This is a genomic window from Photobacterium carnosum (assembly GCF_021236965.1).
Classification (GTDB): Bacteria; Pseudomonadota; Gammaproteobacteria; order Enterobacterales; family Vibrionaceae; genus Photobacterium; species Photobacterium carnosum.
The window spans coordinates 1-230,686 of record NZ_WMDN01000001.1; the positions used below are offsets into that span (position 1 = coordinate 1).

Annotated in this window: 207 protein-coding genes, 5 pseudogenes, 2 CRISPR repeat arrays and 1 riboswitch (1 of these 215 cut by a window edge); of the genes and pseudogenes, 82 read left to right on the top strand and 130 right to left on the bottom strand. The window is 37.4% G+C overall.

Annotated features, from left to right (window positions below; all coding sequences use genetic code 11):
* Positions 1 to 265: 265 nt before the first annotated feature.
* From opgC to yciH, 3 genes are all read right to left on the bottom strand, one after another.
* Positions 266 to 1,798, bottom strand: coding sequence for an OpgC domain-containing protein (opgC, locus tag GLP24_RS00005; RefSeq protein WP_232615314.1), 1,533 nt, complete (start codon positions 1,796 to 1,798; stop codon positions 266 to 268).
* Positions 1,799 to 2,011: 213 nt separating this feature from the next.
* Entirely contained in the window at positions 2,012 to 3,466 is a 1,455-nt protein-coding gene (gene dtpA, locus GLP24_RS00010) for a dipeptide/tripeptide permease DtpA (RefSeq protein ID WP_232615315.1), read from the bottom strand.
* A gap of 278 nt (positions 3,467 to 3,744) precedes the next feature.
* A complete protein-coding gene (gene yciH / locus GLP24_RS00015) occupies positions 3,745 to 4,068 on the bottom strand; it encodes a stress response translation initiation inhibitor YciH (protein WP_101769176.1) in 324 nt (107 codons plus the stop codon).
* Positions 4,069 to 4,189: 121 nt separating this feature from the next.
* Between yciH and GLP24_RS00020 the strand changes: the two genes are divergently transcribed.
* A complete protein-coding gene (locus tag GLP24_RS00020; protein WP_101769175.1) occupies positions 4,190 to 4,795 on the top strand; it encodes an HAD family hydrolase in 606 nt (201 codons plus the stop codon).
* Positions 4,796 to 4,916: 121 nt separating this feature from the next.
* Positions 4,917 to 5,417 carry an ATP-dependent zinc protease family protein gene (locus GLP24_RS00025; protein WP_373322867.1) on the top strand — a complete coding sequence of 167 codons (501 nt, stop codon included), beginning with the start codon at positions 4,917 to 4,919 and terminating at the stop codon, positions 5,415 to 5,417.
* Between the two features lie 58 nt (positions 5,418 to 5,475).
* Here the strand turns inward: GLP24_RS00025 and GLP24_RS00030 are convergent, their stop codons facing one another.
* Positions 5,476 to 5,832 (bottom strand): DUF3319 domain-containing protein, encoded by a 357-nt coding sequence (locus tag GLP24_RS00030; protein ID WP_232615316.1) that lies wholly within the window; start codon positions 5,830 to 5,832, stop codon positions 5,476 to 5,478.
* Positions 5,833 to 6,000: 168 nt separating this feature from the next.
* Between GLP24_RS00030 and GLP24_RS00035 the strand changes: the two genes are divergently transcribed.
* A complete protein-coding gene (locus tag GLP24_RS00035) occupies positions 6,001 to 6,966 on the top strand; it encodes a tyrosine-type recombinase/integrase (protein WP_221943349.1) in 966 nt (321 codons plus the stop codon).
* Between the two features lie 99 nt (positions 6,967 to 7,065).
* Here the strand turns inward: GLP24_RS00035 and GLP24_RS00040 are convergent, their stop codons facing one another.
* A complete protein-coding gene (locus tag GLP24_RS00040) occupies positions 7,066 to 8,064 on the bottom strand; it encodes a D-alanine--D-alanine ligase (protein ID WP_101769172.1) in 999 nt (332 codons plus the stop codon).
* 225 nt (positions 8,065 to 8,289) lie between these two features.
* Positions 8,290 to 9,186 carry an SPOR domain-containing protein gene (locus GLP24_RS00045; RefSeq protein WP_232615317.1) on the bottom strand — a complete coding sequence of 299 codons (897 nt, stop codon included), beginning with the start codon at positions 9,184 to 9,186 and terminating at the stop codon, positions 8,290 to 8,292.
* 221 nt (positions 9,187 to 9,407) lie between these two features.
* Between GLP24_RS00045 and GLP24_RS00050 the strand changes: the two genes are divergently transcribed.
* The gene (locus tag GLP24_RS00050; RefSeq protein WP_101769170.1) at positions 9,408 to 9,917 is read left to right on the top strand and encodes a hypothetical protein; all 510 of its coding nucleotides are present in this window, start codon (positions 9,408 to 9,410) and stop codon (positions 9,915 to 9,917) included.
* Between the two features lie 74 nt (positions 9,918 to 9,991).
* Here GLP24_RS00050 and GLP24_RS00055 read toward each other — a convergent pair whose 3' ends face one another.
* Positions 9,992 to 10,405, bottom strand: coding sequence for a GGDEF domain-containing protein (locus tag GLP24_RS00055; RefSeq protein WP_331254154.1), 414 nt, complete (start codon positions 10,403 to 10,405; stop codon positions 9,992 to 9,994).
* Between the two features lie 597 nt (positions 10,406 to 11,002).
* Here GLP24_RS00055 and GLP24_RS00060 point away from each other — a divergent pair.
* The 6 genes from GLP24_RS00060 (at position 11,003) to GLP24_RS00085 (ending at position 19,973) form a co-directional block, all read left to right on the top strand.
* Positions 11,003 to 13,672, top strand: coding sequence for a bifunctional acetate--CoA ligase family protein/GNAT family N-acetyltransferase (locus GLP24_RS00060; protein WP_232615318.1), 2,670 nt, complete (start codon positions 11,003 to 11,005; stop codon positions 13,670 to 13,672).
* A 141-nt stretch (positions 13,673 to 13,813) separates the two neighbouring features.
* A complete protein-coding gene (locus GLP24_RS00065) occupies positions 13,814 to 14,677 on the top strand; it encodes a DUF4344 domain-containing metallopeptidase (RefSeq protein WP_232615319.1) in 864 nt (287 codons plus the stop codon).
* A 242-nt stretch (positions 14,678 to 14,919) separates the two neighbouring features.
* Positions 14,920 to 18,303 carry an intermembrane phospholipid transport protein YdbH family protein gene (locus GLP24_RS19905; RefSeq protein ID WP_232615320.1) on the top strand — a complete coding sequence of 1,128 codons (3,384 nt, stop codon included), beginning with the start codon at positions 14,920 to 14,922 and terminating at the stop codon, positions 18,301 to 18,303.
* 17 nt (positions 18,304 to 18,320) lie between these two features.
* The gene (locus GLP24_RS00075; protein WP_232615321.1) at positions 18,321 to 18,530 is read left to right on the top strand and encodes a YnbE family lipoprotein; all 210 of its coding nucleotides are present in this window, start codon (positions 18,321 to 18,323) and stop codon (positions 18,528 to 18,530) included.
* Positions 18,531 to 18,565: 35 nt separating this feature from the next.
* Positions 18,566 to 18,913, top strand: a complete 348-nt coding sequence (locus GLP24_RS00080) for a YdbL family protein (protein WP_221943355.1) — start codon at positions 18,566 to 18,568, stop codon at positions 18,911 to 18,913.
* Positions 18,914 to 19,025: 112 nt separating this feature from the next.
* Complete coding sequence (locus GLP24_RS00085) at positions 19,026 to 19,973, top strand: YeiH family protein (protein ID WP_101769165.1); 948 nt, start codon at positions 19,026 to 19,028, stop codon at positions 19,971 to 19,973.
* A gap of 119 nt (positions 19,974 to 20,092) precedes the next feature.
* Here the strand turns inward: GLP24_RS00085 and GLP24_RS00090 are convergent, their stop codons facing one another.
* Positions 20,093 to 21,406, bottom strand: a complete 1,314-nt coding sequence (locus GLP24_RS00090) for an anaerobic C4-dicarboxylate transporter family protein (RefSeq protein WP_152653674.1) — start codon at positions 21,404 to 21,406, stop codon at positions 20,093 to 20,095.
* Positions 21,407 to 21,657: 251 nt separating this feature from the next.
* On the bottom strand, positions 21,658 to 21,852 hold the full coding sequence (locus GLP24_RS00095) for a hypothetical protein (protein ID WP_101769163.1): 195 nt from the start codon (positions 21,850 to 21,852) through the stop codon (positions 21,658 to 21,660).
* Positions 21,853 to 22,194: 342 nt separating this feature from the next.
* Here GLP24_RS00095 and GLP24_RS00100 point away from each other — a divergent pair, with 342 nt between their 5' ends.
* On the top strand, positions 22,195 to 22,755 hold the full coding sequence (locus GLP24_RS00100; protein ID WP_232599647.1) for an SPOR domain-containing protein: 561 nt from the start codon (positions 22,195 to 22,197) through the stop codon (positions 22,753 to 22,755).
* A gap of 147 nt (positions 22,756 to 22,902) precedes the next feature.
* Here the strand turns inward: GLP24_RS00100 and GLP24_RS00105 are convergent, their stop codons facing one another.
* Positions 22,903 to 24,243, bottom strand: a complete 1,341-nt coding sequence (locus GLP24_RS00105; RefSeq protein WP_232576357.1) for a DEAD/DEAH box helicase — start codon at positions 24,241 to 24,243, stop codon at positions 22,903 to 22,905.
* A gap of 222 nt (positions 24,244 to 24,465) precedes the next feature.
* On the opposite strand from GLP24_RS00105, the gene GLP24_RS00110 reads away from it, so the two are divergent.
* The gene (locus GLP24_RS00110) at positions 24,466 to 25,071 is read left to right on the top strand and encodes a DUF2238 domain-containing protein (RefSeq protein ID WP_101769160.1); all 606 of its coding nucleotides are present in this window, start codon (positions 24,466 to 24,468) and stop codon (positions 25,069 to 25,071) included.
* A gap of 64 nt (positions 25,072 to 25,135) precedes the next feature.
* On the opposite strand, the gene galE is transcribed toward GLP24_RS00110, so the two are convergent.
* Positions 25,136 to 26,155 (bottom strand): UDP-glucose 4-epimerase GalE, encoded by a 1,020-nt coding sequence (gene galE, locus GLP24_RS00115; RefSeq protein ID WP_101769159.1) that lies wholly within the window; start codon positions 26,153 to 26,155, stop codon positions 25,136 to 25,138.
* A gap of 332 nt (positions 26,156 to 26,487) precedes the next feature.
* Between galE and GLP24_RS00120 the strand changes: the two genes are divergently transcribed.
* Entirely contained in the window at positions 26,488 to 27,366 is an 879-nt protein-coding gene (locus tag GLP24_RS00120) for an alpha/beta fold hydrolase (RefSeq protein ID WP_227990408.1), read from the top strand.
* Positions 27,367 to 27,415: 49 nt separating this feature from the next.
* Here the strand turns inward: GLP24_RS00120 and GLP24_RS00125 are convergent, their stop codons facing one another.
* On the bottom strand, positions 27,416 to 27,628 hold the full coding sequence (locus GLP24_RS00125) for a YdcH family protein (protein WP_101769157.1): 213 nt from the start codon (positions 27,626 to 27,628) through the stop codon (positions 27,416 to 27,418).
* A gap of 341 nt (positions 27,629 to 27,969) precedes the next feature.
* On the opposite strand from GLP24_RS00125, the gene GLP24_RS00130 reads away from it, so the two are divergent.
* The 3 genes and pseudogenes from GLP24_RS00130 to GLP24_RS00140 all read left to right on the top strand — a co-directional run bounded on the left by GLP24_RS00130 (position 27,970) and on the right by GLP24_RS00140 (position 30,232).
* On the top strand, positions 27,970 to 29,022 hold the full coding sequence (locus tag GLP24_RS00130; RefSeq protein ID WP_101769156.1) for a GGDEF domain-containing protein: 1,053 nt from the start codon (positions 27,970 to 27,972) through the stop codon (positions 29,020 to 29,022).
* A gap of 9 nt (positions 29,023 to 29,031) precedes the next feature.
* Positions 29,032 to 29,525: pseudogene (locus GLP24_RS00135) on the top strand (NUDIX hydrolase).
* Between the two features lie 152 nt (positions 29,526 to 29,677).
* Positions 29,678 to 30,232 carry a manganese efflux pump MntP gene (locus GLP24_RS00140; protein ID WP_232579133.1) on the top strand — a complete coding sequence of 185 codons (555 nt, stop codon included), beginning with the start codon at positions 29,678 to 29,680 and terminating at the stop codon, positions 30,230 to 30,232.
* An 88-nt stretch (positions 30,233 to 30,320) separates the two neighbouring features.
* Here the strand turns inward: GLP24_RS00140 and GLP24_RS00145 are convergent, their stop codons facing one another.
* From GLP24_RS00145 to GLP24_RS00225, 17 genes are all read right to left on the bottom strand, one after another.
* A complete protein-coding gene (locus GLP24_RS00145; RefSeq protein WP_232615322.1) occupies positions 30,321 to 31,229 on the bottom strand; it encodes a metal ABC transporter substrate-binding protein in 909 nt (302 codons plus the stop codon).
* A 25-nt stretch (positions 31,230 to 31,254) separates the two neighbouring features.
* Positions 31,255 to 32,130, bottom strand: a complete 876-nt coding sequence (locus GLP24_RS00150; protein WP_101769152.1) for a metal ABC transporter permease — start codon at positions 32,128 to 32,130, stop codon at positions 31,255 to 31,257.
* Entirely contained in the window at positions 32,130 to 32,885 is a 756-nt protein-coding gene (locus GLP24_RS00155) for a metal ABC transporter ATP-binding protein (RefSeq protein WP_045037752.1), read from the bottom strand. Before GLP24_RS00155 ends, GLP24_RS00150 begins: the two co-directional genes overlap by 1 nt.
* A complete protein-coding gene (locus GLP24_RS00160) occupies positions 32,882 to 33,790 on the bottom strand; it encodes a metal ABC transporter solute-binding protein, Zn/Mn family (RefSeq protein ID WP_232599230.1) in 909 nt (302 codons plus the stop codon). The genes GLP24_RS00155 and GLP24_RS00160 overlap by 4 nt, the downstream gene beginning before the upstream one ends.
* 69 nt (positions 33,791 to 33,859) lie before the next feature.
* Positions 33,860 to 34,444, bottom strand: a complete 585-nt coding sequence (locus GLP24_RS00165; protein WP_232615323.1) for a DUF6162 family protein — start codon at positions 34,442 to 34,444, stop codon at positions 33,860 to 33,862.
* On the bottom strand, positions 34,441 to 34,764 hold the full coding sequence (locus GLP24_RS00170; RefSeq protein WP_045037749.1) for a hypothetical protein: 324 nt from the start codon (positions 34,762 to 34,764) through the stop codon (positions 34,441 to 34,443). The genes GLP24_RS00165 and GLP24_RS00170 overlap by 4 nt, the downstream gene beginning before the upstream one ends.
* 100 nt (positions 34,765 to 34,864) lie before the next feature.
* A complete protein-coding gene (locus GLP24_RS00175) occupies positions 34,865 to 35,701 on the bottom strand; it encodes a DUF4198 domain-containing protein (RefSeq protein ID WP_232576376.1) in 837 nt (278 codons plus the stop codon).
* Positions 35,702 to 35,712: 11 nt separating this feature from the next.
* Positions 35,713 to 36,237: a DUF2271 domain-containing protein gene (locus tag GLP24_RS00180; RefSeq protein WP_045037747.1), complete on the bottom strand. Its 525-nt coding sequence runs from the start codon at positions 36,235 to 36,237 to the stop codon at positions 35,713 to 35,715.
* Positions 36,238 to 36,274: 37 nt separating this feature from the next.
* Positions 36,275 to 36,904, bottom strand: coding sequence for a PepSY-associated TM helix domain-containing protein (locus GLP24_RS00185; RefSeq protein WP_232576367.1), 630 nt, complete (start codon positions 36,902 to 36,904; stop codon positions 36,275 to 36,277).
* 208 nt (positions 36,905 to 37,112) lie between these two features.
* Positions 37,113 to 38,762: a phosphoethanolamine transferase gene (locus tag GLP24_RS00190; protein WP_232567605.1), complete on the bottom strand. Its 1,650-nt coding sequence runs from the start codon at positions 38,760 to 38,762 to the stop codon at positions 37,113 to 37,115.
* A gap of 365 nt (positions 38,763 to 39,127) precedes the next feature.
* Complete coding sequence (locus GLP24_RS00195; protein ID WP_232615324.1) at positions 39,128 to 40,315, bottom strand: hypothetical protein; 1,188 nt, start codon at positions 40,313 to 40,315, stop codon at positions 39,128 to 39,130.
* Positions 40,315 to 40,965, bottom strand: coding sequence for an energy transducer TonB (locus GLP24_RS00200; RefSeq protein ID WP_232615325.1), 651 nt, complete (start codon positions 40,963 to 40,965; stop codon positions 40,315 to 40,317). Before GLP24_RS00200 ends, GLP24_RS00195 begins: the two co-directional genes overlap by 1 nt.
* Complete coding sequence (locus tag GLP24_RS00205) at positions 40,965 to 41,369, bottom strand: ExbD/TolR family protein (RefSeq protein WP_045031104.1); 405 nt, start codon at positions 41,367 to 41,369, stop codon at positions 40,965 to 40,967. The genes GLP24_RS00200 and GLP24_RS00205 overlap by 1 nt, the downstream gene beginning before the upstream one ends.
* Complete coding sequence (locus GLP24_RS00210) at positions 41,366 to 41,899, bottom strand: MotA/TolQ/ExbB proton channel family protein (RefSeq protein WP_045037744.1); 534 nt, start codon at positions 41,897 to 41,899, stop codon at positions 41,366 to 41,368. The genes GLP24_RS00205 and GLP24_RS00210 overlap by 4 nt, the downstream gene beginning before the upstream one ends.
* Positions 41,899 to 43,266 (bottom strand): MotA/TolQ/ExbB proton channel family protein, encoded by a 1,368-nt coding sequence (locus tag GLP24_RS00215; RefSeq protein WP_232615326.1) that lies wholly within the window; start codon positions 43,264 to 43,266, stop codon positions 41,899 to 41,901. Before GLP24_RS00215 ends, GLP24_RS00210 begins: the two co-directional genes overlap by 1 nt.
* 1 nt (position 43,267) lies before the next feature.
* On the bottom strand, positions 43,268 to 44,041 hold the full coding sequence (locus tag GLP24_RS00220) for a DUF3450 domain-containing protein (RefSeq protein WP_232615327.1): 774 nt from the start codon (positions 44,039 to 44,041) through the stop codon (positions 43,268 to 43,270).
* Between the two features lie 183 nt (positions 44,042 to 44,224).
* Positions 44,225 to 46,300, bottom strand: coding sequence for a TonB-dependent siderophore receptor (locus tag GLP24_RS00225; protein ID WP_232615328.1), 2,076 nt, complete (start codon positions 46,298 to 46,300; stop codon positions 44,225 to 44,227).
* Positions 46,301 to 46,732: 432 nt separating this feature from the next.
* Here GLP24_RS00225 and GLP24_RS00230 point away from each other — a divergent pair, with 432 nt between their 5' ends.
* Positions 46,733 to 47,164, top strand: a complete 432-nt coding sequence (locus GLP24_RS00230) for a hypothetical protein (RefSeq protein WP_101769183.1) — start codon at positions 46,733 to 46,735, stop codon at positions 47,162 to 47,164.
* 243 nt (positions 47,165 to 47,407) lie between these two features.
* Complete coding sequence (locus tag GLP24_RS00235; protein ID WP_232615329.1) at positions 47,408 to 47,587, top strand: hypothetical protein; 180 nt, start codon at positions 47,408 to 47,410, stop codon at positions 47,585 to 47,587.
* A 181-nt stretch (positions 47,588 to 47,768) separates the two neighbouring features.
* Positions 47,769 to 48,696: direct repeats of the CRISPR family, unit length 28 nt; unit sequence TTTCTAAGCTGCCTGTGCGGCAGTGAAC.
* 180 nt (positions 48,697 to 48,876) lie between these two features.
* Here the strand turns inward: GLP24_RS00235 and cas6f are convergent.
* The 9 genes and pseudogenes from cas6f to GLP24_RS00280 form a co-directional block, all read right to left on the bottom strand.
* The gene (gene cas6f, locus GLP24_RS00240; RefSeq protein WP_232615330.1) at positions 48,877 to 49,431 is read right to left on the bottom strand and encodes a type I-F CRISPR-associated endoribonuclease Cas6/Csy4; all 555 of its coding nucleotides are present in this window, start codon (positions 49,429 to 49,431) and stop codon (positions 48,877 to 48,879) included.
* A 5-nt stretch (positions 49,432 to 49,436) separates the two neighbouring features.
* On the bottom strand, positions 49,437 to 50,444 hold the full coding sequence (csy3, locus tag GLP24_RS00245; protein WP_232574573.1) for a type I-F CRISPR-associated protein Csy3: 1,008 nt from the start codon (positions 50,442 to 50,444) through the stop codon (positions 49,437 to 49,439).
* Between the two features lie 19 nt (positions 50,445 to 50,463).
* A complete protein-coding gene (csy2, locus tag GLP24_RS00250; RefSeq protein WP_232615331.1) occupies positions 50,464 to 51,435 on the bottom strand; it encodes a type I-F CRISPR-associated protein Csy2 in 972 nt (323 codons plus the stop codon).
* Positions 51,432 to 52,709 carry a type I-F CRISPR-associated protein Csy1 gene (gene csy1, locus GLP24_RS00255; RefSeq protein ID WP_232615332.1) on the bottom strand — a complete coding sequence of 426 codons (1,278 nt, stop codon included), beginning with the start codon at positions 52,707 to 52,709 and terminating at the stop codon, positions 51,432 to 51,434. Before csy1 ends, csy2 begins: the two co-directional genes overlap by 4 nt.
* A gap of 130 nt (positions 52,710 to 52,839) precedes the next feature.
* On the bottom strand, positions 52,840 to 56,109 hold the full coding sequence (cas3f, locus tag GLP24_RS00260; protein WP_232615333.1) for a type I-F CRISPR-associated helicase Cas3f: 3,270 nt from the start codon (positions 56,107 to 56,109) through the stop codon (positions 52,840 to 52,842).
* Entirely contained in the window at positions 56,110 to 57,087 is a 978-nt protein-coding gene (gene cas1f / locus GLP24_RS00265; protein ID WP_232615334.1) for a type I-F CRISPR-associated endonuclease Cas1f, read from the bottom strand.
* Between the two features lie 201 nt (positions 57,088 to 57,288).
* A CRISPR array of direct repeats spans positions 57,289 to 57,616; the repeat unit is 28 nt; unit sequence GTTCACTGCCGCACAGGCAGCTTAGAAA.
* Between the two features lie 24 nt (positions 57,617 to 57,640).
* A pseudogene (locus tag GLP24_RS00270) lies at positions 57,641 to 58,411 on the bottom strand (RecX family transcriptional regulator); the annotation flags it as partial.
* 58 nt (positions 58,412 to 58,469) lie between these two features.
* Complete coding sequence (locus tag GLP24_RS00275) at positions 58,470 to 58,709, bottom strand: hypothetical protein (RefSeq protein WP_045040989.1); 240 nt, start codon at positions 58,707 to 58,709, stop codon at positions 58,470 to 58,472.
* A 60-nt stretch (positions 58,710 to 58,769) separates the two neighbouring features.
* Positions 58,770 to 59,420: an HAD-IA family hydrolase gene (locus tag GLP24_RS00280; RefSeq protein ID WP_232615335.1), complete on the bottom strand. Its 651-nt coding sequence runs from the start codon at positions 59,418 to 59,420 to the stop codon at positions 58,770 to 58,772.
* A gap of 327 nt (positions 59,421 to 59,747) precedes the next feature.
* Between GLP24_RS00280 and GLP24_RS00285 the strand changes: the two genes are divergently transcribed.
* Positions 59,748 to 59,987, top strand: coding sequence for a PAS factor family protein (locus GLP24_RS00285; protein WP_101769133.1), 240 nt, complete (start codon positions 59,748 to 59,750; stop codon positions 59,985 to 59,987).
* A gap of 377 nt (positions 59,988 to 60,364) precedes the next feature.
* Here the strand turns inward: GLP24_RS00285 and GLP24_RS00290 are convergent, their stop codons facing one another.
* The 5 genes from GLP24_RS00290 to GLP24_RS00305 all read right to left on the bottom strand — a co-directional run bounded on the left by GLP24_RS00290 (position 60,365) and on the right by GLP24_RS00305 (position 66,092).
* Positions 60,365 to 61,372 carry a transposase gene (locus GLP24_RS00290; protein ID WP_232615336.1) on the bottom strand — a complete coding sequence of 336 codons (1,008 nt, stop codon included), beginning with the start codon at positions 61,370 to 61,372 and terminating at the stop codon, positions 60,365 to 60,367.
* 114 nt (positions 61,373 to 61,486) lie between these two features.
* Positions 61,487 to 62,878, bottom strand: coding sequence for a sensor histidine kinase (locus GLP24_RS00295; RefSeq protein WP_232615337.1), 1,392 nt, complete (start codon positions 62,876 to 62,878; stop codon positions 61,487 to 61,489).
* Positions 62,879 to 62,892: 14 nt separating this feature from the next.
* Positions 62,893 to 63,558, bottom strand: coding sequence for a response regulator transcription factor (locus GLP24_RS00300; protein WP_101769130.1), 666 nt, complete (start codon positions 63,556 to 63,558; stop codon positions 62,893 to 62,895).
* Between the two features lie 41 nt (positions 63,559 to 63,599).
* Positions 63,600 to 63,731, bottom strand: a complete 132-nt coding sequence (locus tag GLP24_RS19800) for a hypothetical protein (RefSeq protein ID WP_269154920.1) — start codon at positions 63,729 to 63,731, stop codon at positions 63,600 to 63,602.
* 984 nt (positions 63,732 to 64,715) lie between these two features.
* Entirely contained in the window at positions 64,716 to 66,092 is a 1,377-nt protein-coding gene (locus tag GLP24_RS00305) for a trypsin-like serine protease (RefSeq protein ID WP_232615338.1), read from the bottom strand.
* Between the two features lie 343 nt (positions 66,093 to 66,435).
* Between GLP24_RS00305 and GLP24_RS00310 the strand changes: the two genes are divergently transcribed.
* Positions 66,436 to 67,008 (top strand): PhnA domain-containing protein, encoded by a 573-nt coding sequence (locus tag GLP24_RS00310; RefSeq protein ID WP_101769128.1) that lies wholly within the window; start codon positions 66,436 to 66,438, stop codon positions 67,006 to 67,008.
* A gap of 76 nt (positions 67,009 to 67,084) precedes the next feature.
* Here the strand turns inward: GLP24_RS00310 and GLP24_RS00315 are convergent, their stop codons facing one another.
* The 8 genes from GLP24_RS00315 to GLP24_RS00350 all read right to left on the bottom strand — a co-directional run bounded on the left by GLP24_RS00315 (position 67,085) and on the right by GLP24_RS00350 (position 74,641).
* Positions 67,085 to 67,519: an RDD family protein gene (locus GLP24_RS00315; protein WP_152653648.1), complete on the bottom strand. Its 435-nt coding sequence runs from the start codon at positions 67,517 to 67,519 to the stop codon at positions 67,085 to 67,087.
* Positions 67,512 to 68,945, bottom strand: a complete 1,434-nt coding sequence (locus tag GLP24_RS00320; RefSeq protein WP_232615339.1) for a coniferyl aldehyde dehydrogenase — start codon at positions 68,943 to 68,945, stop codon at positions 67,512 to 67,514. The genes GLP24_RS00315 and GLP24_RS00320 overlap by 8 nt, the downstream gene beginning before the upstream one ends.
* A gap of 84 nt (positions 68,946 to 69,029) precedes the next feature.
* Positions 69,030 to 69,941, bottom strand: a complete 912-nt coding sequence (locus GLP24_RS00325) for a helix-turn-helix domain-containing protein (RefSeq protein ID WP_232576923.1) — start codon at positions 69,939 to 69,941, stop codon at positions 69,030 to 69,032.
* Positions 69,942 to 70,122: 181 nt separating this feature from the next.
* The gene (locus GLP24_RS00330; RefSeq protein WP_232576924.1) at positions 70,123 to 70,344 is read right to left on the bottom strand and encodes a hypothetical protein; all 222 of its coding nucleotides are present in this window, start codon (positions 70,342 to 70,344) and stop codon (positions 70,123 to 70,125) included.
* Entirely contained in the window at positions 70,334 to 71,542 is a 1,209-nt protein-coding gene (locus GLP24_RS00335) for an FMN-binding protein (RefSeq protein ID WP_232615340.1), read from the bottom strand. Before GLP24_RS00335 ends, GLP24_RS00330 begins: the two co-directional genes overlap by 11 nt.
* 28 nt (positions 71,543 to 71,570) lie before the next feature.
* On the bottom strand, positions 71,571 to 72,722 hold the full coding sequence (locus GLP24_RS00340; RefSeq protein ID WP_232615341.1) for a tetratricopeptide repeat protein: 1,152 nt from the start codon (positions 72,720 to 72,722) through the stop codon (positions 71,571 to 71,573).
* A 63-nt stretch (positions 72,723 to 72,785) separates the two neighbouring features.
* Positions 72,786 to 73,097 (bottom strand): hypothetical protein, encoded by a 312-nt coding sequence (locus GLP24_RS00345; RefSeq protein WP_045038087.1) that lies wholly within the window; start codon positions 73,095 to 73,097, stop codon positions 72,786 to 72,788.
* Complete coding sequence (locus GLP24_RS00350) at positions 73,097 to 74,641, bottom strand: 4Fe-4S dicluster domain-containing protein (protein ID WP_045038086.1); 1,545 nt, start codon at positions 74,639 to 74,641, stop codon at positions 73,097 to 73,099. The genes GLP24_RS00345 and GLP24_RS00350 overlap by 1 nt, the downstream gene beginning before the upstream one ends.
* Before the next feature lie 214 nt (positions 74,642 to 74,855).
* Here GLP24_RS00350 and GLP24_RS00355 point away from each other — a divergent pair, with 214 nt between their 5' ends.
* Positions 74,856 to 75,515, top strand: a complete 660-nt coding sequence (locus GLP24_RS00355) for a glutathione S-transferase (protein ID WP_152653646.1) — start codon at positions 74,856 to 74,858, stop codon at positions 75,513 to 75,515.
* Positions 75,516 to 75,581: 66 nt separating this feature from the next.
* On the opposite strand, the gene speG is transcribed toward GLP24_RS00355, so the two are convergent.
* Positions 75,582 to 76,106, bottom strand: a complete 525-nt coding sequence (speG, locus tag GLP24_RS00360) for a spermidine N1-acetyltransferase (RefSeq protein ID WP_045038084.1) — start codon at positions 76,104 to 76,106, stop codon at positions 75,582 to 75,584.
* Positions 76,107 to 76,244: 138 nt separating this feature from the next.
* Complete coding sequence (locus GLP24_RS00365) at positions 76,245 to 77,144, bottom strand: LysR family transcriptional regulator (RefSeq protein WP_101769124.1); 900 nt, start codon at positions 77,142 to 77,144, stop codon at positions 76,245 to 76,247.
* Between the two features lie 136 nt (positions 77,145 to 77,280).
* On the opposite strand from GLP24_RS00365, the gene GLP24_RS00370 reads away from it, so the two are divergent.
* A complete protein-coding gene (locus GLP24_RS00370; protein ID WP_232615342.1) occupies positions 77,281 to 77,814 on the top strand; it encodes an NADPH-dependent FMN reductase in 534 nt (177 codons plus the stop codon).
* Positions 77,815 to 78,165: 351 nt separating this feature from the next.
* Here GLP24_RS00370 and GLP24_RS00375 read toward each other — a convergent pair whose 3' ends face one another.
* Positions 78,166 to 78,495 (bottom strand): hypothetical protein, encoded by a 330-nt coding sequence (locus GLP24_RS00375; protein WP_144043161.1) that lies wholly within the window; start codon positions 78,493 to 78,495, stop codon positions 78,166 to 78,168.
* 213 nt (positions 78,496 to 78,708) lie between these two features.
* Between GLP24_RS00375 and GLP24_RS00380 the strand changes: the two genes are divergently transcribed.
* From GLP24_RS00380 to GLP24_RS00390, 3 genes are all read left to right on the top strand, one after another.
* Complete coding sequence (locus tag GLP24_RS00380) at positions 78,709 to 79,068, top strand: VanZ family protein (protein WP_232576930.1); 360 nt, start codon at positions 78,709 to 78,711, stop codon at positions 79,066 to 79,068.
* Positions 79,069 to 79,593: 525 nt separating this feature from the next.
* On the top strand, positions 79,594 to 80,256 hold the full coding sequence (locus tag GLP24_RS00385; protein ID WP_167388550.1) for a potassium channel family protein: 663 nt from the start codon (positions 79,594 to 79,596) through the stop codon (positions 80,254 to 80,256).
* Positions 80,253 to 81,620 carry a TrkH family potassium uptake protein gene (locus GLP24_RS00390; protein WP_101769119.1) on the top strand — a complete coding sequence of 456 codons (1,368 nt, stop codon included), beginning with the start codon at positions 80,253 to 80,255 and terminating at the stop codon, positions 81,618 to 81,620. Before GLP24_RS00385 ends, GLP24_RS00390 begins: the two co-directional genes overlap by 4 nt.
* A gap of 100 nt (positions 81,621 to 81,720) precedes the next feature.
* Here the strand turns inward: GLP24_RS00390 and GLP24_RS00395 are convergent, their stop codons facing one another.
* From GLP24_RS00395 to GLP24_RS00415, 5 genes are all read right to left on the bottom strand, one after another.
* Positions 81,721 to 82,377, bottom strand: coding sequence for a YdcF family protein (locus GLP24_RS00395; protein WP_232574586.1), 657 nt, complete (start codon positions 82,375 to 82,377; stop codon positions 81,721 to 81,723).
* Between the two features lie 322 nt (positions 82,378 to 82,699).
* The gene (locus GLP24_RS00400) at positions 82,700 to 83,242 is read right to left on the bottom strand and encodes a YaeQ family protein (protein WP_045038076.1); all 543 of its coding nucleotides are present in this window, start codon (positions 83,240 to 83,242) and stop codon (positions 82,700 to 82,702) included.
* Positions 83,243 to 83,321: 79 nt separating this feature from the next.
* Positions 83,322 to 83,609: a GIY-YIG nuclease family protein gene (locus GLP24_RS00405; protein ID WP_233462149.1), complete on the bottom strand. Its 288-nt coding sequence runs from the start codon at positions 83,607 to 83,609 to the stop codon at positions 83,322 to 83,324.
* A 114-nt stretch (positions 83,610 to 83,723) separates the two neighbouring features.
* Positions 83,724 to 84,383 (bottom strand): YceH family protein, encoded by a 660-nt coding sequence (locus GLP24_RS00410; RefSeq protein WP_167388549.1) that lies wholly within the window; start codon positions 84,381 to 84,383, stop codon positions 83,724 to 83,726.
* Between the two features lie 183 nt (positions 84,384 to 84,566).
* Entirely contained in the window at positions 84,567 to 85,541 is a 975-nt protein-coding gene (locus GLP24_RS00415; protein ID WP_152653640.1) for a GGDEF domain-containing response regulator, read from the bottom strand.
* 213 nt (positions 85,542 to 85,754) lie between these two features.
* Between GLP24_RS00415 and GLP24_RS00420 the strand changes: the two genes are divergently transcribed.
* The 4 genes and pseudogenes from GLP24_RS00420 to GLP24_RS00435 all read left to right on the top strand — a co-directional run bounded on the left by GLP24_RS00420 (position 85,755) and on the right by GLP24_RS00435 (position 88,296).
* Positions 85,755 to 86,207 (top strand): DUF3069 domain-containing protein, encoded by a 453-nt coding sequence (locus tag GLP24_RS00420; protein ID WP_101769115.1) that lies wholly within the window; start codon positions 85,755 to 85,757, stop codon positions 86,205 to 86,207.
* A gap of 159 nt (positions 86,208 to 86,366) precedes the next feature.
* Positions 86,367 to 86,600, top strand: a pseudogene (locus tag GLP24_RS00425) (transporter); the annotation flags it as partial.
* A 266-nt stretch (positions 86,601 to 86,866) separates the two neighbouring features.
* Positions 86,867 to 87,823: an SPFH domain-containing protein gene (locus GLP24_RS00430; RefSeq protein WP_202820812.1), complete on the top strand. Its 957-nt coding sequence runs from the start codon at positions 86,867 to 86,869 to the stop codon at positions 87,821 to 87,823.
* Between the two features lie 14 nt (positions 87,824 to 87,837).
* On the top strand, positions 87,838 to 88,296 hold the full coding sequence (locus tag GLP24_RS00435) for an NfeD family protein (RefSeq protein WP_101769112.1): 459 nt from the start codon (positions 87,838 to 87,840) through the stop codon (positions 88,294 to 88,296).
* Positions 88,297 to 88,390: 94 nt separating this feature from the next.
* Here the strand turns inward: GLP24_RS00435 and GLP24_RS00440 are convergent, their stop codons facing one another.
* Complete coding sequence (locus tag GLP24_RS00440) at positions 88,391 to 88,714, bottom strand: hypothetical protein (protein ID WP_232583435.1); 324 nt, start codon at positions 88,712 to 88,714, stop codon at positions 88,391 to 88,393.
* Between the two features lie 346 nt (positions 88,715 to 89,060).
* Between GLP24_RS00440 and GLP24_RS00445 the strand changes: the two genes are divergently transcribed.
* Positions 89,061 to 89,780, top strand: a complete 720-nt coding sequence (locus GLP24_RS00445; protein WP_232615343.1) for a sulfite exporter TauE/SafE family protein — start codon at positions 89,061 to 89,063, stop codon at positions 89,778 to 89,780.
* Between the two features lie 47 nt (positions 89,781 to 89,827).
* Entirely contained in the window at positions 89,828 to 90,757 is a 930-nt protein-coding gene (locus GLP24_RS00450; RefSeq protein WP_101769109.1) for a LysR family transcriptional regulator, read from the top strand.
* Between the two features lie 73 nt (positions 90,758 to 90,830).
* Here the strand turns inward: GLP24_RS00450 and GLP24_RS00455 are convergent, their stop codons facing one another.
* Positions 90,831 to 91,490 carry a nitroreductase family protein gene (locus GLP24_RS00455; protein WP_101769108.1) on the bottom strand — a complete coding sequence of 220 codons (660 nt, stop codon included), beginning with the start codon at positions 91,488 to 91,490 and terminating at the stop codon, positions 90,831 to 90,833.
* A 258-nt stretch (positions 91,491 to 91,748) separates the two neighbouring features.
* Between GLP24_RS00455 and GLP24_RS00460 the strand changes: the two genes are divergently transcribed.
* Complete coding sequence (locus GLP24_RS00460) at positions 91,749 to 93,863, top strand: FUSC family membrane protein (RefSeq protein ID WP_232615344.1); 2,115 nt, start codon at positions 91,749 to 91,751, stop codon at positions 93,861 to 93,863.
* 144 nt (positions 93,864 to 94,007) lie between these two features.
* Positions 94,008 to 94,610: a DUF3157 family protein gene (locus GLP24_RS00465; RefSeq protein WP_232599678.1), complete on the top strand. Its 603-nt coding sequence runs from the start codon at positions 94,008 to 94,010 to the stop codon at positions 94,608 to 94,610.
* A 79-nt stretch (positions 94,611 to 94,689) separates the two neighbouring features.
* Here GLP24_RS00465 and GLP24_RS00470 read toward each other — a convergent pair whose 3' ends face one another.
* The 6 genes from GLP24_RS00470 to GLP24_RS00495 form a co-directional block, all read right to left on the bottom strand.
* A complete protein-coding gene (locus GLP24_RS00470) occupies positions 94,690 to 95,502 on the bottom strand; it encodes an endonuclease/exonuclease/phosphatase family protein (RefSeq protein WP_221943415.1) in 813 nt (270 codons plus the stop codon).
* A gap of 90 nt (positions 95,503 to 95,592) precedes the next feature.
* The gene (locus GLP24_RS00475) at positions 95,593 to 97,215 is read right to left on the bottom strand and encodes a PTS transporter subunit IIBC (RefSeq protein WP_232615345.1); all 1,623 of its coding nucleotides are present in this window, start codon (positions 97,213 to 97,215) and stop codon (positions 95,593 to 95,595) included.
* Positions 97,216 to 97,274: 59 nt separating this feature from the next.
* The gene (locus GLP24_RS00480; protein WP_232615346.1) at positions 97,275 to 99,008 is read right to left on the bottom strand and encodes an alpha-glucosidase; all 1,734 of its coding nucleotides are present in this window, start codon (positions 99,006 to 99,008) and stop codon (positions 97,275 to 97,277) included.
* Between the two features lie 92 nt (positions 99,009 to 99,100).
* Positions 99,101 to 100,066 (bottom strand): LacI family DNA-binding transcriptional regulator, encoded by a 966-nt coding sequence (locus GLP24_RS00485; RefSeq protein WP_232615347.1) that lies wholly within the window; start codon positions 100,064 to 100,066, stop codon positions 99,101 to 99,103.
* Positions 100,067 to 100,279: 213 nt separating this feature from the next.
* Positions 100,280 to 100,819, bottom strand: coding sequence for a redoxin domain-containing protein (locus GLP24_RS00490; protein WP_045038059.1), 540 nt, complete (start codon positions 100,817 to 100,819; stop codon positions 100,280 to 100,282).
* Positions 100,820 to 101,023: 204 nt separating this feature from the next.
* A complete protein-coding gene (locus GLP24_RS00495; RefSeq protein WP_232615348.1) occupies positions 101,024 to 101,458 on the bottom strand; it encodes a DUF6789 family protein in 435 nt (144 codons plus the stop codon).
* Between the two features lie 919 nt (positions 101,459 to 102,377).
* Here GLP24_RS00495 and cyoA point away from each other — a divergent pair.
* The 9 genes from cyoA to GLP24_RS00540 all read left to right on the top strand — a co-directional run bounded on the left by cyoA (position 102,378) and on the right by GLP24_RS00540 (position 110,721).
* Positions 102,378 to 103,262, top strand: a complete 885-nt coding sequence (cyoA, locus tag GLP24_RS00500) for a ubiquinol oxidase subunit II (protein WP_232615349.1) — start codon at positions 102,378 to 102,380, stop codon at positions 103,260 to 103,262.
* Positions 103,252 to 105,336 (top strand): cytochrome o ubiquinol oxidase subunit I, encoded by a 2,085-nt coding sequence (gene cyoB, locus GLP24_RS00505; RefSeq protein ID WP_232615350.1) that lies wholly within the window; start codon positions 103,252 to 103,254, stop codon positions 105,334 to 105,336. The genes cyoA and cyoB overlap by 11 nt, the downstream gene beginning before the upstream one ends.
* Before the next feature lie 15 nt (positions 105,337 to 105,351).
* Positions 105,352 to 105,996 (top strand): cytochrome o ubiquinol oxidase subunit III, encoded by a 645-nt coding sequence (gene cyoC / locus GLP24_RS00510; RefSeq protein WP_232615448.1) that lies wholly within the window; start codon positions 105,352 to 105,354, stop codon positions 105,994 to 105,996.
* On the top strand, positions 105,996 to 106,364 hold the full coding sequence (gene cyoD / locus GLP24_RS00515; protein ID WP_080155840.1) for a cytochrome o ubiquinol oxidase subunit IV: 369 nt from the start codon (positions 105,996 to 105,998) through the stop codon (positions 106,362 to 106,364). The genes cyoC and cyoD overlap by 1 nt, the downstream gene beginning before the upstream one ends.
* A 13-nt stretch (positions 106,365 to 106,377) precedes the next feature.
* Entirely contained in the window at positions 106,378 to 107,295 is a 918-nt protein-coding gene (cyoE, locus tag GLP24_RS00520; RefSeq protein WP_232615351.1) for a heme o synthase, read from the top strand.
* Positions 107,292 to 107,912 (top strand): SCO family protein, encoded by a 621-nt coding sequence (locus tag GLP24_RS00525; protein WP_232576948.1) that lies wholly within the window; start codon positions 107,292 to 107,294, stop codon positions 107,910 to 107,912. The genes cyoE and GLP24_RS00525 overlap by 4 nt, the downstream gene beginning before the upstream one ends.
* 9 nt (positions 107,913 to 107,921) lie before the next feature.
* Entirely contained in the window at positions 107,922 to 108,425 is a 504-nt protein-coding gene (locus tag GLP24_RS00530) for a copper chaperone PCu(A)C (RefSeq protein WP_232576949.1), read from the top strand.
* 15 nt (positions 108,426 to 108,440) lie between these two features.
* On the top strand, positions 108,441 to 108,941 hold the full coding sequence (locus GLP24_RS00535; RefSeq protein ID WP_232615352.1) for a hypothetical protein: 501 nt from the start codon (positions 108,441 to 108,443) through the stop codon (positions 108,939 to 108,941).
* A 112-nt stretch (positions 108,942 to 109,053) separates the two neighbouring features.
* Entirely contained in the window at positions 109,054 to 110,721 is a 1,668-nt protein-coding gene (locus GLP24_RS00540) for an RluA family pseudouridine synthase (RefSeq protein WP_232615353.1), read from the top strand.
* Between the two features lie 152 nt (positions 110,722 to 110,873).
* Here GLP24_RS00540 and malG read toward each other — a convergent pair whose 3' ends face one another.
* The 3 genes from malG to malE (GLP24_RS00555) are packed head-to-tail and all read right to left on the bottom strand — an operon-like array spanning position 110,874 to position 114,650.
* The gene (gene malG / locus GLP24_RS00545; RefSeq protein WP_101769091.1) at positions 110,874 to 111,764 is read right to left on the bottom strand and encodes a maltose ABC transporter permease MalG; all 891 of its coding nucleotides are present in this window, start codon (positions 111,762 to 111,764) and stop codon (positions 110,874 to 110,876) included.
* A 10-nt stretch (positions 111,765 to 111,774) separates the two neighbouring features.
* Positions 111,775 to 113,412, bottom strand: coding sequence for a maltose ABC transporter permease MalF (gene malF / locus GLP24_RS00550; RefSeq protein ID WP_101769090.1), 1,638 nt, complete (start codon positions 113,410 to 113,412; stop codon positions 111,775 to 111,777).
* 56 nt (positions 113,413 to 113,468) lie between these two features.
* Entirely contained in the window at positions 113,469 to 114,650 is a 1,182-nt protein-coding gene (gene malE / locus GLP24_RS00555; RefSeq protein WP_152653621.1) for a maltose/maltodextrin ABC transporter substrate-binding protein MalE, read from the bottom strand.
* Positions 114,651 to 115,064: 414 nt separating this feature from the next.
* Here malE (GLP24_RS00555) and malK point away from each other — a divergent pair, with 414 nt between their 5' ends.
* Positions 115,065 to 116,174 carry a maltose/maltodextrin ABC transporter ATP-binding protein MalK gene (gene malK, locus GLP24_RS00560; RefSeq protein WP_101770055.1) on the top strand — a complete coding sequence of 370 codons (1,110 nt, stop codon included), beginning with the start codon at positions 115,065 to 115,067 and terminating at the stop codon, positions 116,172 to 116,174.
* Positions 116,175 to 116,246: 72 nt separating this feature from the next.
* Here malK and GLP24_RS00565 read toward each other — a convergent pair whose 3' ends face one another.
* From GLP24_RS00565 to GLP24_RS00585, 5 genes are all read right to left on the bottom strand, one after another.
* The gene (locus tag GLP24_RS00565; protein ID WP_232615354.1) at positions 116,247 to 119,054 is read right to left on the bottom strand and encodes an amylo-alpha-1,6-glucosidase; all 2,808 of its coding nucleotides are present in this window, start codon (positions 119,052 to 119,054) and stop codon (positions 116,247 to 116,249) included.
* A gap of 77 nt (positions 119,055 to 119,131) precedes the next feature.
* Complete coding sequence (gene malE / locus GLP24_RS00570) at positions 119,132 to 120,313, bottom strand: maltose/maltodextrin ABC transporter substrate-binding protein MalE (protein ID WP_152653619.1); 1,182 nt, start codon at positions 120,311 to 120,313, stop codon at positions 119,132 to 119,134.
* A gap of 148 nt (positions 120,314 to 120,461) precedes the next feature.
* Entirely contained in the window at positions 120,462 to 122,243 is a 1,782-nt protein-coding gene (locus tag GLP24_RS00575; protein ID WP_232615355.1) for an alpha-amylase family protein, read from the bottom strand.
* A gap of 40 nt (positions 122,244 to 122,283) precedes the next feature.
* A complete protein-coding gene (locus GLP24_RS00580; RefSeq protein ID WP_232615356.1) occupies positions 122,284 to 123,180 on the bottom strand; it encodes a MalM family protein in 897 nt (298 codons plus the stop codon).
* Between the two features lie 65 nt (positions 123,181 to 123,245).
* Positions 123,246 to 124,664 (bottom strand): carbohydrate porin, encoded by a 1,419-nt coding sequence (locus GLP24_RS00585; RefSeq protein WP_232615357.1) that lies wholly within the window; start codon positions 124,662 to 124,664, stop codon positions 123,246 to 123,248.
* Between the two features lie 254 nt (positions 124,665 to 124,918).
* Here GLP24_RS00585 and glgX point away from each other — a divergent pair, with 254 nt between their 5' ends.
* Positions 124,919 to 126,871: a glycogen debranching protein GlgX gene (gene glgX, locus GLP24_RS00590; RefSeq protein WP_232574608.1), complete on the top strand. Its 1,953-nt coding sequence runs from the start codon at positions 124,919 to 124,921 to the stop codon at positions 126,869 to 126,871.
* A gap of 83 nt (positions 126,872 to 126,954) precedes the next feature.
* Here glgX and GLP24_RS00595 read toward each other — a convergent pair whose 3' ends face one another.
* From GLP24_RS00595 to GLP24_RS00610, 4 genes are all read right to left on the bottom strand, one after another.
* Positions 126,955 to 128,589 (bottom strand): glycoside hydrolase family 13 protein, encoded by a 1,635-nt coding sequence (locus GLP24_RS00595; protein ID WP_232615449.1) that lies wholly within the window; start codon positions 128,587 to 128,589, stop codon positions 126,955 to 126,957.
* A gap of 33 nt (positions 128,590 to 128,622) precedes the next feature.
* Positions 128,623 to 130,605: a 1,4-alpha-glucan branching protein GlgB gene (glgB, locus tag GLP24_RS00600; protein WP_232615358.1), complete on the bottom strand. Its 1,983-nt coding sequence runs from the start codon at positions 130,603 to 130,605 to the stop codon at positions 128,623 to 128,625.
* A gap of 13 nt (positions 130,606 to 130,618) precedes the next feature.
* The gene (gene malQ, locus GLP24_RS00605) at positions 130,619 to 132,802 is read right to left on the bottom strand and encodes a 4-alpha-glucanotransferase (RefSeq protein ID WP_232615359.1); all 2,184 of its coding nucleotides are present in this window, start codon (positions 132,800 to 132,802) and stop codon (positions 130,619 to 130,621) included.
* Positions 132,803 to 132,954: 152 nt separating this feature from the next.
* A complete protein-coding gene (locus GLP24_RS00610; protein ID WP_232615360.1) occupies positions 132,955 to 135,414 on the bottom strand; it encodes a glycogen/starch/alpha-glucan phosphorylase in 2,460 nt (819 codons plus the stop codon).
* Positions 135,415 to 135,734: 320 nt separating this feature from the next.
* On the opposite strand from GLP24_RS00610, the gene malT reads away from it, so the two are divergent.
* Complete coding sequence (gene malT, locus GLP24_RS00615; RefSeq protein WP_232615361.1) at positions 135,735 to 138,449, top strand: HTH-type transcriptional regulator MalT; 2,715 nt, start codon at positions 135,735 to 135,737, stop codon at positions 138,447 to 138,449.
* A gap of 85 nt (positions 138,450 to 138,534) precedes the next feature.
* Here the strand turns inward: malT and GLP24_RS00620 are convergent, their stop codons facing one another.
* From GLP24_RS00620 to pulA, 3 genes are all read right to left on the bottom strand, one after another.
* The gene (locus GLP24_RS00620; protein ID WP_232615362.1) at positions 138,535 to 140,271 is read right to left on the bottom strand and encodes a glycoside hydrolase family 36 protein; all 1,737 of its coding nucleotides are present in this window, start codon (positions 140,269 to 140,271) and stop codon (positions 138,535 to 138,537) included.
* A 114-nt stretch (positions 140,272 to 140,385) separates the two neighbouring features.
* The gene (locus GLP24_RS00625) at positions 140,386 to 142,458 is read right to left on the bottom strand and encodes an alpha-amylase (protein ID WP_232615363.1); all 2,073 of its coding nucleotides are present in this window, start codon (positions 142,456 to 142,458) and stop codon (positions 140,386 to 140,388) included.
* Positions 142,459 to 142,530: 72 nt separating this feature from the next.
* Entirely contained in the window at positions 142,531 to 145,845 is a 3,315-nt protein-coding gene (gene pulA, locus GLP24_RS00630) for a pullulanase-type alpha-1,6-glucosidase (protein ID WP_232615364.1), read from the bottom strand.
* A gap of 390 nt (positions 145,846 to 146,235) precedes the next feature.
* On the opposite strand from pulA, the gene GLP24_RS00635 reads away from it, so the two are divergent.
* Positions 146,236 to 148,233, top strand: a complete 1,998-nt coding sequence (locus tag GLP24_RS00635; protein WP_232576962.1) for an LTA synthase family protein — start codon at positions 146,236 to 146,238, stop codon at positions 148,231 to 148,233.
* Positions 148,234 to 148,578: 345 nt separating this feature from the next.
* Here GLP24_RS00635 and GLP24_RS00640 read toward each other — a convergent pair whose 3' ends face one another.
* Complete coding sequence (locus GLP24_RS00640; protein ID WP_232615365.1) at positions 148,579 to 149,598, bottom strand: transposase; 1,020 nt, start codon at positions 149,596 to 149,598, stop codon at positions 148,579 to 148,581.
* A 246-nt stretch (positions 149,599 to 149,844) separates the two neighbouring features.
* Here GLP24_RS00640 and GLP24_RS00645 point away from each other — a divergent pair, with 246 nt between their 5' ends.
* From GLP24_RS00645 to GLP24_RS00655, 3 genes are all read left to right on the top strand, one after another.
* Positions 149,845 to 150,696 (top strand): cysteine hydrolase family protein, encoded by an 852-nt coding sequence (locus GLP24_RS00645; protein ID WP_232615366.1) that lies wholly within the window; start codon positions 149,845 to 149,847, stop codon positions 150,694 to 150,696.
* A 254-nt stretch (positions 150,697 to 150,950) separates the two neighbouring features.
* Positions 150,951 to 151,796, top strand: coding sequence for a ModD protein (gene modD / locus GLP24_RS00650; protein ID WP_232574618.1), 846 nt, complete (start codon positions 150,951 to 150,953; stop codon positions 151,794 to 151,796).
* 264 nt (positions 151,797 to 152,060) lie between these two features.
* A complete protein-coding gene (locus tag GLP24_RS00655) occupies positions 152,061 to 153,104 on the top strand; it encodes an oxidoreductase (protein WP_221943458.1) in 1,044 nt (347 codons plus the stop codon).
* Positions 153,105 to 153,954: 850 nt separating this feature from the next.
* On the opposite strand, the gene GLP24_RS00665 is transcribed toward GLP24_RS00655, so the two are convergent.
* The 4 genes from GLP24_RS00665 to GLP24_RS00680 all read right to left on the bottom strand — a co-directional run bounded on the left by GLP24_RS00665 (position 153,955) and on the right by GLP24_RS00680 (position 157,622).
* Positions 153,955 to 154,452, bottom strand: coding sequence for a hypothetical protein (locus GLP24_RS00665; RefSeq protein WP_232615368.1), 498 nt, complete (start codon positions 154,450 to 154,452; stop codon positions 153,955 to 153,957).
* A gap of 712 nt (positions 154,453 to 155,164) precedes the next feature.
* Positions 155,165 to 155,791, bottom strand: coding sequence for a hypothetical protein (locus GLP24_RS00670; RefSeq protein WP_232615369.1), 627 nt, complete (start codon positions 155,789 to 155,791; stop codon positions 155,165 to 155,167).
* Positions 155,792 to 156,249: 458 nt separating this feature from the next.
* Positions 156,250 to 156,996 (bottom strand): hypothetical protein, encoded by a 747-nt coding sequence (locus GLP24_RS00675; protein ID WP_232615370.1) that lies wholly within the window; start codon positions 156,994 to 156,996, stop codon positions 156,250 to 156,252.
* A 104-nt stretch (positions 156,997 to 157,100) separates the two neighbouring features.
* Positions 157,101 to 157,622, bottom strand: a complete 522-nt coding sequence (locus tag GLP24_RS00680; protein ID WP_232615371.1) for a lecithin retinol acyltransferase family protein — start codon at positions 157,620 to 157,622, stop codon at positions 157,101 to 157,103.
* A gap of 531 nt (positions 157,623 to 158,153) precedes the next feature.
* A riboswitch (TPP riboswitch) is annotated at positions 158,154 to 158,254 on the top strand.
* Between the two features lie 108 nt (positions 158,255 to 158,362).
* Between GLP24_RS00680 and thiD the strand changes: the two genes are divergently transcribed.
* From thiD to thiE, 7 genes and pseudogenes are all read left to right on the top strand, one after another.
* The gene (gene thiD, locus GLP24_RS00685) at positions 158,363 to 159,205 is read left to right on the top strand and encodes a bifunctional hydroxymethylpyrimidine kinase/phosphomethylpyrimidine kinase (protein ID WP_232600925.1); all 843 of its coding nucleotides are present in this window, start codon (positions 158,363 to 158,365) and stop codon (positions 159,203 to 159,205) included.
* On the top strand, positions 159,195 to 159,962 hold the full coding sequence (locus GLP24_RS00690; RefSeq protein WP_232615372.1) for an ABC transporter ATP-binding protein: 768 nt from the start codon (positions 159,195 to 159,197) through the stop codon (positions 159,960 to 159,962). Before thiD ends, GLP24_RS00690 begins: the two co-directional genes overlap by 11 nt.
* A gap of 70 nt (positions 159,963 to 160,032) precedes the next feature.
* A pseudogene (locus GLP24_RS00695) lies at positions 160,033 to 160,758 on the top strand (ABC transporter permease); the annotation flags it as partial.
* Between the two features lie 92 nt (positions 160,759 to 160,850).
* Positions 160,851 to 161,777 carry an ABC transporter substrate-binding protein gene (locus GLP24_RS00700; protein WP_232615450.1) on the top strand — a complete coding sequence of 309 codons (927 nt, stop codon included), beginning with the start codon at positions 160,851 to 160,853 and terminating at the stop codon, positions 161,775 to 161,777.
* A gap of 11 nt (positions 161,778 to 161,788) precedes the next feature.
* Positions 161,789 to 162,487, top strand: coding sequence for a thiaminase II (tenA, locus tag GLP24_RS00705; RefSeq protein ID WP_232615374.1), 699 nt, complete (start codon positions 161,789 to 161,791; stop codon positions 162,485 to 162,487).
* On the top strand, positions 162,480 to 163,310 hold the full coding sequence (gene thiM, locus GLP24_RS00710; protein ID WP_232615375.1) for a hydroxyethylthiazole kinase: 831 nt from the start codon (positions 162,480 to 162,482) through the stop codon (positions 163,308 to 163,310). Before tenA ends, thiM begins: the two co-directional genes overlap by 8 nt.
* Complete coding sequence (gene thiE / locus GLP24_RS00715; RefSeq protein WP_232615376.1) at positions 163,310 to 163,966, top strand: thiamine phosphate synthase; 657 nt, start codon at positions 163,310 to 163,312, stop codon at positions 163,964 to 163,966. The genes thiM and thiE overlap by 1 nt, the downstream gene beginning before the upstream one ends.
* Before the next feature lie 144 nt (positions 163,967 to 164,110).
* Here thiE and GLP24_RS00720 read toward each other — a convergent pair whose 3' ends face one another.
* Positions 164,111 to 164,431: a YkgJ family cysteine cluster protein gene (locus tag GLP24_RS00720; RefSeq protein WP_045038366.1), complete on the bottom strand. Its 321-nt coding sequence runs from the start codon at positions 164,429 to 164,431 to the stop codon at positions 164,111 to 164,113.
* Positions 164,432 to 164,645: 214 nt separating this feature from the next.
* Here GLP24_RS00720 and GLP24_RS00725 point away from each other — a divergent pair, with 214 nt between their 5' ends.
* From GLP24_RS00725 to GLP24_RS00735, 3 genes are all read left to right on the top strand, one after another.
* The gene (locus tag GLP24_RS00725) at positions 164,646 to 165,293 is read left to right on the top strand and encodes a MarC family protein (RefSeq protein ID WP_221944587.1); all 648 of its coding nucleotides are present in this window, start codon (positions 164,646 to 164,648) and stop codon (positions 165,291 to 165,293) included.
* 207 nt (positions 165,294 to 165,500) lie between these two features.
* Complete coding sequence (locus GLP24_RS00730; RefSeq protein ID WP_101770022.1) at positions 165,501 to 167,105, top strand: ABC-F family ATPase; 1,605 nt, start codon at positions 165,501 to 165,503, stop codon at positions 167,103 to 167,105.
* A 250-nt stretch (positions 167,106 to 167,355) separates the two neighbouring features.
* Positions 167,356 to 167,856 (top strand): peptidylprolyl isomerase, encoded by a 501-nt coding sequence (locus GLP24_RS00735; RefSeq protein ID WP_167388583.1) that lies wholly within the window; start codon positions 167,356 to 167,358, stop codon positions 167,854 to 167,856.
* A gap of 97 nt (positions 167,857 to 167,953) precedes the next feature.
* Here GLP24_RS00735 and GLP24_RS00740 read toward each other — a convergent pair whose 3' ends face one another.
* The 4 genes from GLP24_RS00740 to GLP24_RS00755 form a co-directional block, all read right to left on the bottom strand.
* Positions 167,954 to 168,322 carry a DUF3703 domain-containing protein gene (locus tag GLP24_RS00740; protein WP_232615377.1) on the bottom strand — a complete coding sequence of 123 codons (369 nt, stop codon included), beginning with the start codon at positions 168,320 to 168,322 and terminating at the stop codon, positions 167,954 to 167,956.
* Between the two features lie 55 nt (positions 168,323 to 168,377).
* Entirely contained in the window at positions 168,378 to 168,701 is a 324-nt protein-coding gene (locus tag GLP24_RS00745) for a YbjQ family protein (protein WP_101770019.1), read from the bottom strand.
* Between the two features lie 63 nt (positions 168,702 to 168,764).
* A complete protein-coding gene (locus GLP24_RS00750; protein ID WP_107249979.1) occupies positions 168,765 to 169,046 on the bottom strand; it encodes a hypothetical protein in 282 nt (93 codons plus the stop codon).
* 138 nt (positions 169,047 to 169,184) lie between these two features.
* Entirely contained in the window at positions 169,185 to 169,505 is a 321-nt protein-coding gene (locus tag GLP24_RS00755) for a hypothetical protein (protein ID WP_101770017.1), read from the bottom strand.
* Positions 169,506 to 169,812: 307 nt separating this feature from the next.
* On the opposite strand from GLP24_RS00755, the gene GLP24_RS00760 reads away from it, so the two are divergent.
* Positions 169,813 to 170,934, top strand: a complete 1,122-nt coding sequence (locus tag GLP24_RS00760; protein WP_232615378.1) for a TDT family transporter — start codon at positions 169,813 to 169,815, stop codon at positions 170,932 to 170,934.
* Positions 170,935 to 171,006: 72 nt separating this feature from the next.
* Here the strand turns inward: GLP24_RS00760 and GLP24_RS00765 are convergent, their stop codons facing one another.
* Positions 171,007 to 171,912: a DMT family transporter gene (locus GLP24_RS00765; protein WP_101770056.1), complete on the bottom strand. Its 906-nt coding sequence runs from the start codon at positions 171,910 to 171,912 to the stop codon at positions 171,007 to 171,009.
* Positions 171,913 to 172,131: 219 nt separating this feature from the next.
* Here GLP24_RS00765 and GLP24_RS00770 point away from each other — a divergent pair, with 219 nt between their 5' ends.
* A complete protein-coding gene (locus GLP24_RS00770) occupies positions 172,132 to 173,598 on the top strand; it encodes a C69 family dipeptidase (protein WP_232615379.1) in 1,467 nt (488 codons plus the stop codon).
* Positions 173,599 to 173,771: 173 nt separating this feature from the next.
* The gene (locus GLP24_RS00775) at positions 173,772 to 174,905 is read left to right on the top strand and encodes a ribosomal protein uL16 3-hydroxylase (RefSeq protein WP_101770014.1); all 1,134 of its coding nucleotides are present in this window, start codon (positions 173,772 to 173,774) and stop codon (positions 174,903 to 174,905) included.
* A 73-nt stretch (positions 174,906 to 174,978) separates the two neighbouring features.
* Here GLP24_RS00775 and GLP24_RS00780 read toward each other — a convergent pair whose 3' ends face one another.
* The 10 genes from GLP24_RS00780 to GLP24_RS00825 all read right to left on the bottom strand — a co-directional run bounded on the left by GLP24_RS00780 (position 174,979) and on the right by GLP24_RS00825 (position 181,218).
* A complete protein-coding gene (locus GLP24_RS00780) occupies positions 174,979 to 175,653 on the bottom strand; it encodes a DUF3313 domain-containing protein (protein ID WP_232615380.1) in 675 nt (224 codons plus the stop codon).
* Positions 175,654 to 175,860: 207 nt separating this feature from the next.
* Positions 175,861 to 176,973 carry an NADH:flavin oxidoreductase gene (locus GLP24_RS00785; RefSeq protein ID WP_232614850.1) on the bottom strand — a complete coding sequence of 371 codons (1,113 nt, stop codon included), beginning with the start codon at positions 176,971 to 176,973 and terminating at the stop codon, positions 175,861 to 175,863.
* 226 nt (positions 176,974 to 177,199) lie between these two features.
* Positions 177,200 to 177,481: a hypothetical protein gene (locus GLP24_RS00790; RefSeq protein WP_101770011.1), complete on the bottom strand. Its 282-nt coding sequence runs from the start codon at positions 177,479 to 177,481 to the stop codon at positions 177,200 to 177,202.
* 89 nt (positions 177,482 to 177,570) lie between these two features.
* A complete protein-coding gene (locus GLP24_RS00795; RefSeq protein WP_221944576.1) occupies positions 177,571 to 178,041 on the bottom strand; it encodes a pyrimidine dimer DNA glycosylase/endonuclease V in 471 nt (156 codons plus the stop codon).
* Between the two features lie 74 nt (positions 178,042 to 178,115).
* A complete protein-coding gene (locus GLP24_RS00800) occupies positions 178,116 to 178,415 on the bottom strand; it encodes a YbaK/EbsC family protein (protein ID WP_232615381.1) in 300 nt (99 codons plus the stop codon).
* 5 nt (positions 178,416 to 178,420) lie between these two features.
* Positions 178,421 to 178,585 carry a YbaK/EbsC family protein gene (locus tag GLP24_RS00805; RefSeq protein ID WP_232615382.1) on the bottom strand — a complete coding sequence of 55 codons (165 nt, stop codon included), beginning with the start codon at positions 178,583 to 178,585 and terminating at the stop codon, positions 178,421 to 178,423.
* Positions 178,586 to 178,897: 312 nt separating this feature from the next.
* The gene (locus tag GLP24_RS00810) at positions 178,898 to 179,146 is read right to left on the bottom strand and encodes a DUF3297 family protein (RefSeq protein ID WP_152653585.1); all 249 of its coding nucleotides are present in this window, start codon (positions 179,144 to 179,146) and stop codon (positions 178,898 to 178,900) included.
* Between the two features lie 124 nt (positions 179,147 to 179,270).
* Positions 179,271 to 179,846, bottom strand: coding sequence for a sugar O-acetyltransferase (locus tag GLP24_RS00815; protein ID WP_232602745.1), 576 nt, complete (start codon positions 179,844 to 179,846; stop codon positions 179,271 to 179,273).
* Between the two features lie 142 nt (positions 179,847 to 179,988).
* On the bottom strand, positions 179,989 to 180,483 hold the full coding sequence (gene msrA / locus GLP24_RS00820; protein ID WP_045040946.1) for a peptide-methionine (S)-S-oxide reductase MsrA: 495 nt from the start codon (positions 180,481 to 180,483) through the stop codon (positions 179,989 to 179,991).
* Between the two features lie 177 nt (positions 180,484 to 180,660).
* Entirely contained in the window at positions 180,661 to 181,218 is a 558-nt protein-coding gene (locus GLP24_RS00825) for a carboxymuconolactone decarboxylase family protein (RefSeq protein ID WP_045040945.1), read from the bottom strand.
* Positions 181,219 to 181,528: 310 nt separating this feature from the next.
* Between GLP24_RS00825 and GLP24_RS00830 the strand changes: the two genes are divergently transcribed.
* Complete coding sequence (locus tag GLP24_RS00830) at positions 181,529 to 182,116, top strand: TetR/AcrR family transcriptional regulator (RefSeq protein WP_152653582.1); 588 nt, start codon at positions 181,529 to 181,531, stop codon at positions 182,114 to 182,116.
* A gap of 702 nt (positions 182,117 to 182,818) precedes the next feature.
* Here GLP24_RS00830 and GLP24_RS00835 read toward each other — a convergent pair.
* From GLP24_RS00835 to GLP24_RS00850, 4 genes are all read right to left on the bottom strand, one after another.
* A complete protein-coding gene (locus tag GLP24_RS00835; protein WP_232615383.1) occupies positions 182,819 to 183,121 on the bottom strand; it encodes a DUF2971 domain-containing protein in 303 nt (100 codons plus the stop codon).
* A gap of 255 nt (positions 183,122 to 183,376) precedes the next feature.
* The gene (locus tag GLP24_RS00840) at positions 183,377 to 183,889 is read right to left on the bottom strand and encodes an SLATT domain-containing protein (RefSeq protein ID WP_232615384.1); all 513 of its coding nucleotides are present in this window, start codon (positions 183,887 to 183,889) and stop codon (positions 183,377 to 183,379) included.
* Positions 183,882 to 185,621 (bottom strand): ATP-binding protein, encoded by a 1,740-nt coding sequence (locus tag GLP24_RS00845; RefSeq protein ID WP_232615385.1) that lies wholly within the window; start codon positions 185,619 to 185,621, stop codon positions 183,882 to 183,884. The genes GLP24_RS00840 and GLP24_RS00845 overlap by 8 nt, the downstream gene beginning before the upstream one ends.
* Positions 185,611 to 186,864 carry an SIR2 family protein gene (locus GLP24_RS00850; RefSeq protein ID WP_232615386.1) on the bottom strand — a complete coding sequence of 418 codons (1,254 nt, stop codon included), beginning with the start codon at positions 186,862 to 186,864 and terminating at the stop codon, positions 185,611 to 185,613. Before GLP24_RS00850 ends, GLP24_RS00845 begins: the two co-directional genes overlap by 11 nt.
* A gap of 1,237 nt (positions 186,865 to 188,101) precedes the next feature.
* On the opposite strand from GLP24_RS00850, the gene GLP24_RS00855 reads away from it, so the two are divergent.
* Complete coding sequence (locus tag GLP24_RS00855) at positions 188,102 to 188,716, top strand: hypothetical protein (RefSeq protein ID WP_232615387.1); 615 nt, start codon at positions 188,102 to 188,104, stop codon at positions 188,714 to 188,716.
* Between the two features lie 91 nt (positions 188,717 to 188,807).
* Here GLP24_RS00855 and GLP24_RS00860 read toward each other — a convergent pair whose 3' ends face one another.
* Positions 188,808 to 189,839, bottom strand: coding sequence for a cytosolic protein (locus GLP24_RS00860; protein ID WP_232614855.1), 1,032 nt, complete (start codon positions 189,837 to 189,839; stop codon positions 188,808 to 188,810).
* A gap of 233 nt (positions 189,840 to 190,072) precedes the next feature.
* Here GLP24_RS00860 and GLP24_RS00865 point away from each other — a divergent pair, with 233 nt between their 5' ends.
* The 3 genes from GLP24_RS00865 to GLP24_RS00875 all read left to right on the top strand — a co-directional run bounded on the left by GLP24_RS00865 (position 190,073) and on the right by GLP24_RS00875 (position 193,046).
* Positions 190,073 to 191,251, top strand: a complete 1,179-nt coding sequence (locus tag GLP24_RS00865) for a MerR family transcriptional regulator (protein ID WP_232615388.1) — start codon at positions 190,073 to 190,075, stop codon at positions 191,249 to 191,251.
* 5 nt (positions 191,252 to 191,256) lie between these two features.
* Positions 191,257 to 192,294, top strand: coding sequence for a ribosome small subunit-dependent GTPase A (gene rsgA / locus GLP24_RS00870; protein WP_101769440.1), 1,038 nt, complete (start codon positions 191,257 to 191,259; stop codon positions 192,292 to 192,294).
* A gap of 86 nt (positions 192,295 to 192,380) precedes the next feature.
* Positions 192,381 to 193,046 (top strand): DUF305 domain-containing protein, encoded by a 666-nt coding sequence (locus GLP24_RS00875; RefSeq protein ID WP_232615389.1) that lies wholly within the window; start codon positions 192,381 to 192,383, stop codon positions 193,044 to 193,046.
* A 63-nt stretch (positions 193,047 to 193,109) separates the two neighbouring features.
* Here GLP24_RS00875 and GLP24_RS00880 read toward each other — a convergent pair whose 3' ends face one another.
* On the bottom strand, positions 193,110 to 193,796 hold the full coding sequence (locus tag GLP24_RS00880) for a pseudouridine synthase (protein ID WP_232615390.1): 687 nt from the start codon (positions 193,794 to 193,796) through the stop codon (positions 193,110 to 193,112).
* A 225-nt stretch (positions 193,797 to 194,021) separates the two neighbouring features.
* Between GLP24_RS00880 and GLP24_RS00885 the strand changes: the two genes are divergently transcribed.
* The 3 genes from GLP24_RS00885 (at position 194,022) to GLP24_RS00895 (ending at position 195,259) form a co-directional block, all read left to right on the top strand.
* On the top strand, positions 194,022 to 194,396 hold the full coding sequence (locus GLP24_RS00885) for a hypothetical protein (RefSeq protein WP_232599723.1): 375 nt from the start codon (positions 194,022 to 194,024) through the stop codon (positions 194,394 to 194,396).
* Positions 194,397 to 194,516: 120 nt separating this feature from the next.
* Positions 194,517 to 194,720, top strand: coding sequence for a hypothetical protein (locus GLP24_RS00890; protein ID WP_045038678.1), 204 nt, complete (start codon positions 194,517 to 194,519; stop codon positions 194,718 to 194,720).
* 2 nt (positions 194,721 to 194,722) lie between these two features.
* Complete coding sequence (locus tag GLP24_RS00895) at positions 194,723 to 195,259, top strand: protein disulfide oxidoreductase (RefSeq protein ID WP_232599724.1); 537 nt, start codon at positions 194,723 to 194,725, stop codon at positions 195,257 to 195,259.
* A gap of 101 nt (positions 195,260 to 195,360) precedes the next feature.
* On the opposite strand, the gene GLP24_RS00900 is transcribed toward GLP24_RS00895, so the two are convergent.
* Positions 195,361 to 196,851, bottom strand: a complete 1,491-nt coding sequence (locus GLP24_RS00900) for a cobyric acid synthase (RefSeq protein ID WP_101769446.1) — start codon at positions 196,849 to 196,851, stop codon at positions 195,361 to 195,363.
* Positions 196,852 to 197,026: 175 nt separating this feature from the next.
* Between GLP24_RS00900 and GLP24_RS00905 the strand changes: the two genes are divergently transcribed.
* The 3 genes from GLP24_RS00905 to GLP24_RS00915 all read left to right on the top strand — a co-directional run bounded on the left by GLP24_RS00905 (position 197,027) and on the right by GLP24_RS00915 (position 199,975).
* The gene (locus GLP24_RS00905; RefSeq protein ID WP_232615391.1) at positions 197,027 to 197,878 is read left to right on the top strand and encodes a CPBP family intramembrane glutamic endopeptidase; all 852 of its coding nucleotides are present in this window, start codon (positions 197,027 to 197,029) and stop codon (positions 197,876 to 197,878) included.
* Positions 197,879 to 197,965: 87 nt separating this feature from the next.
* Positions 197,966 to 199,060: a nucleotidyltransferase family protein gene (locus GLP24_RS00910; RefSeq protein ID WP_232615392.1), complete on the top strand. Its 1,095-nt coding sequence runs from the start codon at positions 197,966 to 197,968 to the stop codon at positions 199,058 to 199,060.
* Between the two features lie 114 nt (positions 199,061 to 199,174).
* Positions 199,175 to 199,975: an alpha/beta fold hydrolase gene (locus tag GLP24_RS00915; RefSeq protein WP_045038684.1), complete on the top strand. Its 801-nt coding sequence runs from the start codon at positions 199,175 to 199,177 to the stop codon at positions 199,973 to 199,975.
* A gap of 53 nt (positions 199,976 to 200,028) precedes the next feature.
* Here the strand turns inward: GLP24_RS00915 and GLP24_RS00920 are convergent, their stop codons facing one another.
* The 3 genes from GLP24_RS00920 to GLP24_RS00930 all read right to left on the bottom strand — a co-directional run bounded on the left by GLP24_RS00920 (position 200,029) and on the right by GLP24_RS00930 (position 203,004).
* A complete protein-coding gene (locus GLP24_RS00920) occupies positions 200,029 to 200,847 on the bottom strand; it encodes an alpha/beta fold hydrolase (RefSeq protein WP_232615393.1) in 819 nt (272 codons plus the stop codon).
* A 102-nt stretch (positions 200,848 to 200,949) separates the two neighbouring features.
* Complete coding sequence (locus GLP24_RS00925) at positions 200,950 to 202,302, bottom strand: MATE family efflux transporter (protein ID WP_232583690.1); 1,353 nt, start codon at positions 202,300 to 202,302, stop codon at positions 200,950 to 200,952.
* 123 nt (positions 202,303 to 202,425) lie between these two features.
* On the bottom strand, positions 202,426 to 203,004 hold the full coding sequence (locus GLP24_RS00930; protein WP_101769450.1) for a nucleoside triphosphate pyrophosphohydrolase family protein: 579 nt from the start codon (positions 203,002 to 203,004) through the stop codon (positions 202,426 to 202,428).
* Positions 203,005 to 203,309: 305 nt separating this feature from the next.
* On the opposite strand from GLP24_RS00930, the gene GLP24_RS00935 reads away from it, so the two are divergent.
* The 4 genes from GLP24_RS00935 (at position 203,310) to GLP24_RS00950 (ending at position 207,047) form a co-directional block, all read left to right on the top strand.
* Positions 203,310 to 204,032, top strand: a complete 723-nt coding sequence (locus GLP24_RS00935; RefSeq protein WP_232615394.1) for a glycerophosphodiester phosphodiesterase family protein — start codon at positions 203,310 to 203,312, stop codon at positions 204,030 to 204,032.
* A gap of 328 nt (positions 204,033 to 204,360) precedes the next feature.
* Positions 204,361 to 205,710, top strand: a complete 1,350-nt coding sequence (locus tag GLP24_RS00940) for a cation:proton antiporter (protein ID WP_232579478.1) — start codon at positions 204,361 to 204,363, stop codon at positions 205,708 to 205,710.
* Between the two features lie 169 nt (positions 205,711 to 205,879).
* The gene (locus tag GLP24_RS00945) at positions 205,880 to 206,605 is read left to right on the top strand and encodes a DUF4336 domain-containing protein (protein WP_232579477.1); all 726 of its coding nucleotides are present in this window, start codon (positions 205,880 to 205,882) and stop codon (positions 206,603 to 206,605) included.
* A 166-nt stretch (positions 206,606 to 206,771) separates the two neighbouring features.
* On the top strand, positions 206,772 to 207,047 hold the full coding sequence (locus tag GLP24_RS00950; protein ID WP_101769453.1) for a hypothetical protein: 276 nt from the start codon (positions 206,772 to 206,774) through the stop codon (positions 207,045 to 207,047).
* A gap of 24 nt (positions 207,048 to 207,071) precedes the next feature.
* Here the strand turns inward: GLP24_RS00950 and GLP24_RS00955 are convergent, their stop codons facing one another.
* Positions 207,072 to 207,941: a LysR family transcriptional regulator gene (locus GLP24_RS00955; RefSeq protein ID WP_101769454.1), complete on the bottom strand. Its 870-nt coding sequence runs from the start codon at positions 207,939 to 207,941 to the stop codon at positions 207,072 to 207,074.
* 115 nt (positions 207,942 to 208,056) lie between these two features.
* Here GLP24_RS00955 and GLP24_RS00960 point away from each other — a divergent pair, with 115 nt between their 5' ends.
* Positions 208,057 to 209,124, top strand: coding sequence for an HlyD family secretion protein (locus GLP24_RS00960; protein ID WP_232599728.1), 1,068 nt, complete (start codon positions 208,057 to 208,059; stop codon positions 209,122 to 209,124).
* A gap of 52 nt (positions 209,125 to 209,176) precedes the next feature.
* Positions 209,177 to 210,205, top strand: coding sequence for a DUF2955 domain-containing protein (locus tag GLP24_RS00965; protein WP_232615395.1), 1,029 nt, complete (start codon positions 209,177 to 209,179; stop codon positions 210,203 to 210,205).
* A 312-nt stretch (positions 210,206 to 210,517) separates the two neighbouring features.
* Here GLP24_RS00965 and GLP24_RS00970 read toward each other — a convergent pair whose 3' ends face one another.
* The 9 genes from GLP24_RS00970 to modA all read right to left on the bottom strand — a co-directional run bounded on the left by GLP24_RS00970 (position 210,518) and on the right by modA (position 218,139).
* Positions 210,518 to 211,372, bottom strand: a complete 855-nt coding sequence (locus tag GLP24_RS00970; RefSeq protein WP_232615396.1) for a TIR domain-containing protein — start codon at positions 211,370 to 211,372, stop codon at positions 210,518 to 210,520.
* 554 nt (positions 211,373 to 211,926) lie between these two features.
* Complete coding sequence (locus GLP24_RS00975) at positions 211,927 to 212,388, bottom strand: hypothetical protein (RefSeq protein ID WP_232615397.1); 462 nt, start codon at positions 212,386 to 212,388, stop codon at positions 211,927 to 211,929.
* Between the two features lie 62 nt (positions 212,389 to 212,450).
* Positions 212,451 to 213,383: a TIR domain-containing protein gene (locus tag GLP24_RS00980; RefSeq protein ID WP_232615398.1), complete on the bottom strand. Its 933-nt coding sequence runs from the start codon at positions 213,381 to 213,383 to the stop codon at positions 212,451 to 212,453.
* A gap of 530 nt (positions 213,384 to 213,913) precedes the next feature.
* Positions 213,914 to 214,381, bottom strand: coding sequence for a helix-turn-helix domain-containing protein (locus GLP24_RS00985; protein ID WP_232615399.1), 468 nt, complete (start codon positions 214,379 to 214,381; stop codon positions 213,914 to 213,916).
* A 26-nt stretch (positions 214,382 to 214,407) separates the two neighbouring features.
* Positions 214,408 to 214,764, bottom strand: a complete 357-nt coding sequence (locus GLP24_RS00990; protein WP_232615400.1) for a type II toxin-antitoxin system HigB family toxin — start codon at positions 214,762 to 214,764, stop codon at positions 214,408 to 214,410.
* A gap of 145 nt (positions 214,765 to 214,909) precedes the next feature.
* Positions 214,910 to 215,203 carry a Bor family protein gene (locus GLP24_RS00995; protein WP_080156180.1) on the bottom strand — a complete coding sequence of 98 codons (294 nt, stop codon included), beginning with the start codon at positions 215,201 to 215,203 and terminating at the stop codon, positions 214,910 to 214,912.
* A gap of 176 nt (positions 215,204 to 215,379) precedes the next feature.
* Positions 215,380 to 216,480 (bottom strand): molybdenum ABC transporter ATP-binding protein ModC, encoded by a 1,101-nt coding sequence (modC, locus tag GLP24_RS01000; RefSeq protein ID WP_101769460.1) that lies wholly within the window; start codon positions 216,478 to 216,480, stop codon positions 215,380 to 215,382.
* Positions 216,480 to 217,169, bottom strand: coding sequence for a molybdate ABC transporter permease subunit (gene modB, locus GLP24_RS01005; RefSeq protein WP_101769461.1), 690 nt, complete (start codon positions 217,167 to 217,169; stop codon positions 216,480 to 216,482). The genes modC and modB overlap by 1 nt, the downstream gene beginning before the upstream one ends.
* 199 nt (positions 217,170 to 217,368) lie before the next feature.
* A complete protein-coding gene (modA, locus tag GLP24_RS01010; protein ID WP_101769462.1) occupies positions 217,369 to 218,139 on the bottom strand; it encodes a molybdate ABC transporter substrate-binding protein in 771 nt (256 codons plus the stop codon).
* Positions 218,140 to 218,441: 302 nt separating this feature from the next.
* Between modA and GLP24_RS01015 the strand changes: the two genes are divergently transcribed.
* Positions 218,442 to 219,848 (top strand): amidohydrolase, encoded by a 1,407-nt coding sequence (locus GLP24_RS01015; RefSeq protein ID WP_221944530.1) that lies wholly within the window; start codon positions 218,442 to 218,444, stop codon positions 219,846 to 219,848.
* An 88-nt stretch (positions 219,849 to 219,936) separates the two neighbouring features.
* Here the strand turns inward: GLP24_RS01015 and GLP24_RS01020 are convergent, their stop codons facing one another.
* Positions 219,937 to 220,566 carry a class I SAM-dependent methyltransferase gene (locus GLP24_RS01020; protein ID WP_101769464.1) on the bottom strand — a complete coding sequence of 210 codons (630 nt, stop codon included), beginning with the start codon at positions 220,564 to 220,566 and terminating at the stop codon, positions 219,937 to 219,939.
* A gap of 174 nt (positions 220,567 to 220,740) precedes the next feature.
* On the opposite strand from GLP24_RS01020, the gene GLP24_RS01025 reads away from it, so the two are divergent.
* On the top strand, positions 220,741 to 222,792 hold the full coding sequence (locus tag GLP24_RS01025; protein WP_232615401.1) for an ATP-binding response regulator: 2,052 nt from the start codon (positions 220,741 to 220,743) through the stop codon (positions 222,790 to 222,792).
* Between the two features lie 96 nt (positions 222,793 to 222,888).
* Here GLP24_RS01025 and cqsA read toward each other — a convergent pair.
* A pseudogene (gene cqsA, locus GLP24_RS01030) lies at positions 222,889 to 224,056 on the bottom strand (alpha-hydroxyketone-type quorum-sensing autoinducer synthase).
* Between the two features lie 229 nt (positions 224,057 to 224,285).
* On the opposite strand from cqsA, the gene GLP24_RS01035 reads away from it, so the two are divergent.
* The gene (locus tag GLP24_RS01035) at positions 224,286 to 224,939 is read left to right on the top strand and encodes an HAD family hydrolase (RefSeq protein ID WP_232574658.1); all 654 of its coding nucleotides are present in this window, start codon (positions 224,286 to 224,288) and stop codon (positions 224,937 to 224,939) included.
* A 118-nt stretch (positions 224,940 to 225,057) separates the two neighbouring features.
* Here the strand turns inward: GLP24_RS01035 and GLP24_RS01040 are convergent, their stop codons facing one another.
* From GLP24_RS01040 to GLP24_RS01060, 5 genes are all read right to left on the bottom strand, one after another.
* Positions 225,058 to 225,627: a PqiC family protein gene (locus GLP24_RS01040; RefSeq protein WP_101769467.1), complete on the bottom strand. Its 570-nt coding sequence runs from the start codon at positions 225,625 to 225,627 to the stop codon at positions 225,058 to 225,060.
* 2 nt (positions 225,628 to 225,629) lie between these two features.
* Positions 225,630 to 227,270 carry an intermembrane transport protein PqiB gene (gene pqiB / locus GLP24_RS01045; protein WP_101769512.1) on the bottom strand — a complete coding sequence of 547 codons (1,641 nt, stop codon included), beginning with the start codon at positions 227,268 to 227,270 and terminating at the stop codon, positions 225,630 to 225,632.
* An 11-nt stretch (positions 227,271 to 227,281) separates the two neighbouring features.
* Positions 227,282 to 228,604, bottom strand: coding sequence for a paraquat-inducible protein A (locus tag GLP24_RS01050; protein WP_101769513.1), 1,323 nt, complete (start codon positions 228,602 to 228,604; stop codon positions 227,282 to 227,284).
* Positions 228,605 to 229,283: 679 nt separating this feature from the next.
* Positions 229,284 to 229,706, bottom strand: coding sequence for a PACE efflux transporter (locus GLP24_RS01055; RefSeq protein WP_101769468.1), 423 nt, complete (start codon positions 229,704 to 229,706; stop codon positions 229,284 to 229,286).
* 114 nt (positions 229,707 to 229,820) lie between these two features.
* A protein-coding gene (locus tag GLP24_RS01060; protein ID WP_152654040.1) for a RelA/SpoT domain-containing protein crosses the window boundary here: on the bottom strand, positions 229,821 to 230,686 show its 3' portion. It continues 130 nt past the right edge of the window; the window shows 866 of its 996 coding nt (coding positions 131–996); its start codon lies off the right edge, out of view — the gene reads right to left on this strand; the stop codon is at positions 229,821 to 229,823.

A 230,686-nucleotide genomic window follows, 5' to 3' on the forward strand; every position in this document is an offset into this window, starting at 1 on the left:
ACCTTGGGGGCCACACCATCAGTGCGCATTATGTACCTTATGTTAAATAGGATATATAGCATTAATACTGTAATGCCATTACAACTAGGCTATTGATTAATATCAAATAAACACACTCACCTGTTCTTTAGTTGAGTGTATTTAACAGTATTTTTCTATTTACCATAAAATAGGTAATTAACACTGACGTTAAATACGGTCGCACATTACATTTTGCTTTGTACTTACATTCAGTATTAATTACTTAACCAACCGCTAAGTGTATTTAGATCGCCTTAAAATTAATGGTTTGCGTTTGTGGTCCATTATGGACAAACGTAACTTGATCCATTACGACTGGAACATCTGCTGATGGATTATTTGAATAACCGAAGTTTTCAATTGGCATTCCGTCGTTACCTTTAGTTAGATCATAATTGCCATCGTTATCTTGAAATGCAAACACGGCATAATTGCCAGAAGGTAATGCGTTAATAGAGATCCCTTTGACCAATTCTTGTGGAGAAAACGTATTCATATAAATCGTGGGCCGTTGAGATAAGTTATCCTTTTCATCAAACACCAACACTAAAATAGATGTTTTCGTATCATTGATATTGGTAATTTTAATCGTCAATGGTGAAACATTATCATCAGTAAGCACATTACCCAGCATTACGACACTAAACATAACGCTTAAACCACTCACCCAATGTAATCGACTTACCGTATGCGCATTGTATTTCTCTGATAATAATGCCGCTAACCATAATGTTGCTGCAATACTGACGATTAATACACTGTAATAAGGGGCTAAACGTAAATTATGCAGTAATGGAGCACTTAAATAGACAATAACAACCTGCCAACTAAATACGCGTAATGAATGACGGCCAATATAACTCAATGCTTTACTATGAAGCGCATTAGGATAACGTTGAATGATGACGGCAATCAGATATATCCACACAGTAATATTTAACGTTCGCAACCAACCGAGTTCCGGCTTATTTGCATACGAATACAGTGTCCAACGATGAATACCATAGCTAGAAAATGCACCATGATGAGCAACAAAAATAATAGTCGCAATCATCACCGCAAGAATAGTTAATATAGGATGCTGCCAACGTAATGTTTTATTTTGCAGCATAAAGCCAAGGGCAGATCCGCCGACAAACAATAGTTGCCACGCAAAAATATTAAAATAGCCCAGTTGAAGTTTAAAACTCGAAAATACAAACGAAAATAAAGGTAACAGTATTGTTGTATTAAGCTCTTTACTAAAAATCCAAGCCCCCAGACTGATGCTAATAACTAACCACCCTTGCCCTTTACGGTATGCCACTATGAGTAAAGGCAATAACAACATAAAGACAATATACAATGGAAGAATATCAAAATAGTTCGGCTGGTTAACCAGTGCAGCACTAGCTATAAAGGTTTTAAATGGACTTTCTACAATATAATGTGCACTTTGTTGAAGTGTCGGTGAAGCAGATGGTAAAAATTGTGATGCAATAAGAATCCAAATAAAAACAATGAACAAACAGCCTATATGATACCGATAAATACTAAATGCTCGGTGCCATGCTTTGGTGATGGTCTGAATGTTGGTTAATGACTCTCGACTGTATATCGCGCCTGCAAGCAATCCTGATATAAACACAAAACATTCTGCTGCTCCAAACTGCCCCAATGGCTGTAAAGTCACCGTTTGAATGAGAGAGTATCCGCCACTTATCCATATTAAGTGGTTAATGGTCATTAGTAATAGTAACAAGCCACGAATACTATCTAATGCTGCAATCCTTTTCATTGTTGTTACTCTACTTAACTGTATTTTCGTATTTTTATCAAAAAATGTGCCTTTTTATATACCTAATTATCTTTTAATCTAAAACTTGAATTAACGCCTCATATTTTAAGTGTAACAAGCAGAATATTGCACCCACCAAAAGCCACGCCAAAGAAAATAAGAGGCTTAATCAGTAATAAATGCGAATAGTAATGATGATTGTTATAAATAATATTACGCTTTCCCCTGAATAATCCGCGTTAGTTTAGGCGCAATAAGCAATGTAAACACGGCGATTGCAGCGGTAACATACCCAATTTCACCAAAAACTTCCGCATAAAGAATAAGGCTTTGAGTCGGTTCAACAATCCCTTCGGGTGCAGCCGTTAAACTTGCAATCCAACCGGCTAAAATGGCGGCTGTTGCTGATGTTAAAAACCACATCCCCATTGCAAACCCCATCATTCGCTGTGGCACTAACTGTGCAATCATGGCTAAGCCCAACCCTGATACCAATAACTCCCCTAACGACTGTAATAAATAGCTCACCACTAACCAATTTGAATTGATGATCCCTTGCGGATTTGCAAACCCCGTTGAGAACTTTAGAATTAAAAAGGCCAAACTACATAACACCATCCCAAACGCAAACTTAAACGGCATTGCAAACCGTTCACCGAGTTTATTATAAAGAATGGCTAATAATGGGCTCGCAATCATGATCCAAAATGGATTCAATGCTTGGAATTGTTCAGGTTCTACCTTAAAGCCAAATAAATCATGGCTGACATTATGAATAGCGAAAAAGTTAAGCGAGGTGGGCATTTGAAAATAGAGTGCAAAGAATACGATCCCTTGTAGCATTAAAACAAAAGCGACAAACATCTTCGCCCTTTCAAGCCCCTGGGTTTTGAAGGCTTCTTTGAAATATATAACAACAATGGTTATTCCGATAACAACCAAAATAGCATGCGCATAAAACAAGTGTTGCAATAAAAAGGCACTCAAAAAGCTAAACGCCACCGTTGCAACCACAACCATAAAATAATAACGTTTATTAACGGGCGACATATCAGGCTTGGAACCTATATTTTTAACGATATGCCCCATCACCATAAAGTTAACCATAGTGATTAATAACCCGATTGCACTTACCCCAAATGCCATGCCATAGCCCATCTTTTCGGCAATCCAAGGGCTTAATAACATAGAGAAAAATGAACCTAAGTTAATCGCCATATAATACATGGTAAACGCGCCATCAAGACGAGGATCATTTTCCTCATACGATTTGGCAAGTAAGCTTGAAGGGTTGGCTTTAAATAAACCATTACCCATGGTAATAAAGCCCATTGCTATATAGATAAGTTCTTTGCCGCCAACGTCACCTGCTGCTGATAATCCTAATAAAGAGTAACCAATTGTTAGAATGAAAGCCCCGAGCGTGATTGTCCGTTTTGTACCAAGGATCTTATCCCCAACCCAGCCACCAATTGCCACCGAACCAAAAATTAACGCAGAAAACGCACCAAATAAGGTAAATGACTCAGCCTCTGACATGCCAAGAATATTGACCATGTATACAGTAAGAATGGCCTGCATACCGTAGAATCCAAATCTCTCCCAAAATTCTACTGAAAATATGAGATAAAACGGTTTAGGTTGTTTAAATACATTTACCTCTGACATACGCCATTCCTTAAATCAGTCGCAATTGTTTTAATAGTAGTCGTTATATTTCAAGTGCGAGTCGTGAGGCTGATTCAAAGACCAGATACTATCGAATTAGGTTTATTTATTTGGGCGGGACGGTTAAGAATAGAAATAACAACATGATTAAAAACAGATAACGTTACAATGCTGGTGGTTATGTATAAACGAATACAATGAAGGCAATAATCGTTTAAATTATTGCCTTATATAAACGAATAATCGCTTTAATTCTTTAGCGTATTAATCATTGACGATCAACCACCTGCTAATTTAACCGTGTGGCCTTTTTTCTCAAGATGCGCTTTTATTACATCACGCTTATCACCTTGAATTTCAATTTTTCCATCTTTAACTGCACCACCACAGCCGCAAACTTTTTTTAATTCAGCAGCAATCAGTTTAAGTTGAGGATCTTCAACATCAAGTCCAGAGACAATACAAACCCCCTTACCTTTACGGCCTTTTGTTTCACGCTGAATACGAACAATACCATCACCTTTTGGACGTACTGGTTGTTCTTTTTCTTCTTTGATTCGACCAGTCTCGGTTGAGAAAACTAAACGGTTATTATCACTCATTGTGCAATCGATCTCACTTGGTTGCTTGATTGTGTGAATACCATTAAAAGTTAACACATCAATCTTGCTAAATACTCATGAAGCAATACTATCAATAAATGGTACTCTAACGGAACATCTTATGATTCGTAATGTGATTTTTGATTTTGGTGCAGTGATGTTTGAATGGAATCCACTTCAAATTGTGAATAGTTTTACTACATCACAACCAGAACGTGAAATATTGCTGCGTGATGTACTACAACATCCTGATTGGCTATCACTCGATCGTGGCACTATGCTTATTGCAGAAGTACTCCCTAAATTTTCAGCTCGTACTCAAATATCCCCTCGACGGATGGAAGATTTTATTCTACACATTCAACTTAGTTTGACAAAAATACAGCAAACTGAAACATTGTTTTATAAGTTAACACGACAACCCTACTCGCTCTATTACCTTACCAATATGTGCAGTGCTTTTTTTGATACTCTTTATGAGAAACACCATTTTATTTCATTTTTTGATGGCGGATTAGTTTCAGGAAAAGAATTGGTAATGAAACCAGAACAAGAAATATTTATGCGGCTATGCGAACGTTACCAATTAACACCACAAGAAAGCTTATTTATTGATGATAATAGTGAAAATATTCAAATAGCCTCTACGCTTGGTTTTAATACTATTCAATTTAATCAAACACCCACATGTTTTCAGCAAATCGAAAAACAACTATCACTGCATTAAATTCAAATCATTTACTAAATTTTACATAAAATTGAACATTGTTATAGCGACTCAGTCTATTATCTATAAAGAAGCGCTAATAATATCAGGAGATTATGTGAAAAAAGTTTTTATGGCTGCCATGTTCGTTGTAGCTGCAACGGTATCAACCATGAGCTATGCCGCCAACGAATGTAATGGAAAATACATCGTAGGCCCAATTGAAACTATTTATGTTAAAGATCTTAATATGGATTTCAAAGCACGTATTGATACTGGAGCAAATACAACATCGATTAATGCTTATGACTTACATGTTATTGATGGAAATAATAACCCTACAGATACCAAAAAAAGTTGGCATAAAAATCTAGGGAAAATGATCAGTTTCAAAACAGCTAACGCGCAAGGACAAGAAGAAACACATACTGGAAAAATAATCAAAATCAGCAAGATACGAAATGCTCAAGGTGTTGAACGCCGCTATGCTGTTGTTATGGATTTAATTTGGAATGGTAAAAGCCATGCCATTCCTGTCAATTTACGTGATCGTAAAAAATTAGAATATAAATTACTGATTGGTCGTAATTGGTTAGATGGCCGCTATTTAGTTGATGTATCAAAAAATGATAACGATGATTAATCCTTAACTAAAATTCAAGTAAATAAAATAGTGCCTGTAATAAATAGGCACTGTTTTTTTAGAATGTAATAGCCTTATCTAAATATTTTTTAATTGAAACTAAATCCCCCTTAACTAACTGTCCTCGCACAAGGGCATACCATTCATTATTTTTACCATTATCATTTCTCAAAACAATCCCTTTATACTGTTCCGAATGAGCAATTAATGATGATTTCATTGTTTGTCGATGAGTATCAAACCTTTCTGGCGGCATAAAGACTTTTGTCTCACACCACCAATCTACACTCTTTTTAATGTTGGTTATCATTCCTTTGACTGTTTTCCCATTAATGGTTGTTTTCCAGTCAGAGGTGAACCCTGTACTATTCTCAACGATATAACCACGATGAAAAAGACGTTTTTTTATTGTCATACTCTATACCTTATTAAAGAAGTAGTTTCTTTAATAATCATTACTTTAACTACGCATATAATAATAAGACTTAAATGCTTAAGCTAGTTTTTTGTAATTATTCTTCCGTTTTTCGATGATCGTTGCTATTATTTAAGTATATAAAGTTATAGTGCATTAGGTGTTATAGTGGCTAAGAAAATTACCGTTATTGAAGATGAAATAATACGCAACGCAAGTCTTACTGATTTTTCAACCATTGCTGAATCGATTACAGTTTGGCAACGACTAACACATCAACAATATGCTAAAAACACATTAATCGCATTTAAAAATGATTGGAATAGTTTCTTACTTTTCTGTTCACAACACAACACATCAGCGTTACCCGCATCAGCTGAAATTGTTCATCGTTATATAGAAAAAATGGCACTCACCCGTAAGCTAGCCAGCCTAAAACGTTACATTGTCACTATTAGTTTGGTTCATCGTTGTCATGCATTACCTAACCCCTGTTTAAGTAATGAAATAAAACTTGCCATGCACAAACAGCGCCTTGATAAACATGATGATTATACTAATGCTCATGGTTTTCGTGATAACCATTTACATGAGCTTCTTGAATCATTTTCGCACGCAACTAAAGCCAAAGATGTACGCGATATGGCGATTTGGGCAATGACCTTTGAAGCAATGCTAAAGCGTTCAGAAGTAACCGCATTAACCATTAACGATATTGAAATCACACCTGATGGTTTAATTACTCTTTCGGTAAACGGTACTTTAATTGCATTAAGTGATATCGCCTCGCAAGCTGTCAACCGTTGGCTGACATTATCGATGATAGACAGCGGTTTTGTTTTCCGACGTATTGATAGACATAATAATATTGGTGATAACCCTCTTGATCACTCATCGATCTACCGTATATTTAGACGTGCAAGCCAAGAGCTAGATCTTCCTACTGACGTAATATTTTCAGGGCAATCACCACGGGTCGGTGCGAGCCAAGATTTAGCTGACGCGGGGCTGTCTATTCATCAAATACAACACCAAGGACGATGGCGAAGCCCTGCTATGCCGGCTCAATATATTGGTCAACGCGCTAAACGGGATAGCACCTTAAAGAAATTTGCCAACAAAAATGGCAAATAACACACAAGCACGATAAAAATGACATAAAAAAGCCAACCTTTGATACACCTTCAACAACAAAGAGCATCAAGGTTGGCTTAATAATAACTGATTAAATATTTATTTAACGGCGTTTTTAATCGCTTTTTCAATAAAATCAGTAAAGTTATGGCCATAGTTCTCTAACATTTTAGGGAACATTGAAATTGGCGTCATGCCTGGGAAGGTATTGATTTCATTTAATAGAATTTCATTATCTTCACTCAAGAAGAAATCAATACGCGATAAATCTTTAAGCTTCATTTGCTCAAACGCTTTACGAGCATAATGCTGAATCGCTTCAACTTGTTCTGCAGTTAAATTACGCGCTTCAACCTGAGTGGTTGATAAGCTATCAGTACTGTATTTTTCTTCATAGCTATAAAACTTATCATCAGGGCACGATACTTCACCCGGTTTAGTAATAATAAGTTGATCACCATATTGATAAGCCGCAACTTCTAACTCACGAGGCTTAATGGTTTTTTCAATTAATACTTGGTTTGAATAACCGAATGCATTGTTAACCGCTGTACGTAATTCTTCTGCGTTCTCAACACTATAACAACCGACAGATGAACCTTGGCATGCTGCCTTAACAAACACCTTGCCCCACTGGCTTAATGCCGCTGATGCTTGTTGGTGAGCTTCTTCCGTATTCTCACTCAAGAAAACATAAGGCGTATTAGGAATATTCAACGCATCAAACCACAACTTAGTGGTAATTTTATTAAAACAGTTTGTACTCGCTTCAGCGCCACAGCCTAAATAAGGTAAACCTGCTAAATCAAATAATGATTGCAAATCGCCAGTTTCACCAGGAAAGCCATGCACACAAGGGATCACGTAATCAATCGTGACAGGTTGCTCACCGACAGCGGACAATGTTTTATCTAAATTCAATTCGCAAGAATGTTGATTTCCATTTAACCAACCTTCATTTTTTGTCATTTCGACACGAGTATAGCTAACGCCATCAATCACTTTTAATTGTTGTTCAATAAAGTTTGCAGATACAAGAGAAACTTCATGCTCAGCGCTACCGCCGCCGCATAATAATAAAACATGGATAGAACTCATTATCGTTCCTTAATTAGACCAATCACAATACAATGCAGATTACAAAAACCTTGATAAACCACCAAGGTCAAAAAAAATAAGACATTCACGGCTGAATATAGTAATCAAAAAAGTAATATGAATGTACCCTCTATATCATCATATCGTGATTTATTTTTAAATCCTGCCAGGTTTATACTGCAACTGGTGAATTAACCACCATTTATAGCCTGTTTATATCAACGATTATTGTAACTGCTTCAATTGTGGCGAGCCAGTATGTTCAATATCATAAAAATTCCGCACAAATGCCCCACTTTGCTGTAAAGCTTCAGGTAACAATGCCAATGCAGCTTTTGCTTGCTCATGATCGGAGTAATGCCCAAGTAATAAGGTATAAACTTGACTACCATTGATCATCTTCTTATTTAGCCAAGCTGGTTGCTGGCTATCTAATAGCAATAATAAGGTCACTAATGATTGTTCATCTCTTGATGCTGTGATTTGAACGCTATAACCATGCATATCAACTGTTTGATATTTATCATCAACAATCGGATCATCAACGCGTGTTTGATCCTCTACCACCGCATCATTAACTGGCTCAATAACTTCGGGTTCAACCGTCTTTATAGCATCAACTGTTGGCTCTGTAGCAGCTGTTGAATCAGTAACTATAGCTGAATCAGTAACTATAGCTGATTCAGTAACCGTCGCGGGTTGAGTCACATCGGTAGCGACAGTTGTTACCGCGGCTTTATCTGTAACAATTACAGGTTCATCAATAGTTGTATCATTTGCCACTTGTACTGTGGTTGGTTCCGTCACCACGTCAGTAATAGTACTATCTGCTGCAATGACTGAAGGCTCTATCGATGTAACGTCTTCTACTGGTTCAATTTTAGTAACTGGTTGATTTTCAATAACCTGTTCACTCACTGCTATCGAATCTATCGATTGATACAAAGGGTCTGTTTTAACTGATGCGTCTAATTCCGCAACAACTGTTGGCTCAACAAACTTTGCAGTCGACTTCATCGTGTTAATTGTTTCAATCGGAACCTGTAATGGCGTTTTAGGTGGCAGTAATTGAGCACAACCCACCAAGCTCGATAACAGGCTCAATGTAATAATTTTTTTCATTTTATTCTCTCTTATTCCACAGTAGAACAGTTAGTGTGCTCATCATAAAAACAATTGAATGACAGATAGTTAGTAATAGTTTGCCGCAGCGTTTAATTACAATCAAACAGTTCATAACGATAGATCCATCGAAAGGTAATTATGTTACCATGGTTACGTTAAACATTGTTTTTATAACAATAATATGAACCTTATTTTTCTGCTACTGCCTAGGAGCCTCAATGGCTGATCCACATATTAAATGCGAACTTGATATTCTTGATAAACTAACCGTTATCTTATATCGCTCAGCATTCACTCTTGCCGCTATTATCATGGCGGTAATTGGTACAGAAACACATACTGCGACACCTTTCCTTGTTATCGTCGCTTTACTCGCCTCAACAACAGTTCATATTTATGACAAACGTTTTCGCTGGCTTATTCAAGGTGCTGGCTTGTTTGCAGCGATCTGGTTAATTTCCGGATTATGGCAACCATTAGCATTAGGCGCCGCTTTATTTGTTTTTAGCGCACTTTCAATAAAAGAATATTTCTGTTTTCGAGTAAAAATACTTCTATTAACGCCCCTTATTTTGGCGGCATTTTGGTTTTGTTTCGTCTTTAATGTCATGCATGTTGCGATTGGGTTTGCAATGGTCGGTGCTGCATTACTTGCCTTTGCTGCTTTTAGTAAATGGCGGATGCCGCTACATTTTGATATTGGTGATAAAAGCCGCTACCAAGTGTAATCTGCTTATTGTGCTCTTTAGCCACCAGCTAATAAGCCACCAGCAGCAAAAAAAGAGATCAAATGATCTCTTTTTTATTGTTTAGCTAAATGTTTTTGTTTATACATTGCTGCATCTGCTTGATTAATAGCACTCACTATATTACCGCCTACCTCAACAATTCCATAAGAAAAGCTAACATGCAGTTGTTTTGCTAAAAAGTATGCTTCAATATTACAGCGAATAACTTCTATCCGTTGCTGTACGCCACGACATGGAGAGCCCTCCAGTAATAATACAAACTCATCGCCACCAAATCGTATTATAGCATCACGATCTCGCAGCATACTTTTAACGGTTTGTGCAAAATCACGTAAAACCTCATCACCTTTATTATGCCCATAGATATCGTTAATTAATTTAAAACCATCTAAATCAATAAAGACTAATGTTTGATAGGCTTTAGCATACGTCGATTCTAAATAACTTTTTTGATAACACTGGTTAATATATCAATATTAATGCTATCGTTAGCGTCATAGATACTACAAATAATAAACGATTGATTAAAATGTATTATCTTTTGTCGGAAAGTATGAAAAAATCGCCTTCCCTTTTCAGTGTCTACCGTTTCATTCGATACGAGAAAACACGTATCACTATTGAGTAATTCTTTATCTAAATCAATACATGTTTGATAATCAGGAAATCGCTCACAGGCTTGCGCAGCACTATAATTAACAAGGTCAATACCTAAATAATTAATAAGCGGTTCATTATTATAAATAGCATTCCCTTCACGATTACGAATAATAACAAGGGCGTTACTAGTATTGATTAATGTATACTTTTTAAGTATTTAACATTACCTACATCAGTATAAATAAGCACTGAATACCGCAAAAAACAATACTAATATAGATTATATTTATTTTGAATTATTAGGCCTAATACAAAACAAACACTATTCATTAAGATATCCGTTCTACACCATAAAATAAATAAATCATCCTCTTTTTTCAGATCACATTATAACGATAAAAAAAGCAGCTCTGCCATATTTAGAGATAAAGTATCAATATTGTCGATATAGGGATGACTATCTTATGAGTAATATTACCGCTTTTTTAAAACCAACCAGTATCGCAGTGATTGGGGCATCGAACAATCCACACCGTATCGGCTATATAGTTGTCAGTAATCTGTTATCAGGATGCTTTAACGGCCCTATTATTCCCGTCACACCAAAGTATACCGCTGTCGCAGGGATTTTGGCTTACCGCAGTATTGATACGATGCCTATAATCCCTGATATAGCAATTATTTGTACCCGTGCAGATCTTACTCCCGATATTATTAATCAACTTGGGCACAAAGGTGTTAAAACTGTCATTGTTATCGCCGCCGGTATGACTCCTAGAACTAACCATAAAGACACAATTAACCACCAACAACAAATGCTTATCAATGCTCAACGTTATAATATACGAATTATCGGCCCCAATAGCCTTGGCATTATTTTACCTTGGCTTAACCTTAATGCGTCGGTGTCTCCAATCCCTGCTAATAAAGGTAATATCGCGTTTATTTCACAATCAGCCGCAGTCTGTACCACAATTCTTGATTGGGCGCAGAATAAGGAAATAGGATTCTCTACGTTTATTTCTTTGGGTGATGCTTGTGACATTAATTTTGCCGAACTGCTTGATATTTTAAGCCAAGATACAAAAACAGACGCTATATTGCTCTACATTGACAATATCAAAGATGCTAGACAGTTTATTTCAGCAGCCCGTGCCGCTGCACGTAACTGTCGTATATTAGTATTAAAAAGTGGTAGAACAAACATGGGACAATCGACGGCATTATTGCATTCTAATGATGAAATCAGTGTGGACGAGGTTTATGATGCAGCCATTCGTCGTTCTGGTATGTTACGCGTTCATACAACCCATGATTTATTTGCAGCGGTTGAAACATTAGCACATTCAGTACCATTACGCGGAGAACGATTGGCTATTGTCACTAATGGTGCAGGTCCTGCCGTTATGGCAGTCGATGCGTTATCTGATCGTAGTGGAAAATTAGCACAATTAAGTACAGAAACAGTAGCAAAGTTATCTCATGTCTTACCCGCCTATTGGTCACACACTAATCCAATAGATATTATGGGTGATGCAAACACTACGCGTTACCAACAAGTCATTAATATTCTACTTGATAGTGATGATTTTGATGCGCTACTTATCATGCATAGTCCTTCAGCTATTGCTAATAGTACTCACACCGCGAAGATAGTTATTGATACCCTCCACCAGCATTCTCGCAGTCAACGTTTTAATATATTAACTAATTGGTCGGGTGAAAATGAAGCTACTGACGCTCGTATTCTTTTTACTCAAGCGCGTTTACCAACTTATCGTACACCAGAAAGTGCGATCTCAGCTTTCATGCATTTAGTCGAATACCGTCGTAACCAACGTCAATTAATGGAAACGCCAGTGTCAATTGGTGAAATTACCGCAGATCCTCACTATGTGCGCCATGAAATACAACGTTTACTGCAACAAAATATTTATCATCTTGAGACTCATGAGATACGTCCGTTACTTGAAAGCTATGGTTTTACTACTCTTCCAACGTGGATAGCCTCTGATGCCGCTGAAGCAGTCTATATTGCAGAACAAATTGGGTATCCCGTAGCGGTAAAATTACGATCTCCAGATATTCGTCATAAATCGGATATTCATGGCGTGGTGTTATACCTACGTGATGCCAATGAAGTAGCCAATGCCGCTGATGCTATTTTGTCTCGTGTTGCACTGTATTATCCCAGTGCCCGTATTGACGGATTATTAATCCAACGTATGGCAAATCGATCTGGCGCACAAGAATTACGGATCGGTGTCCATAACGATCCTGTCTTTGGGCCAGTGATCATGCTTGGCGAAGAAACCATTGATTGGAATATTGAACGTGATGCCGTCGTTGCGTTACCACCGTTAAACATGGCTCTTGCCCGTTATATGGTGATCAATGCGTTAAAGCGTAACAAAATCAAACAACGCAGCAGTTTAGAGCCGATATCTATTCCAGCGTTATGCCAATTTTTAGTGACTATTTCTCAAATGATCATTGATTGTCCTGATATTAACGCCTTGGATATTCACCCCTTACTGATCTCGGGCGATGAATTAACGATTATTGATGCTTCAATGGATATCACAACGTTTAATGGCGATATTCAGCAACGATTAGCGATTCGTCCTTACCCTAAAGAATATGAACAACAGTGCCAGCTTAAAGACGGTAAACAGATATTGCTTCGTCCTATTCTTCCTGAAGATGAACCAACCCATAAAGCCTTTATTAGCCAAGTATCAGAAGAAGATCTTTATAAACGTTTTTTCTCTGAAATTGGCGAGTTAAATCATGAGGCCTTAGCCAAATTCACCCAAATCGATTACGACCGTGAAATGGCTTTTGTTGCTGTTTATGATGAGATGATTATCGGTGTTGCTCGTGCATTATCAGATGCAAACAATAAAGACGCTGAATTTGCGATTCTCATTCGATCCGATTTTAAAGGGGCAGGTTTAGGGCGAATTTTAATGGTAAAGCTAATTGATTACGCCAAACAGCGCGGGCTTCATACCCTAACAGGAATGACCATGCCAACCAACCGTGGCATGATCACTCTAGCGCAAAAAATGGGGTTTGAGATTGATGTACAATTAGCTGATGGTGTAGTAGATATGCAGTTATTGTTAAACTAACCCCTAGCAATATAAAACAACATGCAGTGAATCATAACCAGTTATTAATAGGGTATTTTAATGCTTTTACAGCGTTACGTTTTGTCTCATCCGCTATAATTATCATTTATGATACAGCTATAGCAGTAATGAGGTGGCAACGTGCATAGATATTATCTCACTTTCAATCGATCTACTGATGCAAACCCTTCACGTATATCATTATCGATAAGAAGACTTATATATAGCATCCTTTGGCTCACAATCTCTTGTTTTAGTTATGCGGGCACAGAACAACCTACAGGAGGAAGTTATGGTTTAGCATTAGATCCCGTCCCTACCGTAAATTTTGTCTTTCTTACGCCCGCTAATGCGCAGCAGCAACAAGCAAAAGACATTGTTCAACATTCATCTATTCTCGCCACAGTGAGGCAACTAAGCCAAACTCGCTATGTTTTCGCCCCCAGCTTAGATATCGTTTTTGGAAGTACTAAAGGTCCTAATTTTGATTCAACTCAAAACGAAATCCAGATCCCTTACCAATATATTACTCAGCTATTACAGCATGTGGCTAAAACAACCCCTTACACTACCCAACAACAACGTTATCAAGCAACAACCGACGCGCTATTATTGACGTTACTGCACGAGATCGGACATGCCTATATTCTTGATCGTGCGATTCCCATACTCGGTAATAATGAAACCATGGTTGATAACTTCGTGACTATATTGCTATTGAATGATATCGATCGAGGAGATGAGATTGCAATTAACAGTAATCAACTATTTAGTATTCATGCTATCAATGATACCCCTTTAAGTAATAATCTTTTTATTCAACAGCATAGCCTTAGCCAACAACGTTATCAGCATATTTTGTGTCTGGTGTACGGTAGTGATCCCACTCGCTACCAACCCTTGCTTGACGCATTGCCTTTAGTACAACAGCAACAGCAACAACGCCAATGTAATGATATTTACTCAACCACACATCAAGGCTGGCTCTATTATTTAGATATTTAGATATTTAACGCAAACAATTAAAATGCATATATATTCAATCTTAAAGATGTAACCCCGTAAATTTTGCAACGATATGCGTACTTAGTCATTTTAAGATGTAATTGTAGAGAATTATTTATACTTACAATCCTCTAATAATAGAATCTGGTATATGTTTAAAGATGAGGCCAGTGTCTATCATTTAAATGAATGGTTTATTACTGCTATTAATTTATTCTGTTATCAATAGGTAAACTATCGTTGTGAAATCACCCCCGAACAATGTCGAATCGTTACCGTCACCACCAGCAAAGGTAAAAACGTCGTGGTGGCATAAGAGTACAAAAGTGGGTTTATCGTTATTGGGGATCGTACTTCTAATACCCATAATAGGTTTAATATGGCTTAATATTCATGGTGTAACGGTAACTGAGGTTAAGGGACTACGTTATGACAATGGTATACAAGCAAAACAAATTTCATTACGTTTATTTAATTACCACGTCACTTTCCATCAGCTCTCTTTGCAACACCAAATTGATCCTAAAAACCTTCTTGATAGCGGAAGTTATCGCCTATTTGCGAAGAAATATGAAATAGAACTGCCTTCAACAACAACAGCGATGTTAGAAAAACAAAATATTTATTTACGCTACATTCACTTTTTTGATGCAACGTTTAGGTTTGTTGATTTCACATCACCATTAACCATTAATGCTCGAGCGCGAAAAGTGACAGCATCTACAGCGCACAGTGACGGTAAAGAATCTGCGGCAACACAAATTATAGAACAGGTTGATGTTACCATTACCAACACCCCCCATTTAGTGATCTCTGGTCATTCAAATAAAGGTAAATTAAACTTCTTTTTCCCACAAGATCAACCCTCGCCACATTACCCAATACGGTTTATTGATAGTCAATTTTCTATTGCTTGGCAAGACAATAAAACGCCAGTATCTGTCACGATTGCATCACTTCATCCTCAATGGGAAACCCTTAATAACACCTTACCAGAACAAGTTATTACCAAATTATCATTAACGTTTGATCTTAACCGCAGTTTACCAACCATGAAATTAATGGCTAACACTGTAAAACTAGAACAACCCAAATATTTACCTGAATTTGTTAATCGTACTGACATCGATAGCAAAGGGATCCACCTCGGACAAGCTATTGCTAATCTTGCCCGTTTACCCATTAAGAAATTAAAAGTAAACGCACTAACTTATGGCGATTTATTAATTGATGCTAAAATGATTTTAAAAACGCCACTAAATACGATAACAGCACAATCGGAAGATCTTAATCACAACCCAACGCCACACCATAAAACCGCGACTGAAAAAGCGAGAAAAAAAATAGAACAACAGGCTAAAACGTTAAATATTGCAACGGACAATAAAACTAAGGCGCATTTTATTGTAAAAGGAAAAGCATTAGCCCCTAATCCATATCAACTTGATGTGAATATCTATCACCTTTCAAAAACAAATGCCCGTGCTCACACCATTATGACTCGTAGTGACGGCAATAACCTTAACTGCGATGTGAAAATAATTTTTCATCAACCATTACCACAATATCTAAATTGCAATGCCAACTTTAAAAATACTAAAGAATTCACCGATCGATTAGGTCTTGACGATATGCCTGATGCTCAAATAAAAGGACCATTACGCTTTTATGCTAAACAAGTGGTAAATAACTTATCAAAAACAACTAACCCGATGGTGATTAATAATAAAATTGTGGATGCACATTACCGAATAGGTATTGAATTACCGCCATCTTTTACTATTGAACTTAATAAATACACCGTTGAAGCCCCATTTTTTCATTCTAAAGATAAAAATACTCATCAGTATCATGATCTAAAACATATTGCCAAAATTCAAATGAACAGTGACGGTAAAATAAACTTCAATATCAGTTATAAAAATAGATTATTCCAAGTGGCGCTAGGTGATAAAGACGAAACAATTAGTTTTAAAAATGCCAATACAAATTCTGAATTTAGTTTTTTTATTGATGAACTCAATTGCTTATATCCTAATATTCAATGTCATATTAACGCTAATATCAATGCCAAAATTAATACAGTACAACCAACAAACGACAGTAAAATTGATAACGTTCTTTTTAGCTCAAAAGTAAAAGCAATATGGGCTAATAATTATTTAATTGCCCAATTACAACAGACCCATTTTCAAGCAAAAAAGTTGTTATTCCAACGTATTCCAACCTTAGAGAATAATAAGATCAATAATATTGATTTCAGCTTAAACCAATTAATAGGTGTTTTTGAAAAGAAAAAAGATCGTTTGAGTGTCATGGTTTATCAACCTAAAAATACCCAAGCACAATTAAGTGCTCAATTATCTACTCGTCATCAAGCCCAAAAAACAACCCTAGTGGCAGACTATAGCGCAGAACTAAACATTGCCGTCAGTAAGCTATTATTACGCCATGAGATATTATTCAATAACACGTCTTTGCAATCACTGGCTACACCATTAACATTATCAAGTAACATCAATATCGCAATAGATAACGTTCAACGTAACTATAAACAACTATTTCCCTCAGCCAACCTTTATGGTCATTTCTATTTAGCCGCGAATAAACTACAAGCTGAAGCTACACTCGCTAACCTTCACAATGACATTTTTGTAAAACTGAATGTTAATACCGATTTAATGACCAAAGAAACCAGAGTGAAGTTACACCGCAATACAATAACGTTCACAAACACTCGCCACTTAAAAAAATATTACTTTCCAACGCTACCTTTACCGTTTGATATTACTGACGGTAGTATTACCATGAGTGCCGTATTTATGATTGACAGTAATAATCAATTAACTGGAACCACTAATATTTCTACGGATCATCTTTCTGGAAATTATCATGGCATTGATGTTAGTCAGCTAGACAGTAATATTCACCTCGCATTCTCGCCTGATGGCATTCAAACCCTCAGCCCTATTGCCTTATTTGCACAACAACTTAAAGCAGGAATAACATTTACCAAACCAAGTTTGATTATTGATGCTAATACCCAAACCAATCAATACACATTACATCGAATAGCCACTTACGTCTTGGGGGGAAGTTTAAGTGCTCATAGTATTAACCTTACGGATTTACCTAAATCAGCATTCATTCCAATGACCATTTTTGGTATTAAAATCGATAAAATAATCGACCAGATTGATCATGATGGAATTGAATTTACAGGGATCCTTGATGGCACTATTCCCATTGCTATTATTGATGGAAAGATTGAAATCCATGACGGCGTGCTTCATTCTCGCTATCCAGGTGGCATATTACGTTATATCGCGGGCTCAATGATTGATGAAAATATCAAAGCCGCAGGCCATCAGAGTCCATTAATGGTGAGTGAAATACTTAAAAATTACCATTATCGTACCTTAGCCATGAAAGTTAACTATGCTAAAGATGGCGTGTTAAAAACACAATCTTACTTCAAAGGGTATAATCCTGATTTTCAGCACGGCCGCCCAATAAATATAAACGTAACCATTGAAGATAATGTACTTGAGCTCATCAAAACAATAAACATACTCAATGCATCCAATGTCGAACAAAAAATTAGTGAGTATTTTAACCATCAATAACATTTAAGGTTATTAATATGAATAGGTTGCAAAAAGCACCATTACGTTTCTATAGTATTATATTTTTCATTGCTATACTGTCACTCGGTGGATGTACACCTACAATACAAGTTGCCACATCAGACAAGCCGATTGAAATTAATCTTAATATTAATATTGAGCATGAAATTAAAATAAAAGTTGATAAAGACATAGAACAATTATTTGATAATAAAGCTGTATTTTAATCATTATAGTTACTCGACATTAAGGTCATCGTCATATGAAAGCTATAATTCTAAAAAAAAGACTTCTTAGCTGTTGGCTACTACTCTCTTTATTTTCATCTTCAGCGCTAGCGATTACGTTGCAACAAGCTAAACAGCAAGGGCTTGTTGGTGAGGCGAATAATGGTTTAATTGCCGCGATTAAACCCAATAATAATTCGACGATTAATCATCTTATAATCTCCGTCAACAATCATCGTAAAGAGACATATCAAGCCATTAGCCAATCTCATTCACTATCACTTAACATTATAAAATTACGGGCTTATCATAAAGCCATAGAAAAAACACAATCAGGACATTTTTATCAAGACAGTCGTGGTGCATGGAAACAGAAAAAATAATATCCATACATTAAATTACTCTTAACCCTCGTTTCAAAATATTTAACTAAACGAAATAGAATGACGTGCGTATAATTTGAGATCTTATCAACAATCTGATTTCAACCACAAAATGACATTAAATCAAAAGATTAGAAATTTAAAGCCAGTAGATCTCATATTTACAATTACCGCAATTATGTGTTTAGCACCTTTCATTAGTTCCCCCATAGCCTTAATTCTAGGCTTTACGTTAGCCAGTTTAGGTTTGATCCCAACTCAATTTAATCTTGCCGCTTTAACCAAAAAACTTTTGTCATATTCCATTATTGGTTTAGGGTTTGGGATTAATTTAAACGAAGCCATTGAAGCTAGCCGCCAAGGACTTGGACTAATTATTTCTTCCATTTTCTTTACGTTATTTTTAGGCTGGATCGCAACCCACTTTTTAAAATTGGATAAAAAAACCGGCCATTTAATCGCAGCAGGTACGGCTATTTGTGGTGGCAGTGCCATTGCCGCAGTATCACCTGCGATTAATGCGCGTGATGACCAAACCTCATTAGCTTTAGCGACCGTGTTTGTACTGAATGCAGTGGCTTTATTTCTGTTTCCAGCAGTTGGGCACTTATTAGAAATGAGTCAACATGCTTTTGGTACTTGGGCGGCGATTGCCATTCATGATACATCGTCAGTGGTCGGTGCCGCAGGTTCTTATGGTGATGAAGCATTAAAAACAGCGACAACCTTGAAACTTGCTCGTGCGTTATGGATCATTCCAGTCGCGTTTGGCAGTGCATTAATGTTTAAAGGTGACAGTAAGAAAATCACTATTCCTTACTTTATTCTTTTTTACTGCTTAGCGATTTTAATTGCCCATTTTGTTCCACAATTTCACTCAACCTATATTCTTATCTTTGACGCATCAAAACGCTTATTAGTGGTGTGCTTATTCTTAATTGGCTCAGGTATCACAGTGAGTAAATTACGTAATGCCGGACACAAACCTTTATTATTAGGTGTGATCCTCTGGTTAGCGATTGGTACTGCTTCACTAACCTATATTGAGTTGTTTCTTTAACGCTTGTTGACTCTTTATCTTGTCATAAAAAAAACCTCTATTCTTCAATATTAAACATGAAGATATAGAGGTTTTTTATTTAATTTACTTTATTGTTTACAGGGTTTCTACCGTACTTTTTACAAGACAAAACTTGCAAAAATAAAGCCAAAGATAATACTGAATACCATGCTTAATAGACCGGGGATCATAAAGCTATGGTTAAAGATGTAGCTACCAATCTTTGTTGTTCCTGTGCGGTCAAAATCAATTGAAGCAATGATAGGACCGTAGTTAGGAATAAAGAAGTAACCATTAACCGCTACAAACGTTGCGATAATGACCTCAGGTGGTAGACCTAGTGTAATAGCAACAGGCACAAGCACGGCTGTTGTTGCACCTTGACTGTTAACCATCACAGATAAACCGAATAAAGCAAAAGCGAATGTCCATGGCGCAACTTCTACTAAACCAGACACCGCTTCTTTCACCATTTCACTGTGACCGGCTATAAACGTATCACCTAACCAAGCAATACCAAAGATAGCCACAATCGCACGCATACCAGCATGGAACACGGATCCTTGAGAGATCGCATTACCGTCAGGCTTACAGATCAAGATGATCAAAGCAGCAATTGCTAACATCACGATCTCGATCGTGTGTGCCATGCCCATCGCTGATCCATTAAAGTTAGGACGTAACCCTGGGAATGCACCCATAATAACGACAGCTAACGCGCCAAATAAGAATAAACCAACCGCTTTCTTTGCTTCTGGTTTAATAACAATCTCTTCTACTTTGACTTCTTGTTCCATTTCTTGACGGAAAGCAGGATCTTGCATACGACGTTGATATTCAGGGTCATCTTTTAGATCTTTACCCATTTTATTAACGACAACACACGCTAATGCTAAACCACAGAAAGTACCAGGAATTGTCACCATTAACACATCTGCTAATGTAATGCCTTGAGGTTCTAAGAAAGCCACTAATGCAACAACAGCTGCGGCAATCGGACTTGCAACAATCGCAAACTGAGAAGCAATGACGGCCATACCCAGTGGACGCTCAGGACGAATACCACTACGACGACTTACTTCTGCAATAACAGGTAATACCGAATAAGCCACATGGCCCGTACCGGCTAAGAAGGTAAACATATAAGTTACTAACGGCGCAATAAAGGTAATATGACGCGGATTTTTACGAAGAATATTTGACGCAATTTTAATTAAGTATTCGAGACCACCCGCCGCTTGCATTGCCGCCGCCGCAGCAACAACAGCCATGATCATTAACATTACATCAATCGGTGGACTGGTTGGTTGCAAACCAAAAACAAAACTTAAAATCGCAAGACCGATACCACCCATAACACCCAAACCAATACCACCGATTCGCGCACCCACTAAAATACAGACTAGTACAATCAAAAATTCTACGATAAACACATTTATACTCCCTAATAACAGCGTTTATATTACTGAGCAATATTCAGTAAAAATTCGTGCTGATAATAAAGTTTATATAGGAGTAATAATTAGCTATCAATCACACTTCATTAAAATATATATCAATAAAAGTATTAATATAAACAAATATTACTTTTATGTTTTATTTTATGGGCTCACATGTAACTCAATTGACTGTTATTTGTATGCAATTAGTTTTAAAAGTATCTACTCTACGTGAAAAATAATCATTAACGTCTATTTTCTAACAATGACTCACTTACTTTTAACCATAAAAGACCCAATAAAATAGCAAATGAACTTAAGTTACATAGCGCACTCGTCAATTCGGTTGTAATCAATGACACGATAATTAATAACAGGCTAATAGTTACGCCCACTGTTTGTCGTTTACGATCATTAATTTTAAGTAAATATGCTTTCATAATAACGATCCTTACCAAACCTTGATTGTTATTAATATGTTAGCTAATCATTGGAATTTTAAAAATACTATTTATCTCTATGAAAGAGTAAAAAAGTCTATCACTCTATTATCTTGCCAATTATTAGAGCCAATATAACAAATTCTCATTTAGCGAAGTTAACTTGTTTAAAAAAAACACATTTAACCACTAAAGCGTAATTATCATGTCAATATCTTGTCGTTTTTCGCTACAATACACCCTAAGTATAAAGACATTTATAAATAGTGATTTTTGCAGCATGAAAAGTCATGTCGGTTAATATCATATTGATAAATCATTACATATTCTTCGGAGAAAACAATGGCATCTCGTACGCTAAAGGCAGCAGTTGTCTTAGGTCTATTTGCATTATCTGGTTGTGCGTCATCTAACAGCCCTTGTGATTCAGGCTACCTATTACCATCAAAACTTGACAATGAAAATCTTCAATGTCAACAACAACAACAACAACCAGTAACAGTTGCGCCAGAAACAACAGTCACTAGCGAACCCGTTATTGATAGCGATTATATTGATAATAACAACGCCCACCTTGCTGATGAAGAGTCAATGACGAACGATCAAGCATTTGGTGATATAAACCCATCACACTTTACTATTCAAATTTTAGCCCTAAGTGAAGAGCGTAACCTACGTGGTTACCTTCAACCTATCACTGGCAATCAACCAATTTGGGTTAACTGGAAACATGCAGTAGGCCGTAACTGGTATGCGGTTATTTACGGTAATTACGCGACTCGTGCAGATGCAAAACAAGCAATTCAAGCATTACCAGCAACAGTTCAAGCGCAAGGTCCATTTGTATTAAGCTTTGCGGCTGTTAAAGCAGATAAAGAAGGTCAAGTGTACCAATTACGTTAATCGTATTGATGCATTAAGTGTAACTGCTAATCTACTGATGAAATGCAGTAACAAAAAAACCAGACACTAGGTCTGGTTTTTTTTATGCTGTTTATTAAACGTATTAATAATGTGGCATGCAATCTATTAACGATTCTTAGTCATCAATTATTGATCGTCGTTGCTCACATCAGTATTACGTTTTTTCTTAGGGATAAAGACATCGTTACCCACAGCTTGGTTTTCGTAAAAACGCTTATCAACTCTCTTCGTTGCTCTAGGTGCTTGCGTTTTTTTAGCGGTACCTGTTGCATTGGTTGTCGTTTTCTTAACAATCTTCTTCTTCGGTGCAGGTTTAAGACCTTTAAACTTACCCGTTAAGCCTTCAAGGGTTGTGAACTCAATCTTTTGTTTCAAGAATGCTTCAACCGCTTTAAAGCTCTTCCAGTCTTTAGGACCTACTAATGAAACTGCATCACCTTTATTACCCGCACGGCCAGTACGACCCACACGGTGAACATATTCTTCTGCGTGTTTTGGCATATCAAAGTTAATAACAAGCGATACGCTATCGATATCAAGACCACGTGAGGCGATATCTGTTGTCACTAGAATTTTATGACAATTACGCTCAAACTGACTCATGATGTTATTACGTTGCGTTTGGTTCAAATTACCACTTAGTGCAACCGCTTTTAGTTTACGTTCGTTCAGCTCAGCCGTTAAACGATCAGTATCAGCACGGGTTGCAGTAAAGATAATAACTTGGTTGTAATCTTCTACTTCTAACACTTTATCTAGCAATGCTTGTTTGTGATCTAAGTGATCACACAAAATAAAGCGTTGAGTAATATCGGTATGCTCTTCTGCTGAGTGACCAATTGAAATACGCTTTGGCATATCCAACATCTCAGATGCAATTGACATCACATCAACGTGATCCATGGTTGCAGAGAACATTAATGTTTGACGACGACGGTGGTTAGCCGCTTCGTTAATACGACGAAGTTGTGGTTCAAAACCCAGATCAAGCATACGGTCTGCTTCATCAAGAATAAGCATCTCTAAACCATCAAGGTGTGTACTACGGTGCTCAAGGTGATCGACAAAACGACCTGGCGTCGCAACCACAAACATTGGGTCATTACGTAATGCTTTTACTTGATCGTTAAAGTTTTCACCACCAACAATCAAGGTTGCATCGTAAGGCGTACCAGCATTAAGCGTACGTAGTTGTGCGTAAATTTGTTTCGCTAACTCACGCGTCGGCGTTAAAATTAATACACGAGGATCACGACGAGTAAATGGCTTACCACGATACATACGCTGCATCGCAGGTAATAGAAATGCTAGAGTTTTACCGGAACCCGTTTTCGACGACGCCAAAATATCTTTGCCTGCAATAGCAACAGGGACGGCCGTTTGTTGAATTTCGGTTGCTCGATCAAACGCCAAATGATTCAATTTGTTTAATAGGCGTGCGTCTAAGCCAAGATCTTTAAAATGCAAAATGATGCTCCGGTAAAAACAACTCAATTAATGAGTGTGTCCTGTCAAATATGATGAATATCACAATATTGTGAAAACATTAGCTGGAAATTATAACACAAACCAATTTTAAAAAACCTAAAATAAGTCACCCTACTAGCGTTAACATATTGATAATCGTTATTGCTATATAGACATCAAACACGTTACGCTTTAATTCATTAGAGATTATAAGGAATTGAAATGATTAAGAACAAATACCCTAAATGGTTAGCGCTGTGCTATAGCATCTTTTTTATTGCACTTGGACTCAATCCAGCTTTTCGTGCAGTCTGGATAGCAGAAGCGATCCCCCTCGTTATTGTGTTCTTATTTCTAGTGTTTAGTTACCGTTATTTTGTATTTAGTAATCTCGCCTACACCTTAATGGCTGTATGGTTGGTATTACACAATATAGGTGCCCATTACACCTTTGCAAATGTCCCTTTTGACTGGGTTAATCACCTTTTAGATTCAAATCGCAACCATTTTGATCGTTTCGCCCACTTTTCAATTGGCTTTTATGCATTTCCCATTGCTGAATTTTTAGTACGTAAAGGGCATTGCAAACCAATTATAGCGGCGCTATTTGGGTTATTTGCCATTATGGCAACAGCAGCGGCTTATGAAATTGTAGAATGGTGGTATGCAGCAAGTGCTGGTGGTGAGGCGGGTATTGAATTTTTAGGATCCCAAGGTGATATTTGGGATGCACAAAAAGATATGCTGGCTGATACGCTTGGTGCGATATTTAGCTTAGTTATTTTCTTTGTTGCTACACCGTATAATATCAACAATAAAAGACACTAACGTTATTTTCAAGCAACAAAAAAGGCGCTTAATTAGCGCCTTTTTTATTTAACCCAATCTGAAATTACTCTGCGTCAGGGTAACCATCTGGATTTGTTGACTGCCAACGCCATGTATCTTGCGTCATATCATCAAGTGTTAGTTTTGCTTCCCAATGCAATTCAGCTTTTGCTTTCGCAGGATCAGCCCAACATTCAGCAATATCACCCGCACGACGAGGTGCAATTTTATAAGGGATCTCAACACCTGAAGCAATTTCAAATGCTTTTGCCATTTGCAATACACTGTTACCGTTACCAGTACCTAGATTGTAAATGTGTAAGCCAGCTTCACGACCTTTATGTGTTAATGCTGCAAGGTGACCGTCTGCAAGATCTACCACGTGAATGTAATCACGAACACCAGTACCATCTACTGTTGGGTAGTCGTTACCAAAAACAGATAAGAACTCACGACGACCAACAGCAACTTGAGAGATAAATGGCATTAGGTTGTTAGGTATACCTTGTGGATCTTCACCCATCGTGCCTGATTTATGTGAACCTACAGGGTTAAAGTAACGCAATAATGTCACACTCATTTCAGGATAAGCATGTTGAATATCGCCCAAGCACTCTTCTACCATTAGCTTACTACGGCCATATGGGTTAGTTGCACTGGTTGGGAAATCTTCTGTGATAGGCACTGATGCAGGATCACCATAAACAGTCGCTGATGAACTAAAAATAATAGCATTCACGCCCGCTGTACGCATTGCTTCAACAAGCACTAACGTACCACTTACGTTATTATCGTAATATTCAAGTGGCTTCTCTACTGATTCACCGACCGCTTTCAGTCCTGCAAAGTGAATCACAGCGTCGATATCATTTTCAGCAAAAACACTGTCCAAAAATTTACGATCACGAATATCACCTTTATAAAAGGCAGGCATTACACCCGTTAAGCTCTCAATGCGCTTTAATACTGTTTCTTTACTGTTATACAAATTATCAACAATAATTGGGGTCATACCCGCTTCAATCATTTGTACACAAGTATGACTACCAATGTAGCCCATGCCACCAGTAACTAATACACGCATGATGTCTCCTAGTCGTTAATACGTAGTTTCAATCTAAATATTAATACATATCCGTATGGTAATAACACGATATTGTATAAAAATTCATTATATTAAAATATTATGCTATCGATTGCTGTCTTTAGCAATGTGTTGATTCACATAACATTTAATTTTGACATAATATTAACTAAAAAAACAAAGACTCATATCACAATTTTATATTTCGTTTTCAAAAAATAGTCTTAACCATTAACAATAAAACATCGTATAATTAATGCGTAATTTAATTATTTGAGTAAGCTATGAGACGGTTTTTACATTATTTTCTTTTATTATGGACACTACTTTTCATGACAACTGGTTGCGAAGTTGTCCATTGGAAAACAGAACACGATCAATCGTCTTTAAAAAAAGAAGGATTCAGTAAACACCAAATAACGCTCCATGAAGGGGGACAGTTAACCTATTGGGAGGGAGGACAAGGTCAGCCTTTACTTCTTTTACATGGTTTTGGTGGTACGGCAGTGGCTACATGGAAGGCTGAAATGGTCCAACTAAGTAAAAAATACCGTGTTATCGCACCTGATTTACTCTGGTTTGGTGAGTCTTATAGCAATAATGCTGCACAATTAGCCACTCAAACAAATGCTATGTGGCAGTTAATCGATAAATTAAAATTAAAAAAAATCGATGTTGCAGGTATTTCTTATGGTGGTTTTATTACCTATGACATGATGCTAACACCTGAACGTATCAATAAGGCTGTTATTATTGCCAGCCCTGGTCCGTTATTTAATGATCAAGATTTGACTGATTTAGTTAAACGTGCAGGCACACAATCCCCTGAAGAGTTATTTGTTCCTAATAATGGTGATGATGTTAAACGTCTTTATGACAATGTATTTATTGAGAAAAAATTTATCCCTGATTTCATCGCGAACCAAATCTATCTTGATTATTTTTCACAATGGAAATCACAACGAACACAATTAATTAAAACATTACCCAATGATAGAGATCGTATTCACCAATATGACCCTAAAAAACTACCTCAATCCCTTATTATATGGGGACAAAATGATCAAATATTCCCACTCAATAGTGGTATAAAATTAAGTCAATATATTCAATCCCCTCTTATTGTACTACCAAAAACAGCACACGGTATTACCAATGAACAGCCCAAAGTCACGGCTGATTTAATTGATAATTTTTTATCCTCCCTATAATTGCCATATGATCATGATAAAAAGAGAAGCCAAAGCTTCTCTTTTTCAATTATTGTGCTTTTTGTTGTAAATAAACAAAGATTTCGTCTTTTAATAACAGTTTTTCTTTTTTAAGTTGCTCTATATGCACCTCATCAAAACCATTAGCTGATGTCATCACATTAATTTTATCATCTAACTCATTGTGTTTTTTAAATAGACGATCAAACTGTATATCATGACCTTTTAGTGATGTTATTAAGCTTCTATATTCAGGAAACATTGTCACCTCTCTTTATTTTCAAACACTCTTTATTTATACTTAACTCGAATAATTATTCATAGATATAGATCCCATTTTTAATCATTAAAGCTAAAAAACAAGTCTTATTATATATACAAAAACAGATGCCATTAAAAATCACTTCTTACATATCATTGAGTTATAGTTAATAAAGTTCATTTTCTCTTAAAGCATAGATAACAACACCTCTTTTAAATATATTATTTTACATTAAAATAAAAAAATAATTAGACATCAATCGCAATACTGATATGCTTCACAAAAAAATACTCGATCTCTTGTATTTGTCTTAATGTTGTTATAAAGGTTTTTTTCATATCATGGCTACATTGATTAAAAGCACTCAGCTACAAGCAACAAACTTTGCCTATATTGAACTTAGTGAGAAAACATTAAAAAAACAACTTTCTTTATTATTCCCTTTCGCTGGTGCTATCTGTGCCATTATTGCCTTTACTTATTTTGTATCACAACAAGGTCATTATTTTACCGTTGTCGGTATACTCGGCATGACATTATGTTACATCTTAACCGCTTTAAATCGGACCCCATTTTCAGCAACAATTCTTTTTTGGATTTTTTTAATTGCAACTACTCTCGTATGCTCAAGTGGTTTTTATTTTACTGGCGCACGTCATATAAGTAATACCATCGGCTTAACTATTCCACTATTAAGCTTTTTTGCTTTACAAATTAGACCCGCCACTTGGTATAGTGCTATTTTTGGCTTGATTTATATTGTGCTGAGCGTATCTGAAATAACCACTAAACAGATGCAAATTTCATCCGCTCTTCAAAATATTTGTGCTTATTCTATTATCTTTGTAATGGCTTTTTTGTTATCTCGCCATCGATATGATGCTATTTTACAAGTTAAAAAAACCACGACTAATGATTTCCTTACTGGGCTATTAAATCGTGAAGGCCTATTACCTTTTTATCAAAGCGAGTCTTCTCGATGTAAGCGTTACCGCCGTGATGTTTCAATGCTATTAATAAACATTGATAAATTCAGGGATGTTAACGACCGCTTCGGCCTTGATGCTGGCGATAAAACATTAATGATGGCTGCAAAATGTCTCCGTGAAATTTGTGATGAAAATATCCATATTGCGCGTTTAAGTAGTCAAGAATTTTGTATCATTATTCCTGATGCTAATATTCAAGCCGCAGAGCAATTTGCACTTAAAATTCGTGATGAAATTAGTCAATGGATATTAGAGTTAACCTCCGGACACCAAATAAAAATCACCGTTAGTATTGGCATTACTAATATTGAATATCAAGATTTTAGATATGACTACATCAAAGCAGAAAGTGCATTGATGAGAGCAAAAAGCTGGGGAGCTAATCAAATAGCAACCTATGAATAGAGAACAATAATGAACAGAATAAAACACTATCAATGGAAATGTTTTAGTATTGAAGAACAGCCTCACTTATTGCCCGATGGTAGAGAAATACCTTTTCCGTTATTATCATTCCTATTGACAGTAATGGTGATCTAATACTTGTTCATCAATATCGCCCTGCAGTGAGCCAATGGTTATTTGAATTTCCAGCCGGTACGCTTGAAGCTAAAGAAGATATTTTTGGTTGTGCACAACGAGAATTAGCAGAAGAAACTAAATTGGCTGCCAGTCAATGGCAACCTCTAGGTCAATTATTACCCGTACCTAGCTTTTGTGATGAAATACAATATCTTTATGTTGCTCAAGGATTATCAGCAACAGATGGTGAACTTGATGATGACGAAATCATTAATGTTGTCACACTATCCGTTAGTGAAGTAGAACAAAAAATTGCAGACAATCAAATTCAAGATAATAAAACCTTAGCCGCTTTTCTAAAAGCACGCATCCTTGGTTTCATTTAAGATGACTAACATAATAAACATATTGCGCTATTAGCTAATAAATAGCGCAATATGTTTAAACTAACTCATATCTGAAAAATTACTATTCACACAAATAGATCGCGTTAAACTTCGTTTCAGTTTATAAAAGCATTTTTACGAAATGGTATATCGTGTCTTTCTTACTCGCTTTAATATTTTCTCTTTCATCGAATCTCGATAATTTTGTCATTGGTTTGAGTTATGGCGTCAAAAATGAAAGAATTCCTTTAACTGCTAATGGAATTATTGCATTTATAACCGCATTTATTACCTTTATTTCAATGTTAGGCGGTAAATTAATAACCCACCTTATTCCTAATTATGTATCGAATGAATTAGGCTCAGCGATCTTTATTTTAATGGGATCTTGGTTCATTGGAAGCGATCTTCTAAAAAAGAAAAAACAACAGCAAAAACAACGTACTGCGCTAAACTTCAAAGGTGCGGTAATGTTAGGGTTATTATTGTCTATCAATAATATCGGGGTTGGTATTTTAGGCAGTATTACGCATTTAGACATTACACTGGTCGTTACACTTACTTTTATCACCGGCATGTTTCTAACTTATGCAGGTAACCATATTGGCCATAGTGTTATTGGTAATATCGTTGGAAAATATAATGATTTAATTTCAGGTAGTTTACTTATTATTCTAGGTATTTTATCGTTATTATTTAAGTTTTAAGCTACGTTTATTCTGTATGTAAATCCACTAGAAAGCCCAGTAATATACTGGGCAACAATATGCATCATCAATTAGAAACGAATAACCATTACAATCTAATTTGCCAACGTTTAAGCGGCTCATCATGATTAATGCCTACATGCCCCCAGCGATCAACACTATCAATCACCATCACATTCACGCCTTTAGGTAATAATACTTGTTGCGATGCCGTTAATTTCTTTGTACTTAATAACCATAAGCTGTCATCTTCTGCTAATAACGCCTTCAATTTTTGCTTATCTTTCTCTGTCCATTCTAATTCTGGTGTCGTTAGCCTATCAACAACAAATAGATGGTTTCCTGAAGCAAAATCTTCAAGTTCCGTTGACAGTAATATCACAGAATCAATTCCGGCATCAATTAAGACCTGTTGCTGGCTATTAATCAATTTACGAACATCACCCATTAGCTGCTGCTGATTTTTTTCAATTTGTTGCGCTTTTTCAGGCCATAAGCGCTGTAAATCATCACTGACAATCGCGGCCATTCGGCTAAGATTTGTTGGGTTTAGCCATGAATAGATTGACATTGTGCCATCATTTAAACGCAATGCGGCAACCCCTTGTCCTCGTGGCGAAATAGCTTGTGATGCATCAATTTCAACGATCTTAATATTGCCCTGACGCGCATAAACATAAAGCGGATCTTGCGGCCAAACAGCCCCTAATGTCACTACGGCTTGGGCTTTTTTACTCTCTTCATTAGTTACCACGTCACCTTTAGAGGCAAACCAATTAGGTAATCGAGATACCCCGTAACGTTTAGGTGGTAGATATTTTGTCGTGATCCCAGTGTCATGGGTCAATTCAGATGCCAGCATATAAGTAACAGGCGTTGCCGTTAAAATATCTTCTGCCTTTACTGAATGACTATAACTACCGCCAGTAACGATAATCGCAACAGCACAAACCGATTGAATCAGTGAACGTATTGGGTGAAGCTGAAGATGACTCATGATGATTCCTTAAAAAATACAGCGACTACCCTTTACGAATAATGCGATAACAAGTGGCGATTAAAAAGAAAGTAGCAGCAACAATAATAATTGCTGCTCCTGATGGAATCGGTAATTTAAGCTCCATCGGTAGGATGGTACCCACCACACAACTGATAGTGGCTAATAAGGATGACAATAAGACAAAACTGCCCATATTTTTAGTTAGCAAACGTGCCGTTGCCCCCGGAATAAGCAACAAGGCACCGACTAATACTGCGCCCACAATTTTAACGGATGCAATGGTGACAAGCGTTATCATAATAACAAACAGATAGTCATAGAAATTCGTTTTATAACCACGAACACGGGCAATATCAGGGCTAATACAAGTTAACAATATTCGATTAAAAGTGGGTATTAATAACAATATAATCAACCCACAACTTATTGCTAATACCCACAAATCTTGATCGGTTACGGTTAGAATTGAACCAAACAATACATTTTCTAACATATGGATATTAATTTTTCGCGCCACATACATCAGTAATGCCGCACCAACCGCTAACGCCAAGGCTAAAAACACGCCAACCAGCGTGTCATAAGGTACATTGGTTCGATTACGGACAAAGTGGAGTAATAACGCAAAAATCATGCAAAAACTGAATAACCCAATAAACGGATTTTCAGGTGGCTCGCCCAACAACACCCCAAGCGCAATGCCTGTTAATGCCGCATGACCGACCGCTTCAGAGAAAAAAGCTAACCGTTTAGCGATCACTAATGTCCCTAAGCCACCTAATAACGGCCCTAATAACAGCGCAGCAACGATCGCATTAACCATGAACGCATATGAAAAGCTGTCACTTAGAAAACCCGCATCAACACCTAATTGTGCCCAATGACGTAATAATTCCATTACGCGACCTCGTGTTGATTCGCCACAATCGGCGCATGACTATAATGATTAAATAACCGTTCAATTTTTTCAGGAACCAACACTTCAGAGTGATGACCAGAATCAACAACAATACGGTTAACCACATGTACTTGCGCATCAAGGCGTCGAACGGCGGTTACATCATGATGAACGGCTAATACGGTTTTTCCTTGCGCGACAAATTCATGAATCAAGGACTCTAAATAGCGAACCCCTTGCTCATCCATGCCTGTTGTAGGCTCATCAAGCACTAATAAATCAGGATCATCCAATAACGCTTGAGCAAACAAAACCCGTTGTTGTTCGCCACCAGATAATTGCCCCATGCGACGATCAGCACGATTAGCCATGCCGACACGTTCCAATTGGCTTAATGCAAACAACTTATCTTGTTGACGTTTACGCCAAAACAAAGGAGAACGGGTTAAATTTAATAAAATAAAATCCATCACCGTTAACGGTAAACTTTGTTCAAACATCGCTTTTTGCGGCACATAACCAACAGATCCGGGTTTACCATTATTGGCAGCATCATCCCATAAAATATCAACATTGCCTTTGAACGGTGTTAAGCCCAAAATTGAACGTAATAATGATGTTTTCCCACCGCCATTTGGCCCCATCACCACATGGCATTGCCCTGCTGCAAAACGATGGTTAATGTTAGATAAAATATGATTTTCACCGTATTGCAACTCTAGGTTGGCAATCTCAATCCGAGGGCCAAAACTCATGCTTGATCCTTACTAACAGCAAATTGCATTGCGTCAACTAACGTAGTTAAATTTTGCTGCATTTCGATTTCTACTTTATTCGCTTCATATTCGCCATGCGTCATATGTGAAAAACGGTATAACTTCACCCCTGTCGCTTTTTCTATGGTGTCGACGTAACGATTAGGCATATTTAATTCATAAAACAACACATCAATACCTGATTGCTTTATTTTTTCTATTGTCTCTTGTAACTGACTCGCACTAGGTTCAACCCCGTGGGCAGGTTCAATTACCGCTGCAACATCAACACCAAATTCTTGTAATAAATAACCGTAAGCATTGTGTGTTGTCGCAACCTTCATACCCGAGGTATCTAGATCACCCAGTGTTAACATTGCTTTACGTTTCATTAATCGAAACTTTTTCGCATAATTTCGAGCATTTTTACGGTATTCAATTGCATTATCAGGATCAAGCTCTGCCAATTTATTCGCAATGGTATACACTTTTTGAATCGTGGTTGATAAACCAACAAAGGTATGAGGGTTTACCGCACCATCACCCACAGACTGCCCCATCGCAGGTAATAAAGGCACATCGTTATTGGCTTTAATCACCACCAAATCATCACGATTAGCCGCAGCAATCACTTTTAGTGCAAAATCATCATGACCAATACCATTCACAACAATCACATCCATTTGTTTTAAACGACGTAAATCATTAGGTTGTGGTAAATAGTTATGGGGATTAAAACCAGCATCAACTAACGGTAAAATATCCGCTTTATCGCCAACCACTGCTTGTACATAGCTGTAATAAGGTTGCAATGTTATGCCGATAGTTAATTTTTCCGCCGCTGCACTAGAGAAGCTGACAAATAAAGCAACAGCAGTCAGTACCGTTTGAATGACTATTTTCATAATATTTTTACTTCAACGTTAAGAAATGAATACATCGCAAGCTATACACGATAAGTAAAACAAAAAAGATTAATGAGCCAACGCTTGTTTATTACTGTCGTGATTAAACACAATTTGCGTCCAACCACTATCAATCAATTGTTGCGGTTCAAAAACAGCATTGTCGTTAATAACCAGAGGTGTCGTGTCTTGAGAAAGTGCTAACCAAATATCAGGATCCGAACTATTACTGTTCAGAACCACTGACGATGCCCCTTGATCTTCACTGCGAATACCTTGATATAGTGCGTCATTAAGGTGTTGCCACTGATGACGCCCTTTACGTTCCCAACTTTTATCTTCAATAAATGGTGCTAACCACAGCTCAGATAACTCAGCCATATTGGGCCAATGATTCTGATGATCAATATCACGACTATCTTGATGTAAATTACGGATTTCTTCATGGGCAAGACGCAATTCAGCCACCATTGCGAGTTCTTCTGAACTTAACTCAGTGATCGCTATTTGGTGAGTATCCAATGGCGGTGTTTTTGTTTTATTCTGATGATACGGTAACAACACCGTGGCAAGTAACAGAATTGAAATGATAATACCGCCAACCCACTTTCCTTCCTTTCCACCATTATTTGAAGGAACGGTTTGACGGATCATTTTTCTTTAATCTCAACAACATCAACTTCTACTGGGCTTTCATGCCCTGAATCAAACACCAAATAGAAATCAGCTTCCGGCTTAGTAAATTCAGCAATAGATCGTTTATCTGTGTTCACTTTGGCAATAAGGTTATCGTCGTAATCATACATATTAACGTTGTAATCAACCGCTTTACTGCCATCACTGTAGCTGGTTTCACATGCCACTTTGTCACTTTCAAACCAACAGCTCATTAATGGAAAATGCGCTTGAGCAGCACTTGAAAATAATCCTAACGTTAAGAGCGATAACGTGATCATCGGTAAATGATTTTTCATAACAACCTCAAACCTGCCTATATTGTGGGTAGCAGTAATAAATAATGATTAGCGGTAATAAAAAGTGCTGCTTTAATAACAGAAACAGCACCGAGGGTAATTATTTTAGCGATGCTTCAAAAGTGATATGCACGTTAACGTTAGCGGTATCAACCATTGGATCATTGGCAATATCACCACGGTAATTCGCTTTCATAATATAGCGACCCGCTGTTTCAGGCGTAAAGCTCACCTTACCGTCTTTATCACTCACCACATCAATTTGCTGCTGGTGGTTACGGTATAACGTCCCTTCACGGGTGACTTCAGCCACGACACCCGCTTGAGGCTTACCATTAAAATAAAATTGGAAGCTAACAGGCTCACCTTCAACAATATCGGCAGGGTGAGTAATCGGCAGTAACTCTAAATATTTTCCCGTAATGTCCATTGCTTTGGTACTTGGCTTACCAACAGTGACATACGTTTCAGCACGGGTATAACCCACTTGAGTGACAACGTCACGTGATTTTGGTGGTAATACAGCATCACGCTCAACTTTGTTAGCAGCGATCCATTTCACGGTGTCACGACGACCCGCTTTGTATTGAGTAAAATATACTGGCGTTTGATTTACTTGAATTTTATGAGTGCCTTGCTCTTCAAAATAGAAGTCAAAAATAGCACGACGTTTACCACGAATAGTAAAATTAGGACGCTCATTACGCCCATCAGGCATGATCACTTCCGCAGTTTCTGTACTTGCTGGCTTATCATAAATAAAGGTGCCGTGTGACGCGGTAACATCAAAAGACAACCAATCGCCACCTTCTTTTGATACGGTAAAATGTGACGGTAATATCCAACGCGGATGTGCATTCGCCGAGGCTGATACCGCTAATCCTGCAATAACCGCACATGCTAGAGAAAACGCTTTCATTTTGTTATTTTTCATAATGTTACTATTACTCAAAGTTTATAATTAAGTTGAATAGCACCGGTTTCTTCCGTCGGTGCAATAACATGGCTAAACGCGTTTTCGCCTAGCTCGATTTTTTGACGCAAATAATTACGACCACCGTGTTCACGCACAACTTCAACGTAGAAGGTATAATTGCCTTGTTCTACTCGCTGGCCTTTATCATTCAAACCATCCCATACAAAGGTATATTCACCCGCAGGACGGGTTGCAGAAGTTACCGCATCAACTAACTCACGATCATAACGGCCCACTTTTCGCCACCAGCTGCGTAAATCTTTCAACCATTCATCTTTACCCACCCACAACTGCACGGTACGTACAGGTTTTCGATCTGCATCTTCAACCCAAACCGCAACATAAGGACGGGCATACATAGTGGTATCAATAGCAGGTAGTGCAAAACTCACCTCTAGCTGCGCCGTTTCCGGTACGGGTTTTGCTATTGCACTGGCCAATGGTGTTAACAATAACGCGACCAATAATGGTTTTTTGATGATGTGAAACACGGTCATAATGAACCTTTAATAAAATCGACAATCAAATACTGGCTTATGGCACAGCAACAATATAAATCAGTAAACTCACCGCAGAACCCAGCCCCATCCATTTCAATGAAGTGCGAAAGGTTTTCTTTTTAGGGATCAATAAGCACACACCGGTTAAAACAAACATCACCATCAATAAGGCGGTAATATCAATAAACCAGCGCCAGACTTCACCACTATTACGCCCTTTATGGAGATCATTAAGCACCGCAATCACACCATAATGGGTACTCTCAATGGTTGCTTGCGCGGTTGTCATATCAATAAACACCGTGGCGTTATAACCAGGGCCTTTATAATCCAGTGAAATTTCACCTTCGACTAACTCATCACCATCAACATCGGTAAAAATATCAATTGCCGATGGCATTCCACGAACATCACCATGCTTAGCTAAATACGCAATTAATGCTGAACGGTTAGGCGTAAATGGCCCTTTCTCTGAACCCAATAATTCAACAGGAAGTGAAAGCTGTTGTTCAACGATATTCGGTGATTGACTCACAAACAGATGCGGTCGATTTAATGTGATGCCTGTGATAGCAAAAAATAACACCACCAGCATCAGTGCCATTGAAATATAAATATGTAATCGGCGCGCCCATAATTGCACGGCTTTATTTTTTAACACCATCACTAACATCATGCATAAGAGTAACTTGGATAATGATAATTTAATTGATAATCGTTCTTATTGGCATTCAATTTACATTGTTTACGTTGGTTAGAAATGCGTTACGAGAAACAAGGTGCGAGGATAATAAAGGCGATAAAAAATAAACCCCTAATAAAAAATCATTAGGGGTAATTTGTAAGATTTAACGTTGATCCATATAACCCGTCTAATGAGTACGACACTGACGGAAAAGATCTTGCTTCGGTTTATAAACAGACGTATTTACGTTCATAATACCTAACATAGAACTAAACACATTATCTTGTGAATAATCCCCTCTCTTGGCGTTGTTCGCTATATTCTCAAGACAAGTGAGATTTAAACCGCGATCTTGAGTAAAACTTTTTGAGAACCACATCATCATTGGCACTGTTGTTTGGTATTTAGGCGCTAAACTATAAGGCGTACCATGTAAATACAGCCCACCTTCGCCTAATGATTCTCCATGATCTGAAATATAGAACAATGCCGTGTTGTATTTATCACTGTAACCTTTTAACTGTTGGATCAATTGACTGATCATATAATCGGTATACAAAATAGTATTATCATAGCTATTCACTATTTGTTCTTTGGTGCAGTTTTCAATATCCGAACGCTGGCAATCTGGTTTAAAAAACGCGCGATCTTTAGGGTAACGTTTGTAATATGTTGGCCCATGGCTTCCCATAATATGTAACGTAATAAACTTATTACCCTTCATATTCGCTACTTCTTGATGAAAGTTATTCAATAACGCCATATCAAGACATGATTCGCCATCACATAAAGGATCTGTTGCACTATGGTTTAAGGTTATCTTTTGAATACGATCTCCAGCACCTTTGTCACCACCATCATTTTCTTTCCACAGTATTGAAATACCCGCACGATGCAGAATATCAATAAAGGTATCTTGATTATAAGCAATGGCTTTTTTATAGTTGCTGCGATTCATTGCAGAGAACATACACGGCACAGACACAGCGGTTGCCGTTCCACATGAAGTGACATTCTTAAACGAAATCATATTATCAGATTGAGTATACTGATTAGTGGGGCGAGCATAACCGTTGGCTTGATAATTTTGAGAACGTGCGGTTTCACCGAGAACAAACACAAATAAAGTAGGCTTACCATTAGATGTTGCCGTCGTTACCAACTTAGCATCTGTCCCAATTTTTTGATAAGGGATAGGTTTAGTAAAATAGGTTCTATCAATATACTTAATGCCTGTATACACGTAAGACGGATTAATCACGCGATTAAGATATTTATTATTACGCCCTACTGACGCATAATCTTTATAAAACAAAGCCGCAATTAAAATGATGATAAGAATGGATACGACAATTGATATTAATTTATATATTACAAACGTTTTAATAAAAGATTGTTTTTTTATCTTTACACCAATAATAAACAAACAAGGAACAACACCAATAAGAATAATAGCGATAAGGCCAGATAAGCTAAAATAGGATGCTGCTTCACCACTATTGGTCTCGAAAATGTTCTCCATCATTCCATAATCAAAAATAATCCCATAATGATATGACGCATAAGCAGTAATAGCTGAAACAAAAGTAAGCACACTAAACAAAACACGCCCAATATAAGGCCATGCTAAAAGTTGGAATATAATATTAAGAGCCGCAATAAGAAATATAGGCAGTGATATTATAAATCCCACACTCACTATCTCTAACTTTGACAGTATTTCATAAAATGTTTGCCATAATGGAATATTTAAAACAATCCCAAAATATATAGCGATACAGAAAACTAAAATATTATAATTCATTTCTTTATTGAAAACAGAAGAAGAACACTTCATTTATTTAACCTAAAATAATAGCATAGCCAAATGTCAGAGAAGACACGTTTTATACGCACAAGTATACTTATATGCTCATATGAATAGTAGCATTAAATAGCTATGCGCAAGAAGTATTTACCCGTATAGAAACTACACCAGTAAATAGCTCTATATAGTTTCATGATCAATAACCTGCACCATCTCTTTTGATAACCAGCATTCGTTATTATTATTAAAGAGTTCTAATTTCAGGTAATGATAAAGAATACATGTTATTTACTATAAACAGAAAAAAGTATCAGCCTATCTTATAAATAAGAAAAGCGAGCTCAATGGCTCGCTTTTCTACAAATAACAATCTCTTTAATCATTACAATATCTATTTAAGCACTTACATCTATTTTTCGCATCTGACTTAAATATTTAATCCAACTTTTCGCCGTAGAAGATGGTTGAATGTTATTTGCTTGCTTAGCGTGAATAATCGCTTGATCGAGATTATTCATTTTGTAATAAACCCTAACTTTCGCTAATTCTACCGCAGCCTGTTTATCTTTACGTTTAACGCGATCTAATTCAACCAAAGCTTGTTTATAATCACCTTCTTGAACTAACAATTGCGCTAACTGCCAACGGTAGTGGTTATCTTTCGCCGCAACTTTTGTCCATAGTTTGATTGCTTTATTCCATTCCCGTGCCATTTGCCAGTAATTAGCTTGTTCAATTAATAACGTCTTATCACTATTGGCATCTTTCAATGCGGCTATTTGTTCCGCTGCACGTTCTGGAATGCCACGTTGAGCATACAATTGGGCTAATACTTTAAGATCTTGCTGACTCAGTGCCACCCCTTGGTATTTAGCTAACTTTAACGTTGCTAAAGCATTAGCGGTTTTACCAGTTCGCATTTGAATACTGGCTAATTGCTGCCACCAAATTAACTTATTTGGTTCAAGTGCGATTAAACGATTCAATGTTGCCGAAGCACCTTGCCACTGTTTAAGTTGTAGCTGTGCCCCAAGTTTAATCGATAACGGTGACATCGTGTCTTTAAGACGATAACCATCATAATGCTTCATTGCCGTTAATACTTGCTGCCACTGCGATTGCTGATAATGCGCCTGAGCAATGCGTAACCACAACTCATCCCCTTTTTGTTTGGCAGGAATATTTTTGGTTAACTTATAATAATGCGGTAATGCTTGGCTATATTTAGCATCAGACAACAAAATATCCGCCAACATGCGCTCAGTCGTCCATGCTTGATCATCATGCAACAAACCACTGTTCACCGCTTTTGTTAACAGAGAAATAGCTTGTGACTGTTTCCCTTGCTGCCAATAAAATACCCCCAGCATTCGTTGCACATACGCTTTATCGTAAGCAGAACGTGGGTTCATTTCAGCTAACAGTGCAATGGCTTGAGTAAGCTTATCATTTAATTGTAAGTCATTAGCGCGTTGCACCTTGTTGGCTGTCGCTTGTGATAACTGACCACCACTTGCATAAGCATTTGATAATGGTAGTGAAGCCGACAAGGTTAACGCGATAATAAAAGCGATCTTCTTCATTATTGATTTAACCTAAATTCAAGGCGCACTGTCTGCCCTTGTTGTGCCATTGCGGTGCCATTAACAACTTGTGGTTGGTATTTCCACTTGCGTAATGCGCGGATCGCTTCTTTATCAAATAAACGATGGGGCTTGGCATCCATGATCGTAATATCGATTGGTCGACCTTGGGTATCAATGGTAAATTTAAGCACCACATAACCTTCTTTACCTTGGCGTAAAGCACGTGATGGATAACGCGGCTCTACGCGATAAAGTGGCATCGCTTGTTGAGATTTACCTAATCCGTGACCTATCGCTGCTGCACTACTGAAATCAGTAAATTTAGGCGCATTAACCGCTAAACCATGAATAGACGTATCTAAACCTAAGCTAGGAATAGACGCCATTGGCATCGCTGTTGATGTTGCCGCTTGTGATTGCGACGGTTGCGCTTCAGGTGGCGGCGTTGGCGTTTCTGGCGGTGGTGGTGCAACACGCTGACGACGCTGTGGCGCTTGTTCGTGTTCTACCATCACCATATTAAACGCTAACGGCGGTGCATTATCTTGGGGTTGATGATTACCGTTATCGACCATCCATGCCATTAGCGTAAACAGACCTAAAGCCACCGCGAGCGCCAATGGCAGTGCCATCAATATGCGCATCATTAGTTTTTCTCCGCAGCCAAGGCAATATTTTTGACTCCAGCACCTTTTGCAGCATCCATCACCTTAACGACCGTACCGTTATAAGCATGTTCATCCGCTTGAATCACTAATGCTGCATCAGGTTGTTCCGTTAACATGTGTTCTAAGGTTGCTTGAACGCGTTCAGGATCAACGACACGCTTATCAATATAAATATCATTTGCAGCAGTGATCGCGACAAAAATACCCGCATCTTTTTGGCTAACCACATGGCTTGCTTGCGGGCGATTCACTTCAACCCCAGATTCACGCACAAAAGAGCTAGTAACAATAAAGAAAATCAACATGATGAAAACGATATCTAACATCGAGGTTAAATCTATTTGTGCATCTTCACGCACTGACGAGCGACGGCTGAGTCTCATTGTTGACTCCTTAATGATTTTTCTAATTTCAATTCACGCATTTGACACGCTTTTGCCAATCGAGCATGAATAAACATCCCCGCTAGTGCTGCCACCATGCCCGCCATAGTTGGCAGTGTAGCTAGTGAGATCCCTGATGCCATCAATCGCGGTTGGCTACTGCCTTGGGTTGCCATTACATCAAACACTGAAATCATACCCGTAACCGTGCCAAGTAAACCTAACATGGGACAAATAGCGACTAACACTTTAATAAAATTAAGGTTTTTGTTTAACGCTATTTTTGCATCACTCAACCAGCCATCTCGAATTGCATGAGCATACCAAGATTGATGATCAGCACGTGCTGCCCATAATGCTATCCATTGTTGCTGTTGTTGTGGAAAGTAAAACACAAGGTAAATAACCCGTTCAAACACCAATAACCACAACACCGCAACCACAGCGGCTAACCACCATAAAATCACACCACCTTGCGCCATAAAATGCGACAGTGATAACCACCACGTTTGTAATACGCTGCTATCCATTAGGCGGCCTGTTCAGTTGTCATGCCAGAATTTTTAATACCGCTTTGGTCATTTTTCTCGGCTTGTTCCGCCACTAAGCTAATACCTTGTTTTTCAAGGATCATACGAATATTTTCAGCTTGCGAACTTAAAATGTTATGCGCCAATAGCAATGGCATTGCCGCCACTAAGCCTAGAACCGTGGTCACCAGTGCCATTGAAATCCCCCCCGCCATCACTTTTGGATCACCATTACCAAACTGAGTGATCACTTGGAAGGTTTCAATCATACCTGTTACTGTACCTAGCAACCCTAACATCGGCGCTAACGCAGCAAACAGTTTCAGCATTGACAGGCCTTTTTCTAGCCCTTGTTGTTCATCAACAATCGCTTCTAATAAACGTAATTCTAACGCTTCAACGCTACGGCTTTGTTCTTTGTTATAAACAGCTAAAATATGACCTAATGGATTATTACCCGGCTTAGAAGGTTGTTTTAATTGTGCTTTAATTTGTTGACGAATAATGGCTAATTTCACACCACGGAAAATCGCAATACCTGCACCAATAGCCAGTAGCAATAGAATGATTTTACCAACCGCGCCACCTGCTTGTAGACGATCCATTAATGTCGGTGCTTGGGCTAATTGCTCTAGCATCACCCCACGTGAAGGATCGACCACCAGCATGTCATTGCCCGTAGAGATTAATTGATCATAATCATCCAATGTCGGTGCATGTTCAGGTTGCTGTAAATACGCCATTGCTACATGTTGGCTGCCATCCCAACGTAAATAACCATTGTCGCCAACTAAGCCAATACTGCCTAAACGCAATGCCTGAATATCACTTTGTTCACCATCACCGTTAATATATGGCACGGTGACTTTCGCAATTTGCCCGCTCGCAACGATCTGATCAGTCATTGCTTGCCATAAACCGTGCAATTGCACCATTGATGGCAAGACTTTCGCCGCTACAATCTCATTCACAACGGCGTTATCTTGGCTGTTATCAATCGCGGTTACAGCATGTTGTTGTTCAGCTTGTACTTCTTTGGCGGTTTGACGTACAACACCAAATAACTCACCTAAGCTGCCGCTTTCTAACCGTAACTGTTGTTCTAACGTCGCTAAACGTTGTTCATTAGCACTAAAAGTTGTACTTAATACTTCTGTGGCAGCCTTTAATTTATTACGTTCAGCTAATAACGCATTGTATTGCGCTTTAATATTATGATGAGTGCTATTAAAACCCGCTTCACGTTGAACATTATGCTGAGCCTGCTGGCTATGCTCTTGCTGTGCTTGTTTTACTACCGATTCGGCATTAACGGTCAATGGCAAACTTGCGATACATAATGCGGCAACTAACGTTTTTAATTTCATGTTATTTACTCTCTACGCTAGTTGATACGCCTGAAACAGGTAAGGTAATTAAGCTGGGGGCCGCTTGGTTATCAGCAATCGCAAACGCTTTATCGATGTTTGCACCATCACTTGCGTCAACAGGCTGCCATTGTTTAGCGGCTGTATTCCAGCTCCAGTAATAGCTACCATTTAAGCTTCGAGCCACTAAGGCAATGCGACCTAAATGCAACACATTCACTTCAATCGTTTTATTGTCAGCAAGGGTGATTTTCGCTTGGTAAGCAGCAAGCTTGGTGCCGTAATCCATTTCAATTTGGTAGGCTTCTAAAATACGACGGAATTTTTCAGCATCGCTAATATCAGCTTGTGACATCATGGTTTCAAGTTTATTGACTCGGGCTAAACGCGCTTGGCGTTTAATTGGCTTATCGTTCTCAACAATGGTCTTCAAGCCATCAATCATTTGGTACATCAATGGCACCACACCTTGACGAGTCTGCTTAATGTCGGTGATTTGTTGATCAATAGACGTCACTTCTTGCGCTTGATTTTTAACCAATCGCGCTAAGTGATCATGATAAACCGTTAAGTTTTTCACTTCTTCTTGCAGTTGTTCCATGCTGGCCTTCATTGCCAATGCAGAATCTGCACTTTTATCGATCTTATTCTGACTCACAGCCGATGCGGTATTGGTACTATTTTCAATCGAACGCGCATTATCAAGATTAGAAGCGTGAGCACCCGTGGTGACGCTGAGAATAACAATAGCAAGGCTAGTTTTAATAAAATTCATAATATTTAATCAATCGTTATCTGTAATAACCAAAAAAAACAAAAAAGGGAATGTTAAAAATAAAAAGTATCCAAGATTGGCGAACTATAAACAATAACTATTATGATTAACAGTTTATAGGCCACCACATTCAGATCACAACAAGGGGAAGTTAATACTTCCCCTTAAATATTCAACTACTTATTAATACTTAAACTCAATGGTTGCCATAAAGTTACGCCCTTCACCAAGCGTTACACCTGTTGCGCCCACATAGTCTTTGCTGGTTGAACCGCCACCCGCCATGTAATCAGTATCAAATAAATTCTCTACATTTACACGACCAATGATATCCAATTTACCGTCATATTTATAAGTATGAGCGACACCCACATCAACACGTGTATAACCGTCTTTCTTAAAGGTATTGGCGGCATCACCAAAACGTGAACCTTCATAGATAACCCCAAGGTTGACATCTGTCGCCTGTGTCACGTTATAGGTTAACCACACACTTGCTGCAAACTCAGGCACATCAACAGGACGATTACCTTCATAATTCTGATCTTTAGTGTATTCCGCATCAAGGTACATTGCAGAAGCATTCATGCTTAGTTTATCAGTAATGTTACCTTGTAACGCAAACTCCACACCATTATGTACCCGTTCACCCGCTTGGGTTAGCGTTTGATTATTGTCAGGTCCAACGGCAATCTTTGAATTTTCTTGCGTAATATTAAATACTGCCGCTGTTGCAAATAAACGCTTATTCAATAATTCCCACTTGGTGCCTAGCTCATATTGCTTACCACGTAACGGATCAAGGTTATCTCCCGCATTGGTGTAATCAGATGACACCACACCTTGAGGCTCAAAACTTTCAGAATATGCTAAGTAAATAGAGCCATTCTCTGCTGGATGGTAAATTGCGGCTAATTTAGGTGATACCGCTTCTTCAGCAATGCCACTCTTCACTTGACGATCAAAACGTATGCCGGCCAGCACTTGCCAGTTATCATTCAAGGTGATCATATCTTGTGCATAGAAACCCCAAGCATCGTATGAAGAATTTGATACTTTTGGATCTTTATTTGAATACACAGGTGCGGGTGTTGTTTGACCCGGCTTAACATCCACGGAATCAAATGAACGCTGGAAACGATCGTAGCTATAACCTAACCAGTTTGCACCCACTAATAACTGATGTTGCATGCCTAACGTATCAAACTCACCAACAAAATCGGTATAAGCTGTTTTAAATGCCCACTCATCATGGCGATCACTACCACCTTGTTTAATGGTGCCATTTTCTTCAAACTTACTAAAATCAGGGTAACTTTCTTTGTCATTTCGCACAAAATCTTGGTAGTTAAAACCCGTGTTTAATGCCCATGTATCAGTTAACTGTGCTTTTACATCAAAACCTGTATTTTGAATATCGTTATCAATTTTAGACCATTGGGCATCCCATACATGATCTCGACCCATTACCGGCTTGCCATCGACAATATACGCGCCAGAATCCACACTGCCCTTATCTTGAGTACGATCATAATGCAGTGACACCGTCACGTTATCGTTAACATCATAATCAAGGAACATACCACCAACAAAGCGATCCGTTGATGGCGTTGAACCATCACTAAACTTACGCCATGAATCGTAATCTTCTTTCGCTAATACCACGCGTCCACGTAATGTTTGATCGGCATTTAGCGAACCACTGACATCTAACACACTGCGGGTATGATTATTGGAACCCACATCTTGGCTGAAATTCATTTGTGTTTCATAGGTTGGCTTCTTTGACACCATGTTAACTAAGCCACCAGGTGCTGATTGCCCATAAAGCAAACCCGCAGGGCCTTTCATGACTTCAACACGCTCTAATAACTCAACCGGTTGGCGGTAATGCGACCAATGCTGGTGGCCATCACGTAAGAAACCACTACTACTGCCTAACTCAAAACCACGTAAAGAAAAACGTTCACGGTTACGACTGGTGCCACCCGCTGAAATACTGGCATCGTTTTGTAACACTTCACCTAGCGTACTTGCACGTTGCTCATCAATTAGCTTCTCATCGATAACGGCAACTTGTCCTGGAGTTTCTAATTGGGTCATCTCCATTCGCATTGCGGTCGAATTCGTGTCAGCCTTATAGCCATAATCACGTCCAGTGACCACCATATGCTCATCGGTGTCTGTCATTTCTGCATGAGCCATCGGCGCTGATAATAGCGCACCAATCAATAGTGTTAGCTGACTTTTAGAAAACATATTCCGTTATCTCCAATTACCGTATCTTTGAGAATAAAACCAATTGAATCGTGTTGTAACTTAATACCGCATCTTTAAAAGCGAACCTCTGTAGGCCTTTAAAGATACTCAATATCAGCACCGACTCACCGTTCAAGTCGTCTTGATTGTTTGCCACCATCAAATGATGCCGTCAAACTCAGAACAGGAATATAAGTGATAACCATTACCATTTGCATTTAAATTTACATTCTTTGCATTCGTGAATTTTTTGTCAACAAATACAATTGATAATCAATTCACTATCAATAAATACAATCTATTCTCAAATCAGGCAGTATTCGTCCTCTAATAACTATTAATTATTCCGTACTCAATACTGTTTTTTCGAAGACATTTAGAACAAACGAGCGTATAATTCGGCCGTTTTTATTGATTTCTGCGGTATTAAAAGTGACTCAATTAAGTCTTGAAGCTATTCATCAACAACTAGAAGAACGCAATTTTATTGCCGAGAAAGTCCGTATTGTAACGGTAGAGGCAATGGATCCTGAGGTATTAGCGGCCTGTACTACGACTGAAAATGAAACATTCTATAATAGTTATATGAATGTGATTTATTGTCGTGGTGAGCGCTATGTTTTAGGTTATCGCTGTAATGAAGCAACAATCATTGACCAAGCGATTATTTTTAAAGATGGTAAGTATTACGATCCTACTTTACAAGCAAATGGCGAAGGTGAATTTAGCCCTTATCCCTTTGCAATCTTAGCGGAATTTAAAGTCTTTGACATGATGACTCATGCTAAAAACAATAAAGACTTCCCGCCTGATATAGACTTCTTATTTACACGTAAGAAGCACTTCAAAAACGTTATTCGATAGTTCTATCTGTACCCGTTATTAAATTTTTAGTAACGGGTATTTCTTTTAACCTTTATCACTCTATAAATTCAACATAATTTATCATATCCCCTCTACTTTATATAATGGCATAACCTGTTTCATAGTTGATACGCCATAAGCAAATAAGTGCACAAAAAATCCATTCAGCCTATCAAATACTTGAGAATAACCACAATAAATGTACTATTTTGATATACACCGTTTTATATTGGACATCAGTATATGGATCAGGCAAAAGGATTAAGAAACTACTTTGTAGACAATAAACGTCAGGATATTTTTATACAGCAAGAGCACGTTCGACAATTAATCATTCAAAAACAAGACAAAGCTAAAATCACAGCCAGTCTCGTTGAATTAGAAAAAGCGTGGATCGAATTTAAACATGAGAATAATCAGTAAACAGCATATAACTGACAACATAAAGTCCAGCGAATGGTGGACTTTATGGTTAACCTTTTGATGTAAATCTAACCGCTTCACCCCTCCATTCAATTTATCGTTATCGTTATGCCCTTCCTGTTTAATAATCTACCAGTACGGTAGTTAACATTTACAAGCTCAAAGCCAATCGCATTGAATGTTGCTAAGCTGCCTGTGCGGCAGTGAACCAGCGCCATTATTTAATGCAAAATTACCCGAGTTTCTAAGCTGCCTGTGCGGCAGTGAACATGGTTCCGCTTAACATGCCACTAAATACATTTTTCTAAGCTGCCTGTGCGGCAGTGAACTTTTCTTAAACAGTATCCACATTTCGTTAGCTTTTCTAAGCTGCCTGTGCGGCAGTGAACTTTAAAAGTAAGTCGGCAAGCGTTAAGCAGATTTTCTAAGCTGCCTGTGCGGCAGTGAACGTAACCGACCGTCAATTTACAAATTAATCGACTTTCTAAGCTGCCTGTGCGGCAGTGAACATCACTCTCTGCAAGTACACGCTCAACTGCTTTTTCTAAGCTGCCTGTGCGGCAGTGAACTTTGCATCATACTTAGTAAATCCTTTGTTTCTTTTCTAAGCTGCCTGTGCGGCAGTGAACGCCCTCTGGCTCATAACGATGGTGGTGGTGGTTTTCTAAGCTGCCTGTGCGGCAGTGAACTTGGTGATTATCATGTATCATTAAAGGTTATCTTTCTAAGCTGCCTGTGCGGCAGTGAACCTTTTATATGTTTGTAAGCTGTAAAATAATCATTTCTAAGCTGCCTGTGCGGCAGTGAACATATATAATTTTTCATTTCACATTTCCATATCTTTCTAAGCTGCCTGTGCGGCAGTGAACTTGGTGATTATCATGTATCATTAAAGGTTATCTTTCTAAGCTGCCTGTGCGGCAGTGAACTTATTTTATTTTAAAACTCTTATGCAAAAAGATTTCTAAGCTGCCTGTGCGGCAGTGAACTTAAACGATCATTTACTGTTTTAATTTTATCATTTCTAAGCTGCCTGTGCGGCAGTGAACATCAACACCAACAGATTCTAGGTATTCAAAAATTTCTAAGCTGCCTGTGCGGCAGTGAACTGAAGCTAAACTATAATAAGCGATTGTTTAATTTAAATAAAACCCTAAAAACCCTCTTTTACCCCTTTTTTATTTGCTGATTATAAGTCATTGATTTTAAATGCAACTAATAAAGGCTAAAAAAAAGGGTTAAATGAATACTCATCTAACCCATTATTGCTATTACAATCAAAACAGCACTTAAAATACAGGGATCGTTGCGGTAGCACTTAATCCATAGCTACTAAATACACCGTCAGTTGCAGCACTCACAACTTGGCTGTGCTCAATAAATACTCGCATCACATTCTGATTAGATAAACTCTGTATTTGAACATAAGGTAACGTTAATCTACGCTCTGCTGTGTTCGGAATTGCATGAATCGCTTCATCCGCACTGATCCAACCTTTAGCTATCGACCGCTTACGCTTATTATTGGCAGTTTTTGCTTGTACGCGCTTTACAGTTTGATAACCCTTAATCTCACTTGGAATAGCGATAATAGCCGTAACACGCGTGTAATCTCTTAGCCCTTTCAGCCAAGTATTCGCCATCATCGTTTCAAGTGCAGCTTGCGTACCATGTAAACGTAGCGTATCGCCCAATGTTTTGTGCGCATTGGGAAAACTGATCCCCACCGCACCATTACCTACCGCTGCTAATTGACGATGTAATTTAGCAAATAAGTTATTCATTAATACTGCCGCAGAGGTTTCTAAATCTGGCAGCACTTGAATATCAATGTAATACAACATAATCGCTATTCTCCACGAACTCCAAACACACCACCACGTACTAACATTGCCATCACATAATGTTGTTGTTCTAATGCAGGGGCTTTATCTTTTAATAACCAGCTATCTAATAAGTTATAGAAATCTGTTTTTTCTTTAGGCTGACGGTACGCTTTACCGCGATTAGTGACCGAGCCATAAGGTTCAACGGCAATCGGTCCAACTTCTTCTGTTTCAGGATGCCATGTATCAATGGTACGAAGCGCATTACCAATTTTTTGGGAGTGCATTGCCGCTTGACCATTAAGTTGATACAAATATTTGCTCTTATCGCCAGAGCCAGTATTCATAACCAACTCTTGAGATGGGAATACCGTTTGTCCGTGACCTAATTGTACAAAGGCAGTCACGGTTAATAAGGTTGCTTTTTCGCCAAGTAATCCTTGCTCAATCACCTCTGATAATGCTGCTAAATCACCCTTTGCAGCAGTAAATTGACGGAGGCTGTAATCTAAACTGTCAAACGTCCACACCTGATCATGATGTTGTACTGTCACCATCACATTTTCAGCCCCAACACGGTTACGCCATAGAAAACGACCATTAGCGAGGTTAGTCGCATAACGGCTAGCTAATTCATTAAAACCATGCTCAGTAACATAGCCCTTAATAAGCTGACTTAACGCGGCTTGGTAAGCAGGACTATTACACGTAGAAGGCACATTTAAATCGCCAAGCACACGTAACGTAAAGGTCAATTTAAGCGTATCGCAATCAAACGGTAATGCGGCATTATCTACCGTTTGTGGGTTTGCATTTGTAATATCTGCATCTAATTTAGCCGGATCATTCGCTTTAGGCCCTTTCATTCGATTAGAGATCGTACCGCGTACTGATTTCTCATTAACTACGATAGGCTGCCAATTTGCGCTAGTGGCTATTTCATTCCAATTACCCGCTGCCATTACGGCATCTGAGCAAGCCAATTTGCCTTCAAAAGCTAATACTGATGGTGTGGTTAACTTCGTTGTCATTGTATACATCCTTGGCTATTTAATAAGAAAAGTCGAAATCTGCATTACTTTCAATAGAATGAATAGATTGTTGGGCGCGGCATAAGTAATACGGTGAACTATATTGATAACGCCATAAAATTTGATTGATAGATTCAACCCGACTCGGACTGCCTATCCACTCACCGACACTATAAACAGCCTCAGTAAATGCAAATGGGGTTGTTTTATCACGAACATTCGCCACCTCTCCGGCAGCAAATACCTCGCTAATTTGTTTATAACCGATCATCAGTGGTACTAAATAACCACTTTGAGGCTTATTGACACGCTTCCACTGCCCTTGTTCTACATCTGGGTTATTACTTTCAGTAAGCGTTTCATAACGGTAACGCAAGGCACTAAAATCGAGCCAACTCATAATCATATTTTGATCATTACTTTCATTATGTTGCTGTAGATAATCGCTACGATCACATAAAATAAATCCAGGTAACAATGGTCGTAAAAGTTTGCGACAATCACTTTCCTCATTCGGCATTGGTTTAAATTGACACGCTTCAATATGGGTAATACGTCCACCAGCACAACGTTGACTTAATGCCAGCGTTTTTATGGCGTCACTGATGCGTTGTTCTTGGTCACTGTTACCACCACTGAAACCTTTGCATTCAATTAATAACGACACACAAAGGTTCATTTTTCCTTCTTCAACGATAGATGGTGGCGTTCCATCTTTAATAAATTTACTGATACTTTTACTATCAGTAATTGGATTACGGGTTAATGAAAAACCATAATCATCCCAATCACTGCCCCGATAAGCATGCACTTGATGCTGATGACACATCACCGCACAACCATCAAAGCTGATCCCATGTTGTGGCTCAACTTTGCGTGATAATGCATGCGCAAACCCTAAAAACTGAGTAATAGCAGGAAAACCATAAGTAAAACCTGCAATCGCATTTGCACCTTCAATGTGCATATTTTTAAGAATAAATAAACTCATCGTCCTGCCTCACGAATAGCGTCATGACATAATGCTTGCCAATGTTGTAATGCTTCACTGCCTAACATTAATTGTTGCTGACTGGCCTTTTCTAAACGATTATTGAGCCATAAACCAAAATCACGACTAACCTCAGTTTGCCAATCACTGTTATAAAGATGACTTGCTTGTGGATCTAACCAGCATTGTTGCGCTTGAAACAATTCACTGGTTTCGCTCCAGCCACTCGTATTGGTTTGATGGCTAACCGCTAAGGTTAAAATACTATCAAGGATTTGATCAGCTAATCGATCACGGCGTTGACGAATACGAATATTGCTATCTAATGGTTTCACTTTAACTAAAAACTCAGCCAGTAACTTAACCAGATAATAGGTATCACGTCCCATTTCTCGGCTATCAAACCAATTTGAACCAAACATGGGTGGTTGATATTGGCTTTTCCAATCAGGCGCAGTACAAGGGAACAAATAGGTTTTACCATTCTTGTTTTTATTTAACTGCGAGATATTTTGCTTATTTGCTCCACCACTAATGGTTACCGCTAAATTAGCGTAACGCACCACATCACATTCACTCGGCTGATTTTTTTTACGTGCCTCTCGTGCGGCTTTCATCTCGTCACTAAAACGAGAATGTTGCACTTGATGAAATAATTCATGGGCTAAAGCAGAGGAATATAACGGGCTAATAAGGTGGTATTGATTATCGCCACCAATAGGAAAATAGATCTGTTTGGCTAAAGTATGACTACTGGGTGTTTTAACTTCTAATGCTTGACGCAACCCATCAGCCCACAATTGGCACTGCTCATCACTACTTGCTAAGGGACGTAAGACATGATCGTCCCCTTGTGATAAATAGACTGCGAGTGTGGCATTACCATCATCAAGTTGGAGTAACTTCGCTACATCTAGCGACGCTGCATTTTCTACTGCAACATCAACAACTGGTTCTATCAATGCAGACGAATCAAGATATGGTGCATCGATATTAAAGGTTAATACTAAAAAATTACTGCCTTTAGCACTACCATGAGTAAACTTTACAATATGGGTTGCAAAGCTGATTTGTTTAGCTCTCATGGCTGCACTTGTCAACCATGTTTGAACATTATACTTTTGATAATTCTTTTGAATTAGTTCATTCAAGGTCGCTAATTCAATTTCTGACACCCCATTTTTAACATTCTTTTTCTTTTCTATTTCATCAAGTTTCGTTTGACGCCGTTGTTCAATATACGCTTGAATTAATGTGCTGATTTCGGTTTGCATAGCAACTCCAGAGCCGAATTTTCTATGCCGAATATAAACCTAACCACATAAGCATCAAGTTAAATATTGCTACAATATGTATCAGTGCACATTAATTAGACGTCATTCATGTAAATGATAAATCAATACATTATTTCCTATATTTACCCTCAAATACACCTAACCACGGATGGTAATAAAATCGGGGTGTTTTATTCGAATCATTAAGATTAATACCACCAAATAATTCACTGATCTGCTCACTGTCTTTATCAAAGATGTCACTTAACTCGTCATACACTGCGCTGTATTGACAATCAAACCACGCTTGATTTCCATTCGCGATATTGTCTATCGCCGTAAGGTGAAACAGCTCGGTTTTATTTACAAAATCACCGCTATATTCATCACGCACTTTAATGCTCAGTGCTTGATCTTCATTATCGATAAAGAAATGGTATTCCGTTTGCGGTCGAGATTGTCGAAACCGTGTTTGGCTCTGATATTCGCCGAATAAGTGTAAATAAGGTTGTAACCACCAGTATTCGACCTTTTTAGCGCTGTCTTTAAATAAGGTATAAATCAGTGCGTAGTGTTCTAACTCAATTAAACTAAATGGTGGCTTTAATGTTGTCGGTTCCATAAATCGTGGATAAGCAGAGATAACTTGATAATCATCAGCCATTAATAGCTGAGTCAGATCATGCTGATTTAACTGCAAATGGCCTTTATTTATGTCATTTTTTGGCTGTTCAAATCCTGGCTTACAATAAGCAACATCTGCACCTAATAACGCTTTAATATTTTTGCTTAAAATAATCATATTAGGTGAATTAGGAACACATTGGCGATGACGCTGAATACGCCCTGCCAGCTGAATAATTGATCGCATTGAACTAGGTTCAACCACAGCCCAATCATAATCATGATCACGCCCAACTTCTGCCACCGCAGTGGCGACCACCACAAAGATATGATGTTGTTGAGGCTGTTGTTCTAATACGGTCTTGATTTGAGGTAACTCTAATATCGCTTGTGGATCATTAGGATCGCGCATTAACACCGCGTCTAACTGTTGCTCTATATGCGCTCTGACTGCCATTGGATGTTGGCTATGATAAAAACAATAATGAACACAGCTATTATCTGGTGTCGGCATTGATAATAACGACTCGCCCACCGCAATTAATGGTTCTATATTAGCTATTCTCACTAAGCCAATCGAGATGGTTTTACCGTTTGGTGCAACTTGACGATGGCGTTCATCTAAGGTGTAAATCGCCTGTTGAATATGGCTTGATAGATAATTAACCGCATCAGTTTTTGTTAATTTTTCCGCATCTAAAGGCACTAACTCAGCTTGACGTAAGGGTAATGATTTGCGGCTTAGTGTTTTTGATCGTTGAGTAATAAACTGCGTGTGTTGTTGTTTAAAATCAGCATCATCAATACAAGCTGCTTGCACATTAAATTCATCAAACCAGCCACATTGTACTGTTGTTTCGGTAATGCCGTGGCTATGGTTATATTGCTGGCGACCATGAGAATAGGCTTTAAATAAAGCAGTAATTAATGACGGAGCTAACGTCGCTGATGACAATAAGACGCGTGAACCTAACATACCCGCCCAATTCACTAAACGGCATAATGCGGGTAAATCTTCTAACCCAAAATCATCAGGCTCATCAAGAATCAGATCCCCTGTAAATAATCGCAACATCGGTGCAATCTGTTGACCACCTCGCGTACCTTCTGTGGCTGGCATTAAATAATCAATGGTACTGACCGTAATCGGCGCACTAACCAATTTATGAATAGTGGGTTTTTGCTTGAGCCACTGGCTAAGGTGACCATCATCAAGGCTGCCGTCATAACTGACATACATATGCTCTGAAAATAACGCTTCCGACTCACTACCTGTTTGTTGCTCTTTTGCTTCTTGCTGGGTTGTGAGCTTACTTTCATGAAGATCTTTAACCGCTTGCGATCCGACTAATACCGCTAAATCATCGCTATCCAGTTTTAAACGATCTTTTAGTGCATCCCCTGTTTGTAGGGTTAATGTACGCAGCCCCAAAGCAATGCTAAATCGACACCCTTGTTGCTGATTAGCTAAGCCATACATTATTCGCGCATTGGCAAAGGTTTTTCCACACCCCGTTGACGCCATATTGACCCCAAAAAAGCCGTGTACCTCAGAAATATCACGCACCGAACACGCCAAATCATAGGCTTTATCTTGCCAGCGAAATTTATTGATTGTGGTACGTTTTTTAAATAACGAATGCCGAGTAATCGCAGGTAGACTCAACCGTAATTTAGGCAAGCCTAAACTTAATCGATAGGCTAATTGCGCGACTCCGATATTATGTTCATCTAATTTTTGTTTTAATTTCCCCGTTTTACGATCGGTATTTGCATAAGCTTTATAGAGAGGATCTTGCCAAGCAATAACAGGCATGCTTGAGGAATAACAGTGATCAGCAAGCATTAAACATAATCGTGCCATGTGCAGTGGAAATGCGTTCTCACACCGCCCAAAATTACGCAGATTAGGATGTGCCAATGCCCGTTTCGCCAATTGTTGGGCTTTGTTTTGCCATGTTTGACTTTGTAGTGGAATTCCATGAGGGAAAATAAAGTTATCCGCTATTTTTGCGATTAACTCAGGCTTTTTATGATTTTTTGCATTCCACTCTGGGCACAGTTTTTGTTCTAACCAATAAGATGATTCAGCAATAGCCGGATCATATCCTGACAATTGATAAGTCGGTAAACGGTGATGAGAAACAATTAACCATCCAATCGTTTTTGCTAATTCGGTTAAGCCAAGAAACGGTGACAACGCCGGGGTATAGTGCACATCATTAATAATCTTGCTAATTTTTTCCGGTGATAAATCCGCTAATTCTGTTAGCCATTGATCATCGGTTTTATTCTTTGCAAATGCTTGAAAAACCAACAACGATAGCCATTCATGCCGTAATGGCTCAGCAATACTCCCTTTGCCCGTTAGTTTCTGTTGAAATAAGCTGTTAGCTTTACCTACATCATGAAATAAACCCGCAAGCGATGCCATTAATGCAACGGCATAGTTACTTTGCCAGCCATTTTCATCTTCCGAACGCAGAATATTACGCTCAGTGGTATTTGTGGGTACTGTACCCTGTTCATTAAAACGACGTTTATTACCGACAATCCACATTAGTTCGGTATTATTTGCGCCTCGAATCCAATGGCAAGCCACCGCAGTATTCCGTCTAGCGGTTTGCTTTAATAACTGACGTAATGTTTTTAAACCTTCTAAAGTAATCGGCGTTTGCCATGTGCGATCACCTTTACGTTCCGCAAATTGATCCAGTACTTTACGGGTTTCATCAAGGGCTTTTTTATTACATTGAGAGATAAGAAGAATATTCATTTATAATTTTGCAACCGCTTGTGCTGTGTCTTTAATGGCATCGATCATCACATCTAATGCATTGGCTTTTCTAAATCCATTTAGGCATCGTTGACGAAATTCTTGTTCGTCATCCCCTGCCATTGCAGCAATAAACGCATTCGGTAGCACTATCGCATCTTTAATTAAATCGGCAACATCAAACACCAATCCGCCACGACGGGTTTTACCGTGTAGAACAGCTAATCCATGTGGTAATCCGATAACCCAACACGCGGTCGCCCCTAAGCCATACGCTAAATAATTACCATGATCTAAAAAGCGATTGGCAATATCGGTACTATTACCCCGCGACGAACGGGTAAATTCACCATATTTAACAGTATTAACCGCAAGTTTATATAAGGCTTTGGTCATGACAGCTTCTAATAACAATAAATCAGTGCTGTTTTGACAATGACTGAGTTTATTTTCAAACGCCGATAAAATATGGTTCAGTTTGTCTTCTTCAATAATGAAATGATTATCACGCTGCATGGTTGCTGATAACCACACTTTCTTTATTTGTTGTAATCGGACTCTCTGGAATAGGATCGCAGCTTCTAATCGTTTCGTATCATCAAACCAAAAACTGACCCACCATTGAAGATATTCTGTTGGTCGATATTCTGATTGTGGTGTTAACCAATTGACTTCAGGCTCTACCTCATTGGCTGAAAATAAGGGTGTCCCGCTACCACCACAAAAACCCACCAGCACCCCTGCTTTAGCTAATTCACGCATTGCGGCTTGAGTGATCGATGTGCCAGTTCCGAGCATTATGGCTGTCGTGTTTGCTATGGGGATATTCCAATATAATGATTGCTTACCTTCGTCAGTGACATATTCAACCCGCCCACCATTCACTAACACGCGACAATGTTGTAAATAATAAAGATTGGCACGTTTTGAATGAATAATGGTTTTTAGCTCACTCGGTGTGAAAGACTTAGCGCACATAACGGTCACCAACAGTAAAAAACGCATTATATACATAGATACGCATAATGCGTTTAGAGTGTAATCACAAAAACCCTTTTTATTTGGCACTTATTCAAACCATATAAAACAACAACTTAAAATATCAGTTAAAAAAAGGGTTTTTCATTGAAATTTACTGTTTAGCTTTTATAAGCAATCACTTATACTAATTACGCTTCAGTTCACTGCCGCACAGGCAGCTTAGAAAAATATTGATAGATTGAGAATCACTCCCGGCGTGTTCACTGCCGCACAGGCAGCTTAGAAAAGTGTCACATTTTCGCTATTATGTGCGCTGTTGTTCACTGCCGCACAGGCAGCTTAGAAAAAAGACAGAAGTTTTAAAAGCATCATCAGCAAGTTCACTGCCGCACAGGCAGCTTAGAAATCACAAAGGACTGGTAATTGAATGTACCGCTGGTTCACTGCCGCACAGGCAGCTTAGAAAGATAAAAACGACCGTATATTTCGGACAGATATGTTCACTGCCGCACAGGCAGTTTTAATTACTTACTGCTGCCATCGCTTCTTTGATTTCATCTGAGCTATAGCCCTTTGATGATAAATACGCATAGGCTTTACTTTTATCTTTAAAATTCGACAAATCAAACCTTTTTTTTGCTAGTACAAGTTGGCAGTTTTCATAAAAATCGACCTCACCCGCTTCCTCTAAATCATAGAAGACTTGCTCAAGATTAGTAATATCAACATGCTTCATTTTAAGCTCTTGCTTGATGACTGTTTTGCCTTTGAGCTTTCTCACCAATTTCAATACTTCGGTTTCAAGATCAGCATTCATGCCTTTAATTTTAGCTTTGCTCAATAGCGTATCGGCAGCATCATGTTCCGCAATCGCTCTTGAAATATCTTGAAAACTGTATCCTCGCTTAGTGAGATCGTTGGTTATTTTCTCTTTGGTGGTTTGACTAAAATCATCATAACTATCTAAACGACTTTTGATCATATCAAGTTCAGACACTTGTTTTTTCTCCATAATATCAATTAATGCTTCTTCAATGATTGTTGCAGGAATACCTTTACCTTTTAATTTCTGTTTAATGTACTGTTGTCCATGTTCATTAGAAAAAGCCATCTCACTAAAATGCAGTGCAAATTGAAGATCTTCTTTTACATAACCGAAATCTTTCATTTGTTGCAATACAGTCTCAATCCAATCTTGTTGCTCTGTTTTAGCTTCTAATTTTTTCCGCAATTCATACTCAGTATGATCACGTAAATTTAAATGATAAATCGCACTGTTAATCACATTTTGGATGGTTTTTGCAGGATACGGTTTCTTCATATTATTAGTCTTTATTAGTAATGAAAAATACACGTCGATATATTATTAAAGAGAAATATTACCGACGTATGGTTGCTCGCACTGTAATCGCAGTTAGACCAATATAATAAATAGCAATTAATACCGCAGGTAGCGCATCACGATCAAATGCAGAATGAACGGCAAATAAGCAGTAACTGATAATAATCGCCGGAATAATATACATGCTGTTATTACGTGGATATAGGTCAAAGACCAAAAATAATTTATGAATGCCGGCTAATACTAGCGGCAACGTTATCATCAAAAACCACAACATAACTAATCTCTTTGAAAAGGAAATACCTTTAATTATTATTAAAACAGCCTATTTAATAAGTTAAATATTTGATCGAATAGCTAAGCAATATTTATCCTCTACTTTAGATAGAATTAAACTATCAAAGCCATCAACAATCAAATCGGCCTCTGCTAAATCAACTGCATCATGACTGGTAAGAAGAGCTATGGTATAGCAACCAGCCGTCTTGGCGGATTTTATTCCTACAGGAGAATCTTCAAAAGCGACACATTGTTCAGGAGACACGTTTAACATCTTCGCCGCGACCAAAAATGGTTCAGGTTCGGGTTTACCTTTACTCACTTCCTCGGCACATACCATCACTGGGGGCAGTTCAAAACCAGCCGCATGTAAACTGGTAGATGCTATATTTCTAGGACCACTGGTTGCAATGGCCCATGAACCTTGATCTAATTTAGAAACGAACTCCAGTGCACCAGGGATTGCAGTCGCTTTCTTCATTTCATTAACAGCAATCGATTTAACAACTAATATCTGCTCGTCATTAGCAATGACGCTATTCACACATCTTAATGTTTCTTCAATTTTTCGACCATGAATATGCTGTTGTACTAAAGAAAAATCGATACCAACACCCTTCGCCCATGTTTTCCAAATGTTATCAATAACGGTTTCTGTATCAACCAACGTCGCATCTACATCAAAAATAAAACAATCGAATTTAATCATTCACATCATCTCCTTAATTTCATTGAAGAACACATTACCGATTAAACCTTACAAGGTAAATATCTGATGCCAACTCATGTAATCAACCTAGTGATCAATCATGGCGACGTTAACGACTTATATTCAAAAAATGAACTAATATAATAAAGTAATAAGCATCGTCATTCTAAAATAGAATACATATTATCTGAATAATAAGGGAGCAAATAACAGTCAAAAAGTAATTATTTACACTCATTCTTATCATTATGTGATTAATATCTCAGACGTTTACCCCTTTGGTAGATATAACCCATACACAACCCATTCAATAATTAAGGAACGACTATGAATAACGTTGCCAGTCTTATTTATGACACTCTAATAGACCTATCGAAGAATGCACCAGAACAACATTCAGAAATTTGCCAAAACCTATATAACCAGTTAGATCTGCCATTAGACAAGCAACTAAGCTTATACTCAAATGCCCTTGGCCCAGCAAGCTCAGGGATACTTGAAAATAATGCAGATTTTAACAACACTTTGAATATCGCAATTAGGGGTCTTGGACTATCTGAAAAATAAATACCAATTAGCGGGCTATGGTATTTCGTAGACCGCTAAAACTAACAAACACTTAATTATGGACAGCCATATATTTTCATCTTAGTTGTGGACAGCCAAATGTTTTAACTCTTAAATAGATATTAATTATGGACAGCCATATAATTTCATCTTAGTTGTGGACTATCTTAGTTGTGGACAGCCAAATATTTTAGTTATTAAATAGCGCTCATCAAAAGTAAACCATTCCACCAGCAATAAACTCTCAAATCTAAAATTTACAGTTTATTATTTATAATTCTTTGTTAAATCAGTCCTATTCCCATATTTCAGGATCAACAACGCCCACAATCCTGATGGTTATTGCAGTATGTTCATCTAATTATAAGAAGCTCTGTTTAATTAGGGTGTAACTGATGACTCGCCGACTTTCCTTTGCACCAATGTCCACCAATATGTTGTTTGAATGCACACATTCGGGACCATCTACCACTTACATTGGCATAATGTTCCATAAATTGTTCACTGTGCTCAAGCCAAGCATCTGGTGTTATTCCCATTTGCTGTAAAATCTTGGGTTGATTAGGTGCAATAAAGCCTTTTTTATCATTTCGAATACAGCGACCAGTCCAGTCAATTAGTTCAAGATAATCGGCAAAAGCAAAGTTTATACCTGCTTTTTTAGCTTGATGTTCAGCACCGACAAAAGGTAATAATTGAAAATGATTTTTATTTGATGGTGATCGTTTAGCGGAGGCTTTCAGTTGCTGATATTCACGAATACGTTGCTGAATTGAAGTAAAATCTGACTGCTCTAGTGAAGGTGTAATGCCAGCCCTAATAGGATTTAAATCAACATACATCATGCAAGATAATAACGCTTGTTCATCTAGCAAAGCTTGAGACTTAAATCGCCCTTCCCAAAACGCCCCTTTGCATTGATCTTCTTTATTCGATTTTCGCGCTATTTCTTCATTAAGACAACGCATAAACCAGCTAATACTGCCTAATCGTTGTTGCCATTCAGCCACTAAATTTGATAATGCTTGTTGTTTATCTATCGCTATTTGCCCATCTTTTAAAAAATCGACAGCAATAGGATGGCCGCTAAATAACTGTAACCAACGTGATATCACTTCTTCTGGGGTTAGCTTTTGTTGTTGTTCAATATCTATTTTAAGCACTAGGTGATAATGATTACTCATCACAGCATAAGCACAAACATCAATACAAAATACAGCGGCTAATTGCTTGATTTTATTTACTATCCAACCGCGACGGTGCTGATAGTTTTTACCGTTATACGGATCATCCCCACACAGATAAGCACGACGCACACAGCGATTAATTACATGATAAAAAGGTGTAATTTGAGGCTCTATCAATTTTCGTCTTGAAATTGTCATTCGCTTCACCATAAGCAACTTGAAGATTAAGTGTAGTAGCTCATGGTTGATGTGCAAGGTTATGCCTGTCCCTTGTTTTTTTCTTGTTTTTTTTAAAAAGTTATGGCTGTCCATTTATTTTTTCATTACTGGTAACAATAAATGAATACATAATCCATGCGGTTGACGATTTTTAGCACTAACAGCGCCATTCATCACCGTCATTGCCTCTTTAACAATGGCTAAACCAAGACCATAACCACCAGATTGTTTATCGCGTGCACCTTCAATACGAGTAAAGGGATAAAATATTCGTTTTAAATGTTGTTCAGCAATACCAAAACCATCATCTTCTACGCTTAATTGTACAAATTGTTGCCCGTCGACAACCACCAGCGATGAAATCAAGTGAATATGTGCATTTTCTCCTGCATATTTAATCGCATTGGTAAGTAAGTTATTCACAGCTCGCAAAATTAAACGAGTATCCCCCATGACGAATGGCAGATTATTATCAATATCGGTAGTAAAGGTTTGTTGTGTACCCAATAATGCCTCAATATTAGGAATAGTCGTTAAGCACAAACTCTCAACATCAATGGGAATTAAATTAGCGTTATCAGTTATATTTTGAAGCTGATTAAATTCTAAAATTTCACTAACCAATTGATTCATTTCTTCAGCTTCACGTTCTAATCGATCAACAAGATGGTGGTGCTCAGACGCAACCCGTTTTCTTATTAAATGTAATGATAAATTATGCCGAGCTAATGGGGTACGCAGCTCATGTGATACATCACGAATTAAGCGTCGTTGACGTTCAGATAACATTTGAATTTTTTCTGCCATGTCATCAAAGTCAGTCGCAAGCGATTTAAATTCAAGGCTACTATCACTTACAGTATTTGCCACTCTTACTGAAAAATCACCACTAGCAAGACTACGGCTGGCCTCTCGTAAGGTATTTAGTGGTCGTTGTAAATAACGCGCAATAAGAAATGAAAACATTAATAGAATTAATGCGGCAATCACGACTTGAATTAATCCAAAATAAAATGAGAAATATTTGGCAGGATGTAATTGATATGGTAATTGCACCATTAATTGATTGCCCTCTTTTAACGGGATGGCAAATATAGGTTGATTAACACGAGAATCTAAAATGGAATTAATTCCACGAGCATAACTCAGTTTGAAAGCGAAATGAGGATGCATTTTTCTATCCCCCATTTCATGTTGATTTTTATCAATTACAAATAAATAATACGGCTGTTGCTTTTCCCATTGACCCAATTGTTGTTTACTACCTGAATCAATTAACTGTTGGGCTTGCTCTGCCATCACGAGCATCTTGTGTTGAACATTCTTTGGCACATGCAGCATCGTTTTAACTAATGCAATTTCAGCTAAATTTTGCAGTAATAATATTAATAATAAACTCACGGTAAAATACGAAAAAAGTCGTACCACCAAGCCATGTTGTTGATACTGCTTGTACCACACTTTACGCTGGGAAAGACTTTCCACAACAGATCCTTTAATTAATGATTGACGCATTCAGAATAGCTATAGCCTCTTCCTCGTACTGTTTTAATGTGTAATTTAGACATACCAGCCAGTACAATTTTACGACGTATATTACTGATATGCATATCAAGATTACGATCAAATGGACTTAATTCTTTTTTAAGCACTTGTTTTTGTAATTCAGCCTTCGATACTACAATGCCATCATTCTTGATTAAATATTCTAATAATTCCGCTTCAGTACTGGTTAATGGTAAACGTGACATTTCTGCCGCCATCTTTTCTTCACCAGAACGAATCATATGACGCTGACGCTCAAGCCCAACACGGCGCAAAATAGCACTAATACGTATCAATAATTCAGGTACTTTAAACGGTTTAGTAATGAAATGGTCTGCACCCGCTTGCAAACCATCAAGCATAGTCGCTTCGTCGCCCAATGCGGTTAACATTAAAATAGGGGTTGCAAATCGCTGGCAAATACGACGTGCAACTTGCATACCATCAAGGTTAGGCAGCATCACATCCAATAAGACTAAATCGACCCCTTTATTTTGTAAATATTCAATCGCTGACTCTCCACAATGAACACAACTGACATCATGGCCTTCATCTTCAAGCACTTCGGTTAGTAATTCACACAACTGTACATCATCATCAACAACTAATATTTTTGACACAATAAATCATCCAAAAGAAAACCATCGGCATAATAATATGCTTAACTTGTATATATCAACCATGTATCAACAATCATGTCATTACCTACACTATTGACCTGTTGGTTTAATCTTTCATTTAGCACGGCTAATTGGGTTGCTAAGCGGTGTTGTTTTTCAATCACAGCCAACATGCCATTTGCTCCTAATATGAGTTCATAAACGCGCTTTAATATCCTCTGAGATATCAATCAATGGTACGTTGAACAATTGAAAATAACATACCGCACGCTATGATTAAGAAATAAAACCATTATCAATAACAACCTCAATAATAGATAGCGGTCCAAGCTAATTATTTCATCTTCTAAAATAAAAGAATATCCATCATTTTAAAATATAGATCACACTATTTTACGCATAAATTCGCATATGGAATATCCATTCTATTGTTATAATATTTAATCCTATTAATGCATGATTTAACGTTTATGTTAGAAACAAATTTTCAACATTCATCTCAATATATATTTTTAGCGTTAACTTTATATTTTAAATATTAAACTTTATTTGAATGATGAATACATAAAACAAGCTTTCTGTTTAATCATTGAACTAAATCAATAAATTTAAAGTTATTAGTACATTTCAATTAACTATATATTGACTTTGCCAGAGGCTGCACCGAATCTGGCTTTAGCGAATTTCCCACAGAGTTATGCACAGCTTCTGTGGATAAATAGATTTTAGGGGATAAAATAATAAAACATTAAATTATTAGTTTTAAATATATTAAATACAAAATAAATAATAGGTAATAACTTGATATTAAAGATAAAAGACAAATAACAATAGTATCAATGACTTTTAATATTAAATAATCCAGTCCTATTCTTATTTTATTTATCATTTAAAATACATATATTGTTAAATATATGTAAGTTATACATTTATTTTCTGTCTTCTGTTCAAAGAAACAATAGGTATATAAATATCTTTTTATCTCACAATAAAAATAAATCATTAATCGTAATAATTTAATTTTTAAAAAATCAATCTATTGTTTAATATGCAAAAAAAATGGAAACTAGCTAAAAAACTAACTTCCACATTAATAATGTAACCATCAATGATTAGTACAACGTTAACTTATGGCTGAATCACTGATTTTTTCTTATTTAGTCCCTTAAACGTCTATAAAATGCAGCGGAACAAAGTAATAATAAGCCTATAAAGCCCAAACTACCGCCACTATCGCGATCTTTACCTATATTACAATTGTTCGCTGAAATGCTGTCATTGCATCCATCATCACCTGTGTCACCACCACCTGTGTCACCGCCACCTGTATCACCACCACCGGTATCACCACCACCTGTATCACCACCACCTGTATCACCGCCACCAGTGTCACCACCACCTGTGTCACCGCCACCTGTGTCACCGCCACCTGTGTCACCGCCACCTGTGTCACCGCCACCTGTGTCACCGCCATCTTGATCGCCGTATTTATCATTAAGAAAATCAGGAGGTGTTATAGGATATGTCGGCACTTTACTACTATTTTCAACAATCCAATCAGTATAGTTTCCTACACGAGCATAGAAACCTGGTCTAGTCATTGAACCGCAAACAGGGTTACCTGTCGTACCACCACTGACAATACCTACTTGTAACTGATTGCCCTCACTATCAATAACAAAAATAGGACCTCCGCTGTCACCATTACAAGCATCTGCACCAGTAAGATCGGCAATAACCACAGGAGGCAATGTACATAATTTAGTAATATTTGCTGGACTATCAATAATTAAGCCCGGATTATCATTAGACTCAATACGCTCATAACAAAGATTAATAGGGAAGAAACTCAACTTAGCCTGTTTAAGTGTTTTTGATGGTTTACTTCCCTCAATTGTCGTTGCTCCCCACCCTAAAACGGTAATATTTTCCGGACGATGGTCTGTAGGAATAGGATTATTGGCTTGTTCCCATTCTTGTTTTAGCTGTTCCTCAATCAACTGTGTTTGCGATAAGGTTGATAATGCAACTTTACCTAAACCAACAAACTTACGATTTACCCGAATTAGAGCAACATCGTTATCCAATGCCGAACTAACAATCTCAGTAATCACTTGATCATTAACTGTTGTCTCTTTTATCACAGCTACTGGACTATAAGCGGGGTGTATCACCACATGCGTAGCTGAAAATATATGTTTTTTTTGTGGATAGCTATTATTAAGTAACCCAGCAGTAATCGTAATATTAGACGGTGCTAATACTTCTGCGTTTTTATCACTTCCTGTTACCACGCAATGGGCTGCCGTTAATACCCACTGATCATTGATAATCGTCGCGCCACAAAAAGGGGTTTCTCCATCTTTATTATTGCGGAGTGATGCCATAAAATTTTCACTAACTGGAGTATTAGTATCAACATCACTACCACCAACGATGTAAGGTGAAACTGTTGTATCTGATGATGCACATACTGGCGTACTTATACTGGCGATAATAGCTAACATCAAAACACTATATTTATACTGGAACATCCTTTTCCCTTAAACTTAATAGTAATCGCGATAGTTTACTCTTAACATGTTGTAGGCACAGATCGAAACAAGCACACTGCGATAAGCTTCATTTTTTCATGTAACTGTAAAGAACATTACCTCATGTTTTATATAAGTCTCTGACACTCTCTTATATTAGTGAACACTGTATCTATATTGTTAAATATGAAACAACAACCGTGGTGTTACGTTAATAAAACAAAGCTGACTGGATATTAAACAGTCTGTTGTACTATAAATTTCGTGATCAGGGACATGTTTGCTTTTCTTCTGTATAATAGAACGGCATAATATTGGCACAATAAATCAATGGACAATTCCCATGACTATCGAACAAGCATTAAAAACGCGTAGTGAATCAAAATGTGAGCTATGTTCTTCTGAAAACAATCTAGCGGTATACGCTGTTCCTGCTTCTGAAGACAAGAGTGCAGGTTGTTGTGTACTTCTTTGTGATACTTGCCGTGGTCAGCTTGAAAACCCAGAAACAACTGACGAAAACCATTGGCGTGCCCTAAACGACACCATGTGGAGTCAAGTTCCTGCTGTTCAAGTAATGGTATATCGCCAGCTTAAGCGTCTTTCAACTAAAACTGATTGGGCAATGGATCTCGTTGACATGATGTATTTAGAAGATAACGTTAAAGAGTGGGCTGAAAAAGGTCTTGTTGAAGAAGAACAAGCTTCAATCCCTACTCGCGATGCAAATGGTGCAATCCTTCAAGCTGGTGATAGCGTAACTATCATTAAAGATCTACCAGTTAAAGGTTCAAGCATGGTTATCAAGCGTGGTACACCAGTACGTAACATCAGCTTGTCTGACAACCCACTTCACATCCAAGGTCGTGCTGACGGTGTGCAAATGGTGATCATCTCAGCGTTCACTAAGAAGTAATTCTTACTGTATTTGAGAATAAAGAAAGCCCCTGTTGATATTCTCAGCAGGGGCTTTCTTGTCTTCCTAATTTCTTTTATTTCAGACATTTAACGACAACGGTATTGGCTAATTTATCATGCCAGCCTTGCTTTCTTTTATCCCAACCAACCCACATTAAACCAAGTCCGAACGGTATCGTTGAGACAAAATAGCCTAAATAACGTATTACCGATTGTTTAATACTGGGTTTATTTCCCGTTTTAGCATCAACAATCTGGGCTTTAATCACCATTTTTCCTGGCGTTGCTGATTTATAAACCCAAAATAAAATCACGCCGATAAAAGGCAATAAATAGTTAATAATGACATCCATCGGTCCAATAATGAACACGTCAGTTTGTGGATGCATTTCACCATAAACAAGATACATTAATGGTGCACTAATCAACGCTACAATAGCAGTATCAATTAAACTGGCTAACACTCGCTGCCAAAAACCCACATATATAGGCATCATTTCTTTATTCATATCGAGAAAATTTCCTATTTATAATAAAATTAATTAATCGTTTACCTATTTTCCCATAAGGTGCATACAGATATTTAGTTGAACTTAACGCTGCTTGATGCATCACCGGACGCATTTTAGATAAGCGCTCAAATCCCTCTCGACCATGATAATGCCCCATTCCACTATGCCCTACACCGCCAAACGGTAAATCATCCTGCGCGACATGTAACATAACATCATTGATTGCAACCCCACCTGAACGTGTTTGGTCTAATACTTGCTGCTGCACCGCTTTATCATTACTGAATAAATACAGCGCTAATGGTCGTTCTCTGGCATTAATATAATCTAATGCTTGCTGTAAGGTTTTATAGGTAACAATTGGCAGTAATGGTCCAAATATTTCCCGCTGCATCACTATCATCGCATCGGTAGGCTGACAAACAAGTTGTAAGGGAAATTTACGTTGTTGCGGATCAAGCTTTGACTGAGGGATCAAATTAATAACCTTTGCACCCTGCTCAAGTGCATCTTGAACGGTATCGCATAAACGAGAAAAAGAAGCATCATTAATAATTGAGGTATAATCAGGATGCTGAATATCACTAAATCGCTTTACCATAATCGCTTGAGCTTGGCGAATAACCTCATCTTCTAATGCTTGTGGGATCAACAAATAATCAGGAGCGACACAGGTTTGACCGCTGTTATAAACCTTACCACCTAAGATACGTGATAATGCCGTTTTTATATCATAATCATCCGCCAAGATAACCGGAGATTTACCGCCAAGTTCTAACGTCACAGGCACTAAATGGGTTGCAGCAGCAGCCATAACAGCCTTACCAGTGGTCGTTGAGCCCGTAAAAATAAGGTGATCGAATTTTAATTGTGAGAAAGCAATCCCTGTTTGTCCTTCTTCAGCAATAATACAAATCTGTTCATTACTAAAATCAACCTCAAATAATTGTTGTAATAGCTGACATAGATGTTGAGAATTTTCTGACATTTTAACCATAACTCGATTACCAGCAGCAAGTGCCGCTACCATTGGAGCAATAGTCAAAAAAAGTGGATAGTTCCACGGTACAATAATGCCCACAACCCCTAATGGCTGTGGAATAACCCTGTTTTTTGCGGGTTTGAACCATAAAGAAGTATGTCGACGTTGAGGCTTCATCCATGCCTTAACATGTTTAATCGCATCATTTATCGATTCTAAAGACGTAAATATTTCTAATAATGCGGTTTCACTTGCAGAGCGACAACCAAAATCAGCCGCAATCGCTTCGTAAATCTGAGCTTGGTGCTGAATGATTAATTGTTTTACTTTTTTTAGGGCAGCGATACGATCTTCAACCATCGGCATCGGCTGCTGTATGAAAGCATCATATTGACGCTGACGATATTGTTCAAGTACCAATCTAGATTGATATTGGATCATGTTAACTTACCATAAATAACAATCAAATAATGGTATTAATATACCTATTCCTTCTGGGTTTTACACGGAACTTAAAGAGCACCATTAATAAAAAGCACGTCGAATAGTTGTTTTTTGTATTCGGCTCACACTACGAAATTCTTTGGGTGATAATTGAGTATGTCGCTTAAAAAATTTAGCAAGATTTGTCGCTTCATCAAAACCTAAATATTCCGCCATCTCATTTATGGATATATTACTATAAGCTAACAATCGTTTAATCTCTAAAATAACCCGTGAATCAATTAACTCTTTAGCAGTAAAACCCGTTAATGCTTTACATATATGATTGATTTTTTTAGGTGTACACCCTAATATATTCGTATAATCAGTCACTTGACGTGTTATTCGAAAATTCTCTTCTAATTGTTGTTTGAACTGTTTAATAATTATAAAATCTGGATGGTATTTTTCAGCTAATGTTGGATAAAATCGTACAATTTTTAGTAACAATACGCGTAATAAGCTCCGTAAAATTTCTTCTTTACATACGTCATCAGCAATGTTGTATTCTTGTATCAATAACTGCACATTAAGTATTAAATTTAATGCCTGTTGTTCAATTATATTATCTACATTAAGTGACATTGTAACATGATTATGATTTTCAAATAATTGTGTGATAACAGTACGATATTGATCTTTATCATCTGAAAAAATGAGATTTTCTGTAAAGGTAAAAATATAACCATCACTCTCATTGTTTAGTTCAAAATAATGAACTTGTGAAGGTTCTAATATAAACACACTTCCAGCTTTATAATGATATTTTTTAAAATCAATATAATGGTACCCTTCACCTTCAGTTATAATAATTAACGAATAAAAATGTAATCGATGTGGAATAGTAACCGGGAGAATTTCTGTTTTTAAACATAAAGATTTTAATGTACATAAAGTAAATTCGATATCTGAATCATGATTTCCTTTAAATGCCAAATTATCAATAATTTTCATACCAATATCTATATAATAAAATAATCATGCATTTTATATAAATAAAAGATTTTTCCTTTGATTGAAATTAATAAAATCACACTTATTTTAATTTGATCTCTAAGTTAACAATAAGATACAATAATAGTAACGGTAGTAATAATATTTTTATTACTACCGTTATCTACTCATAACTGGTTACCTACCACCCTTCAGCTTTTGATGACGCTGCATTTAATTCAGCTAAACGCTTATAATCAATTTTAGCATCACTTTTCGGTAATCGTTTTTCATTACTAAACACTTGATAGTAAGGCTTATTCTGTAATGACATTTGGGATATTTCTGTCATATTTTGGTAAATATGACCAAGAATCAAACAACTAGCACTGATATAAAACAATAGTGAAATATTAAGACGCATGGCGTTCACCTCGTTTTTTTTCTGTAAAACGAGTAGGCTTTACACTATTTTTAATCCATTTTTTCATAAATCGAATATATTCAATAAAGTGATGTACTGGACATAATGTTTGACACCATGGTTTATTAATAAATAAAGACGTTAGCACAATCAAAATAGTTAATACGAATATAAAATGCGTACCAATCATATTAAATGCCATTCCAAACGGTTCATAACTAAAAGAGGCCGAATTACGATAATATAAACCTAGAATTAAAGTAAACCATAATAGTCCCCTCGCAAACCAAATAAAGAAGTCATGTTTTGGTTTACATGCTTTTGCTTTATTTAATTTACCAATACATTCTTGCGTAGCACCGAAAGGACAAACAGTTGAACAATAAACATTTTTATTGGTTACTAATAAATAACCAATAGTTACCAACAACAACAATAAAGATGTATAACTGGCTATACCATCCAACCATGCACCTGATAATACAAAACCAAGTGTATTTGCCCCATAAGGTGCCGCAGCATAGAACCCTAAAACAATGATCGAAACTCCCATCATAATACGTTTAGCAATAATTTTATGAGGAAAGGCGGGACGATTAATAACAATGGCAATGATAAAGATTAACAATGCGATACCATCAATAATTTGCGGTAATATCAATGTCGATTCGGGCAATGTTAAAGGTAGCTTAAATACATTTATACCAATATTTTTTGCCGCTTGTATGATCGAGTGATTAATCGCATTACTAGTCAATGTTGCACCTGTAATCCCATCGAGTTGCTTTAGTTTGGCGACATTTTGATCAATGAAATTATCAATTAATCCATTACTAATAACTTCTTTAAGATACGATGGTGTTTCAGCACTTTGAATAATCGCTATACCACTAATCTGCTGTTTCTCGTTAACTTGTATTATTGTTTGTAGCATACCACCATAGCCAACACTTTCAGCTCGCCCAACCCAAAGTAAAGAGTCTGTTAAATTACTCTTTACAGCCGTTTTTTTAGGTTTGGCAGCCCAAACATCATGCTGTAATTCATTAAATAACATCGGTTGCTGAACGACTTGCATTAACTGTGTTGTGATATGATCTTGTTGCCGTAAACTGCCCAGCCCCCATGCTAATACAAGGCCTAATAGTGTCACTATCGCAAGTGTTTTTTCCAAGATATTCCGTTGTGATTTATTCATAAAACGCCCTTGTTTTATTTCACTTTAATTATAATTTCTGACAGCTTGGGATCTGTAAATGTTGTCGAATAGTATTCAATTCTTGCTCATAACGACTATAAGCAAGAGGATTAATTCCCACTAAGAAATAAAAACAACTTTCAGCCTCTCTATACCGTTGAAGTGCAAATAGCGCTTCAAATTTCAAACAGCAACACTCACTATCATAAGGTTCTATGGTATTCAAAAATTCAATATCGGCTAAAGCTAAGTCATAATTCTTTAACTTCATTAATACTTCAGCACGAACTTGATATAACTCAATCTCATTAGGCGTTTTATTTATTGCACTATTTAAATGATAAATAGCAGAATCATCATCACCCAGTTGTTTATAAATAATTCCGATTGTTTTATCTAATTCAGGGTGATTTTCGTGCAAAATTATTGTGTTTTTCAATGTTAATAATGCCGTTTGTGGCTGTTTAATCGCAAGATAACATTTACTGAGATTAATCCAACTACCTATATTATCAGGCGCAAGGATTGTTGCTTTTTCAAACAATGGGATAGCTTGTTCAAAATTTTCTAATTGATAATAAGTGATGCCTTTATTGTGCCATGCTCCAGGTAAATCAGGACGGCAAGCAATAGCATCATCAAACGCTTTTAGCGCTAATGCATGCTTGCCTAATTTCATATATTCATTGGCTAAATAAAAATAGGCTTGATGATCCTCTGTTGCAATTAACGCCACAGTTTGGAAACACTCAGCGGCAGCTTCTGGCATACCCATAGCTGACATCGCTAACCCACGAAGCAACATTAATTGGTTATCATCCTTACGTTGTTGCCCGCGTCCAATACACGATAATGCTGATTCAGCTAAGCCTAATTGAATCAAACCTCGAATAAATTGTTTTTGTTGGGCCATCGTAGAAAATTGATTACCTAATCCATTAATGTCATTCTCAGTGAGCCAATGATTAATCTCTGTTTGTAATGCTTGATGCTCTAACCAACTGAATAAATTAACATCTTGATGTACTTGAGATTCAAAGACACGAACAGATAATAATTGATCAGCGTGTAAGGATACTGCTGCTACTACAGCAGCACCATCTAAAGGCTGTTTAAAAACCTCAAGACATAATTGACAGAGATCCATTATTTTTTGGTATGTTTTGGGGGAAAGTTGCATAATTTTCTCAATATAAATAGCAAAAGAAGAGCGTTAACCACCCTCCTTTTTTAAACACAATAACTATTGCACTTGACGATCACGCAGCCAAATTAAAAAAGCAGCAAGACTAAAGCCAATAATCACTAAACCTGTACCCACAACACCGAGAAAATACCAACCCGCATTGCCTTCATTTTCACCTAATAATGTGAATGCACCAGCAATGGTTAACAAGAAAGAAAACCACCAGCCAATGACGGCAGACCACTTCCAACCATTCATTTTTAATCGTAATGATTTCGCCCAATAACGCGCATTCCAAAACAAGAAAAGCTGTAACGCACCCAATCCCATCCAAAATAATGGGTCTAAAATAGTTGCTTGTGGAAACATTAGAATCCCTCCCCATTACCATCGTATTGCCATGTTTTATCTACAGTAAAATAGTTTTCAGTCCGCATCCATTTGGGTGGTTGATGATAACTTGCAAGATGACCACCGTTCCAATCCCCGTGATACGCTTCAGCTTCGGGGTAATAAAACATATTATGTTGCATTGCTAATAACGCTTTACGTGTTAACCCTGTTTTATCGCGAGGATCAGCTTCACGGACAATGGTGTGGATCCAGTTATTTTTACGCGTATAAGGACAGACTGAAATACATGCTCGACATCCCATGGCCCCTGGTGTTGGGCCACTTTGCCACATTCGATAACAACTATCTTGATTGAAATCGTAACGTTTAAAACCACGAATCACCGTATCAGGATCATCGGATAATGAGATCGATCCTGAGGGACAACTGGTTGCACATATTTTACAATCACGACAAAAATGTTGCATACCAAGATCAACTGGCATATCAATCTCTAAATCAATTTCAGTAACAAGCGCAGCTAAACGGACATTAGTACCTAATTCAGGGGTCATCAATGTACCATTACGGCTAGCTTCACCCAGTCCAGCCATAACGCCTAGAGGAGGGATTGTCATTTCATAATCATTACCAGGAACCTGACAACGAGAGGCATAACCTAATTCACCTAAAAATATTTGTAGTTTTCCAATCGCTAAACGACATTTATGATAAGCATCATAAGACGTTGAATAACCAATCGCGGAATACATCGGATCCCAGTTCATCGGAATACCAATAACAACAATTGACTTCCAGTGTTTAGGTATTTCATCGCCCCACGAGTCAACGCCACGCATCATATTTTTAAATATAAATTCTTCATGAACACCAGTAATACCCACGAGGCTAGCACCAAATTGATGTGCCATCGTTTTAATAAGTTCTGATGCATGTGTAGGCGATTTAAATTCCAGTTTTTTGCGTTCTTTATCTACAAAATAATAATCTGCGACTTCAGGTGGACCTTCAGGTTTAATGGGGAAATTAACCGGATGTTTATGGGTTCCGTATGCGGCTTTTTCATGTGCGGCATCATATGCCCAACCAATGGCTAATTGATCACGAATACGCTCAATGTTCTGTTCACGAATGTCGTTTTCTCTAAAAGCCCTTAACATCTCATCAAAGCGGTCAGGTATATCTTTGTAATACTCACGAATTCGCACATCAGGAAAGGTTTCAATCCCCATATCAGGGGTCCAACCAGAGATAAATGCATCACGGAAACACCCGGTTCGATTAAAAAGATGTGATGCCCACTCAGGGCGTTCAATTGTACCTACAACACGAAATGTTGGCGGATAATCAACCACAAAAGGCGTACGATCAAAAAACATATCTTTACCTTCTTCGGTTCGTCCCCAACCTACATAACTATCAGGATCTCGTCCCAATTGAAAACCAGCACCCGCTGCGGCTCCAACAGATACCGTCGCAGCAGCAGCCCCTGTAAATTTAAGAAAATTACGTCGAGATAAGCTTTCCGGTGGAGGCGTATTTGAATGGTCATCTTTCATTAAGTAAACGTCCTAAGATATGTTGCAATTTATTGCTCTAGGATATTTATTAACTAAATTGTCAACAGGTTATTTATGGACAGAAACCGATACAAATGTGACGTTTCATAACCTAACATCACACTATTTAGATAAAAATGGTGCTAATTTATCATTTAGTCGAATTTGCACTAAACTTAATCACATTAAGGACGGAATTTTTCGGAGGGATAAAATGACGCTACCAATACTTTACACATTACGTCAATGCCCCTATGCCATTAGAGCGCGGTTAGGTCTACGCCTAGCCGAACAAGAGATAGACATACGTGACATTTCACTCACAGACAAGCCCGCGGAGATGCTTGCCATTACCCCTAAAGGTACCGTTCCGCTATTAGTATTAAGTAATGGTGATTATATTGATGAAAGTTTATCTATTATGGTGTGGGCGTTAAATCAGCATGATCCGCACAATTTATTATTAGCCGATAGTACGCATTTGTTCACAGATATGATCAATCTTATTGCACGTAATGATTGTAAATACATTGCAGCATTAGAACATTACAAAGCCGATATTCGATATCATAATTCAGATAGTATGATCTACCGTAATTTATGTCAGTCGTTTCTTGATGATCTTGAACTAAGATTAAATAAACACCGCTTTTTTATGTGTGATCATCCCAGTTTAGCCGACTACGCTATTTTACCCTTTATTCGTCAATTTTCTCATGTTGAACGGCAGTGGTTTCGCCACGCGCCCTACCCTAAATTAAAAGCTTGGCTAGAGCAGCATTACCAAGATCCTATCTTTTCACAAGTCATGAAAAAGAAAACATTATGGCAATCAGAGGCTTCAACGCCATCATCTTATTACGAAACAGTATAACCTTACTAACATGCAACCATTAATATAAATCCCCCAGACAACATTGCGCTCTCTGGGGGATGAAAATTACTTATTACGACTCGAAAGGTATTCATCCTGAAGCATATACATACGTTTAACGTCAGTATATTGGCCGTCAATAAAGATCTCTTTAACTAAATGACCTTCTTCAATAAAACCACATTCTTCATATAAATAAATGGCTTTTTCATTTGCTGTTGCTACATGCAAATAGACTTTATGTAGATTCAAAATAGTAAAGGCGTAATTCAACGCACGATTAATTAGTGCGCGCGCATAACCATTACCTTGAAAATCAGGCGCAATAATAATCTGAAATTCTGCACTGCGGTGAATACTGTTAATTTCAACTAATTCAACCAGACCAATTGACTCTTTATCATTATTTTCAGCAATAAAACGTCGCTCAGTGCTGTCGTGAATATGCTTACGGTACAACTCTTCTAGCTCATAAAATGATTCATACGGCTCTTCAAACCAATATGACATAATGGCGCGGTTATTGTTTAGTTGATGAATAAAACGTAAATCAGTTTGTTCTAAAGCACGAAGACGAATTTCATTATTCATTATGGTTATCCATTCCCTAAAAATTACTATTCTAAAATAATATACAGCTGAACTTATTAATAACTAGAAAATATCACTAAACCATAAAAATAAAAGACGAAAAATGTAAAATTTTACGTCAAAATATTGAAAACAAAGCTACTTGCTCATTCTACGTTCTAATAAGTCAATGAATCGTCTCACCTTTGCTGATAAATGCTTACGGCTAGGATAAACCACATACACATTCACTAATGTCTTATCAAACTCAGGAAACAATATCGTTAACTCACCACGTTGTAACTGTGATTCGATATAAAACGTTGGTACATGGCAGATCCCCATGCCATCAACGGCCATCGCGACCGTCATCGGCGTATTGTTACATCGTAACTTTTGTTGAACATCAACATTAAAAACTTTATTTTCTGCATCTGTATATTGCCAACGATCGGCATGTTTTAAATTACTGTAGCAAAGACAATAATGGTGTTGTAATTCAGAAGGATGCTTTGGAAAACCATGTTGTCGTAAATATTCAGGCGATGCCACGGTATGAATATTACAACTAAATAACCGCTTACAAATTAAACTTGATTCCGCTAACGTCGCTGAAGCACGAATAACAAGATCATATCCATCAGCAACAACATCGACCGTCTTATCACTTAAATCAATATCTAACTGCATGTCTGGGTATAGCGTTAAATATTCACTAAATACCTGTTGTAAATATTGAGAACCCAACCACACCGGACAACTTATTTTAAGTAAACCTTTCGGATTCAAGCTATTTTGCGACATCAATCCAAGCGCTTGTTCTGCATCCATAACCAACTGCAAACACTCTTGGTAATACACGTCTCCTTCTGGGGTTAGCGCAACTGATCGCGTTGTACGATTCAGCAACCGTACACCGAGTCGAGATTCAAGCTTATTAATCTCTTTGCTTATATAAGAATTCGAATGCCCTAAAACCTCAGCAGCGGCACCAAAGCCACCGCTTTTGATAACTTGAACAAAAACGACGATACCATCAAATAATTTATTATTAGTCATATGGAAACAGTTAAAACACTTTTAAGGCATTAATTATATTTGGTTATTAATATACACTTAATTCACGCAATCAAGGCATTTATTACTTTTTCCTAATTACCCATAAAAACGTAGCGTACGTTATAAAGGATCCCAAATGAAATTACTTACTTTTGCAGCAAGCAATAGCCGTCAATCAATTAATAAACACATTGCTACGTATGTTGCATCATTAGCAACAGGGGCTGATATTGATGTTTTAGATATTAACGATTTTGAAATGCCGCTTTATAGTATTGATCGTGAAACAGAAACAGGTATTCCCACGCTAGCACAAGACTTCTTAAATCGTATTACTCAAGCCGATGCTGTCATTATCTCTTTTGCAGAACATAATGGCTCATACACCGCCGCATATAAAAACCTGTTTGATTGGGCGTCACGCATCGAACCTAAAGTTTACCAAAACAAACCAATGCTATTACTTGCCACATCACCAGGCCCTGGTGGTGCGAGTAGTGTTTTAGCAACGGCGGTTAATTCAGCGCCTTATTTCAATGGCGATGTAAAGGCATCACTCTCTATTCCAAGTTTTTATGATAATTTTGATCTTGGTATTGGAAAAATAACCAATAGTGACATCAACACCGCATTAATAAATATCGTTAATAACTTAACCAATAATAAATAGCACTTCATCTTATTTTGATCTTAGTTCCAGAGTTATTAATTACCTTATATTACATACGTATTAATTGCAGGAAAGTGCTATAGCGATCACTATTATTAATGAATCTATCAGTATACTTCAGCATTATTAGGTGGGTGTAATAGTCAAAATTCCAATGACATTACACCTATTGCCAACGATGTCACTATCGCAACATTTAATCTTTCGTTTGATCGTAACAGTTTTGAACAACTGGTTGATGAAATGCAAACATCACCAGCAGAGCAACAAACAGCAGCACTTACTGGCTTCCAAGATAATTATTTATCCATTGGACAACATCACTCTATTTATAGTTAAGCGTCTTTTTATTTAAAATAAACTTGGCTGAAAATTTTGTGTTGAAACCAACAGATCAATAGAACTAATCCCTTCACAATGGACAATCCATGCCATGTTGCTACGTGGAAACTCTTTTGCAATCGACTTCTTAAGTTGTTTCAGTAAGCTTGCTCTATTAAGGGTCAATGTTTGAGAATTAAAACCAAATTGCTTAAACACAAAATATTCTGCATCTTGTTTTAATACCACTATACCGCGATCTTTTTTAAAGGTTCTGGCCTCTATTGCTTCTCCAGCCCCCAGAGTAGATAACGCACATTGAAAAGTCTGAAACAATTGAGATATATGAACTTTAGCCACCACTAACCTATCTTCACTTATAATCTTAATGACATATCATAGAACGTTATGACTACGACACTCCATTCAATTACAGTTAACGTAAATATAAATAAGACTGACATTATAATTATTCCATTTATATATAAGTAATTATCCACCATCATCACAGTTGTTATCATTAATCAGCAACGATATAATTTACAGCTTATTTTCTCACGAGACTCATCAACCATGTCACGCATTAGCCGATTTTTTTATGACCATTGGACGCTTATTAGTGTCTTGATCCTTGCCTTAATTACTGTCTTATCTTTAACCCCTCAAGCTGAATTACCTGTCGTGTCAGGATCAGATAAAACCCACCACTTTATTGCTTATGCCACATTAATGTTTGCCGTTGCTTTTGTTAAACCGAAACAATGGCAATGGATCGCTGTCTTTTTCTTTTGTTGGAGTGGTGCGATTGAATTAATTCAACCTTATGTTAATCGCTATGGTGAATGGCTTGATCTTGCAGCCAATACAGGAGGGTTAATCAGTGGTTTTATTCTTGCTAGAATAATGGCGTATATTTGCAAGAAAACCAGTTAACGGTTGATGCTGAATAAAAGCTTTTATTATTCTCTGCCTACTTATTAACAATGATAATGGTTATTTACGCTTATGTTGACTATATAGCTCCAATAATGGTTTTTAAACTATCTTAAACAATAAAAACAGTATCATATAGGCTGATAATTCATCATTTTCAAGTAAAGAACAGCATTAGAATTAAATATAAGATTACTATTTTCAACACTCTAATTTATTATTACTCACAAAATTACAAAAAAAAACATTTCAATCAAATAGTTATATAGTACCACATACTTTTTAAAAAAAGTCAAAAGTAATGCTTATGATTCATTAACTTGTATTACTTAAAAAATGCGAGCAATATCCAAAAATTATATCTAACTGGAATATGATGTTTCTATGTATATCGTCATAATACAAAATGACATAACGAGACGGATACTCAGATAGCATAGTAATAGCTAATTTGTTAACTTAATGTTTTTACAATCAACAACAAAACAAATAAAGCATTACACTAAAGTAATGTGGGGGAAAAAAATGAATCCTGAAGATAAACAGTTTGCTGTTATTGGCCTCGGTCGCTTTGGTATGTCTCTGTGTGCAGAGTTAAGCGAGCGTGGAGCACAAGTATTAGCTATTGATATAAATGAAACCTGTGTACGTCAAGCCGCAGATATTGCCACTCAAGCTGTCGTTGCTGACTGTTCAAATGAAGCGACAATAGCAGAGCTTAAACTTGACGATTATGATTTAGTCATGGTCGCGATTGGTGATGATATCAATGCCAACATATTAACAACCCTATTATTAAAAGATGCCGGTGTAAAAACCGTCTGGGTCAAAGCCAAAGATAACCCACATTGTAAAATCCTTTCGAAAATTGGCGCAGATAAAATCATAAGACCAGAGCTTGATATGGGTATTCGTATTGCACGTAACATGCTAGACAAACGTGTATTTGAATTTTCAGAGCTAGGCAGTGGTATCTCATTAGCTGAAGTTGTTGTTACAGCTCGTAACATGGGTAAACCTATCGCTAAACACCCGTGTGCAAATAGCGATCAAACACAAGTATTAGCACTTAAACGTGGTCCTGAAGTACGTAAGGCACCGGATATGGATATGGAAATGCAAGTTGGTGATATCCTTATTATTACAGGTCCTGAAGATGTACTATCAGAAACGTTAAGAAAGTTATGAGTTTTATCCCTAATCGGACAATGTATGTCCCAATAAAAACAAATAAGCGCGATAAACGGTGGTCTGAGCCAAAAATTATCATCTTTAGCTTTTTAGCTATATTGATCCCTGGCGCTATTTTATTAACGTTACCCGTTTTTTCTGTTTCAGGGTTAAATTTTGTCGATGCACTTTTTACGGCGACATCAGCAATCAGTGTAACAGGACTTGGTGTTGTTGATACGGGTACTCACTTTTCCACCAGTGGTAAAGTGTTATTAATGATCCTAATGCAGATCGGTGGCCTTGGGCAGATGACCTTATCTGCTGTTTTGTTATATATGTTTGGCCTCCGTGTTAGCCTACGCCAACAATCGCTAACAAAAGAGCAACTCGGGCAAGAAAAATTCATTAATATTCGCTTACTCGTCAAACACATAATTATCTTTGTGATTACCTGTGAGTTAATTGGTACCTTTTTCCTATCGTTACGTTGGGTGCCAATGATGGGATGGGATAAAGGGCTTTTTACCGCCGTTTTCCACTCAATATCCGCCTTTAATAATGCCGGTTTTTCATTATTTTCTGATAATTTGACCCAGTATGTTGATGATCCCTTAGTGATTATTACTGTCGCTATGCTGTTTATCTTCGGTGGTTTAGGTTTTACAGTTATTTCAGATTTACACCGTAATTTACATCGGGGATTTCATTTTTTATCATTGCATTCAAAAATAATGATTATCGCCACACCGATATTATTATTCGCCGGCACAATAATGATTTGGCTACTTGAACACGATAATATGCAAACGCTTGGCAGCTTAAATACATCAGGTCAATGGCTTGCGGCATTCTTCCAATCAGCAACAGTGCGTACTGCGGGATTTAATAGTGTCAACATTGGTGCTTTTACAGAACCTGGTTTATTAGTACTGATGTTATTAATGCTCATTGGTGCAGGTCCAACATCAACAGGTGGTGGTATTAAAGTGTCTACCTTTGTTGTTGCTATTTTAGCTACGTGGTCATTTTTAAAACAACGTGATCGGGTTGTACTTTTTAAGCGTACAATCTCAAATCAAACGGTAACAAAATCATTAGCTATTATTGTGGTCAGTGGCATTGTTTTATTAATCGCGATGTTTGCATTAATGCTAACAGAGAAAGCACCGTTCTATGAGGTGATGTTTGAAACCATTTCAGCCTTTGCAACTGTTGGTGTTACTGCAGGTTTAACGGCAACGTTATCTGAGCCGGGTAAGTATATTATCATCGTAGTAATGATTATTGGCCGTCTTGGTCCACTAACACTGGCTTATATGTTAGCGCGTCCAAAACCAACATTACTGCGTTATCCTGAAGATAACGTGTCGACAGGTTGATCCATACCGCATTAGGGCTATTACCCAATAAAATCGGTACTCAATAGAAAGGCGTGTTTCCTAATCAAAGAAACACGCCTTTTTATTTACTCATCATTCATTATCGAGAAATATCTGCAACTAAATGATCATCAAATCCTGCGGCAACTAAGTACTCATAAGCTTGCCATACCGCCGTTGGAACAACTTGCTCAGTTGAAAAACCTAATGCTGGATAGTAACGAATGCGCTGCAAATCCCCCACCATCACATTGACCATATCACCGTAGCTAATCACATCATTCGCAAACTCATCAAAGGTTAATGGCGGAGATGTTACTTGTGCCGTTTTACTTGACCATAATTTTTCAAATGTGGCAAGAGTGCGACGTTCCATAAATGGCTTTTGCACTAAGATAAACCGTTGAGGATCAAGATTTTTTTCCATGAGTAATTCACGGGTTTTGATTATGTTGTCGCCAGTATTTGTGGCGAAAGGTTCAACATGAATACATTCACTCGGAACACCCATTTCACAGGCAATATTGGCAAAATGTTCCGCTTCAGAGCATGGGAATAATCCTTGTGTAATTTCACCAACATTGCCAGAAAATACAATATAAGGAGCATAACCTTGCAAAAAAAGCTGAGCGGCATATTCTGCGACTCGAATATCATTACTACACAGTACAAACAAACAATCACTTTTTACTAATGGTTGATGTAATAAATGATAATCCCAAACAATTTTAGCTGAACGATAAATTCCTGACGACATAAACAATCCCTTTGTATCAATATATTACTTAAAAAACATATACTATTAAAATAACTGACCTATAAAATATAACGTTAAATACTGTCTTTCAATAACAAAAAATTAAAACAATAATTTGTAAATTGCTAATATGATAAATATTAATCTCATAATAAATCGTATTTTAATATACCTTAAACAACATACACCAATATATTACATATCAACAATGATAGTTTTTCAGAACACCATAAAAAAACAAAAAGCCATTTTAAAAATAAAAAAAGTGGAGCAAGTTTACACTTACTCCACCCATTCAATTATCGCTATTTATCGCTAGCAATTAACGCTGCCACCATTCAGGTAAAATCGCAATGCTAGTACCATGTTGATCGCTTAACCACGCTTGCTCACTCTCAATCGTCAACTGTAACTGCATTGAACGCTCAACCAATGTTTCTAAGCATTTCAGTTCTTCATCGCGAATAAAGACCACAGAGACATTCTTTAAAGCACTAATTTTAGTTTTATTTGCTTGCCACCATACAGGTGCAGCATGATCGCCATAAGCATATACAATCACTTTTTTAGCACGATGCGATGCCTTACGAATACGTTTTTCATCAGGCAGACCCAACTCAACCCATAATTCAATTTCATCAACCAGATTTTTAGTCCATAAATCAGGTTCTTCTGCAGAACTTACACCCTTCGTAAATTGTAAATCAGTGTCTGCATTTAATCCCCAAGCAAGCACTCGCAGCATAAAGCGTTGTAATGTTTCTGATGGGTGGCAAGCAACAGTATGCTGACCATCAAGATAAACATGGCGATCCATGTCTGCTACGTTCATATTTACTTTATATATAGTGGCACTAATCGCCATCGGTAACCCTTTAATTTATTACTAAATAACCGCGTAGGCATATAGACAACTTACCTACACAAAAAATATTGATGTCACCTTAATCAGAAAATAATGTATATAACGATATATTTTGCTGAATAAGATCTTCTTTTTGTGCTTTTGTTAACCGTTTTTTAATTCGATACTCAAATTGCATTGCATCGCGTTTAGATTTTACTTGTTGCGACCATGTTAATGTTAAAGGCCCCTTACCTTTAAGGTATTTTGCCCCTTTTTTACTGTGTTGATGTTCTTCAAAACGACGAGCAACATCAATAGTAACGCCACAATAAAGCATTCCTTTATGAGTACGAATAAGATAAACAAACCAAGGCGTGATTGACATAATAACAAGCCGTAAAATAAACAGGCCCAACATATAATGTTGAGCCTATATAAAATGATGAAAGCGACGGCAATATTGGCAGAACAATCTACCAGTATTCGTGAATAATAGAAACTATTCCGTTAATGATTCTAACATTAATTGTAATTCAATAACTTGCTGTTTTAATTGTTCAACATCTTGTTCTAATGCAATAATTCGTTCTTCATTAATAGTACTATTCGCAGTCATTGCTTTAGCGGGCGTATAATTGTCAACATCAATATCACCACTAAGTAGATGCATATAACGACAATCACGTTTACCTGATTCTTTAGGTAACCTAATAACATAAGGCCCATTATCAATTGATGCTAATTGTTCAAGTACAGCTTCCGCTTCTTGTGTATCCACAAAATCACATAAACGATTAGTACGAGTACGAATTTCACCTGCACTTTGTGGCCCTCGTAATAATAATACAATCATTGCTCCGAGTTCTTGTTTAGTAAATTGCAATGAACCAAACTCAGTATTACAGAAACGATGCTGAAACTTAGAAACACGACTACCAAAACTGGATACATCGCTCACCATTCGTTTTTCTTTAAGCTCTTCGAGGGTATCAAGTATCATTGCTTCATCAAGCGCCATTACGGGCTCACGACTTGATTTTTGATTACATGCTGTCGTCAATAGATTAAGCGTTAAAGGATATTGATCTGGAGTAGTAATTTCTTTCTCAAGTAAACAACCAATTACTCGAGCCTGTTGTTCTGTTAACTGCATATCCATGATCATCCTCTTTATCTTACTTAATATGGCTTTCTAGTAACCGTAAGATCTCGACACTTGTCACTCAAAAAGCCATTACGATAATACAGTGTCAAAATACTCTAGGAAGACTAGCACGTTTATCTTTGCCAGCAAGTAGTTAGGTTATAAAACCTGTAAATTTTAGTCATAGACAAGTAAAAATCAGTTTTCATTATGACTCACTAAAGAATGTGGATACTCTGCTGTTACAAATTGATCACGCCCATTATCTTTTGCTTGATATAACAATGTATCAACCGCTTGATATAAATTCTCAACTAATTCTAACCCTGTAGGTACCCATGAGATAGCACCTTGACTCACCGTTAATTGATCACTTATTAATGAATTATCATGTGGTATCGCTAACTGTTGAATAGCATCCTTTAAACGTTGGCACTCTTTAATTGCTTGTTTTTGATTACAATTACAAATTAAGATAATAAATTCTTCACCGCCATAACGGCCACAAACTTCACCTGCTCTATTAAATGTTTTTTTCAATGTAGATGACAATAGTTTAAGACAATGATCACCTTCTATATGTCCTTGATAATCATTAAATAATTTAAAAAAATCAACATCAAGTAAAATAATTGTCAGTGGTAAATTATTTCGCCCATGTAATGCAATAAATTCTGTTAACTTTTGGTCAAGATAACGACGATTGGCAAGTTTAGTCAATGGATCTTTATTTGCTTGTTCTAATAACAGTTTGTTTACTTTTTGCAACTGTACCGTGGTATGTTCTAATCGTTGTCGCATCACAGAAATGCGACCCATTGCTTGCATTTTAGCCGCTAAAATAATTGGATTTACTGGTTTAACTAAATAATCATCCCCGCCAATATCAATAGCTTTAGCTATAATATGAGGATCATCAAGACCACTTAAAAAGATAATCGGTACCCATTCTGGATACTTATGTCGAATCATAGACACTAATTCAATGCCATTTTGTTCTGGCATTTCAATATCAATTAATAACAAATCAGGCTGAAATTCTGAATAACACTTCAATAACTCCGCACCTGATGATACTGACTTAACATGATGACCAAGGTTTGTTAGACATGCCGCTACATATAATCGCTCACTGGCAACATCATCGGCAATTAAAATCCGCATCACTCCCATATTAAATCCTTTACAATAGCCAATTTACAATATAAAACATATTGCATCACTCATGCCATATATTCATATTATGAAAAAAAAACTTAACAGCGTGATTACACCATGACTATTCACTAAAATAAATTTTATTATTACTTTTATAATCATATATTGACATTTATCAGTAGGAATATAGGATTCCTCCTCTCAAAACACAATGCGTTAGGAAAAACTATGTCTGAAATTAATAACAACGAAGAACAAATCATCGAAGAAACAGTATTTACATTAGATGACTGTTCTCCAGAACTTCGCCAAGTAGCCACAGTTGAAGAAGTACCAGCAGAGTTGATTGATATGCTTGTAAACGTTTATAAGGTATCAGAGCCGACTTCACGTGAAGCATGGAACGCATTACCAGCAAGCGCACAAAATGTTTTGGATAATTTTGAGCAATTTCACTCTTTAGTTGCACTAAGCCAAAGCTACTCTGGCGTTGACTTCCTTGGTGAAATGCAAGATACCAAATTCCCAGAAGACATGAGTGCAGATGAACAAGCTGAATACAAAGCATCTATGCTTGATAAAGTTTTAGTTAACTGTGTAAAAGATATGTGTAAGCAATTAAAAAAAGCGCGTCGCAATCCACCAATGAAACGCGAGTTTACTGAAATTTTTCAAAAGTAATTATTATTACTACGATCATTAATATGAAAAGAAAGAGTGATCCACTCTTTCTTTTTTTTATAATTAATATTTATTAGATAATACATATTTATGGTCAATTATTTACCTTTGTTTAACTAAAGGTTAGCAACTAAAAATATTGTGCTCAACACAAAATATCATGCAACAATTATCAGCTCAGCTAGCCATGTTCGGCGAGATCAGGCAGTGTTTGATATTGCGAGTTGGCAAACAGGACTTGGTGGTGTCATTTTTGATAGTGTAAGTGTTGCAGACAGACCATTATCAACTTTAGTTATTCCAAAAAATAAAGAATTAGTCGGCAAATACCGTGATAGGCTTCAAGTGTATGGTTTATGGCACTATCGCTCGTATCCTTTACAGCAACGTTAAAATAGACTATTACATTACTTAAGTAACTAATTAAAACTGAATGAATTTATCTATATAAATACCCTAAAAATTATTATCATTAGCGTATTTTTACTATCATTTTTATATTTATTATTCCGACAACATAGTGTCTTTATTAAAATAATTATTACATATTCTATAGTTGCATCTCACGAATTGAATTGCCTATTATAAATGTAATAAAAATATGTGATATGCTGGTTCATGTATAATATTGACACTTAATCAAACATAAGGAATGTATAATGCCACTCGATTTCATTATTAATTTACTCTCAAGCCCACAATTATACCTACTAATATTTATTGTTATTACGCTTAAATTAAGTATTATTTTTGTACCTCAAAATGAAGCATGGCTTGTTGAACGTTTCGGAAAATACCGCTCCACCAAAGAAGCGGGTTTGAATTTTCTTATTCCTTTTATTGATAGTATTGGCGCCAAACGAAGCCTAAAAGAAACGGCTGTCGATGTACCGTCACAATCAGCTATCACAAAAGACAATATTAGCCTTGTTGTTGATGGTGTACTTTATTTTCGAGTTCTAGATCCTTACAAAGCAACATATGGTGTTGATGATTATAGATTTGCCGTTACTCAACTGGCGCAAACCACCATGCGTTCTGAATTAGGTAAAATGGAATTAGATAAAACATTTGAAGAACGTGATCTTTTAAATGCTAATATTGTTGCAGCTATAAATACCGCATCTGACCCTTGGGGCGTTCAAGTACTACGCTATGAAATAAAAGACATTGTGCCACCAAGCTCTGTAATGGAAGCAATGGAAGCTCAAATGAAAGCAGAACGAGAAAAAAGAGCGCAAATTCTTGAATCTGAGGGTGATCGTCAATCTGCTATCAACATCGCGGAAGGTAAAAAACAAGCTCAGGTATTAGCGGCAGAAGCAGATAAGCAAGAACAAATTCTTAGAGCAGAAGGTGAAGCTTCAGCAATTTTAGCGGTTGCCGACGCACAAGCACAGGCATTACGCACAATAGGTGAAGCGGCTGATACTGAACAAGGTCAAAAAGCAATTCAACTTGAATTAGCAACGAAAGCCATTGAGGCAAAAAAAGCCATTGCTAAAGAATCTTCAGTTGTTTTATTGCCAGAAGACTCAACTAGTGCAAGCTCAATGGTTGCGCAAGGTTTATCAATTATCAATTTGATTAATAAAGCTCAAAAAAATAATTCTTAGAGCTAAGGAGCGATATGTTTAGCAATATCCCACAAACATTAGTGATATTGGGATTACTCACTCTTATCATTGAAGTGTTAATTCTGGGTTGTAGTACCTTTGTACTGCTATTTTTCGGCATTGCCATGTTGATCACCAGTGGCTTAATTTACATGGGTATGCTAGAGGCGAATTGGATAACGACGATTTTAACCTTAGCCATTATAACCTTAGTATTAGCCATTGTACTTTGGAAGCCATTAAAAAAATTACAAAACAAACCCAGTAAAACCGATATAAAGAGTGATTTTGCTGTTATAACATTTGAACTAGAAAAAGATTTATTACCATCAGAACGCTATACCTTTAATTACTCAGGTATTCAATGGTTACTTAAATCAAACACCGTAATAGAAAAAGGTGTAACCGTTAAAGTAGTAAAAAAAGAAGTTGGTGTTTTATGGGTTGAACCAATAGATAAGCTAATAAAATAAAGCTTGATATTACAAGTTCTAATAACAACGTAAATAGATAAAGCCGTTAATATTTCTTAACGGCTTATTTCTATATTAAAAATGATATATTTCATTAATCAACAAGCTCTGTTTTTTCTAATAACTTACAAAACTGATGTTTAATAATTGTCTGGCTAATATAAATCACATTGATTGTGTCATTAAGATAGGTATAAGCTAACCGAAATACGGCATCTTTAACGGCAACAATCTTATATTCATATATTTTCAAACCACCACACCGAAATTGTCTTACTGTCTTTATTTTTATAGACTGACTCGCAATTAATAGTGGTAAACGCTCTCTGACATCTTGATAAATAATAGTTTGATATTGCTCGTGTAAATGAAAAAATTTACGTAAATGTCGATTTTCACTGTAAGTGATATTCATCATCAATGCATCTTGTAAATTACAATAGTCTATTACGGTGATTTACAAGATCATAGTTTGAATACATTAAATGCCCCTTAAAAAAAAGTGAACATTATTCACGATTTCACAATTACACCGATCATAAACCACTAACTTTGTACCACAATATAATTATACCAACAAAAAAGAACACGCTAATAGACTAAAATAATGTTTACTTTTTTAGATAAATTATCAAAATAACTGTGTCTTAGTATAATTAACATTATGCTGTTTATACCATACAGATTCGTTTCTTGATTGCATAAAAAGCCATGGTAGATAACAATAGCGAACAGTATATAATTCTCAATGTAAGAATCTAATTATGACTATTGATCCAACAGCATTACTGGCAATGATAATGATCTTTTTAGGATCTTTTGTACAAACAGCTATTGGTTTTGGACTTGCTATCGTTTCAGCCCCGATTCTTATTATTATTGCACCCCAGTATGTCCCCGCCCCTATTTGTCTAGTTGCCCTCTTTATCTCATTACTTAATAGCTTAAAACATCGCAATAGTATTGAATTAGGCGGATTAAAAATGGCCATCTTAGGACGTATTCCAGGATCTATTGCAGGTGCAACGCTACTCGTTTTTGTTTCAACACAAAGCTTATCATTATGGGTAGGTTTATTGGTATTACTTGCCGTTTTTATTAGTATAATGCCATTTAGAATTGAGCCAACCCCAAGAAGAATGGTTATTGCAGGATTTTTCTCAGGATTATTTGGCACTAGTTCAGCGATTGGTGGCCCACCGATGGCTATACTGTTACAGCACCAGGAAGCGAATCAATTACGGGGGAATTTGTCGGCTTTTTTTGTATTTAGTTCGATTATCTCTTTAATAACCTTAATTCCCGTTGGTTTTTTAAATATCGACAAATTATGGCTAACATTACCTTTACTGCCCGCAGCATGGGCTGGATATTGGTTAGCATTAAAAACAACCCAATCGTTACCTAAACAAACGATTCGTTACGGTGCATTAACGCTATGCTTAATTTGTGGTTTTATTGCAATATACAAAAGTCTAATATAGTTAATCTATTAGCGCACTTTTTTCATTGGACATTGAAGGAATAAATAATGTCATTAACTACTCAATTATTATTGTTTGCTGACGTTGTTCATCAAGGTTCATTTTCAAAAGCAGCGGCTTTACATAACATGGATAATTCATCATTATCAAAAAAAATTAAAAAATTAGAAATAGAATTAGGCGTTCAACTTTTAAATAGATCTACACGATCATTTTCATTGACGTCTGCTGGTGAGAATATTCTCGAACAAACGATTAAACTTAACGATATCTTAGATGATATCCAACTTATTGCGAAGTCATACCAATCACAACCCAAAGGTATTTTACGTATTACATCTCCAATTTACTTTGGACAAAACTACTTACAACCTGTCATTTCGTGTTTCATAAACAAATACCCTGATATCCAAATCATCCATTCACTTGATGATAGAAAAGCAGATATTATTTCAGAACAATTTGATATTGCATTTCGACTTGGAAAACTAACTGAATCTAATTTAATTGCAAAAAAAATAGCAGACACCCATTTTATTTTAATTGCTTCTTCTGCTTTTGTTCATCGTTATGGTTTTCCTCAATCAGCACAACAACTAACCCAATTACCAGCTATTGTTTACAATAATATTGATGTGACGCTTGATCAATTACAGATCAAAGACAATATAACAGATACCGATTTTATTACTTATAAGATGCAAGCTAAATATAAAGTCAGTGATGTAAAAACGATGATAAATGCAGCCAAAGATAGCTTGGGATATGCGTTAATAGATTTGTCTAACTTAGAAGATTCACTTGAGAACCTAGACTTAGTACAGCTATTGCCAGAAATGACAATATCACGTTCAAACACAGCAATTTATGCTGTATACCCTCACAGAAAACAGACGATGTTGGTGAAAGAATTTATTCATGCAGTTCAAGAACACATTGGCACCCCACCAAGATGGGAAGCTTATTTACCTCAATAAGTAGGCTTATAAAAATGATAACGTTTGAATTTAGAGTCTATTCAAACGTTATCATCGCGTTATGTTAGCAATATTAAATAACGGTAATAACATCAGCTTCAGCTAAACGCGCTTTTGGTAAACCGAAGTTATAATCTTGTCCTTCTAAAGGATATCCCATAGCAAGAGCAACATCACAAACATAACCACCAAGTTCATCTTTAAAAGCTGAACCAATCAATTCTGAATCAACCCCTTCCATTGTTGTTGACGCAATACCCAATCGAGCAAGAACATGCAATACGTTTCCTAATGCGATATAGCTTTGCGCTTTTGTCCAATGACCATTAAATCCATTTTCATCGGTATTTAATTCAGCAAAACCATAAGCGCCATCTAACATATCATTATATTTTTCTGCTGGTAAATGTCCTGATGACACCTCAACATCAACCACATGGCGGTAGTCATCTTTAGTATAAGAAGGGTTATATGCAAACAAAACAATATGTGATGCTTCTGTTGCATGGTGTTGATTAAATTGGAATTTATTTTCGAATGTTTGATAAAAGCGCTGTTTTGCCTCATCACTTTCAAGAACAATAAACTTCCATGGTTGAGAATTAATAGATGAAGCAGATAAACGAATGGCTTCTTTAATGACATCCATATTTTCAGCGCTAATTTTTTTAGTTTTATCGTATTGCTTTGCAGTATAGCGGCTATTAAGATCGGTAATAATTTGATGTTGCATAATAATATCTCTATTAACTCATTGATGCCGCAATAATAAAGATAAACAGCGTTTTAATAAATAGTCTATACAACCAAATATTATGGATATTTTTTACCATAATACAAACACGGTGATGGTACATTTAAGTTATACTTTTTTATGACGCTATTGCGATATATAAAAGTAAGAGAAAAAATCGGTCATCACACTGGAAAAACATACCAACAAACGATAAATTAGAGCAATACGTGTTTCTTCTTAACTATCGTGCAGACAATGATTCAATCAAATGTTTTACTTCGTTATCCATCATTACGAACTTTTTTCAATTTAAGAACCAATATTGCGGCGCTTAGCTTTGTAAGCTGCTCTATTCCATTATTTTTAATGGGCCATGTCACCATGGGAATTGCTTTCTCACTTGGTAGTATTAGCTGTGGTTTTGCTGATACTTCTAGCGTGACAAAATACCGCATTTTTGATTTTATGATCGCCTTGCCCCTCTTTTTCTTTATCAGTTTAGGCATCGAAGTTGTCTTTCCACATTCGTTATTATTTGTAACTTCATTGGCAATAGTCAGCTTTGCACTGTTTATGCTCGCAGTATTAACTCCTCGGTTAGGGGCTATTGGGTTCTCTGCGATTCTATTGGCTATTTACGCGATGTTATTACACTTAGAAGGACGTCCAGTATGGCTAGTACCACTTTGGTTAACTGGTGGTGCCGTGTGGTATATTTTCTGGCAAGCTTTAGCTATTTATTTTCTGCCAAATCAAGAATCAAAAGATATTTTATCGGATCTTTATCAAGTACTAGCTAAAAAGCTAATGCTTCATGATCAAGCTTTTGTTTTAGCAACAGATAAAAACCAATTATTTATTAAATCCGCTCAATTTCGCTCACAAATAGCAACCTTATCTCATACACTTGAATACCGTATTCATCAGCAATTTTGTTGTGGTGAAGACAGCGCCAAGCTACAAGATATCTACCGTTTTCTAAAAATAGCAGAGCGTATTAATGAACAAACACGCTTAATGTATTTCACGTCAACGCCATTATTAAAGCAATATAATCCACAATGGTTAGAAAGTATTCATCATGCAGATCAACAAATTAGTCAGTATTTAGCGCAAGTTACTGTCAATAATGTGCACTTTTTAATCCTACCCGAAATTGACTTTAAAGCCTTACGTCAATATCAAGTAGCAGAAGAAGCGCAAGATGAAGCAATAACAGCACATTCATTCATCAACAAATTAGATATCATTTATCTTTTATTACAAGAACTTAAAAACAAAGCAACCACCGTTGCAATCACCCCTCAAATTATATCTAAACCCATTGTTTTAACGTGGAAATGGCAAGATATTGTTTCAAAACTCGTTAGCCAAATGACACTGAAATCAAGTTACTTCCGTCACGCGCTGCGTGGAACATTGAGCCTTACTACTGGCCTTATTGTTGTACGTTCGTTGAATCTTGATTTTGGCTTTTGGACATTAATGACCAGCTTATTAATATTACGTCCAAATTTATCCATGACATGGACGCGATTGTTACAGCGTCTTTCCGGTACGGTTTGTGGATTAATTGTGGTCGGTGGTTTACTGCACTTTCAAGTATCAATGGATATTTTACCCTTTGTCTTCTGTATTGCAGCCGTTCTATTTTTTCATACTTCCGCGCGTCATTATGGGTTTGCCGTATTCTTCGTTACCTTGTTTGTATTTGCGGGTTTCTCGCTTAATGGACAGGGAGATAACATCATGCTGCCACGGTTAGATAACACCGTATTAGGGGTATTTATTCCTCTCATCTTTGTGTTTATTCTCACACCTGGCTGGCAGAAGAAATCATTTCCAACTCAACTCTCAGCCACTATCAAGGGTTATACTGATTACTTGATTAGCTTTCATCTTTACTTATCAAATAAAGATCCACAACACAGCGAAAAATTACAACGTCACTTCCAAGATTGTGTTGTCTACGATACCAACTTATTTGATCACTGGATGGGATATTTAGGCGAACCACAACGTAATTCACAAACCAGTGAACACATTCTTCTTTGTAGCCGTAGCTCAAATATTATTTTACGAATATTAACGCAAATCAATGAAAATAAAGAACAAATAACAATCAACAATCAAATAGACTCTGAAATAAAAAGTGCAACACATTCATTAATACAACTTCAACAACTGTTACAACAAACATTAAATCATACTGAGTTATTCAAACATATTTCTAAACAAGAACAGCTCATTTATCAATCATTTACTTACATTGAAGATGAAATATATCGGCTTGATAACAATCAGTTAATCGCATTACTAGCAAAAGAAATTGCCTTATTTCTTAGTGCCATCGACCATCAAACACAATAATAATTGTGGCGTCATTATTCATAATAACAGTACGTTGTTTCTCTATTAAGCCAGCCATCGTGCTGGTTTAATAGCGTTAGCGTTATTTAACGATAAGCTGTTAGAATTGCGCCCTTAATAGCATCAGAAATTAAGGACAGAATAATGCTAAAAAAAACTCAACTGTGCGGTATTGTTATTGCTTTAATCGCTTCCAGTTCAGTATGGGCTGCGGATCAAACCATCACGCTTAAAGATGGACGTCAAGTTGTCCTGCATGATAACTTTACTTGGCAATATAAAGCACAAACTAATAACTCAGCCACCAGCCCTACTCTCAAAACAACAACCGCAACAGCAATTCCTGTTATCGCAACATCTGCAGTAGCGATTCCCATTATTAGCGCTCTCAAAGGCGTTGAAATTGAATTAGGAACCACGAAAGCCATTCAACAACTCAGTGATAGTGGCATGGATGTACTGTTAACGGCAGCACATTACGAAAATGGTACATTAATCATTCCAACAATGATGACTAACCAAAGTTCAAAATCAGTGGTTAATGTCACCATGAAAGTGCGTTTAAGTAATAATGACGGCCAAACAATAGCCACAGACGAGTTCACAGTATGGCGCTCAATTAACCGTATGCCAGACACCTATTTCCGTCCGAAGACACAGCATCAAGGCAAACCGATCACCTTTGATGTACCGAAAGCTGAACGTTACTTTATTGATGCTGAAATCACTGATGTTGATATGAGATAACCATAAAATTACAATAAAAAGCTCAAATCATGATTTAAATTTGAGCTTTTTATTCACTAATTATGATCTGGCTGACAATCTATTCACTGCTAATGCTAATTTCGGTAATAATGCCAAAGTGATCTGACACTACATCATAAAAATCACCATTAAAGATCGTTTGATGCTGCTTTACTGAGACTTGTTGATTACTAAAGATATAATCTAACCGTAATAATTGGCTATTTTGCTGCCAGCCATCAATATTTTTAACAACGGTTATACCTGTATCTTTCGTTTTTGCCATGGTATAACAATCAAATAAGTGACATTGTAACGCATAATCATAACCTTGATCGCGAAGATGACTAGGGTTATTAAAATCACCTAATAAGAAGCTCAATCGCGGTGATAACGTCGCTGTAATTCGATTTAAATGATCAGCAAACGAACCTTGTTCATCATTCCACCAGCCGCAATGACAATTATAAAAATCCAACTCTTGTTGTTTGTAAGCCACTTTAATACGTACAGCGCGACGATGTTTCCAATTACTGACATCATAATGGTCACTTAAATCGATCACTTGATGCTCAATAATGGGTAAGCGGGTTAAAAAAGCCAATCCTTCTTGATAAACGTCATAACTTTGATGAACAAAATCCCATGTTAGCTGATAATCATGCCCCAATTCGGCTAATTTTTGCTGTAATAAATAGCCATAATTATCGCTGTGTACGGGATGATTACTGCATATCTTTTCATTTACAACAGCGCTAAGATGGTGTTGGTTAACCTCTTGTAATGCAATAACATCACAATCTTGATCAATAATCGCTTGAGCGACAATGGCTAACTTTTGTAATTGATGTTGCTCTTGCCAACTGTGGGTATTTAATGTCAATAATTTCATAAATCATTCACTTACTAATGATGTATTGAGATAAAAAATCGTAGCATTTCCACTACGCTTATCAATAATGTCATTTGTTACAACAACCCGTTAAGCCATCGCAAACTTATCTATTAATGCAGATTTAATCACATCAACACCCGGACCATAAATGGCTTGTACCCCTTGATCTTTAATGACCAATCCTAACGCACCGGTTGACTTCCATAATGTATAGTCAGCCACTAATGCAGGATCTTTAACTGTAATCCGTAGACGTGTCATACAAGCATCGATCTCTGCAACATTTTCACGACCACCTAGATTTTGCATAATGATTTCAAGCTTGTCGTCTTGTGACATTCCTTCTGCTTTTTCATCAATATAATTACCTGCACGTCCAGGGGTTGGTAGATTAAATTTAATGATTAATAAGCGGAATAACGCATAGTTGATCGCAAAGAAGGCAATACACACCATCACAAAGTTAATTAAATCCCCACCAATGCCCGCAGAAATCATCATCGGAACACGTGTAATCAGTTCAATCAGACCAAAAGCATGCACACGTAAATCAATCAAATCCACCAGCGCAAAAGCCAATCCGGTTAATATCGCATGTGCTACATACAGTACGGGAGCAACAAACATGAACATAAATTCAATGGGCTCAGTGACACCCGTTAGCAATACAGCCAAACACGCTGAGAAGAACATCGGCTTATATTGCAGACGCTTATCACTATCAACACAATGGTACATGGCAAGACCAATACCAATTAAAGAAGACGCTGCAATGATCACTTGACCCGCTTTAAAGCGCGCAGGATGAACCGTCGCCAATAGATGTTGATAAGCCGCTGGATCGGTTAATTTGAGGTTGTTTAAATCACTCACCCATGCAAGCCATAATGGATCTTGACCATAAACACTTGAACCCGCACTTGGTCCGGTTAATAACTGATATGTTCCACCCAGTTCGGTATAATTCATAGGAATTGTTAACGTATGATGTAAACCAAAAGGCAGCAATAAACGCTCTAAGGTGCCATAAACAAACGGAGCAACAATCGGTGCGCTATCTTTTGAATTTGCGATCCACTGTCCAAATTCATTTAATGCACCTTGCACTAATGGCCAGATAACCGCGAGAACAAACGCGATAATCACCGAATAAATAATCACCATAAAAGGAACAAAACGTTTGCCGTTAAAGAACGCTAACGCTTCTGGTAAACGCGAGTAATCATAGTAACGGTTATATAAATTAGCCCCAACATATCCAGAGATAATGCCAATAAATACCCCCATATTGAGTGTTGGCGCGCCTAAAATTGTTGTAAAAAATTGAGATACAGGCAACTCAGAACCAAATAGACTCATGACAGTAGCATGAGGATCATTCATCATGCTGCTACTTACACCGAAAATAACCCCCGTGGTGCGGTTAATCAATATAAAAGCAATCACGGCTGCAAATGCACCACCCGCCCGCTCTTTGGCCCATGAACCACCAATCGCAACGGCAAATAACAGGTGTAAGTTAACAATTACGCCCCAGCCAATATTTTCCATGATATGGCCAATAGTTTCGATAGCACCAATGCCACCAGCATACATAGCAACCACTTTACCCAGCGAAATCATAATACCGGCGGCTGGCATTACTGCGATCACAACGATCAGTGATTTACCAAATCGTTGCCAAAAATCAAACGAAAGCAATTTACTCATAACGATGTCCTTGATTGAGAAGGCAGGTTAACGTCATCACTGACCTGCCATAAATATAACTATTGTTTTTTCACAAACACATAAGCTGCATAAGCCGGTGCTAATTGTGTGGTCATAAAGTCACTACGGGTGGTGTCATTATTTGGCGTTTGATTATCGAGAATGAGTTCCCCTAGCTGAGTAACATCAAGATCAACGTTGGTATCGTGATCACTTAAATTCGTAATAATCGTCCACGTTCGATCTGATTCAATACGTTGATAAGCATAAATATTGATATCGTTTTCTAGTAATAATTGATAACGACCTGTAATCAAACTTGGGTTATTTTTTCGAAGGGCGATTAACTGTTTATAAAACTGTAAAATCGAGTGCGGGTCGCGCTGTTGTTGTTCAACATTAATATCGGTGTAATTAGGGTTAACAACCAGCCATGGTGTCACCTCTGAAAACCCACCAAAAACACTACTATTCCACTGCATAGGTAAACGGCTATGATCACGCGAGACTTGATTTAGCAGATCTAATATTTGTTGATCTGTTTTTCCTTGCTGTTGTAATTTAATGATTAAATTTTTAGCCGACACATCATTAAAATCATCTAACGCAGTAAACGTATGATTAACGATGCCAATTTCTTGGCCTTGGTAAATAAATGGCGTGCCTTTCATTAGAAAATAACAGGCGGCTAATGCGGTCGCACTACCATACCAATAATTAGGATTAGCAAACGTATTAATACTACGGGCTTGATCGTGATTTTCGAGATATAAAGCATTCCAGCCTTTACCTTCTAATGCATTTTGCCAACGGGTTAAGATTTGCTTAAATTCCACCAAATCAAACTGCTCACCATTTCGCTCTTCCGACCACAACTTCATGTGTTCAAATTGGAAAATCATATTAAAGACGCCACCTTTATCATTTTCAGTGGGTTCAGCAACCCACGTTAATGCATCTTGTGCCGCTACCCCATTAGCTTCACCGACAGTGACAATATCAAAGGGAGCAAAAGCTTGGTCTCGCAGTTCATATAAATGTTGCTCAATGCCATTTACATTCATGTGGTAATCAAACGAAGACACATAATCATCACCATTAGGGTTAGGTAATGACGGTAGATTAGGTTGCTTTTGAATATGACTAATGGCATCTACTCGAAAGCCATCAATGCCTCGTGCTAGCCACCAATGGATCATGCTAAATAGTGCTTGTTTTACTTCGGGATTTTGCCAATTAAGATCGGGCTGTTTTTTAGAAAATAAGTGCAAATAATATTGCGCAGTAGCAGCATCATATTCCCACGCGCTGCCATGAAATATACTTTCCCAATTATTAGGATCATTAGTAGGACTTGTCGGGGTTGGAGCACTACCATCGCGCCAAATATACCAATCACGCTTAGGATTAGTTTTGCTTTGGCGTGATTCAATAAACCATGGATGCTCGTCACTGGTATGGTTAATCACTAAATCCATAATGATACGAATACCGCGCTCATGTGCAGTATTGATTAAACGATCAACATCGGCAAGGCTACCGAAATCTGGGTGAATATCTTGGTAGTCACTAATATCGTAACCATTGTCATCATTAGGTGATTGATAAAATGGACAAATCCATACTAAATCAATACCAAGTTCAGCTAAGTAATCCAGTTTGGTAATAATGCCAGCAATATCACCAATACCATCTTGGTTGCTGTCAAAAAAACTACGAGGGTATATTTGATAAGCAGTCGCTGCTTTCCACCACGCAAATGATGTTGCTGACGTATTATTGAGGTGATTCATCCATTTAACCTTACTAAACATATACTGCATATTTGTATGTGTTACCGATAACACACACGGTAAGATCGAATGTAGTGATATGCAAAAGGTTTTTAAATGAATTGAGAGCTTTCTCTAATTTTTAACTCAAATTGACCTTCACAAGAACTTGAATCACGCTTGATTAGCTTCTTCACTGCCTGATAGCCCATTTGATAATAATTAAACGCTACCGTTGTTAAACTTGGCACTAATAAGTCGCTATAGTCATAATCACCAATGCCTACAATCCAAATATCATGGCCTATTTTTAGGTGTTGTTCTTTTGCAAGACGATACAAACGAATAGCAATATTGTCAGTAGCGCAAAAATAAACTTGATTAGGTTGTAGTGTAACCTTTTGATAAGCTTCTTTTTGTTCAGAATCAGCTAATGCTTGTAAAGAAAGAGGTAAAGCTGGAGCAATATGATTAATCGTGGTTTGCATCAGTTGGGTACGTAATGAAAGCATACGCGCATCATAAATATAATGGATGGCCGTAAAGGGAGCTTGCTGTTGTTGTAACTGATGAATGGTATGAGAAACGAGTGCCGTTATCGCTGCTTGTTCGGGATAATATAAGCAACAATGATCAGAAATTTGCTTTCCAATAAAGATTAAATTTTCTAGCCCTTTATAAAAAGGTTCTTCGATACTGTGCTTTGAAGCAATAACTATCGTCCCCAATGCATTAAGGCCATTGAACTCGCTTACGGCTTGGCGCTCAGATTCATGACTAAACCCTGTCGCATGAAATAACATTCGAGCATTAGATTCATTTGCCGCTGCTAACGCCCCTTTAATCACTAAGCTAGTCGTGTAAGATTCAATACGCGGTGCAATAAAACCAATAATATTAGATTGACTACGAATAGAGCGTGCAAATTTATTCGGGGTATAATGATTTTCTTTTACGATCGCATCAATTTTAATGCGATTTTCTTCTGATACATAACCACTATTAAAATAACGTGACACTGTCATTTTAGATATTCCAAGCTGCTTTGAAATATCAGCCATCGTCATTTTTTGCGCCATAACACTTTCACTACAATAATCAATATTATCGCTATAGTACCCAATATATTGACAAAGAATACAGCACTAACGTTAATCTATTGAAAAGTAATAAAACTATGCTGAGTTCCATTCAATAACAACAGTAATCTTGTAAAGATTTAGCAATGTATTCCCCTCTTTTTGTTACCAATAGAAAAACACCAGCCTTTGTTGGGCTGGTGTTTTTTATTCTTAGTACTTAAACGTACCACGAATAGGATAGTTATTGTCTGGATTACGGATCCATCCAATACCATTTACTAATGATTCTAATTCTGGTCGCACAAATGGATTATTCGATAGATCAACAATCTGCAATCCACCATTTTCATTAATAACAAATAATGCAGGCTCAGAGAAATTATGATCGGTTTCCTGCTCTGAACGTGGAATCGAAATATATAATCCCAATGTTTGCATTTGTTGCTCAGTTAAACCGTAAGCAATAGGGAAACTGATCGTTAATTTTTCAATATGCTCTTCTAACTGTTGTTTTGAGTCAGCAGAAACAGCAATAATTTCAACGCCTGAATCTAACAACTTTTGTTTATAGCTTTCTAATTCATTAAGATATTTTGTACACAACGGACAATGTTTACCTCGATAAACAAATACCGCTTGCCATGTTGCATTACCTTGTGGCTTACCTAAAGTAACAGATGAACCATCCAGTAATGTCACTTGCATTTCTGGGAATAAATCACCCGCATTAAGTTTTATAGAAGTCGTCATATTGAATCCTCGTTAGAGATCATTAATATATGCACCATTTCTTTGTAACAAGCATGTTTATATATTCAAATGAAAATGGATCTTATTAAACATGAACGCTAATAACAAAGATAATGATTTAATATTTATGTAAAAAAGGAATAAGCAGACAAGTTGTTATTAATAATAGATATAGTATTAATAACAACTATTACTGTTTATTACTTATTTTTTAGGCGTACCAATAACTAGTCCTAGAATAAGACCGAAAACCATATGTCCCATTAAAGCAACCATTGACATAGGAACGCTATTAAAAAACATTCCTTTACCAGCCATTGGCATAACAATGGTCATCGCAACAAGATAAACTGGAATTAAAAATACAATACCACGTAACCAACCAGGACCTGGTAAATATTTATACCCAATGAGTAAGTAAGCAATAGGAAATACAATTGTACCAACCATAAAGTGCATCATTAGACCGACACTATCAGACGTTCCTAGCATGTGGGCAATAATAGCAGCCACATCCATAGAATGTCCGATAAGGTGCGGTGCAACAAACTTACCCATTAAGGTAAAAGCTAGTGTACCAAGAAAACCACCAATTAAAGCTTTAACTACATTACTTGCATTAAAAATACTATTCGACATACAGCCTCCATTATTATGCTTAATTGTCGTAGAACTTGATAAGTATAGTGACTTATTCAATTTGAATCTCTATTAAATTAAGCATAAAAATAATACTAAAGTGATTGCTAAGATTTCATAAATATACTTTTGAGAATTGATTATAAAAAGATATTCTCAAAAAAATAAACAGATGAATCTTAGTCAGCTAATATTAAACATCATTATCTCTTCTCATATTCAACTAATAATCATAATATATTTCATTCATACCCTACGATTTAAACGTACAACTTTTTTCAAGATGGATTACATTAAAAAATATCACTAATATAAAATAACACTATATATTAATAATATTTATATAACGCCTAATCTCATTAACGATTAAATAATCGAGTAGAACGTATTTATTACTGCATTTATGAATACAAAACAGACAAATCTATAAACCCACAAATTGAACTAAACCTTTCAGTTTAATTTAATCTATAGGTAATAATTTGTCAACACTTTTAAACTAAACAGTTCATTTTAGATTTAATTTTTGCTTTTTTTTGACCACACAAAAAATAACTTACTTCACAATCATACAATTTATTCTAAAAAGTATAACTCATGTTCAACTTTTAACATTTTTAATACATTCTAATGAAATAAGCGTTTTATTACTTGCTTGATTTGATCAAGAATAGAACAATTAAATTCACAACACAGCAACATTTATTCATTTAACATACTAAACATGACAATAAAATAGCTTTTTGATACTTTTTTGTTACTTAAATACAATAAAATATTATATATCAGAGCGTTATTTTTCATCGTTTGGAATGATAGGATAATTACAAATAAGTAAACATTAGCTAACAAAATAATTGTTATCCAGTAACGATTATTACTTTTGTTTGTTATGAGTAATCAAGTTCACGGAGGAAAAATGAAAATAATTCAAAGTAAGAAGATGATCATCCTACTTACATTACTCTCAACATTATTTTTAGTGGTACTCTTTGCCAGCAGTAACATGGTGCTCTTTGACTCAAAAGGCAGCATTGGTGAAGCCCAATCATCATTAATCATTACATCCGTTCTTCTGATGGCAATCATTATCGTGCCTGTTTTATTTATGGCGATTTATTTTCCTTATAAATACCGTCAGAGCAACAAAGAGGCTGAATACACACCAGAATGGGAGCATTCAACCAAAATAGAAGTGGTTATATGGACTGTCCCCTGCTTAATCGTTTTAGCATTAGGGTGGATCACCTACCAAACCTCTTACTCACTTGACCCAAGAAAAGAGATTGTTTCCGATCAAGAACCATTAACCATTCAAGTGATTGCTATGAATTGGAAATGGCTGTTTATTTATCCAGAACAACAAATTGCCACAATCAATGAAATAGCACTACCCGTTAACCGCCCTGTTAAATTCTTAGTCACTTCAGATACCGCCATGAACTCCTTTTTTATTCCACAACTCGGTAGCCAAGTTTACGCAATGGCGGGGATGGAAAACCGTTTAAATCTTATGGCTAAAGAAGAAGGCAGTTATCGCGGTATATCAGCCAATTACAGTGGTTATGGCTTTTCTAACATGCGATTTAAAGCCCATGCTGTTAAAGCTGTTGATTTTGAACAATGGGTAAAAAAAGTCAAAACCTCTGAGAAAATTTTAAATAATAATAGCTACGATCAACTCACGGCCAATGCTAACGAGCAAATTACTGCGCCACATCCAGTGACATACTTTGCTTCTGTTGCTCCGCTGAAATTTAAAGACATTATTGAGAAACACGCAGGAGTCCAAAATGGCTTATAAAGGGAATGTATACGCTGAAGTGGATCCGGTTTTCGGCAAATTAAATTGGGATGTTATTCCCTTTACCGATCCAGTCGTTTTTCCTGTCATGATGGCCGTAGTGCTTGGTGGATTAGGGCTATTAGGCTTAATTACATATCAAAGAAAATGGCACTACTTATGGAGTGAATGGTTTACCTCTGTCGATCATAAAAAGATAGGTATTATGTATATCATCGTATCAATGGTGATGCTCGTACGTGGTTTTTCTGATGCGATATTAATGCGATCCCAACAAGCAGCTTCTACCATTGATGCCAGTTATCTACCACCAGAACACTATGACCAAGTCTTTACCGCTCATGGCGTGATCATGATTTTCTTCGTTGCGATGCCATTTGTAGTGGGTCTAATGAATATTATCGTGCCATTGCAGATAGGTGCTCGCGATGTTGCCTTCCCCTTTTTAAATTCCTTGAGTTTTTGGCTCTTCGTTGTTGGCGTTATTCTAATTAACATGTCCCTTTTTGTTGGTGAGTTTGCAGCAACAGGTTGGTTAGCCTACCCGCCGCTTTCAGGTATGGATGCTAATCCTTGGGTCGGGGTTGATTATTGGTTATGGTCACTGCAAATATCAGGTATAGGTACACTGCTAACGGGGATTAACTTTGTTGTTACCATCCTTCGCATGCGTGCACCTGGCATGAAAATGATGCAAATGCCCGTATTTACATGGACATCACTGTGTGCCAACGCACTGATTATACTTGCCTTCCCTATATTAACGGTCACCTTAACCCTATTAACACTCGATCGTTATGTTGGTACCCATTTCTTTACCACTGATATGGGTGGTAACCAAATGATGTACGTCAACCTCATCTGGGCATGGGGCCACCCTGAAGTTTACATTCTAGTGCTGCCAGCTTTCGGTATTTTTTCAGAAGTTACGGCTACATTCTCGCGTAAGCGTCTGTTTGGCTACACATCATTAGTGTGGGCAACAATGGTAATTATGGTGTTGTCATTTATCGTTTGGCTGCATCACTTCTTTACCATGGGCGCAGGCGCAAGTGTTAACGCCTTCTTTGGCATTGCAACCATGATTATCTCAATTCCAACGGGGGTTAAGATCTTCAACTGGTTGTTTACCATGTATAAAGGACGGGTCGAGTTCAGTGCCAGTATGTGGTGGACAATTGCGTTTTTAATCACATTTACTATTGGTGGTATGACTGGCGTAATGCTTGCTATACCTGCGGCTAACTTTGTTCTGCACAACAGCTTATTCGTTATTGCCCACTTCCATAATGTGATTATCGGTGGTGCACTCTTTGGTTACTTTGCAGGCCTTACTTACTGGTTCCCGAAAGCCACAGGATTCACCCTTGATGAACGTCTAGGCAAGATCTCATGTGCGCTTTGGACCGTCGGTTTCTTCGTGGCCTTTATGCCAGTCTATGTTCTTGGTTTTAACGGCATGACTCGACGTCTAAATGTTGCGGAGAATCCAGAATGGGCACCTTACTTATGGGTCGCAGCCTTTGGTGTCTGTATTGTTGCAGCGGGTATTGCGGTTCAGTTCTACCAAATATTCGTCAGTATTCGTGATCGTAAACAGAATCTAGATCTTACTGGTGATCCATGGAACGGCCGTACATTGGAATGGGCAACATCATCCCCACCACCATTTTATAACTTTGCATTACTGCCTAAGATTCATGATCGTGACGAACATCATTACGCCAAAGAACATGGTTTAGCTTATCAAGAGCCTGAACGTTATAAGCGTATTCACATGCCGAAGAACACCTGGGCAGGAGTGGTTATCAGTATGTTCTCATTAATGTTTAGTTTTGCTTTCATCTGGCATATCTGGTGGATGGTCATTGCAGGCGCTGTTGGCATGATTGCTTCTTGGATTGTTTACAGCTTCCAACGCAGTAAAGATTATTATGTTGAAGTCTCTGAAATTGAAGCGATTGAACGTAAACATCTTGCTAAAGCACGTGGTGAGAAGACCGCTGAACACAAAGATGGTGAAGATGATAATTTCGATCCATCCGATCTAAAACCAGCCGATTCCATGGCATAAGGGGCAAGAGCAATGATGACTACAGAAGTAAAAGACACCTTCAATCTCAATGTCCCTGCTCAGTCTACCGACAATCATGATCTCGATGATCATGACCATCACGACTATGCTGGCGATACTATTTTTGGCTTTTGGATTTACATCCTCAGTGACTGCTTATTATTCGGTACTTTATTTGCAGTTTACGCTGTTTATTCAAATAGCTTCGCCGGCTTAATTGAACCTAAGGAACTGTTCAATCTTGGTTTTGTATTAACGGAAACGGCACTGTTACTGTTTAGTAGTTTTACATTCGGCATGGCAATGCTCAAAGCCAACCATGAAGATATTAAAGGTATGTTCAAATGGTTAGCCATTACGTTTGGGCTTGGTTTGTCTTTTTTAATCATGGAACTGTATGAGTTCTATCATTTTAGTAGTGAAGGCGCGACGTTTCATAGTAGTGCCTACTGGTCAGCATTTTACGGTTTAGTCGCCACTCACGGACTCCACGTTTTTGTAGGCTTAATGTGGATGATTGTATTGGTGTTCCATTTTAAACGTGACGGCTTCTCAGCAGAGAATAAAACACGTTTAGCCTGTTTAAGTCTATTCTGGCACTTCCTTGATGTTATCTGGATCTGTGTGTTCAGTGTGGTTTACTTAATGGGAGTATTGTAATGGGCAATTCAACTAACCAACACTCGACTAACGAACATTCAACGGCGCATGGTCAAGGTGGCCAAGCTCACGGCAGCGTAAAAGAATATGTTCGAGGGCTAGTGTTCTCTATTATTTTAACCATTGTACCTTTTGCTATGGTCATGGCTGGCGTCGGTTCAACCCAGTTCATTATTGGTGTGATCATGGTATTCGCTGTTGCACAGATCTTAGTCCAACTGGTGTTCTTCCTGCATATGAACACCTCGTCGGAACAAATGTGGAATACGTCGTCAGCTGTATTCGTGGTCGTTATTGTGGCTATTATTCTTATAGGTTCGTTGTGGATCATGGATCACTTAAACCACAACATGCTAATGGGTCATTGATCAAGGAGGTTCTATGATTAAACCTTATCTGAAACTGACCAAACCGGGCATCATCGGTGGCAATCTCATTGCAGCCATCGGTGGTGTATTACTGGCATCTCAAGGCAATATTGATGGCGTATTACTCTTAGCTGTCGGTATTGGTATCACCTTGATTGTTGCATCAGGCTGCGTGTTCAATAATGTCATCGATATAGATATCGACAAATTAATGAAACGTACTTGTGAGCGTGAATTAGTCAAAAAAATTGTTCCCATCTCTTATGCATTAATTTGGGCAACAGTATTATGCGTTGGCGGTTTTTTTACACTTTATCACTATACTTCCACCGTCGCCTTTCAGTTTGGTGTGCTTGGTTTTGTGGTTTACGTTGGCTTATATAGTCTCTATTTTAAACGCAAATCAGTTTACGGCACCTTAATTGGCGGCTTATCAGGAGCTTGTCCTCCCGTTATCGGTTATTGCGCTGTAACAGGGCAATTTGATAGCGGCGCGGCAATACTGTTTATTACATTCTGCTTATGGCAAATACCGCACTCATACGCGATTGCGATTTACCGTTTCGACGATTATAAATCAGCCTCAATTCCAGTCTTACCCGTTGAAATCGGTATTGCTCGCGCACGTTACCATATCATTGGTTATATCATTGCCTTTGCGATGGCAGCATTAACACTGACTTACCTTGGCTATGTGGGTAGCTGGTATGCATTAGGTATGGGATTAGTGAGCTTACATTGGCTGTATATTGCCAAAGTGGGTTATCAAAAAGTCCCTAATGCTCAGTGGGGTAAAAAAATGCTGTTATGTTCCATTTTCAATATCATGGTGTTTTGTACGTTAATTTCACTTGATTTTTCATCTGAGACCATTGCTGATGACTATCAAGTTAATGCATTACCTACCGTAGTAATGGAGCCTCATTCATGACGAAAAACCCAACTAAAATAGTGCTTCTTTTTGGCGCTCTGTTTCTCGCTACCTTAATGGGAAGCTATATTTATAACACCACAACCCCTGTTGGTGAGAATGTAAAACCGCTAAAAGATCTTGGCGGTCCATTTGAACTAAACAGTATTAACGGCAATGTCAGCCTTGATCAATTTAAAGGCAATATTGTAGTGCTCTATTTTGGTTTTTTAAACTGCGCTGAAGTCTGCCCCTCTTCCATGGGAACATTATCAGCCGCTTTTTCACGCTTATCACCTGCAACCTATCAACATGTACAAGGATTATTCGTCAGTGTCGATCCTGAACGCGATGATTTAGTGTCATTAAATAAATTCGCTAAATACTTCGATGATCGTGTTATTGGCTTAACCGGTACCAACCAACAAATAGAAACTTTAACGAAACAATATGGTGTTTATTTTGACATTGTTGATATGGAATCATCTGAATTAAGTTATACCGTCGATCACTCTTCACGTTTCTATATTATTGATGACACAGGCAAGCTAGTGGGAGCGATGAGCCACAACACGACCCCTGTCGAATTAGCTGCAGGTATTGAACGTATTTATGAAAAAACCATTACTAAAAAATAGGAGATAACAATGAAAAGAAGTGCCTTGTACCTTGGATTATTAATGAGTTGTTTTCATGCTACGGCTTTTGCAGCGGATGTAACTCATGCCGACAACCATGTTCAATCTCAGCAAAACCACACTGAGGTTCAAAAAGTAAACGCCGTACTAACGATTGAAAATGCAACCGCAAAAGCCACGATCCCAGGCGCGAGTGTTAGCGCTGGCTACATGAAGATCATCAATAATGGAGATACAGCAATCACTCTCGTTAGCGCAAGCACTGCCATTGCTAAACACACCGAATTTCATCGAATGTTTATGCGAGATAATACAATGGCAATGCGTAAAGTGGATGCACTTGAGATCCCTGCTAATGGCAGCATCATACTCGCCAGTAAGGGTTATCATCTGATGTTTATGGGTGTCAAACAAGACCTTAAACCAAATCAAGTGATCACCGTAACCATGCAACAAGGCAAAGGTAAACAGTTCGATGTACAGCTTTTAGTCGTGCCAATTAAAAAGTATTAATATGGGGGGTAGTGTATGAAAGGTGTACAGGTTTTAATTGCCAGTCTCTGCTTATTACCAAGTGTATTAATCGCGCCAGTTAATGCCAAAACATCAATGGACAGTGTGGTAAAACATCTACAAGGCCCTTGTTCGAGTGAATTAATACAATTAGCAGAAGTAACATTAAAGACAAATCCACATCGCATTTTATCTTATAATGATAAGCCTACGGATGTTCACCTTTTCAATGCACTAGCAGTAACCAGCTATCGAGATCGTGATAGCCATGTCACCTTTCACGGTGTAAAAAATATAGCGGGAGGTTGTGATACATCGGTCATTGAAAGTTATGTATTACAAACATCTTGCTCAGACGCACGCCACGAAGCATTCAGTAAATGGGATTTTCAAGGCAAACTCAATGACAGAACTTATGTTCTCAATAGTAAACGTATTAAAGGCAAACAGGCTTTTTTAACTGATCAATTACCTGATATTTGTTTAGTTACGACACGTCAAGTGATCAATAATTGATCTTATATCATGTTTTTTATTTTTATTGTTATCAAATAGTTTACTAGCGCTAACTCGAATTTTTACGTTAGAAATGCTAGAATCGCCGCCCTTGTTCGTAATAGATACCATCATGCACGCATCTGATCATCATTTTACTCGCTTCATTGCCGCTATTGATACGCTACCGCTACCTGAGCGTTTTACGTTTCCATTTTGCTACACACCTCATCCATTATGTGTGTTAGCGGCTCAAGAATTACAACAACATATCGCTACTCAACATCACTGGCAACATAATTTTGGGTTAGGCAATGATGATGCGATTGGTCATATGTTTGGGGTTTTATTAGTTCAAAACCAGCAAGGCGAAATGGGTTATTTATCTGCATTTTCAGAAAAAATAGCCAATCAAACACACCTGCCCCATTTTGTTCCTCCAGTATTTGATGATCGAAACATCGATCCTGCAATCAAGGCTCAACAAGCTTTGATTGATGAAGTTATTATTAAAATAACCGCGATTGAATCCAAGCCAAGCTACATTCAATTACAACATCAATATCAGGTCGCTCAAGATCACGCTGAATTAGCCTCTGAATCATTTCGCTTACAGATGATAGAACAGCGCAAACAACGTAAATTACAACGAGTAACGGCTGAGAAAAGTAACAATAGCGAATTTATGACCCAAGAATTCCATCGTTTAGCCCGTGAAAGTGCATTTGATAAGCATCAACAAAAAGCCATTCGCCAACAGTGGACACAAACACTCAGTGAGATTAGCGATAAATTACAAGCTGATACCGCTACACTTACCCTTCTAAAAGCAGAATATGAAACCTTAACGGCATTATTACAACAACACCGTTACGCACAATATCAATTCTTAAATCAAGAAGGTAAAACAAAAGATCTCAATGCGTTGTTTAGAGATCAAACGCCACCACAAGGTGCTGGCGATTGTGCAGCAGTCAAATTGCTACAGTATGCTTTTAAGCAACATTTAACACCGTTAGCGATGGCTAAATTTTGGTGGGGAGCCTCTCCTGCTGCACAAATTCGCAAACATAAATACTTTTATGAAGCCTGCAAAAACAAATGCGAACCGATTCTTCAACATATGTTGGCAGGACTAGATATTGATGCTAATCCGCTCTTACAAAACCCAGCCGAAGGCAAAGAGCTAGAGATTGTATATCAAGACGATGCAATGGTGGTTATCAATAAACCGGCAGAGTTTCTTTCAGTTCCTGGAAAAACCATCACCGATTCAGTTTATAGCCGCATGCAAACGATGTTCCCTAACAGTAATAGCCCTTTAATTGTCCACCGTTTAGATATGGCGACATCAGGCCTAATTGTAATTGCATTAACTAAAGACGCCCATAAAGCACTACAACAACAGTTTATTAACCGTACCGCAGAAAAGCGTTATGTGGCTCTACTCGATGGTATCGTAGAACAAGATTGCGGTGAGATTAACTTACCGATGCGGGTTGATTTAGACGATCGTCCACGCCAATTAGTCTGCTATGAATACGGTAAACCCGCACTCACAAAATGGCAGGTTCTCGAACGTAAAGATGGTAAAACCAAGGTTTATTATTACCCTAAAACAGGCCGTACTCACCAGTTACGTATTCATTCAGCTCATAAAAATGGCATGAATATGCCGATTGTCGGTGATGATTTATACGGTCAAAAAGCAAACCGCTTGCATCTACACGCGCAATATCTTGGCCTAACCCACCCCGTTACTGGCGAGCCAATGATCTTTGAAGTCGATGCTGATTTTTAAGATCACACGATAACAAGATGTTTTAAATATATTAACGCGACTATCATTTAAATATCCTATAAAAAATCCGAGAATATAAATATTCTCGGATTTTTAAATATAGACTAATTAAAACAACTTAATCCTAATACTCTTGTTTAATGACTCTAGAATTAACCTTTTACACCACCAGAAGTTAATCCACCGACAAGGAACTTTTGTGAAAGTAAAAATACAATCGTAATAGGTAATGCAGAAAGTACTGCAGCTGCCGCGAAATCACCCCATAAGTAGTTTTGAGGATATAAGTATTGCTGCATGCCAACTGCCAAGGTGTAATTATTCACATCCGATAATAACGTTGATGCGACAGGTACTTCTGTTACAACACCAATAAACGAAAGAATAAAGACAACCGCGAGAATTGGTACTGATAATGGTAATAATACTAATCTAAATGCTTGCCATGGTGTTGCACCATCTAATGCTGCCGCTTCTTCTAATGAGCGATCGATAGTTTCAAAGTAACCTTTAATCGTCCAAACATGTAAAGCGATACCGCCTAAATAAGCAAATATTAATCCACCATGTGTATTTAAACCAAGGAATGGAATGTATTGTCCTAATCGATCAAACAATGCATACAACGCCACCAATGCCAATACTGCAGGGAACATTTGGAAGACCATCATTCCCTTTAAAATGTTTTCTTTACCTTTAAAGCGTAATCGAGCAAAGGCATAAGCACTGGTTGTCGACATTGCAACAATTAACACTGATGTTATCGTTGCAACCTTAATCGTGTTCCATAACCATAATAATACTGGAAATGGAGGTGGCGTTACCGAACCATCAGCATTCTCAACCGCAAAGCCTAATGCTAATTTCCAATGATCTAATGTTGGATTACTAGGAATTAATTCTCCCCCGGAAAAATTACCTTCACGAAACGAGATTGCAATAATCATTAATAACGGAAAAATAGTAATTGCTAAAAAAAACCATAACACTGCATGGGTTGCCCATAACCGATATTTTAATGATTTAGGTTGAACTATTGCCATGACCGACTCCTTAGTCCTGTGATAACTTAGTGAATTTCAAATTCAGTAATGCCATACCCGCTACCATTACGAAAATAATTGTTGCAATTGCACTAGCCAAACCAAAGTCTTGACCACCACCACCTTCAAAAGCAATACGATAAGTATAACTTACTAATAAATCAGTAGAACCTGCGGGTTCTGAAGTATTAATCATATTTGGACCACCACCAGTTAATAACTGAATCATCACAAAGTTATTAAAGTTAAAAGCAAATGCTGCAATTAATAATGGTGTTAACGGCTTAATCATTGATGGTACAGTGATCTTCATAAAGTTCTGAATAGGACCGGCCCCATCGATAGCTGAAGCTTCATATAAATCATCAGGTATTGATTTTAATAAACCCATACACAAAATCATCATATAAGGGAAACCTAACCAGGTATTAACAATAACAATCATCATCCGTGCTAATACTGGGTCAGAAAACCATGCTGGTTTAATTCCAAAAATAGAACTTAACAGCATATTTATCTCACCAAAACTTTGATTAAATAAACCTTTAAATATTAATATAGAAATAAACGAAGGCACAGCATAAGGTAATATCAATAATATACGGTAAAAACCACTTCCTTTTAATGGTTCCCATTGTACGATACATGCTAAGACCATACCTAAAATAAGCGTTAAAGAAACAGCTAAGAATGCAAATACAATCGTCCAAATAAAGATTCCAATGAATGGTTCTTTAATACCATCATCTTGGATTACACGTTTAAAGTTATCGATACCAACATCAACGACAAATCCTGGAGAAATGGACTCACCAATGAAGTTTCCTTTACTATCAACTGGTTGATAAAAACCCGTTTCCATATTTGGTTTATAAAACTGATCGGTTTGATTATTCAGTAATGTAACGTTATCAGGTTGCTTGGTAAATAATGGATAATCAGAAGCGAATTTTCGTAACCCGCTCATTCGAATATCTTTACCATTAGGTAACTCTAACCTTAATTTTGATATTTGGTTTCGATTTTTAACAATATCTTTAATAGGTAATTTTTTACCAAAAGCTTGAGCAATTGCATCTAATTTAATAGCAACAGGATAAGATTCATCATAATTTTTTATCGGGGTTGTATTACCAAAAGCTTCAGCTACTGGTTTTAATTTTACCGATTTGTTATTGAAATCAATTAATCCTGTAGCTAATAATTTACCATCATCATTAATAATAATTTGATAACCATTATCTGCTTTATATAAATTGAACTTATAGTTTTTCCCTGATTGAAATGTACGCTGCTCTAATATTGACTGCGTTCGTTCCAATGTTAATTGGTTGGTTGCACTATAATTAGTAAACGCTAAACTTACGGTATATAACAATGGAAAGATAATAAATACAATCATCCCTGCAATACCTGGATAGATATAACGCTGGGCATATGTTTTACTACTACCAAAAATATAAATCGCTAATCCGGTAAGTACTACGGTTAATAATGCAAAAGCGATTTCACCTTGCGCATACATTAAAATTGTTGCGTAGCCATTTACCAAGGCAATCAAACCTAAAATAAACCACTTAATTTCTTTCTTATATTTAAATGTTTTATTTTTTGATTCAAATAGCTCAAGATCTTGAACCGATTCCATATCAATATCCTGCATTCAGATAAAATAAAGGGGAATCACTTCCCCTAAAAAATAAATTACTTAAGTATCTGTTTTTCGCCTGCGTCTAAAGCTTCTTTAATACTTTGACGACCATCAACAACATTTTGAATCGCATTACCTTCTGCATACCAGAAAGCAGTCATTTGAGGAATATTAGGCATAATGTCGCCTTGCTCTGCATTCTTCATGGTAGCGGCAATACGACTATCTTTACCAATTTTTGCTTGGTACGATTTTAGAGCAACAGCACCAAGTGGCTTATCATGATCAACTTTGGCTAAACCTTCATCGGTTAATAGGTAATTTTCAAGGAATTCAATCGCTAAATCTTTATTTGGTGACGCGGTACTAATACCAGCGGTTAATACACCAACAAAAGATTTTGAAGGATGACCATTGAACATGGGTAATATTGCTACGCCATAATCAATACCTGATTTATCAATATTCGTCCATGACCATGGGCCATTGATTGTCATTGCAACATTACCCTTATTAAATTCAGCTTCTGAAATGCTGTAATCCATATCTGGTGATATTACTTTTTGATCAACTAATGACTTAATAAAAGCCATACTACGTTTCGCGCCAGCATTATTAATACCAACATCTTTTGCATCATAACCATCAGCTGTTTTCTTAAAAGCGTAACCGCCATCAGCAGATAAAAGAGGCCATGTAAAATACGGTTCACGTAAATTCCACATGATCGCTTTTTTACCTTCTTTGGCTAATTTTTTATCTATAGCTGCCATTTCTTCCCAATTTTTAGGTGGGTTTGGCACAAGCTTTTTATTATAAATTAAAGAAAGAGATTCAACCGCAATTGGGTAACCATAATATTTACCGTTAGACTTTACAGCGTCCCACGTAAAATCAGAAAACTGCTGTTTAAATTCAGCTGATGGCTTAATTTCTTGTAACAAACCAGATTGAGCATAACCACCAAAACGGTCATGAGCCCACATAACAATATCAGGACCATCACCAGATGCAGCAACTTGAGGGAATTTATCGGCAAGATTATCAGGAAATGCGACCGTTACTTTAACGCCGGTATCTTCTTCAAACTTCTTACCAACTTCAGCAAGACCATTATAACCTTTATCACCATTCACCCAAATTGTCAGTTGCCCTTCTTCAATAGCTGCTGAAACATGAAATGAACTTAACGCCGCAATGGTACATAAAGCAACTGTAGAGAGTACCTTAGTCATTATCTAACATCCTTCATTATTGTTATTGAACTTATAACGTCATGCAAAGGTCATAACGTTTTTCTAAGCCTATTTTCTAGTGTTAATGACAAAGATACATCCTCCTACACTCTACGCCCCCGCTCACCTCTATTCAAAAATGTGATCTCAACCAAATTTGAACGTGAGCCATATCGCAAAAAAACATCAATATGTGATGACATGCACAGGTTAAAACCGTAAATAATCCGTTTTACTTCATTATTATTAAAACAGTCATCTGCATACTCCTCCCCTATCATCCCCCTTTATAAAGGCATAAGGAGGAGGATGTAATCAACACCCACTATCACGTAAACTCAATCATATTAAAGCTAGCTTTTGTTTAAATAACAAAAATATTAGTCGGTTATAACCAATAGAGGAATAGGCACAATGACGAGTGTCACTTTACGAAATGTATGTAAAGCATATGGAGATAACTTAATTTCCAAGAACGTTGACCTAGAAATTAAAGATGGCGAATTTGTTGTCTTTGTTGGTCCGTCAGGTTGTGGTAAGTCAACGTTACTACGCTGTATTGCTGGATTAGAAGATATTACATCTGGAGATTTATTTATTGGTGATAAACGAATGAATGATGTTCCACCAGCACAACGTGGTGTCGGTATGGTATTTCAATCATACGCACTTTATCCACACTTAAATCTGTATGACAATATGTCATTCGGCTTAAAGTTAGCGAAAGCAAGTAAAGACGAAATTAAGCGTCGCGTATCTAAAGTCGCAGATATATTACAATTAACACCCTTACTTGATCGTAAACCTAAAGCACTGTCTGGTGGGCAACGTCAACGTGTCGCTATTGGCCGTACATTGGTCTCTCAACCTGCGATCTTCTTACTTGATGAACCCTTATCTAACCTTGATGCAGCTTTGCGTGTACAAATGCGGATTGAAATCGCTAAATTACATAAACAACTGGGTTGCACCATGATTTATGTTACTCACGATCAAATTGAAGCAATGACAATGGCTGAAAAGATCGTCGTACTAGATGGCGGTAATGTCTCACAAGTTGGTAAACCATTAGAGCTCTATCATTATCCTCAAAACCGTTTCGTGGCGAGTTTTATTGGCTCACCAAAAATGAATTTTATGAGCGTAACTGCGATTGAAGCAGAAAAAGATCAAGTTAAAGTAAAAATGGATAATGGCACTTCATTTTGGATCCCCGTTGATGGTACGGCGGTTATTCCCAATACACGTATGTCATTAGGTATCCGTCCTGAGCACCTTATTCATTGTGAACATAGTGATATTTGTATTGAGGGTATAGTACAAGTTGTTGAAAAATTAGGTTATGAAACACAAGCTTACATTAGTCTAAATGATATTGATGCTGAATTTGTATCTCGTCATAGTGACACTTTAGATATTAATGCAGGTGATAGTTTCCGAGTGGGTATTCCACCACACCGCTGTCACCTATTCCATAATGATGGTAAAGCATGTCGTCGTTTATACCAGGAAGTTGGATCTTAATCTTCCATTAATACGATAAACTAAAAAACTCACGTCATCATACAATGAAGTGAGTTTTTTTATTATTGTGGTTTATGAATCTGTATTAATCGATGCGAGTCGTTCAACCTGTTGTTGTAACCAATGCTGTGTTTGTAGTGCTTGAGGCTTAATTTTTAAATCTGGTTGCGCAAATGAAAGACGACCAATTAATACTTGATAGCTTGATTGAATGTGTTCTATTTTATATTCAACACCATCGATAAATAATTGTGCTGAATATGGATTAAATCTCAATTCCATCGTTTTGTTACTTATGGGTAATATTGTTTGATACTTCGATTTATCGTCAGCCGTAAGCTTTAATACTAAAGATAAATTATTCTGCTCTAGCATCGTTAATATATAACATTGTTCCCCTTTTGCGTTACGTTTAAAATCAATCAATAAACGATTGTTAACTGCAACGTCAACTTCTGCATGAAATTTATTCCATTCACTGGGTAAAGAAGGAGAAAGAGTAATAATACCTTCAATTAAATTAGGCTGATAACCTAAATAATCTTGAAAGCCATTTCTTGTAAACTCTGAAACAGACCACGCTTGAGCGTATGTTCCTGATAATGTTACATTCTGATTGTCACCAAGAAACGCATCAACATTTTCACTCATTGTGCCTCGATGGCCTTGATATAAAATTTGATCGACTAAATTTTTAGTTAATGAGTAAGCAAAATCGTCATAACCATATAATGTCAATGCCGTAACAGTAAAGCCTGCATTCCACCCCCAAATAGTCCCATTATGATAAGCGGCATCTTTATGATAGTGCGGTTGGTTATCATGATAAGGATGAAACTGCGGATCATATTGTGATAATGAGGTTATTCCCCAAGGAAAAAGTAACTCAGAAACGGTATTCGATACAACATAAGCCCCTATTTCACGATCAATAAAATCTTGCTCATAAGGAACGGTTATTGCCATCAACTGATTTGGCCTAACCTTCATATCTCGCTGGCCATTTGCTTTTATACAATCTGCTAACTGATGAGATGATGATACCCAAAAAAGTGGCGTAAAATTCTGCTTTACTGCATCAGCTAATTGTTGATAATGCTGCTTACTGTCAACATCACCCGTAATATCAGCTAATTTTATCGCAACTTGCAGACTGGTATACCATAATGCTTGAATATCATTCGCACGATTACCACGGGCTGACCAAGGATAAAGACCGAATAACTTTGCATCCATCCATGTGTCAGGATCGCGATGAGTCATTAGGCATTTATCATCTAGATAATATTTTTCGACGCCAGCAATATACGTTTGCACCACTGGATAAATTGTTATAGCAAAATCCCTATCACCACTATAACGAAGATAATCCCATATCTCTCTAATCATCCACGGTGTTCCATCCGTCGTATTATAAATCATGTCATCAAATGACGTTACACGATTAGGAATACGACCATAATGGCAATGATTAGGATCGGTCATTTGCCATTGTGAAAAACGACTGATAATGTTTTTCGCTTCATCCATGAATCCGTTAACTAATGAGATGCCAGACAGTGCGATAAATGTATCACGCCCCCAGCAATCTTTAAACCAAGGTAAACCTGCCCATATTCCATGACCATATTCTGTCGATACAAAAACTCTACCAGATAATTTTGACCACATTAATGCTCGGTTATATTCAAGATCTGACGTCCAAAGATAAGTATTTGTAAGCACATCATAAACTGCTTGTTTATGTTGGGTTGTGCCATCTTGGGCAAGCATACGATTAGCCGCAGATATAGCGTCAGCTTCGCTATCAGCCAAAGTAATATAGACTGTTATTTGTGACTCTAAATATTGAGAGCTAATAATAGGCGTTACTTGTCGTCTATCAAATAAAGCGGTTTCAATTAACTCAGGGGATTGTGAATCATCAGGCTCTTCAAAAACAAAGGATTTATTAGCACATATAGCAATAAATTTTGGCATTATTTCTTGAGAATCATCAGGTGACACTCTATAAACGACGCCATGATTAAACGTCTTAACAACGGATTCAGACAACATAATATTTAACTGAGGGGCAATAGATAATATTGCTGGATATTCTGATTCAATAGATAAAGCGATACAACGTTGTTGAGATTTAGCGCCAGAAAACAGCATTAATGTATCATTACAATTATTATTAATTTCAGTATCGTAATAATGTGTAACACCGTAAGGAAAAATATCAGCATTTATATTTACTGTTTTATTATTTATTTTTTTATTGATAAATGAAGCAAATCCCCCTACTATCCACCCTTGTTTATGGTTATATTTTCCTCCGATAAATGAATGTGTATGACCTTCATAATATCCGTCAATATTATCACCAAAAACGAAAGGACAAGCTGTTTTGTTATTAATTGCAAGTTCTGAAAACAATACTTTTGAAGGTAATACCCATCGTCCTTTTTCTTTAATTTCTTTATTATCAGCATTAATAGAAAAAGATTCTAAAATCAAGTCTCGAGATAATTCACTTCTTATTTTGTCACTTAGTGAACACTTAATTTCAAGAGAAAAAATATTATCAATAACGGTTATTTCAAAACAGTAACAGGCAAGATTTTCAATATTCACTATAATATCATTGCCAATTCCTTTCGCTGATAGTAAATGAATTGGCTCATCTAACTTACACTCAACCTCTTTTATAGTATCAGCAGTAAAACTGAATGCATCCGAACCGTTAAGATCTGATATTTTAAAACGATATTTTAATGGTGATAACACTAAAAATGCTTGATAAATGCCCTTATTTATCTTTTTAAACCGTGTATCATTACCCCAACCATTAAATGTTCCCTTTAAATAAAGATCGTTATTTAATAAAAAACTCATCTATTTATTTCCTATACAAAAACACTCCAAAAATAGAGATCCTTTGAAGTGTTTAATGTTATTAATGTTGGCTTATATTATCGAATTTGTTTTGCCGCAGTATCTAATGCATCTTTAACAGTTTGCTTACCTAATAAGGCATTTTCAATTGCAGCCCCTTCAGCAAACCAATAGCCTGTCATTTCAGGTATATTAGGCATGATTTCACCATTTTCAGCATTAATCATCGCAGCTGCAATTCGACTATCTTTTTCTAATATTTTTTGATATGACTTTAACGTTACGGCACCCAACGGTTTATCATTATTAATCATTTCTAAGCCATTATCAGTAATGACATAGTTTTCTAAAAATTCAACCGCAAGATCTTTATTTGGGCTTGCAGAATTTATACCCGCACTTAAAACACCCACAAAGGGATTTGATTTACCACCGTTTAAGGTTGGTAATACAGCGACACCATAATTTACATTTGATTTATCAAGATTACTCCATGACCAAGGTCCATTAATCGTCATTGCAACATTGCCTTTATTAAATTCAGACTCTGCCACGGCATAATCCATATCCGCGCTGATTACACCTTTTTTTGCTAACTCCACTAAAAAAGATAACCCCGCAATACCCGCGGCATTATTAACACCAATTTGAGTACTATCGAAACCGGTTGATGTTTTTTTAAAAGCATAGCCACCATTGGCTGATATTATCGGCCATGTAAAGTATGCATTTTTTACATCCCACATTATGGCTTTCTTACCTTTTTTAGCCATTTGTTGTTGGATACTATAAAGTTCTTCCCAAGTGGTGGGCGGCTCTGGTAATAAATCTTTATTATAAATCAGAGAGGGAGATTCCAATGCAATAGGATATCCGACGAGCTTGCCGTCATAAGTAACAGCATCCCAACTGAAATCAACAATTTTATCTTTAAATTCTTTTGATGGTTTAATTTCAATTAATAGTCCTGATTTTGCATAACCACCAAAGCGATCATGTGCCCAAAAAATAATATCAGGCCCTCCACCAGTAGCTGCAACTTGAGAATATTTCGATTCTAATGATTCAGGGTATTGAACATTCACTTTAATCCCTGTGTCTTGTTCAAACTGCTTACCAACCTTAGCCAAGCCGTCATAACCTTTATCGCCATTGATCCATACTGTTAACTCTCCTTCTTGCATCGAAAAAGCGGTCACTGGCGATAAAAACACACTAGTTAATACCGTACAAACTAATGACTTAGTAAAAATTTTCATTATCTACATCCTTATGGTTATTGAATATATATAATGTTTCTTTTTATGGTTTATAATTACATCATCCTTAGTTCTACGCCCCTCAATTTTTATTCATCTAATGTGATAGATAGCACTATTTTTAGCCACATTACTCTTTCTTATTGACTCAAAATTGAAGAACATAACAATCAAGCTTATCTAATAATATTATTATTTCCCCTTTACCATCTTTAACTAAAAGTTGAACTTTACGGGTTGGTTCTAGTACATCACTTAATAAGTAATGACCATCATTAAGAGACCACTGATTAATTAATTCAGCAGGAATGAGTAACGTATTTAATTCACTCTTCTTATTTTCAAAATTAACAATTGTGATTATTTTCTCGGTTAAACTATAACGACTAAATGCAAATAATTTATCCGTATAATTAGCATTTATCTGCCGATTATAACCTTGTAGATCATAATACTCTCCCATCACTGCTTTACTATTTTTCGCGAAATTCAAAAGTCGCTGATAAAATAAACGTAACTGTTTTTCCGATTGCGTTAATAACCCACCATCAAATTTACCATTATTCATCCAACGTTGATGATGAGGCACACCAAAATAATCAAAGATGGTTGTTCGTGATGCTAAACCAAAACCGGCATCGTCAGCAGCAGGCTCTCCAACTTCTTGACCAAAATATAGCATTGTCGGTGAACTGCTTAATAATGTTGCAACAACCATTGCAGGTTTACCCTTTTCAGCAAAACCTGCAAAATCAGCACTTGGTATACGTTGTTCGTCATGATTTTCTAGGAAATTTAACATCTGATGTTCTATATCTGCGAGATCAGATTGTACATTTACTAAGGCATCGGTTGTTTCTGTGCCTCGAATAATTGCTTTTAACGTATCATAGAGGTCAATTTTATTATAAAGATAATCCATTTTACCTAACTGTATATAATCTCTATATAACTGAGGCTGATAGACTTCAGCCATTAAAAATGCATCTGGATTTTTATTTTTAATCGCTGAATTTAAGAAACTCCACAATTCAACCGGAACCATTTCAGCCATATCATATCGAAAACCATCAACACCTAATGCTAGCCAATACATCGTAATATCATGAAATTTTAACCATGAATCAGGAACATCTTTATGCTTCCAGAACAAATAATGAGCTTCATGGCTATACTGAGAATACACCGTTGGTAAACAAGCAAAATCTTTGCTTCCATCAGGACGGACACCATAATTAATTTTTGCAGTTTCGTACCAATCATCACAAGTAGGCTGTGCTAATCGAGAGCCATTCCCTGTCCATTTAGCAGGAAACTCAACAAAAGGAGTCAATAATAAGGGGGATTTTTCACCCGCAAGAGGCAAAGAAAAACGATCAAACTCGGGTAAGTAAAAGCTGGTATGTGGAATATAATAAAAATTATTATCGCGATGATATTCCAGGGTTATATCATCATTAGAACCAAAATCTTTAATCAATTTTGGATTAGTTAATCCCTGATATTCTCTAGCAACATGATTAGGAACGATATCAATGATAACTTTCAATCCATGTTGATGACTGCGTTCAATCAATGCAATAAACTCATTTAATCGTTGTGCTGGCTCTATCGCAAGATCAGGGTTCACATTGTAATAATCTTTCACCGCATAAGGCGAACCCGCTCGCCCCTTCACAACAGCAGGATGATCACTAACAATACCATATTGAGTATAATCCCCCACCAATGCATGATGAGGTACTCCGGTATACCAAATATGAGTGACACCAAGGTTTTTAATTTCAGCGAGAGCTTTATCTGTAAAATCAGAAAATTTTCCAACACCATTTTCTTTACACGTTCCCCATGGCTTATTGGTCGTATTTTTATTACCAAACAACCGCGTAAAAACCTGATAAACAATCGCTTTATTCTTTAACTGTGTCATTAAACATCCTTGTAAGCCTTTGCATTTACATTACAACACTTTATTTAACTAACTCAACAAACACTGTTTCAGCAGATGCAGAACCTGCACGTTTGGCCTCATTCAATAACTGCAGCGCTTTTTTAATATTTTTATATTTAATTGCACTGGTTATTTGTTGATTATAAAATGCTTCTGTTTCTGGCAGCATGGTACTGTTTGAAACATCAACCGCTGAAACGGGTACTTTTGCTACGGCTTTAGGCATTACAGACGAATCAGCAATTAATGTTTGCCCTTGTGGTACTAATACAAGAGATGATACTTGGTAACTTTTTAATTGTGTTGGCTTAAATGCTAAGTGTAATTGCCCCGTTAATGCATACTCTATTTTAGGATCAGTGACAATAGGACGCGGTAAGCCTAATTCTTCAGCACGCACGCGCTCAGGATGTGGAATGGTTATCGATTCACCTCGATACTTCTCAGGCGAATACACGACCATATAAGGGGTATTCTTTGCTGTCATCGTAAAAGTATGTTGATATGCCGCACGCTGTAATAAATGAGATGATGTTAACGAAAACTTATTTAAATCAATTATTTTTACTGGTTGAAAGTCTGCATTTAACAGCATAACTGTCGGAGCGAATACGTGATCACCGCGAATAAAACTATCTAATGTGACTTGCATTTTTTCAACATGACCGGGTAAAGAAAACCCTGAAAAATAGCTTTTACCATCAGGAAATTGACCAATTTGTGATTGAGCATTAATCGCGACAGAGATATCTGCACCTTGTAACGGTATCCATGAAAATTGAGAATAAGATGTACAACAAGCAGCTTGATTAATCATTGGTGGTATTGTATTCGTCGATACTGCATCGGTATTACTACATCCCATAATACTCAATAGAGCCATAATTAAAACAGTACGTTTTTTTATAATTTTCATATTGTTATCTCCTTGTTATAAAGACAAAAGGCAGCAATTAAGCTGCCTTTAATAAACATATTGTCTTAGAACCAAATTTCAGCTTGGATACCAAACACAACTTGATCTTTCTTATTGGCGTCAGTAATACCGATAGCACCCGCAGCTGCTTCATCAGAGGTGCTAACCCATGTGATGTAAGGTTTAATTTGTGGACGTCCAAAGTAATCAGCATTAACAGTAAAGACAGGTGCAAGCTCTAAGCTATAGAAATTAGTGGCATTATCTTCACGACCCCAATGATTACCATTCACTTTTTCCATCGCATATGAACCCGTCATTTCAACACGGAAATTATTATTTACTTTATAAGTAGGACGGAATGCCGCAATAAAGCGAGTCACTTTATCTTTACCATCAGAAGTCGCCCCCCACTTCATATCTTGTGGTGCCCAGTACGTTAATTCAGAGCCCATCTGCCAGCGATCATTAATATTTAATACACCGTATGATGTTGCAAACCAGGATTTGGAATTTTTCTGCCAATCACCACTCCACTGACCAAAGTTCACACCACGGTTAGACGCCATACCATGACCGTAAGCCAATGCTGTTTGTGTCCAGCCATCTAAGCCGTAGTAATCACGGTTATAAGTAACGGCAAAACCATAACCATCTTTAGCTTGATCACCTGTCAGTTTCTCATCTGCGCGTTTCATGATTTTAGCGTCAAAATCAAAACTACCGCCTAATGCTTTGACATTGTAATAATACAAATTTAATGAATGCACTGTTGTACGATCACCATCAGCAGGACGTGCAGGTTGAAAATCTGGATTTTCCCAGTTAATTCCATGCCCTGCTTCTGGATCAGCAGAGACTAAAGCGATACCCATTTTATTTTCATTGGCTAACGTAGTTTCAAAACCAGCCCCCATTCCTGATGATTGCTTCCAAAACTCACCCGTTAAAATACCAGCCGCACGATTAAAGTAACGACGACCAGCCCAGATTTCAGTACCTTCACCTAAATAAGGTAAATTAGATAAAGCAACGTAAGCTTCTTTAACTTCAAATTGAGCTACTGTATTGGTTTTTTCTGCACCTGGCGAACTGTAATAGTAAGAATCTCCGTTACCGTACTCAGCACGAACAACAAAATCACTCTTAACTCCATTTGAAAATGCTGTTTTCTTTTTAACAGTCAATTCAACTTGGTTAGCACTCTTACCCGACGTGCCAGCTGTTCGATAATCAGGTTTACCGAGTTCAGAGTCAAATGATTGAAAATCAGAATTTGAACGGTAGTTCATTGAACCATAACCATGCACTTCCCAACCATCTGTCAACATTTCAACCGCTGCCTGTGAATCAACCGGTTGAGTCTCTGCTGCAATAACATCAGCATCAACATTATTAGAATCTTGTGTATCTGCAGCAAAAACAGTAGTCGACGTAAGTGCGGCTAATAAAGCTGCTGCGATTGGCATCAATGTGAATTTCATCCATCTGTCCCTTTATGTTTGTAATAATAGGCAGGTGCTGTAGGGCAACCTTTAGGCCTAGTATTCCCTAGAACCATGGACGTAAACATCCTCCTCTTTTAATTATTTATAAGGGTGACATTTAGGGCGTAGAAATATTTCACTTCAATTAGTTGGTGATATTCATCACATTAATGAGGATGATAAGAAATATAAAATTTAGTAGTAAAATAGAAAACAACAATATATATACGAAAAAAATCAGAGATAATTAAATGAAAAAAAAACAAGGCTCGCCATTCCCTTTAGGGGCAACATTATATAATGATGGCTGTAATTTCGCCATTCATAGCCCAGATAAAATTATTTCATTAATTATATTCACGAACGATAATGACTCTTATGAATATAGTTTAAATACTGATGATCAAATTATATATTATCTCTTTATTCCAAATATAAAATCAGCCACAAAATATGGCTATAAAATTACCAACGATAATGGCAATAATCGTCTATTACTCGATCCCTATGCCCATAAACTGAGTAAACCGTTAGAATATCATTACCCTTTAGATGCAGAACAAAGCTGGACACTCTCAAAATCAGTGGTTGTCGATCATGCTTTTGATTGGGAAGACGACACTCCCCCTAATCATCCTATCGAAAAAACAATACTGTTTGAATTACACGCCAAAGGATTTACTCAACAACACCCGACTATTGCTCCCTCTTATCAAGGAAACTATTTAGGATTGTGTCAACCTGATATTATTGATTTTTTCAAACAACAATCTATTACTAGCATTCAATTATTACCCATCATTTCATTTGTCACTGAACCACACTTAATTGAAAATAACTTAACCAATTTTTGGGGTTATAACAGTGTCTGTTTTATGGCCCCTCATCCAAATTATGCAAAAAATGATGCCGTAAAAGAACTTAAACTTATGGTTAAAGAATTGCATCGGCATGATATTGAGGTAATTTTAGATGTGGTCTTTAATCATACGGCAGAAGGTGATAATAATGGCCCATGCTTCCACCTAAAAGCGCTTGATCATGATTATTATCTCCGAAATGAACATGACCAATGTATGAATTATACCGGCTGTGGTAATACGCTTAATTTAACGCACCAAGCAAGCCTTACTCTAGTGCTAGATAGCCTACGTCATTGGGTTAAAGAATATCATATCGATGGTTTTAGATTCGATCTTGCTACAACACTTGGGCGAGATCATGAGAATTTCTCTGCGCACAATGCATTCTTTATGGCTGTCGCTCAAGACCCTATTTTACAAAAGGTAAAACTTATCGCTGAACCTTGGGATATTGGACCTAATGGGTATCAATTAGGAAACTATCCGGATAATTGGCATGAATGTAATGATAAATTCCGAGATATAACAAAAAATTATTGGTTACAACAACCGAATATAGCCAAAAATTTCGCAACACGTCTAATGGGCTCAAGAGATCTATTCAGTGCCAGTCGTTGGCCCCAAAAATTACCTGTTAATTTTATTAGTTACCATGATGGCTTTACGCTTCAAGATCTCGTTTCTTATAACGAAAAACACAATGAAGCTAATGGTGAAAATAATCGTGATGGGCATAGCGATAACCGTTCTAATAATCATGGTATCGAAGGCGAAACAAATAACACTGCTATTTTATTATTACGTGATCAACAAAAACGCAATTTAATGGTATCGCTTTTATTTAGTTTTGGTATTCCTCATTTACTTGCTGTCGATAGTTTATCACATAGCCAACAAGGTAATAATAATGCGTACTGTCAAGATACTCCTATTGGTTGGGCTAATTGGAAATTATCAAAGATAGATACCGCTTTTCAGCAATGGTTAACTGATATTATATCTATCCGTCAGCAACTCATGCCTGATGTTATTCGTGCATTCAGTAATGAAAATAGAACAAAAAATACTATTACTTGGTCAGATGCTAATGGTATACAAATCACGTCTCAGCAATGGGTAGATATCGATCATTTTTCCTTACATATTGATTTATTCAATAATCATGGCGAATTACTCTATTTAATTAACGGAACAAATAATCCACTAACCTTTATTTTACCCAAAGATAATAAATGGAATATAGTTTGTGACACCAGTACCCAGAATATAATTATCGAAGATATTAATGTTTCTTATCTTCAACCTGCACATTCTATGTCTATCTTATATCGCTCAAATTAAATTAATAAATAAATAAATAAAAAATGCCGACGTAATCAAGGTCGGCATTTTTATAACTACTTATCGATTAACTAAACGGTTAACTAAACAATTAACGCAGCAAAGGATTCATAAGGTTGTAATAACAGTTTATTAGTAAACTGCACATGTGGCTCATAGTTATTAATTAACGTTTCTAAGCCGCAATGCGCTAAAGCGTCAGGTAAAATAATCTCTACGGTCTGATCACTAAAGTTATTCATTACGACTATTTGCTGATGATCGTCTTCTCGTATGTAAGCAAAGACTTGCTCATGCTGCTCTAATAGTGGTACAAACCGCCCCCCCACAATCAACGGAAATGCTCGTCGCAATTCAATAAGCCGTTGATAATGATAAAAGATAGACTGCGTGTCATGCAGTGCCGCATCCACATTGATTTCTGGATAATTAGGGTTTACCTTAATCCACGGTTGTGACGTTGAAAAACCCGCATAATCTGAACTATCCCATTGCATTGGAGTACGGGCATTATCGCGGCTATTTTCATGCACAGCGGCTAGCATCGTTTCTTCAGACACACCATTTGCAGTGCGCTCGTGATAAAAATTCAAGGTTTCAATATCGCGATAATCATCAATAGAATCAAACGCAACATTGGTCATACCAATTTCTTCACCTTGATAAATATAAGGTGTACCCTTCATAAAATGTAACGTTGTTGCCAACATTTTTGCAGATTTAACCCGATATTGCCCTTCATCACCATATTTTGACACAATGCGAGGTAAGTCATGGTTATTCCAAAACAGAGAATTCCAACCTTCATTCTCTAATTCAACCTGCCATTTGGTTAACACTTGCTTTAATGCTGGCAGATTAAAATCAATAGGTTGCCACTTGTCACCATTTCCCCACGTTAATGTAATATGCTCAAATTGAAATACCATGGATAATTCATTTCGTTGCTCAGCACTAAATAGTTTTGCAATTTCAGGCGTTGCTCCCCATGTTTCACCTACCGTTAATAACGATTTATCACCAAAAGTAGACTGACTCATTTTCTGCAATAATGGGTGCAAGTTAGGACCATTACCTGTAATACCTTTATCGACTTCTTTACCAATTAAATCAATAACATCTAATCTAAAGCCACCAATGCCTTTATCTATCCACCAATTCATCATATCAAATACCGCTTGATGAACCGCAGGGGTTTCCCAATTCAGATCTGGCTGACGCTTTGAGAATAAATGATAATAATACTCGCCTGATGGCTCATCGTATTGCCAAGCACTGCCACCAAAGAGTGAGCCTTGATCATCAGGGGGTGTACCATCTGCATTAGGTTTTCGCCATACGTAATAATCTCGATATGGATTATCAATCGATGATTGAGCAGCAACAAACCATGGATGTTCATCTGAAGTATGGTTGACCACCAAATCCATGATGATTCGAATTCCTCGATATTTGGCTTCATCTAACAACTGCAGCATATCAGCCATAGTGCCAAATTCAGGCGCAATATCTTGATAATCAGAGATATCATAGCCGTTATCATCCATTGGTGAACGATAAACAGGCGATAACCAAATCACATTAATCCCTAAGTTTTGTAAATAATCTAACTTAGAAATAATGCCCTGAAGATCACCGATACCGTCATTATTTGAATCACAAAAACTACGGGGATATATTTGATAAACAACGGCATCATGCCACCAATTTGTTAATATACTCATGATTGTCACTTCCTATCACTGTATCCGTTATGCTGGATTAGGTATGAATCGATAAAATACGGTTGCTAATGGTGGTATAACCATCGAGATTGAATCAGAGAGACCATGACTGCCTTTTGCTTCAGTTTTAATTGTTGTAATCAGTGAATAATCACTGCCACAATATAAAGCATCATCAGTATTTAATATCAGTTCATATGTCCCCTCTAACGGTACACCAATTCGATATTGTTCTCTTGGAACCGGTGTAAAATTAGACGCAACCAATACCTTATTTCCGACAATATCAAAACGTTCATGCACTAATAAACTGTCGTCAGCCGCATCACCAATTCGCCATTCAAACCCAGAAGGATCACAATCTAATTGGTATAGCGCAGGGTAAGAGCAATACATATGATTTAAATCTTTAACTAACTGCTTCATCCCCTGATGACGTGCAAATTGCAGTAAGAACCATTGCAATTGATCATCATGATTCCATTCAGCCGTTTGACCAATTTCCGTTCCCATGAAATTTAATTTTTTGCCAGGCTGACCGTACATATAGCCTAAATATGCCCGTAAATTTGCCGTTTGTTGCCACTCATCACCCGGCATTTTATTCATTAATGAACCTTTACCGTAAACCACTTCATCATGTGAGAGTGATAAAATATAGTTCTCACTAAAGGCATAAAGTAACGGCATCGTAATGGTATTATGATGATAACAACGATAAATAGATTCTTCTTTTATATAAGCTAAACTGTCATGCATCCAGCCCATATTCCATTTAAACCCAAAACCTAAGCCACCTAAATTTGTTGGCTTAGAGACGCCAGGAAAAGCGGTAGATTCTTCAGCGATCATCATCGCATTAGGGTAATGGGCATAAATTTTTTCATTGATCCAACGTAATAAACTAATGGCATCATAATTATAATTACCGCCATCAGCATTAGGGATCCACTCGCCGTCATTACGGGAATAATCTAAATACAACATCGATGCCACAGCATCAACACGTAAGCCATCAATATGGAAATGCTCAAACCAAAATAACGCATTTGAAACTAAAAATTGACGCACATGATCACGCCCATAATCATAAATGTAGCTTTTCCAATCTTGGTGCCAACCTCGACGAGGATCGGGGTCGTTATAAAGTGCAGTACCATCAAAGTTAGCAAGGCCATGCTCATCGGCCGGAAAATGGGCAGGAACCCAATCCAACACAACACCCAGCCCTGCTTGATGGCATTGATCAATGAAATATTTAAAATCATCAGGCGAACCAAATCGGCTTGTTGGTGCAAATAAACCAATCGGTTGATAGCCCCATGAACCATAAAATGGATGCTCGGAAACCGGCATTAACTCTAGATGGGTATACCCCATTTCAGTTATATATGGGATCAATGTTTCAGCCAATTCACGGTAGGTGTAAAAATCACCATTCTCGTGACGTCGCCAAGAGCCGATATGCAACTCATAAAAAGACAATGGTTGCTGATGTTTTGCGGTTACTGGCCGTGTTTGCCATTTCTCATCTTGCCATTGATAACAAGATTGTTGATAGGTTAATGAACAAAACGACGGATACTGCTCGGCATAATATCCCCAAGGATCCGTCTTATCTGGCAATTGATTACCATACTGATCGCTTAATTGATATTTATAGCGTTCACCGGCTTTTAGATTAGGGATGAATATTCCCCATAAGCCACTGTCAATATTAGGCTGCTGCAATCGTGTTAATTGGCACTCTTTAGCATGCCAACCATTAAAATCACCAATAACAGCAACAGTGGATGCATGAGGGGCATACACTAAAAAACGAACACCAGAAACAAGTGCACCATCAATCGTAACGTCACGAAATTGAGCCCCCATTTCGTTACACATCGCAGCAGGATCACGTAATAACGCTGCGCAAGGTAATAAAGTTACTATTTGATTTAAATCACAGTAAGCAGCCCTTTCGAGCTGCTGTAAATTATCACTGTGAGAAGTCACAGATAAATTCATATAATCCGTTACCTTAATCTGCTTTATGACTAGCTTTCTCGCGAGCTTGATTTAAACGCTGAGTTAACCGTTTAATCGTATCTCGAGTGAAAATATCGTCTAAATTTGTTGATAACTTACGACGCCAGTTTGGATATTCATTGACCGTACCAGGAATATTGACAGGCTTATCCATTTCTAACCAATCTTCTAATTGCAAGCTTAATAATGCACTAGAACTTCCCGCTAAATGAACTTGCATAGCCTCACTTAATACACGATCCATCGGAACATAAGCTGCATCTAAACCAACACCTTCAGGTAAATTCCCATGCCAATTAAGACTATTTAGAATATTTTGCTTACTCTCTGCACGAGAATTAAATAACTGGGCTAATTGGTCACTGTTTGGATAAAGTCCAAGTTCTTTACCCATTTTAAGATCATCACAATGCCAAAAGCCCCGAAGCGTTGGCATATCATGAGTGCACAGTGCAGCCATTGATTGCGGTGCATAATGTTCTGGTGAATAAAAACCCCCATCTTCGGCGGTTTCAAAGAAAAAGACTTTATAAGAATGAACACCTGCGGTAGCCAGTTTTTCAATGATTTCATCAGGTACCGTACCTAAATCTTCACCGATAACAGTACATTGGTGGCGGTGACTTTCTAGTGCAAGAATTGCCATCATGTCATCAACAGGGTAATACATATAAGCGCCCTGTTGAGCTGTTTCGCCTTTAGGGATCCACCATAACCGTAATAAACCTAAAACGTGATCAATACGCAATGCCCCACAATTACGCATATTTGCACGTAATAAATTAATAAAAGGCAGATAAGCAGTTTGCTTTAACACTTCAGGGTTTAATGGTGGAAGTCCCCAGTTTTGACCTAGAGGACCTAAAATATCAGGTGGCGCGCCAATACTAACATCTTGACATAACGCACCATGATCCGCCCACGTCTCAGCGCCAGAATCACAGACACCAACAGCTAAATCACGGTACAAACCAAGGACCATTTCTTTTTCATTGGCTAATTCATGTACTTCAGCTAGTTGTATATCAGCTAACCATTGCAGGTACATATATAATTCAACTTGCTCATATTCTTGAGCAATAAAATCTTGTACTGCTTGATTGCCAAAATGACGATATTGCTGAGGGAAAACAGGCCATCCCCATACATCATCGTTCTCTTGCTTTAAATGAGCATGTAATGCATCGAACGTTGCTTGATGTAATAAGCTCTCACCACCGTCAGAAACAAACTGTAAAAATTGCTTTGATCTTGCGGTATGTTTATCAAGATGACGGGTAGCAAATGTTTGATATAACAGCGGTAATACAGCCATTTTTAATGATGACACTTCGCTGTAATTTACCCAACAAGTATCACGAACTGCACTTAATCGTTGTTGAAATTCTGCACTGCCCACTAACTGCTGAGCTTTATCATTTTGAGCAAATTCAGCCACTGAGCTAACATCAATATAAAGCAGATTTAACCAACGACGAGATGACGGACTATATGGACTTGCACCCTCTGGATTAGCTGGAAAAAGAGAATGTATTGGATTTAAACCAACAAAATCCCCGCCAGCATTAGCTACATCAATAACCAATTGTTTTAGGTCACCAAAATCACCAATACCCCAGTTATGACTAGTGCGAATAGAATATAGTTGAACGCTAGTTCCCCATATTTTTTTATCATCTAATAACGGTTGTTGTTTATAGCAAGTTGTCGGTGCAACAATAAGCGTCATTAAATACGGTGATTTACGACGTTTACGCATTAATTCAAACTGGTGATAACCACAGGCTAATTCAGGTAGTGAAAATGTTAATGTGCCACCTTCAGAGCGCATATCACTCACTAATTGCGACTGTAACCAACCTTCAAAAACTTCACCGCTTTCTGCGATTAAACGCCAACTAAAATCGCTCACTCTAGCGCTAGCACCTAATTGCAACTCAATGTGGATAGCCTCACCACTACGAACAACTTTTACATCAGCTAAAACTTCAACGCGATTATGTTTACCACTTGACTCTAATAGCACTTCATCATTACGCACGTCATATCCTAACGCGGTTAATAAATGACGTAACGTTTCGTCTGCAACTGGGGTTTCCTCCCCCCAAGCACTAATATAACTATCAGCAATTCCCGCAGCTTTTGCCACTTGTTTTAATACTTGGCTATCTTTCATTGTTTTCTCCATAAGCGGCAATTACTTCCACTACGATGCGATTTGTTATGATCAAATTATTAAAAATTTAATCAACTAAAAATAAAGAATATAAAATAATAAAAAAAATAATTAGCATTGATGCCAAATCTGGCATCAATGCAGAATTAATATTACTTAGGCAATGCAGTTAAATGCCAAATATTATTTACATAATCACGAATACTTCTGTCTGAACTAAACTTACCCACTAATGCGGTATTTAAAATGGTCTTTTTAACCCACTGAGTTTGGTCGCGATATTCAGCATCAATACGATTATGTGCATTCACATAGTCAGCAAAATCAGCAAGAACTAAATATGGGTCACCACCCTCTAATAAGTTATGACGAATATTTGAAAATGCCGCGCAATCCGTAGCATCAAATTCATTATTATCCAATAAATCAATCGATGCTTTTAATAGACTATTTTGCTCATAATAGGTATGGGGGTTATAACCCTCAGCTTTTAGTTTTTCGACATCATCAACTAATAAACCAAAGATAAAGATATTGTCATCACCTACTTCTTCACGGATCTCAACATTGGCACCATCCATCGTACCAATCGTTAATGCACCATTAAGTGCTAATTTCATATTACCCGTACCAGACGCTTCTTTACCAGCTGTTGATATTTGTTCTGATACATCTGCCGCAGGAATAATAATTTCAGCCAAGCTAACGCGATAATCCGGCACAAAAACCACTTTCAACTTACCATTTAAGCGAGGATCGTTATTTACTTTATCGGCAACTTTGTTAATGGCATAAATAATGTCTTTTGCTAAAGCATAACCAGGCGCTGCTTTTGCCGCAAAAATAAATACGTGAGGATGCATATCAAATGTTGGATCATTTAATAAACGATGGTAAAGCGATAATATATGTAATAAATTTAAATGCTGACGTTTATATTCATGTAGTCGTTTAATCTGTACGTCAAAAATAGCATTAGTATCTAATTCAATATCAAGATTTTCAGCAACCCAGTCAGCAAAACGTTGTTTATTTTGTTTCTTAATTTTAGCAAAACGTTGTTGAAATTTAGTATCCGTTGCAAACTGAGCAATAGCTTCTAATTGCTCTAAATGAGCAGGCCATTCAGTACCTATTTTTTCACTGATTAAAGCTGATAATTGTGGATTACAATATTTAAGCCAACGGCGAGGCGTAATTCCATTGGTCACATTTTGTAAGCGTCCAGGAAATAGTTCATCAAACTCTGGAAATAAATCACGTTTTACTAATTCAGAGTGAAGCGCTGCCACACCATTAACAGCATAAGTACTTGCCACACAAAGATTCGCCATACGAACCATTCGCGATTGACCTTCAGCAATAATAGAAAGCTTACGTTTTATTTCATTATTACCCGGCCATTTAGCTTCAACCTGAACCATTAGACGATGATTTATTTCAAAAATGATTTCTAAATGACGAGGTAATAATTCACCAATTAAAGCTTCACTCCATGTTTCTAATGCTTCTGGCAATAAGGTGTGATTAGTATAAGCAAATGTTTTTGAAACAATTGCCCATGCATCATCCCAACTTAGTTTATGGTCATCTAATAACACTCGCATCAACTCTGGAATAGCAATTGTTGGATGGGTATCGTTAAGCTGTATAGCCTCAAATTTTGATAATGAATTAATTTCATGACCATTTTTAAGATGACGACAAATAATATCAGCAATAGAACAAGCACAATGAAAATATTGTTGTGTTAAACGTAACACTTTACCTTGATCATGATTATCATTTGGATACAGTATCTTAGTTACATTACCTGCCGCAATTTGCGTTTGCTGTGCGCCAACATAATCACCATCACTAAACTTAGCCAAGTTAAACGGTACAGGCGCTCGACATTCCCATAAACGTAACGGAAATACCGATTGGTTTTGATAACCAATAATAGGTAAATCCCACGCAATGCCTTGTAATGTGACGGCAGGATTCCAGCGGCGGTGCTGCTGTCCTTCATCATCAGTATAAGAGCTAACATCACCATATAAACCAACAAATTGATTCAATTCTGGGCGTTGAACTTCCCACGGATAACCCTCTGCTTCACGCCATGCATCGGGAAATTCGATTTGATGACAATCAAGAAATGACTGTTGAAATAACCCATATTGATAATGTAAACCATAACCAACAGAAGGAAACTCTTGAGCTGCTAATGAATCCATAAAACACGCAGCTAAACGACCTAAACCACCATTACCTAAGGCTGGATCTCGTTCTTGTTCTAATAAATCAGTTAACTGAAAACCAAGTTCAGTAACGGCTTCATTAATTTCTTCATATAGACCAAGACTAATTAAATTATTGCCCGTTAAACGACCAATTAAAAATTCTAGTGAAAAGTAGTTAATACTACGAGTTTTTGCATTAGCAACACGCTTTTCTGTTTCAAGTAAATTGCCAGTACTAATTTCAGCAAGTGCTTTACCTACAGCTAAATACCAATGTTTATCGCTGGCAGTTTCAATATTTTGAGCATAAGTAGTCACTAAATGTTTTTTAACTGAAGCCTTAAATGAGGCTTTATCAAATTGTTGTGTTTGACCACGCTTTTTCATTATTATGTCTCACTGTAAGATTTAATTGATTGGTATCTATGCTGCACTGATTCAAATAATGAAACATCATCCTAATAAAAGGATTATGGGGATGAGAATAAAGGGCGTAGGAAAAATATTGGTAGTCGGCGAGTAAAAATTCGGCACTTCATCCGTATATTATGTGAGAGAGCTCAAATTTATAGGGATGAGAAGAGTCAGAATGATAAGAGATCTTGTTTGTATCGTACTGAAGGTTAAAGTAAGCACCAAGAATAATACGTTTATCGTATATATTCCTATTTCTAGCCTTAAATGATGGATCTTTAAAGAGCTTAATTATGTGGATACCTTCTAAACTTACTCGCCCAGCACGATTACATAACGCGATTTTACGGCCTCGCCTCCTTGAAAGTCTTAACCAAGCCAATAATTATCGATTAGTCCTGTTTCGATCGCCTGCAGGTTATGGCAAAACGACAATGGCAGCGCAATGGTTAAAAGATATTCCACATACTGGTTGGTTTAATATTGATGAAAACGACAATGAAAGCTTTCGTTTCGTTAATTATTTTCTCCAAGCAATAAATAAAGCCACCAATAATAGCTGTTTAAAAACCCAAGCAATGGCCGAGCGCCGTCAGTTTGCTTGTATTACGACATTAATCAATGCACTTTTTGCTGAATTAGCCGATTATCAAGAAATATGTTACATCGTATTAGATGATTATCATGTTATTAATGATGACAGTATTCATGAAGGAATGCGTTTTTTCTTAAAGCACATGCCTGATAATATTACACTTATTGTCACCAGCCGTACTATTCCACCATTGGGAACAGCAAATTTACGTATTCGTGATTTATTACTTGAAGTTGATCATGATAGCCTTGCTTTTGATGAAGAAGAAACCCAACGGTTCTTCCATCAACGAGTGCCCGATCATGTTGAGAGTCAATTACTGAGCAACTTAAGACAGCAAGTTGAAGGTTGGCCATCTGCATTACAACTTATCGCTTTGCATGCAAAACAAAAACCTAATTTATTAGCAGATTCAGCACACTCATTAGTGAATTTTAATCGTAGCCATTTATGGGATTACTTAGCTGAAGAAGTTTTTGATCAATTAAGTGAAGACATTAAAGATTTCTTATTACATTGTTCAATATTAGACATATTTAATGCTGAATTAATTACCGAATTAACCGGACGATCTGATGCTTTAGCAATGTTAGAAACACTTAACCGCTTTGGCCTATTTTTAACGCCATTAGAAGGTGATAATAATTGGTATCGTTTTCATAATTTATTTGCTGAATTTTTACGTCATCAACGTTATGCGACAATCCCTCAGCAACGAAATAAATTACATGAAAGTGCCGCCAAAGCATGGATAAAACAGCATAATTATCAACAGGCACTTATTCATGCGCTTAAGAGTGAGAATCAACCACTGTTAACCGATCTGTTATCTGCTCATGGCTGGAGTATGTTCCATCAAGGTGGATTAAATTTACTTGAAAATGCCATTGAAAAACTCAATCAAGACATTTTATTTGGCTCGCCACGTTTATGTTTATTAAAAGCATGGCTCGCACAAAGCCAACACCGTTATAATGATGTGGGTGAGCTATTATCACAAAGTGAAACTGAACTAATATCTCGCGACTTAACGCTGGATGATGCCATTCAAGGTGAATTTAATGCATTACGGGCACAAGTTGCGATTAATCAAAGTAAACCACAACAAGCACTCAAATTAGCAGAACAGTCCTTAGGACAACTACCTGCAACGACTTATCGCAGTCGTATTGTTGCAACATCGGTCATTGGTGAAGTTCATCATTGCTTAGGAAATTTAACCCAAGCGTTATCTATGATGCAACAAACTGAAAAGATGGCACGTCAATATCATTTCTATCATCAAGCGTTATGGGCCTTACTTCAACAATCTGAGATTCTTATTGCTCAAGGCGCTATTCACCATGCTTTTGAATTATTAGAAAACGCCACTAAACTCATACAAGAACAGCATTTACAGCAAGTTCCATTACATGAATTTACGTTACGCTTAAAAGCACAGATTTTATGGTGCTGGCATCGTTTAGATGAATCAGAACAATGCACGCATAAATGTATTGAAATTTTAACCCCATTTGATAAATCAAAATCATTACATGCTTATTCTATGCTCGCAAGAATTGCAATATCTCGAGGTGAATTAGATAAAGCAACCCGCTATCTTGATATATGCCATGATTTAGTCAAAAACACCTCATATCATATTGATTGGTTAGCAAACCATGATTTTAGTTGTCTTCTATATTGGCAAGCTAAAAACGATACTGATGCCATCAAAGAATGGTTAAAAAACATCACACTACCAAAATCATACTGTAATCATTTTCAACAATTGCACGCCCGTAATATTGTCAGAGCTTATCTTCTATTAAAAGAAACAGATCAAGCGCAGCAGTTACTTAACACCATGCAACAACATTGTATTGAACATGATTTGCATACAGATCATCATCGCAATGCAATAATTCAAACAGTACTATATAAACAAGCAGAGCAACCACAACAAGCCTTAACCACCTTAAATGAAGTGCTTACTGTCAGCAATAATTCAGGGATGATCAGTGATTTTTTATGTGTCGGTGATGATATCAATACATTACTCCAAACGCTGGTTGAACATAAAAAATTAGACGAATTAACACTACACCGTTGCCAATATTTATTACGGGAAATGACCAGTAAAGAACGGGCTCGGGTTGTACATTTTGATGAGAATTTTGTTGATAAGCTATTAGCATTACCCAATATTCCTGAACTTATTCGTTCTAGCCCACTCACACAACGAGAATGGCAGGTTTTAGGGCTCATCTATGCGGGTTATAGCAATGAACAAATATCAAATGAACTTGATGTCGCCGCCACAACGATTAAAACTCATATTCGTAATTTATATCAAAAATTAAATATTATTAATCGTCATCAGGCCATTGAAACTGCTGAAAGTTTATTAAAACTGATCGGATTAGCAGCATAAAAAAATCCTAGCAATAATCACCTATTGCTGGGATTTTCACTTTTTCACTTACCGTTAGTTGTTATCAGCTAAAACCAAAAGAAAACTAAGCCTTAACGGTATAAAACACATGACTTTCTAATCCGGATCCCATTGCTATTGTATAAGTAGACGTGTTTTTAGCGACACACGCCCCACTCCAGAAATCAAACCAATCTGTCGCATATTCTGCCTCTAATAAAATCTCTTGCTCGGCATCATCAATATAATTAAACGCAAAATATAGCTGTTGCACTGAGCCATCAGTCAATGGCAAGGCTAATTCTGCGGTTGTTAACCTTAAATCTTTAAATACTGCGGCTTGTTGCGTTAATTGTTGACGATGAACTAATCGTAAAAAACTCTGCTGAGCAAAACTATTCCACTGCGCTAATGGATCACCTGATAATAATAAGCCACCAGCCGCTAATAATGCGTCACGATGAAAGAGATAACTGTGGTGATCTGTTTTTTGATTCACAAGATCAACAAGCGTCGCGCAATCAGGATCAATATGCCACAAACTCAAATGTTGCCAGCTACGATAAAATGTCTCTTGCGCGATTTGACTAAAGCGATGATCATTACGCTCAACATCATCAGAAACGCGCATCGCATCCACTAAACCAAGTGATGGCCACATTGGCGCATTACACCCTAATAACCAAGCCGTTCCCGCCCCTTTTGCAATCGCTTCCATTCCCAAACGATAAGCAGTAACCCCCGTACAATCACGTTGATAACGCTGCCCTTTCAACGTACCCCAATAATTAGCATCAAGCTTAAACAGTTCGACGCCCCATTCTTCACGCATTGTTTTTACTACGTGAGTTAAATGCGCTTGAACTTGTGGGTGAGAAGTATCAAGAATATACCAAGGCGTACACCGCCAACCGCCATAGGTTACTGTTTCTGCTTTTAATAATTCACCATTATGATGACGAACAAACCACTCGGGATGCTGTTTAAAAATAGTTGAACTTGGCTCTGCAATAAATGGAGCAAGCCATATAGCTGGTTTTTTCCCTTGCTGTTTGATATTAGCGATAACCGTTTTAATACCATTCGTAAAACGATCTGACGGTGTTAACCAATCCCCCATGTAAGCCTGATAACCATCATCAAGTAATACCCACTCAATGGCAGAATTGTCACCGTCCATTCGGCTTACATTTGAATCAATATCTTGTGCGGAAACCCCAGCATAATAGGCATACCATGAGCACCAGCCTATCGGAGATGCAAGCTGCTGATTTCGTTTAGGGTGATTAACATTAATTGCTTGTGCAAAAAGCTGATATACCTCATCAAGGCTAGTTCCTACGATGGTAATGATATTTTCAAGGGCTAATAGATCAGACTCATCAACTTGGCATTGGCAAGACTCACCATCAATAAACGCATGCACCGCTTGATCATGAATTTCAAAATACCCCGCAAAACGACGGCATGATGTAAATCCAAATAACGTGAATGTCTTATTTTGTTCAATAACAAGATAGTTATAGTAACGATTGGGCGCATCTTGCGGATAAATACGGTATTCACTATTGTTATCAGGGCAACGGCCAATCGCAACAGGTTGATCAATCGTACCGCCTGTTTGGGCTAACATTTGAAAACCATCGCCAATAATCGTTTCGGTGCCTTTATAAGGGAAAGTAAACCGTCCAACTCGTATATAAGAACTTAATATCTGTGAGTGATTATCTAACTGATAACAAGGAAGAAGCTGCTCATGCTGCAAAGAAATCACAATTTGTGCCGCAGGTTGGAAAACAATAGCATTTAGAATACAGGACATCTTATAACTTCAAGAATAATAAAGGATTATCCACTTTACCCGTACTGTACCCCTACAAAATGAGATCGTTTACACAAATTAAAGATCTCAGCGCAAGTGGATAATCATATTCTTTTATTTCTGAGGCTTACCAATAAATGCCACCACAACTTTATCCGCGCCTAACTGACGGCTAAAGGCATAACCTTGTTGTTGTGGTAATTGATTGTGAACACCGGCTCCAACCGCAGGATGTCGCTGACGAAATTGCCCGACAGTTTGCCAATGCTTAAGTAAATCTTGCTGATCACCATTCAAATTCCACACCATATCAGAGCGTGTTCCTTGATGAAAATCATCGGCATAAGGCCCTAAATCTCGTCCAACCTCATCACCATAAAAAACTTGAACGGCACCAGGGCTTAACAATAGCGCATTGGCAGCACTTTTTTGCATATCAAACGAGCGATAACGACTAAAAAACAATTCTGTATCATGTGAGGAGATATAACTCGTCATATTAAAATCAAGAGATTGTTCAAGCTGCTGACTATAATCTTGATAAATATCTTTCATTTGTGAGAAACACACCGCAGCTTGGTCCATTTTCTTTTGTAGATCAAAATTAATTAACGCATCAAAACCATCGTTATAATAAGGACTACGATATGCTCCATGTCCCCATACTTCTCCCATCATCCAAAACGGTGCACTATTTTTATTATTATGCTTATTTTTCTTACGCCATTGCGTTAAGTCTTTAGTTGCTTGCTGTTTTAACCGCCGCCAAACTTCACCATCCACATGTTTTACTGTATCAACGCGAAAACCATCAATACCAAACCGTTTAACCCAATCTGTTTGCCACTCTATTAGATAATCACTCACGGTAAAATTCGGTATTACTTTGACTCGAGTATCAGGATTATCGAGTAGCCATTTTGGCGGTATTACTTTGTTTTTCGATTCAGTAAGAAAATCAGGTAATCCGGCCAATGCCATAGTGATATCACTACTTCCGGGAGCCGGATAATCAGGCAACCCAGCACGAACCCAATCTTTACCCCACCATAGACGCCACTGATCACTCTTATAATCAATCAACTGATTATAACTATGCCAATTTTGATCGTGCGTTGGCTGCCAATCGCCCCAATGCTTAGGTAATTGTTCTTGATTCACAACATTTAACTTATCAAGTTGTAAATCAGCTAATGTTGCGTATCCAGCATGATTAATCACCGCATCTAGCAGTACTTTTATTCCACGCTTATGTGCTTGAGTCACTAATTCTTTAAATACAGCTTCATTACCTAAATTAACATCTATTTTAGTAAAATCACGAGTCCAATACCCGTGGTAAGCATAAAATGGAAAAGAGCCACTATCACCTCCTCCGACAAAACCATGCACTTGTTCAACAATAGGAGAAAGCCAAATAACATTAGTTCCAAGACTTTGGATATAATCTAATTTATTAATTACACCCTGTAAATCACCGCCATGAAACGTTCCTACTTCCTGTTTACCATCCTTATGACGACCATAACTATGATCATTTTGACGGTCAGCATTATTAAAACGATCTAACATCACAAAATAAATATTAGCATTTCGGTAATTAAACGGCTCTGGTATAGACACTGACAATGGCTCTAATAACACTAACCCTGCACTATTCGTTGCAGGCGTTAACTCTACCTTTCCATTTTTAACTACGACATTTTGTTGCGTAAAAACTTCACGTAATGTTGTACCATCTTGATATGTACTCGCTAAATTTATTGTTACTGGACCACCATGATAACTATCACAACTCACAGGGGGAATAGGACGTTTAAATACGCTCTTTGCGTGTTTTTTAGGTATACGTTTTATTCGTACTGTTTGTAATTTAGCGTCATATTCAAATGCATAATCTCCGCTAAATCGAATAGTCAAAGGCAAAACCGTTGGCACTGAACACCCTAAATTTAATGGTTGATTAAACCGTACTTTAGTAGCGGTAGGTTGTTGACAATCTTGATTAATCCCTTCTATTTTTAATTGATATTTATCTTTAACCAATGGCACTTCTAATATCGTTTGTTGAGATAATGGATAATCACGGCTTGTCGTGGTAGTAGAAAGCGTTAAAGATGGCGTCGCCAATACCACACTGCTTGATAAAGCGGAACAAACCACAGCAAATAACATATTAACTTTCATATAAGATCCCTAAAGCACAAGCCCTTTACCCATAAGATAAAGAGCTCTACAGATGATTTTATTGCATTTATTTTATTGAAGGGCAGGTAAACCTTGTGAGCGAACATTTCCTCGTGGCATAACAAATACCGCAGGAGTCCACGCAGGAACAGTTAAGACAGTTCCCTCAACGGTTGTACCCTTTGCCAAATCAGATTTATATTTTTCACTTGGCTCAAAACCTGTAGCGCCAATATCAACCGATTGACTTTCAGGGCTCGCATTAATCACAATCGCCATTGCATCAAGTGTTGAATCAATATCTTCCAACCCATTGCCATTATTAATGGTCATAACAATCAAGCCTGGTTTTTGATCTACGCCCGTATTATGGAATGCCACTCGATTAATCACTTCGAATCCTGTACCTAATGTTATTAAAGGGTAGCTCTGACGTAAGTTGGTAAGATCGAGATAATAATCCAACATTTGTTGAATCTCTTTGCTATTTGGTTTTGCATTGGCTCCACTACCATCAATAACTTGCTCAATAATATTATAGTTATCACCGTCTTTATCTTTACGTGGTAAACCTTTATTCCAGTTGTTATCTTGCAAGGTAAAATCAACGTTATTATACCAATCACCAGAATCGTAAGAGTCTCTTTGCATTGATTTAGAACGTAATATCTCAGATCCCATCTGAGTAAATGGTACGCCTTGGCCTAACATTGCCGTTGCTAACGATACCGCTTGCATACGAACACGTTGACTCGCGCTAACGCCATAAGGGATCTTGTATTGTTGGTTATCCCATAATGTTTGGTTGTCATGCTTAGAGACATAGTTTTGAATTTCAGTAGGATCTTTTGCATATCCTGCGGGTTGACCGTTGTAATCAAGTTGATCACCTCGAATACGTTGACCTTGTGCATTCTCAAATTGGAACGCCTTTAGATTACCGGCCATGCCTAAGCGTACTAAATCCGCTGCATGAAATGCGGTTGCTTTACTGGTTGTGCTTATCTTATTTGGTTGAACATAAGCGCCATTACCGAAACCTTGGTTTTCTCGCAGTGCATTGCCACCATCAAATGGACCGCCACCTCGAACGGCATCACGAAGACGATCAGAGAAACTACCGATCCCCGTTCCAGCTAAATGAGCCTGCGTTGCTTGTATAAATAAACGATCATTAGCAACCTCGCCAAAATTCCACCCTTCACCGTAAAAATATGTTTGAGGATCCACGGCTTGCACAGCATGTAATGCATCTTCCATTTGTGCTAGTGGATGGTGCCCCATTAAATCAAAACGGAATGCATCAATTTTATAATCTCGTGACCATACCACCAATGAATCTTTAATCAGCTTCGCCATCATCGCGTGTTCTGGTGCAGTATTAGAACAACAAGTGGAATTTTCTACTGCCCCCGTTTTAGGATTTAAGCGGTTGTAATACCAAGGAACTATCTTATCAAGTACCGACGTTTCACTTACTGGACCTGCAGAATTAGTGTGATTGTAAACAACATCCATCACTACATTCATCTTAATATCTTGCTTAACCGCTTTAATCATTTCTCGCATTTCTAAAATACGTGTTTTACCTTCCGCATTTGTTGCATAAGATCCTTCAGGCACAGTGTAATGAAAAGGATCGTAACCCCAGTTAAAGCTATCAGTTTCCGATATGAGTCGATTAAGTATCTGTACTTTAGGATTCTTTTCATTATCACCATTTTGCTCACGAGTCAGTACTTCAGCGATGGTTAAATCACTACTACAATCACCACTAAATAATGAGCTAGCAACGTTGGGATTAACCTTGCATAACGTAGAGAAAGGTTGATCGATATTAGCAACTTGTTGTGGATCTTCATTAATGGTCGCAATATCAAAAATAGGTAATAAATGTAGATGCGTTACGCCATTCTCGCTCAATTTTTTAAGATGGTTAACCGGAATAGAATCAGCCTGAGTAAATGCTTTAAACTTACCGCGATACGCTTCTTTAGTGGATTGATCATACGCACTAAAATCACGCACATGAGCTTCATAAATCACAAAAGAACTTGGATTAGATTGATCTCTTGGACGCGCTAATTCATCCCACCCTTCAGGCTTTAACCTTGGATCATTTAGATTAACAACTTGGCTGTACTTAGAGTTCATCGCCAAACTTAATGAATAGGGATCGGTCACTTGGTATTGCTCAACATTGCCGGATACCGGGTGGAACACATTAACTAAATATCGATAATACGTCCCATTTTTTGCTTTATCGGTAATGGAAGACCACACACCTGATTGCGGATCGAAATCCATCTGCAATCGTCCCAGCTCTTTCTTTTCATTATTAAATAAAACCAGAACAATATTTTGCGCAGTCGGTGCCCATAATTTAAATTGCACGCCATTGTCAGTAATCGTTGAGCCTAATTGTTCTGATTGCGCTTTAGATGCAAACAGTTGATCAAGCGCACCAGCTGATTGAACTTTGGTACCCGCTAATACTGTGCCTTTTTTATCGACGGCTAACACAATATTTTCAGCTTTCACAATGGCTCGCATATCAACATCATTAGGAATGGTATAAGCCTGTTGACCCGCAAGATACGGGAAGCGTGCTTGTTGTTGTCCCGTTAATGTCGCAGGTTTTAATACAATGTAATCCGCAGTATATTGATAATTATCATTTGGTTTAATATCCCCTTTTAATGACACATACATACGAACTTGGGCAGCACCACTCGCACCATTCCACACTAATGTATTTGTACCAATAAGGTGAGCTTCCGCATTCGCAATACCAGACATCGCAATAAAGGCTTGTTCACGAGAATCCTTCGCCTTGGTATCTCCTGCAATATACGATGCGGTACGATCAGGTATTTGAGTAAAATCTAATTGAACATTACCACCTAGTGGATTAGATAAGTTGTCATCTCGCACAATGAAATTAATACAATTACTCTTACCGTCTTTAAGATTAATCTTCCAATATGGCCCTAAGTTATCAACGCCTGTTGGTGTATTCTGGCTATTATCCCATGCCCCATTCACCATGTTACTTGCGGCGCGATCACACTGATCATTATTCCAAATGTGAAGGCTATAATTAGCAAAATTATTACTGCGGGTTGTTCCTGATTTAGCAACATAATAAACCACCGCCTCGCCATCTTTAGCTTGTATAGGCTCTGACACTTCACCAACATTATTTAAGGTTGCTGTAGGGCCATTTGTTGACGGTAGTTTAATCGCAACTTGGGGAGGATTTGTGGTATCAAAATAGGCGTTATCATCTATTGTATTTTTTGAGGAATTGTCATTACACCCACCAAGAATGATAGTCGTAATAATAGATAAGATGGAAGACGAAAGTAATGAACGCTTATAAATCATGCTAATATCCTTATGGGACATATTGAAATTGCATGCATCATAAAAAAAGACCGTCACTACAAATTGTGATGCGAAGCATTAAATGACAAAAATAATAACGGCTTTTTATTCATTATTCACAACCTATCACATTCTGTAGGGCTACAAAAACGCAATACGTTAAACCTAGAAATTATCAATAAAATGAATCCATTCGTTTGATGGTTAAAAATCACCCACAGCAAAACAGCAACTTCATCGACAAAAAATATAGAAATACAGCCAAAACGTTCTTTATACAAATATCATGCCTCTTTATTTGTGATAAATGCATTTATATTGAAACTTTTTTGAAAACTAGCTATCAAAATTACACTTGAAACAATCTCAAACTATTTAAGCAGTTAATTTATGGACTTTTTTACCCTGTTAGATCCAATTAAAAAGATGACTGGCGTAATGTTCCCTATACTCATGTTTTTTCTTTCTGGCATTGTAGTATTAACAATTTCGCGTGTCTTTTTATGTCTCTGGCAAAAAGAGCGTGTTTCTAATGCACATGGCTGGAAGATAATTTTCAGCTCTGGGTTGAGAATGGATATCGTTAGTATGTGTTACCTGGTCATCGTACCTTGTCTTATCTCCCCCTTTCTCATTGGTACCCCTTATTTAAGTCATATCTGGTTGGTAATACTCTCATTATGGATCACGTTTGGACTATGGCTTTTAGTCTATATGGAAGCTGCAACACCGTTTTTCATTAAAGAATATGATGTACGTCCAAACCGCCTATTTGTTGAATACCTCATCTATCCAAAAGAAGTAATGAGCATGATGTGGAGTGGGTATAAACTTGAGTTAGCTCTTGGTTTAATCATTTCACTAACAACACTCTATTTTGGTTGGATATTTTCAAACTACCTTGTTCAAGACCTTTCGGTTCCAGCGTGGTACTGGCGTCCTATTATAGCTTTGAGTACGGTGGCACTGTGTGTTATAGGTGCACGTTCGACATTCGGTCACCGCGCTATAAATCCATCGATGATTGCCTTTTCACATGATAACCTCATGAATGATTTTCCATTAAACTCGACGTATTCAGTTCTATATGCAATGAAACTAATGCGCAAAATAGTCGACTCGTCCACTATATATCCACCAATGGAAAAAGAAGATATTATTCAGACTATGCAAGAAAATAGTCAATTACCCGCAGATGCTTTTAGTTACCAACCACTACCGACACTTGCTTATCACAAAGCGAGTAATACTGGTAAACGCAAAAACATCGTTATTTTGCTACAAGAAAGCCTTGGCGCGCGGTTTGTCGGCGGCCTAGGTGGTTTACCTCTCACGCCGAATCTCGATCAATTAATGCAAGAAAGTTGGAATCTTACTCGATTATATGCAACGGGAACACGTTCAATCCGAGGTATTGAAGCGGTTACTACTGGATTTTTCCCAACACCTGCGAATGCCATTGTAAAATTACCTAAAAGCCAAAATAATTTTTATTCGATGGCTCAAACGCTTAAAAATGAAAATTATCATACTCAATTCATCTATGCTGGCGAAAGTCATTTTGACAATATGAAAGGCTTCATGCTAGGTAATGGTTTTGTTGATATACAAGATTTACCCACATTTCATAATCCAGAATTTATTGGATCATGGGGCGCATGTGATGAAGATCTTTACAATAAAGCACACCAACAATTTAGTATGCTTTCTCAACAAGATAAGCCCTTTTTTAGCTTAGTCTTCACAACAACAAATCATTCACCTTATGATTACCCACAAGATAAAATAGAACCTTATAACCAGCCAGCGACCACTCGAGAAAATACCGTTAAATATTCAGATTACGCGCTGGGTAAATTTCTAGAACAAGCTAAAAAATCAGATTATTGGGACGATACTATTTTTGTACTCGTTGCGGATCATGATTCGCGTGCTTATGGTGATCAAATAGTACCAATAGACTGCTTCCATATTCCTGCCGTCATTTTTGGTGGTGGTATATCTGCATGTGAAGATAATCAATTAGCCAGTCAACTTGATTTACCGCCAACATTATTGTCAATGGCTGGTATTAGTGCTTATCACCCGATGATGGGAAATGATCTCAGCAAAGAAGTAGAACAACACAAACAAAGAGCCATCATGCAATACCACAATAACTTTGCGTGGCTAAATAAAGATAATCATGCTGTCGTCTTTCAACCAAACAAAGACGTAATGACTTTTCACTATGAACCGACAAGTCATGTATTAATTCCAACTAAATTACCCGATAGCGAAATAAAAACAGCGAATGCATTCGCGTTATGGGGCAGCTTGTCTTATAAACAAGATTTCTATCAATGGGATAAAATAACAACGGCACAAGCTAACAATATTCAGGATTAATATCCTCGCCTCTTAGTTTCTAATTAATAGAAATTAAGAGGCTTTTTTTTGCATGACAAGCACACGAGAAAGAGCACAAAGGACAGCCATATCTTTTTACAATTACCGCTCAAACAAAAGACATTCATTGCAACAAACACCTAAATTTTGGACAGCCATATCTTTCTAGCATCAAAACCATCACGCACTGAAACAATAACAACCACATACCATTTACTTCGGTTTTGAATGTGAAAAAAACAGTCTCACAACAATAAAACATCTTCTTTCCTGTTTAACAAGATCACAAAATTCCACAATAAACGATTATTGCGGTAATAAGCTTCTGTAATTACAAAGATGAATTTAGTGAGGGTGTAATCTTTGACTAGCGACCTTACCTTTACACCAACGACCACCAAAATGCTGTTGAAACGAACACATTCGCGACCATTTACCACTCACATTAGTATAGTGCTCCATAAAGTCATTACTATTATCTAACCACGCTTCTGCATTAACCCCCATTTGTTGTAACAGTTTAGGTTGAGTGGCAGGAATAAAACCTTTTTTATCATCGCGAATACTACGTCCAGTCCAATCAATCAGCTCTAAATAATCAACAAAATCAAACTGAATCCCTGCCTGTTTAGCCTGATGCTCAGCGCCAACAAAAGGTAATAATCCAATTTTAGAGCGCTTAATTGATGATAAATTTAAGGTTGATTTTTTTGCTATCGACGTTTGATGGCATTCTGCTATTCGCTGTTGAATTGAAGTAAAATCAGAGTCGTGCAACGATGTTGTAAGTCCTGCTCGAATCGGATTTAAATCAACGTACATCATACAAGAGAGTAATGCTTGTTCATCTAACAACGCTTGAGATTTAAAACGCCCTTCCCAAAAAGCACCAGTACAATCATCTTCTTTGTTGGCTTTTCGCGCAATTTCTTCATTTAAACAGCGCATAAACCAGCTAATACTGCCTAATCGTGACTGCCATTCTGCAACCAATGTTGATAACGCTTGTTTCTTATCTGCACCAACATCACCATTATTAACAAAATCTACCGCAATAGGATGACCATTAAATAACTGTAACCAACGCAAAATGACGTCTTGAGGTGATAGCGCCTGTTGCTGCTGTGTGTCAATTTTCAAGACTAAATGATAGTGGTTATTCATGACGGCATAAGCGCAAACATCAATACAAAAAACCTCAGACAATTGCTTGATTTTATTCACGATCCAGCCACGTCGATGTCGGTAATTCTTACCACTATACGGATCATCACCACACAAATAAGCCCGCCGAACACAGCGATTAATAATATGATAATACGGAGTAATTTGAGGTTCGATCAATTTACGTCTTGAGACTGTCATTTCTTCCACCATAAGCAATACGAGGCTTAAGTGTAGTAGCTTATCGAAAGTCTGCAATGTTTTGGCTGTCCCGTGTAATGCCCCGTATTTCTTTTATGGCTGTCCCAATTCTTCTGAGCTCTTGAAGATGTTAGATAGTCATCTTATTTCTTTTCAATTAACGCTCACCCACGTATATTTATTCCACTTTTTCACCATGCTGTCACTCGATTCAGATCAACACCTCAAAGCATAAAGGAGTATGCAATGCATCAAACAATAACATCATTACTTATCATTGATCCTCAATACGACTTTTATGATGTACCATTAAATGAGCAACTCACTGTAGGCGAACAGCCAAATACAATCTCTCCCTCTCTTCCTGTTCCTCATTCATGGGAAGATGCTCAACGACTTGCTACATTTATTAATAATCAACAAAATAAAATCAACAATATCGTTGTAACCCTTGATAGCCACCATGAATACGATATTGCTCACACGATTTATTGGCAGAATAAACATGATCAACATCCTGCGCCATTTACGCTTATTAGCCATCAGAATATTGTTGATGGCTTATGGCAACCGACCAATTTAGAGCACCTTGGTCACGTACTTGAATATACTCAGTTCCTTGAAAAAACAGGTAAATACAGCCTGATTATTTGGCCAACACACTGTATTATCAATTCAGTCGGACATACCATTGTTGCCCCGATTCAAACCGCTATTGATGCTTGGGAAAAACAGACAGCCCTTTCACACCACACCATCTCTAAAGGTGAAAATCCACATACTGAGCACTATGGTGGTTGTGAAGCTGAATACCCACTGCACAATGATATAAAGACTCAGTTTGATCCCCAATTAACGGCATTAGTCATACAGAGTGATCGCGTCTTTATTTCAGGACAAGCCCTATCTCACTGCGTCGCAAGCACTGTTGAACAAATGGTCGATAAACTACCACTTGCTGACATTAACAAATTAACCCTCCTTATTGATACCACCAGCCCTGTCGCAGGCTTTGAACAACAAGCGAAAGTCTTTATTGAAAAGATGGAGATTTTAGGTGTCAACATTGCTAACACAACGGATATTGTGGCGGGTTAAATCGCAACCCATGCAAAAACCAAAGACAGGACAGCCATATATTTGAACACTGTTATGGCTGTCCCATCTTTTCTTTCTTTTATGGCTGTCCTATCTTTTTTGTTCCTTGTTCTTCAATATCCCCCTGATTCTGATAATAAAAAAGCACTCGTAAAAACAGTGCTAGCCGTTGCGATTATGTAGCTTTAAATCACACGATATATAACTTACTATATATCGATAAATTATTAGCTTATCCACTTATAGGAACTCATATGTTGTACTTTTCAGATCAAGAACTTGATGCCTTTTTACTCGAAGATGCCTACCGAGGAGATCTCACCACGCGTACTCTTGGTATTAACAAACATATGGGAAAAATGGTATTCAAAAGAAAACACGCAGGTCGAGTTGCTGGTATTGAAATCGCTAAAGCACTATTAATCAAGCTGGGACTACAACCTATTGTCCATATTGAAGATGGAGAAGATGTTGCTCCCAATACAGTATTGATTGAGGTAGAAGGAAAAGCAGAGCAATTACATATGGGATGGAAAGCCGTTCAACTGGTACTTGAGTGGAGTTGTGGGGTTGCACAATATACCGCAGGAATAGTTGCCCAAGTAAAAAGTATCAATCCACACGCCATTATCGCCTGTACAAGAAAAAGTATTCCAGGAACGCGTAAACTAGCAACTGCTGCGGTATTAGCGGGAGGTGGGCATATTCATCGTTCAGGCCTTAGTGAAACAATTTTGGTATTCACCAACCATCGTAATCTCTGCGACGAGCCGAATAACTTTAAGCAACAAATCAGTCAACTACGCCAACAAGCACCAGAAAATAAAATTACCGTCGAAGCAGATACACTCGATCACGTTGCTGCAATCTTAAAAGGTGCTCCTGATATTATTCAGCTTGATAAATTTACTATCGAGCAAGTCAAGCAATCAATAATACAGCTCGCACAATCAGGTTTACCGACAATACTTTCCGTCGCTGGCGGTATAAACATCAGCAATGCTAAACAATACGCACAAACTGGTGTAAATTTATTTATTACCTCTGCGCCTTATTATGCTGAACCTGAAGATATCAAGGTTATTATCACTCCGATCTAACATGCAAATGGATAACAATGCAGTCCTTCACGTTTCGCTTAGTTCTCTCTAATAATCCCAAACAGTAAAAATGAATCGGAAGGCTATTTAAATCTATAATGCTATGGCTGTCCTATCTTCACTTGTTTTGGTATTTATAATTCATTCATAATCATTACTTTCATACAATATAATTCATAGCACGATAAATTTGCAGCTTAAAAATATATTTACTTTATCATAAACAAGCACTGAGCTTTTATCCAACAACTGAGCGTGACTATTATGACCTTTTCTTCCATCAAAACCGCTATTATTGGCTACGGCTTTTCAGCAACGACCTTTCATATTCCCTTTATTAACACCTTACCTGAATTCGAATTTACAGCGGTAAGCACCCGTAATCGTGAAGCAGTCAATCGTGACTGGCCCAATGTACAGCATTATGAATCTGCGCAAGATTTACTTAACTACTCTGATGCTGAGCTTGTCATTATCACAGCCCCTAACGACGTCCACTTTGAGCTCGCTAAACAAGCACTTGAAAACGGTAAGCACGTCATCATAGAAAAACCATTTGTGACCAACATTGCCGATGGTGAAGCATTAATTGCCCTTGCCGCAGAGAAAGACCGAATCTTGAGCGTATATCACAATCGCCGTTGGGATGGTGACTTCTTAACAATTAAAAAGATGATTGAAGAAAAACGTTGTGGTGAGTTAAAGCATTATGAATCTCATTTTGACCGTTTTCGACCAGAAGTTCGTCAACGTTGGCGTGAACAAGCGACCAATGGTGGTGGGCTTTTATTTGATTTAGGCTCGCACCTTATCGATCAAGCACTGGTATTATTTGGTGTTCCTGATGCGATTACCGCACAATGTGAAATCATGCGTGAAGGTTCAACAAATGTCGATTACTTCAATATTGTTCTGCATTACCCTAATCATTTAGCGACCTTACATGGTGATTTATTCAGTGCTGGTCCAAACAAACGTTTTACGCTAAAAGGCACGCAAGGAAGCTATGAAAAGAATGGCTTAGATCCACAAGAAGCGTGTTTAATTGCAGGCGTTTTACCTAACAAACCACAATGGGCAGACGAAACACCTGAGCAATATGGTCGTTTCTATAATGCAGATAGTAGCGAAACCATTACAACGGAGTCTGGTTGCTATCAACAATATTTTCAAGAACTTGCATTAGCGATTAACACCAATACAGCACCACCAGTAACCGCAACAGACGCGTTATGGAATATCAAACTGATCGCACTCGCAATGGAAAGTAGCCGCCAAGGTAAGACGCTCACTATAGATAAATGGTGATAGTAATTAATTAATACCGTCATTTTCTCTATCAAGCCAGCCAAATACAGGACAGCCATATGTTTAAACATTTTTATGGCTGTCCTATATTTCTCACGCTATATTTCTCACGACTGATTAAAACCCATTCATGGAGCATCGTCAGAATTGATCGTAATGGATTACAGTTTTTCTTTAAGCATGTACTTCAACGTGATTGGGAATAACAGAAATGAATTTATACGTAATAGCAGAGAATAGCACTGGTTATTATCCGTCATCTCGGAAGCGAAGCATGAGCTATCCGTGATCTATTAATAGCGTGATCGAGCCTAAAAGATATCAATAAAATAGTAATTCTACGACACGCTAATGGTAATAGCCCTATCGCTCTCGCAGACATTCACTGTAGGGAATGATGATTGTAAGCTCAGATAATCGCGTTACTTATTATCTATTTTCGAAATGGAAAGTTATGGGTGTCCTATGTTTTTTATGTTTTATTCTTCAACGTAATTGGGAATAACGAAAATTGATTTATGCGTAACAGCAGAGAATAGCACTGGTTATTATTCGTCATCTCGGAAGCGAAGCATGAGCTATCCGTGATCTATTAATAGCGTGATCGAGCCTAAAAGACGCCAGCAAAACAATAAGGACAATAGCATTAACGCGTAATAATTAAAGAGGATCTAATTATAAATCAATAAATTAAATTGATTGGTTCACGCCAAGGATAATGCTCGACTTCTTTTCAATACCACCCTTCATGACATTCGCAATATTTACTTATATAAGGTTGCTCGGGCTTGTCCAACACTTCGGATAGGTGTCGGCTGCGCGACACATATCCTTATCTGTTATAAGCGCACTATTTTATTTCACCTTTTGCTATATCAAGCCATGCACTGAAAATCCCCAGAGATGCTGACAGCAAGAAAGATGCATATATTGTACGAGATCCATCACTATCTTCCATGCCCTCAATTTGGGACAGCGCTTCTTTTGACAGGTCTTTACCCAGAGCTGAAGCTAAAGGCGAAAGATCAACGACTCTCAAGTGCTCTTTAAGCTCATGTGCACATGAATTACGAATATTATTTAGTGCCTTGATGACGTTATATGCTTGTTCATTAAAACCATTCAATGAGTAACACAGTTCAACTTTTTGGTTAAAGTTAAACCTTTTAGACTTTACTAGGCTCTCTTTTACAGGAAACACTTCATCGAGAATGCTTTCCACGATGGTTTCTAATATCAAATGAGCCTTCAAAACTAAAGTAACCGTCTTATCTTGGCTAAAAAGGTGTCGCTTAAACAATGCTGTTGTAGATTTTAAGTTCTTACTATCCATTAACTCAATTCTCACTGTATTTCCTAGCTTATAACAACTTATTATATTAACAACTTGCCCGAATTTGTTCTTTGAACATACGCCCGTATTTATCTCGTAATAATAAAAAAATCATTATAAATCAGATACATTTTTAGTTGTTAATCCCGATAGTAATCACAAAATCGGGCACTTGCCATCTAGTTTCTGGGTTTTCGACTAGTAGTCGTCAGCAGAACATAGCGCAGAACATAGGACAGCTATATCTTTATTTTAAAAACTCAACGCGCGGCAAGTAGATTCCCTATCGCCCTCACGGGCATTAAAACGATCGTGTCCCATCTATGCCCCATTTGAAAAAGTGGCGGTTGTTGAACCATTAACACTTTTATGGCTGTCCTGTCTTTCGTCGTTGAACCATTAACACTTTTATGGCTGTCCTATCTTTAGCGTTGCACAACCCTTTTGTCCATGCTGTCAGCATGTCATGCAATTAGCGGGGATTTTTCGACCCAGATAAAAACGTAAAATAATAAGGATAATGGCATTAACGCGTAATAATTAAAAAGGATCTAATTATAAATCAATAAATTAAATTGATTGGTTCACGCCAAGGATAACGCTCGACTTCTTTTCAATACCACCCTTCATGACATTCGCAATATTTACTTATATAAGGTTGCTCGGGCTTGTCCAATACTTCGGATAGGTGTCGGCTGCGCGACACATATCCTTATCTGTTAGAAATTTAACTTACAGTAAACATCTGAATTATCGAAACTGCACCAAAAAGAATAGTTAAAATCACACCAATCACTGAAATTAAAGTAGAAATTCTATTTTTCCTTTCTTGGCTATCCATAGTTGATTCAAGATATTTTATATCCTTAGCCAGTTGCTTCAAGGAATTCGAACCCAACTGAATATCATTAGCCTCAAATGCCAACTTTAAAATATCCAATTGATTTCCATATTTTGGAGATAAAGATATAAATGGAAGTTCATTTTCAATTTGACTAATTATTAATGCAATTCGATTTAGCTCCTCATCTGCAAACTCTAGGCTATAATGAAACTTAAAACTCCACTTAGAAAAGCCAGTTGAACGCGTGAGTAAATCTTCGCATATATCAATAGGTGTTCTATATTTTTTAGCAAATTCACTATTATTTTCAGATACTTTCCTATATACGATTGAGAATTGTTCGATTACTTTTTTATTATCACTTTCCCTTTGAAGAATTGACTTTACTGAACGGTAAAAATGTCTACGCCCTTTTTTTGCATTTAATCCTTTTGATATAACAAGTAGGAAAGGAATATAAAATGCCATGACGGCAGCTAATGAACCTATTTTTATTATTTCTGTATCCAACGAACTTTCTTCCTTTTGATTAAAATTTCTAACAACTTATTATATTAACAACTTGCCCGTATTTTAATCGCTATTATACAAAAAATATTATAAATCAAACAGATTATTACATTTATTGCCCGATAGAAATCATGAAATCGGGCATCTGCCTTTTAGTTTCTACTGTTTTACTCATATTAATTACTGTATGTATTAACAGTCTAAAAGGTTCGATATAGAAGAAATACAGGACAGCCATCTATTTAAACATTTTTATGGCTGTCCTATATTTCTTCATAATTAAAGAGGTTCTAATTACAAATCAATGAATTAAATTAATTGGTTCACGCCAAGGATAACGCTCGACTTCTTTTCAGTATCACCCTTCATGACATTCGCAATATTTACTTACATAAGGCTGCTTGGGCTTGTCCAACACTTCGGATAGGTGTCGGCTGCGCGACACATATCTTTATCTGTTATGCAGTTTTTAATACAGTTGAAATTGGCTTTGGCAGATCTGTTAACTCTCGTTTTTGCTCAACGCCAACAAGGTAACTATACGCTGCCATAAATACTGGTAATTTACGACGTAGTGATTTTAATGCACGTTGATTATTTTTATATGAACTCGCAACTGTATCTTTCTCTTTGTCGCTTATAAATGCAGCAACAACTTCAAATAACTCGGTACTAGCCCCATTTTTATACATTAAATGGCCATAAAAATAATTTGAACCTTTAATAATAGAATTATTAGGTAAGGATGATTCTGCTATTATTTTTATTTCTTTATATACATCATCAAAATCCATATTTAAAACATCGATATCCAAGCCAACAACATATTTAAGATCTGCTTGTGAAATAACGTTATATATTAAATTAATATAACGAGATTCTGTCAAATTAAGTGCGTGTTTATGCTCTTCAACTGTTATCTTCTTTTTTAGTTCATCATAGCTATTAAGTATTTCTACAATAGTATAGTTACCAATCTCATCAAGTTGAGTCTTAGTGAAATTCTTCCACAGTTCTTTAAGTGCATCTTCACAGCGCTCTAAATAAAATGATGATTTTTTATGAACCTTTTCATCTCTTTTGTCTATACGATTTGTAATAAACGTCATTACAGCAATCGTAACCCCTAAAGTCACAAAAACAACGCTAACTAAACGCACCAAAGGTAAGAAATAAACTATTTTTTCCACAATATTCCCTTTCATAAAAACTGCATAACGCTGCCATAAACGGCGAAAAACACACGGCTATACTTGAGCGAAGTGAGAATGCCGCGTGTTTGAAGTCCAATTTAATGGACTTTGTTATATTATCTATCCCATACTCTCCAATTATTACTATCCATGTTAAATCTAGCATTAGTTTTCACACCAGTTAAAGTACTATGAATAAAATCTATAGCCTCCATATCATCAGGATCTATAACTAATCCCAAAATACATCCAGACACAAACTGATGGCAATTAAACTTTAACAATCCATAATTATATACATTACCAACATGTGATTCTGCAACAGAGGAAATATAATCACACCCTACAGGATTAACTCCATCACAAGAAACATAAATACTTGAACCACACATTAATCCACCCAAACCAGATAGAAACTCATCTGAAGAAACTTTTTCCACAACACCTTTACTATTTAAATGAACAATTTCATCACACCCAATGTAAATACCTGAATGTTGAATAAGAGAGCCAGAAATTATGAAATCACAATAAACAACACTACCAATAATAGGAATAACTTTATCAAAAATATAATTATCAATTACATGCTCAGCCACATTTAATGGAATTAAAGCATTTTTTATTAATGTAAACATAGTTTCATCCTTGATCTCTAAAATATAGCAAAGAACTATAACGAATTAACATATAACAACTTATTATATTAACAACTTGCCCGAATTTGTTCTTTGAACACGCGCCCGTATTTATCTTGCAATAATATAAAAATCATTATAAATCAGATACATTTTTAATTGTTAATCCCGATAATAATCACAAAATCGGAAGCAGAATATAGGACCAACAGAACATAAGACAGCCATATCTTTATTTTAAAAACTCAACACGCGGCAAGTAGATTCCCTATCGCCCTCGCGGGCATTCACTGTAGGGAATGACGGCTGTTGTTTGGGTGTATGGGTTATCTGAAAGAATGAACATAGGAGCATAGTGGAGGAACAATTGAAAAATGACGGTCGCTAATACATAAAAAATCACACCCCATCACAACAATAAAACCTTCACCAATTTAATCTATTATTTATTAACAATCTCGCGTAATGTTTGTAACGTGTTATTTCTTAATAAAATAGAGTGACAATTCAATTATTCTGAATTAGGATAATTGCCATTAGTCGGGGGGCGTTAAGCTGAGATCACTGTAATGGTGGGACCCGTTGAACCTGAACCAGTTAACACTGGCGGAGGGAACTAACTATCAACGGATTACCAACGTTAATAGATGCAAGCTAAGTCAACTGCACACTCTCATACCGCAGTTTACACTTCCCCGCTTGATAACTTGTTCCTGATGCTAGCGCGTAAGGAATGAAATATGTCACACAACCCATCATCGCATCACACAACTACTCCTATTGTATTAACGATTGCAGGATCAGACAGTGGCGGCGGCGCAGGCATTCAAGCCGATATTAAAGCCATTTCAGCAACAGGCAGTTATGCTTGCTCGGTTATTACGGCGATTACCGCCCAGAATACTCAAGGTGTTAGCGGCATATTCGCCATTCCTCTTGATATGGTTGAGCAACAGCTGGACGCCGTATTCAGTGACCTCAATATTCAAGCCGTGAAAATTGGCATGCTCGCCGACAGTGATATTATTCAACTGGTTGCTGCTAAAATTCGTCATTACCAACCTAAGTTTTTAGTCATTGATCCGGTGATGGTTGCCACCAGCGGTGATGTGTTATTACAACAACATGCCATTACTACCCTCAAAACAGAATTACTGCCACTGGCTGATATTATTACCCCTAACCTACCAGAAGCCGCTGCATTAACAGGTTTAGACATTCCACAATCACTGGCTGATATGCAAGCGATGATCGGTGCGTTACGAGATATTAATCCTCATGCAGTGTTACTCAAAGGTGGGCATTTAGAACAAAGTAGTGATAGCACTGATTTACTCATTCTCGCCACTGACGTTATTGAACTGACAACACCTCGCATTAACACCAACAACACCCACGGCACAGGCTGTACCCTATCTGCGGCTATCGCATCTTATTTAGCTCAAGGCAATGATCTTACAACGGCAACTACCTTGGCTAAACGCTACATTACCGCCGCCATAACCGCCGCCGATGAACTCAATGTTGGTCATGGTCACGGCCCAGTAAATCACTTCTTTGCAGGTCATCACCATGTGCGTTGATCTGGAAATTACCATAACTAATGGCAGTTTACGCTATCACTCAAGCCCCCGTTCAAATACAAATAAGGCGGTAATTGAGAACCTTAATCTGACTATTGCCGCTAATAAATGGACTTGTCTGGTCGGTAAAAGTGGCTGTGGTAAAAGCACCCTGATCAAGTTCTTAGCCGGATTACTCAACGAAAGTACCGAGTGGCAAGGTCAACTGACAATTTCAGACAATCAGCCTTTAACGGGGCGAGTGGCTTATATGGCACAACAAGATCTGTTATTACCTTGGTTAACGGTGTTAGAAAATGTTTGTATTAGCAGTAAGTTCGGTCATCACAACTCAACACCCAATCTAAAACAACGGGCAATGACATTATTAGAACACGTTGGTTTAGCAGATAAACATCAACTACTACCACAACAATTATCGGGCGGTATGCGCCAACGAGTCGCCCTCGCAAGAACGCTGTTACAAGATCAACCAATTGTATTAATGGATGAACCGTTTTCAGCATTGGATGCCGTCACTCGCTATCGCCTTCAAGATCTGTTTGTAAAGTTACTCAAGCATAAAACTGTAGTATTGATTACCCATGATCCTCAAGAAGCGATTCGATTAAGTGATCAGCTGTATATTTTGCAAGGCGAACCCGCTTTCGCGACGGCATTATCGTTGCCGCCAACATTGCCACCACGGCGCTTTGATGCTGAATCAGCCAGCCACCAGCAACGTATTTTTGACATATTGGCACACGATCATGACTGATATTACCCGTTTAACCACCACATCGCCCCATCAACAGCGGCACCGACAGCATGAACTTGCAACACCGATACGATTACTGATCAGTATTAGTGTGCTACTCGGATTATGGCAACTGACGGTGGTGGCATTCAACTTACCAAGCTTTATTTTACCGCCACCGCTTGATGTCGCGCAGCGGTTAATAACACGTTATGACGTATTGCTAAGTAACACTTGGGTCACAGCTCAAGAGATCATCCTTGGGCTAATACTCGGTTTATCATTAGGGCTATTTTTTGCCTTACAAATGCTGCTGTTTAAGCCCGTTAAACAGTGGTTATTACCGTTACTGATTGCCAGTCAAGCCATCCCTGTATTTGCCATCGCTCCGGTATTAATGCTGTGGTTAGGCTACGGTATGGGATCCAAAGTGGTAATGGCAGCGTTAATTATCTTTTTCCCCGTCACCACTTGTTGTTATGACGGCTTACGTAATACCCCCACCGGTTACCTTGAGTTATCCGCCACGATGGGCGCGACCAAATGGCAGCAACTTAGATATATTCGTTTTCCTGCGGCCTTACCTGCCCTTGCTTCTGGCATTCGAGTTGCGGTAGTTATCGCGCCGATTGGTGCAGTCGCTGGCGAATGGGTGGGTGCGAGCAAAGGCTTAGGTTATTTAATGCTCCAAGCCAATGCACGGATGATGATTGATGAAATGTTTGCCGCGCTGTTTATTTTGTCATTATTATCAATATCACTGTATTTCATTACCGATAAATTATTAAAGCGCTTTATTCCATGGCAACGGTTGTAACAGGCTAATGCTTTACCTAATACCTATTTTTAGACTCACTCTTTAAAGGATCTATTGTGAAACGTATTTTGTTAATTACCACAACAATGTTGATGCTGTTTGGCTTCTCGGTCAGCGCAGATGCGACAACCGCCCCCCAAAAACTCACTAAAATAAGCCTAATGCTCGATTGGTTTGTTAACCCTAATCATGGTCCGATTATTATTGCCCAAGAACGGGGGTATTTTAAACAGCATGGAATCGAGGTTGATATTCAGCAACCTGCCGATCCATCATTACCACCGAAATTAGTCGCCGCCAATAAAATCGATCTTGCCGTTTCTTATCAACCTAATTTAACGATTGATGTTGCTGCTGGCTTACCTTTAATTAAAACCGCAACCTTGATTGCGACACCGCTTAATACATTGATGGTATTAAAGAAAAGTGGCATCACTGATTTATCACAACTAAAAGGTAAAACCATTGGTATTTCAGTAGCGGGTAATGAAGACGCCACCATTGGTGCCATGCTAGCTGATCACGGTGTGAAATTAAGTGATGTCAACATCGTCAATGTCGGCTGGGCATTATCATCTTCATTAGCATCAGGCAAAGTTGATGCTATTTGGGGCGGATTACGTAACTTTGAAACCAATCAATTAGCACTAGAAGGCTACCCGACTACATCGTTTTTCCCAGAAGAGAACGGTATTCCTAGTTATGATGAATTAATCTTTGTTGCTAACAGTAAACATTATAACCGCCAAGCAATCACCGCCTTTAATGCCGCTATTACTCAAGCAACCACCTATATCATCAATCACCCAGATGCAGCGTGGAAACAGTTTATTCAATACGCGCCCGATACGTTAGATAACAAGCTTAACCATCAAGCATGGAACGATACGTTAACCCGATTTGCTTTGCATCCTGCGGCTGTCGATTTTAAACGCTACGATGATTACGCCCAATTTCTATTTAAACACCACGTTATAACGCAACTGCCCCAAGCCAAAAATTATATTGGCCGCTTCTAAGGAGAGATCTCATGACATACCAAGATTTAATTGATGCTTGCCAACCCCAATGGACCACCTATACCCAGCACCCATTTGTGATGCAACTGGGTCAAGGCACACTGCCCCACAATTGTTTTATGCATTATTTAAAGCAAGATTTTTTATTCTTAAAACAATATGCACGCGCTTATGCGTTAGCGATTTATAAAGCTCGCACCTTAGCCGATATGCGTCGAGCGCTACCAAGTGTGGCCGCTTTATTGGATCATGAAATTGCTCACCATGTTGATTACTGTGGCGCTTGGCATTTAACCGAACAAGATATGGAACAAGAGCCAGAAGATGTCGCAACAGTGGCTTACACCCGTTATGTATTAGATGCCGGTATGCAAGGAGATATTATCGATTTATATGTCGCCCTTGCGCCGTGTGCGATTGGCTATGCGGAAATTGGCAACTTACTGGCTAATGATACAAAAACCGTGTTTGACAATAATCCCTACCGTAGTTGGATTGCGTTATATAGCGGTGAAGAGTACCAACAAGGTGTTGCCACCGCGACAGTATATTTGAATAACTTACTCGCAGAAATTCCGCTACACAGCCAACGAGGTCAGCAACTGGTTCAAACCTTTAAAGTCGCAACAGAAATGGAAATTGCATTCTGGCAACAAGGGCTTAACGCAGAAGCTATTAACAATAAATCAGGAGCTGTCGACAATGCATAATCCATCACAGCAAACGCCTACTTCAGCCTCTTTGACCGAAAGCATTATCGCGGCACTGGCGCTGGTCAGAGAACAAAAACCATTAGTGGTTAATATCACCAATTATGTAGTAATGAACAATACTGCTAACGCCTTATTAGCTATTGGCGCGTCACCCATTATGGCGCATTCACGTCAAGAAATGGCTGAGATGATGCACATTGCAGGATCGTTAGTGATCAATATTGGCACCCTTGATAGCGAATGGATTGAACGGATGCTATTTGCCGTTGAACAGGCTAATGCCAATAACAAACCGATAGTGTTAGATCCTGTCGGCTGTGGCGCAAGTGTATTACGTACTCAAACTGCTCGCACTCTGGCAGCGAATGCCAATAATCTGATCATTCGTGGTAACGCATCTGAAATCATTGCCCTTGCAGGTGAAGCCAGCCAAACCAAAGGCGTTGATGCGCTTGATAGCAGTGATACCGCATTAGCCGCCGCACAAGCGTTAGTTACGCAGTACCACGCCAATGTGGTTATCTCTGGTGAAGTTGATTATGTAGTGACAGCATCACAGACCATCAGCCTTAGTAATGGTCACCACATGATGCCTTATGTCACGGGCATGGGCTGCTCATTAACCGCATTAACTGGTGCATTTGCGGCTATTGGTGAAACTTCAGGGCTGGCGGCTACTGCAATCTATGCCATTGCGGGTGAGATCGCCGCAGAACAATCAGCAGGTCCTGCATCATTACAGCTCAATATTATTGATGGTTTATATCACATCAGTGCCGAGCAAATTTGTCAGCGTCTTAATATGGGCGTGGTAGCGTAATGATAACCAGCAATCACAATCCTTACTTATTGTATTTAGTCACTGATGATCAGCAAAACCTAACCACCCTTGAACATGTTGTCCGTGAAGCCGTTGCGGGTGGTGTAACAATGGTACAAATTCGTGAAAAACACGGTGATGTGCGGGCATTTATTCAACGCGCTCAAACCGTTAAAGCGATTCTACAACAGACTTATGCGACAACAGGTAATCATATTCCATTGATCATTAATGATCGGGTTGATGTTGCTTTAGCGGTGAATGCTGATGGGGTGCATTTAGGCCAAACGGATATGCCTGTAACTATGGCGCGACAACTATTGGGGAAAGATAAACTGATTGGGCTATCAATTGAAACTGAGCAACAACTCATCGATTGTGCCAGCCAGCCGATTGATTACATTGGACTTAGTGCTATTTTTCCAACAACGACTAAAACTAATTTGATCACTCATTGGGGATTAGAGGGTCTACAACGTGCAGCAGCGATATGTCCATTTCCGATTGTGGCGATTGGTGGTATTAATCACACCAATTTAACTGAAGTGATGACAGCAGGAGCAGATGGAATTGCGATTGTTTCTGCGATAAGCCATGCCGACAATCCTTGCCAAGCGACAGCTGAGATACTGGCAGCAATAAGCTCAAGTAAATAAGCGATAACAAATAGAACCGTAGTAAATAGAACAGTAACGCGATAATACAATCAACAATAATCAAGGTAGCTGAATATACCTTGGTTATTGTTTGGGGGATTATTAAAATATACTGACTGTGGTTAATCTTATTATGGTGAACTGTTAATCTTGTTGCGCTGAACGTGGCGGCATCGTGGCACGTTCAATACTGCACTCATACGAGCCCATTTCAAATTCACGACAAATCCACGGACGATTTTCATAAATCGTACACAACAAAGTATCGCGATCAACAGCGGCGCACCAGCCATCATCAAGACGTAGCATCACTTCACCACCCCACTCGTCAATATCAATGTATTCTTCAGGTACACCTGTATCTGTAATAATCATTACTTCCAAACGGCAACAACATGCTTGGCACGTACTGCAAGTCATGGTTGGATCGGGTTCGGTGCTTATATTAGTTATATCAATGGTCATATCTATCATCGCCATGTTTTCTTGCGCGCATAGTACCTCAAACCCACACTAAAGACACTGACATCATAGTCATCCCTCATTTATCAAACTCTTCACAATCTTCACACCAGTAATAATATTGATATTAATTTTGTATAGATATTTACGTTCATCACCTAAAAATCCATGCTATTGTAATAAAATCAATAACAAAAAATTAACCAAAAGGATGGTTATGCACGATATTACAACAATGACAATCACGGTATTTATGGGTTTCTTTGCTATGATGAACCCCATTGCCAATACCGCTGTTTTTGTCGGAATGACAGGTAATCAAACCCCAGAACAACGAAAAAAAACTGCCTACAAAGCCCTTACCGCCGCTTTTTTTATTATCGCAACCTTCTGTCTTTTAGGTAAAGGGATCTTTGAATTATTCAGTATTACGTTACCTGCACTACGATTATCAGGCGGTATTTTAGTCTTTTTAGTCGGTTATCATATGTTACAAGGTGATAGCTCAAAACTGCATTCAAATTCTAACGCTGATGATGCGAGTGAAGAAAAAGACATTTCTATCTCACCGCTCGCATTACCGATTCTTGCTGGCCCCGGCACTATTGCGACAGCGATGAACTATTCAGCATCAGGATCATTTCTACACACTATTATCACAATTGTTGCCTTTGCAACCTTATGTTTAATTACGCTTGTTTGCTTTCTTTACGGACCAAAACTGGTTGATAAAGTCGGTGAAGCAGGCATTACCATTACCACTCGTTTAATGGGATTGATTTTAACGGTTATCGGAATGCAGATGTTAATCCAAGGCGTACATGACGCTTTCTTGTTATTTGATACCGCCAATTTAGCGAAATAATCCACTTAAATTCACCCCCCTTCCTCTCGATAACAGCCTTAGTCTTTCTTTTTACAAGGCTGTTATCTACTTTGGTTACATTTTAGCCTCGACATTTACAAACAAACCTCTGTATAATGCGCCCCCTTTACATCTATCTCTGTTTTCGTGCGTCTTCTTTTGGCTTACTGTCAAAAAATCATCGAATAAAACTGCTAGGAATACCTCTTGATATCTACCGCAAACATTACAATGCAATTTGGTGCTGAACCATTATTTGAAAACATTTCAGCTAAATTTGGTAACGGCAACCGTTATGGTCTTATCGGTGCAAATGGTTGCGGCAAATCAACCTTCATGAAAATTCTTAGCGGTGCACTAACGCCAAGCTCTGGTAACGTGTCGATCTCTTCAGGGAAACGTTTAGGTACCCTAAGTCAAGACCAGTTTGCGTTTGAGCGATACACCGTTGTTGATGCCGTGATCATGGGCGATGCTGCATTATGGAAAATAAAACAAGAACGTGACCGTATTTATGCTCTGCCAGAAATGACAGAAGAAGATGGCATGGCAGTCGCTGAGCTTGAAAGCGAATTCGCAGAAATGAATGGCTACAGCGCTGAAAGTCGTGCTGGACAGTTATTGCTTGATGCAGGTATCGACGAAGAACTGCATTACGGTTTAATGTCACAAGTAGCGCCAGGTTGGAAATTACGTGTGTTACTAGCACAAGCATTGTTCTCTAACCCTGATATTTTGCTACTTGATGAACCAACAAACAACTTGGACATCCACACAATCAACTGGCTTGCTGACGAGTTGAACCTGCGTAAATGTACCATGATCATTATTTCACACGACCGTCACTTCTTGAACTCTGTATGTACCCACATGGCAGATATCGATTACGGCGAATTACGTATTTACCCAGGTAACTACGAAAAATTCATTGAAGCATCATCGCTAATTCAAGAACAATTATTATCAGAAAACGCGAAGAAAAGTGCTGAAATTAATGAACTGCAAGATTTCGTAAACCGTTTTGGTGCGAATGCTTCAAAAGCAAAACAAGCAAGTTCTCGTGCTAAAAAAATGGATAAAATTAAACTTGATGAAGTTAAATCATCAAGCCGTTTAACGCCATCATTACAGTTCAAACCGGGTAAAGCCCTTTACCGTCAAGCTTTGATTCTAGAAGAACTGGGCCATGGCTTTGATGGCGAAACCTTATTTGAAGGTGGCGATTTAATATTAAACGCTGGTGAAAAATTAGCGATCATTGGTGAAAATGGTGTGGGTAAAACAACCATGCTGCGTTGTTTAGTGGAAGAACTAAAACACAACCACGGCATGATCAAATGGTCTGACAATGCTTCAGTTGGTTACTGCCCTCAAGATAGCTCTGCTGACTTTAATAATGATTTAGGCATCTTTGATTGGATTTCACAATGGCGTACTAAAGATCATGATGATCTAGCCGTACGTAGTATCTTAGGCCGTTTATTGTTTACTGCTGATGATATCAACAAGAAAGTGAAAAACTGTTCTGGTGGTGAGAAAAACCGTTTATTATTTGGCAAATTAATGATGCTAAATATCAACGTATTGGTAATGGATGAACCCACTAACCACATGGATATGGAAGCGATTGAAGCGCTAAATAGTGCATTAAAAGTGTATGAAGGCACGTTAATCTTTGTTAGCCATGACCGTGAATTCGTATCATCACTAGCAACACGCATTATTGATATTCGTGAAAAGCAAGTGGTTAACTTCCACGGCACATTTGATGAATACATGTCAAACCTTACCCTTGAAGGTAAAATCGTTTAATACATAACACCAGTAGCAAGTTATAACATTTCTTATAACTTGCTATTTTTCTTCAACTACTTTGATTTATTTAGCAATACATAACAGATAAAATGACAACATCCCCTCTTTAATACTCTTCATACTAACTTGCTACTATTTGTGACATTACCCAATTTCAACGATAATCAACGCATATAATCTGTGTTAGCTACAGTTTATGATCTAAATTACGTATACTGCGAGCAACCATCTTAACTAGATAATCATCATGACAACTATTACTTTGATCACCAATGTCGGCAATATCGACATCAGCCTTAATAAACAAAAAGCCCCTGTTACTGTACGTAATTTTATTCAATATTGCCGTGATGGCTTTTATAACGATACTATTTTTCACCGTGTTATTAACAACTTTATGATTCAAGGCGGTGGTCATACTGAAGACTTAGTAGAAAAGCCGACTCGTGATCCTATTGTAAATGAAGCAAACCGTGGTCTTAAAAATATTGTTGGCACGATTGCAATGGCACGTACCGATGCGCCACATTCAGCAACAGCACAATTTTTTATTAATCTCGCTGATAATGATTGTCTTGATTACACAGCAACAACAAACAGTGGCTGGGGATATACCGTTTTTGGCGAAGTAACCACTGGAATGGATGTGGCATATCATATCGCACAGGTAAAGACTGCAACGATACAAGGGCATGAGGATGTTCCATGTGAAACTATCATTATCAATCAAGTGATCATTAACGAATAATGAGTCAGTTTTTATCTAATTAACTGATTGTATTGGTAGATAAATGGATAGGGAGCGTATGAATGATGATCACCGCTCCTACTATTACGGTGCTTAATTAGCGCGATAACGATTTTGTTTTCAGAATAATCTCAGCATGTTCTGCTGATATCGGCATTACTTTTAACGAATGCACATTGCTGCCACCCGTATTACCTATTGGTACACCATCAATAGCCGTTAATAATGCGGCACCGATAATACGTATGCACTGACCACTAATTTCTTTAATATCACCCTGTCTTATCGCCCAACGTAACATTAAATAGTGTGTCTTAACATGCCAGTAAGTTGATTCTTGACCCAGAACATGTGCATTTTCCAAAAAGCGAAATTCCATCGCAGGATCACCTTTTTTTTGCACTTTATATGATCGCAGTATTTCTCTTTTAACATAGGGGGCTATATTGTGGCTAAAATTACTCATTATCCCTCCGAGTCATTATTCATCCTTAAATAATTAACCTAAAATAGTTCTTCTATTATTGTAACGGTTGCAATGTAACAGCAGTGCCAAATGCTAATAGTTCACATGAACCATCCATAATTGCACTGGTTGTAAAGCGAATACCGACAACAGCATCAGCACCTAACGCTGTGGCATCAGCCTCTAACCGTGCCATCGCTTGGCTACGAGCTTCATTAAACATCTCGGTATACCCTTTCAGCTCACCACCAATAATCGTTTTTAAACCAGCCATAATGTCACGGCCGATATGCTTTGATTGCACAACATTACCCGTAACTACACCCAGTATAGCGGTAACCTCATGCCCTGGAACAGTTTCTGTTGTTGAAAAAATCATTTTGTGAAACTCCTCTTAAAATTATGGTTTTAATATTAATAGCTTCTTATTATTAGTATCGTATTATTTTTTATTAAAAACACTTTTATAGCCATTAATAATAGCGTTAATCAATGCTGTAATAAAATTAGCGTTATTGTATTCTTCCATTACATAGATAAAGTTTGACTTAAAATGCTCAACAGCTTTTTCATCCGTTTCAGCCAAAATCACATCATCTTCAACCTTAAACCCCGCTGCCAATAATTGTTTTTTCTGCTCTATAAATTGCTCATCTGCCATATCCAAATAGGTGAACTTCTCACGATTTGAATTGGGTAAACAAAAAAATTGATATTTAGCCATTACACATATCTGCTGCTATCATTACTTATTCATTAATAGCATATTTTTATGACTACCTATGTATTTTTTATTACAATATTTTGATTTATCTCACAAAAAAATAACAACATTATAAGTTTTACAGCTAAATAGATGATTTTACAAATCACTACAACTGCATGTCACTGCTGGAAAATATGTCATTTTATTATCACGGAATAACATCATTGCAGTATTTATTATGGCTAAGATATCATTCTCATTTTTAGTTAATGGCTGTTCATAAACCCAACCACCACAACCATAACCCACAAGTGGCAAGCTTTTACTGTCTATCGATTGATCTTCAGCAATCTCTATAACAATAGTGGTCGAGGTTGATGATAAGCACCATGAATAACCTTGCACTTCCCCATAACCTGTTACTTTTGAATCAATGTTAATCTCACCACAATAGTTTTCATTATTTAATTTAATCATTGTTTAAACCTTAATATTACCAAAAACTAATTTTACAACAGTGATTCGTATAAATCATATTAAAATACAATAATATATAATACATCCTCCCATAGTCATGCAAAAATAATAACTAAAAATTCAGGTTAAATAATTCTTAACCTATTATTAATAATATTCAATTTTACAAAATCAAAAATGACGTTATAGTTAGTACATTATTTATAAGCACACAATATAAAAACTAAAGATATAAGATTATATCTCCTATTAAAAAGAGAAATATTGCACGCTATTTGTAAAAACTCTCTCATTGAAAAGTATATTTATGTCAACAAATAAACAACAAATCGAATTACAAAAAGAAATGGGTCCCAACTGGTTTGCATCCGTTATGGGTACAGGTATTATCGCTAATGCTGCTGTTGGATTACCTTTTATAGGCAAAGACTTAGTTGGATTTGCAACGGTTGTTTGGTTAATTGCATTTGCTATGCTGATCGTTATGACCATCATCAAAAGCTATCAAACAATCACCAAGCCCCATATCATTAAACGTCAATTTAACGATCCAGTGATGTCTCAATTCTTTGGCGCACCACCAATGGCATTTCTGACAATTGCGGGCGGCACACTATTATTAGGTCCTCATGTTCTTGGCCAAAGTCTTGCACTTAATATTGCGTGGCCACTATTTTGGATTGGTACAATCAGCGGTATTATTACTGCCATTATTATTCCATACCGTTTATTTACTCATAATGAAGTGCATGACGATGCCGCCTTTGGTGGTTGGTTAATGCCTGTTGTTCCACCCATGGTATCAGCCACTATCGGTTCAATATTCTTATCACATATGGCCCATTCTGCAGCACAACAAACCTTACTTTATGGCATGTATGCGTGTTTCGGTATGAGTTTAATGGCATCAGTAATTATTATCACACTGATCTGGAGCCGTTTAGCTCACTCAGGCACATCAGGTAGTGCACGTGTGCCAACGTTGTGGATTGTATTAGGTCCGCTAGGTCAGTCAATTACTGCGGCGGGGTGTTTAGGTACAGCGGCGATGTTTACTGTCAATGAACCTATTGCCAGTGCAATGAATGTTATGGCGATTTTATATGGCGTACCTATTTGGGGCTTTGCAATGTTGTGGTTCTGTGTCGCGGCATTATTAACCCTACGTGCTATGCGTCGTAAAATGCCGTTTGCATTAACATGGTGGGCATTTACCTTCCCCGTGGGTACATGTGTAACAGGGACAACACAATTAGCACTTCATACTGGTTTACCCGCTTTTCAATGGGCTTCTATTATCCTCTTTGCATTCTTGATCTTAGCGTGGGTTACAGCAGCATTAGGCACATTTAAAGGCTTTAAACACGGTAAGATTTTTAATAATCCGACTTCTGTTGTCCATATAAAATCAAAAAAAGGCAATAACTAATAGAAACAATCCCTGTGATATTTAATCAACAAGCGTTAAATATCACAGGTTTTTTAAGTGATCCGTTAAAAATTAGACTATTGCCGCTTTTGCTTTATTAGCGCGTAAACTACCAATAACATTCACTAATGCGCCTAACACTATCATCGCTCCCCCCGCTAATGTCCATGTCGATGGCACTTCACTAAAGACCAACCAACCTAAAATAATCGAAAACACGACTTGAATATAAGAATATGCGGTTGCTTTACTTGCCACTTCGACTTTCATTGCTTTGGTTAAGCCAACTTGACCAAACTGGGTAAAAATACCCACAAAGAGCAGTAAGAACAGCGCTTCTGTGGTTGGCATAACAAAATCATCACCCATTAATAACACTGATAATGGCAATGCGATCAATGGGAAATAGAGAATAATTACCGAACTATCTTCCGTACTGCTTAAACGCTTAACAATAATATAAGACACACCACTACCAAATGCGCCTAACAGTGCAATACCAATACTAAATAACGGTAATTGTTGAACGTGATCTAGCGTCAGTCCTGGCCCCACCATCAATAACAAACCAATAATCGAACAGAAAATACAAATAATGGTACTGATATGGATTTTTTCTTTGAGGAAAAGGATCGCTAACACCGCCGTAAAAACAGGATTAAGATATTGTAAAATGGTTGCTTCGGCTAAAGGTAAGGTTGAGACTGCATAATAAACACAAATTAATGACAATGAACCAGTCACACCACGGGTTAATAATAGTTTGCGGTTATTGCCCCAGATATCAATCCGTTTCCGTTTGACGTCAGCATAGCTAATAAGCAGTGATACCACCGCACGTGCAGCAACAATTTCAAACACCGGAATACCATAAGTATGGACTAATTTCACACAACTCGACATCAATGCAAAGGCAAACGCTGACATCAGCATATATCTGACGCCAATAGGAATTTGATTCAAAGAAAACTTGGACATAGGAAGCAGTTCATTAACATAAACAACCATTTTATGAAAATAAACCTCAACCTCCAAGTGTTATATCACCCACCGCTGTTTATGATTTAAATTATTCTATTGGTACTTACAGCTGAAAATGAACTGAGAATTAACAAGATAAGATTGTTATTACTGATATGGTTATTTATTTCAGCAAGAATAGAATAAATATTCATTTTATAGACTTAATTGACGATTATGAAAAAACCACCTTTATTAGCGTGTGCCATTGCCAGTTTACTTGGCACTCAAGCGGCAAATGCCTGTACAACTCTTCTTGTTGGTGATCAAGCCTCAACCAATGGTGCCTATTACATGGCACGTAATGAAGACTATAAAGCGGTATGGGCTAAACACTTTGTTCTTCATCCTCATGCTGTTAATGAAAAAGGGCAATTCCATTCCAATACTGATGGCTTTACCTATCCGTTCCCTAAAGTGTCATTGGCTTATACATCAATGCAAGATTGGGATACTCATGATAAAACCATGGGTGAAGTGGGCTTAAATTCTGCGGGTGTGGGTATTACCTCAACCGAAAGCCTGACTAACCGAAAAGCCGCATTAACCGCCGATCCTTATAATACTAAAAATGGCATTAATGAAGATTCAATCGAAAATGTGATTTTACCTCGTATTCACAGTGCCAAAGAAGGTGTTGAGTTACTAGGTAAAATCATTGAAGAACGTGGGGCATCACAAGGCTTTGGGGTTGGATTTATTGATAAAACGGGAATTTGGTATTTAGAAACAGGCAGCGGTCATCAATGGATGGCACGTAAAATACCTAAAGATGCTTATTTCATTTCAGGCAACCAATCACGTTTAAAACAATATCTACCTAATAACAGTGATTATCTCGCCTCGCCAACATTAGTTTCTTTTGCGGAACAGCATGGTTTGTCTGTTGCCAAGGCTAATCAACCTTTTGATTTCCATGATGCTTATGCCACTACTGGCGGCCAAGAAAATATCACTTATAACTACCCTCGCGTATGGATTGCACAACATATTCTAAACCCTAAGCTTAAAACACAAATTGATCACGACCAACCGAATTACCCTGTCTTTTTAACGCCTACACATAAAATCTCACTTCAAAAAGTAGAAGCCATTATGCGTAACCATTATCAAGGCACCGCGATGGACCCATATGCAAATGCAGATCCACTCGGCCACTATCGTCCAATTTCAGTATTCCGTTGCGCTGAATCGCATATCATTGAAGTGCGTCCTAATCTACCAACTGCCATTGGTGAAACAGAGTACATTAACTTAGGCATGACGGCGCTTGGGGTTTACATTCCGTTCTATCAAGGAACAACTGAGATCCCATACGGCTATGATATCGGTACTGATGTCGCAAGTAATGGTTCTATCTTCTGGGATATGCGAAAACTACAAACGTTAGGTATGGCGAATTGGAAACAAAATGAACCGATTATTCGTGCTGCCTACGATAAATACGAAGCTGATACCGCTATTGCTCAGAAAAAAATGGAACAAAAATACTTAACTATTTATAAGCAGCATCCAAAACAAGCAACGGCTTTGATTAATCAATTCGAAAAAGTAGCGACAGATAATGCGCTGATAGTGACTAATAAAATATTCACAACGTTAACTCAAAAAGCAGATATGGCGTCACATTTCGCCGGAGCTTAACTCATAGTTCACTAACAATAATAATATTTAGTAATTATAAAAGTGCCAATATTGGCACTTTTTTTTATGATTATTCATTCCAATATAGGTTTACCCATTAACAAAAACAAATACTATCTCTAAAAATAGATTACGTTATAATCGCCATCCAGCTCAACAATAAATAGAATAATATGTATCAATTGACGTTTTCATTTGAAGAATTCCTTGCCGAGTTTTGGCAAAAGAAACCCACCATTATCAAGGGCGGTTTTAAAAACTTTGTCGATCCCATTACACCTGATGAACTCGCAGGATTAGCAATGGAAGAAGAGGTTGATTCGCGTTATATCGCTAAATTAGCAGATACTTGGGATGTACGTCATGGGCCACTGACTTTTGATGATACCCCTGAAGATAATTGGTCATTCATTGTTCAAGCGGCAAACCATTGGCATGAAGGTGCTGCACAACTGATCACCCCATTTCGTCAATTACCCGGTTGGTTACTGGACGATCTAATGATCAGCTACTCGACCCCAGGCGGCGGTGTTGGCCCTCATATCGATCAATATGATGTATTCATTACTCAAGGTTCAGGTAAACGTCATTGGCGCGTAGGTCCTAAAAAAGATGACTACGAAGAAGAATGTCGTCATCCTGCATTACGTCAAATAAAAGGCTTTGATCCTATTATTGACGATATTTTAGAGCCCGGTGATATTTTATATATTCCGCCAGGTTTCCCGCATGATGGTTACGCCATTGAAACATCAATGAGTTTTTCAGTGGGTTTCCGCTCGCCTAAGAAACAAGAATTATTAAGCAGCTTTGCCGACTTTGTGATTGCGAATGATATTGGTGATGTGCACTACCATAATCCAGCGCTTCCTGCCCGTACTAACAACGGTGCTATCTTGGCAGAAGAAGCAAAAGATCTTGAAAACATGATGCGCAGTTTGCTTGATGATCCACAACGATTAAAGCAATGGATGGGCGAACATCTAACGCAAAATCGTCATGAACTAGATGTAATGGCATCTGAGCCACCATGGCAAAATAATGAAACCTATCAGTTCTTAGAAGACGGTGAAGCGTTTAAACGTATTGGTGGTTTACGTGCGTTTTATCATCCAGATCAAGCTCACCTTGTTTATATTAATGGCGAGCAATATCAATTACCACCAGAGTGTGCTGATGCGGCTAAATTATTATGTGATGAGGAACAAATATCCTATGCTCAATTAGGCGAAAATCTTGATCACCCCGCATTTCTAGCTATGTTGACCCAACTAATTAATATCGGCTATTGGTACCCTGTTGAATAACTAAATCAAAAAAAGCGGCTATTAATGAATATTTAACAGCCGCTCTCTTATTTTTGTTGATGTTGTTAAACGATTACTGTTTATATTGCGCAAGAGTCAGAGATAGTCGCTTAACCCACCAATTGATTGCATCTTTTATGTCATCAGAAGAATCAATCATCGTACTAAAATCTTTATTACCCGTTTTACGATCAATAGCTGCCATAATAGGCTCACCTGTTGTCGCATCACTGATCAATATTTCCATTGACGCTGAACCGACATTGGTATGCTCGCCTGTAAGCACTTTTGATATGGTTGAGATCCCCAACCCCACCGGTAACAGACTACTTGTGATCGCTAAAATAGGGTTCGGTGTTTGCACATTAGTAATCGCAATCGTAACTCGTAATGTCTTTGGCTGTGGCTTTTCAACAACGGTTAACTTTGTATTAAGTGATTTTAACTGATTGATAAAATAATCTTTTATCATAATAATTTCAGTCTCTGATAAGTGATCACTCTTTTCTTTATCAAGCACGATATGTACTTGATCATAAATAATATTGTCGTATTGCGCTATTTTACGTTGTAATGAACGCTGATTAAATATACCCCGTTGCGCCCACACTAAATCAACGCCATCCTTTGGACCTGGGCGAAAGTCTTCATATGTTTCAAATGTCTTGGGCTTTAGTATTTTATGATTATTAGCACAACCTACCGTAGTGATGATGACTAATATCAATAACCAGATCTTTTGTTGCATTACTTTCACCCTCTCATCCATTGAACGATAAATACATTATCCATAGTCGACTGTTATCTATATGTTACTAAAATAACAATATGCCATACTATAAATTAATACTCACAATGATGCAAAGGTAATCATACTGATATTTATTGCTCTAAAAGTAAAAAAGAGCTAACACAAAGGTTAGCTCTTTTTAAAGAAACAAATTAATAACGTCAATTATAAGCGGGCTAATTCTGCTTTACGGGTTTTATTTACTACACAGAAATTACCACGACGGGTACGGCACTTTGAACAACGCTCACATTCAACATCAGCCTTATACCCCTCTAACCAACGTTTAATTAACTTAGGTTCAGATAACAATGGACGTGACAATGCGAAAAATTCAATACCAGTATTGTTTGCCATCGCTTCAATGGCATCAAATTCACTCAAGCCGCCAACAGTAATCACTGGCACATCAACATCTTGGCTGATTACGTCGCCGTATTGATGGAAGTAACCTTCAGCTTCAATAGTGTAACCATCGTAAGACTCGCCCACCATGGTGTCAGCCTTACCATGCACGTTACCTGAAATGATAATCGCATCCACACCAACTGCTGCTAGTTTTTTACAAATAAGACGCGTATCAGCAAACGTTAGTCCACCCTCAAAGAATTCAGAGGCGGTTAATTTAACTAAAATAGGGAAATCATCACCGACTAAGGTTCTAATTTTAGCGTAAATTTCTAATAGAAAACGCATACGGTTATCAAGGCTACCGCCATACTGATCATCACGTTGATTATAATACGGACTTAGAAACTGGTTAATTAAATAGGTATGCGCCGCATGAATTTCAACACCATCAAAACCCGCATCTTGAGCACGTTTAGTCGCTAATGCAAAAGCTTCAACAATATAATCAATGTCAGCTTGAGTCATAGCCTGACCTAATGTTTGAGTGCCTTTCTCGCACACCGCACTAGGTGCAAAGATCACCCGCTCGCCAAGATTGTAAGTGGTTTTAGTGCCACCATAAGCCAGTTGCATCACGATTTTAGAATCGTATTGATGAACAAGATCAGTCAGTTTTTGATATTCTTCGATAAACGAGTCGTTATACATCCCCATCATGCCAGCATTGGGTTTTTCTTCTGCGACAATATTTGCATAACCCGTTACGATCAGCCCCACTTCACCTTGTGCAAGCTCTTCATAAATAGCATAAAGCTTATCGGTCATATGGCCATCTTCTGTCGCCATATTTTCCCATGTTGCACTACGAACAAAGCGGTTTTTTAATGCCATGTTGCCAATACGGGCTTCTGTAAATAAAGTACTCAAATCACGTCCTCTTAAATATCATGTCGTCTTATCTTTACCAACGCCCTAAAAACAAAAAGAACAGCATTAGTGAGCTGTTCTTTTTTATATGTTTTTATCATAAACGCTAAGCTGACATGAATAATACCGTGACTACATCTGAAAATCTTTAATCTGGATTAAGATAATGTCGATTATATCAACTATGCTTTTACGAAATTATAATGGTTCGAATACTTATTCTAGATTAGATAATGGTAACACCTTCAGTTTCAAGCACACTGTTTGCGCCAGCACGATCGATGATTTTAACAAGAACAGATTGAATCGTTTCATCTTCTCGAACATCATTTTCACTCGCAAATTTTTGTTCTTGAGGCTCAGCCCCTTCTGCCAGTGTAAATGTAACAACCACTTCCGTTGCAATATCTGCCGTTTTACCACAATAGGTTAAAGAAAGCTGTGGATAGCCTTTAAAGCCTTTTTTAACCTGCTTTGCAATCCGCTTTTTCGCTTTATCTATATTCATCGTTAACCCTTGCTAATTTTCGTATAAAATCAGAATAATACGCGATCATAATACGTTGAATACAGCAACGATAATACTTAAATTATGCGTTAAGCCACGTAAAACCACTCAGGAGGGGATCGTTTGGTCCATTTAGCAAAGGCTGCTTTATCGCCACGATAGAAATTTCGATAAGCCTCAATCGCATTCGCTTCTACTTTATAATCATTTGGCATTGCCTGAGCAAACGGTGTTAATCCTACTGCATCATAAGAATGACGCTCAATCTCTGCCAGCACCGCAATCGATTTATGATCAGTGGTTTTGTTATATCTGAATTTATATTCTTTATTTAATGCTAACGTTAATGCTTTTAACCAGAGAAAGTTATCATAAGATTGCTCAACCCAGAGCACGCAAGGATGATTCATATGGGTTGATTTGTACGGTGTCGTAAAACCTTTTTTATTAAGCGCGGTACATAAAAGCTGGACACTTTCTAAAATCATTTTAACCACATGCTGATCACAATGATATTGAGCACATTTTTCAATATCGTGATCTAAAATAAAAATATTCATCACATCATCCCTTATTGAACATACAAATAGCTTAGCTCAATATAAAATGCTACTTGTGGATTTTATATTTATATTTATATTTCAGTGTACTGACGTTGATAATGCGCTAACAGTTGTTGTATTCCCGTTATCGGAATCTCTAATGTTGCGGTATTAGTAAAGGGATGACACTGTATAGCTGAATAATTAAATATACTTTTATCAATAATTAATTCAACCGCTGCTTGTGTATCTTTAACAATATCCAAAATAGAAACAGAGCCAGCACTGGTGCCTAAGTATTTTTCTAAGCGGTTACTGGATGCGAAACTTAAACCTGAAACGTTCAGTATTTGGCTTAGTCTTTTAAAATCAACGGTTTTATCGTCCATCATGATAATTAAAAATGGCGATTACCTTTCTTATTTTTAATAAACAGATTTTTGGTTGCTGCACCATCAATATCTAACGCTAATAAGTGCGCTTGCTCACAATTGAACACCGCAGGATGCTGAAACTTTTTATATTCAATCCCAAGATCATCAAGTATCTTATATATATTCATGCTTAACTCCATTTTAGCGAATATTTAAATACTTTATTACTATTTCATTTATTACTCTCTAAGTAAATATGAATAATAACCAATAACCAATAACCAACTAATCGCGATAAATCAACCGCAATGTATTTTTAATAACAAGACAATTTTAAATAATAAGGGGATGTAAAATAAGGAAGGAATACAGTAGCTTTTTTATTGATCAAATAGGGCCTAATCATTATTAGACCCTAAGATCATCATATCGATTGCTACCTAAACGGCAAACAATGATAGTAATGCAGTTAACGGTTAACCATTAACTCAGTGACGCTATTACTTATAAAAAGCTTCAACAGTGCCTTTTAGCGTAATAAGCATTGGGTTACCGCGACGATCTAATGCTTTAGGTGACGGTACTTTTACCCAACCTTCACTGATGCAGTATTCTTCAACATCAAAACGCTCTTTGCCGTTAAGTAGAATGCCAATTTCGAATTCAAAAGCAGCTTCTAGGAAGAATGGGCTATGAGGATTACCAGCAAGGTGATCAGGTAAAGTTGGTCGTGATGTAGTATCGGTCATGATGGTGCCTGTTGAAAATAAAAAGTGCGCTATTGTAGACAATCTCGGACTAACGCTCAAGAGCTGTCTTAATTGAAGTGAAAACTAAGCACTAAATGTCTGTAATATCATTGATAATGCTCAACTAATACTCCTTTTTGGCGCTAACTTTAGTTGCAAGTGTTTTCGTTACACGGCAAGGATTCCCAACAGCAACGCTATTAATAGCAATATCACGCGTTACCACACTGCCCGCCCCTATCACGCAATTATCACCAATAGTCACCCCTGGTAATATCGACACATTGCCACCAATCCAAACATTATTACCAATGCTGACATTCGCGCCATATTCTTGATGTTGACGTTCAATAGGATCTAAAGGATGCGTGGCAGTTGAAATCATCACATGGGGACCAATCAGCACATTATTGCCAATCGTCACTTTGCAGACATCAAGAATGGTTAAATTATGATTTGAATAAAAATTACTGCCAACTTCAATGTTATACCCATAATCGCAGAAGAAATTCGGCTCAATGTGGGCTCGATCTTTGATGATAAGTAACGCTTTTAATATCGCCATCTGCGCTTCAAGCTGAGTAGGATCCGCCATATTAAAGCGATGACAGACAGATTTAGCATGCATTCGATCAGCAAAGAGTTGTTCATCACCCGCGTTATAAGCAAGGCCTGCTAGCATTTTGTCTTTTTCGTTCATGGTGACTTTCCAGAGTAAAATAAAGCCACCATTAAAGTGTATTTCTCTGTTTTAGTATGTGTGCTGTTACTCAATTATGAAAACTCACTCTAAATAAGCGTCATTATTTCAATCACATAATGACACTTATTATTTATAATGATTACTCAGGTAATACCCAATCTGGACGAGGAAAATGACAGGTATAGCCATTAGGTTGATGCAACAAATAATCTTGATGCTCAGATTCAGCATGCCAAAAATCACCCGCAGGCACGATTTCTGTCACGATTGGTGCAGGCCATACACCAGAAGCATCCATCCGTTTAATCAAATCTTCAGCAATGGTTTTTTGCTCATTAGAGGTATAAAAAATAGCTGAGCGATAAGATGAGCCAAGATCATTACCTTGACGATTTTCGGTCGATGGATCGTGTATTTGAAAGAAATAAGCGAGGATTTTAGTAAAATTAGTCTGTGTGGTATCAAAGATAATCTCAATCGCTTCAGCATGAGTTCCATGATTGCGATAGGTAGCATTATCAACATCACCGCCCGTATAACCGACCTGCGTTGCGATCACACCCTGTTGACGACGAATAAGATCTTGCATACCCCAAAAACACCCACCAGCCAGTATTGCTTTTTCGATACTCATATCACCACTCCTATTGCCACATTGCGTGAATTTATGACTTTTCATACAACCATAAGTTGATATTTATCGCAATTAGAACTTGAAAATACCACTCACAAATTAGTGATGGTTGTGTGAGCGAATATCATTAATGAGTTAGCTAGACGGCTAACTCATTGTTGGAAAAAGTAAGCTAGATTAATTACGTTTTTTAGTCCAAGCAAACTGTTCAAACATAGGGCCTACTGGTGTTTTAGCTACATGATTTGTGTAGTTACTGATCACTTTTTGCGATAGACCTAGGATAATTTCAAGTACTTGCTGCTGGCCGTAACCTGCTGCAAAGAATGCATCCATTTGCTCGTTAGACACGTTACCACGTTCACGAACCATCGCTAATGTGAAATCATGCAATGCTTGTAGTTTTTCTGTTGGCATTGCCTCTTCATTACGCAGTGCTTCGGTTAATGCAGGATCAACTTTCATCGAGTGCGCAATAGCAGTATGTGCTGGTACACAGAAAGTACACTCATGCTCTACGTTAATAGTTTGCCACACAACCGTTAGCTCTTCTGCATCAAATGAGCAATTCATAAATATCTGGTGAAGCTGTTGGTACGCTTTCAGTGTTTCTGGAGACTCTGCCATTACCGCAAATAAGCCAGGTACTGCGCCCATTTGTTTCACAGCACCTTCTAGCATTGGTTTACTTTTTTCTGGCGCGGTTTCTACTGTGTGAAAAATAAATTTGCTCATTTTCAATACTCCAATCGTTGTTCAAAATAAAGGGAAATATTATGTGATACTCCACCAAAAGATGCCATATTCCCTGTCTATGAATTGAACTATAACGGACGCTGAACGATCGTTCAAGCAATAAATTGAACGACCGTTCAAATCGCTAACCATTTCATCTTTATCGTGTTGATTATAAATGATTTATTTTTCTAATTTTGTATTTCTCTTTAATCAACAGGCATAAAACCAAGCAAATTAGTCTTTACCTAGTCACCCACTACCACTACAATTGAACGAGTGTTCATATATAAATTTACAAGATCATATTATGGCAAAGACAGCAAAATTTGACCGCCAAGAAGTAATAAAAAAAGCCACCAATTTATATTGGAAAAAAGGCTTTCACGCGACATCAATGCGTAATCTGCAAGACGAAATTGATATGCGACCGGGAAGTATTTATTCAGCTTTCAATAATAAAGAGGGATTATTCAAGGAAGTACTGCGTAACTATACCAATATGGGGCTTACGCAGATTGAAGCATTAAGAAATGTGCTCGACACGCCTATCGAAGTATTAAAGGCATTTGTCAAAGCACAAGTTATCGACACCCAAACTAATGCACCAAACGGTGTCTGCATGCTTGCCAAAACCATAGGAGAATTAACGTCGGAAAATCAAGAACTAATCGATGTGACCAAAGATTGTCTTAACGAAATTTTACTAGAGTTTACTGCGCTGATTAAAGAAGCCCAAGCGCAGGGAATTATTGATGCAAGTAAAGATGCTGAAGAATTAGCAAGCTACGTACAAATTCAAATAACGGGTTTGCGTACCTTCGCTAAAGTAAATAATAATGAAGCAATACTTCACAGAAAAATAGACGATATATTTAACCACTACCCGTTTGCTTAAGTGTTTCGATACAGTTAATGAATCAGTCTGAAGTGATCAAGTAAAACTGTACATCTTTATAGGTGTTTACATTAAGCGGCGGATTCCATCATCACTGGCGATAAATTATGGGTGTCCTATGTTTCTTTGTAAAGCATCGTGATCGTTGAGTTTTGTATCCACTCAGCCCAATAGCCGTCATCTCGGAAGTCGAGGCACGAGGCTATCCGTGATCTACTAAACGCGTGATCGAGCCTTAAAAACACCAATTAAACACATTAAATTTCACAGATAAACATAAACACTACAACAGGTAGATCCCCTATCGCCCTCACTGACATTAACTGTATGGAATAACGATAATCAGTCTTGATATAGTGTAATAATTATCTGTTCTCTAAAGGAAAAGTTATGGGTGTCCTATGTTTTTGCGTTTGTTTCTTTGTAAAGCATCTCGATCGTTGAGTTTTGCATCCACTCAGCCCAATAGCCGTCATCTCGGAAGTTGAGGCACGAGGCTATCCGTGATCTACTAAACGCGTGATCGAGCCTTAAAGACATCAATTAAACACATTAAATTTTACAGATAAACATAAACGCTACAACATGTGGACAGGTAGATCCCCTATCGCCCTCACTGACATTAACTGTATGGAATAACGATAATCAGTCTTGATATAGTGTAATAGTTATCTGTTCTCTAACAGAAAAGTTATGGGTGTCCTATGTTTTTAGTTCCAGGTCAAACTCAAGAACAAAACCTGTATGATTTTTTGCGTAATGAGCCCACATTGGCGAAACTATTGGGGATAATGAAAAACAGGATGTTGGATTCTGTGGGATATCTGCAATAATATCATGATAAAATGCCAACTGCTCTGGTGGTGTATTCAGATCCATACCTAAAAATAACTCATATGGGTCATTATAATCTTTTGGTAAAGAACACTTTATGCCGCAGTATTCTTCACGATCGAACACCAATTCCAGAACATCATGACTAAAATATTTATAGATTTTTCCCATGAATTTTAACCCTCAATTTATATATTTAGTTTTAATACTTAATAATGCCAATTTAAACTGTCCCAATTTTATCTTTTGCCAAAAATAAAGGACAGCCATATCTTTACTTTATAAATTTAATACGCTGTGAGTAAATTCCCTATCGCCCTTGCGAGAGCATTCACTATAGAACATGACGATAACCAGCCCTGACAATAGCGTTAATTCTTATCTGTTTTCTAAAGGTAAAGTTATGGGTGTCCAATATTTATATTATTAAATTAAGAATTGTCTTATTAGGCATAGTTTCTTCTCTTTCGGTGTTAAGGGAGCATTTGCTGCTACATATTCCCATTCAATACGTAGAGTCTTAAGCTTATCTCTAAACTCTTTTTTATCTTGTAAATTTGGGCATGTGGCCTGTAAAAACTCTAATTGCCTACGTAATTTGCCATACCTACCAGCTGTAATTCGATGCTCATTTGCTCGCTCACCGAAACGACCAAAAGTTACAATACCAGAAAGAGCTGCAGCCATTGCGCTTGCGATAGCAATCATTAATTTAACTAAATCTTTATTTTGTTCAGATTCAAAAAAAATAAAAGCTGTTACACCAGTGGTTAAAAAAATAAGTACAATACCTAACCATTGATGAATACTATTTAAATATTCGGTTTCAGAATAGTGCCCTTGTTGTGCTTTTGATAATTTATCTAACCAATTTGAAATTAATGATTCAGCCTTATTAAGATTAAGGCTGAATTCTTCTTCTACACTTACACTAGTCATTTTTATTTTTTTTCCATGCATGTGAATACTCGGCGCTTTTCGATGTAGGTTTGATGTTTGGCTTTTTCATTTTAACGGTCATTGGAAATGGGAAGTCAATACCTAGCAATAACGCTTCACCTTGACTTAATGTTGGAAGAAAAGATGCGGAACGTTGATCCATCGTGCCTACAGCTCTTTTTACCACTTCTTGATCATGATAGTTAGTCAATCTATGAACTATCAAAGAGCCAATCTGACTTAATACATCTTCCGGTATATCTCTTGGGCGTTGTGTGGCAATTACTACGTTCAAGCCATATTTACGTCCTTCTTTAGCTATATTGCCAAACGAATCTAACTTGATCGAAGTTGCTTCATCTCCAACTGTTTTATTTAGAAACTGATGTGCTTCATCTATAAAAACTAACACTGGGTCACTATGACTAATACTTCCGTTTCTCGCCAAGTCCATTAGCTTTCTACCGATAGCATTAACTAAAATTTCACGACTATTTGCTTCATAAGATACTGCAGATAAATCTAGCCTAAGAAGGCGGCTACTTGTTTTGTTTAAAGAGAAATCACTAAGTAGAGTTGGAATTTCCTTATACCCTTTTGCATCTATCATCCAACTCAAATGCTTGTTTTCAGAATAAGACTTTATTCTTGATATAAGACTCATACAGTAACCAAGATCACCATCAGAAGCTCCTCCCCAAACCGATTCATTAATAACTTGTATTTTATCAACCCACTCTTTAGTTGAAGGCCATACACATTCATGAATAATTTGATCTGCTAGATGTTTAAAACACCAATACTGACAATCATTTTTTTCAATCATCTCGTGAGCTTGATTAAAAGGTGCTTTTAATTTTCCTGTTTTAACTAATGATTTTTGCTTATTAATAAAAAGTCCTTGGGGATTGGTATAATACTTAGCAACGATTTTTTGACTCAAGATAGCAGAACTTAACTTAGGTATTTGTGTTTGCGCTGACGGACGTAAAAAAGCAAATATATCCGATTCAGGTAGTCTCCAGTGCGGAAATGTAACGGTGTTATCATCATTAGCATTCTTATGGTTACCTACATAGTAGGTTTCACAATCTAAATCAGCATATTCACCAGTAGGATCTAATAGTAAAGCTTTTCCTCCATTTTTCTGAACTTCTTGTATCAATCTAGAAATAGAATAGCTTTTACCGCCACCTGTTGCACCTAAAACGGCACAGTGTCTCCCAAATAACTTATCCGGAGTTACTGTAATGCTTACTGCCGAGTCGTCAGGCAGTTCTGCTATGTCTAGCTTTACTTCATCTTCACTAGAATCGCCTTCTGCCAAAATAGATATTAACTTGGGATGAGCAGAATAGATTTGGCTACCTAACCTCGGATGATTTTTGATGCCACGGTATATTTCTCCTGTGGAGGTATTAACACTAGTCAATAACTGAATAACACCAATAGGATTATTAAACCCATTATCAATAGATATAGCATCTACAGATAGTCTTTCTGCACCATCTAGCCAAACTTGTACTAATCGCCCTAATACAGCTGTTTGACCACAATCAAGGAAAACAAATTCATTCACTTCTCCTGCTGCAACACGGTCACCCAAGTACCACTTAGCTTCTCCAGTACCTGCGTCAGATAAATTTGCAGTAATCTCTGCTGGCGAAATATTAATAGCACTACCAATTCTTCGATTGGAATCATAAGGTGTAAACCAATCATTAGAGCTCATTATTATCAGCCTTCTTCATAGTCATATTTTCAGCTAATGACTCAAAGGTTTTGAATAACTTCTCTTCTGGTGTTTCTTTCCTACGCTCTTGCAACAAGTTAGAAAATTGCTCAAAAGTTCCATCAATTATTGAAATCCTTCTATCACCATGTTGGATAGCTGAATTCAATAGATTCCTTACATCTTTATTAAAAGATCCTTTTTCATTAAATGGATCTTTTGTTGCGATAAGAAGGCTGAACTCTGCATTAGTTCGAAGAGCCATAGTAACCGCATTATTGATGTGCTTATCATTAAAACCAAAGCCCAAACATATTAATGCAGTTTTAGGTTGCTGAAGGCTATTAAGAAACGATGACATCATATCCAAATATGGAGAATCATAAGAAGTTTGATACTTAGAACTACTAGGGTAAATAAATACAGGGTCATTAATAGTCGCTTTATAATCGACTTTTTTTACTCGTCCGTGTTCACGAGTCCAATTAACAGAACCATGCATCTTATACAAATGAATCACATTAGGAATATAAGAACTTGCATTTTTGGATTGCCCACTTCGGTCTACAATATCATAACGATACCATGCTGGATTGAAGAAACTAGGAGATGAAAACTCAAAACCATCAACAACAACAAAACCAGTATTAGCTGCGGAGTGTTCAAAAGCTAAATCGTAGTTAGTAGTAAATAGTTTTAGTCGTGGCTGCTTGGGGCTTCTTCGCCCTAACGATCTAATAAATTTATCATGTGAAACCCAATCATTGGAATTAATAGCATCAGTAAAGTTTGTTTCATTTAAAATAGTTTTCTTTGATTGTTCTAAGAAAGATACAAGCTGGGTGGTTTTACCTTCATCGGGAAACAAGGCGATATACTGATCACATAAAGATAACAATAACTCAATATCATCCCATGGTTCGTTTGTATCATCATCTCTTTTAGTTTGATTTTTATCATACTTAACAGCATCAAGAACAACCTCGAACTGTTCAGGATCTTGTTCTTTACATTTTGCCCACAGTCGCCCCATGCTTGGGGCTATTCCTGTAAAAGTCAAAGATGTACCCGAACCAGCAAGAACAATCAAATTATCAAAATCTAACAAGTTATTGATACTTGTTAGTAACGCTTGATAATCTTCATTCTCATTTTTGTCTGAAGAATCTATATCAATCTGAACAGGATCTTTAACACCCTCTATTCTTTTTACGAATGATGACAAAAATTTTACTTTATTCATTTAATTAACCTACCAAAAAGATATTGTTCATTCTACCTTAATCATTAAACGTTATTAATCTAATTGCTTAATATTTATAGGTTATAAGCTTGGATACGTGAACTGTATTTCATTTTTTTACTGGATTATCTGAAGTATGACAAGACGAATAGAACTAACTTACTCATTCACTCAAACTCGTTTTGAGGCAACTATGAGTCAACTTCCCTCAGCAATCACATTCCCCAAAAGGAGCAAGAACGATCCCCTCTATCTCACAAACAGCCTTTATTGTTGAGTCGTCACAAAGACATTTTAAATAAGCGGCAAGGTTTTCAAACGTCACTGCCACATAAACTATTTAAAAAACACCAATCACAATAAATCACAGCTTCCCTTCTTTCGTCATTCCCTACAGAACGAAATCGATAATCGACTATCAACATGTCGTAACGTTATTATTATTGTTGTTTTAACAGGTTCTTATTGGCATCTTTAAGGCTCAAGCGCGCAATGATTAGATCACGGATAGCTCGTACCTTACTTCCGAGATGACGGATAATAAACCATGTTATTTTCGCGATGATGTCCGCATTTAATTATTCATCATTCCCTACAGAACAAGATCAATAATCGACTATCAACATGTCGTAACGTTATTATTGTTATTTTAACAGGTTCTTATTGGCGTCTTTAAGGCTCAAGCGCGCAATAATTAGATCACGGATAGCTCGTACCTCACTTCCGAGATGACGGATAATAACCCGTGTAATTATCGTGATAATGTACGAACTTGATTATTCATCATTCCCTACAGAACGAGATCGATAATCTATTATCAACATGTCGTAACGTTATTATTATTGTTATTTTAATAGGTTCTTATTGGCGTCTTTAAGGCTCAAGCGCGCAATGATTAGATCACGGATAGCTCGTACCTCACTTCCGAGATAACGAATAATAAGCCGTGTAATTTTTCAACAGAGCGTAATAACAATAGTGATAGGAAATCTAATGATTTAAAAAATGGTCAGCTAATTATTAGGGTTGATATAAATTTGAGTTTCAATAAATATACGCCCGACTTTACTTCGCATAGATTACAACTTAACCATTCAGTCAAAAGTGTAACTAAATATCCTTATTATTTTAATTTTTTGCGAGCTAGGATACAAAACACCACTACTAATCGTTGTCTAATCTCACCCTATAAAAATATTTTAATAATCATACGATTGTATAGCTAGCGAAGATAGATATGAACAATATAACGATAGCACCATCACAAGCTACAATAGCATTAACAACAGATTTGCTTGTTGCTCAAGTAAACGCTGAACTGACCTTACACCCTCTTGATTTAGTCAAAATAAAAGGCTCATATTCACAATTTTTTGCTTATTTTCATGCCAAATTAGCACCGTCTATTGATAGTTGGGTTGATATGGTGAACCGCGATAAGACTACTTTGACAAACCTGAATAGCGACTATGGCTATTTTGCTTTTGCGCATTACCTCGCACGCCAGTATGATCCTACACACTGGTCAGAAGAAGTGATGGTGATGACAAAGGGCTTTATTAATATCACCAAGAATGAAATATCATTTAATACTATTAATATTTATCATATTTACGATTATCTGGTAACTGAATTACTGGATATTAATGATTTAAAACACCAGTTACGGCATTTATTGATTACCGATAATATTAACTATTTATACCGAAATACTCCGCCTTGTATCCACAGATATGCTATTGATAATTCAAAAAATATAACAAAACGCATTCAGCAAAATATCTGTTTCTTATTCATGTTATATATCAAGACAATCGCAACAACGACACAAACAATGATTAACAGTAAATAAACACTGATATCAATCTCCACATCATTCCTGATTTTGAATATTAATGAATGATGTGGTGATAGTAATCAATAACAGTCTTAACGGGGTTATCTTACAGTAGCTGTCTTAGTTTATGTTCAACTAATGGATCGTTAGGAACCAGTTGCTGCGCCATCTCTAGCAATTGAATCGCATCTTGTGGGTGATCATCTTGATGTTTCAAGGCAATATCAATCAAAGGTTGTACATCAATTTGAGCTTGATGCTCTTGTACATGCGCTTCTTTTTCATCAATCAAAATATTATGCGCTTTACTTAATAACCCTAATCGGTGATCTGAATATGCATTGGCCTTACTTAAGCTTTGATAATAATCTTCTTTAAAGCGTAATGTTTTTGTTTGTTGACGAAACTGGGCAATATCAAGTTGCTGATGGCGAATAAAATCGACGGCAACCTGTTTATAAAAACCAAACTTATTGAGGTAAGTGGCATGCGTGCCGTGTCCCATTCCAAACACACGTAAATGGGTCAATTCTGGATAACGTTTGGCATGTAAGCGATCGATATTATTGGTGGGATCGTAAATAATATAGCCTTTAGCTTTACCTAAATCGAGATCATGGTAATCCCCTTCCCAATCAAATTGCTGCGCTAGTTCAGTACTAGAGCGATTATCCCACGGAGCTATGGTTTTATTCTTAGTACTCACTGGATGAAATAATAAAACTTGATCAAGTTGCAATAAATTGGCAAAAGCACCCACTGCGAAACCACCGCGACTTAGACCATAGCCTAAACGATAGCTAAACGATTCAAGTAACGTAGTTAACTGTTCAAGAAAGAAAATTAAGTTACGACTACGAAACCAATTACTCTTTCCTAAATGTTGAAAAGAGATAACATTCACGTTCTGTTTTTTAGCGAGGTGGAATCCCCAAGGTGCAAAATTCTCATCAATATCGTGCTGTTGTACGTTGGTTCCCGCAGGCGAAAATGTAAACAGTAGCGGCTTATTTATATCAACAAACTCATACTTAACAAACACATCATCAAGTAAGTCCCCTCCTGACATTGGAAGTTGCGCTTGCTGCTGTGAACGAGAGTGTGTTAGCCACTCATCTAACCAATACAATAATTTCATTTTACCTACCTTTAAAAACAACCGCGGGATTGTAGCAAAGATAGGAATTAAACGAAAATTTTAGTTAGAACACTAATCATTTAATTTAACTCGCTCGATTTTAAAGATAAAAATATTCCATACTATTTTTTACTTTTTAATGAAAAATAAACCAAATAATCTTGACCTGTCTATAGCTTTACACTTCATACTAGCCAAATATTAACAATACACATATACACATCGGATCCGTCATGTATTTGATTTCAGAATTAGCGACTAAAGCAGGAATATCACGTACCACGCTACTTTATTATGAGAAGCAAGGGCTCATTAAAGGCCACCGACTGGATAATGGATATCGTCATTACAGTGAAAGCGATTTGCAACGGTTATTTTTAATTAAACAACTTCAAAGCGCAGGCTTGACGCTAAAAGAATGTCAAAGCTGCTTAGAAGCAAAGTTGGATAAAAATATTTTATTCGAGCGATTAGCTCAGCTGACAGAAGACATTCAAAAAAAGACCCAAGCGCGTGAACTGTTATTAGGGTTACTTGGGGAACGATCACAGCGAGAATTACACAGTTCTTTAAGTAAAAGTGCACCCAATGTTCACCTTAACTGGCTCAACACGCAAGGCTATGATGAAAAAGAAGCTCTCAGACTAAAGTGGTTATCAAAAGACATGAATGAACACAATGCGTACATGAACGATTTTATGACAATATTTACACCATTAGAGCAATGGGCTCCGGGTAGTAAACAAGATACCTTAAATGCCATATCACTGATGCCTAATCAGCAAATGCGCCGTATTTTAGAAATTGGCTCAGGCAAAGGCGGATCGACAGTATTACTGGCTAATAATACCGATGCACATATTACCGCGGTAGATAATGAACCCGTTGCAATTGAACAACTTAATCAAAAAATCAAAGACTCACAATTGGTCGATCGTATATCACCTGTTTGCGCATCAATGACAGCTCTACCCTTTAAAGCCAAGAGCTTTAATGCTATTTGGGCTGAAAGTTGTGTTTATATTATGGGTATGGAAAATGCGCTTCAACAATGGAAACCGTTATTAAAAGATAATGGTATTCTGGTCGTCAGTGATTTGGTTTGGCTTACTGATATGCCTGATGAAAACGTTAAACAATTTTGGCTGTCCAATTATCCCGATATTCAAACGATACCTACAAGGCTCAAGCTATTTCAGGCTCAAGGTTATGACGTAATAGCACACTTTTCTCTGGGAATTGAAGCTTGGCAAAATTACTGGTTACCACTTAAAGCAAGAGTTGAAGCATTACAGCCAACCATGCCAACCTCTCAAGCATTACTGGATGTAGAACAAGAAATTGGTATTTATGAAACCAGTGTTGCCAAAGATTTCACCTATCATTACTTTATCGTAAAACCGAGTAAATAAAGCTTATGAGCACACCATCATTAGTTGATTTAGGTTTACGTCCCTTTTTCCAACAACAATTATCGTTAGAAGAAGTCGCAAACTGTTTCCTTGGACGAATCATTGAACAACATAAATCCGACGTGATTATCTTAGCTGGCGATGATGCACTAAGGTATAAGCTACCACCAAATTTTGAGGCAATATGTGTTGGCGACTGGGTGGTTTTTAATCAAAACAGATTGGTTCGCGTTCTTGAAAGGCAATCCCTTTTTCAGCGAAAAGCCGCAGGCAGTGGCCGAGACCGCCAACTTATTGCAGCAAACCTCGATGTGGTATTTATCATTAGCTCACTTAACGACGATTTTAATTTAAATCGAATCGAACGTTATTTAGCGCTGGTAAAAGAAACCCATGCCGAGCCTGTTGTGATCTTAACCAAAGCTGATTTATGTGATGACGTAGAAGATATTCGCCAACAAGTTCAACAGTTAGACTCACTATTAAGTGTTCATTGCGTTAATGGGCTTGCCCACAATAACCTCTCCGCATTAAAAAGTTATTGTCAGCGTGGTAAGACCGTCGCCTTTTTAGGTTCATCTGGCGTGGGTAAATCGACACTGGTCAATAATCTACTTAACCATAATGAAATGGAAACCAATGCGATTCGAGAACAAGACAGCAAAGGACGTCACACAACAACCTACCGTACTATAAAATGGCTACCTGAAGGCGGACTGTTGATGGATACCCCAGGAATGCGAGAACTACAACTTAGTGATGTAAAAGAAGGGATAAAACTCACATTTGCTGATATTGAATCTCTTGCCACTGAGTGTCGATTTAAAAATTGTCAACATCAAAATGAACCGGAATGTGCAGTAATCAGTGCCGTTGAAAGTGGTGCATTATCAGCTAGAAGACTGGATAACTTTCAAAAGCTATTACGCGAAGACGCACACAATAGTGCGACATTGGCACAAAAAAGAGCAAAAGATCGCACCTTTACTAAAATGGTCACCGCCATTCAAGATCAAGCGAGGTCGATAAAAAAATTCAAATAAAGAAAAAACAGCATTATCAGCTTGACCTTCCCTGTAGTGGAAGCTTTATGCTGTCATCCTAATAACAAACACACATCGAGCTCATCATGAAAAAATTATCTTTAGCTATTATTTTGTCAGCACTACTTTCTACCACTGCATTTGCAAGTGAAAATGTAGCCGATCACAGTAATGTAATGCCAACTAAAACTATCATTAGTCTACAAGCATCACAAACGATGATGACAGACTCTATGGCGGCAATGGCAGGTATGCATACGTTAAAATTAACGGGTGATCCTGATTTAGATTTTGTGGCGGGTATGCTTCCTCACCATGAAGGTGCGATTGTGATGAGTGAATCAATTCTACCGACACTGACTAACCCTGCGGTGCATAAATTAGCGCTTAATATTATTAAATCACAAAAAGAAGAAGTGATTTATATGAAGCATTGGTTAGCAGCACACAAAGAAATACCACTAGCACAACGTGATATTGCTAACTCACAAGAAATGATGACCAAATCAATGAAAATCATGCACAACATGATGGAAGTTAAATTAACTGGTCATCCAAATGTTGATTTCGTTGCAGGTATGATCCCTCACCATGAAGCAGCAGTAGAAATGGCAGAAGTCATCATGCCTTATCTAAAAGATCAATCAACAAAGACTTTCGCACAAAATATTATCAAATCACAACAACAACAAATTAGCTTTATGAAAACATGGCTAAAAGATAATACACCAGCGGCAGTGCCTGCGAAGTAAATAAGATCACACTTATTTATACATAAATCCGACTTAAATAAGTCGGATTTATTTTATTTGTTTTTAATCAATCGAAAACTCTCGATATTGACCACGTTCAAGCCCAGCTACCGATAAATGCCCTACCGACACACGATGCAGTGCTAATACTTCATTTTGAAAAAAGCCAAACATACGTTTCACTTGGTGGTACTTCCCTTCAACCAATGAAAGCCGTGCTTGATACTCTGAGATAATTTCTAAATGCGCGGGCTTAGTGGTGATATCTTCATACCCAAAATAAATCCCCTCTTTGAACACGGTAATATATTCTTCAGTAACAGGCTTTGATAAAGTCACTTCATATACTTTTGCGAGTTTGGTTTCAGGTAAACTTATTTGACGTGACCATGCGCCATCGTTAGTTAACAACACTAATCCTGTCGTATTAAAATCTAACCGCCCAACAATATGTAGCTCATCTTTTTGAGGATGATCAATTAAATCTAATACAGTTGTATGCTTAGAATCTTTGGTCGCACTGACAATACCTTGCGGTTTATTCAACATAATATAAATCGGTTTATTATCTTGAAGGCTGTGACCATCTAATTCAACATGCATAAATTGAGTCACTTTTTGATGCGTTGAATGTGCGACTTCTCCATCCACGATGATCTTTTTTTGAGCAACCAAAAGACGAGTGTCTGACATGGAATAAATACTATTTTGACTAATAAAACGATCGAGCCGAGTGGTAGAAGATTTCATAACATAACGATATCCACAGAACGTAAAAAAATTATTTAAAAAATACACTTTTTAATTGATGAACATCTTTACATATAACAACAAAAATAGAACAGCTATATTTTAAAAATTAATGTTCAGGTGTGCTTGATGTTATTTACTTTTAATAACAATTTAAATATTGATTAATTATCATGGGCTAAATATGATATTATTCTGTTAAATATTTCACCATAGAGTTAATTTTTGAAATTCTCACTCTTACAATATAAGCGTCAAACACTCGCTTCATGGTCACTGATTTTAGTGAGTATTGTGCTATTGGTGTGTATTTCTCAAAATTTAGGCTTCTCTACATTATGTTCTTTAACGCCGACAATTGACGCAACTGAACAGCTTCAACCACAAAAACACTCAGAGATAGACACGCAATGCAGTAATAGTGAGCATCTTGTTAATGCCAACACGATTAACATTGATTTTGCGATTCCGATGTTTATCCTCGCCCTTGTTATTATTGCAGCGATATTAAAGCAATCGGGTGTTAAGTACTTCCCTCCTGAGCCAACAACCTCCTATGGTGTACGGCGACATTTAGCTTTTTGTACCTTTCAAGAATAAACACAATCAGGGTCTGAAGATCGAACATTATTACGCCTTAAAAAACCAAGGTATCATAGTGTGATAACAGCCCCTCCTAATACTTATATCTTTTTATATAATTATTCACGGAGCAACATTGTGTTTAAAAATCAAATTATTAGTACTGTTTTATTTACGGTATCGTTAGTATCAGTGCTATTTCTAGCGACGATCCCTGTCGCTACGCCATCGCTAAAAACAGGCATGTTAACCCATCCACCAGCACAACTCTGTTTAATGCTAACAGAATTACTCAACCACGATACGGCGATGCAAACACTAGAATTTGGAAGGGGAAAATAATAATGACAACTAAAAAAAACCAATCTAAAAAAGCGAACAATATAGCAACTAAGCTATGGCTAAAAGCAAAAGAAATCATAAAACTGGTGCTTATTTTATCACTCTTTTTTATCGCTATAGATGCTTGGCGCAGTAAAGATATGCCATCAGACGTGATCCCTACATTAGCGGCAAATACACTGGATCAGCAATGGGTTGATATACAAAAGATGAGTGATGAAAAACCCGTATTACTCTATTTTTGGGCGACATGGTGCTCAGTGTGTAAATTGGTTAGCCCTAGTGTTGATTGGCTTGCGGATAATCATCAAGTAGTATCAGTTGCGATTACATCAGGTGATAATCAACGGGTTGCCCAATTTATGAAGTATAAAGAATACAATTTTCCGGTCATCAATGATCCAACAGGCAAAATTGGGCGAGAATGGGGCGTTACTGCGACACCTTCAATCATAATCATTAAAAATGGTCAGATTTCATCAATAACAACCGGTGCAACAACCCCGATAGGCTTGTGGTTACGGCTGATTTTTGCTTAACCACGCTATAAATCAGTTCATTGTTACTACCAACGATGGATGTTGGTAGTAACTTATGCAATAACTATTGTTGTAAAATTAACCGTTAAAAAACAGCCTGATTAACGCTTAAATTTATCGGCCCATTGAGGCCATATAACCGCAAGATCCATGTATTCTTCGATAGTATCAGCAATACGATCAATGCCTTGTTCTCGAATTTCATCAAAATCAGGAGTTTGGGTCGCTTCTAAACCAGCCCAACGTAAAATAGCATCACATGCACCTTGTTGTTCGAAAATACCATGCAAATAGGTGCCAAACACTTGATCATCACAACCTAATTGGCCATCAGGACCATCGGTTAACTGTAATGGTGCATTGGCACTCACACCTTGAGTAACACCCGCATGAATTTCATAACCTTTAACGGTAACAGGCATTTGATTAGGCATGGTTAGTGTGCCCTCTGTTTGTTGCAGGCATTTGTTTTTCTCAATGGTGGTAGCAATAGATAAATACCCTAAACCTTGGCTAACCCCCGCTTCACCTTCAATGGCATGTGGATCAGCAATGGTTTCACCTAACATCTGATAACCACCACAAATACCCATCACTTTGCCGCCTAAACGCAAATGACGTTGGATCTGTTTATCCCAACCTTGTTCACGTAAGAATGCTAAATCACTGCGAACACTTTTAGTGCCTGGAATAATGATCAAATCGGCGGCAGGAAAAGGCTGACCTTTGCCGACAAACTGCAAGTTAACTTGAGGATGCATGCGCAGGGGATCAAAATCAGTATGGTTACTCACGCGGGTTAAAACAGGCACTACCACTTTTAATTGATGATCAGCGGCTTCAACTTGCTGACAATTAATCGCATCTTCGGCTTCTAACATTAAGCCATGCAGATACGGTAAGACACCAAGTACGGGTTTACCTGTTTTCTGCTCTAACCACTCTAAGCCCGATTCCAGTAATTTGATGTCACCACGGAAACGGTTGATAACAAAACCTTTGACGCGTGCTTGTTCTGATTCAGACAATAACGCTAACGTGCCATAAATATGAGCGAACACCCCACCGCGATCGATATCGGCAATGATGATCACGGGCACATCGGCTTTTTCAGCAAAGCCCATGTTTGCCACGTCATTTTCACGTAAGTTGATTTCAGCAGGACTACCCGCACCTTCAATAACAATGGTTTGATACTGTTGTTGCAACAGTCCGAATGATTCCATAATCGGCGTCATTACCACTTTCTTGTAGTTATGAAAACCCACGGCATCCATATCAGCTAAAGCGTGGCCTTGTACGATCACCTGTGCACCAACATCGGTATTGGGTTTAAGCAAGACAGGATTCATATGTACACTAGGCTCAATACCACAGGCTTGAGCTTGAACGGCTTGTGCTCGCCCAATCTCACCGCCATCTTTGGTCACAGCGCTGTTTAATGCCATATTTTGTGATTTAAACGGTGCAACACGAATACCTCGGCGTGCCAACACGCGACATAATCCTGCCACCAGCACACTTTTACCTGCATCTGACGTCGTACCTTGTACCATTAATGCACGTGTTGTCGATTGTAATGTATCCGTCATTTCCTAATTCCATGTTGATATAATAAGGGAGAGTAACCACAGATGATGGCTATCTATAAGTCGCCAATCATCTTAGCAACTGATCATGTGGATAATAACTCATAAAAAATACGTTTGAATAATCATCAATCTGGTGTATATGATAACGATTATCATTTTTTATCACTCCTTTTTTATGAATTATCTTATTTTACCGACCATGTTGGTATGGCTATTATTGGCGATCAGCATCGGTTGTGCGTTAACAAAAACAACTTCTTGGCGCATACCGCTACTACTGACCTTGATCACCGCAGTGACGTTGAACATCTTAACGGTTATTGGCGCTGCCATTATGATCAGTGGTATCTTGATTGCCCGTTTTACCGCTCGACAACAATCTAAGCCACTGATCTATGCAGGTCATATGGTTGTTGTTTTGTGGATCATTGGGTTAATTCTGCACTTGTACCCTGGTATCAATAATTTGTTGGTACTTGATCACGTCAATAGTGGCCCACTTAGTCGATCGTTTACGCTTTACTTTAATATCGATAAACCCATGCTTATTTTTGCACTGCTACTACTCGTGCCCAATATAGTAAGCAATAACGAATATAACTGGCATCATCTTTCGCTCTCACGAATGCAAAAAAGTATTATTGGTGGCGGATTAATCACATTACCGTTATTAGCATGGGCATTACAACTGGTACAGCCTGAATTCACCTTGCCGTCATGGTGGTGGATCTTTGCGATTAATAATTTGATATTTACGTGTGTTGCCGAAGAAGTGCTTTTCCGTGGTTATATTCAAGGACTGCTATGTAAGAAATTAGCACCACCGATAGCGATTATTATTGCGAGTGTTTTATTTGGACTTGCACACTTTGCTGGTGGGCCATTATTTATCATTATTGCGACATTGGCTGGCATACTTTATGGTTTAAGCTATTATTGGACTAAGAAGATAACGGTCACGATCGTGGTTCATTTTGCATTTAACTTACTCCATTTAATCTTTTTTACTTACCCACTGCCCCTGTAATAATGCAAAATAAAAAGGATTTTACCTTACTTTGAACACCGCTACACAATCTTCATCAACATAAAACAGGGATAAGGAACAGGATGAATGTCAAAAATATTGCTCATAAATGTCCTCAACAATCCTAATATATTACTGAATATTGATGAAAAAATTAGTTATCAAATTATTACTGAAGCTCGTCACCTATCGTTATTAGGGCAATTAAAGGCGTGTTGTGATCGAGCGCACATCGAACATGATCTTCCTCTGCACACCCAGCAACAATTATTGTCTGGGTTTCACAGCTATCAAAAACAACAACAACAATTATTACTTGAACATCAACATCTCACTGAACAATTACAAGGGGTTATTAGCTCATGGCGTTACTTACGCGGTAGCGCGCTACAGTTCCTTAATAACGATATGTTCGCTGGCAGAATCAAAAATAATATTGATATTTACGTTCCACAACAACATGTTGCTAACGTTGAAAAAACGCTATTAGATAACGGCTGGCGTTATAAAAATATCGCTGATTATGAAGAAACGTTTTATCGTCGCTGGGCACAGCAAACCACGCCATTGATCCACAAACAACGCCGTACTGAGCTGGCGATTCACTTTCAATTATTACCCAAAACATTGATCAATAAACTCGATCCAACGCCTTTGTTACACCACCATTTATCGCCGCCATTGTGCGAGCCTGCAACATTACTATCGCCAGATGCGATGGTGCTTCATCAAGCGATTATGTTATTTCATCAAATTAATTACCATTATGGCTTACGGGATATTTACAGCTTATATTTGCAGTTTGTTTATTTTAGTAAAGACGCGACTTTTTGGCATAATTTAATTCAACTTCACCAACAAGTCGGCAATGATAATAGCCTTTATCTCGCCGTTAGTTTATGTCAGCGTTTATTTAATTTAGCTGTTCCTGAAAATGTATTAATCTATTTTAAACAACAAAAATCACATCGATTATCCTATTGGCTCTATCAACAACGGTTTATTGATGCGTTTATTTACCAATTTCCTTTGCACCGCAACATGGGTTATCGTGATGCGGTTAAATCACTGCGATTTCGTGGCCGTCTAAAACAAATGCCGATCTACTCTATTGTGCCGCATATTATTAAACGATTAATTGTTAATAGTATTCCGCATGACGATGAAGAAGTGATCAACTAAATACGACTAACTTCCAATTATCATTATTTGATACCTAATAAGACAGGCGCGCGTAAGAATTCTCATGTTACTATGCTAAGCCATTCTCAAGGAAGGAAGAAGAATTTGGATAACATGCTGTTTTACAAAACATACCCTCATAAACAAAGTAAAGAGTGGGTCGTATTTGTCCATGGTGCGGGGGGAAGTTCTGCTATCTGGTTTAAGCAAATAAGAGCCTACAAACAGCATTTTAATTTACTTTTATTAGATTTGCGTGGTCATGGTAAATCTAACACCATGTTTCAAGATGTAATGGATAACCAATATACATTTAAAATGGTGACCAAAGATATTATCGATGTGCTTAATCACCTTAAGATTGAATCAGCCCATTTTGTCGGCATGTCATTAGGCACCATTATTATTCGTCATCTGGCTGAACTGGCGCCAGAACGGGTTCAAACAATGACATTAGGTGGTGCGATAACACGTTTAAATACACGATCTCAAGTGTTAATTAGTTTGGGCAATCTGAGCAAACATATCCTGCCATATATGTGGTTATACCGTATATTTGCTTATGTCGTTATGCCACAAAAAAACCAACGTCAATCTCGCCATTTATTTATTCGAGAAGCTAAAAAACTCTGCCAGCAAGAATTTAAGCGGTGGTTCAAATTAGCGACAGATGTTAACCCGATTATGAAATACTTTAAGGAAAAAGAACTTGTCATCCCAACCCTATATTTAATGGGTGAGCATGATTATATGTTTATTAAATCCGTCAAAGAGATGATTAAACGTCATCAAAATAGTGTGTTAACTCAATTATCAAATTGTGGTCATGTATGTAATGTCGAACAACCAGAAGCATTCAACCATCATTCAATTGAATTTATTCAACTGCACAGCCAACCACCACTAGCGCACTAATAAAATAAGCCACAGTGAGGCATTGCACACTCACTGGGCTTAGAATCTGAATGTTACGCAGGTAATACTTTACTTAAAAAACGCTGTAATTGTTCAGTCACAAATTGCGGTTGTTCAAGGTTACTAATGTGCCCTGCATCAGGAATAAGCACATATTCACTGCCATCAATCGCATCATGCATTAATTGTGCTTCAAGTGGTGGACGTGGATTATCTTCCAAACCTGACATAATTAATGTCGGAACGGTAAGCTGCTCGATATCATCAAACGTATCACGACGCCCAAACACCATGCGTCCCATCTCAGACACTGCCACTGCGCGATCACCTTGTAACTGTGCAAGAGAATGACGGAATGCACTGACTAATTGTGGGTTATGAAGATGACCATCCCAACGGAAAAATAATGGTGCTATCATATCAATCAATGGCGCAGGAACATGTTGCTGATCGCGTAAAGTATCTAACATCGAAAAATATCTCGCGTGCATTACTTCTGGCTCATAGCCTAAGAAGGTATCCATTAGCACTAATGCCATCACTCGCGCAGGCGCTTTAAGGGCTAATTCTGCACCCCACATGCCTCCCACAGACAAACCAATCACAGCAAATTTTTCAATCTCTAAATGATCCAATAATGCCAACACATTATCAGCATAATCACGTAATGTCCGTGTTGTTGACGGCGCACTGTCAGATCCACCATGCGCCCAAAAATCTGGCACAATACAACGATAATGTTGGCTTAACTCCGCGATCTGCGGTGCCCACATTGCACTATCCCATAAGTAGCTATGACCAAAGACAAGCACAGGACCTGTTCCTTGATCACGGTAAGTCATCTGCTGACCATCAATAGCGAATGTTTGCATTGCCGGTATCCTTTCTTGGTTAACACGTGTAGTGAATGTTACTTCGTTATTTTATTATTACGCCCAAATAACACATCTGGGTATCGCACATTATCATAACCGTTACGCCATTGATGTAACTCGGTATTTATTTCGAATGTTGGTTAACCCTTGACGATAAAACACCCAAGCACATAAACCAGCGGCAATATTACCTAACATTGCGCCAGTGAACAGCCCCGACAAACCCGCGAAATGCGCACCAATCCATAACACAGGCAGATAACACACAAATAATCGTAATGCAGAAATCAACAACGCACGCATCGGTAATCCCATCGCATTACAGACGGAAACCATCAGCATGCAAATACCTAATGCACCAAGGCTAATAGGCACTCGCGTTAAGTGGATCATTAAAATTTGTTGTACTGAGGTATTGGTTGTTAATAACTGGGCTAACGGTTGAGCACTTAAAAAGAGTATGACGGCAATAACAACTTGCCAAACCAAGATAAAACGCACCGCAATCATGATCAATTTTTCAATGCTGGCAATGTCTTTACGACCAAGCATGCGCCCCACCATCGGTGGCATCGACATGGTTAATGCAAGCACAATCACTAATGAAAAGAACTCTAATCGCGAACCTAATGCCCAAGCAGCAACGGTTGCCGCACCAAAACCAGCCACCAGCTTTGTGGCTAAAATAGCAGAAACGGGGGGTAATAGTTGGCTTAGCATTGCTGGTGCCATAATGTGAACTAATTCTTGAATCGCTTTATAAACCGCAAGCCCTCGCCAATCAAAACTCAACCATTGACGTTTAATCAATAATGGAAACACAACTAGCATACCAAGGCTGAACGATACAATCGTCGCCCATGCCGCACCATTGATACCCATATTAAAGGTAAACATAAACAGTGGATCTAAACCAATATTAATCACACTGGTGATCACCATCATAATGCCGGGTAACAAGGTATTACCGTTGGCACGGCAAATACTGTAGGCAAAGTACACCATCGAGCCACACCATGCACTTGTTAGCCATACGGGCCAATAGCTATCAATAACACCAAAGACATTATCAGGCGCACCAAGTAACCATAACAACTGATGACGACCAAACCAGATTGCCGCACACAGCGCCATGATGCCAATATCACCAAGAATCACCACTACCCCGCCTAATTGACGCGCTCGATGATGATCATTATTACCTAATACCCGTGAAATTAAGGCGGTAGTTGCAATCCCTAATCCGACTTGTAATCCAATAACAAGCATTTGCATCGGTAATGTAAAACCTTGCGCGGCAAGAGGTAAAATTCCAAGCTGACCGATAAATGCACTATCGACTAATTGAAAACTCATCAGTGACAATACACCGAATAACATTGGCCATGTCATGGTGAATAATTGATGCGCTAAGCTGTGAGAATGTGAGGCCGTGATTGTTTTTGCGTTCATAATAATAGCTTAAATAAAACGTTAGCAAAAAGCACCGAGCATCTGCCTCAGCCTTGTACTTCATACCAATAAAAAATCCCCGCCATATAGCGAGGATTCAAAGAAATAACATTATAACGTAAATTAACGAATAACTAATTTAACAAGATCGGCAGGACGATAATAAACAGACTTTAAGACTTTACCGGTACGGATCAGCTTGCCATTAACTTCAACATCTTGTGCACATTTAGCAATGATATAATCGCCTTTAGTACTCGCCATTAATGCAACACCTTGCTTGGCGTAAAAAGCATCAGTCTCGTCATATTGTTGCTGGTTGCAGCAGACTTTACTCATATTACTTGAGTGGACTTCATTCCAGCAATCAATGAACGTAAACCCTAAGCGCTCAGACATCTGCAATAAAATATCAATCAAATAACTAATACCAATATTATCAGTGATTTTTTTATCGCCTAAATGCACCAAACGTCCCATAAGAACATAAACAGAATCAACAATCGCATCGGCTTGTTCAACCAATGAATCCGCTTCTGCAAGCTCTGTCATCTCTTCAACGGCTAAAGAGGTATGTAACGCATCAGCTTGAGCATCTAGACTGGCTGGATTTTCAATATCTAAGTCGAAGGTGGAACGAAACTCTCGAATATCGCTGTAAAGGTGATCGAAAAGGGGTTGGTCTAGCGTAGAAAGTTTCATTCGAATATCCTTGTTTCAGATTTAAGGGGCAAACGTTATTTTATCATTCACAAGCGCAGTGTTATTCTCAATAAAATGACGCAACGGGCGAAGATATTAATCCAATCCGCCACCAGATACAAAACCAATTACTTAAAAATAGTCGGCTTGACGACAAAATAGACTAACCATTGTTGGCATACGCTAAAACACAACAATTGAGATATCATTATCCGTATTTAAACACTTGCGAATTAAAGTAAAGCCAATAAAATTTCACCCCTAACTCTCTATGTTGAGAGAATAATATGTAGGTTGGAGAAGTGATGATTGCAGGTCACCGTGGCGCGCGCGCAGTCGCCCCAGAAAACACATTAATATCTATGAAAGCGGCTGCTGATGCTGGCGCTACATGGATAGAAACGGATACTCAACTTTGCGATGATTTAATTCCCGTTATTATTCATGATAAAAGTGTTCGTCGTTGTACCAATGGTTCAGGAAGTGTTCGTCATAAACCACTCGCTGAATTAAAACAATTAGATGCAGGAAGCTGGTTTGGTGCTGAATTTGCAGATGCTACTATTCCAACGCTAGTCGAGTTACTGCAAGCTTGTGATGATTATGGGTTAAGTCTCAATCTTGAAATCAAAGTCCATTATGAAGAAGAGGTAGAACTTCAAGTTCGTAAGACTATTGAAACGATTAAAGATTATGGTTTTGATACTAATAAACTGATCCTTTCTAGTTTTTCTTATAATGCGGTTAAACACTGCTTAAAACTGTGGCCTGAAGTTCGTCGAGGGCTGATCATTGAAGATTGGGTACCAGACATTGAGCGCTTAGATGAAAAACTTGATCTCTACAGTATTCATTTAGATCATCATTTACTGAATGAAAAATTGGCTAAAGAAATTACCGATTCAGGAAAAGTGCTTCAAATATGGACCATGAATGATCCTCAACAAGTGGATAAATTTACCCGTTGGGGTGTTAGTACTATTATTAGTGACAATCCTGGTTTATTAATTTCAGCTGCAAACAAATAATACTCATTATTTAACTGCTGTATTTACGAGTCGATAGCTTGGCTTATATTGACTCGTAAACGCTTATTTTAGCTTTCTCTCCGTAAATTCTAATCTTCTTTTCTCGCATTAATCGCTGCATTTATAATCGCCAAAAACGGAACTTTACATTTCAAAACAATATAAACAATTTATGTTTGATATCATCGAAATATAAAAATATATTTATAGAGAATATAATTTACACTTAGTTTATTTATAACTCTCTTTTATTACACATAACATCAGATAATTATGCCAACAACAGTCACACGACAACTTATTTGATACCTAGTGGAGCACAGTATTCATGTCAGCTTATGACACCGTCTGTATAATGGCAGCCATTGCAGTCTTTATCTCAATGATTAACCACCGTATAGGTAAATTTCAACCGACCATTGCTATCACGGCCTGGTCAATAGTAATTTCATTAATTCTCTTAATATTAAGTAAGTTAGGCTATATTCCTCGCAATGATGAACATGAAGTTATTCAGATGGTACAGGCGGTCAACTTTGATGACTTCTTACTGAAAGGTGTTCTAGGCTTCCTTCTTTTTGCTGGTGCATTAAACATTAAATTGCCTCACCTTAAAGATCAAAAATTTGAAATTACATTTTTAGCACTGATCGGTACCCTCTTTTCAACCTTCTTTATTGGGATTGTGTTATGGGCATTGTTTAAACTTTTAACCATTGATATTGATTTTATTTACTGCTGCTTGTTTGGTGCTTTAATTTCACCCACCGATCCTATCGCAGTATTAGCCATCGTCAAAAAACTCAATGCGCCACAACGTATTTCAACCCAAATAGAAGGCGAATCACTGTTTAATGATGGTGTTGGCTTAGTTATTTTTGTTACTTTGTTTGAAATTGCATTTAGTAAAACCGCTCCAACAATCTCTAGCACCGCGCTATTATTTGTCCGTGAGGCTTTAGGCGGCATTGCATTTGGTGCCGTTATTGGGGTGGTGTTCCACTTCTTGATTAAAAGCTCACATGACAATATGTTCCGCTTAATTTTAACGATCTTAATTCCAACATTTGGTTATGTGGTTAGTGAACATATTGAAGTCTCAGCGCCACTTGCGATGGTGGTTGCGGGTATTATTATTGGTAACTGGACTCGTAATACAATTTCAAAGGAAGCCTCTCATCAAATATCACATTTATGGGAACTTGCAGATGAAATTTTAAATGCGGTTTTATTCTTATTGATCGGTTTGATGATGGTTACTTTCACTTTCCATGCGATTGATATCGTAGCGGTTGTGATAGCTATACCATTAGTCCTATTAAGCCGTTACCTCAGCGTTAAATCTGCTTATCAAATATTTAATCGCTACCGCACTTATAACCCATTATCGATTAAAATATTAACGTGGGGTGGATTACGTGGTGGCCTAGCTCTCGCGATGGCGATGGCAATTCCAAGTGGGATCCCAATTGGTTTTAGTCCTGACATTGATGTGAAAGAGATTATTGTATTAATGACTTATTCCGTGGTTATTTTCTCAATTATCATTCAAGGTTCAACAATCACACCAATGATTCATAAAGCCAAAGAAGAACAAGCAAAAATGGATCAAGCGGCAACCAATGCTACATCAGAAATAGCTGCTTCTAATACCACAACAGAAACAACCAAGAATTAGCATCACACCGACGCTGGTCTAAATTACACAATCTAATAGCCACTGTTTATTACGGTGGCTATTTTTTTATGCTGTTATTTATAATAAATAAATATGTAACAAAAATATTGACCGTCGCTAAATTAATCATATGATGATCATTACCTATTGATTAATCGTTATGATGCTTATGAGCAAAAATTACACTCTTATTGAATGGAGTAAAGATCGAATTTGGTATTGTGATATGCCATACCGCGTAGCAGGTGCGCCTATGGGTCACCGAATGACGATTATTCGATTAGATAACAACAAACTCTTCATCCATTCCCCCATTGAAATAACACCCACCTTACAGCAGCAAATTAGCCAACTAGGTGAGATTGCTTATGTCGTTATTCCTAATAAAAGTCATCATATTTATCTCTCCGATTGGTGGTTAGCCTATCCTCAGGCTTACTTTTATGCGCCACCTGGGCTCATCCATAAGCGTAGCGATCTTACCTTTGATGATGCGCTTGGTAATAAAACGCCACTTCATTGGCAAGGGCAACTACTGCAAACAGTGATCCGTGGTAGTGACAGGATGGAAGAAATTGCTTTTTGTGATCCACTCTCAAAAACACTGATTGTCGGTGATGCTTTAGCATGGATGATAGACAGTCATCATCCTCTTACTTTCACTCTTTCTGTTATTAATGGCTGTTATTTTAAACCTGCGATGCCATGGTATTGGCGGATCACCTTTAACAATCACACCCAACTACGCCAATCCATTCAAGAGATCCTAACATGGCCTTTTGAGCGTATTATTTTGTCTCATGGCAGAGTGATAGATAACAATGCAAAAGCATATTTTTCTGCTGCATTTCAGTGGGTAATACCCCATAAATTAAATATCACAACCGTTCAATAAACAGACAAAAACACATTTATTAGCTATTTAAATGTATAAGCATTAATTTATGTGCAAGATCAATATTGCTCTTATTTTGAAGGCGCATAGTAATAAAACCACGGGGACAAATCACCCTTATTTACTCTTTTAACAATAACAAACCGTCGAGGTTAGGAGTTAATTAATGAACCTTTTTAAACTTTATTCTCGAGACATTCTTGGACTTAGTGTCGTCGGATTTTTTATATTAAGTATTCTCGGTGTTATTTTTGGTACGATTGCATTATTAAATTATGCTAGCGGTAATACCGTATTAGCCGCATCAAATATACACCTTGCGTTGTCACATATCCTCTTTGTCATTCCCGCATTGATCATTGGTCATTATATCAACCGCCCTTCTTGGGTCGCAGCCGTTGATAAAATTAAATTTACACGTGAAATAAATAATCATTCATAGTATTTAACATCGAAATCACCCTATTTATGATTGATCTGCAAATTTCTCACGTAACAACGTTACCATTGCGCGCGTTTTTTCAGGTAAAAAACGCCGTGATGGATACACAACGGTCATCATAATATCTGAGAAATTAACATCCGTTAACACTTGTACCAACTTTCCTTGTAATAAAGATTCTTGCATTAGAATATTCGGTAATAATGCAATACCTTGTCCAAACACTGCCATCTGCTGAATCATATTAATATCTTCAGACATTAACCGTAACCGCGTCCCCTCTTGTAACAAGGTTGAATTATAACGACTGGCTAATAACCAATGTTGTTGTAATTCTGCGATTGTTTTTGGCTCACTATGCTGTTTTAAATATTCTGATGATGCAAATAAACCATTACTTGAGGTTAAAAAAGCTTGTTGAACATAATCTACATTAATAATTTCAGCCATATTCGGTAGCAACTGTAGATCAATATTTTCTCTTTCTAAATCAACGCTTTTCTGTAGATAGAGTAACTCTATTCGCACCAATGGAAACTGGTTCGCGTAAGCATCTAATACTTCAGCAAACATCGGTGATGAAATAAACGATGCTGTCGCAGCTAAGCGTAAAACGCCTTGTAAACTATTTTGCTGACTTTCAAGTAAATTAACCGCGTGATTCACTTCCGTTAATGGCTGATTAATATGTTGATACAATAAGCGTCCATTTTCGGTTAATTCTATATGGCGCGTGGTACGAATTAATAACTGGCAATGAAGCGCTTTTTCTAATTCTTGTAAACGACGGCTAATTTTAGATCGCTGTAATCCATGTGCTGTTGCAGCGGCACTGATCCCGCCATGTCGTACTGTTAGCATAAATAAATACAAATCATCCATTGATGCTTTCATTAGTCCTCCTTACATTGTCCTATATTTAGCGCATAAGTGTGACATTTGTCGCAGTATTCAATCAAGTTAATTCTTCTTATACTGATCAGCTTGATTGTGATCACTGGAATATCTCATGCCTAATTCTCATACTACTTTTCAACATTGGATGCGATGTCTAATTGTTATTTTTATTCTACTTATGGCCTACATTGTTATTGCTGATAGGTATGTACCATTAACCAGTGAAAGTCGTGTGCAAGGTTATGTAGTACAAATTGCCCCAGAGATTTCAGGTACGATCACACAAGTTAATATTAAAAATAATCAAATGGTAACTAAAGGTGAACGACTATTTCGGATTGATGATCAAAAATACCTTTTAGCGGTCGATCAAGCACAAGTGGCTTTAGAGCAAGCCCATCAACAAGAACAAGCGCTGTATGCCCAAGCCAGTGTTGCTCAAGCTAATATTGCCACCAGCCAAGCTAATTATAATAATGCTCATAATGACTATAATCGAATGAACAAATTAGCCAAAAAGAAACTCGTTTCTGCATCAATGCGTGATAGTGCTTATGCTAAAAACCAAATAACCCAAGCTAATTTAGCGGCAGCGAAACAACAAGCGGTGGTAGTACAAACCCAGTTAGGGCCTAAACACGGTCAAAGTACCGTTGTACTTGCAGCTGAAAACACCTTAGCCCAAGCCAAACTGAATTTAGCCCATACACAAGTAATAGCACCAAGTAATGGCGTGATCACTAACCTTCAAGTTGATGTAGGCACAATGGCAAATGCTAATCAGCCAATGTTAACCTTTATTCCAACCGATTCAATGTGGGTAGCAGCAGACTTTAGAGAAAAATCTATCGCTAAATTTCATTCTCATTCTATGGCTTATGTCGCCTACGATGCATTACCGGGTCAAGTATTCCCATTAACTATTAATAATCGTGACTTTGGTGTCGCCGCAGCACAACAAGTAGCGAATGGACATCTAACAAGTATTGAAACCAGCAACCGTTGGGTACGTGATGCACAGCGAGTACGTGTCAATTTCATCAGTCAGCAACCTTTACCTCCACAGTTATTTGTTGGCTCACGTGCCACCGTTGTTGTCTACCCGAAAAACAATCCGGTATGGCAGTTGTTAGCTAAAATAGAAATCCATTTAGCCAGTGTGCTGCACTTTATTTACTAAACCAATATCAATAAGTAATGCGATAAGTAATTAATTTTCGGAGTCATAACTTATGAAAACAATGCGACTTTGGTTTGGCTGCGTCGTAGGCTTAGCTATCAGTATGATCTTTGGGTGGTCATATGGTTTTTTTATTGCCTTATTGCCCATTAATATCATGATGAATTCCGATCATTGGCACTGGGATAGTTACGTACAATTAGTGGTGGGTGTTATTTGGGTTACACTTGAAGTAAGCTTTATTAACGGTTTTTTCCAATCATCCCCCCTACTTTTAACGATTATTGTTGGCATATTCTTTCTTGAAAAATGTATCGCGATGAGCCATAAGAGTAGTTATTTATTTGGCTTTATTGGCCTACTCGTTGGTTCGATAGCGCTTAACTTTGCCAGCTACAGCAGTTTTGATTTAGAAGACTTTTCAATAACGTTATGGTGTAGTGCGATTATAACAGTGCCTATCTGTGCGCTGGCTTATTACTTTTTTCCAGAACCCACAACTGAAGCAACAATAGATGCCGTAAGTGACACCACCAATAATGTTCAACGTTACGATCATATCGGCATGATAAGACAAACCGCACTGGGTTGGATCATCGCTATGTTGGCGTTTTTGGTATTTCAATTTGGCGATCTGAATGATTCATTATCGGCGCAAGCATCTATATTGATCGTACTTTCACCGATGACATTAATTGGATCACTCGCTGCATCAAAAATACGTATTATAGGAACATTTCTAGGGTGTTTAGCGGGGTTATGTATCCAAATAGGGCTCTATTCATGGGCTGATAATGGAGTGTTATTTATTATGGCTTATGCGATTGCTGCGGGATTCTTTTGCTCTTGGCTCGCCCTTGGCACCATCAAATCGAGTATTGCGTTTTCGGCAATGTCGGCATTAACGGTTCCCTTAACGACATCACTGATTCCCGATCAAAAAGATGCGGTATTTGCTATTTTTTATCGGTTTAGTTCCATTTTGGTTGCCGTTATTTTAACCTCAATGGCAATTTGGGTCATTCACCATTTCTTAGTACGAGTGATCAAATCACCCAATGAACATTTTAGTCACGGCTAAGATTTGTTGATACAACCATAAAGTTGGTTGTATCAACAAGATTTGTTGAAACAACCATAACTTGATATTGGCTCTTTTTATATCTGCAGTGGATAAATTTGAGCTAGCCATTCGAGCTAGCTCAATGTTGGACAGAAATCATTTAGAGTATTAGCCCCATTTTTGATGGTAGTTATTAGGAAAAGTAATGGGAATACTTCAGCATCGCTATCCAACTTACTATCAATATTTGCTTATATTTAGTGGCTTGGGCTTGTCCAACACTTCGGATAGGTGTCGGCTGCGCGACACATATCCTTATCTGTTATGTTTTTACAAAAGCGCCTCGGCATTAACGCTATAACCAACTTCTTTAAGCTCTTTAAGCAATGACATTTTCCATGCACCAGCTTGGTCTAAGTCAGTGTATACAACGCCACTAATGTCATTTGGCTTTTCGATGTTGCCTTTTACAAATGCTGACACTCGCGATCTATCTAACAAGCCAATGAAATATCCATGTTCAAACACTACGTTTTGACGCGCTCTTGGCACAAATTCCATACCTTCGTCGTTTAATCCACCAATATCGCAAGGCGTATAAAGCACAACAACGAACCCAACATCACCATATTGCTCAATTTTTTCGATGATCGTCATACTACGACTAGCTTGCTCATGAAGCACAATAGCCTCAAGTCCCGCTTTTTCCAAAAATCGAGCCATTTCCAATTTAGCTTCATTATCACGACCGTGAACTATGAATACTTTATTGTTAGGAATTTGGCTTGTCTCTAAGGCTTTAGACGCTACTAACTCTGTATGTTCTACTTCAAGCTCTTTTTTCTTATTTTTGACTAGTGATCTAGTCAAATTTTCAAAGCCATTATCACCGTGAATAATAGTAGTTTTAGAAATAACCATGATAATACCCGCACTTAAGCGGTTATAGGCTTGTTGAACGAGCGTATCTATAGGAACAACTGACTTCTTTATCGATAAGGACTGAATCTCATTATATTGAATATAACTTCCGTCTATATATAGCTCTGTTTTTTTCACATAAGGAGTTAGAACATCCTCATCAATTTCGTCAAAATCAGTGCAATCGAACCAAAATACATAGATTGCCTTGCCTTTAGGACCTTTTTGCTTCTTTTCCAATACAACGTGGTAATAATCAGTCATAACATATTCTCGTAAAAATACATCATCCCACTTTATCACAAGCGATTGATTTTAAGGTAATAAACATAACATTATATGAATAAGAATTTTTACTTTCGCGCAAAAATATACTCATGAAATACCTTTACCATACTCGATATAATCGTTGCATATCATGAACTTGATAGCACTTTCTTACACTTACCTATTTAAAAGAGGGTGTGAAAAGTAAGAAATGTATTTAATAAGTCTTATTAAATACAAACTGAAATATTAAATTGTTAAATTATCAATTGGTTATAGCTTTACCTCTGTTTTTAACAAGAAATATTTCTTATTAAAAACGTAACTCAAGCGATAAAATCGCCACGTTTCATTATAACTGTTCATATACACAGCGAATAAACTAATCAAAAATCACGTTAACACGATATGAATGAGTAAAAGATCTACCTTGATGCTCATTCGAGCAATTTGCTAGTAAAGGAGAGGCTTTATCGGGTTCAAATTCAAGAACCAGATAAAGTGTCGGTTGCGCGACACTTATCCTTTTTTGTATAGGCATGTGGTCGATACTAGCTTAGGACTTTCTTTAACGTCCTTGACTCTGATACTATTTTATTTTCAATCTTTCCATGAAAAGTCGCCATTCCGACCATGGATTTGTGATCATTTTGTACAGTGAAAACGTAAGTGCCCGTATCAAAACCTACCCCATTATGGTCCTCAAACATCAAAGTAACTTGGTTACCAAAAATGGTTCCTTTGTAGCTAAACTTACGTTCTGACTTCTTACCATCGCGAGTTTTAGAACGAATACTGCTACCTGTAATGTTGCTACCTAATTGTTGTAGCGTAATACGTCCAGCAGTAATTTTTTTGCCGTTTCTTACTTCGACAATATCCCATTCCCCAGCAACTTTAACCCCTTTATACAAACAGTTACTCTGAAAAGTAGGCCAGCCCCATTTAACAACCAATGCTACAAGTGCAGTAGCTGATAAACTTGCTACTACACCTATCAAGAACTCTGTCATTTAAATATATAACCTCAATTATTAATTTTCCGAAAATTCCGATTGCTTTGTTAGGCAACTAGCTAGATGACTCGATTCAGATCGATGCTTAGACCGCTAGCCTTCATTTCTTTCGCCAAAGTAAGCTTCCAACCACCAGAGTTATCCATCGGCGTATATACCACGCCAGCAAAATCATTAGGAATTTCGACACCTTCTTTATAAAGCACGCATACCTTTTCTCTGGTGAGCGCAGCGCTAAAGTACCCCAACTCAAAGATTACATTTTGCCTCGCTCTAAACTTGGGGCTGTTTGGGGTGTCCTTTGCGTAGCCTACATCATCGGCAGTTAATAACACTACAGCAAATGCAACTTCAGACGCATGCTTTTCAAACTTCTCGATGATAGTTTGGCTTTGATTTATTTGCTCATGTAGTATTACAGCTTTAAGTCCTAAAGACTCGACAAACCTCGCAGCTTCAGACTTTGCTAACTCATCGTGTCCATGAACAATAAAAACGCTGCTATTGATTAAGTTTATAGGGCTAACCTCAACTGTTGATAAATTTCTATTCTTGATAGACGTAGTGGCTAGTTCTTGTGTGATAAAGCCACAACGAACTAGCTCTGCAAATAGATCAACATCCTTCAACGCCCAGTGCGTTCGATTAAATTCAAAGTCACCATTGATGTCGAAAGAAAGTCTATTAACACTCAACTTTTCTGTGGGTAGTGCGGGAATAAACTTATCAAGTTCATATTCAATGATTACCTCAGAGTTTCTTAAACGTAACTCCCTGATATAGCCAATATGAAAGAAACCGCCTTTACCTTCATGAGCAAAAATACATGGCATTTCTTTTAGCTCTCGAATCATAGGTTCTGTTAACTCAGCATATTTGCTCGCTATTTCTTTAACTGTATATTCCCAATGGTTGATAATTCTATCCCGAGAAAATGGATAAGGACTACCATTCCACGCACTCTCATCTGATGTGATTATTAAATTAAACAATTAAGCTTTCCTTTCTAATTATACGGTTGTTGCCTGACGCTGCTTAGGCGTAAGACGGCACGAAATTACATGATTTTGTTCATATAATGCAACTTTTCTTACTAGCCATCAACGCTAAATCAGTAACTTAGTGACACCAGAGAGTGCCTAGAAGTGTAATACGACGAGAGTTGCCGTACGCACGCCTCCATCGTATATAACTTTTGGTAGGGAAAAATCTCATTAACAGGATATGAATGAACCTTAACTCTAAGTAGAAATGGGGCAATTATGAGTTAGCTTAATAGCTAACTCACTTATGATCACCAAGCGATTCTGTCGTACCTTAACTACCAAGCGACTTTAAATCCCAAAATTGATCAAACTTTCTTGTATCTGGACGATCTTTATTGTGGTCGATCAGACTATATTGTCAGCCGACAGCTAACCGAGAAGATTAAGATAGTGGCAAGAGTCCGCGCGGTGATTAAAGGCCAGATAAAACAAAACCGCCATGCTCGGCGGTTTTATTAGCGATAGCACGGCGGTTATTAATCAATGAAGGTTTCAAAAGGTAAATTGAAATACTCACTAAAGCCTTTTGCTTGAGCTAAATTAATAGCTCTTTTGCCATTTAAAATATCGCTGATCACGCTTTGAGGCGCGATATGTTTTAAATCAGATTGTTTAAGCTCCTTAATATCCATCAAGCCCTTTAGCATTTCTACAGCGGGAACTTTAGGCATAATTAAATGGTTCGTTTCAAATTCTTCGATGCGGTCTGAAATTGCATGGGCATAAACCATACAAACATCAGTTTCAGAGGTCGCCATATCCATTAGCTCGTCCATTAATTCAGCGCGTTCTAGCACTTCCGCTTCAGTTTCAATTGGTTTCGTTGAATAGTTAAATAAAATTAGGGCATTCTGTGCGTCGTCACTTAGGACATCTGACATTGCCTCAAACATGCCGCTTAGATTTGCGGTGTTCAATCCAACATTTTCATGGTGTTTAATCATAACTGCTCCAAAATATACGGAGGTGATTACTTAGTATGACTTTTAATCCATTTGTCATAGTCTGCATGAGATAAAATCTCACGAATAAAAATCTTGCTGCGAGTGCTATAAATACGAGCCAAAATGCGACAGTCGTTCTTATGAACGTCAAAAATGTAAAGGTCGTAATTGTCACCGTTAAAAGCCGTTTCACCTACTTTACGCGCAGGGACACGATCAATATTCCAGCCACTTTGTGTACGCCAAAGCGCTTTAATTTGAGTAAAAGATTCAAACTTTAAGCCTGCTCGATTGAATGTCTGTTGCCAGAGAGTCAACCCAACCCGCCACAGTGGGAACATCAACATTGCCTGTTTAGTTCGAGTTGTAGTGATGATCCGCACGCATATTAACCCTTTGCTGTGAATTTTAGACCAAATTATCGCAAAGTACGATATATAGCGATATGGCTTGTTTTCAGAAATGAGATGCAACAGGAAAGAAAAAAGCCTCCACTGTGGAGGCTTGGTATGATGCAAATACTGACTATTACTTACAGAATACGCGGGCTTGACGTGGTGTATAAATACCAAATGTAACGACACTCAATAGACCGTTAACAAACGTTTGTTGTACTTCAACTTTAGCCACGTTATCGGCACCGCCACATAGCTTCGCAGCATCAACAGTTTTATGTTGACCAATACCTGAAACGAAAAATGGTTGTGATTTATTTAATTCAGCTGTTTTTGTTTGTGGTGCAGGTGACATAATAAATGTTTGGCGTGCACAACCTGTCATAACCGTCGCTGCAATTACTGTTGCTAAAATTACTTTTTTCATTAAGTTAACTCTAAAATGGATAAATAAAAGTGATATTCATTTAATCACATAAACAACAGTTAACATATTCTTTTGGAGTATAATTGTAATATAAATTCACACGCTCAATTCTCGCGGTTACATTTTAACCACAAGTGGATAATAAATATCTAAATCATAGCGTTATTTATAAGATGTTAAGCTAAATCATCTTTAGTAACACTCACACCTTTAATCTGAGCAAACACCTGATCACCGACTTTTAGTGCTAATTCATCCGCAGCCCATGCAGTAATATTAGCCCACAAATGGGTTTCACCAATACGTAATTTTACTTCCACTCGCTCGTCTTCAGCATGATGAATTTTATCTATCCTTGCCGCAAGAATATTACGAATACTGCTCGCTTGAGGATAATGGCGAGCAATGGATACATCATTAGAAAAAATACGGACGCGTATCCATTCTCCTCGCTGATGAGGTAACTGTGTCACCCATAATGAAGCATCGTGACTCAACATCACTTGAGTTAATGCATAACGGGGATGGTTAATATTAACCCGCGCACTTAATAATGAACTCTGCTCTTTTACGGGCAACCACGGCCGCATTTCAGGAGAACTCCACACAGAATTAACATGCCCTGAAATCAATACCTTACCTTGATTAAGCATCACCATTGAATCAGCTAAGCGTAAAATTTCATCTAAACTGTGGGTCACATAAATAATCGGTGTATTAACCTCTTTGGCTAACTTCTCCAAATAAGGCATCAGTTCTTGCTTGCGTGGCATGTCTAATGACGCTAAAGGCTCGTCCATTAATAACATATCAGGCTTGGTCAATAATGCTCGCCCAATGGCAACTCGTTGCTTTTCACCACCAGATAACGAAGCGGGATACCGTGATAATAGTGGCGCAATACCTAATAGATTAACCACATCATCAAAATGTTGTTGATCGGCATGTTTAACGCCGTAATTCAAATTACCTTTTACCGTGTAATGCGGAAACAAACGCGCATCTTGAAATACATAACCAATGTTGCGTTTATCAGCACTTAACGCTATACCTTGCTGACTATTAAATAAGACACGATCACCAAGCTGTATATAGCCATCATCAGGATGACTTAACCCGCTTAGCACATTCACTAATGAGGTTTTTCCTGCGCCAGAGCGTCCAAAAATAGCCGTAATACCCTGCATAGGAACATCAAGATCAATCGCTAAAGCAAGATCACCTAATTGTTGGGTAAAGCACATTTTTAATCGCTTTTGCGCTGTTTTAGTGCTCATTACGCTGCCCCCAACCGTTTTCTGGCAATACGGGTCAACCATTCAGACGCAAACAATGATAATAATGCGATCACAATAGCGACGATACATAACCTTGCCGCTTCACTTTCCGCACCAGGGGTTTCAATAAAGGAATACATTGCTAAAGGAATGGTTTGAGTTTGCCCCGGAATATTAGACACAAAAGTGATCGTCGCGCCAAACTCACCTAAGGCACGCGCAAAGGCTAGAATTGTCCCCGTAAGAATGCCAGGGATCATTAATGGCAAAGTGATCGTCATAAATACTCGAACCGACGATGCACCTAAAGTAAACGCGGCTTGTTCTAGTTTCTTATCAACGCCTTCTAATGCTAACCGAATGGAACGTACCATTAATGGAAATGAAACTACCGCGACTGCTAATGCAGCACCTCGCCAACTAAAGCTAAAGGTAAAGCCAAACCATTCATAAAGCCATTTACCAATAGTACCTTGACGACCCATGGTGATCAGCAATAAGTAACCAATAACCACCGGTGGTAACACTAATGGTAAATGAATCAGTCCATCTAATAATGATTTACCCCAAAACTGACGTCGAGCCAATAACCACGCACAACCAATACCTAACGGTAAACTGAATATCACCGCGACACTGGCAATTTTCAAACTTAAAAATAACGCTTCTAATTCATATTCAGTTAGCACTAACCACAATCCTGTAAAACTTTTATTCGTTATAGCAATAGCATAGGTACTTATTTACTGACAGTCAGTAACGATTTAACGCCTATGCTTTATTTGCTGTTTTTTAACATAATACCGAATAAAACATAAAAGGTACTAAGCTTTCACTCAGTACCTTATCATTGACTCATTAGTAATATGTATTTAACAACCTACGCTACTATTTTGTTACTTGATCAAAGCCATAAGATTTAAAAATCGCAGCGGCTTGAGGCTGTTGTAAATATTGATAAAAGCCTTTTGCAGCTGGCGTCACATTGCCTTTAACTAATGCCATTGGGTACACAATCGGTTTATGCGAATCAGCAGGAAATTGATACACTGTTTTTACTTTTTTAGAAATTTCAGCATCTGTTTTATAAACAATCCCCAGTTGGGCTTCCCCTCGTTCAACTAACACCAGCGCTGAACGCACATTATTGGCGCTGGCTAATAATGGTTGTGCTTGTTTCCATAATCCTAAAAATTCTAATGCTTGTTTTGCATAAATACCAGCAGGTACATAGTTAGGATCACCAACAGCTAAACGGGTACCGTCTAATGCTTTGGCTAAATTCCAATTGGCACTTACTTTGATTTTATTTTGTGGATACGCCAAAGGAGCAACCATCACTAAGCTATTTCTAACGATGTCTTTACGGGTATTGGCCGCTATTGCCCCTTGCTGCTCGGCATAATCCATCCATTTTTCATTGGCTGATAAATAAATATTGGCTGGCGCACCTTGGCTAACTTGACGCGCTAAAGTCGAGGATGATGCAAAGGATAATGTTGTTTCTACACCTGTTTTTTGTTGGTACTTAGCAGCAATCGCGTTTAACGCATTCGTAAGTGACGATGCCGCAAACACCGTCACTTTTTCAGCTGCTAAAGCGGGTTGTGCAAATAGAGATAATACAGCAGCGGTGATGACAGCAGATTTAAATGACATAACAGACTCCATAATATTTCGATATATAGTAATGTATATATCGCTATTTACCAACTATATTTTTATGCCAAAAAGTAATATTTACAAATAAGATCAATCTACTGTCAAAGATTAAACATGCAAAATTCAAACAAGCAATCGATTTCCATTTCTAAAATTGAGCGTTTTTATGCCATTTATGCGTTAATTTTATTACCCCAACAAGATCTTGATCACAAATAGAAGTAATCAATAAAATAGTTATTTTCATTCATTTATTGCACTGTATTATCGGCGAAAATCCATCGGTTCGGTAATTCACTATGTTTAAAAAAACGTTACTTGCTGTTTCTCTTGCTGCTACTTCACTTATTAGCACATCAGCTTATGCCATCGAAAATGTTGATTTGTTAATAAAAAATGCGACAGTGCTCACCATGGATCAAGACAAAACTGTATTTGATAATGGCTTAGTCGCAGTAAAAGGCAATAAGATTTATGCCGTTACTGATGGTTCGAATATAAGTGAATACAAAGCAATCAAAACCATTGATGCGGATGGTGATATTGTTATGCCTGGTTTAATTAATGCTCATACTCACGCATCAATGACTGTTTTTCGCTCAATGGCCGATGACGTGCCCGATCGTTTACACCGTTATATTTTCCCGCTAGAAAAGAAACTGGTTTCGCGTAATATGGTCCGTATTGGCGCACAACTTGGCAACGTAGAAATGCTTAAAGGTGGCGTAACAACTTACGCTGACATGTATTACTTTGAAGATGAAGTGGCTAAAACAGTCGATCAAATAGGTATGCGTGCCATCTTAGGCGAAACCATTATTCAGTTCCCAGTGGCAAGTGCTAAAACCCCAGAAGATGGTATTAAATATACGCTTAATTTTATTGAGCAATATAAAAACCACCCGCGTATCACACCAGCCTTTGCACCACATGGCCCATATACTAACTCAACAGAAACACTACAAACCATTGCCAAATTATCAATCCAGTATGATGTGCCTGTAATGATGCACCTTGCTGAATCTAAGCGTGAACGTGAAGTGATTGCTAAGCGTTCTGGCGGCCTATCGCCGATTAAATACATGGAATCGATTGGCGCACTTAATTCAAACTTCTTAGCCGCGCACGTCATTGATGCTAATGATGAAGATATCGCTATTTTGAAAAAGCACGATGTTGGTGTCGCCCACAACATGAGTGCCAATATCAAATCAGCCAAAGGCGTCGCACCTGCATTGAAAATGTTTAACGATGGGTTACGTATTGGTTTAGGCACTGATGGCCCGATGTCAGGTAACACCCTAAGCACGATTGATGAGTTTAACCAAGTAGCTAAAGTACACAAACTCGTTAATAAAGATCGCGCAGCAATGCCCCCTATCAATGTGATTGAAATGGCAACCATTGGCGCTGCACGTGCATTACACATGGAAGATAAAATTGGCTCTTTAGAAGTGGGGAAACTGGCTGATATTATCGTGATTGATACTAAAGCACCCAACATGATCCCTGTTTATAATCCATATTCTGCATTGGTGTATTCTGCTTATGCGACCAATGTTAAGCACTCAGTGGTTGACGGTAAGTTGCTTATGGAAAATCGTAATATTCTGACGGTGAATGAAAAAACAGTGCGTGATGAAGCATTAAAATTTGCTGATGTCGTACGTAAAACTGTCGTTGAAAGTGGCGAAATCGTACAATAATACTTACGATAGTTATTTAGAGAAAAGAGTGTTCAGCACTCTTTTCTCTTTTTTATGCTTATCTAACATGTAAGCGATATCGCGCTAATTACTCAGGTGCTATACGCGCAATACCTCTAATGGTTGGCTGCACGACGGCGATCATTTTTCGCATTTTTTCATATTGAATATCTTCAATCACAAAGCCTGCATCAATAATCGATTGCTCTGTATTTCGATTTAAATGGCAATTATCTGCAACTCGACGCCAAATAAAATTAAGCCGTTGTTGCCAATGATAACAACGAGAATTTGGCTCTGCAGCAACATGCTCTAAAAAAATAAAGCGCCCAGTTGGTTTAAGAACCCGTTTAATTTCTTGTAATGATGCCGCCACATCTTTAACCGAACAACACACTAATGACACGAAAACATAATCAAAAAAGTCATCATCACTGTCAATATTCTCGGTTGAACAAGATAAAACTGTCGCCTTAATATTAGGTTGTGAATGCAATTTTTTCTCCAATTGCATCCGCATATGTGAGTCAGGTTCAGACAAATAAAGCGCTAATGATGGTTTTTGTGGATAAAGACCCAAACTAGCCCCCGTTCCTGCACCAATTTCCAGCACATTACCCTCTACATTTTCAAGCAATGTTCGCCGCCATTCAACCAAACAAGCTTCTTCCGTATATTTCATTACATTATCGTAAAAAAAAGCAGTAAAAAAAGACATTAAAATGCTCCAAAATTATATATAGTCACCATATCATTTTAAAAGTCACAATCAGAGTTTTTAGCGAATCTTTATGATTAACAATAAAATAAAAGCATAAAAACGTAAAAACTTGCTAATGATTGACCACACAGATAATATTAACAATAGTCATCCGTAGTCATGTGAAATTAAATGAGCATTAAGCAAAGAATAACCAGCGCTTACCGTTATATTGAACCGAATTTATTTTTTATCGGGCTATTTGGTAGTATAGGTTTCCCTGCTTATTATTTAATCTGGACTTATCTCTTTCCGCAGCCTTATGAAAACTTACCATTACGCTTAGTCTGCGCATTCCTCTTTTTGCCCTTTGCTATTAAATCTCAGATGCCGAGCTTATTTTCTCGTTATAAAGAGAAACATTTTGTTTTTACTATCTGTTTTTGCTTACCTTTTTTCTTTTGTTATATGATGATACGTAATGAATGGTCAGTTGAATGGATAATGTCTTTTATGGCTGCCATCTTTTTATCCATTATTATTATCTATGACTGGTTACTTATCCTGATATTTACCACAATAGCAGCAAGCAGTGCCGCTCTACTCGGTTATATGGCAATGGGAAATATTGGAATTGGTTTCCATTCCTCATATCTTATTGTATTCAGCTTTTCTTATTTCACTGGTATTTGCTTTAATTATCGCAACCGAATAGAAATTGAAAGTAAGCAATTATTTTCACGTTCATTCAGTGGTGGTATCGCTCATGAAATGCGTAATCCTCTTAGTGCGTTATATGCTTCTCAAGAAGTACTCTTAGAGCTGTTACCTGAAAATTTAACCGCAGATCCTCAGCAAAATCGTCTGATCTCAAATGCTGAAATACATAAATTACGCACTATTATTAAAGATAATATTTCAATCATAAACAATGGTCATAACACCATAAATCTGTTGTTAAGTTCAATTGACAGTCAAAAAATATCGCCACAATCGTTCAATAACTTGTCGATTAATGATGTCATTCATAATGCACTTAATGTATATGGCTACCAACAGAAAAGTGACAGAGCATTAGTGTTTTTTCAAATAAACAAAGATAATACTTTTTTTGGAAATGATATTTTACTACGCTATGTTTTCTTTAATTTATTAAAAAATTCTTTTTTCTATAAAGAAACAGCCAATTTTAAAATTATCATTTCTGTTTATAGTAAAAAGAATGAAACAGTTATAAGCATAAAAGATTATGGTAAAGGCATACCATCATCATCAATTAAAAATATTTTTACTGAATATTATACATCAGGAAAAGAAAACAACACTGGCTTAGGTTTATCTTTCTGCAAAAAAGTCATTAATGCCTTTTCTGGAACCATTGAATGTTATTCAACTGAAAATATATCTACAACATTTATTATTAGATTACCGATGATCACCTCACCGATAATCGATAAAATGCAATATGACCTAATGAGCACTAAAAAAATATTACTTTTAGGTGATAATAGCAAAATTTTAACAGATATGAATCATCTCGCTTTCTTTTATAATTTCACATTTAATAATCAAAAAATAACCGCTTATAATACTATAAATAACGAAAAAAATAGTTATGACTGTATTATCATTGATATTAATGAAATCGATAGTGAATTATTAGTTAAAATATATAACCATATAGCGACTACAACTATAAAAATCATACTGATTCAGCATCAACATAACGCTAAAAAAATCACACTCTCAAAAACACATAAACCATATTTATTAAATTATAATCATATAGATACATTACAAAAAAAATTAATAACCCACATTTTCACCCAAAGAATACCAACCAATATTTCACAGAAAACAGTTCATTCAAATAGAGCTAAGATTATGATTGTTGATGATAATATGTCATTACGGTTATATTCAGGTATTCTATTAAAAAATTCAGGTTATGATGTTGTCGAAGCAGATAATGGACAAACAGCCCTTGATTATTTACAAGAAACAACGGTTGATCTCATTTTAATGGATTCTCAAATGCCAATCATGTCAGGCATAGACGCAACCAAAGAAATAAGAACTAATAATAAATATAAAGCACATCAACATATACCTATCATCTGTTATTCTGGTTCCTTAGATTATACGCATAAAAAAGAATTAATGAGTATTGGTATTAGTGATTTCCTTCTAAAACCATCTTCTAAATCAACATTATTAGATATTGTTAACAAATGGTTGGAATAATAAAACCAGAATAAAGAGTAGGTATCATCTTATTACATACCTACTCTTAAATTATTATTTAACTACAAATTTTCATACTAATTATATTAGTAATTATTATAATGCTAACTCACAACGCATTGATAAACACGCATCTAAAATAATATCTATCTCTTTATCTGTTAATTCACTATTAACAGAAAATCGAATCAAATTTTTATTTTTTGGCGTTGCGGGTGAACAAAAAACAGAACCAAAAACATTCATATCCTCTAAATGATCCCGCATTATTTCTGTATTGGTTGCATTACCTGTTTCAAGAGCAATTATTTGTGATTGGCTTTGAATATTAAATCCAAGCTTAACTAATCCATTACGTAATTTATCAGCTTGCTCAGCTAAGCGTAAACGACGATCATCACTGTTTTTAATGACCTCTAATGTCGCCTCTAATACCGCTATTTCATGGGGTAATAACGCTGAACTAAAAATAGCTGGACGTGCAACAAACGGTAATGCTTGTCCTATTTTGTTACTACATAATATCGCCCCTGCACGATAAGCAAATGCTTTCGCTAGACTAACCGTTATAAAATCAACATCATCAGTTAAACCTAATTGAGCAACTAACCCTGTGCCTTTTGGTCCATGAGTACCTAAAGAATGTGATTCATCAACCAAAATAGCACAACCATAATGCTTAGCGAGCGCGACAATCTCAGTCAACGGTGCAACAGTGCCTAATGTACTATAGACAGAATCAACGAGAATAAGTCCCGGTCCATTACGCTTTATTAATTTCTCTAAGTGGCGAATATTATTATGTAAAAAGCTATGAATCTGAGCTTCTGCAATTCGAGCGCCTTCCCATAATGACATGTGTGCAAAAAAATCAATATAGACAGGTGTATTTATAGGTAAGATTGTCTGAATTAATCCAACATTAGCCGCCCATCCAGATTGAGACAAAATACAGTGTTCAAAGCCAGTATAATCAGCGAGTTGATGTTCAAAAGAATGATCGTCTTCTTTATGTAAAAATATCGCAGACATAACAATATCTTTTTTATTATTGCTTAATGCCTCTATATGAATGTCTCGAATATATTCATGATTTGATATAGCAAGATAGTCATTACTCTGTAATAAAACACCATTTTCTGTCGGTTTTTTCCCTAAAACTAAATGTTGTTGATTTTTTCGAGGATAAATAAGCTCTTCTAGATGAAATTCAATTTTTTTTTATAAACTCAGGTAATGGTTTAGATAAATTATGCATGTTCATTGATATTTTCCTTTTAATTAATAATCATGTTATTTACATATTTATAAATAACGGTGATATATTTATAAATAACGGTGATATATTATTATTAAATTAAAAATACACAACAAATTATTCTATATCTGTTTTATAAAAAATACTAATAACATTTCCATTTGCTATAAATGATCTATTTTAAAGATTAATATTATGAGAAACTGTATTATAAAATAATAACACTGAGAATATAATGAAATACAATGCAGCAATTTTTGATATGGATGGATTATTGCTTGATACTGAAAAAGTGTGTATGACCGCATTTAAACAAACATGTATTGAAATGAATATTCCATTTAAGCAGGATGTCTACCTTTCTATCATTGGGCGTAATCAGGCAGGTATTAAGCCAATTATCGAACAAGGCTATGGTGAGCTATTAGATTATAGTGTATTTCATCCACGTTGGATGCAGCGTTACCTTGCCGTTGTTGAACATCAAGCTATTCCCGTAAAGCATAGTGTTATTGCTTTATTAGAATGGTTACAAACACACAATATTCCCATGGTCGTAGCGACATCGACTCACAATGCATTAGCACAAAAAAAACTTCGTCTCGCTGGCCTCAACCACTATTTTTCACATATCACCAGTGGTGATGAAGTTACTCATGGGAAGCCGAACCCTGAAATATATCTTCTTGCTGCACAACGTCTGAACATTGATCCTAAACTATGTATTGCCTTTGAAGATTCTAACAATGGTGTAAAGGCTGCGGTGTCTGCCAATATGGCCACACTACAGATCATCGATTTAGTCGAACCAGACGCTGATACTCGCGCTTTAGGGCACCATATTTTTAATACTATGGATGAAGCATTAACGTTTTTACAATCACACTAATAGAACATACCAATCTAGAGTGTAAAACTAACAATATTATTACTTGGGATTACCACATTAACAGAAACAAAAAAGCCCACAGGCTATTAACCTGTGGGCTTTTTTTAGTGAATAGACTTTACTTCACTGCATTTGCTATTTGTGTCGTTAACTCACCAACAGCCGTTGATAATGCTTCTACTTGAGCGCTATAACCATCTTTTACTAATGGCACGCTAAACTCAAACGGATGCACTGTTTGCAAATCACCACTTGCACCAATGACCATCCACTCACCAGCAACCTTAGCGACACCGGTATATACACCATTAAATTGGTTAATACGAACCTGTAATCCAGGCGCTCCCGCAGTTGATAGTGTCGGTGTTAACTGTGTTGCCCATAATTGATGCTGCTTTTGGCGTAAATCATGAGTAATACGACGGGTTAGCTGTTTTGATAATGCCTCCCCCCATAAGTTTTGCTGTGCTTCAACCATCTCTGTTGCTGATGTTTGATAAACTAAACCAGTTCCAGATAAATGTGCAGCAACTTCAACCGGACGTACAATCAATAATGGTTGATTATTGACATGCGATACCATTAACGTCTTACCTGCTGGTAACAAGAAGGTATTAATTCCTTCAGGCGTACTACTACAACCTGTTACAGCTACAGTAGCAGCAGCGATAATTAACCATTTTTTCATTATTAACGACCTCCAACAGGTACAGGATCTTTTGTTCTCTCATCACCAAATACAAGGGAATTTGGTTTTTCATTTAGTTGGCGTAACACAGGTTTAAGTTCAGTCATCACTGCTTCAAAACGTGTTAATGCACCTTCAAGATTCTGATATGGCGCAGCATTAGGACCAAAGCCACTTAATGTTGATTGAATCTGCTTTAGACTCGCACGAACATCACCAGGCAATGCTTGGGTATCTTTTTGTTTTAATAAGTGATCTAAATCATTGATCGTCGTTTGCATCGTTGCCATGGTTTTTTCAGATGCTTTTAAGGTTGCCGTCATTGAATTTAATGTATCCTCAACAGGCAATTTATTAAATTTATTCAATAAATTTGTTAGCTGTTTTTGTACTTCAGCTAAATCACCCGCTTTGGTTGGGAAGATATCATAACCATCATATTCCAATGTCTTAACTGGCTTTTCACCTTTATAGACATCCGTGCCAACATACAATGCACCGGTCAGCAAATTACCCGTTTTTAATGTTGCCCGTAGGCCTTTCTTAAATTCTTTTTCAAGGTTTGCATGTAATGACGTTAACGTACCTTCATCGGTATGATCATAAACACGCCCAAGGTCAATTCGTATTAATACTGGAATCTGCTTGCTCGTAAAACCTTCTTGGCTTGTTGGTAAACGCAGTGGCACTTTTTGTACCGTACCAATTTGAATACCACGATATTCAATTGGAGCCCCCGCTTTTAAGCCGCGAATGGATTCACTAAATAACATGACAAAATCAAGATGTTGTTCAAACATTTTTTCACGAACTTCAGCCGCATTCTCATATAGACGATAATATGATTTTTGTTTTAATTGTGAACTGCCTTGATCATCTGCAGGTGTCGTAAAGGTTACACCACCAGTAATTAACGATTCTAATGAGCCAATCTTAACATTGAAACCTTCGGCACCCATTTTAACTTGGACACCAGAACTAAGAACAAAATGGCTGCTGGTACGAACTAAACTATCATAAGGTTCAAAGATAAATAATTGATAATTAGCCCGTTTACTGTTGATATCAAAACTTACTTGCTCAACACGACCAACGGTAAAACCATCATAAAGCACGGGATCACCCACACCTAATTTACCCGCTTGACGGCTAGTTAAAATAACGCGTAACCCTTTTGCATCCGCAGGTGCAACCGGCGGTACATCTAACGCAACGAAATGATGCTTATCTTCTTTACCTTCACCTGGCTGCATTTCAATATATGAGCCAGAAAGCAACGTATCTAAACCAGAAACGCCACCTTTACCAATGCGCGGCTTAACCACCCAGAATAAGGTGTCATTTTTAAGCATGCGCCCAGTATCATTGTCCATTTGAGCCGTAACAGTAATATAACTATAGTCTTTACTTAATTGGACTTTTGTTACTACACCAACTTTAACATTTAACGATTTAATCGCGGTTTTTCCAACTTCAATACCCGAAGCATTTGGCAACCGAATAGTAATCGTCGGTCCTTGGCTATTTAAATATTGAATAAACATCCAAAGACCAATACCTAACGCAACCAATGGCACAATCCATATTGGTGATACTTGTTTCAAATGTTGTACTTTAGCCTCTGTCGGCTGGTTATCACTCATCATCTGTTTTCTCATTTATGTACACTAGGTACTACTGAATTAGATTCAACAGTATCTAACTCTGAATCTTGTTTGTAAGATTTACGCTTAGGCGTCCAAAATACACGCGGATCAAAACTCATGGCGGATAACATTGTAAATATCACTACAATAGCAAAGCATAACGCTGCAGGGCCGGGTGAAATTGCCATTACATTTTGTAATTGAACTAAAGCTACCAAAATAGCAACCACGAAAATATCAACCATAGACCAACGACCAATAAGCTCGGTTAAACGGTATAATTTTAAACACTTAATTGCTATCTGGGTAGAATCATCTATTCGTTTACCTGCACAAAAATATAGCCATGCTAAAGTAAACATTTTAGCCATCGGAATAAAAATACTGGCCATAAAAATGACCAAAGCAATGGGCCATGAACCCATTTTCCAGAGTAGAACTACCCCCCCTAGAATCGTAGATCCTTCCGTTTGACCTAAACTCACGGTGTACATCATTGGATATAAGTTAGCGGGAATATAAAAAACGATGGATGCAATCAAATACGCCCAAGCATATTGTAATGAATGGTTAGCATCAAAGACGTGTAATCGACTATCACAACGTAAACAACGCGCATGATGTGTTGTTGGCATTGGATTTATTTGATTACAGGCATGACATCCAACATGGTTATGATCCATATGCGTATCACCATCATGAACCCCATCAACTGGCACCATAGCAAAAAACCGATCCCACAACCATGTTCTATCAACTAATGAAACACATTTAATAACTAGTACACTATAAAGGCAAAAAGCCCAAAACGAATTGCCTAAACCAATATGTGCTAATGCTGATATTTTAACAAGGCTCACTAAAACGCCCACTAAAAACACATCAACCATTAGCCATGGTTGGATTTTAAATAACATTCGACATAAAAATTTAATCCAGCTGCGAGCATGGATAACATGACCAATATTCTTTACTTTGTTAGCGCGGTAATAGAGATATAAAACGAGCACTATATACATAGCAGGAAAAATAATTACCGTCGTCATTAACAAAACAGCTAACACGCTATTTTCAAAATGTTGTAATGTTTCAGCCGCATTTAAGAGCGTAATTTGGTGCCCCATTCCATTTACAGTAAAAGATAAAAATGGAAATGAAAGACTTAATGTTAGCATGATTAAACACGCTATGCCGTAAGCAACAGGACGTTGAAAGGGCAAACTAACGGCTTTTATTAAAGTATGACTACAACGAGGACACGTCGCTTTTTCACCTTCATTTAAATTAGGGATATCAACAACCAACCCACACTCTTCACACGCAATCATCATTGATTGTTGCACGTCAACCGCCTTTCGTGCGAGTTTACTTTCTTTACTCAACGTACATCACCTATGACAAATAAATCTGATAGTATAGTTTACTAACATATTAAAAATCATTTCAAAAAATAAACACATGCCCAACGAATTATCGTCGACCAACCCAAACTACGTTATAAATAAAAATCATGGTTATATACAGCGTTTATTATGTTTACTCACGCATTATTACCATGTGTTATCTCATGACGAGACTTTATTTTGAACGGTATACATTATAACAGTATTCTTACTTAATACCGCATTACATTTAATCGCCATTCATTTTCACGTTTCATCAACACTCAGAAGGAATAACATAAACCAATGAAAGTATAACCATTCAATAAATCGTCCTTTACTCTTTAAAAATATTGCATATTACAGCTTAAATCAGTGGTTATCGCTACGTTTAGTTTAAAGTGTAATTTTTTATTACAAATAGATACTACTCATAAGTACTTGAAGAAATGTAAAATAGCTATCCATATGTATAAATACATTATCTGATAAAAAAGACACCATTGAATGAACAGTTAGCCATAGTATTATCAAAAATTCTTCATTAGATAATAATCAATAAAAAAGCCCCTAATACTCTTTCAACTGGAAAGATATTTATTAGAGGCTTTTATCAAACTATTCTGTTTTAATCTTGTGATACTTCAGGTATTGGAAATAAGCGATCATAAGCAATGTTATAAACATATGCATAAATAAGATAAAAAAGCACCATTCCAATATCAAGTACAAAAGCTTCCCACAACGTAACTTTGAGTACCCAAGACAAAATAGGAATAGTAACAACAAGAAGTCCAGCTTCAAATCCAATACTATGAATAATGCGGATAATAGAGGTTTTCGTAGCGGTTTTATAGCGACGATAAAGCATACGATCAAACCATATATTATAGATATAGTTCCAACCGGTTGCTAAAATTGAAAACGCAATCCCAACAACACCAACATGACTACCATCAAACCCAAATTGACTTAATACAAGCACCATTAAAATTAAGCCAATAATTTCAAAACAAATCGCATGGCGAATACGATCCAACCGCGTTCTCATCAAAAATTTCCTCAGTATATTTATTTTTATAATAGATAGCTTTATATGCATATAACTATAAATGTTTTTTTGCTATTAACAAGCTAGAACCCATCCGAAAAACAGATAGACAAGCTATTTATCTAACAACTCAGAAGCCTTACAACACCGTTGAGCTATAGCAATTGTTGAAGCTAACATCTTTGAGTCCATTGATTGCTGCAATGCTTTTTTATCTGCTTTTAATTGCATAACTTGCTGACGAAGTTGGTCTATAACCAATTGAGAATCATGTTGTTTTTTTACTTTTTCCTCTAATTTTTGAAATAAATCCTCGACATCAACAACACTGTTCTCTGTACCATCATCTGATATTGTCAATGCCTGTTGTCGCTGTGTTGCCTCTGCTGCAAGTTGCTTTACAAAGGATCCCATTTCATCGGCAGATCCAACGAGACGATTAAATATAAGCAAAAATGAACAAATTTCTGCATCAGTAGAAAAATTAGGATAACGTATTTTATGATCGATCTCGGTCCACGCTTCTTCAAAAATAGTTCTTACCTGTACTTCCGTAAAAACACACCGTTGTTGTAACTGAGTACCAAATACATAATGTAACGATCTATAACCTGCAGGATGTATTTTTACTTTAATATCCGCAGGTAATTTAGTTGAAACTTCATCATCACCATTTCTCACATAATAAACAGGTGGCTCTTCATACTGCCACTTACTCATTAAATAATCATGGATAACTAATCCATCATCTTTAAATAAATGTAAAGCCCGCACACCAATCAGATCAGTGACAATGGCATCATAGTTATATTGATTAATACCAAGATATTTAGTTTTGAATGTCGCAATATTAGGCTGTGTTTTTCTAACGATTTTTTCCATTAAATGCTGTGGTTTTTTTACTCGCCAGCGCACAGAATGGACGTGTGAACATTGCTGAATAATACGTGCATATGATTCAGCGGTAACATTTAGTGCTT

What these genes read in the sequence shown, in the direction of transcription:
- opgC (WP_232615314.1), bottom strand. Translation starts at nt 1,798, where the DNA reads ATGAAAAGGATTGCAGCATTAGATAGTATTCGTGGCTTGTTACTATTA.
- dtpA (WP_232615315.1), bottom strand. Translation starts at nt 3,466, where the DNA reads ATGTCAGAGGTAAATGTATTTAAACAACCTAAACCGTTTTATCTCATA.
- yciH (WP_101769176.1), bottom strand. Translation starts at nt 4,068, where the DNA reads ATGAGTGATAATAACCGTTTAGTTTTCTCAACCGAGACTGGTCGAATC.
- GLP24_RS00020 (WP_101769175.1), top strand. Translation starts at nt 4,190, where the DNA reads ATGATTCGTAATGTGATTTTTGATTTTGGTGCAGTGATGTTTGAATGG.
- GLP24_RS00025 (WP_373322867.1), top strand. Translation starts at nt 4,917, where the DNA reads ATGTTCGTTGTAGCTGCAACGGTATCAACCATGAGCTATGCCGCCAAC.
- GLP24_RS00030 (WP_232615316.1), bottom strand. Translation starts at nt 5,832, where the DNA reads ATGACAATAAAAAAACGTCTTTTTCATCGTGGTTATATCGTTGAGAAT.
- GLP24_RS00040 (WP_101769172.1), bottom strand. Translation starts at nt 8,064, where the DNA reads ATGAGTTCTATCCATGTTTTATTATTATGCGGCGGCGGTAGCGCTGAG.
- GLP24_RS00045 (WP_232615317.1), bottom strand. Translation starts at nt 9,186, where the DNA reads ATGAAAAAAATTATTACATTGAGCCTGTTATCGAGCTTGGTGGGTTGT.
- GLP24_RS00050 (WP_101769170.1), top strand. Translation starts at nt 9,408, where the DNA reads ATGGCTGATCCACATATTAAATGCGAACTTGATATTCTTGATAAACTA.
- GLP24_RS00060 (WP_232615318.1), top strand. Translation starts at nt 11,003, where the DNA reads ATGAGTAATATTACCGCTTTTTTAAAACCAACCAGTATCGCAGTGATT.
- GLP24_RS00075 (WP_232615321.1), top strand. Translation starts at nt 18,321, where the DNA reads ATGAATAGGTTGCAAAAAGCACCATTACGTTTCTATAGTATTATATTT.
- GLP24_RS00080 (WP_221943355.1), top strand. Translation starts at nt 18,566, where the DNA reads ATGAAAGCTATAATTCTAAAAAAAAGACTTCTTAGCTGTTGGCTACTA.
- GLP24_RS00085 (WP_101769165.1), top strand. Translation starts at nt 19,026, where the DNA reads ATGACATTAAATCAAAAGATTAGAAATTTAAAGCCAGTAGATCTCATA.
- GLP24_RS00095 (WP_101769163.1), bottom strand. Translation starts at nt 21,852, where the DNA reads ATGAAAGCATATTTACTTAAAATTAATGATCGTAAACGACAAACAGTG.
- GLP24_RS00100 (WP_232599647.1), top strand. Translation starts at nt 22,195, where the DNA reads ATGGCATCTCGTACGCTAAAGGCAGCAGTTGTCTTAGGTCTATTTGCA.
- GLP24_RS00110 (WP_101769160.1), top strand. Translation starts at nt 24,466, where the DNA reads ATGATTAAGAACAAATACCCTAAATGGTTAGCGCTGTGCTATAGCATC.
- galE (WP_101769159.1), bottom strand. Translation starts at nt 26,155, where the DNA reads ATGCGTGTATTAGTTACTGGTGGCATGGGCTACATTGGTAGTCATACT.
- GLP24_RS00120 (WP_227990408.1), top strand. Translation starts at nt 26,488, where the DNA reads ATGACAACTGGTTGCGAAGTTGTCCATTGGAAAACAGAACACGATCAA.
- GLP24_RS00125 (WP_101769157.1), bottom strand. Translation starts at nt 27,628, where the DNA reads ATGTTTCCTGAATATAGAAGCTTAATAACATCACTAAAAGGTCATGAT.
- GLP24_RS00130 (WP_101769156.1), top strand. Translation starts at nt 27,970, where the DNA reads ATGGCTACATTGATTAAAAGCACTCAGCTACAAGCAACAAACTTTGCC.
- GLP24_RS00145 (WP_232615322.1), bottom strand. Translation starts at nt 31,229, where the DNA reads ATGAGTCATCTTCAGCTTCACCCAATACGTTCACTGATTCAATCGGTT.
- GLP24_RS00150 (WP_101769152.1), bottom strand. Translation starts at nt 32,130, where the DNA reads ATGGAATTATTACGTCATTGGGCACAATTAGGTGTTGATGCGGGTTTT.
- GLP24_RS00155 (WP_045037752.1), bottom strand. Translation starts at nt 32,885, where the DNA reads ATGAGTTTTGGCCCTCGGATTGAGATTGCCAACCTAGAGTTGCAATAC.
- GLP24_RS00160 (WP_232599230.1), bottom strand. Translation starts at nt 33,790, where the DNA reads ATGAAAATAGTCATTCAAACGGTACTGACTGCTGTTGCTTTATTTGTC.
- GLP24_RS00165 (WP_232615323.1), bottom strand. Translation starts at nt 34,444, where the DNA reads ATGATCCGTCAAACCGTTCCTTCAAATAATGGTGGAAAGGAAGGAAAG.
- GLP24_RS00170 (WP_045037749.1), bottom strand. Translation starts at nt 34,764, where the DNA reads ATGAAAAATCATTTACCGATGATCACGTTATCGCTCTTAACGTTAGGA.
- GLP24_RS00180 (WP_045037747.1), bottom strand. Translation starts at nt 36,237, where the DNA reads ATGACCGTGTTTCACATCATCAAAAAACCATTATTGGTCGCGTTATTG.
- GLP24_RS00185 (WP_232576367.1), bottom strand. Translation starts at nt 36,904, where the DNA reads ATGGTGTTAAAAAATAAAGCCGTGCAATTATGGGCGCGCCGATTACAT.
- GLP24_RS00190 (WP_232567605.1), bottom strand. Translation starts at nt 38,762, where the DNA reads ATGAAGTGTTCTTCTTCTGTTTTCAATAAAGAAATGAATTATAATATT.
- GLP24_RS00195 (WP_232615324.1), bottom strand. Translation starts at nt 40,315, where the DNA reads ATGAAGAAGATCGCTTTTATTATCGCGTTAACCTTGTCGGCTTCACTA.
- GLP24_RS00200 (WP_232615325.1), bottom strand. Translation starts at nt 40,965, where the DNA reads ATGATGCGCATATTGATGGCACTGCCATTGGCGCTCGCGGTGGCTTTA.
- GLP24_RS00205 (WP_045031104.1), bottom strand. Translation starts at nt 41,369, where the DNA reads ATGAGACTCAGCCGTCGCTCGTCAGTGCGTGAAGATGCACAAATAGAT.
- GLP24_RS00210 (WP_045037744.1), bottom strand. Translation starts at nt 41,899, where the DNA reads ATGGATAGCAGCGTATTACAAACGTGGTGGTTATCACTGTCGCATTTT.
- GLP24_RS00215 (WP_232615326.1), bottom strand. Translation starts at nt 43,266, where the DNA reads ATGAAATTAAAAACGTTAGTTGCCGCATTATGTATCGCAAGTTTGCCA.
- GLP24_RS00220 (WP_232615327.1), bottom strand. Translation starts at nt 44,041, where the DNA reads ATGAATTTTATTAAAACTAGCCTTGCTATTGTTATTCTCAGCGTCACC.
- GLP24_RS00225 (WP_232615328.1), bottom strand. Translation starts at nt 46,300, where the DNA reads ATGTTTTCTAAAAGTCAGCTAACACTATTGATTGGTGCGCTATTATCA.
- GLP24_RS00235 (WP_232615329.1), top strand. Translation starts at nt 47,408, where the DNA reads ATGGATCAGGCAAAAGGATTAAGAAACTACTTTGTAGACAATAAACGT.
- cas6f (WP_232615330.1), bottom strand. Translation starts at nt 49,431, where the DNA reads ATGTTGTATTACATTGATATTCAAGTGCTGCCAGATTTAGAAACCTCT.
- csy3 (WP_232574573.1), bottom strand. Translation starts at nt 50,444, where the DNA reads ATGACAACGAAGTTAACCACACCATCAGTATTAGCTTTTGAAGGCAAA.
- csy2 (WP_232615331.1), bottom strand. Translation starts at nt 51,435, where the DNA reads ATGAGTTTATTTATTCTTAAAAATATGCACATTGAAGGTGCAAATGCG.
- csy1 (WP_232615332.1), bottom strand. Translation starts at nt 52,709, where the DNA reads ATGCAAACCGAAATCAGCACATTAATTCAAGCGTATATTGAACAACGG.
- cas3f (WP_232615333.1), bottom strand. Translation starts at nt 56,109, where the DNA reads ATGAATATTCTTCTTATCTCTCAATGTAATAAAAAAGCCCTTGATGAA.
- cas1f (WP_232615334.1), bottom strand. Translation starts at nt 57,087, where the DNA reads ATGTGCGCTAAGTCTTTCACACCGAGTGAGCTAAAAACCATTATTCAT.
- GLP24_RS00275 (WP_045040989.1), bottom strand. Translation starts at nt 58,709, where the DNA reads ATGTTGTGGTTTTTGATGATAACGTTGCCGCTAGTATTAGCCGGCATT.
- GLP24_RS00280 (WP_232615335.1), bottom strand. Translation starts at nt 59,420, where the DNA reads ATGATTAAATTCGATTGTTTTATTTTTGATGTAGATGCGACGTTGGTT.
- GLP24_RS00285 (WP_101769133.1), top strand. Translation starts at nt 59,748, where the DNA reads ATGAATAACGTTGCCAGTCTTATTTATGACACTCTAATAGACCTATCG.
- GLP24_RS00290 (WP_232615336.1), bottom strand. Translation starts at nt 61,372, where the DNA reads ATGACAATTTCAAGACGAAAATTGATAGAGCCTCAAATTACACCTTTT.
- GLP24_RS19800 (WP_269154920.1), bottom strand. Translation starts at nt 63,731, where the DNA reads ATGTTGGCTGTGATTGAAAAACAACACCGCTTAGCAACCCAATTAGCC.
- GLP24_RS00305 (WP_232615338.1), bottom strand. Translation starts at nt 66,092, where the DNA reads ATGTTCCAGTATAAATATAGTGTTTTGATGTTAGCTATTATCGCCAGT.
- GLP24_RS00310 (WP_101769128.1), top strand. Translation starts at nt 66,436, where the DNA reads ATGACTATCGAACAAGCATTAAAAACGCGTAGTGAATCAAAATGTGAG.
- GLP24_RS00315 (WP_152653648.1), bottom strand. Translation starts at nt 67,519, where the DNA reads ATGAATAAAGAAATGATGCCTATATATGTGGGTTTTTGGCAGCGAGTG.
- GLP24_RS00320 (WP_232615339.1), bottom strand. Translation starts at nt 68,945, where the DNA reads ATGATCCAATATCAATCTAGATTGGTACTTGAACAATATCGTCAGCGT.
- GLP24_RS00325 (WP_232576923.1), bottom strand. Translation starts at nt 69,941, where the DNA reads ATGAAAATTATTGATAATTTGGCATTTAAAGGAAATCATGATTCAGAT.
- GLP24_RS00330 (WP_232576924.1), bottom strand. Translation starts at nt 70,344, where the DNA reads ATGCGTCTTAATATTTCACTATTGTTTTATATCAGTGCTAGTTGTTTG.
- GLP24_RS00335 (WP_232615340.1), bottom strand. Translation starts at nt 71,542, where the DNA reads ATGAATAAATCACAACGGAATATCTTGGAAAAAACACTTGCGATAGTG.
- GLP24_RS00340 (WP_232615341.1), bottom strand. Translation starts at nt 72,722, where the DNA reads ATGCAACTTTCCCCCAAAACATACCAAAAAATAATGGATCTCTGTCAA.
- GLP24_RS00345 (WP_045038087.1), bottom strand. Translation starts at nt 73,097, where the DNA reads ATGTTTCCACAAGCAACTATTTTAGACCCATTATTTTGGATGGGATTG.
- GLP24_RS00350 (WP_045038086.1), bottom strand. Translation starts at nt 74,641, where the DNA reads ATGAAAGATGACCATTCAAATACGCCTCCACCGGAAAGCTTATCTCGA.
- GLP24_RS00355 (WP_152653646.1), top strand. Translation starts at nt 74,856, where the DNA reads ATGACGCTACCAATACTTTACACATTACGTCAATGCCCCTATGCCATT.
- speG (WP_045038084.1), bottom strand. Translation starts at nt 76,106, where the DNA reads ATGAATAATGAAATTCGTCTTCGTGCTTTAGAACAAACTGATTTACGT.
- GLP24_RS00365 (WP_101769124.1), bottom strand. Translation starts at nt 77,144, where the DNA reads ATGACTAATAATAAATTATTTGATGGTATCGTCGTTTTTGTTCAAGTT.
- GLP24_RS00370 (WP_232615342.1), top strand. Translation starts at nt 77,281, where the DNA reads ATGAAATTACTTACTTTTGCAGCAAGCAATAGCCGTCAATCAATTAAT.
- GLP24_RS00380 (WP_232576930.1), top strand. Translation starts at nt 78,709, where the DNA reads ATGTCACGCATTAGCCGATTTTTTTATGACCATTGGACGCTTATTAGT.
- GLP24_RS00385 (WP_167388550.1), top strand. Translation starts at nt 79,594, where the DNA reads ATGAATCCTGAAGATAAACAGTTTGCTGTTATTGGCCTCGGTCGCTTT.
- GLP24_RS00390 (WP_101769119.1), top strand. Translation starts at nt 80,253, where the DNA reads ATGAGTTTTATCCCTAATCGGACAATGTATGTCCCAATAAAAACAAAT.
- GLP24_RS00395 (WP_232574586.1), bottom strand. Translation starts at nt 82,377, where the DNA reads ATGTCGTCAGGAATTTATCGTTCAGCTAAAATTGTTTGGGATTATCAT.
- GLP24_RS00400 (WP_045038076.1), bottom strand. Translation starts at nt 83,242, where the DNA reads ATGGCGATTAGTGCCACTATATATAAAGTAAATATGAACGTAGCAGAC.
- GLP24_RS00405 (WP_233462149.1), bottom strand. Translation starts at nt 83,609, where the DNA reads ATGTCAATCACGCCTTGGTTTGTTTATCTTATTCGTACTCATAAAGGA.
- GLP24_RS00410 (WP_167388549.1), bottom strand. Translation starts at nt 84,383, where the DNA reads ATGGATATGCAGTTAACAGAACAACAGGCTCGAGTAATTGGTTGTTTA.
- GLP24_RS00415 (WP_152653640.1), bottom strand. Translation starts at nt 85,541, where the DNA reads ATGGGAGTGATGCGGATTTTAATTGCCGATGATGTTGCCAGTGAGCGA.
- GLP24_RS00420 (WP_101769115.1), top strand. Translation starts at nt 85,755, where the DNA reads ATGTCTGAAATTAATAACAACGAAGAACAAATCATCGAAGAAACAGTA.
- GLP24_RS00430 (WP_202820812.1), top strand. Translation starts at nt 86,867, where the DNA reads ATGCCACTCGATTTCATTATTAATTTACTCTCAAGCCCACAATTATAC.
- GLP24_RS00435 (WP_101769112.1), top strand. Translation starts at nt 87,838, where the DNA reads ATGTTTAGCAATATCCCACAAACATTAGTGATATTGGGATTACTCACT.
- GLP24_RS00440 (WP_232583435.1), bottom strand. Translation starts at nt 88,714, where the DNA reads ATGATGAATATCACTTACAGTGAAAATCGACATTTACGTAAATTTTTT.
- GLP24_RS00445 (WP_232615343.1), top strand. Translation starts at nt 89,061, where the DNA reads ATGACTATTGATCCAACAGCATTACTGGCAATGATAATGATCTTTTTA.
- GLP24_RS00450 (WP_101769109.1), top strand. Translation starts at nt 89,828, where the DNA reads ATGTCATTAACTACTCAATTATTATTGTTTGCTGACGTTGTTCATCAA.
- GLP24_RS00455 (WP_101769108.1), bottom strand. Translation starts at nt 91,490, where the DNA reads ATGCAACATCAAATTATTACCGATCTTAATAGCCGCTATACTGCAAAG.
- GLP24_RS00460 (WP_232615344.1), top strand. Translation starts at nt 91,749, where the DNA reads ATGATTCAATCAAATGTTTTACTTCGTTATCCATCATTACGAACTTTT.
- GLP24_RS00465 (WP_232599678.1), top strand. Translation starts at nt 94,008, where the DNA reads ATGCTAAAAAAAACTCAACTGTGCGGTATTGTTATTGCTTTAATCGCT.
- GLP24_RS00470 (WP_221943415.1), bottom strand. Translation starts at nt 95,502, where the DNA reads ATGAAATTATTGACATTAAATACCCACAGTTGGCAAGAGCAACATCAA.
- GLP24_RS00475 (WP_232615345.1), bottom strand. Translation starts at nt 97,215, where the DNA reads ATGAGTAAATTGCTTTCGTTTGATTTTTGGCAACGATTTGGTAAATCA.
- GLP24_RS00480 (WP_232615346.1), bottom strand. Translation starts at nt 99,008, where the DNA reads ATGAATCACCTCAATAATACGTCAGCAACATCATTTGCGTGGTGGAAA.
- GLP24_RS00485 (WP_232615347.1), bottom strand. Translation starts at nt 100,066, where the DNA reads ATGGCGCAAAAAATGACGATGGCTGATATTTCAAAGCAGCTTGGAATA.
- GLP24_RS00490 (WP_045038059.1), bottom strand. Translation starts at nt 100,819, where the DNA reads ATGACGACTTCTATAAAACTTAATGCGGGTGATTTATTCCCAGAAATG.
- GLP24_RS00495 (WP_232615348.1), bottom strand. Translation starts at nt 101,458, where the DNA reads ATGTCGAATAGTATTTTTAATGCAAGTAATGTAGTTAAAGCTTTAATT.
- cyoA (WP_232615349.1), top strand. Translation starts at nt 102,378, where the DNA reads ATGAAAATAATTCAAAGTAAGAAGATGATCATCCTACTTACATTACTC.
- cyoB (WP_232615350.1), top strand. Translation starts at nt 103,252, where the DNA reads ATGGCTTATAAAGGGAATGTATACGCTGAAGTGGATCCGGTTTTCGGC.
- cyoC (WP_232615448.1), top strand. Translation starts at nt 105,352, where the DNA reads ATGACTACAGAAGTAAAAGACACCTTCAATCTCAATGTCCCTGCTCAG.
- cyoD (WP_080155840.1), top strand. Translation starts at nt 105,996, where the DNA reads ATGGGCAATTCAACTAACCAACACTCGACTAACGAACATTCAACGGCG.
- cyoE (WP_232615351.1), top strand. Translation starts at nt 106,378, where the DNA reads ATGATTAAACCTTATCTGAAACTGACCAAACCGGGCATCATCGGTGGC.
- GLP24_RS00525 (WP_232576948.1), top strand. Translation starts at nt 107,292, where the DNA reads ATGACGAAAAACCCAACTAAAATAGTGCTTCTTTTTGGCGCTCTGTTT.
- GLP24_RS00530 (WP_232576949.1), top strand. Translation starts at nt 107,922, where the DNA reads ATGAAAAGAAGTGCCTTGTACCTTGGATTATTAATGAGTTGTTTTCAT.
- GLP24_RS00535 (WP_232615352.1), top strand. Translation starts at nt 108,441, where the DNA reads ATGAAAGGTGTACAGGTTTTAATTGCCAGTCTCTGCTTATTACCAAGT.
- GLP24_RS00540 (WP_232615353.1), top strand. Translation starts at nt 109,054, where the DNA reads ATGCACGCATCTGATCATCATTTTACTCGCTTCATTGCCGCTATTGAT.
- malG (WP_101769091.1), bottom strand. Translation starts at nt 111,764, where the DNA reads ATGGCAATAGTTCAACCTAAATCATTAAAATATCGGTTATGGGCAACC.
- malF (WP_101769090.1), bottom strand. Translation starts at nt 113,412, where the DNA reads ATGGAATCGGTTCAAGATCTTGAGCTATTTGAATCAAAAAATAAAACA.
- malE (WP_152653621.1), bottom strand. Translation starts at nt 114,650, where the DNA reads ATGACTAAGGTACTCTCTACAGTTGCTTTATGTACCATTGCGGCGTTA.
- malK (WP_101770055.1), top strand. Translation starts at nt 115,065, where the DNA reads ATGACGAGTGTCACTTTACGAAATGTATGTAAAGCATATGGAGATAAC.
- GLP24_RS00565 (WP_232615354.1), bottom strand. Translation starts at nt 119,054, where the DNA reads ATGAGTTTTTTATTAAATAACGATCTTTATTTAAAGGGAACATTTAAT.
- malE (WP_152653619.1), bottom strand. Translation starts at nt 120,313, where the DNA reads ATGAAAATTTTTACTAAGTCATTAGTTTGTACGGTATTAACTAGTGTG.
- GLP24_RS00575 (WP_232615355.1), bottom strand. Translation starts at nt 122,243, where the DNA reads ATGACACAGTTAAAGAATAAAGCGATTGTTTATCAGGTTTTTACGCGG.
- GLP24_RS00580 (WP_232615356.1), bottom strand. Translation starts at nt 123,180, where the DNA reads ATGAAAATTATAAAAAAACGTACTGTTTTAATTATGGCTCTATTGAGT.
- GLP24_RS00585 (WP_232615357.1), bottom strand. Translation starts at nt 124,664, where the DNA reads ATGAAATTCACATTGATGCCAATCGCAGCAGCTTTATTAGCCGCACTT.
- glgX (WP_232574608.1), top strand. Translation starts at nt 124,919, where the DNA reads ATGAAAAAAAAACAAGGCTCGCCATTCCCTTTAGGGGCAACATTATAT.
- glgB (WP_232615358.1), bottom strand. Translation starts at nt 130,605, where the DNA reads ATGAATTTATCTGTGACTTCTCACAGTGATAATTTACAGCAGCTCGAA.
- malQ (WP_232615359.1), bottom strand. Translation starts at nt 132,802, where the DNA reads ATGAAAGATAGCCAAGTATTAAAACAAGTGGCAAAAGCTGCGGGAATT.
- GLP24_RS00610 (WP_232615360.1), bottom strand. Translation starts at nt 135,414, where the DNA reads ATGAAAAAGCGTGGTCAAACACAACAATTTGATAAAGCCTCATTTAAG.
- malT (WP_232615361.1), top strand. Translation starts at nt 135,735, where the DNA reads ATGTGGATACCTTCTAAACTTACTCGCCCAGCACGATTACATAACGCG.
- GLP24_RS00620 (WP_232615362.1), bottom strand. Translation starts at nt 140,271, where the DNA reads ATGTCCTGTATTCTAAATGCTATTGTTTTCCAACCTGCGGCACAAATT.
- GLP24_RS00625 (WP_232615363.1), bottom strand. Translation starts at nt 142,458, where the DNA reads ATGAAAGTTAATATGTTATTTGCTGTGGTTTGTTCCGCTTTATCAAGC.
- pulA (WP_232615364.1), bottom strand. Translation starts at nt 145,845, where the DNA reads ATGATTTATAAGCGTTCATTACTTTCGTCTTCCATCTTATCTATTATT.
- GLP24_RS00635 (WP_232576962.1), top strand. Translation starts at nt 146,236, where the DNA reads ATGGACTTTTTTACCCTGTTAGATCCAATTAAAAAGATGACTGGCGTA.
- GLP24_RS00640 (WP_232615365.1), bottom strand. Translation starts at nt 149,598, where the DNA reads ATGACAGTCTCAAGACGTAAATTGATCGAACCTCAAATTACTCCGTAT.
- GLP24_RS00645 (WP_232615366.1), top strand. Translation starts at nt 149,845, where the DNA reads ATGCATCAAACAATAACATCATTACTTATCATTGATCCTCAATACGAC.
- modD (WP_232574618.1), top strand. Translation starts at nt 150,951, where the DNA reads ATGTTGTACTTTTCAGATCAAGAACTTGATGCCTTTTTACTCGAAGAT.
- GLP24_RS00655 (WP_221943458.1), top strand. Translation starts at nt 152,061, where the DNA reads ATGACCTTTTCTTCCATCAAAACCGCTATTATTGGCTACGGCTTTTCA.
- GLP24_RS00675 (WP_232615370.1), bottom strand. Translation starts at nt 156,996, where the DNA reads ATGAAAGGGAATATTGTGGAAAAAATAGTTTATTTCTTACCTTTGGTG.
- GLP24_RS00680 (WP_232615371.1), bottom strand. Translation starts at nt 157,622, where the DNA reads ATGTTTACATTAATAAAAAATGCTTTAATTCCATTAAATGTGGCTGAG.
- thiD (WP_232600925.1), top strand. Translation starts at nt 158,363, where the DNA reads ATGTCACACAACCCATCATCGCATCACACAACTACTCCTATTGTATTA.
- GLP24_RS00690 (WP_232615372.1), top strand. Translation starts at nt 159,195, where the DNA reads ATGTGCGTTGATCTGGAAATTACCATAACTAATGGCAGTTTACGCTAT.
- GLP24_RS00700 (WP_232615450.1), top strand. Translation starts at nt 160,851, where the DNA reads ATGCTGTTTGGCTTCTCGGTCAGCGCAGATGCGACAACCGCCCCCCAA.
- tenA (WP_232615374.1), top strand. Translation starts at nt 161,789, where the DNA reads ATGACATACCAAGATTTAATTGATGCTTGCCAACCCCAATGGACCACC.
- thiM (WP_232615375.1), top strand. Translation starts at nt 162,480, where the DNA reads ATGCATAATCCATCACAGCAAACGCCTACTTCAGCCTCTTTGACCGAA.
- thiE (WP_232615376.1), top strand. Translation starts at nt 163,310, where the DNA reads ATGATAACCAGCAATCACAATCCTTACTTATTGTATTTAGTCACTGAT.
- GLP24_RS00720 (WP_045038366.1), bottom strand. Translation starts at nt 164,431, where the DNA reads ATGACCATTGATATAACTAATATAAGCACCGAACCCGATCCAACCATG.
- GLP24_RS00725 (WP_221944587.1), top strand. Translation starts at nt 164,646, where the DNA reads ATGCACGATATTACAACAATGACAATCACGGTATTTATGGGTTTCTTT.
- GLP24_RS00735 (WP_167388583.1), top strand. Translation starts at nt 167,356, where the DNA reads ATGACAACTATTACTTTGATCACCAATGTCGGCAATATCGACATCAGC.
- GLP24_RS00740 (WP_232615377.1), bottom strand. Translation starts at nt 168,322, where the DNA reads ATGAGTAATTTTAGCCACAATATAGCCCCCTATGTTAAAAGAGAAATA.
- GLP24_RS00745 (WP_101770019.1), bottom strand. Translation starts at nt 168,701, where the DNA reads ATGATTTTTTCAACAACAGAAACTGTTCCAGGGCATGAGGTTACCGCT.
- GLP24_RS00750 (WP_107249979.1), bottom strand. Translation starts at nt 169,046, where the DNA reads ATGGCTAAATATCAATTTTTTTGTTTACCCAATTCAAATCGTGAGAAG.
- GLP24_RS00755 (WP_101770017.1), bottom strand. Translation starts at nt 169,505, where the DNA reads ATGATTAAATTAAATAATGAAAACTATTGTGGTGAGATTAACATTGAT.
- GLP24_RS00760 (WP_232615378.1), top strand. Translation starts at nt 169,813, where the DNA reads ATGTCAACAAATAAACAACAAATCGAATTACAAAAAGAAATGGGTCCC.
- GLP24_RS00765 (WP_101770056.1), bottom strand. Translation starts at nt 171,912, where the DNA reads ATGTCCAAGTTTTCTTTGAATCAAATTCCTATTGGCGTCAGATATATG.
- GLP24_RS00770 (WP_232615379.1), top strand. Translation starts at nt 172,132, where the DNA reads ATGAAAAAACCACCTTTATTAGCGTGTGCCATTGCCAGTTTACTTGGC.
- GLP24_RS00775 (WP_101770014.1), top strand. Translation starts at nt 173,772, where the DNA reads ATGTATCAATTGACGTTTTCATTTGAAGAATTCCTTGCCGAGTTTTGG.
- GLP24_RS00780 (WP_232615380.1), bottom strand. Translation starts at nt 175,653, where the DNA reads ATGCAACAAAAGATCTGGTTATTGATATTAGTCATCATCACTACGGTA.
- GLP24_RS00790 (WP_101770011.1), bottom strand. Translation starts at nt 177,481, where the DNA reads ATGAATATAGATAAAGCGAAAAAGCGGATTGCAAAGCAGGTTAAAAAA.
- GLP24_RS00795 (WP_221944576.1), bottom strand. Translation starts at nt 178,041, where the DNA reads ATGAATATTTTTATTTTAGATCACGATATTGAAAAATGTGCTCAATAT.
- GLP24_RS00800 (WP_232615381.1), bottom strand. Translation starts at nt 178,415, where the DNA reads ATGATGGACGATAAAACCGTTGATTTTAAAAGACTAAGCCAAATACTG.
- GLP24_RS00805 (WP_232615382.1), bottom strand. Translation starts at nt 178,585, where the DNA reads ATGAATATATATAAGATACTTGATGATCTTGGGATTGAATATAAAAAG.
- GLP24_RS00810 (WP_152653585.1), bottom strand. Translation starts at nt 179,146, where the DNA reads ATGACCGATACTACATCACGACCAACTTTACCTGATCACCTTGCTGGT.
- GLP24_RS00815 (WP_232602745.1), bottom strand. Translation starts at nt 179,846, where the DNA reads ATGAACGAAAAAGACAAAATGCTAGCAGGCCTTGCTTATAACGCGGGT.
- msrA (WP_045040946.1), bottom strand. Translation starts at nt 180,483, where the DNA reads ATGAGTATCGAAAAAGCAATACTGGCTGGTGGGTGTTTTTGGGGTATG.
- GLP24_RS00825 (WP_045040945.1), bottom strand. Translation starts at nt 181,218, where the DNA reads ATGAGCAAATTTATTTTTCACACAGTAGAAACCGCGCCAGAAAAAAGT.
- GLP24_RS00830 (WP_152653582.1), top strand. Translation starts at nt 181,529, where the DNA reads ATGGCAAAGACAGCAAAATTTGACCGCCAAGAAGTAATAAAAAAAGCC.
- GLP24_RS00835 (WP_232615383.1), bottom strand. Translation starts at nt 183,121, where the DNA reads ATGGGAAAAATCTATAAATATTTTAGTCATGATGTTCTGGAATTGGTG.
- GLP24_RS00840 (WP_232615384.1), bottom strand. Translation starts at nt 183,889, where the DNA reads ATGACTAGTGTAAGTGTAGAAGAAGAATTCAGCCTTAATCTTAATAAG.
- GLP24_RS00845 (WP_232615385.1), bottom strand. Translation starts at nt 185,621, where the DNA reads ATGAGCTCTAATGATTGGTTTACACCTTATGATTCCAATCGAAGAATT.
- GLP24_RS00850 (WP_232615386.1), bottom strand. Translation starts at nt 186,864, where the DNA reads ATGAATAAAGTAAAATTTTTGTCATCATTCGTAAAAAGAATAGAGGGT.
- GLP24_RS00855 (WP_232615387.1), top strand. Translation starts at nt 188,102, where the DNA reads ATGAACAATATAACGATAGCACCATCACAAGCTACAATAGCATTAACA.
- GLP24_RS00860 (WP_232614855.1), bottom strand. Translation starts at nt 189,839, where the DNA reads ATGAAATTATTGTATTGGTTAGATGAGTGGCTAACACACTCTCGTTCA.
- GLP24_RS00865 (WP_232615388.1), top strand. Translation starts at nt 190,073, where the DNA reads ATGTATTTGATTTCAGAATTAGCGACTAAAGCAGGAATATCACGTACC.
- rsgA (WP_101769440.1), top strand. Translation starts at nt 191,257, where the DNA reads ATGAGCACACCATCATTAGTTGATTTAGGTTTACGTCCCTTTTTCCAA.
- GLP24_RS00875 (WP_232615389.1), top strand. Translation starts at nt 192,381, where the DNA reads ATGAAAAAATTATCTTTAGCTATTATTTTGTCAGCACTACTTTCTACC.
- GLP24_RS00880 (WP_232615390.1), bottom strand. Translation starts at nt 193,796, where the DNA reads ATGAAATCTTCTACCACTCGGCTCGATCGTTTTATTAGTCAAAATAGT.
- GLP24_RS00895 (WP_232599724.1), top strand. Translation starts at nt 194,723, where the DNA reads ATGACAACTAAAAAAAACCAATCTAAAAAAGCGAACAATATAGCAACT.
- GLP24_RS00900 (WP_101769446.1), bottom strand. Translation starts at nt 196,851, where the DNA reads ATGACGGATACATTACAATCGACAACACGTGCATTAATGGTACAAGGT.
- GLP24_RS00905 (WP_232615391.1), top strand. Translation starts at nt 197,027, where the DNA reads ATGAATTATCTTATTTTACCGACCATGTTGGTATGGCTATTATTGGCG.
- GLP24_RS00910 (WP_232615392.1), top strand. Translation starts at nt 197,966, where the DNA reads ATGTCAAAAATATTGCTCATAAATGTCCTCAACAATCCTAATATATTA.
- GLP24_RS00915 (WP_045038684.1), top strand. Translation starts at nt 199,175, where the DNA reads ATGCTGTTTTACAAAACATACCCTCATAAACAAAGTAAAGAGTGGGTC.
- GLP24_RS00920 (WP_232615393.1), bottom strand. Translation starts at nt 200,847, where the DNA reads ATGCAAACATTCGCTATTGATGGTCAGCAGATGACTTACCGTGATCAA.
- GLP24_RS00925 (WP_232583690.1), bottom strand. Translation starts at nt 202,302, where the DNA reads ATGAACGCAAAAACAATCACGGCCTCACATTCTCACAGCTTAGCGCAT.
- GLP24_RS00930 (WP_101769450.1), bottom strand. Translation starts at nt 203,004, where the DNA reads ATGAAACTTTCTACGCTAGACCAACCCCTTTTCGATCACCTTTACAGC.
- GLP24_RS00935 (WP_232615394.1), top strand. Translation starts at nt 203,310, where the DNA reads ATGATTGCAGGTCACCGTGGCGCGCGCGCAGTCGCCCCAGAAAACACA.
- GLP24_RS00940 (WP_232579478.1), top strand. Translation starts at nt 204,361, where the DNA reads ATGTCAGCTTATGACACCGTCTGTATAATGGCAGCCATTGCAGTCTTT.
- GLP24_RS00945 (WP_232579477.1), top strand. Translation starts at nt 205,880, where the DNA reads ATGAGCAAAAATTACACTCTTATTGAATGGAGTAAAGATCGAATTTGG.
- GLP24_RS00950 (WP_101769453.1), top strand. Translation starts at nt 206,772, where the DNA reads ATGAACCTTTTTAAACTTTATTCTCGAGACATTCTTGGACTTAGTGTC.
- GLP24_RS00955 (WP_101769454.1), bottom strand. Translation starts at nt 207,941, where the DNA reads ATGAAAGCATCAATGGATGATTTGTATTTATTTATGCTAACAGTACGA.
- GLP24_RS00960 (WP_232599728.1), top strand. Translation starts at nt 208,057, where the DNA reads ATGCCTAATTCTCATACTACTTTTCAACATTGGATGCGATGTCTAATT.
- GLP24_RS00965 (WP_232615395.1), top strand. Translation starts at nt 209,177, where the DNA reads ATGAAAACAATGCGACTTTGGTTTGGCTGCGTCGTAGGCTTAGCTATC.
- GLP24_RS00970 (WP_232615396.1), bottom strand. Translation starts at nt 211,372, where the DNA reads ATGACTGATTATTACCACGTTGTATTGGAAAAGAAGCAAAAAGGTCCT.
- GLP24_RS00975 (WP_232615397.1), bottom strand. Translation starts at nt 212,388, where the DNA reads ATGACAGAGTTCTTGATAGGTGTAGTAGCAAGTTTATCAGCTACTGCA.
- GLP24_RS00985 (WP_232615399.1), bottom strand. Translation starts at nt 214,381, where the DNA reads ATGATTAAACACCATGAAAATGTTGGATTGAACACCGCAAATCTAAGC.
- GLP24_RS00995 (WP_080156180.1), bottom strand. Translation starts at nt 215,203, where the DNA reads ATGAAAAAAGTAATTTTAGCAACAGTAATTGCAGCGACGGTTATGACA.
- modC (WP_101769460.1), bottom strand. Translation starts at nt 216,480, where the DNA reads ATGAGCACTAAAACAGCGCAAAAGCGATTAAAAATGTGCTTTACCCAA.
- modA (WP_101769462.1), bottom strand. Translation starts at nt 218,139, where the DNA reads ATGTCATTTAAATCTGCTGTCATCACCGCTGCTGTATTATCTCTATTT.
- GLP24_RS01015 (WP_221944530.1), top strand. Translation starts at nt 218,442, where the DNA reads ATGTTTAAAAAAACGTTACTTGCTGTTTCTCTTGCTGCTACTTCACTT.
- GLP24_RS01020 (WP_101769464.1), bottom strand. Translation starts at nt 220,566, where the DNA reads ATGTCTTTTTTTACTGCTTTTTTTTACGATAATGTAATGAAATATACG.
- GLP24_RS01025 (WP_232615401.1), top strand. Translation starts at nt 220,741, where the DNA reads ATGAGCATTAAGCAAAGAATAACCAGCGCTTACCGTTATATTGAACCG.
- GLP24_RS01035 (WP_232574658.1), top strand. Translation starts at nt 224,286, where the DNA reads ATGAAATACAATGCAGCAATTTTTGATATGGATGGATTATTGCTTGAT.
- GLP24_RS01040 (WP_101769467.1), bottom strand. Translation starts at nt 225,627, where the DNA reads ATGAAAAAATGGTTAATTATCGCTGCTGCTACTGTAGCTGTAACAGGT.
- pqiB (WP_101769512.1), bottom strand. Translation starts at nt 227,270, where the DNA reads ATGAGTGATAACCAGCCGACAGAGGCTAAAGTACAACATTTGAAACAA.
- GLP24_RS01050 (WP_101769513.1), bottom strand. Translation starts at nt 228,604, where the DNA reads ATGATGATTGCGTGTGAAGAGTGTGGGTTGGTTGTTGATATCCCTAAT.
- GLP24_RS01055 (WP_101769468.1), bottom strand. Translation starts at nt 229,706, where the DNA reads ATGAGAACGCGGTTGGATCGTATTCGCCATGCGATTTGTTTTGAAATT.